At 54.8% G+C, this 230,686-nt stretch carries 192 protein-coding genes, 3 tRNA genes and 1 pseudogene (2 of these 196 cut by a window edge); 101 read left to right on the top strand and 95 right to left on the bottom strand.

Annotated features, from left to right (window positions below):
• Together CA264_RS13585 and CA264_RS13580 are read left to right on the top strand one after the other, a co-directional pair.
• Positions 1-918 carry the 3' portion of an AraC family transcriptional regulator gene (locus CA264_RS13585; protein ID WP_025607912.1) on the top strand. It extends 126 nt beyond the left edge of the window, so 918 of the gene's 1,044 nt are visible here — the last part of the coding sequence; the start codon falls outside the window, past its left edge; it ends in the stop codon at positions 916-918.
• 303 nt (positions 919-1,221) lie between these two features.
• The gene (locus tag CA264_RS13580; RefSeq protein ID WP_036776190.1) at positions 1,222-2,151 is read left to right on the top strand and encodes a DUF1684 domain-containing protein; all 930 of its coding nucleotides are present in this window, start codon (positions 1,222-1,224) and stop codon (positions 2,149-2,151) included.
• 237 nt (positions 2,152-2,388) lie between these two features.
• Here the strand turns inward: CA264_RS13580 and CA264_RS13575 are convergent, their stop codons facing one another.
• Positions 2,389-3,342, bottom strand: coding sequence for an NAD-dependent epimerase/dehydratase family protein (locus CA264_RS13575; RefSeq protein ID WP_025607911.1), 954 nt, complete (start codon positions 3,340-3,342; stop codon positions 2,389-2,391).
• A gap of 196 nt (positions 3,343-3,538) precedes the next feature.
• Here CA264_RS13575 and CA264_RS13570 point away from each other — a divergent pair, with 196 nt between their 5' ends.
• Positions 3,539-4,198 carry a thioredoxin family protein gene (locus CA264_RS13570; RefSeq protein ID WP_237151119.1) on the top strand — a complete coding sequence of 220 codons (660 nt, stop codon included), beginning with the start codon at positions 3,539-3,541 and terminating at the stop codon, positions 4,196-4,198.
• Between the two features lie 59 nt (positions 4,199-4,257).
• On the opposite strand, the gene CA264_RS13565 is transcribed toward CA264_RS13570, so the two are convergent.
• Together CA264_RS13565 and CA264_RS13560 are read right to left on the bottom strand one after the other, a co-directional pair.
• Positions 4,258-4,680 (bottom strand): VOC family protein, encoded by a 423-nt coding sequence (locus CA264_RS13565; RefSeq protein WP_025607908.1) that lies wholly within the window; start codon positions 4,678-4,680, stop codon positions 4,258-4,260.
• Positions 4,681-4,696: 16 nt separating this feature from the next.
• A complete protein-coding gene (locus tag CA264_RS13560) occupies positions 4,697-6,685 on the bottom strand; it encodes a peptidylprolyl isomerase (protein WP_025607907.1) in 1,989 nt (662 codons plus the stop codon).
• Between the two features lie 113 nt (positions 6,686-6,798).
• Here CA264_RS13560 and CA264_RS13555 point away from each other — a divergent pair, with 113 nt between their 5' ends.
• The 8 genes from CA264_RS13555 (at position 6,799) to cysK (ending at position 15,125) form a co-directional block, all read left to right on the top strand.
• Entirely contained in the window at positions 6,799-7,275 is a 477-nt protein-coding gene (locus CA264_RS13555) for a hypothetical protein (protein ID WP_036776704.1), read from the top strand.
• Between the two features lie 22 nt (positions 7,276-7,297).
• Positions 7,298-7,798, top strand: a complete 501-nt coding sequence (locus CA264_RS13550) for a hypothetical protein (RefSeq protein WP_025607904.1) — start codon at positions 7,298-7,300, stop codon at positions 7,796-7,798.
• Between the two features lie 141 nt (positions 7,799-7,939).
• Entirely contained in the window at positions 7,940-9,403 is a 1,464-nt protein-coding gene (locus CA264_RS13545; RefSeq protein WP_025607902.1) for an aldehyde dehydrogenase family protein, read from the top strand.
• A gap of 168 nt (positions 9,404-9,571) precedes the next feature.
• A complete protein-coding gene (locus CA264_RS13540) occupies positions 9,572-10,753 on the top strand; it encodes an MFS transporter (protein WP_025607901.1) in 1,182 nt (393 codons plus the stop codon).
• Between the two features lie 253 nt (positions 10,754-11,006).
• Complete coding sequence (locus CA264_RS13535; protein WP_025607899.1) at positions 11,007-12,179, top strand: hypothetical protein; 1,173 nt, start codon at positions 11,007-11,009, stop codon at positions 12,177-12,179.
• 323 nt (positions 12,180-12,502) lie between these two features.
• Positions 12,503-13,204 carry a hypothetical protein gene (locus CA264_RS13530; protein WP_157593704.1) on the top strand — a complete coding sequence of 234 codons (702 nt, stop codon included), beginning with the start codon at positions 12,503-12,505 and terminating at the stop codon, positions 13,202-13,204.
• 151 nt (positions 13,205-13,355) lie between these two features.
• Positions 13,356-14,189: a serine O-acetyltransferase EpsC gene (gene epsC, locus CA264_RS13525; protein ID WP_025607897.1), complete on the top strand. Its 834-nt coding sequence runs from the start codon at positions 13,356-13,358 to the stop codon at positions 14,187-14,189.
• 18 nt (positions 14,190-14,207) lie between these two features.
• Complete coding sequence (gene cysK, locus CA264_RS13520; protein ID WP_025607896.1) at positions 14,208-15,125, top strand: cysteine synthase A; 918 nt, start codon at positions 14,208-14,210, stop codon at positions 15,123-15,125.
• Between the two features lie 59 nt (positions 15,126-15,184).
• Here the strand turns inward: cysK and CA264_RS13515 are convergent, their stop codons facing one another.
• From CA264_RS13515 to CA264_RS13500, 4 genes are all read right to left on the bottom strand, one after another.
• Positions 15,185-15,952: a hypothetical protein gene (locus CA264_RS13515; protein WP_025607895.1), complete on the bottom strand. Its 768-nt coding sequence runs from the start codon at positions 15,950-15,952 to the stop codon at positions 15,185-15,187.
• A gap of 75 nt (positions 15,953-16,027) precedes the next feature.
• The gene (locus tag CA264_RS13510) at positions 16,028-16,462 is read right to left on the bottom strand and encodes a DUF2267 domain-containing protein (protein ID WP_025607894.1); all 435 of its coding nucleotides are present in this window, start codon (positions 16,460-16,462) and stop codon (positions 16,028-16,030) included.
• A gap of 630 nt (positions 16,463-17,092) precedes the next feature.
• A tRNA-Ala gene (locus CA264_RS13505) sits at positions 17,093-17,166 on the bottom strand.
• Positions 17,167-17,286: 120 nt separating this feature from the next.
• Entirely contained in the window at positions 17,287-20,496 is a 3,210-nt protein-coding gene (locus CA264_RS13500) for a TonB-dependent receptor (RefSeq protein WP_071784598.1), read from the bottom strand.
• Between the two features lie 1,148 nt (positions 20,497-21,644).
• Here CA264_RS13500 and CA264_RS13495 point away from each other — a divergent pair.
• A complete protein-coding gene (locus CA264_RS13495) occupies positions 21,645-24,215 on the top strand; it encodes a TonB-dependent receptor (RefSeq protein WP_025607891.1) in 2,571 nt (856 codons plus the stop codon).
• 11 nt (positions 24,216-24,226) lie between these two features.
• The gene (locus tag CA264_RS13490) at positions 24,227-25,369 is read left to right on the top strand and encodes a hypothetical protein (protein ID WP_157593703.1); all 1,143 of its coding nucleotides are present in this window, start codon (positions 24,227-24,229) and stop codon (positions 25,367-25,369) included.
• A 71-nt stretch (positions 25,370-25,440) separates the two neighbouring features.
• On the opposite strand, the gene CA264_RS13485 is transcribed toward CA264_RS13490, so the two are convergent.
• Together CA264_RS13485 and CA264_RS13480 are read right to left on the bottom strand one after the other, a co-directional pair.
• Complete coding sequence (locus tag CA264_RS13485; protein WP_025607888.1) at positions 25,441-28,575, bottom strand: TonB-dependent receptor; 3,135 nt, start codon at positions 28,573-28,575, stop codon at positions 25,441-25,443.
• Positions 28,576-28,711: 136 nt separating this feature from the next.
• Complete coding sequence (locus CA264_RS13480) at positions 28,712-29,272, bottom strand: C40 family peptidase (protein WP_025607887.1); 561 nt, start codon at positions 29,270-29,272, stop codon at positions 28,712-28,714.
• 124 nt (positions 29,273-29,396) lie between these two features.
• Between CA264_RS13480 and CA264_RS13475 the strand changes: the two genes are divergently transcribed.
• A complete protein-coding gene (locus tag CA264_RS13475) occupies positions 29,397-30,800 on the top strand; it encodes an FAD-binding oxidoreductase (protein WP_025607886.1) in 1,404 nt (467 codons plus the stop codon).
• A gap of 89 nt (positions 30,801-30,889) precedes the next feature.
• Here CA264_RS13475 and CA264_RS13470 read toward each other — a convergent pair whose 3' ends face one another.
• Together CA264_RS13470 and CA264_RS13465 are read right to left on the bottom strand one after the other, a co-directional pair.
• Positions 30,890-31,075, bottom strand: a complete 186-nt coding sequence (locus tag CA264_RS13470; protein WP_025607885.1) for a hypothetical protein — start codon at positions 31,073-31,075, stop codon at positions 30,890-30,892.
• A gap of 98 nt (positions 31,076-31,173) precedes the next feature.
• Entirely contained in the window at positions 31,174-32,067 is an 894-nt protein-coding gene (locus CA264_RS13465; RefSeq protein ID WP_025607884.1) for an alpha/beta fold hydrolase, read from the bottom strand.
• Between the two features lie 596 nt (positions 32,068-32,663).
• Here CA264_RS13465 and CA264_RS13460 point away from each other — a divergent pair.
• Together CA264_RS13460 and CA264_RS13455 are read left to right on the top strand one after the other, a co-directional pair.
• Positions 32,664-34,022 (top strand): UDP-glucose dehydrogenase family protein, encoded by a 1,359-nt coding sequence (locus tag CA264_RS13460; RefSeq protein WP_025607883.1) that lies wholly within the window; start codon positions 32,664-32,666, stop codon positions 34,020-34,022.
• The gene (locus CA264_RS13455; protein WP_025607882.1) at positions 34,019-34,987 is read left to right on the top strand and encodes a UDP-glucuronic acid decarboxylase family protein; all 969 of its coding nucleotides are present in this window, start codon (positions 34,019-34,021) and stop codon (positions 34,985-34,987) included. Before CA264_RS13460 ends, CA264_RS13455 begins: the two co-directional genes overlap by 4 nt.
• Positions 34,988-35,074: 87 nt before the next feature.
• Here the strand turns inward: CA264_RS13455 and CA264_RS13450 are convergent, their stop codons facing one another.
• The gene (locus CA264_RS13450; protein WP_025607880.1) at positions 35,075-36,322 is read right to left on the bottom strand and encodes a tetratricopeptide repeat protein; all 1,248 of its coding nucleotides are present in this window, start codon (positions 36,320-36,322) and stop codon (positions 35,075-35,077) included.
• A gap of 111 nt (positions 36,323-36,433) precedes the next feature.
• Here CA264_RS13450 and CA264_RS13445 point away from each other — a divergent pair, with 111 nt between their 5' ends.
• From CA264_RS13445 to CA264_RS13395, 11 genes are all read left to right on the top strand, one after another.
• Positions 36,434-37,348, top strand: coding sequence for a M20/M25/M40 family metallo-hydrolase (locus CA264_RS13445; RefSeq protein ID WP_025607879.1), 915 nt, complete (start codon positions 36,434-36,436; stop codon positions 37,346-37,348).
• A 275-nt stretch (positions 37,349-37,623) separates the two neighbouring features.
• Positions 37,624-39,888, top strand: coding sequence for a sodium-translocating pyrophosphatase (locus CA264_RS13440; protein ID WP_025607877.1), 2,265 nt, complete (start codon positions 37,624-37,626; stop codon positions 39,886-39,888).
• A 93-nt stretch (positions 39,889-39,981) separates the two neighbouring features.
• Positions 39,982-40,524 (top strand): hypoxanthine phosphoribosyltransferase, encoded by a 543-nt coding sequence (gene hpt, locus CA264_RS13435; RefSeq protein WP_025607876.1) that lies wholly within the window; start codon positions 39,982-39,984, stop codon positions 40,522-40,524.
• Between the two features lie 128 nt (positions 40,525-40,652).
• A complete protein-coding gene (locus CA264_RS13430) occupies positions 40,653-41,249 on the top strand; it encodes an adenylate kinase (protein ID WP_025607874.1) in 597 nt (198 codons plus the stop codon).
• 21 nt (positions 41,250-41,270) lie between these two features.
• A complete protein-coding gene (gene obgE, locus CA264_RS13425) occupies positions 41,271-42,263 on the top strand; it encodes a GTPase ObgE (RefSeq protein WP_025607873.1) in 993 nt (330 codons plus the stop codon).
• Between the two features lie 307 nt (positions 42,264-42,570).
• Entirely contained in the window at positions 42,571-43,137 is a 567-nt protein-coding gene (locus tag CA264_RS13420) for a nucleotide exchange factor GrpE (protein WP_025607872.1), read from the top strand.
• A 3-nt stretch (positions 43,138-43,140) separates the two neighbouring features.
• On the top strand, positions 43,141-44,292 hold the full coding sequence (gene dnaJ / locus CA264_RS13415; protein ID WP_025607870.1) for a molecular chaperone DnaJ: 1,152 nt from the start codon (positions 43,141-43,143) through the stop codon (positions 44,290-44,292).
• A 191-nt stretch (positions 44,293-44,483) separates the two neighbouring features.
• Positions 44,484-45,395 (top strand): ABC transporter ATP-binding protein, encoded by a 912-nt coding sequence (locus CA264_RS13410; RefSeq protein WP_025607869.1) that lies wholly within the window; start codon positions 44,484-44,486, stop codon positions 45,393-45,395.
• The gene (locus CA264_RS13405) at positions 45,388-46,743 is read left to right on the top strand and encodes an ABC transporter permease (RefSeq protein ID WP_025607867.1); all 1,356 of its coding nucleotides are present in this window, start codon (positions 45,388-45,390) and stop codon (positions 46,741-46,743) included. The genes CA264_RS13410 and CA264_RS13405 overlap by 8 nt, the downstream gene beginning before the upstream one ends.
• Positions 46,744-46,818: 75 nt before the next feature.
• Entirely contained in the window at positions 46,819-47,481 is a 663-nt protein-coding gene (locus CA264_RS13400; RefSeq protein WP_025607865.1) for a DUF6624 domain-containing protein, read from the top strand.
• A 101-nt stretch (positions 47,482-47,582) separates the two neighbouring features.
• The gene (locus CA264_RS13395) at positions 47,583-48,464 is read left to right on the top strand and encodes a ChaN family lipoprotein (protein ID WP_025607864.1); all 882 of its coding nucleotides are present in this window, start codon (positions 47,583-47,585) and stop codon (positions 48,462-48,464) included.
• A 504-nt stretch (positions 48,465-48,968) separates the two neighbouring features.
• Here CA264_RS13395 and CA264_RS13390 read toward each other — a convergent pair.
• The gene (locus CA264_RS13390; protein ID WP_025607863.1) at positions 48,969-49,316 is read right to left on the bottom strand and encodes a HesB/IscA family protein; all 348 of its coding nucleotides are present in this window, start codon (positions 49,314-49,316) and stop codon (positions 48,969-48,971) included.
• Between the two features lie 154 nt (positions 49,317-49,470).
• Between CA264_RS13390 and CA264_RS13385 the strand changes: the two genes are divergently transcribed.
• Positions 49,471-50,004: a DUF7935 family protein gene (locus tag CA264_RS13385; RefSeq protein WP_036776180.1), complete on the top strand. Its 534-nt coding sequence runs from the start codon at positions 49,471-49,473 to the stop codon at positions 50,002-50,004.
• Positions 50,005-50,297: 293 nt separating this feature from the next.
• On the opposite strand, the gene CA264_RS13375 is transcribed toward CA264_RS13385, so the two are convergent.
• The 4 genes from CA264_RS13375 to CA264_RS13360 all read right to left on the bottom strand — a co-directional run bounded on the left by CA264_RS13375 (position 50,298) and on the right by CA264_RS13360 (position 57,575).
• Positions 50,298-51,386 (bottom strand): aminotransferase class V-fold PLP-dependent enzyme, encoded by a 1,089-nt coding sequence (locus tag CA264_RS13375; RefSeq protein ID WP_025607858.1) that lies wholly within the window; start codon positions 51,384-51,386, stop codon positions 50,298-50,300.
• Between the two features lie 67 nt (positions 51,387-51,453).
• Positions 51,454-53,346 carry a phosphoglycerate dehydrogenase gene (gene serA / locus CA264_RS13370; protein ID WP_025607857.1) on the bottom strand — a complete coding sequence of 631 codons (1,893 nt, stop codon included), beginning with the start codon at positions 53,344-53,346 and terminating at the stop codon, positions 51,454-51,456.
• Positions 53,347-53,463: 117 nt separating this feature from the next.
• Positions 53,464-54,600, bottom strand: coding sequence for an N-acetyl-alpha-D-glucosaminyl L-malate synthase BshA (gene bshA, locus CA264_RS13365; protein ID WP_025607855.1), 1,137 nt, complete (start codon positions 54,598-54,600; stop codon positions 53,464-53,466).
• 74 nt (positions 54,601-54,674) lie between these two features.
• A complete protein-coding gene (locus CA264_RS13360) occupies positions 54,675-57,575 on the bottom strand; it encodes a glycoside hydrolase family 3 N-terminal domain-containing protein (RefSeq protein WP_084196229.1) in 2,901 nt (966 codons plus the stop codon).
• A 475-nt stretch (positions 57,576-58,050) separates the two neighbouring features.
• Here CA264_RS13360 and mutL point away from each other — a divergent pair, with 475 nt between their 5' ends.
• The 6 genes from mutL to CA264_RS13330 all read left to right on the top strand — a co-directional run bounded on the left by mutL (position 58,051) and on the right by CA264_RS13330 (position 68,116).
• Positions 58,051-59,913: a DNA mismatch repair endonuclease MutL gene (gene mutL / locus CA264_RS13355; RefSeq protein ID WP_025607853.1), complete on the top strand. Its 1,863-nt coding sequence runs from the start codon at positions 58,051-58,053 to the stop codon at positions 59,911-59,913.
• 143 nt (positions 59,914-60,056) lie between these two features.
• The gene (locus CA264_RS13350) at positions 60,057-60,836 is read left to right on the top strand and encodes a rhomboid family intramembrane serine protease (RefSeq protein ID WP_025607851.1); all 780 of its coding nucleotides are present in this window, start codon (positions 60,057-60,059) and stop codon (positions 60,834-60,836) included.
• Positions 60,837-60,842: 6 nt separating this feature from the next.
• Positions 60,843-61,751, top strand: coding sequence for a rhomboid family protein (locus CA264_RS13345; RefSeq protein WP_036776172.1), 909 nt, complete (start codon positions 60,843-60,845; stop codon positions 61,749-61,751).
• Positions 61,752-61,932: 181 nt separating this feature from the next.
• Complete coding sequence (locus tag CA264_RS13340; RefSeq protein ID WP_157593702.1) at positions 61,933-64,266, top strand: hypothetical protein; 2,334 nt, start codon at positions 61,933-61,935, stop codon at positions 64,264-64,266.
• A gap of 40 nt (positions 64,267-64,306) precedes the next feature.
• The gene (locus tag CA264_RS13335; RefSeq protein WP_036776168.1) at positions 64,307-66,904 is read left to right on the top strand and encodes a BamA/TamA family outer membrane protein; all 2,598 of its coding nucleotides are present in this window, start codon (positions 64,307-64,309) and stop codon (positions 66,902-66,904) included.
• An 18-nt stretch (positions 66,905-66,922) separates the two neighbouring features.
• A complete protein-coding gene (locus CA264_RS13330; protein WP_025607845.1) occupies positions 66,923-68,116 on the top strand; it encodes a Pycsar system effector family protein in 1,194 nt (397 codons plus the stop codon).
• 84 nt (positions 68,117-68,200) lie between these two features.
• Here the strand turns inward: CA264_RS13330 and mdh are convergent, their stop codons facing one another.
• On the bottom strand, positions 68,201-69,139 hold the full coding sequence (gene mdh, locus CA264_RS13325; protein ID WP_025607844.1) for a malate dehydrogenase: 939 nt from the start codon (positions 69,137-69,139) through the stop codon (positions 68,201-68,203).
• Between the two features lie 182 nt (positions 69,140-69,321).
• A complete protein-coding gene (tilS, locus tag CA264_RS13320) occupies positions 69,322-70,653 on the bottom strand; it encodes a tRNA lysidine(34) synthetase TilS (protein WP_025607842.1) in 1,332 nt (443 codons plus the stop codon).
• A 123-nt stretch (positions 70,654-70,776) separates the two neighbouring features.
• Here tilS and CA264_RS13315 point away from each other — a divergent pair, with 123 nt between their 5' ends.
• The 9 genes from CA264_RS13315 to CA264_RS13280 all read left to right on the top strand — a co-directional run bounded on the left by CA264_RS13315 (position 70,777) and on the right by CA264_RS13280 (position 78,784).
• Positions 70,777-72,396, top strand: coding sequence for an OstA-like protein (locus tag CA264_RS13315; RefSeq protein ID WP_036776164.1), 1,620 nt, complete (start codon positions 70,777-70,779; stop codon positions 72,394-72,396).
• A gap of 78 nt (positions 72,397-72,474) precedes the next feature.
• Positions 72,475-73,299: an outer membrane protein assembly factor BamD gene (locus CA264_RS13310; protein ID WP_071784597.1), complete on the top strand. Its 825-nt coding sequence runs from the start codon at positions 72,475-72,477 to the stop codon at positions 73,297-73,299.
• Between the two features lie 12 nt (positions 73,300-73,311).
• The gene (locus CA264_RS13305; protein WP_025607838.1) at positions 73,312-73,641 is read left to right on the top strand and encodes a DNA-directed RNA polymerase subunit omega; all 330 of its coding nucleotides are present in this window, start codon (positions 73,312-73,314) and stop codon (positions 73,639-73,641) included.
• A 9-nt stretch (positions 73,642-73,650) separates the two neighbouring features.
• Entirely contained in the window at positions 73,651-74,211 is a 561-nt protein-coding gene (locus CA264_RS22445) for a flavoprotein (protein ID WP_335682334.1), read from the top strand.
• The gene (coaBC, locus tag CA264_RS22440) at positions 74,192-74,854 is read left to right on the top strand and encodes a bifunctional phosphopantothenoylcysteine decarboxylase/phosphopantothenate--cysteine ligase CoaBC (protein ID WP_335682333.1); all 663 of its coding nucleotides are present in this window, start codon (positions 74,192-74,194) and stop codon (positions 74,852-74,854) included. Before CA264_RS22445 ends, coaBC begins: the two co-directional genes overlap by 20 nt.
• Positions 74,847-75,752, top strand: coding sequence for a type IX secretion system protein PorD (gene porD / locus CA264_RS13295; RefSeq protein WP_025607836.1), 906 nt, complete (start codon positions 74,847-74,849; stop codon positions 75,750-75,752). The genes coaBC and porD overlap by 8 nt, the downstream gene beginning before the upstream one ends.
• Before the next feature lie 73 nt (positions 75,753-75,825).
• Positions 75,826-76,056 (top strand): hypothetical protein, encoded by a 231-nt coding sequence (locus tag CA264_RS13290; protein ID WP_025607835.1) that lies wholly within the window; start codon positions 75,826-75,828, stop codon positions 76,054-76,056.
• A 136-nt stretch (positions 76,057-76,192) separates the two neighbouring features.
• Positions 76,193-77,890, top strand: a complete 1,698-nt coding sequence (gene recN / locus CA264_RS13285; protein ID WP_025607834.1) for a DNA repair protein RecN — start codon at positions 76,193-76,195, stop codon at positions 77,888-77,890.
• Between the two features lie 81 nt (positions 77,891-77,971).
• Entirely contained in the window at positions 77,972-78,784 is an 813-nt protein-coding gene (locus tag CA264_RS13280; RefSeq protein WP_025607832.1) for an enoyl-ACP reductase FabI, read from the top strand.
• Between the two features lie 115 nt (positions 78,785-78,899).
• Here the strand turns inward: CA264_RS13280 and CA264_RS13275 are convergent, their stop codons facing one another.
• Both CA264_RS13275 and CA264_RS13270 read right to left on the bottom strand, forming a co-directional pair.
• Complete coding sequence (locus CA264_RS13275; protein WP_025607831.1) at positions 78,900-79,271, bottom strand: cupin domain-containing protein; 372 nt, start codon at positions 79,269-79,271, stop codon at positions 78,900-78,902.
• Between the two features lie 31 nt (positions 79,272-79,302).
• On the bottom strand, positions 79,303-79,539 hold the full coding sequence (locus tag CA264_RS13270; RefSeq protein WP_025607829.1) for a Kazal-type serine protease inhibitor domain-containing protein: 237 nt from the start codon (positions 79,537-79,539) through the stop codon (positions 79,303-79,305).
• Positions 79,540-79,722: 183 nt separating this feature from the next.
• On the opposite strand from CA264_RS13270, the gene CA264_RS13265 reads away from it, so the two are divergent.
• The 3 genes from CA264_RS13265 (at position 79,723) to CA264_RS13255 (ending at position 81,339) form a co-directional block, all read left to right on the top strand.
• Entirely contained in the window at positions 79,723-80,142 is a 420-nt protein-coding gene (locus CA264_RS13265; RefSeq protein ID WP_025607827.1) for a CsbD family protein, read from the top strand.
• 153 nt (positions 80,143-80,295) lie between these two features.
• On the top strand, positions 80,296-80,634 hold the full coding sequence (locus CA264_RS13260; RefSeq protein WP_025607826.1) for a YtxH domain-containing protein: 339 nt from the start codon (positions 80,296-80,298) through the stop codon (positions 80,632-80,634).
• A gap of 243 nt (positions 80,635-80,877) precedes the next feature.
• Entirely contained in the window at positions 80,878-81,339 is a 462-nt protein-coding gene (locus tag CA264_RS13255) for a YtxH domain-containing protein (RefSeq protein ID WP_211233399.1), read from the top strand.
• 74 nt (positions 81,340-81,413) lie between these two features.
• On the opposite strand, the gene lysS is transcribed toward CA264_RS13255, so the two are convergent.
• Both lysS and CA264_RS13245 read right to left on the bottom strand, forming a co-directional pair.
• Entirely contained in the window at positions 81,414-82,958 is a 1,545-nt protein-coding gene (gene lysS / locus CA264_RS13250) for a lysine--tRNA ligase (protein WP_025607824.1), read from the bottom strand.
• A 268-nt stretch (positions 82,959-83,226) separates the two neighbouring features.
• Positions 83,227-84,255: a hypothetical protein gene (locus tag CA264_RS13245; protein ID WP_025607823.1), complete on the bottom strand. Its 1,029-nt coding sequence runs from the start codon at positions 84,253-84,255 to the stop codon at positions 83,227-83,229.
• A gap of 413 nt (positions 84,256-84,668) precedes the next feature.
• Here CA264_RS13245 and CA264_RS13240 point away from each other — a divergent pair, with 413 nt between their 5' ends.
• Both CA264_RS13240 and CA264_RS13235 read left to right on the top strand, forming a co-directional pair.
• The gene (locus CA264_RS13240; protein WP_084196228.1) at positions 84,669-88,154 is read left to right on the top strand and encodes a T9SS-dependent choice-of-anchor J family protein; all 3,486 of its coding nucleotides are present in this window, start codon (positions 84,669-84,671) and stop codon (positions 88,152-88,154) included.
• A gap of 134 nt (positions 88,155-88,288) precedes the next feature.
• Positions 88,289-88,687 carry a hypothetical protein gene (locus CA264_RS13235; protein ID WP_237151118.1) on the top strand — a complete coding sequence of 133 codons (399 nt, stop codon included), beginning with the start codon at positions 88,289-88,291 and terminating at the stop codon, positions 88,685-88,687.
• Positions 88,688-88,701: 14 nt separating this feature from the next.
• Here CA264_RS13235 and ggt read toward each other — a convergent pair whose 3' ends face one another.
• Both ggt and CA264_RS13225 read right to left on the bottom strand, forming a co-directional pair.
• Positions 88,702-90,435 carry a gamma-glutamyltransferase gene (gene ggt, locus CA264_RS13230; RefSeq protein ID WP_025607819.1) on the bottom strand — a complete coding sequence of 578 codons (1,734 nt, stop codon included), beginning with the start codon at positions 90,433-90,435 and terminating at the stop codon, positions 88,702-88,704.
• Between the two features lie 94 nt (positions 90,436-90,529).
• Positions 90,530-92,632 (bottom strand): carboxy terminal-processing peptidase, encoded by a 2,103-nt coding sequence (locus CA264_RS13225; protein ID WP_025607818.1) that lies wholly within the window; start codon positions 92,630-92,632, stop codon positions 90,530-90,532.
• 237 nt (positions 92,633-92,869) lie between these two features.
• On the opposite strand from CA264_RS13225, the gene CA264_RS13220 reads away from it, so the two are divergent.
• Together CA264_RS13220 and CA264_RS13215 are read left to right on the top strand one after the other, a co-directional pair.
• Positions 92,870-93,322 (top strand): PA2169 family four-helix-bundle protein, encoded by a 453-nt coding sequence (locus CA264_RS13220; protein ID WP_025607817.1) that lies wholly within the window; start codon positions 92,870-92,872, stop codon positions 93,320-93,322.
• 112 nt (positions 93,323-93,434) lie between these two features.
• Positions 93,435-93,986, top strand: coding sequence for an arylesterase (locus CA264_RS13215; RefSeq protein ID WP_025607815.1), 552 nt, complete (start codon positions 93,435-93,437; stop codon positions 93,984-93,986).
• Positions 93,987-94,055: 69 nt separating this feature from the next.
• Here CA264_RS13215 and CA264_RS13210 read toward each other — a convergent pair whose 3' ends face one another.
• The 8 genes from CA264_RS13210 to CA264_RS13175 form a co-directional block, all read right to left on the bottom strand.
• Complete coding sequence (locus tag CA264_RS13210; RefSeq protein ID WP_084196227.1) at positions 94,056-94,661, bottom strand: DUF4142 domain-containing protein; 606 nt, start codon at positions 94,659-94,661, stop codon at positions 94,056-94,058.
• Positions 94,662-94,713: 52 nt separating this feature from the next.
• Entirely contained in the window at positions 94,714-95,145 is a 432-nt protein-coding gene (locus CA264_RS13205) for a response regulator (RefSeq protein ID WP_025607812.1), read from the bottom strand.
• A 382-nt stretch (positions 95,146-95,527) separates the two neighbouring features.
• Entirely contained in the window at positions 95,528-96,058 is a 531-nt protein-coding gene (locus tag CA264_RS13200; RefSeq protein WP_025607811.1) for a hypothetical protein, read from the bottom strand.
• 140 nt (positions 96,059-96,198) lie between these two features.
• The gene (locus tag CA264_RS13195; RefSeq protein ID WP_025607810.1) at positions 96,199-96,852 is read right to left on the bottom strand and encodes a fasciclin domain-containing protein; all 654 of its coding nucleotides are present in this window, start codon (positions 96,850-96,852) and stop codon (positions 96,199-96,201) included.
• A 123-nt stretch (positions 96,853-96,975) separates the two neighbouring features.
• A complete protein-coding gene (locus CA264_RS13190) occupies positions 96,976-97,668 on the bottom strand; it encodes a fasciclin domain-containing protein (protein WP_025607809.1) in 693 nt (230 codons plus the stop codon).
• 125 nt (positions 97,669-97,793) lie between these two features.
• Positions 97,794-98,432, bottom strand: coding sequence for a fasciclin domain-containing protein (locus CA264_RS13185; protein ID WP_025607807.1), 639 nt, complete (start codon positions 98,430-98,432; stop codon positions 97,794-97,796).
• Positions 98,433-98,666: 234 nt separating this feature from the next.
• Positions 98,667-99,755: a S1C family serine protease gene (locus tag CA264_RS13180; protein ID WP_025607805.1), complete on the bottom strand. Its 1,089-nt coding sequence runs from the start codon at positions 99,753-99,755 to the stop codon at positions 98,667-98,669.
• A 44-nt stretch (positions 99,756-99,799) separates the two neighbouring features.
• Positions 99,800-100,372 (bottom strand): RNA polymerase sigma factor, encoded by a 573-nt coding sequence (locus CA264_RS13175; RefSeq protein WP_025607804.1) that lies wholly within the window; start codon positions 100,370-100,372, stop codon positions 99,800-99,802.
• Positions 100,373-100,472: 100 nt separating this feature from the next.
• Here CA264_RS13175 and CA264_RS13170 point away from each other — a divergent pair, with 100 nt between their 5' ends.
• Positions 100,473-100,712, top strand: a complete 240-nt coding sequence (locus tag CA264_RS13170) for a hypothetical protein (RefSeq protein WP_025607802.1) — start codon at positions 100,473-100,475, stop codon at positions 100,710-100,712.
• Between the two features lie 163 nt (positions 100,713-100,875).
• On the opposite strand, the gene CA264_RS13165 is transcribed toward CA264_RS13170, so the two are convergent.
• Positions 100,876-102,063 carry a proline dehydrogenase family protein gene (locus tag CA264_RS13165; protein WP_025607801.1) on the bottom strand — a complete coding sequence of 396 codons (1,188 nt, stop codon included), beginning with the start codon at positions 102,061-102,063 and terminating at the stop codon, positions 100,876-100,878.
• Positions 102,064-102,343: 280 nt separating this feature from the next.
• On the opposite strand from CA264_RS13165, the gene CA264_RS13160 reads away from it, so the two are divergent.
• The 3 genes from CA264_RS13160 to CA264_RS13150 all read left to right on the top strand — a co-directional run bounded on the left by CA264_RS13160 (position 102,344) and on the right by CA264_RS13150 (position 105,833).
• The gene (locus CA264_RS13160) at positions 102,344-103,432 is read left to right on the top strand and encodes a bifunctional 3-deoxy-7-phosphoheptulonate synthase/chorismate mutase type II (RefSeq protein WP_025607799.1); all 1,089 of its coding nucleotides are present in this window, start codon (positions 102,344-102,346) and stop codon (positions 103,430-103,432) included.
• A 134-nt stretch (positions 103,433-103,566) separates the two neighbouring features.
• Positions 103,567-104,604, top strand: a complete 1,038-nt coding sequence (gene aroB / locus CA264_RS13155; protein ID WP_025607798.1) for a 3-dehydroquinate synthase — start codon at positions 103,567-103,569, stop codon at positions 104,602-104,604.
• Complete coding sequence (locus CA264_RS13150) at positions 104,601-105,833, top strand: 3-phosphoshikimate 1-carboxyvinyltransferase (RefSeq protein WP_025607797.1); 1,233 nt, start codon at positions 104,601-104,603, stop codon at positions 105,831-105,833. Before aroB ends, CA264_RS13150 begins: the two co-directional genes overlap by 4 nt.
• Before the next feature lie 943 nt (positions 105,834-106,776).
• On the opposite strand, the gene CA264_RS13145 is transcribed toward CA264_RS13150, so the two are convergent.
• From CA264_RS13145 to CA264_RS13135, 3 genes are all read right to left on the bottom strand, one after another.
• Entirely contained in the window at positions 106,777-107,550 is a 774-nt protein-coding gene (locus CA264_RS13145; RefSeq protein ID WP_025607795.1) for a helical backbone metal receptor, read from the bottom strand.
• Between the two features lie 171 nt (positions 107,551-107,721).
• A complete protein-coding gene (locus CA264_RS13140) occupies positions 107,722-108,792 on the bottom strand; it encodes a M42 family metallopeptidase (RefSeq protein WP_025607794.1) in 1,071 nt (356 codons plus the stop codon).
• Between the two features lie 92 nt (positions 108,793-108,884).
• The gene (locus CA264_RS13135; RefSeq protein WP_025607793.1) at positions 108,885-110,444 is read right to left on the bottom strand and encodes an acyl-CoA carboxylase subunit beta; all 1,560 of its coding nucleotides are present in this window, start codon (positions 110,442-110,444) and stop codon (positions 108,885-108,887) included.
• A gap of 397 nt (positions 110,445-110,841) precedes the next feature.
• On the opposite strand from CA264_RS13135, the gene mltG reads away from it, so the two are divergent.
• From mltG to CA264_RS13105, 6 genes are all read left to right on the top strand, one after another.
• Positions 110,842-111,891 (top strand): endolytic transglycosylase MltG, encoded by a 1,050-nt coding sequence (mltG, locus tag CA264_RS13130; RefSeq protein WP_036776669.1) that lies wholly within the window; start codon positions 110,842-110,844, stop codon positions 111,889-111,891.
• Positions 111,892-112,042: 151 nt separating this feature from the next.
• Positions 112,043-112,453, top strand: a complete 411-nt coding sequence (locus CA264_RS13125) for an acyl-CoA thioesterase (RefSeq protein WP_025607790.1) — start codon at positions 112,043-112,045, stop codon at positions 112,451-112,453.
• Entirely contained in the window at positions 112,453-113,424 is a 972-nt protein-coding gene (locus CA264_RS13120; protein ID WP_025607788.1) for a YihY/virulence factor BrkB family protein, read from the top strand. Before CA264_RS13125 ends, CA264_RS13120 begins: the two co-directional genes overlap by 1 nt.
• 90 nt (positions 113,425-113,514) lie before the next feature.
• On the top strand, positions 113,515-115,353 hold the full coding sequence (locus tag CA264_RS13115) for a DUF4153 domain-containing protein (protein WP_157593701.1): 1,839 nt from the start codon (positions 113,515-113,517) through the stop codon (positions 115,351-115,353).
• Between the two features lie 117 nt (positions 115,354-115,470).
• Positions 115,471-115,555, top strand: a tRNA-Ser gene (locus CA264_RS13110).
• A gap of 388 nt (positions 115,556-115,943) precedes the next feature.
• On the top strand, positions 115,944-118,082 hold the full coding sequence (locus tag CA264_RS13105) for a glycoside hydrolase family 97 protein (protein ID WP_428829218.1): 2,139 nt from the start codon (positions 115,944-115,946) through the stop codon (positions 118,080-118,082).
• A gap of 328 nt (positions 118,083-118,410) precedes the next feature.
• Here the strand turns inward: CA264_RS13105 and CA264_RS13100 are convergent, their stop codons facing one another.
• The 4 genes from CA264_RS13100 to CA264_RS13085 form a co-directional block, all read right to left on the bottom strand.
• The gene (locus CA264_RS13100; RefSeq protein WP_025607785.1) at positions 118,411-119,688 is read right to left on the bottom strand and encodes an MgtC/SapB family protein; all 1,278 of its coding nucleotides are present in this window, start codon (positions 119,686-119,688) and stop codon (positions 118,411-118,413) included.
• Positions 119,689-119,789: 101 nt separating this feature from the next.
• Positions 119,790-121,136: a TolC family protein gene (locus tag CA264_RS13095; protein WP_025607784.1), complete on the bottom strand. Its 1,347-nt coding sequence runs from the start codon at positions 121,134-121,136 to the stop codon at positions 119,790-119,792.
• Between the two features lie 55 nt (positions 121,137-121,191).
• Positions 121,192-124,299, bottom strand: a complete 3,108-nt coding sequence (locus CA264_RS13090) for an efflux RND transporter permease subunit (RefSeq protein WP_025607782.1) — start codon at positions 124,297-124,299, stop codon at positions 121,192-121,194.
• Positions 124,300-124,398: 99 nt separating this feature from the next.
• On the bottom strand, positions 124,399-125,481 hold the full coding sequence (locus CA264_RS13085) for an efflux RND transporter periplasmic adaptor subunit (RefSeq protein WP_025607781.1): 1,083 nt from the start codon (positions 125,479-125,481) through the stop codon (positions 124,399-124,401).
• Between the two features lie 193 nt (positions 125,482-125,674).
• On the opposite strand from CA264_RS13085, the gene CA264_RS13080 reads away from it, so the two are divergent.
• The gene (locus CA264_RS13080; RefSeq protein WP_025607780.1) at positions 125,675-126,016 is read left to right on the top strand and encodes an MGMT family protein; all 342 of its coding nucleotides are present in this window, start codon (positions 125,675-125,677) and stop codon (positions 126,014-126,016) included.
• A 297-nt stretch (positions 126,017-126,313) separates the two neighbouring features.
• Here the strand turns inward: CA264_RS13080 and CA264_RS13075 are convergent, their stop codons facing one another.
• Positions 126,314-126,901: a hypothetical protein gene (locus CA264_RS13075; protein ID WP_025607778.1), complete on the bottom strand. Its 588-nt coding sequence runs from the start codon at positions 126,899-126,901 to the stop codon at positions 126,314-126,316.
• 447 nt (positions 126,902-127,348) lie between these two features.
• On the opposite strand from CA264_RS13075, the gene CA264_RS13065 reads away from it, so the two are divergent.
• The 3 genes from CA264_RS13065 to CA264_RS13055 all read left to right on the top strand — a co-directional run bounded on the left by CA264_RS13065 (position 127,349) and on the right by CA264_RS13055 (position 130,447).
• On the top strand, positions 127,349-128,452 hold the full coding sequence (locus CA264_RS13065; RefSeq protein WP_025607776.1) for a sensor histidine kinase: 1,104 nt from the start codon (positions 127,349-127,351) through the stop codon (positions 128,450-128,452).
• Positions 128,453-128,539: 87 nt separating this feature from the next.
• Positions 128,540-129,277, top strand: a complete 738-nt coding sequence (locus CA264_RS13060) for a LytR/AlgR family response regulator transcription factor (protein ID WP_025607774.1) — start codon at positions 128,540-128,542, stop codon at positions 129,275-129,277.
• Between the two features lie 123 nt (positions 129,278-129,400).
• On the top strand, positions 129,401-130,447 hold the full coding sequence (locus CA264_RS13055; RefSeq protein WP_025607772.1) for a hypothetical protein: 1,047 nt from the start codon (positions 129,401-129,403) through the stop codon (positions 130,445-130,447).
• Positions 130,448-130,561: 114 nt separating this feature from the next.
• Here the strand turns inward: CA264_RS13055 and CA264_RS13050 are convergent, their stop codons facing one another.
• Positions 130,562-130,936, bottom strand: coding sequence for a cupin domain-containing protein (locus CA264_RS13050; protein WP_036776656.1), 375 nt, complete (start codon positions 130,934-130,936; stop codon positions 130,562-130,564).
• 154 nt (positions 130,937-131,090) lie between these two features.
• Between CA264_RS13050 and CA264_RS13045 the strand changes: the two genes are divergently transcribed.
• Together CA264_RS13045 and CA264_RS13040 are read left to right on the top strand one after the other, a co-directional pair.
• Entirely contained in the window at positions 131,091-131,444 is a 354-nt protein-coding gene (locus CA264_RS13045; RefSeq protein WP_025607768.1) for a hypothetical protein, read from the top strand.
• A gap of 182 nt (positions 131,445-131,626) precedes the next feature.
• Positions 131,627-132,163, top strand: coding sequence for a ferritin (locus CA264_RS13040; protein ID WP_025607766.1), 537 nt, complete (start codon positions 131,627-131,629; stop codon positions 132,161-132,163).
• A gap of 60 nt (positions 132,164-132,223) precedes the next feature.
• On the opposite strand, the gene CA264_RS13035 is transcribed toward CA264_RS13040, so the two are convergent.
• Both CA264_RS13035 and CA264_RS13030 read right to left on the bottom strand, forming a co-directional pair.
• The gene (locus CA264_RS13035; RefSeq protein WP_025607764.1) at positions 132,224-132,517 is read right to left on the bottom strand and encodes a (2Fe-2S) ferredoxin domain-containing protein; all 294 of its coding nucleotides are present in this window, start codon (positions 132,515-132,517) and stop codon (positions 132,224-132,226) included.
• A 237-nt stretch (positions 132,518-132,754) separates the two neighbouring features.
• Positions 132,755-134,311: a M28 family metallopeptidase gene (locus CA264_RS13030; protein ID WP_025607763.1), complete on the bottom strand. Its 1,557-nt coding sequence runs from the start codon at positions 134,309-134,311 to the stop codon at positions 132,755-132,757.
• Between the two features lie 289 nt (positions 134,312-134,600).
• On the opposite strand from CA264_RS13030, the gene CA264_RS13025 reads away from it, so the two are divergent.
• Together CA264_RS13025 and CA264_RS13020 are read left to right on the top strand one after the other, a co-directional pair.
• The gene (locus tag CA264_RS13025; protein ID WP_025607761.1) at positions 134,601-137,066 is read left to right on the top strand and encodes a S9 family peptidase; all 2,466 of its coding nucleotides are present in this window, start codon (positions 134,601-134,603) and stop codon (positions 137,064-137,066) included.
• A gap of 167 nt (positions 137,067-137,233) precedes the next feature.
• Complete coding sequence (locus CA264_RS13020; RefSeq protein WP_025607760.1) at positions 137,234-137,920, top strand: TIGR04283 family arsenosugar biosynthesis glycosyltransferase; 687 nt, start codon at positions 137,234-137,236, stop codon at positions 137,918-137,920.
• Here the strand turns inward: CA264_RS13020 and CA264_RS13015 are convergent.
• On the bottom strand, positions 137,909-138,352 hold the full coding sequence (locus CA264_RS13015; protein WP_025607758.1) for an HIT family protein: 444 nt from the start codon (positions 138,350-138,352) through the stop codon (positions 137,909-137,911). The two genes, CA264_RS13020 and CA264_RS13015, sit on opposite strands and share 12 nt — an antisense overlap.
• Before the next feature lie 154 nt (positions 138,353-138,506).
• On the opposite strand from CA264_RS13015, the gene CA264_RS13010 reads away from it, so the two are divergent.
• Positions 138,507-140,573, top strand: coding sequence for a M13 family metallopeptidase (locus CA264_RS13010; protein WP_025607756.1), 2,067 nt, complete (start codon positions 138,507-138,509; stop codon positions 140,571-140,573).
• A gap of 187 nt (positions 140,574-140,760) precedes the next feature.
• Here CA264_RS13010 and CA264_RS13005 read toward each other — a convergent pair whose 3' ends face one another.
• Complete coding sequence (locus CA264_RS13005) at positions 140,761-141,528, bottom strand: peptidylprolyl isomerase (protein ID WP_025607754.1); 768 nt, start codon at positions 141,526-141,528, stop codon at positions 140,761-140,763.
• A 386-nt stretch (positions 141,529-141,914) separates the two neighbouring features.
• Between CA264_RS13005 and CA264_RS13000 the strand changes: the two genes are divergently transcribed.
• Positions 141,915-143,138: a S8 family serine peptidase gene (locus CA264_RS13000; protein WP_084196225.1), complete on the top strand. Its 1,224-nt coding sequence runs from the start codon at positions 141,915-141,917 to the stop codon at positions 143,136-143,138.
• A gap of 58 nt (positions 143,139-143,196) precedes the next feature.
• Here the strand turns inward: CA264_RS13000 and CA264_RS12995 are convergent, their stop codons facing one another.
• Positions 143,197-143,700: a GNAT family N-acetyltransferase gene (locus tag CA264_RS12995; protein ID WP_025607751.1), complete on the bottom strand. Its 504-nt coding sequence runs from the start codon at positions 143,698-143,700 to the stop codon at positions 143,197-143,199.
• Between the two features lie 133 nt (positions 143,701-143,833).
• Here CA264_RS12995 and CA264_RS12990 point away from each other — a divergent pair, with 133 nt between their 5' ends.
• From CA264_RS12990 to CA264_RS12970, 5 genes and pseudogenes are all read left to right on the top strand, one after another.
• Positions 143,834-144,832, top strand: a complete 999-nt coding sequence (locus tag CA264_RS12990) for a quinone oxidoreductase family protein (protein ID WP_025607750.1) — start codon at positions 143,834-143,836, stop codon at positions 144,830-144,832.
• 78 nt (positions 144,833-144,910) lie between these two features.
• The gene (locus CA264_RS12985; protein WP_025607748.1) at positions 144,911-145,831 is read left to right on the top strand and encodes a serine hydrolase; all 921 of its coding nucleotides are present in this window, start codon (positions 144,911-144,913) and stop codon (positions 145,829-145,831) included.
• 47 nt (positions 145,832-145,878) lie between these two features.
• Entirely contained in the window at positions 145,879-146,880 is a 1,002-nt protein-coding gene (locus tag CA264_RS12980) for an N-acetylmuramoyl-L-alanine amidase family protein (RefSeq protein WP_025607747.1), read from the top strand.
• Between the two features lie 106 nt (positions 146,881-146,986).
• A pseudogene (locus tag CA264_RS12975) lies at positions 146,987-147,777 on the top strand (IS5 family transposase).
• 37 nt (positions 147,778-147,814) lie between these two features.
• Positions 147,815-148,501, top strand: a complete 687-nt coding sequence (locus CA264_RS12970) for an N-acetylmuramoyl-L-alanine amidase (protein WP_051364440.1) — start codon at positions 147,815-147,817, stop codon at positions 148,499-148,501.
• 168 nt (positions 148,502-148,669) lie between these two features.
• Here the strand turns inward: CA264_RS12970 and CA264_RS12965 are convergent, their stop codons facing one another.
• A complete protein-coding gene (locus CA264_RS12965) occupies positions 148,670-150,868 on the bottom strand; it encodes a S9 family peptidase (protein ID WP_025607744.1) in 2,199 nt (732 codons plus the stop codon).
• A 171-nt stretch (positions 150,869-151,039) separates the two neighbouring features.
• On the opposite strand from CA264_RS12965, the gene CA264_RS12960 reads away from it, so the two are divergent.
• The 4 genes from CA264_RS12960 to CA264_RS12950 all read left to right on the top strand — a co-directional run bounded on the left by CA264_RS12960 (position 151,040) and on the right by CA264_RS12950 (position 155,893).
• Entirely contained in the window at positions 151,040-151,294 is a 255-nt protein-coding gene (locus CA264_RS12960; RefSeq protein WP_025607743.1) for an acyl-CoA-binding protein, read from the top strand.
• A gap of 282 nt (positions 151,295-151,576) precedes the next feature.
• On the top strand, positions 151,577-152,179 hold the full coding sequence (locus tag CA264_RS22125; protein WP_211233398.1) for a carboxypeptidase-like regulatory domain-containing protein: 603 nt from the start codon (positions 151,577-151,579) through the stop codon (positions 152,177-152,179).
• 6 nt (positions 152,180-152,185) lie between these two features.
• Positions 152,186-154,540: a TonB-dependent receptor domain-containing protein gene (locus CA264_RS12955; RefSeq protein ID WP_211233397.1), complete on the top strand. Its 2,355-nt coding sequence runs from the start codon at positions 152,186-152,188 to the stop codon at positions 154,538-154,540.
• A 15-nt stretch (positions 154,541-154,555) separates the two neighbouring features.
• Positions 154,556-155,893, top strand: a complete 1,338-nt coding sequence (locus CA264_RS12950) for a RagB/SusD family nutrient uptake outer membrane protein (protein WP_025607742.1) — start codon at positions 154,556-154,558, stop codon at positions 155,891-155,893.
• A gap of 36 nt (positions 155,894-155,929) precedes the next feature.
• On the opposite strand, the gene CA264_RS12945 is transcribed toward CA264_RS12950, so the two are convergent.
• The 4 genes from CA264_RS12945 to CA264_RS12930 form a co-directional block, all read right to left on the bottom strand.
• Positions 155,930-156,388: a putative signal transducing protein gene (locus CA264_RS12945; protein WP_025607740.1), complete on the bottom strand. Its 459-nt coding sequence runs from the start codon at positions 156,386-156,388 to the stop codon at positions 155,930-155,932.
• A 12-nt stretch (positions 156,389-156,400) separates the two neighbouring features.
• Positions 156,401-156,625: a CDGSH iron-sulfur domain-containing protein gene (locus CA264_RS12940; RefSeq protein WP_025607739.1), complete on the bottom strand. Its 225-nt coding sequence runs from the start codon at positions 156,623-156,625 to the stop codon at positions 156,401-156,403.
• 146 nt (positions 156,626-156,771) lie between these two features.
• Entirely contained in the window at positions 156,772-157,578 is an 807-nt protein-coding gene (locus CA264_RS12935) for a hypothetical protein (RefSeq protein ID WP_025607738.1), read from the bottom strand.
• A 262-nt stretch (positions 157,579-157,840) separates the two neighbouring features.
• Positions 157,841-160,279, bottom strand: coding sequence for a GAF domain-containing protein (locus tag CA264_RS12930; protein WP_025607736.1), 2,439 nt, complete (start codon positions 160,277-160,279; stop codon positions 157,841-157,843).
• A 227-nt stretch (positions 160,280-160,506) separates the two neighbouring features.
• On the opposite strand from CA264_RS12930, the gene CA264_RS12925 reads away from it, so the two are divergent.
• Positions 160,507-161,136, top strand: a complete 630-nt coding sequence (locus CA264_RS12925) for a hypothetical protein (RefSeq protein ID WP_025607734.1) — start codon at positions 160,507-160,509, stop codon at positions 161,134-161,136.
• A 94-nt stretch (positions 161,137-161,230) separates the two neighbouring features.
• Here the strand turns inward: CA264_RS12925 and CA264_RS21875 are convergent, their stop codons facing one another.
• Entirely contained in the window at positions 161,231-161,407 is a 177-nt protein-coding gene (locus CA264_RS21875; RefSeq protein ID WP_162912085.1) for a hypothetical protein, read from the bottom strand.
• A gap of 174 nt (positions 161,408-161,581) precedes the next feature.
• On the opposite strand from CA264_RS21875, the gene CA264_RS12920 reads away from it, so the two are divergent.
• The 4 genes from CA264_RS12920 to CA264_RS12900 all read left to right on the top strand — a co-directional run bounded on the left by CA264_RS12920 (position 161,582) and on the right by CA264_RS12900 (position 165,755).
• Positions 161,582-162,196: a deoxynucleoside kinase gene (locus tag CA264_RS12920; protein WP_025607732.1), complete on the top strand. Its 615-nt coding sequence runs from the start codon at positions 161,582-161,584 to the stop codon at positions 162,194-162,196.
• A gap of 755 nt (positions 162,197-162,951) precedes the next feature.
• Positions 162,952-164,613, top strand: coding sequence for a dipeptidyl-peptidase 3 family protein (locus CA264_RS12915; protein WP_025607731.1), 1,662 nt, complete (start codon positions 162,952-162,954; stop codon positions 164,611-164,613).
• A gap of 10 nt (positions 164,614-164,623) precedes the next feature.
• Entirely contained in the window at positions 164,624-165,130 is a 507-nt protein-coding gene (locus CA264_RS12910) for a hypothetical protein (protein WP_025607730.1), read from the top strand.
• 412 nt (positions 165,131-165,542) lie between these two features.
• Positions 165,543-165,755 carry a hypothetical protein gene (locus CA264_RS12900; protein ID WP_025607726.1) on the top strand — a complete coding sequence of 71 codons (213 nt, stop codon included), beginning with the start codon at positions 165,543-165,545 and terminating at the stop codon, positions 165,753-165,755.
• Between the two features lie 105 nt (positions 165,756-165,860).
• Here CA264_RS12900 and CA264_RS12895 read toward each other — a convergent pair whose 3' ends face one another.
• The 7 genes from CA264_RS12895 to CA264_RS12865 form a co-directional block, all read right to left on the bottom strand.
• Positions 165,861-167,006 carry an NAD(P)/FAD-dependent oxidoreductase gene (locus CA264_RS12895; RefSeq protein ID WP_025607724.1) on the bottom strand — a complete coding sequence of 382 codons (1,146 nt, stop codon included), beginning with the start codon at positions 167,004-167,006 and terminating at the stop codon, positions 165,861-165,863.
• 7 nt (positions 167,007-167,013) lie between these two features.
• A complete protein-coding gene (locus tag CA264_RS12890; RefSeq protein ID WP_025607723.1) occupies positions 167,014-167,265 on the bottom strand; it encodes a hypothetical protein in 252 nt (83 codons plus the stop codon).
• Positions 167,217-167,915 carry an alpha/beta hydrolase gene (locus CA264_RS12885; RefSeq protein WP_025607722.1) on the bottom strand — a complete coding sequence of 233 codons (699 nt, stop codon included), beginning with the start codon at positions 167,913-167,915 and terminating at the stop codon, positions 167,217-167,219. The genes CA264_RS12890 and CA264_RS12885 overlap by 49 nt, the downstream gene beginning before the upstream one ends.
• A 176-nt stretch (positions 167,916-168,091) precedes the next feature.
• Positions 168,092-169,753 carry a GNAT family N-acetyltransferase gene (locus CA264_RS12880; RefSeq protein WP_084196224.1) on the bottom strand — a complete coding sequence of 554 codons (1,662 nt, stop codon included), beginning with the start codon at positions 169,751-169,753 and terminating at the stop codon, positions 168,092-168,094.
• A 163-nt stretch (positions 169,754-169,916) separates the two neighbouring features.
• Entirely contained in the window at positions 169,917-171,587 is a 1,671-nt protein-coding gene (locus CA264_RS12875; protein ID WP_025607719.1) for a GNAT family N-acetyltransferase, read from the bottom strand.
• Between the two features lie 64 nt (positions 171,588-171,651).
• Positions 171,652-172,806 (bottom strand): DegT/DnrJ/EryC1/StrS family aminotransferase, encoded by a 1,155-nt coding sequence (locus CA264_RS12870; protein WP_025607717.1) that lies wholly within the window; start codon positions 172,804-172,806, stop codon positions 171,652-171,654.
• A gap of 154 nt (positions 172,807-172,960) precedes the next feature.
• Positions 172,961-173,878: a polysaccharide deacetylase family protein gene (locus tag CA264_RS12865; protein ID WP_237151117.1), complete on the bottom strand. Its 918-nt coding sequence runs from the start codon at positions 173,876-173,878 to the stop codon at positions 172,961-172,963.
• A gap of 563 nt (positions 173,879-174,441) precedes the next feature.
• On the opposite strand from CA264_RS12865, the gene CA264_RS12860 reads away from it, so the two are divergent.
• Complete coding sequence (locus CA264_RS12860) at positions 174,442-175,575, top strand: sodium:calcium antiporter (RefSeq protein WP_025607714.1); 1,134 nt, start codon at positions 174,442-174,444, stop codon at positions 175,573-175,575.
• Between the two features lie 31 nt (positions 175,576-175,606).
• On the opposite strand, the gene CA264_RS12855 is transcribed toward CA264_RS12860, so the two are convergent.
• Together CA264_RS12855 and CA264_RS12850 are read right to left on the bottom strand one after the other, a co-directional pair.
• The gene (locus tag CA264_RS12855; RefSeq protein ID WP_025607712.1) at positions 175,607-176,992 is read right to left on the bottom strand and encodes an SPW repeat domain-containing protein; all 1,386 of its coding nucleotides are present in this window, start codon (positions 176,990-176,992) and stop codon (positions 175,607-175,609) included.
• Positions 176,993-177,258: 266 nt separating this feature from the next.
• Complete coding sequence (locus CA264_RS12850) at positions 177,259-178,728, bottom strand: APC family permease (RefSeq protein WP_025607710.1); 1,470 nt, start codon at positions 178,726-178,728, stop codon at positions 177,259-177,261.
• Positions 178,729-179,021: 293 nt separating this feature from the next.
• Between CA264_RS12850 and CA264_RS12845 the strand changes: the two genes are divergently transcribed.
• Positions 179,022-179,219, top strand: a complete 198-nt coding sequence (locus CA264_RS12845) for a hypothetical protein (protein ID WP_025607708.1) — start codon at positions 179,022-179,024, stop codon at positions 179,217-179,219.
• 30 nt (positions 179,220-179,249) lie between these two features.
• Here CA264_RS12845 and CA264_RS12840 read toward each other — a convergent pair whose 3' ends face one another.
• The 5 genes from CA264_RS12840 to CA264_RS12820 form a co-directional block, all read right to left on the bottom strand.
• Positions 179,250-179,744 (bottom strand): hypothetical protein, encoded by a 495-nt coding sequence (locus CA264_RS12840; RefSeq protein ID WP_025607706.1) that lies wholly within the window; start codon positions 179,742-179,744, stop codon positions 179,250-179,252.
• A gap of 127 nt (positions 179,745-179,871) precedes the next feature.
• Complete coding sequence (locus CA264_RS12835; protein WP_025607705.1) at positions 179,872-180,225, bottom strand: Rieske (2Fe-2S) protein; 354 nt, start codon at positions 180,223-180,225, stop codon at positions 179,872-179,874.
• Positions 180,226-180,227: 2 nt separating this feature from the next.
• On the bottom strand, positions 180,228-180,605 hold the full coding sequence (locus CA264_RS12830; RefSeq protein WP_025607704.1) for a DUF3221 domain-containing protein: 378 nt from the start codon (positions 180,603-180,605) through the stop codon (positions 180,228-180,230).
• On the bottom strand, positions 180,605-181,267 hold the full coding sequence (locus CA264_RS12825; RefSeq protein ID WP_025607702.1) for a DUF2461 domain-containing protein: 663 nt from the start codon (positions 181,265-181,267) through the stop codon (positions 180,605-180,607). The genes CA264_RS12830 and CA264_RS12825 overlap by 1 nt, the downstream gene beginning before the upstream one ends.
• Positions 181,268-181,482: 215 nt before the next feature.
• Positions 181,483-182,184 (bottom strand): hypothetical protein, encoded by a 702-nt coding sequence (locus CA264_RS12820; protein ID WP_025607700.1) that lies wholly within the window; start codon positions 182,182-182,184, stop codon positions 181,483-181,485.
• A 403-nt stretch (positions 182,185-182,587) separates the two neighbouring features.
• Here CA264_RS12820 and CA264_RS12815 point away from each other — a divergent pair, with 403 nt between their 5' ends.
• The 3 genes from CA264_RS12815 to CA264_RS12810 all read left to right on the top strand — a co-directional run bounded on the left by CA264_RS12815 (position 182,588) and on the right by CA264_RS12810 (position 187,049).
• Entirely contained in the window at positions 182,588-185,128 is a 2,541-nt protein-coding gene (locus tag CA264_RS12815) for a PIG-L family deacetylase (RefSeq protein ID WP_025607698.1), read from the top strand.
• Positions 185,129-185,196: 68 nt separating this feature from the next.
• Entirely contained in the window at positions 185,197-185,343 is a 147-nt protein-coding gene (locus CA264_RS21870) for a hypothetical protein (protein WP_162912084.1), read from the top strand.
• Complete coding sequence (locus CA264_RS12810) at positions 185,340-187,049, top strand: sodium:solute symporter family protein (protein ID WP_025607696.1); 1,710 nt, start codon at positions 185,340-185,342, stop codon at positions 187,047-187,049. The genes CA264_RS21870 and CA264_RS12810 overlap by 4 nt, the downstream gene beginning before the upstream one ends.
• 845 nt (positions 187,050-187,894) lie before the next feature.
• On the opposite strand, the gene CA264_RS12805 is transcribed toward CA264_RS12810, so the two are convergent.
• The 11 genes from CA264_RS12805 to thpR form a co-directional block, all read right to left on the bottom strand.
• Positions 187,895-188,809, bottom strand: coding sequence for a class I SAM-dependent methyltransferase (locus CA264_RS12805; protein ID WP_025607694.1), 915 nt, complete (start codon positions 188,807-188,809; stop codon positions 187,895-187,897).
• 83 nt (positions 188,810-188,892) lie between these two features.
• On the bottom strand, positions 188,893-189,762 hold the full coding sequence (locus CA264_RS12800) for a DUF2911 domain-containing protein (RefSeq protein WP_025607693.1): 870 nt from the start codon (positions 189,760-189,762) through the stop codon (positions 188,893-188,895).
• A gap of 104 nt (positions 189,763-189,866) precedes the next feature.
• Positions 189,867-190,397 (bottom strand): hypothetical protein, encoded by a 531-nt coding sequence (locus CA264_RS12795; RefSeq protein WP_025607691.1) that lies wholly within the window; start codon positions 190,395-190,397, stop codon positions 189,867-189,869.
• A gap of 126 nt (positions 190,398-190,523) precedes the next feature.
• On the bottom strand, positions 190,524-192,344 hold the full coding sequence (locus tag CA264_RS12790) for an ABC transporter ATP-binding protein (protein WP_025607689.1): 1,821 nt from the start codon (positions 192,342-192,344) through the stop codon (positions 190,524-190,526).
• 275 nt (positions 192,345-192,619) lie between these two features.
• Entirely contained in the window at positions 192,620-194,098 is a 1,479-nt protein-coding gene (locus tag CA264_RS12780; protein ID WP_025607686.1) for a sodium:solute symporter, read from the bottom strand.
• Positions 194,099-194,180: 82 nt separating this feature from the next.
• A complete protein-coding gene (locus CA264_RS12775; protein WP_025607685.1) occupies positions 194,181-195,194 on the bottom strand; it encodes an MBL fold metallo-hydrolase in 1,014 nt (337 codons plus the stop codon).
• A gap of 156 nt (positions 195,195-195,350) precedes the next feature.
• Complete coding sequence (locus CA264_RS12770; protein ID WP_237151116.1) at positions 195,351-196,004, bottom strand: hypothetical protein; 654 nt, start codon at positions 196,002-196,004, stop codon at positions 195,351-195,353.
• Between the two features lie 97 nt (positions 196,005-196,101).
• Complete coding sequence (locus CA264_RS12765; RefSeq protein WP_025607683.1) at positions 196,102-197,934, bottom strand: M61 family metallopeptidase; 1,833 nt, start codon at positions 197,932-197,934, stop codon at positions 196,102-196,104.
• Between the two features lie 148 nt (positions 197,935-198,082).
• Complete coding sequence (locus CA264_RS12760; protein ID WP_025607681.1) at positions 198,083-198,760, bottom strand: class I SAM-dependent methyltransferase; 678 nt, start codon at positions 198,758-198,760, stop codon at positions 198,083-198,085.
• Between the two features lie 33 nt (positions 198,761-198,793).
• Positions 198,794-199,285, bottom strand: coding sequence for a CinA family protein (locus CA264_RS12755; protein WP_025607679.1), 492 nt, complete (start codon positions 199,283-199,285; stop codon positions 198,794-198,796).
• Between the two features lie 56 nt (positions 199,286-199,341).
• Entirely contained in the window at positions 199,342-199,887 is a 546-nt protein-coding gene (gene thpR / locus CA264_RS12750) for an RNA 2',3'-cyclic phosphodiesterase (protein ID WP_036776148.1), read from the bottom strand.
• An 89-nt stretch (positions 199,888-199,976) separates the two neighbouring features.
• Here thpR and CA264_RS12745 point away from each other — a divergent pair, with 89 nt between their 5' ends.
• Both CA264_RS12745 and CA264_RS12740 read left to right on the top strand, forming a co-directional pair.
• Positions 199,977-200,696 carry a phosphatase PAP2 family protein gene (locus CA264_RS12745; protein ID WP_025607678.1) on the top strand — a complete coding sequence of 240 codons (720 nt, stop codon included), beginning with the start codon at positions 199,977-199,979 and terminating at the stop codon, positions 200,694-200,696.
• A 111-nt stretch (positions 200,697-200,807) separates the two neighbouring features.
• Positions 200,808-200,889 (top strand) — tRNA-Leu (locus CA264_RS12740).
• A gap of 589 nt (positions 200,890-201,478) precedes the next feature.
• Here the strand turns inward: CA264_RS12740 and CA264_RS12730 are convergent.
• The 3 genes from CA264_RS12730 to CA264_RS12720 are packed head-to-tail and all read right to left on the bottom strand — an operon-like array spanning position 201,479 to position 204,523.
• On the bottom strand, positions 201,479-203,113 hold the full coding sequence (locus tag CA264_RS12730) for a glycosyltransferase family 39 protein (RefSeq protein WP_025607675.1): 1,635 nt from the start codon (positions 203,111-203,113) through the stop codon (positions 201,479-201,481).
• Between the two features lie 5 nt (positions 203,114-203,118).
• Complete coding sequence (locus tag CA264_RS12725; RefSeq protein ID WP_025607674.1) at positions 203,119-203,775, bottom strand: lipid-A-disaccharide synthase N-terminal domain-containing protein; 657 nt, start codon at positions 203,773-203,775, stop codon at positions 203,119-203,121.
• On the bottom strand, positions 203,762-204,523 hold the full coding sequence (locus CA264_RS12720) for a glycosyltransferase (protein ID WP_025607673.1): 762 nt from the start codon (positions 204,521-204,523) through the stop codon (positions 203,762-203,764). Before CA264_RS12720 ends, CA264_RS12725 begins: the two co-directional genes overlap by 14 nt.
• Before the next feature lie 104 nt (positions 204,524-204,627).
• Between CA264_RS12720 and CA264_RS12715 the strand changes: the two genes are divergently transcribed.
• Positions 204,628-205,314, top strand: coding sequence for a phosphatase PAP2 family protein (locus CA264_RS12715; protein WP_025607671.1), 687 nt, complete (start codon positions 204,628-204,630; stop codon positions 205,312-205,314).
• On the opposite strand, the gene CA264_RS12710 is transcribed toward CA264_RS12715, so the two are convergent.
• Complete coding sequence (locus CA264_RS12710; RefSeq protein WP_025607669.1) at positions 205,298-206,365, bottom strand: NAD-dependent epimerase/dehydratase family protein; 1,068 nt, start codon at positions 206,363-206,365, stop codon at positions 205,298-205,300. The genes CA264_RS12715 and CA264_RS12710 overlap by 17 nt on opposite strands.
• Before the next feature lie 212 nt (positions 206,366-206,577).
• Between CA264_RS12710 and CA264_RS12705 the strand changes: the two genes are divergently transcribed.
• The 5 genes from CA264_RS12705 to CA264_RS12685 all read left to right on the top strand — a co-directional run bounded on the left by CA264_RS12705 (position 206,578) and on the right by CA264_RS12685 (position 213,545).
• A complete protein-coding gene (locus CA264_RS12705; RefSeq protein ID WP_025607667.1) occupies positions 206,578-207,258 on the top strand; it encodes a response regulator transcription factor in 681 nt (226 codons plus the stop codon).
• A complete protein-coding gene (locus CA264_RS12700; protein ID WP_025607665.1) occupies positions 207,240-208,490 on the top strand; it encodes a sensor histidine kinase in 1,251 nt (416 codons plus the stop codon). Before CA264_RS12705 ends, CA264_RS12700 begins: the two co-directional genes overlap by 19 nt.
• 145 nt (positions 208,491-208,635) lie before the next feature.
• The gene (locus tag CA264_RS12695; protein WP_025607663.1) at positions 208,636-211,512 is read left to right on the top strand and encodes a tetratricopeptide repeat protein; all 2,877 of its coding nucleotides are present in this window, start codon (positions 208,636-208,638) and stop codon (positions 211,510-211,512) included.
• Positions 211,513-211,560: 48 nt separating this feature from the next.
• On the top strand, positions 211,561-212,142 hold the full coding sequence (locus CA264_RS12690; RefSeq protein WP_036776144.1) for a SixA phosphatase family protein: 582 nt from the start codon (positions 211,561-211,563) through the stop codon (positions 212,140-212,142).
• A gap of 122 nt (positions 212,143-212,264) precedes the next feature.
• The gene (locus CA264_RS12685; protein ID WP_025607660.1) at positions 212,265-213,545 is read left to right on the top strand and encodes a DUF389 domain-containing protein; all 1,281 of its coding nucleotides are present in this window, start codon (positions 212,265-212,267) and stop codon (positions 213,543-213,545) included.
• Here CA264_RS12685 and CA264_RS12680 read toward each other — a convergent pair whose 3' ends face one another.
• The 6 genes from CA264_RS12680 to CA264_RS12655 form a co-directional block, all read right to left on the bottom strand.
• Positions 213,546-213,977 carry an RDD family protein gene (locus CA264_RS12680; protein WP_025607658.1) on the bottom strand — a complete coding sequence of 144 codons (432 nt, stop codon included), beginning with the start codon at positions 213,975-213,977 and terminating at the stop codon, positions 213,546-213,548.
• Positions 213,978-214,146: 169 nt separating this feature from the next.
• Positions 214,147-214,617 carry an RDD family protein gene (locus CA264_RS12675; protein ID WP_025607656.1) on the bottom strand — a complete coding sequence of 157 codons (471 nt, stop codon included), beginning with the start codon at positions 214,615-214,617 and terminating at the stop codon, positions 214,147-214,149.
• A 116-nt stretch (positions 214,618-214,733) separates the two neighbouring features.
• Positions 214,734-215,732, bottom strand: coding sequence for a c-type cytochrome (locus tag CA264_RS12670; protein ID WP_025607655.1), 999 nt, complete (start codon positions 215,730-215,732; stop codon positions 214,734-214,736).
• Positions 215,733-215,954: 222 nt separating this feature from the next.
• Positions 215,955-217,595, bottom strand: coding sequence for a M16 family metallopeptidase (locus tag CA264_RS12665; RefSeq protein ID WP_025607654.1), 1,641 nt, complete (start codon positions 217,593-217,595; stop codon positions 215,955-215,957).
• A 45-nt stretch (positions 217,596-217,640) separates the two neighbouring features.
• Positions 217,641-218,999: a M16 family metallopeptidase gene (locus CA264_RS12660; RefSeq protein WP_036776141.1), complete on the bottom strand. Its 1,359-nt coding sequence runs from the start codon at positions 218,997-218,999 to the stop codon at positions 217,641-217,643.
• A 328-nt stretch (positions 219,000-219,327) separates the two neighbouring features.
• Positions 219,328-219,948, bottom strand: a complete 621-nt coding sequence (locus CA264_RS12655; RefSeq protein ID WP_025607650.1) for a MarC family NAAT transporter — start codon at positions 219,946-219,948, stop codon at positions 219,328-219,330.
• 163 nt (positions 219,949-220,111) lie between these two features.
• Between CA264_RS12655 and CA264_RS12650 the strand changes: the two genes are divergently transcribed.
• Positions 220,112-221,242 (top strand): 5-(carboxyamino)imidazole ribonucleotide synthase, encoded by a 1,131-nt coding sequence (locus CA264_RS12650; protein ID WP_025607649.1) that lies wholly within the window; start codon positions 220,112-220,114, stop codon positions 221,240-221,242.
• Position 221,243: 1 nt separating this feature from the next.
• Positions 221,244-221,771 carry a 5-(carboxyamino)imidazole ribonucleotide mutase gene (gene purE / locus CA264_RS12645; protein WP_025607647.1) on the top strand — a complete coding sequence of 176 codons (528 nt, stop codon included), beginning with the start codon at positions 221,244-221,246 and terminating at the stop codon, positions 221,769-221,771.
• Positions 221,772-221,840: 69 nt separating this feature from the next.
• Here the strand turns inward: purE and CA264_RS12640 are convergent, their stop codons facing one another.
• The 6 genes from CA264_RS12640 to CA264_RS12615 form a co-directional block, all read right to left on the bottom strand.
• A complete protein-coding gene (locus CA264_RS12640) occupies positions 221,841-223,097 on the bottom strand; it encodes a porin family protein (protein ID WP_025607646.1) in 1,257 nt (418 codons plus the stop codon).
• Between the two features lie 189 nt (positions 223,098-223,286).
• Entirely contained in the window at positions 223,287-225,215 is a 1,929-nt protein-coding gene (dnaK, locus tag CA264_RS12635) for a molecular chaperone DnaK (protein WP_025607645.1), read from the bottom strand.
• 222 nt (positions 225,216-225,437) lie between these two features.
• The gene (locus CA264_RS12630; protein WP_025607643.1) at positions 225,438-226,049 is read right to left on the bottom strand and encodes a hypothetical protein; all 612 of its coding nucleotides are present in this window, start codon (positions 226,047-226,049) and stop codon (positions 225,438-225,440) included.
• Positions 226,050-226,100: 51 nt separating this feature from the next.
• On the bottom strand, positions 226,101-226,616 hold the full coding sequence (locus CA264_RS12625; protein WP_025607641.1) for a hypothetical protein: 516 nt from the start codon (positions 226,614-226,616) through the stop codon (positions 226,101-226,103).
• 191 nt (positions 226,617-226,807) lie between these two features.
• Entirely contained in the window at positions 226,808-228,175 is a 1,368-nt protein-coding gene (locus CA264_RS12620; protein ID WP_025607639.1) for a dihydrolipoamide acetyltransferase family protein, read from the bottom strand.
• A gap of 193 nt (positions 228,176-228,368) precedes the next feature.
• The gene (locus tag CA264_RS12615; protein ID WP_025607637.1) at positions 228,369-229,628 is read right to left on the bottom strand and encodes a competence/damage-inducible protein A; all 1,260 of its coding nucleotides are present in this window, start codon (positions 229,626-229,628) and stop codon (positions 228,369-228,371) included.
• A 147-nt stretch (positions 229,629-229,775) separates the two neighbouring features.
• On the opposite strand from CA264_RS12615, the gene CA264_RS12610 reads away from it, so the two are divergent.
• Together CA264_RS12610 and CA264_RS12605 are read left to right on the top strand one after the other, a co-directional pair.
• Positions 229,776-230,507, top strand: coding sequence for a DUF4197 domain-containing protein (locus CA264_RS12610; protein WP_025607636.1), 732 nt, complete (start codon positions 229,776-229,778; stop codon positions 230,505-230,507).
• Between the two features lie 146 nt (positions 230,508-230,653).
• A protein-coding gene (locus CA264_RS12605) for an erythromycin esterase family protein (protein ID WP_025607634.1) crosses the window boundary here: on the top strand, positions 230,654-230,686 show its 5' end (the start). 1,248 nt of this gene lie beyond the right edge of the window; the window shows 33 of its 1,281 coding nt (coding positions 1-33); it begins with the start codon at positions 230,654-230,656; the stop codon falls past the right edge of the window.

Raw genomic sequence — 230,686 nt, 5'->3', positions numbered from 1 at the left:
GATGTAAATGCCCGTATCCCGGTGGAGATGGCGCAGGACCTGTGGCGTGCTGCCGTCGCTGCCACCCAAGACCCCGACCTGGCCCTGCACGTGGCCGAGGCGATCAACCCGACCTCTATGGGCACCATTGCTTACGTGATGATGAATGCCGCCACACTGCAGGAGTCGTTGCTGAAGCTGTGCAAGTACCAGGATATCATTTGCGGCGCCATCCGGACGAGCCTGGAGGTGCAGGGAGAGCAGGCGCTGGTAAAGCTGGAGGTGGCAAGCCCGGCGCTGCAGCACCCGCGCCATGCGCTGGACTCGGAGCTGGTGATCTACAAGAACGCTTTTCCGGCACTGGTGGGGCAGGAGATAAAGTATAAAAAGGTGCTGCTGGCCTATCCTGCACCTGGAAATGTAGCCGAGCACGAGCGGATCTTTGCCGGGGCTGAACTGGTGTTTAACGCAGCCTACAGCGGCCTTGTGTTTGAGGCCGCTTGCCTGCAGTTGCCGGTGGTGTCGGCCAACGCGGAGCTAAACCAGCTGTTCGAGAAGTATGCCGATGCGTACCTGCAGAGGCTGTTTGAGCCGAGTACGCTACGGGAGCGGGTGCAGCAAGAGATTGCAAAGCAGCTGAAGGGTGAGGAGCCAGGTATAAACAGCGTTTCCCGGAGTATGGCCATAAGCGTGCGCAGCCTGCAGGCTAAGCTAAAGGAAGAGGGAACAACTTACCAGGCGCTGCTGAACGAAGTCCGTAAGGAGATCGCCGTACAGCACCTGCAGGACAACCAGCAGACCATCTCCGACATTGCTTACCTGCTGGGCTTTGCCGAACCAAGCGTTTTCTCCCGCTCCTTCAAAAAATGGACAGGCATGCCTCCGATGGCTTACCGGCAGCTTTGCTATGACGTACCGGACTCTGAGCAGCGCGCCTGAGCGCTTTCAAAAGAGACCGCTTTATCCTATACTTATCTGTCTGGCAGAGCCCTTTTCAACCACTTATAAAAGCCTGTTTTTCTGTGGGAGGAGCTTTTTTATAAACAGGTTTTTTAGCCGAAGGACGAGTTCTTGCAAAAAGCCCAAAGTTGATATAGTCTTTCCCATGAATGCCGGGGCAGTGCATCCTAAAAGCTGTGCGCCCTGCGGGCAGGGAACAAGGTCTGCACTTTTGCCTGTGGCTCATGCCCGTAGTTTGTACCTTTGCCTTTCAGTTTATCAAAGAATACCTCAATCTTAGAAATGAAAAGAATCATTATAGCCTGTGGCTTGGCAGGATTTATACTTGCCTCCTGCTCCCAAAACCAACCTGAGGCAGACAGGCAAGGCTCCGCTACTGCCACAGCTGAGGCTGATACCAGTTACGTCGCAAGTATAGACAAGTGGCACGCAGAGCGGGTGGAGAACCTGCAGAAAGAGGATAGCTGGCTGGCGCTGTCGGGGTTGTACTGGCTGGAGCCCGGCAGCAATACCTTTGGCAGTGATGAAAGCAACGCGATTGTGTTTCCGGAAGGCAAAATAGCGGCCCAGGCTGGTAGTTTTATACTTGAAGGGGATGAGGTGAAGCTGCAGGTGAACAAAGCAGCTGAGGTTACGCTGGATAGCGTACCCGTGCAGCAGCAGGCGGTGATTTATACTGCCGGCATGGAGCACGCACCCGAAATGCGCCACGGCTCTCTGAAGTGGGTAGTGATCAGGCGCGGAGATAAGTATGGCGTTAGGTTGTGGGATGCTGAGAACGCGGCGCGCCAGAGCTTTTCAGGTATAGAGCGCTATCCGGTGCAGCCGGAGTGGCGGCTGGAGGCAAGGCTGGAACAGAACCCGCTGCCAAAGCAGATCGCTATTACCAACGTGCTGGGGCAGACGTCGCAGGAGCCTTCACCGGGCGCGGTCGTGTTTACGGTTAACGGCCAGCAGCACCGCCTCGATGCGCTGGAAGAAGGCGAGGAGCTGTTCATTATTTTCGCCGATAAAACCAACGGCACCGAAACCTACGGCTCCGGTCGCTACCTGTACATACCGAAGCCAGGGGCAGATGGCAAAACGGTTATTGACTTTAACAAAGCCTACAGCCCGCCTTGCGCCTTTACGGGCTACGCCACATGCCCGCTACCGCCTAAGCAGAACTTCCTGCCCATAGCGGTTACTGCCGGCGAGAAAAGCGCACATTAAGAACACCGGAATCGAAAGGTAACGTTAAGCCGCAGGTTTAACGTTGGCGTAAGTGCCATCCGTGGAGGGGAAGTACTCTACTCCACGGATGGCATTTATGCTTCTACCATACTTTATTTCACCCGCTCCTGATGACGCTTTAAGGCGCAGGCCTCCACTTGTGCCATGCACACGTAGCCACTAACGGTGCACGTGCTCATTCATAATTAATAATTCAGCATTCCTAATTAGTAGCATTCATTGTTCCCGGTGCCAAGCCAGCGTCTCCTCAATGGCCTGTTGCATAGGTGTGTGCGGGATATTGGGCAGGGTTTGGCGCAGCTTGTCGTCGTTTAGCAGGATGGTGTTTTGCCAGAGGTAGCCCATCTCGGCTATTTCGCGCATGCCCGGTGAAAAGAGCCCCATCACCTTAAACAGCCAGCCCGGGTATACTTTATGCCTGGGCTCGGTACCTGCTGCCTTTGCTATCTGCGCCTGCCACTGTTTTATGCTTGGCACCACCTCCCCGGCAAAGTTATAAACGGTGTACGGCTGCCGGGGAGGGTGCTTGGCCAGCATGTAGTATACCTTAGCGGCATCGGGGGTGTACACCAGCTGGTGCGGGATGTCGTTGCGGAAGAGCCAGGGCATCGCTTTGCCGGCCAGGGCACCCCTGAAAACAGGTGCTATACCCTCATTCATTACGTTTGGCCCCCAAAAGTCGGGCAGGCGCAGGTTCACCACAGCGCACTTGCCCTGTTCCGCCGCCTGCTGCAGCATCTGCTCCAGTTTAACCCGTATCACCCCCTTTTTAGTAGTGGGGCTGGGAGGGGTTTCCTCTGTGATGACATCAATTAATCCAAAATTATATATGTTTCCTGGGAAAAAAATTGTAGATTTGGATATGGCTGCGGCCTGAATGACGTTTTGCGTTACACGCTCCATATTGTTTTGCCACTTCTCGAAAGGGTAGTTTACCCCATGGAAGATGTGCGTCGCCTCTGCACCTAGTTGCAACAGCAGATCACCGTCTTGCGCATCTCCCTCTATCAGCTGTAACGTAGGCTGCGGCCCGAATAACTTTTGCGCCTTCTGCTTGTTGCGTACCAGCAGGGTTACCTGCTCCTGGTGCCGCAAAAGCTCCTGTGTAAAGGCATAGCCTATACTGCCTGTTCCGCCGAGCACTAAAAAACTGAAGGTGTTTAAAGCCATGATGCTGTGGTTGTGTTGTTATACGGCAAAGGTATGGCTATCAACGGCTTTACGCTTGGCAGATGCCGCAAACCGCTTGGCCAATCGCGCAAACAGCACACCAGCTGTGCCGCTGGTACGGCGAAAGGAGGAACTTTTTGCACAAAAGAGACTGTAATATATTATCAATACAATATTTTTCACGAAAACGAACCATATGGAAGATATCAAAATGGCAACACCCACTATCACAAACGAACATCTGGCCAAGGCAATCACTTACTCGCAGTACCGCGACATGATCGATAAGCTGCTTGCCGAGAACAAAACCACGGGCACCAACCACTCTGAGGACATGGTAGAGTATACCCGCATGAACATGCACCGCATGCGCCGCGTGGAGAAAACAGTGTTGGAGGATGACCTGATCCAGGTGCTGCTGAGCGTGCAGACGAAAATGGTATGGGTTGTGCTGACGGAGGCGTGGTGCGGCGATGCCGCGCAGAACGTGCCGGCCATTGTGAAGTTTGCCGATGCCTCGCCGCTGATTGAGGTAAAGCTGCTGCTGCGCGATGAGAACCCGGAGGTGATGGATGCTTACCTGACAAACGGTGGCCGCTCCATACCGAAGCTGATCGCCCTGGACGCCGAAACACTGGAGGTGCTGGGCACCTGGGGGCCGCGGCCTGAGCCGGCACAGCAGCTTTTCCTGGATCTGAAGGCGCAGAACGTCCCGTACCAGGAGTTTGCTGAGAAACTGCACGGCTGGTATGCCAAAGACAAAACGCGTACGTTGCAGCAGGAGTTTATATGCCTCATCAGCAAGTGGTCTGAGCTTACAGCTCCGGCAGATATGTCTGTTGCCCGCTGCTCTTAAAGATAAGGAATGCCATTACATATAAAAGGCGGCACCCGTGCGGGTGCCGCCTTTCTTTTTTAGCCTATGCCAGCGGAGGGCATGAGCACCAGCCGCCAGCCGTCCGGGTCTGCTATGGTTACAGCGCCTTTCTCCTTCCAGTACGGGTTCTCCGGCTCTGCCTCGGGGTACCCCAGCCGTGCCAGCCGCTGCACTATTTTGTTTATACTTTGCCGGTCCGGGATGTAGAGCACCAGCAGGTTATCTGCAGACGGGGCGGGGCAGGGGCTGCCGTGCTCGTGCTGCGTAAACTCCAGGTGGTACGCGAAGCCGGGCAGGCCCAGCATCACGCCATCGTAGCCGCTGTGCTTCTCAAAGCTACCCAGCCTCTTCAGCCCCAAGCCTTCGCAGTAGAAGCGCTCCACCTCCGGTAGCTTGTCTGTTGGCCGGGCCACCCGTACCTGTGCCACAGGCAGCTCCGCAGGCCATTGCTCCTCCTTCATGGGTTTGTAGTTGGTGTTACTTATGGGCGGCGCTTGTTACCGGCGGTAAAGGCTCTGCCAGCTGCACATCCAGAATCTTGTCGCCTACCTCCAGGCGGTGCACCACATCCATCCCGTCCACCACCTTAGCGAAGATGGTGTAACGGCCGTCGAGGTGCGGTGTGGGAGAGTGGGTGATAAACCACTGGTTGCTCTCTGTGTCTTTGCCTGCGGAGGCTATGCCCAGGTAGCCCTCCAGAAAATGCAGCGGAGCGAACTCCGAGCGAATGGAGTAGTCGGAGCTGCCCCAGCCGTCGCCGCGCTTATCGCCGCCCTGCACCACAAAGTTAGGCACCACACGGTGGAAGTACAGGTTATCGAAGAAGTCCTGCTGGCTCAGTTGCACGAAGTTGGCCACAGTGCCGGGTGCGTCCTCTACAAACAGCTGCAGCGTCACGTTGCCTTTGTCTGTGCGCAGCAGCACCTGCTGGTCCACCGGTATGGTCTTCACCAGTGCCCAGTCGATCGGGTGCGTGAACGGGTTTTGGGGCGTCTCGCTTTCCTGTTTGCCGTTCAGGTAGTCGATGGTCTTCTGCAGCTCGATGTTGGTCTCCATTTCGCGGGGCAGCTGCAGCTTTTGCTGTGCCTGGGCCAGAAAGTCATAGGTGCTGTACTGGCTGCGCAGGTTTAGCTTCGGGTCGCGGATGGCGGCGGCGGCCATGCCAACCAGGGCCACATCGCCGCTCCCGACGGCGCGCTTAAAGATATCGGCAAAAGCCCCCTCCATACTTCTGGGGAAGTCGGGCTGCTGGCGCATCAGGATGAGGGCATCCATGGCCGTGGTTGCGATAACGGGCTGCTCAGCACCGAACATCTCCTGGGCGATAAATGCATAGTTCTTATAATCACCGGAAAGAGCCTTCAGCAGGTGGGCCTTGTCGTAAGGCGTGCGGGCGTGCTGGTACTGCTGCTTGTAGCGCTGGTTCAGGTAAGGGCGGTTCTGCGGCTGGCTGTTGTTCAGGATCACCCAGATGACGTTGCTTCGCACGCGGGCATCGAGCAGGTTGGGCAGCACCTGGAGCAGGACCTGCGGGTCTGCGCCGCTGCGGTTGCTGAGCAGAAACTCAGAGGTGGCCACAGCGGTGTTGATGTTCTGATCCTGCAGTGCGGCAAGTATGGCTGGCTTTATCTCCTCGAACTCCAAGCCGGCCATGGCGCGCACGGCGTTCAGGCGCACGCGGTAGTCGGGGTCGCTCTGGGCGATGTTGGACAGAAACTGGGCCTTGTCTACTGCGCGCACTTTGTTCAGCGCCTGTGCCGCTGCCATGCGCACATCGGCAGACTGGTCGGAGGTGGCCGTGTTCAGAAGCTGCTGCCGGTACTGTGTCAGGTCCAGTTTGGGGGTGCGGGCCAGAAAATGCGCCGCCGCCAGCCGTGCCTCATACGGGTGCCGCGCCGCCATCAGGCCGGTGGCCGTCTCCACACCCTGCGGCGTGTACTGCTGGCGTAGGCCGGCGCGGTACAGCCCCCAGGCCTGGCCGGTGAGCGCGGTAGGGTTCGGAGCGCTGTACTTGGCCAGAAAGTCAGCCCCCTTGGTGCTTGCCACCTTCCCCAGGGCCTCTAACAGCTCGGCCTGCACCTCCGGGCGCTGCTCTGTGGCAAGGCTCCGGATAATGGCCTCTTCCGCTTGGTGGTGGCCTATTTGCCCTAAGGCGTAGGCGCTGGCCTCGCGAACGGCTACCGCTGAGTCAGACAACAGGGCCTGCAGCGCGGGCAGGGCGACGGTATCCTGCACAGAGCCGAAAGCCAGGGCCGCCTGCGCCCGGTGCGCCGTGTTAGGGTCGCTAAGGAAAGGGAGCAGCTCGCTGGTCTTGCGTTCATCCTGCAACGTGTAAATCCGCTGTAGGGAGGCGTCTCCGAACTTGTTGACCAACGGTTCGCTGGGGGTGGTGCTGCGCTGCAGGGGCAGGTATTGGCAAGAGGCGAGCGTGCCCAGAGCCAGCAGCCAGGAATAGCGTAAATTCATGCGTTGTTTCATAAAGGAAGCCTAAGATAGCAAAATTGGCGCAAAGCAGCGGCAGCTTTAATTTTGACTTTTTGGCGGATTTGCTTATTTTAGGCAGAAACAGGTGCAGAGCCATGCAAGAAATCAGTATCAGACTTTTTGAAGGAGCCTATACTTTGAAGCCACGCGCGGAGCGGCGGCTGATGCTGCTGGTTGGGGCAGCCATGGCGCTGCAGGTGGGGCTGTTGCTGTACCTGGTCGTTACCAAGACGTTCACCACGGGGCTGCTGTTTGTCTTCCTGATCAACCTGCTGGTGCCGGGCTACTTTCTGTTCACCGTCTGGCTAGACCACAAGCCGCAGTACCGCAGGCACCTCACCCTCACGGCCGAGGGGGTGCGCTACCGCAGCCGCTTTATGCAGGAGGAGCACGCGTTCGACTGGGACGAAATAGATTTTGTTGATTTGAAACTTTACAAAGTTATATTTGTATTAAAGAATGATGAGGTGCACGAAGTCAGCCTGGATCGGATACAGAACGACGCGGTGCTGCATCAGGTAAAAGAGCAGATACGGCAGCTGGTACGGTCTAAAGAAATCGAACTCTGCTGAACTTTCCCCAAACTAAAACCATATGTACATAAACCTGTACCCGGGCAAGCAGCTGCGGTCCACCAGAAAGTCCTTGCTTGTGACGGGGTTGTTCCTGTTCTTCGGAGGTGGGTATGCCTTGCTCCGCGAGTTTCTATGGATAGATGCTTTCCGTACGGGGTGGGCTGTTGCCAGCGCCATGCTGCTGGGCCTCGGGCTGTTGTTTGTAGCCTACGGAACGGAAGTCTTCCGCTTTAAGGATGCCTTTTTCTCCATGACGCCGGAGCGCATCGTCTACCGCCTGTCGCTGCTCGGCCGTGAGCGGAGGATTGCCTGGGAGGAGGTGCAGGAGCTGATTATTTCGGAGTCGCTTGTGCGCTTTAAGCTGGTTAGCGGCAGCGGTGTGGCCATGCGGCTGGGAGCGATCCAGCAGCCTGAGATCGCCCGCCACGTCTCACGCAGCATTCACCTGGCCGCCCTCGAAAAGGGGCTCATCATCAATGGGGTAAAACCCACGCCGCAGGAGCCGGCCATGCTCGTTTAAACCTGTACTTACGCTTGTTTCGCGGCAGCTTCCCCAAATTAAACCCACCTACACCTTTGTATACACAACAATAGCATGGGCTTAGTTGTATAATAATAGCCAGTGCATAGGCACTGCTATGGAACCAATAACCCCTAAGCTATGGAACGATATACAAACTTAAACAAGCTATACATTAACGGCCAGTGGCGCGACGGCTCCAAAAAAGACAAGGAGCAGGAGGTCATCAACCCCTTCGACGGCAGCACGGTGGCCACTTTTGTGCCCGGCACCAAGCAAGACCTGGACGAGGCCTACAAGGCGGCGCAGGAGGCGCAGAAAGCATGGGCCGCCACTACGGTGGGCGAGAAGCGCGATGTGATCGAGAAAGCCGCCCAGATCATTAAAGAACGCAAAGAGGAAATCATAGAGTGGCTGGTGAAGGAATCCGGCAGCAGCAAGCTGAAGGCAACGCTGGAGTGGAAAAACGCCTTCGAGATCACCCGCGAGGCCTCCTCTTTCCCGGGGCGCATGCATGGCCTGATTGTACCTTCGTACACGCCGGGCAAAGAAAGCCGCATGTACCGCAGGCCTTTAGGTGTGATCGGCGTCATCAGCCCCTGGAACTTCCCCTTCCACCTGTCGATGCGCTCTGTGGCGCCGGCCCTGGCAACGGGCAACGCCGTGGTGCTGAAGCCGGCCTCCCACACACCCGTTACCGGAGGCACGCTGCTGGCGAAGATATTCGAGGAGGCGGGCCTACCCAAAGGCCTCTTCAGCGTGGTGGTGGGCAGCGGCTCCGATATCGGCGACGACTTTGTGACGCATGACGTGCCGAAGCTCATCTCCTTTACAGGCTCCACACCGGTAGGGGAGGGGATCGCCGAACTGGCGGGCAAAAAGCTCAAGAAGCTCTCCCTGGAGCTCGGCGGTAACAACGTGATGATCGTGCTGGACGATGCCGATGTGGACAAGGCCGTTGACGCGGCGGTGTTTGGCAAGTTCCTGCACCAGGGCCAGATTTGCATCGCCATTAACCGCATCCTGGTGCACGAGAAGATCCATGATGAGTTTGTGGAGAAGTTTGCCGCCAAGGTGAAAGGCCTGCCGGTGGGCAACCCCGCCGACGACGGCACGATTGTAGGCCCGCTCATTGATACAGATGCCGTGGAGCGCATCCAGAACGACCTGGAGGACAGTATAAGCGCCGGTGCCCGAAAAGTGGTGGATGGCCAGATGCGGAGCGAGCGTCTGATGGAGCCTGTCGTACTGGCGGACGTGAAAAACGACATGCCCATCGCCCACAACGAGATATTCGGGCCGGTAGCCGTGATCATCAAGTATAAAACCGATGAGGAGGCGGTGGAAATCGCCAACGGCACGCAGTACGGCCTGAGCGGGGCAATCCAGACCAACGATACGGAGCGGGGCGTGCAGCTGGCGCAGCGTATTGAAACGGGCATGGTGCACGTAAACGACCAGTCGGTGAACGATGAGGCCAATGCCGCCTTCGGAGGTATGAAGGAGTCGGGGCTGGGGCGCTTCAACGGCGAGTTTGTGCTGGAGGAGTTTACCACCGTGCAGTGGATAACGGTGCAGCACAAGCAGCGTAAGTACCCCTTCTAAAGATAGATAACGCGTAAACGGGGGGGATTTCTCCGGAAGTACAACAAAGGCGTGGATGCGGCAAAGGCGGCATCTGCGCCTTTCTTTGTACATCGGGGTGTGCCGTTGCGCGGCACGATTAGCACAAGACAGAAACCTTTCCCAATTTTGCAGCTTGACGTAAAAATTATGGCAGAACAGATAAAGCGGGTGTATGGATTGCAGTTTGGATTACTTTGCCTAAGCTCCTTTCTTTTTTTCTCTAGCTTTAACATGATTATCCCGGAGCTGCCCGACTACCTTACCAGCCTGGGCGGCGAAGAGTACAAGGGGCTCATCATCGCCCTCTTCACCCTGACCGCAGGCCTCTCCAGGCCCTTCAGCGGTAAGCTGGCCGACCGGATCGGCCGTGTGCCGGTGATGGTGGCCGGTGGTGTGGTTTGCATTGTAGCGGGCTTTATGTATCCCTTGGTGGGCTCTGTGGCGGCCTTTCTGCTGCTGCGCTTCATCCACGGTTTTTCCACGGGTTTTACGCCCACGGGGAAGTCGGCCTACGTGGCCGATGTGGTGCCGGTGGAGCGGCGCGGGGAGGCAATGGGCCTGCTGGGGCTGTCGGGGAGCCTGGGCATGGCGGCGGGACCGGCACTGGGCGGCTTTATCGCGGCCCATTATAATGTGGATGTGATGTTCTATGCCTCTTCGGCGGCGGCTTTCCTGTCGGTGGCGGTTATCTGGCACATGCACGAAACCGTTAAAAACCCGCAGCGGTTTCGCCTGGGCCTGCTGCGCATCTCACGCAAAGAGCTTGTGGAGCCGCGTGTGCTGGCTCCTTCGCTGGTCATGCTGCTGACTGCCTTTTCCTTTGGCACCATCCTCACCATCATTCCAGACTTTAGCGAATACCTGGGGATCGAGAACAAAGGCCTTTTCTTCACTTCCTTCACGCTTTCCTCGCTGACCATACGTTTTCTGGCCGGTCGCGCCTCCGACAGGTATGGGCGGGTGGCGGTGCTGCGTGTCAGCACCGGGCTGCTGACGCTGGCAATGCTCGTGATCGGGACCGTGTCGTCGGCGACGGAGCTGCTGCTGGCCGGGGTGCTCTTTGGTATGGCCACCGGCATGAACTCGCCCACAGTCTACGCCTGGACGATCGACCTGAGCCACGAGGAGCACCGGGGCAGGGCCATGGCCACCATGTACATTGCCCTGGAGGCAGGCATCGGGCTGGGGGCGCTGTGCTCTGGCTGGCTTTACGGCAACGAGAGCAGCAACTTTACCCTGGTGTTCTGGACCGCAGCGGTGTTTTCCCTGATGGCCTTTCTGTACCTGGTGCTGGTCGTGCGGCGGAAGGCTGTACTGCACTACTCCTAAACCTCGCCCGGTGCAGGAGCGTGCAGCGCCGAAAAGACTCTGTTGCACGCTCCTGAAAGTATGGCGTTCCTGCTGCCGCTGTTTTTTCATGTTTTGCACTATATCCCGTTGCTACAGCTGCCGTTTGTTGTTTTTTAGGGTTGTAGAGTATCTTTTTTTGAACGAAACAAGTATGGGTGTTTATTGCTGATCATGCTGCTGTAGCAGTGGTGCAAGGCAAGGAGTAAAATTTAAACAATCCTATACGTTAACTATGAAAAAGAACTTTTATTGGAGTGCGCTTGGCTGTGGCCTGGCTGCGGTGGTGCTGATGGGCTGTGAGAACACAGAGGAGGTAACCCCGGGAATGATGGATCAGATAAACGACAACGTGATTGATGGGAACTGCTACGCCATCAATTTTGAAGAGTACACTGCTGATAACCCTGAGGCCCTGCCGTTTATTGACCATGTGGCCACACCGTTCGGGCCTGTGCGGGTAAAAAATACCCACAGAAGCGAGGGAGGCGTTTACTCGGATGTAAACGTTGCCAGGGTTTATGATACGGTGAAGCCTACCGGGGATGATGCCCATGACCTGGGCCGAGCAACCAAGCTGGGCAAAATCCTGATCGCAAACCAGTTTACGCAGCAGGAAATCGCCAATAACCCCGACGGCACCTACGACCCGTCCGGCACCGGGAACGGCATCAGAATAGCCGGCCCTAACGACAACGCCTGGGGCGCAACAATAGAGCTGGACTTCAGAGAGGTGGAAGGGGCTGTGACGCTGCAGTCCATCGATGTAGTGGATATCGACGCAACGCCTCTGGAGAACAAGTCCTACGTAAGGCTGATGCTGACCGGAGGCGGAACCGTGGACTTCCCGCTTGCCACCAACGAGGAGGAGGGAAGCGTGCAGACGGTGGATCTGAAAGGCACGAAAAACGTGGAGAAACTGATCGTGGTGCTGGACGGCGATGCGAACGTGGGCTCAGGGGGTATCGACAACATCCTGTTCTGCACCGAAGCCGCCACGCCGACACCACCGGCTACCGGGGGCTGCACCCGTACGCAAGGCTATTGGAAAACGCATGCCGACAGTAATAACCAGAAGAAGTATGACAACACCTGGGATGCGTACTACAGCAAGCCTTTCTTTATGTCGGGTTACACCTACTTCAGCATTCTGCCACAGTCGCCAAAGGGAAGCGCGTACATCGTTCTGGCGCACCAGTACGTGGCTGCCACGCTCAACGTAGCTGCCGGTGCAGGCATGAGCGGAGAGGCGCTGGAGGCGTACAACAAGGCTACAGAGCTGTTTAACAAGTACAAGCCAAGCCAGGTAACAAAGCATGAGAAGGCGCTGCGCGAGCAGTTTACCTCTCTGGCTACCACACTGGATAAGTATAACAACGGCGTTATCGGCCCGGGCCACTGCGACTAACACCGCACCGCACCATAAAAAAAGGGGAGCACCTGCAGGTACTCCCCTTTTTTTATGGTGCGGCTGGTAAGGCAGGTGCGCCGGGTAGTATAGTACAAGTGCAATTTTTGTAGCGCAACCGGCCTGCTAAAAATTGCACATTTTTATAGCCGTTTCTGAAGAGGTGTCGTACACAACTCCATACCGCAGTTCTATTCTATTTCCTTTATACTTCTATATTCAACTTTTTTTATTGAGGTATACCTGCTTGGCTCCCTTGCTATAGGGCTGCAAAAGATAGGACTGCGTTTTTTAGAATTATCCAGTTATCAAAAACGTGTAGTATGAAAAATTTTACTTTGAAAGCCTTGGCTTGTGGTGTGTTTAGTGTCGTGTTGATGGGGTGTGACAAGGCGGAAGAGCAACAAGAAGTAAACCCTTTTGCAGCCTCCCAGAGCAAAAACTTCGGAACGGACCCCTCCAGCTGCGAGATTATTGAGTTCGAGGAGGATACGCCAGTAGAAACGAGCCACGGCACGGTGACGACAGTGTACAGCCAAAACACGCCGGTTCGCGTTTCGGCGCATTACCGCATGTTCCAGGACCGCTACTTCAGGCAAAATACGGCGCTGCTGTTTGATACAAGCGCGCCCGACCGCCGGAACCAGGACTTTAAAACGCCTAGCCCGGCCGCTATCCGCCCAATGGGCAATGTGCTCACGGTGGGGCGCAGCAACAGCAAGTTCGCCAGCCTGTACGACAGAGGCTCTAGTATTGAACTGGACTTCTCTGCCATGGGCAGCATTACCCTGAAAGGCCTGCACGTGCTCGATATTACCGAAGATGAGGCAGACTCCAGGCTGGAACTGCTGGACAAGGAGGGCGAGGTGATAAAAACCATGCCGCTGCCGGTAACCGGTGCCTACGGCGCCACCCGCCTGCGCGTGGACACACCGGGTGTGGCAAAGCTGCGCGTGGTGTTCGGCAACGAAAACAGCCGCAGCGGAGGTGGAGCCATCGATGTGATTGAGTTCTGCCGCGACTAAGCATAACCTAAAGATATACAACAGGAAAGGGTGCCCCCAGGGGCACCCTTTCCTGTTGTATGGGCCTCAGAAGGTGTTTTATCATAACAACCGGCCTCTTTTTTTGTTGAGCCTAAAACACCAACTTGCGGCATACGTTTTTAGAGAGAGCATGAACAGTCAACTTTTAGAGACCTTATTCAACAGCCATCAAAAGGCGAAGCACCAGGTGCCGGCCTCTGCCATGTGCAACCTGGTGGAGGGGGTGCTGCAACTACTGTTCCCGCCGCTGGCTGATGAGCGCTTCGATACGGTGCAGGAGCTGGAGGCGTTTGCCGACGGCTTGCAGGTGAACATGATGCGCATCCTGACGAGCATGGAGCAGGAGCTGCCGATGCCGGCAGGGGAGCTGGCCGAGCGCATGATGCAGGAGCTGCCCTATACTTACGAACTGCTTCTGCTGGATGCCAAAGCCATTGCCGCCGGCGATCCCGCGGCACAAAGTATAGAAGAGGTGATCCGCACCTACCCGGGCTTTAAGGCCGTGGCCATTTACCGCATGGCGCATACCCTTTACCAGTTGCGGGTGCCGCTGCTGCCGCGTGTGCTGACCGAGTATGCCCACGCCCGCACCGGTATCGACATCCATCCCGGTGCCCAGATCGGCTCGCGCTTCTGCATAGACCACGGCACCGGCCTCGTGATCGGGGAGACCTGCGTGATCGGTAACCATGTGAAGGTGTACCAGGGCGTAACGCTCGGGGCGCTTAGCGTGGACAAAGCGATGGCCAACATCAAGCGCCACCCCACCATAGAGGATAACGTGGTGATTTACGCCGGGGCAACCATACTGGGCGGCAACACGGTGGTAGGCTCCAACAGCATCATCGGGGGCAACGTGTGGCTGACCGAAAGCGTACCGCCCTACTCGCGCGTGTACCACAACCCGCAGATAAACGTGCGCCGTTCCGCTGATCCGACCGGCATCATCAATTTTTCCATCTAAACAAAAACAGAGAAACATATGAAAGCGAATACAGTACTCGAAGCCATAGGCAACACACCGCACGTGCGCATCAATAAGCTTTATAACAAGGACGTGGAAGTCTGGATGAAGCTGGAGCGCAGCAACCCGGGCGGCAGCATAAAAGACCGCATTGCCCTGGCCATGATTGAAGATGCCGAACGCAAGGGCATCCTGAAAGAGGATAGCGTGATTATCGAGCCTACCTCCGGTAACACGGGCGTGGGGCTGGCCATGGTGGCGGCTGTAAAAGGCTACCAGCTCATTTTGGTTATGCCGGAGTCGATGTCGATTGAGCGCCGCCGCCTGATGGCCGCCTACGGGGCCAAGCTGGAGCTGACGCCGCGTGAGAAGGGGATGAAAGGCGCCATAGAGCGTGCGCGGGAGATGGTGCAGGAAAACAGCGATGCCTGGATGCCGATGCAGTTCGACAACGAGGCGAACACGCAGATCCACATAGATACGACTGCCCAGGAGATTCTGCAGGACTTCCCGGACGGGCTGGACTACCTGATTACTGGCGTGGGCACCGGAGGGCATATCACCGGGGTGGCTAAAGTGCTGAAAGATAAGTTCCCGAACCTGAAAGTGTTTGCTGTGGAGCCTGCCGCTTCGCCCGTGCTGAGCGGAGGGGAGCCGGGGCCGCACCCGCTGCAGGGTATTGGCGCAGGGTTCATTCCTCAGATTATGGATACCACGCTGCTGGATGGCGTGATAAAGGTACAGCAGGACGAAGCCTTTGACTACACTCGCCGTGCCGCCCGCGAAGAAGGGCTGTTTGTCGGCATTTCTTCCGGGGCCTCGCTGGCGGCTGTTGGTAAAAAGATAGAGGAGGAAGTTCCCGAGGGAGCCAAGGTGCTTACTTTCTGCTACGATACCGGCGAGCGCTATCTGTCTGTAGAGGGGCTGTTCGTGTAAGTATAAAATCGCCTCGAAAGTATAAAAGCCTCCCGCCATTCGCTGGCGGGAGGCTTTTTTTAATCGCCCGAGACGAGCGCCGTCATACGCCACTGGCCCTGCGCGTCTTTGTTAAAGATGGCCCGGTAGCCGACGGGGCTGTACACGTCTGCGTGGTTGATGTAACCGCTTTGGCTGCCGTCTGTAGTCTCTACGTACCACCATTCCTTTTGAGGCCCCTGCTGTTGTGGGTAAGACTTGGCGTAGTCTGCCTGAAGGATAAGCCGGTCGAGCGTGCAGACGGCGGGCGCGTTAGCGGCAGGCTCCTGCCGCAACACGGCACTTCTGCTCGTAACAGCCACATGCGAAAAAGCGTCCAGGGAGTCTGGCCAGTTGCTGTAGACGTAAGGCAGGGCATACAGGCCTTGGTTGCGCTCCAGTGGGTAACCGCCGCCCAGGCGCAGCAGGCGCTCGAGCAGTAGCCATACTTCAGCGCTGTCATTTTCCGGGTGCCACTGCCCCTGAAAGCTTTCCCAGCCACCGCTGCCTCCAAAGCTGGTACTAATGTTGGGGGAGAGGAGCTGGCGCAGCTGTGCCTCATCAAGGGTTTGAACCGCCTCTTGTAGCTGTTGCAGGTAGCTGGCAAGGCTCGGGTCTGCTACGGGCTGCTGTGGCGGCAGTAGCACAGGGGCGGCTACCTGGCAGTTGGCTGTGGGTTCGGTGGCACTGGCCACTGTGTCCTCTGCGGTTGCTTCTACGGCTGCTGTGCTTCGTGTGAGTTCTGATTCCTGCTGGCCACAGGCGCCGAGGCCAAGTATAGCGAGCAGGGCAATAAAGGTTTTTTTCATAGGGAGCTAAAGTATAAAAGGCACAATCTGCCTCGTATACGCAAACTGTGCCTTTTGTACTTCGTTTTAGCAGGGTTATACTTCCAGCAGCTCCTGAATATCCTGGTGCATGGCGTCTTTCACCTTCTGCAGCTCTTCCGCCGACACACAGTGGTGCAGCGCCTTAAACACCTCCTGGAACGCCTCCACAATATCGCTGTCCTGCTGAAAGTCGTTGTTGGCTGCAAAAGCGTTCTTGCTGCGTATAAACTCAATCCACTCTTTCCTGTCGCGGATCTTTACCGGCACTTTGGCCGGGTCGTATTGGTCGTAGTACACGCCTTTCCAGATAATGGGGAGCTGTGCGGCGAAGTGCACGGCGTCGTTTACCGGAAGCCTGTCGCGGATTGCCTGCAGCACTGCCCGAAATACTCGGGCTGCCTGGTTAAGGTCTTCCGTCCCCATCTCCTCGGCTACTTTTTTCAGTAGGTTGATGGCGTCTTTCTGTTTGTCCTCAAAGTTAAAACCCATAGCTGCCTCCTTTTTGGTGAAACACTTCTATGAAAATACGGCCTGGCCGCGCGCCGGTTCCGGAGTGGCAGGCGTTAAGCGGTGAAGCCTCTGCTATATTTAGGTAAGGGTAAGCGCTCGGTACAGCTGTTAAAGTATGGGCTGGCACGCATAAAAGGGGAAGATGATGGGGAGAATAAGGCGGTGCTTGTATACTACCAGTACTGGTTCTCCCTCGGTGTTAATAGCTATAAAGCGGATAAAAGTACGGCCTAAGTAGGCGAAGGCGAGATGAGCAGGCAAGTTGGCTATCAATACACAGATAGTAACCTCTTGCTAAGCTCAAAAGGCTTTAGGTGGAAAGGTGAGGGGCAAGACGCTACAGCCAATCAACTTTTGCGGCACCAGGGGGAGGGGCCAACCAAACAAATCTGATAATTTGATCAAGTGGCGTGTTTGTGGAGAGCAGGGCAGCAGGCGTAGAGGCTAATTAGCCGTGAGGGGAGCCCTTTTATTTACTTCACTGTGCTGCTGAAACATCCATGCCGGAATACTTACTTTATGAGCCTCTGCCGTTTTTAGTCTGACAGCTGAGTAAAAGCACTTGGCAACATGGGAAACAAAAAAGGCAACCGGTGGGGTTGCCTTTCGTGGAGAATATCGGAGTCGAACCGATGACCTCTTGCATGCCATGCAAGCGCTCTAGCCAGCTGAGCTAATCCCCCATTGTGAGCACAAAAATAGGGGAAATATTTTAGAAGCAAAACATACGGCAAAAAAATAATCAAATAAAAAGGGGGCAGCGAAAGCTGCCCCCTTTTTATTTGATCTTAAAGCCTCGAAGACTAGAAAGAGTAACGTAAGCTTACCTGAGCTTTCCAGCGTGAACCGTAGTCACTTACAGTGTACGGCTTCAGTTTGCCTTCAACCTCATTCATTTTCGTTATATCGAACTTAAAGCCTGGCGTTTGTGAAGGGTCTCCTGAGCGTTGGAAGATGTTCATGCTCTGGTTAGACTGATAGTAGCTCCAGCCCCAGTCTTTGTTCAGCAGGTTGCTAACGTTGATCACGTCGATACCCAACTGCAGCTTGTGGTCTTTCACTACGTAGATGTCCTGAGCAATCTTCAGGTCGAAGTGGTTTTCCCAAGGCATTCTGTCGCCGTTGCGCTCAGTAACTTTGCCCATGTTGTCCTTCAGGTACTCGTTGTCAGCTACGAAAGCCTGGAAGTCGGCCCACTGCTGCTCTGGAGCAACTGTTTTGCCGTCTCTTGTGAAGGCCACAAGGTTTGCTTCTTCAAACGTTGCCGGTACATAGAACAAGCTCGCATCATTGGTGTTGCCAGAAAGGTCATCACCGTTGATGTTGCCATCGTACAGGTAAGACAGTGTAGAACCAGACTGACCGGTGTACACTAAGCCAACAGTGGTGGCAAAGCGACCATACTTCACGGTTTTAGAAGCGTAGCCTACCACACGTGAGCCAAGGTCGTAGTTAGAGCGCGCCAGGTCCAGGTTGTTAAGGCCGTCTACGTTGTACGCATAACGCCAGTTAGACATCGCTGTAGAGCTGGTGCCGTCGTTCAGGGACATGGAGTGGCCGTAGGTGTAGGCGATGCTACCAGTCCAGCCTCTTTCCATTGGCTTTTGCAACTGCGCTGTAAAGTTGTAAGAGTAGCCTTTGCTTGTGTTGGTTAAGTAAATAACGTCTGTAAAGTCAGAGCTGATTCTTGAGCTATACCAAGGGCGCGTAGAGTTACCGATGGTTACATCTCCCTCAGGCGCTTTCAGGTTAAGGTTCTTGTACTCGATGTTGTTCAGCGTTTTGGTGTACATACCTTCCAGGGTTCCTACCAGTCCCCACCAAGGCAGTTGCTGGTCAACGGCTAAGTTGGTGCGGAAAACCTGCGGGAACTTGAAATTACGGTCTGTTACGTTGATCTCAGTAGCAGCTGTTTTGTACTCCGATGGGATAAATGAACCCAAGTGCGTGTCGGTAGGGTCATACTCGAAGCGCAGGTCCGGAGACTTTGAGCCTGTCGTGCTGTATCTGATAGAGGCTACGCCTGTACCACCATACTGGTTAGAGATCCATACAAAAGGAACACGGCCTGTGAATAAACCGGCACCACCGCGCAGCTGTGTTGCTCCATCGCCGTTAACATCCAGGTTAAAGCCCACACGCGGAGAGTAGTACAGCGTTGTCTTCGGAGGCTTGTTTGTGGCTACGTCATACTTCGAGGCAAACTCAGACTTGTTGAACAGCTCGTTTTCATCCGGTTTGTTGAAGAACACTGGCATGTCTACACGCAAGCCGTACGTCAATCTGAACCTGTCCGTCACGTTCCAGACATCCTGGGCGTACAAACCAAACTGAGCAGCATGTATCACTGACGCGGCATCATCGTTACCACCCTTCGTAGAGAAGCCTACATAGTAGTTAGACGGAGCCTTCTTGTTTTCCATAAACAGCTGGTAGGCTGGGATGCTGCCTATCACTTTGCCATTTGCGTCTTTCACCTCTACGTCTTTGTAAGTATAAGAGCCGTAGTAGTTCTGCAGGAACACGTTATTCGTGTTATAGAACTCGTTGTTGGTACCGATCGTGATCGTGTGAGCTCCCTTGTAGATGGTGAAGTTATCTACCAACGTAAAGTTGTCCTGGTCAAGGCTGTTGCGGGCTGAAGAATAATCTGAACCCAGGTTGTAGTTCAATGAGTTAGACTGGATAGACACGTTCGGGAACAGGCCTGTCTTTCTGCTGTCGCGGATGCGGTTGTAGGTAACGCGGAACACGTTAGACGTGTTGTTGTCGAAGTTACTGTTCAACTCAATCACAGAGGAGTTCTGGTTGTTAGAGAACGTATAGCCACTGTTTGCGAACGTTATGCTGTTGGCGCTGCGGCTCAAGGCGTCGTTGTCGCCCTGGATATAGCTGTGGCGAAGCGTTAACTTATGCTTGTTGCTGATGTTCCAGTCCAGACGGGCAAACAAAGAAGTAGAGGTAATCTCTTTGTTGATGTCGGTAAAGCCGCCAAGGTCGTAGTTGTAGGTGTTTCTAACATAATCGCGGATCGACTGCAGCGTCTCCACATCGAATTTAGAGCCTGAGCCAGCTTCAGCTGGGTTAAAAGGTAACGGGGTAGAGCTCTCGATTCTTTCAGCGTTAGCAAAGAAGAACAGTTTGTTCTTCAGGATAGGGCCGCCAAGGCTGGCACCGTAGGTCTTCTTGCTAAAATCAGCGTACTTCAGGTCAGTTGTAACCCCTTCGCCAATAAAGTCCTGGTTCTGGTAATAAGTATAAGCTGAACCGTGGAAGGCGTTGGTACCACTCTTTGTAACGGCGTTGATACCACCACCTGTGAAACCACCCTGTGTTACTTCGTACGGAGAAAGCAACACCTGGAGTTCCTGAACAGACTCAAGCGGGATTGGGTTAGCGGCAGCCTGTCCGCCGTTGGTACCTGAGGCAGAAAGGCCAAAGGCGTCATTGGCGTTGGCACCGTCTACTGTAAACTGGTTGAACTTGTTAGACTGGCCGGCAAATGTAACACCCATCGGGCTGCCGTCAGAGTTGTTGGTCATGGCCGAAGCCTGTGGCGTCAGGCGGGCAAAATCCTGCACGCTTCTGCTGATAGTCGGAAGCTCCGAAATCTGCTCCTGCGACACGTTTGTAGCTGTGCCGTTTCTTTGGGCGCTGATCACAGAGTTCTTGTCTGAAACGATTGTAACCTCTGACAAAGCGTTTGACTGCATTTCCAGTGCCACATCCAGTCTCAGCGGGTTACCCAGCGTTAAGTTAAGGCCGTTGTACGTTCTGGTGTTAAAGCCGATATACGAAACGTTAACCGTATAAGGGCCGCCAACACGCATGTTAGGGATTGTGAACTGGCCTTCAGCGTTGGTTGTCGTACCATAGGTGGTGCCTGAGGGCTGATGGATCGCTTGCACGGTAGCGCCGATCAGGGTTTCGCCCTGCGAGTCTTTAACGACACCGTTGATGCCACTTGTCGTTACCTGGGCCTGTACACCGGCGGCAAATAACAACATGAGCATACTGGAGAGTAAGAATCTCTTGAAGAAATTCTTGTGATGTTGGGCTGTAACTCTTTGCTCCTTACTACGCCTTATACCGTTAAGTGTGGGCAGCGAGGCATTATAAAAGTTTTTCATAAATGGGTTGATTGATTTTGCCCGCAAAAGTAACCGGTGTTGGTGATAATACAAGCACACCTGATATTATTTATTTGTTTCCAAAGTTGATGTTTAACCGTTTACCCGAATTTCCAGATAGCGGCTAGTAATAATTTGATCTGTAGTGACTTATAAGGAGGTGTTTCACAAGTATCGGGTTGGTGTTCCTTGTTCCGGTGCCATGCTAATATCATATATCTGCTTTGGCAAATATATGTGTGGTGTGTTTGCCGTGGCTTTAGCGCTTTTGTTGCTAAAATGCAATATTTGTTGCTGTGGCGCTTGTTGTCTTTTATGGCTTAAGTTCTGTTCTATGCTTCTGCTTTATGATGGAGTGAGGTGGGTAAGTTGTGGCTGGCGTTGCTTGCTTCGCTTTTGCTGTAGTGGCGGTCTTTTATTTCAGGTGAGCTTCTCCTGCTTTTGTTTTATTATTTCTTGGCTATATAAGTTAGTGTATGTATGGGAAACGTACTAGTTGTTGTTTTGTGATTATGGTGTTTATCGCTTAACAAATGTTATTAAATTTATTTATTTTACTATAAGTACCTTTAAGGTAGCTTGTATAATTATAATTATGCTGTGCTTTGTTTGTTGCTTGGTAAAAGGTTAAATAATACAAGGTAGCTTTGGTTGTGTTTCTGAACGATGTATTTATAAATATATACTTTTATAAGCATTAAGCCTTTATTGGCGGTTGTTTTTAGGTCTATGTTCCTCTATGGAGTAAACCTGATAATCATTATATAGTTAAATTTTTCAGGCTGGATTAACTGATGTGTGATTGTTGTATTATATAAACAGGATTGGTTTGGTGGTGTGTTTAGTTGTGATTTGCAATTGGTTGTAAATCTTGTATATGCATAAAAACACTGAGGTTTTTATATTAAAAAAGCATAAAGTATAGAGAGGTTAATTTATCTTTTTTTAATGCTTTTAGTTGAAAGTTAACGAACTAGGGTTGTATTTTTGCGCCAAAATCAATCAACCAACCAATTCTTAACATCTAAAAGATGAAGTACAATTTACTTAGTCTTGTTTTTCTGGTGTTGCTAACCAGTTTAACGCCAAGGGACTTGTTTGCTCAAGGCACCGTTACAGGTAAAGTTGTGGACGCCACAACGAAAGAGCCCTTGCCAGGAGCAACAGTTATCCTAAAAGGTACAGAAAAAGCAGCGCCTACCACGCTGGACGGTACCTTTACCCTACAGGTAGATGACGCGAATGCGTCTGCTGTATTAGTTAACTATGTTGGCTATATGCAGAAAGAAGTTTCCATTGCCGGTTTGAACGGCAAGAAGAACCTGGGCACTATCCTTCTGGAGCCTAACGTAACCTCTATCAACGAAGTACTGATCACTGCGAACAGCTACGCCATTGACAGGGAAACGCCGGTGGCTATCTCCACGATCACCAGCGAGATCATCACCGAGAAAGCCTCAAACCAGGAGTTCCCTGAGCTTCTGAAGTCTACACCAGGTGTGTACGCAACGAAGCAAGGTGGCGGCTTCGGTGACTCGAGAATAAACCTGAGAGGTTTTAAAAACGCTAACATCGCCGTAATGATCAACGGTGTGCCGGTAAACGACATGGAGAACGGCTCGGTGTACTGGTCTAACTGGGCCGGTCTGACAGACGTGACGAAGTCAATGCAGGTGCAGCGTGGCCTTGGTGCCTCTAAAGTGGCGGTGCCTTCTATCGGTGGTACGATCAACATCATCACTAAAACTACTGATGCTACAAAAGGAGGCTCTGTTTTCTACGGCATCGGTAACGATGGCTATAACAAAGTTGCCTTTACCTACTCAACAGGTTTAACTGAGGATGGCTGGGCGTTTGCAGCTTCCGGCTCTAAAACAGAAGGCAACGGTTGGGCTGACGGCCTGCAGTTTGAGGCGTACAACTACTTCTTCAACGTTTCTAAGCTGATCAACAAGAACCACACAATCTCCCTTACTGGTTTCGGCGCACCACAGTGGCACGGCCAGAGACAAACCCGCAAATCTATCCAGGAGTTCAGAGATGCTCCACAAGGCATTAAGTGGAACCCTGACTGGGGTGTACTGAACGGAGAAAAAGTAAGTGTAGAGGATAACTTCTACCACAAACCACAGTTCTCTCTTAACCACTACTGGACTATCGACGAGAACTCTTTCCTTTCTACTGCACTTTATGCTTCTGTTGGCACAGGTGGTGGTGGCGCTTTCACAGGTGTACTGCCAAGAACAGGTAACGCATACTCACCTTACGATTTGGATGCAGCGGTTGAAGCGAACACCAACTCTGCTGACGGCCATGCTTTGACTTACCTTCGTGCCTCCAGAAACGACCACAACTGGTATGGTGCCCTGAGTACATACCAAAAGAGCCTGAACGAGAAGATAAACCTGCTTGCCGGCCTTGACTTGAGATACTACAAAGGCAAACACTTTACAGAAGTAACCGATTTGCTGGGTGCTGAGTATGTGCTGGACCAGAGCAATGTGAACAACCCTAACAACAGAGCTACTGTAGGCGACAAGATCAACTACTACAACGATGGCGTTGTGCTGTGGGAGGGTGGCTTCCTGCAGGGTGAGTACAGCTCAGGACCACTTTCTGCTTTCGTTTCGCTTGCGGCCTCTAACACCTCCTACAAGAGAATTGACCACTTTCTGTATGAAGAAGGCAACCAGGAAACAGACTTCCAGCACTTCTTCGGCTACCAGGCAAAAGGTGGTGCCAACTACAACCTGAATGAAAACCACAACGTGTTTGCTAACCTTGGCTATTTTGAGAAAGCACCGTTCTTCAACGCTGTGTTCCTGAACAACCAGAACGTAGTAAACCCGGATGCGCAGAACGAGAAGATCCTTAGCTACGAATTAGGCTACGGTTACAGAACTTCAAAGCTGAACGCCAACATCAACCTGTACAGAACCAACTGGAGAGACCGCTCTTTCACACAGAGATTCCCAGGTCAGGAGTCAGGAAGCTTTTTCTTTGCTAACATTCTTGGTGTTGATGCCCTGCACCAGGGTGTGGAAGTTGACTTCAGCTATATGCCTACTGATAAGCTTACTATCAGAGGTATGGCGTCATTTGGTGACTGGGAGTGGAATAGCAACCTGGATGAGGTAACGGTAACTGACGAAACACAGACAATCTCCAAAACTATAGGTCCGCTTTACATGGAAGGGCTTAAAGTTGGGGACGCTGCTCAGACTACTGCGGCTCTTGGTGTGGACTACAAAGTATTCAAAGAGCTTAAGGTTGGTGTAGATTATAACTATTATGGCGACTTCTACTCTGAGTTTGACCCAACAACGCTGGACAAGCCGGGTTTAACACCTTGGAAAGTGCCAAACTACTCACTGCTAGACCTGAACGCTGTGTTTAAGATTAAAATTGCAGGCCTGGACGCGTCGCTTTATGCAAATGTGAATAACGTTCTCAACACAGAGTACATCTCTGATGCGCAGGCGGTGTTCGAAACAGTAAACGCAGGCACTGACAACGAGAGAACGGTTAGCAACGCTGCCAACTCTACCGTGTTCTACGGCATCGGCAGAACCTGGACTACAGGCCTAAAAATTAACTTCTAAAAAATACTTAGATGAAAAAGATATTATACCTTCTGTCTTCTTTGATGGTCGTGTTCAGTGCATGTGACCCGATGGAAGACGTTTACGATGAGTTAGACGCCCTAAAAGGGCCGTTCACCAAGAAAGTAGATGTTACGCTATCGTCCGAGGATTACACCGAGGTTAAAGGCAAAAGCTACTTCACCACAGAGGAGAAGGCTGCTGCAGCAATTCCGGAGTTCCTAAACGAGGCGTACTCCCACTTAGAAAATGGTTCTACGGTGCGAGTTACTTACAACAAACTTATGTTCCCGGGCTATAACAGCTCGGTATCAGAAGTAGAAAAGTATACTGCAGTGGCAGAGGACTATGATTTCACCGGAGAATCGCATGATAACTTCAACTCTGCCGGTGACTTGGTTAAGCTGCTGGAGCACAAATATCCGGATGCTGTAGAGAATCAGCTGGTGGTGCTAACTTATGATTACTACCAGAATGGTGCAACAAGCACTGTGACAGATTCTTTCTATTTTAAAGATGGCGCGTGGCGTAATATTTATCACGTATCTGATGAAGATTATGCGTCTGTAGGTAAGCGTTCGGACTTCTCATCCTCTGATGACGATCTGCTTCCGGAGTATTTTAATAAACTTCTGTCTAATACTGTATTCGGTGCAGTAGCAGGCGATGTGAAGTATGTAAGCTATGCTTACTATAGCAACAAAACTACTACGCAGCAGGTGCTGGGGATGGTCTACAACGGAAGCGAATGGGTTAAAGTGAACCCTGAAGCGGTAGAAGAAGCCGTTCTGCAGCTTAAGAAGAAACAAGGTACCTGGGTGCCAGACCTTACCAAGAGCTACACGCTGGTAGCTGACGATTATGTTTGGATCTCAAAACAGCCTGAGTTGGGAACTCAGCCACAAAGAGATAACCTGGGGGATCCAAAGTATCTTAATTTCTACCAAAGCTGGGCGGGTAACGACAACTACTGGAGCGACGAAGATGTTCTTGTTGCACTTTCAGGCTTCCTGAAGAACAAGTTCCCTAACGAAGAAGTAGGGCAGAAGTTTGAAGTAACGTATGCCTACTATAAGAGTGGTAACAAAACCAACACGGTGACTTTAATCAAGAGAGAGTCCGGAGACTACACACTTGCTGAAGAAGGTGAGTAGTTGTAGAGTAGTTTAAAAGCAAAAAGGCCTCCCGCATACAGCGGGAGGCCTTTTTGCTTTTACAGCTGCAGTTACTGCCGGTCGTTAAACAAATACCTTAAGCCTAGCTGGCCCTGCCACCTGGAGGCGAAGGGGGCGATGTTGTACCGCCTGCTGTTGGGGTTAAAGGTAAAGGTGGGGATGCCGTCGTCGTCAAGGCCGGCGTAGCGGATTATCTCGTTCGCCTCGTTGCTCACAAAGTACTGGTGGCCCCACTCATGGTTGAGGAGGTTGCCCACGTTAAAGATATCGAACGTGATTTGGAACTTGTGGCGGTTGTTGCCTGCTTCGAGCATAAAGTCCTGAAACACGCGGAGGTCGAACTGGTGTGTCCAGGGCATGCGGGCCCCGTTGCGCTCGGCGTACTGGCCGCGGCGGTCGCTGAGGTAGTCATCGTTCTCTATAAAGTCGTCCAGCGCTTCCCATTGCTCGTCTGCTGAGTAGGTTACCCCGCCGGAGCTGAAAGGCACCAGGTTGATCTCGCTTTGGTCGCGGGGCACGTAAATCAGGTCATTGGCAAAGTTGCCCTCCCGGTTCAGGTCTCCGTTGTAAAGGTAGGTAAACGGCTGGCCAGACTGCCCCTGGTAAAACAGGGATATACCTGTGGCGAAGTTGTCGTTAGCCCCGTACCGGAAAGTGTAGCCGGCGCTGCCAATAATGCGGTGGCGGATATCGAAGCGGGAGTACGAGAGCTGCGGGTCGTTCGGGTTGTTCACGATCTGGTTGAACTCATAGTTGGAAAGCGCCGTGGAGTTGGTGCCGCTGTTCACATCCTTCGACTTGCCGTAGGTGTACGCCAGCGTCATCTGCAGCCCGTTTACAAAGTCCTTGCGCAGCTGGCCTGTTAGGCTGTAGCGGTACCCTTCGTCTGTGTTGTCCAACAGGATCACGTTGGTGTAGCTTTCGTTAATGCGCCTGTTGCTCGGGTAGATTTCGCGGTTGTCCGGGCTGTCTCCGGGCAAGGTGCCAACGGGGTCAACGAGGTTCAGGTCTTTGTACACCACGTCGTTCAGGGTTTTGGAGTAGATTCCCTCCACGGTCAGGAAGACCTCGTACGGCAGCGTGTAGTCTATAGCCAGGTTGCTACGCCATACTTGCGGCAGCTTAAAGTCATCTTCGATTACGTTTATCTCAAAGGTCTGCGGCTGGGAGGGGTCGATCAGTTGGTTAACATCCTCCACAAAGCTGTCGGGGTTGCGGCGGTCGATGGTGCCGAGTATGGTGCCAGTGTTCACGAACTGGTTCGACAGCCACACAAATGGCACACGGCCGGTGAAGATACCGGTACCACCCCGGAACTGCAGCGAGCGGTCTTCGGTCGGGGTAAAGTTAAAGCCGAAGCGGGGCGCCCAGAGCAGTTGTCCGCTTGGCGTGCGATCCGTCTCAAGCCCCGGGTACACGTTCCGGAAGTCGTTCTCGAACTGCGTGTTCTCCTGCGGCTTGTCCGGGAACACGGGAATGTCTACGCGCAGGCCCAGTGTCAGGCGCAGCTGCTCTGACGCAGTGTACTCATCCTGCGCGTAAAAACCCAGCTGGAGGGCGTTGAACTCAGCCGCAGGGGTGGGGTTGTTGTCCAGGAGCGAGTACGTGGCGCGCACCCGCCTCGGGTTGTTGTTGTAGAAATCCTCCAGGCTGTTGAACTCCCAGCGCCCGTTAAAGTTGTTGATAAACAGGTTCCGGAAATCGAAGAACTCGTTGTGTGTGCCGATGGTGAAGTTGTGGCGGCCCAGCAGGTAGGTAAAGTTGTCTGTAAACTCAAAGATGTCCTGGTCCAGTTCGTTTGCGGTGGAGGAGCGCTGTGAGCCAAATTCAAAGTCGGCGATGGGGTCAAAGATCGTGACCTGCGGGAAAAACTCCCCCTGCGCTTCCCGGCTGTCCCGGATGCGGGTATAGCCTATAATCAGGTTGTTGGAGAACTCATTGGAGAAGCGGCTGTTAAGCTCCAGCACCGAGCTGTGGGTGGTGCTGTTAAAGCGGTAGGCGTTGTTCCCGAAACGGATTTCATCGCTGCTGCGCGAGATGTTATCGTCAAAAGCATCCACCACGTTATGGCGGACGGTTAGCTGGTGCTTGTCGTTGATGTTCCAGTCAATACGGCCGAAGAACTTGTCGCTTTGCGTTTCCCGGTCAATGGCGCCGAAGGAGCCAACGTCGTAGCCATAGGTGCTTTGCACATATTCCGACAACTCCTGCGCCACATCAAAGGGGATCTGTGACTCCGTGGAGCCCGGGGCAAAGCGCACTGGCTCTGTAAAGCGGGTGGCGTCGTAGTTAAAGAAGAAGAAGAGCTTATCCTGGATGATGGGGCCCCCTAAGCGTACCCCGTACTGGTAGTTCTTAAACTCATCCGCTTTTTCCCGCGGCTCCACCACCGATTTGCCAATGATGTCCTCGTTGCGGCCGTAGCCATACACGGAGCCGGTAAAGGTGTTGGTGCCGGAGCGGGTCACGGCGTTCACGCCCCCGCCCGTAAAGTTGCCGAGCTTCACATCGTAGGGTGCCACCACCACCTGTATCTCCTGAATCGCGTCCAGCGAAATAGGCTGGGAGCCAGCCTGGCCCCCCGGTGTACCACTGCCGGACAGGCCAAAAACGTCATTGTTCACGGCACCGTCTATGGTGATGTTGTTGTAGCGGTTGTTGGAGCCGGCGATGGAGTTGCCCGACGCCTGCGGTGTAAGCCTTGTGAAGTCCTGCAGGCTGCGGCTCAGGGTAGGCAGGTTTTCTATCTGGTCCCGCGATACGTTGGTGGCAGCGCCCGTCCGGTCCTGGTTAAAGACGTCGTTCTGCTCGCCCACAATTTCCACCTCTCCCAACTGGCGAGAGCTCTCCGCCAGCGAAAAGTCGACCCGGGCGGTCTGGCCTAGCGCCAGGTTCACGCTGCTAATGCGCTGCTCCTGATAGCCGATGTAGGAGGTGGTGACGGTGTAGGGCCCGCCAACGCGCATGTTCTGGATGTTGTAGTAGCCATCGGTGTTCGTGCTGGCCACATACTGCGTGTTCGTTGGTGTGTGGATGGCGATCACCGTAGCGCCGGGCAGGGCTGTACCCGTCTGGTCTTTTACGGTGCCGCTAAGCGCTGCTGTCGTTGCTCCCTGGGCCCATAAAAGTTGCACCGGAAGTACGCAGAAAATAAAAAGGAGAAATACGTTGTAGAGAAGTTTCATAGTACCTGATAACTAAATGAGACACAATCATTTCAATTAGTTATTAAGTACGTGACTTGCAGCCTTTTAATATTACATAATTATAAAAATTTGAAATATAAGTATAATAATTGCTCTATGCAGGGCAGGGAGTAAACTAAAAAACAGGCGGGCGGACAGCCTTTATGAACAGCTTTTTATAGTAATCGGAGTAGAGGTTGTTTTCCATCACGCCCAGCGATGTGGAAGCATGTATGAAACGTACCTCCTCCCGGCTTACGACTTCTGTTACCATGCCCACATGGGTAATGTTGCGCTTGTTCTCGCCAAAAAACACGAGGTCGCCTTCGCGCAGGTCTTTCGGCTTCACCTCATCGCCGTAGCGGCTCTGCTCTTCGGAGGTACGGGGAAGGGTGGCGTCTATACTTTGGAAGGAGGTGCACAGCAAGCCGGAGCAGTCCATGCCCACACGGGTAGTGCCGCCCCAACGGTATGGAACGCCAGTATAGGAGCGTGCTGTTTGTATAACAGTGGCAACGTCTTTATCTAGGTTGCGGACACGGGTGCGGCTGGTGCGGTCCTTGGAGGTGGAGGCAATGCGCTCCCGGCTTTTGCCGCTTTTGCGCGCGGCGCGTTTCTCGGCGGCAATCTCACGGGCCGATTTGTACTCTTCTCCTCGTTTGCTGAACACCACCTGCGATGACTGACAAGAAGCCATCAGCAGTAAAAAAAAGATAAAAAGGGCAGATGTAGTAAAAAGTGTTTTCAAAGTGTATTTTGCAATGCAAGTAGAACAATATATAATCACTGGCTAATTTAAGGATAAGCCCAGCTTTTTAAAAATGAAATTCAATCCAATCACACCTGAGGCTGTAAAAGCATTTTCGGCAATCGTCGGGGAGGAGTATGTGCTACTGCCTGCCGCCGCCGAAGACATGCTGCGCTACACCCACGACGAGACCGAAGACCTGCGCTATGAGCCGGAAATCGTACTCAAACCTGCTAACGCTGCCGAGATCAGCCGTATTATGCAGTACTGCCACGAAAATACCATCCCCGTGACACCGCGTGGTGCCGGAACGGGCCTGAGTGGCGGTGCCCTGGCGGTACACAAAGGCGTTATACTTTCTACGGAGCGCCTGAACCAGATTATCGAGATCGATGAGCGCAACCTGCAAGCCACCGTGGAGCCAGGTGTGATTACCCAAGTGTTTCAGGAGGCTGTAATTGAGCGCGGCCTGTTTTACCCACCGGACCCGTCCAGCCGCGGCAGCTGCTTTCTAGGCGGTAACCTGAGCGAGTCGAGCGGCGGGCCGCGGGCTGTGAAGTACGGTGTAACGAAGGACTATGTGCTGAACGTGGAAGTGGTGCTGCCGACCGGTGAAATCACCTGGACGGGTGCCAATGTGCTAAAAAACGCCACGGGCTATAACCTGACACAGTTGATGGTGGGCAGCGAGGGTACTTTGGGAATTATTACCAAAGTTGTATTCAAGCTCATCCCTTACCCGCCTCAGAACCTGGTCATGCTGGTGCCCTTCCGGAGCGAGGAGGAAGCCTGCGCGGCGGTATCTAAAATATTCGTGGCGGGCATTGTGCCGTCGGCGATGGAGTTTATGGAGCGTGAAGCCATTGAGTGGGCCTCCCGTTACCTGAACCTGGAGGTAAGCCTGCCGGAGGACATAAAAGCCCACCTGCTCATAGAGCTGGACGGCAACGACATGGACCTGCTGTTCAAAGACGCGGAGCGCGTGTACGATGTGCTGGAGGCGTTTGACGTGGGCGAGATATTGGTGGCCGACACTGAGAAGCAAAAAAACGACCTGTGGCTACTGCGCCGCAATGTAGCCCATGCCGTTAAAGGAAACTCTATCTATAAAGAGGAGGATACCGTGGTGCCGCGTGCGGAGCTGCCAAGGCTGCTGAAAGGTGTGAAGGAGATCGGAGCCAGGTATAACTTCAAGTCCGTGTGCTACGGCCACGCCGGCGACGGTAACCTGCACATCAACATCGTAAAAGGCGACATGAGCGATGAAGACTGGAACAACAAACTACCGGAGGGGATCAAAGAGATTTTCAGGCTGTGCGTGGAGCTTGGCGGTACCATCTCCGGGGAGCACGGTATTGGACTGGTGCAGCGGCAGTATATCAACATAGCCCTGAACGACATCCAGCTGCGGTTGATGCGCGGCATCAAAGACCTCTTCGACCCGCGGGGCATACTTAACCCGGGGAAGATTTTTTAATAAACAAAGAACAGGCGCAGTACCATGGTGCTGCGCCTGCTTTTTATAGTGAGCGGTGTGAGTGGCCTTTCTACTGCGGAGGCTATAGCTCATAGGCTCTTCCCCTTTCTCTCCGTCTTTGGCGGTTCTGCCATGTCTCTGTACCTGGTGTCGGCCAGCTTGTTGTCCATGCCGCGCAGGTTTAGCCAGGACTGCATCAGGTTAATATGTGATTCGTTGAGTGGTGCCTCTTTTTGTGTATTGGGGGTGGGGGTATTTTTTTGTGGGATTCTCATAGCATGAATTGTGTTGGTATATATTGAGTTAAACTTCCTTTATTGTTTTTTACTGTAGTCGGCGTCGGTGTGTTGCTGATTTTTTATGGCAGGGCCTGCTACTCATCTACCAGCTCGTGTTTTTTCTTCTCCTCCTTGATAAAGTTGCTGACGTAGCTCGCGAGTTCGTCGGCGCTTTCTTCCTGTAAGAAGTGCCCCCCGTCTTCAAACGGAATGACATAGCACTCGTGGAAAAACTTCTTCCAGCGTTGCAGCGCCTCCACCTTGATTAGCTTGTCGCGCTCACCCCACAGAATAAGGGTAGGGGTGTCCTGTATCTTCTTGCGCTCCTTCCACAGCTCATCGTACCATTTGCTGGCCCCGACCAACTCACGGGCGCATGCCAGGTTGCGTACGCGGTCCTCGGGGTTGCCAAGCGCTTTTATATAGTGCTCTTTGATGGGATCGGGCATTTCCTCCTCATCCTTAAACAGTTCGTGAATCAGCGTGTGCGTTGAAACGTGCAGCTTGGAGTGCAGGAACTTGCCCAGAGGCCCAACCAGATATTTGCTGGCCTTTGAGAAGCTCTGGTGCTTGGAGAGCGACCACGTCCAGGAGTTAAGCATTACGATGCTGGAAACATTCTCAGGGTGGCGGATGGCATAAGACAGGCCTATCGGGGTACCGAAGTCATGTAACAGAAGCGTGATGTCCTTTAGCTGCAGGTGCTCCATTAGGCGCTCAAAGTTAGCGGCATGGGAGCGCGGCTTGTAGTTCCAGTCCTTCGGTTTGTCTGACAGCCCAAAGCCAATCATGTCGAAGGCAATGCAGCGGTACTCTTTGCGTAGGATCTTAATCAGGTTGCGGTAGAGAAAAGACCAGGATGGCGTGCCGTGTATCATCACGATCGGTTTGCCTGCTCCCTCATCTATATAGTGCATCCTGCCTGCCTCAACCTCTAGGTATTTAGATGTAAAGGGGTATTCCTTTTTATCCAGCCAGTCCGGTTTCATAGTAAGTTAGGGTGATTGCTACTAGGCTATACTTTGAAATGGGGGGGAGGTTGTTCGTTTAACTTAAAAATGGATGCCCTTCAGGCGAAAACAATATTTTAAAGGAGGTAGCCCTGGTGTCTATCTGCAGTAAAGTATAACTTTAGCCTGTGGAACATGACTGGCAAACGCGGCAGAGCAGAGGAAAGTAGTCTTAGGGCCGCTGTAGTAGCTGCCTGAATTGCCCATTACTTAGGAGGGGCAGGCACACAGGAAAACAAATATAGTATAAACGCCGTATCTTGTGCCGACTAGAGGATGCTGCTGCTGACAGATTGCGCCTGCAGGTGTATCCGTTTCGGTTAGACTAGCGTTATCCTGAATGTGCGTGTTTCTACTCCGCAAGAGGAGGGGCTGAATGAGAGGAGGCTTTCGGAGTTTGAACCCATCTTGCTCTACCTAGGTTGAGGTGTAGGTATGAAACCACTGCTGTACGCTGTACTTTAGAAGAATGCCAGTAGCACCCCATAAAACCGTACATCTTTGAATTGTTTAACAGCTTGCTTGCAAACTGTCTTCTTTAATACTATTATATTTGTAGCCTTAAGAAATTATCTATGAGAATAGCTGTAGTTGGCACCGGGTACGTTGGCCTGGTAACGGGCACATGCTTTGCCGAGGTGGGTATCGATGTGACGTGCATCGACATTGACGAGAAAAAGATAGAGAACCTGAAAAAGGGGATCCTTCCCATATATGAACCGGGGCTGGATGAGATGGTGGCGCGCAATGCGCAGAAGGAGCGTCTCTCCTTCTCCACTGATCTTGCCGGCTCTATCCAGGGCTGTGGCTGCGAGGCGGCCTTTATCGCTGTGGGCACCCCTCCGGGAGAGGATGGCTCGGCTGACCTGAAGTACGTGCTGGGCGTGGCCCGCGAGATCGGGCGCAACATGACCGACTATATGGTGGTGGTAACCAAGAGTACCGTACCGGTTGGCACAGCCCAGAAGGTGCGCCAGGCCATTGAGGAGGAGCTGGAGATACGCGGCGTGGACATCCCGTTTGACGTGGCCTCTAACCCGGAGTTCCTCAAGGAGGGTGCCGCTATCGAAGATTTCCTCAAGCCGGACCGCATTGTGGTGGGAGTAGCCTCCGAAAAGGCTGAGAAGGTGATGAAGAAGCTCTACAAGCCCTTCCTGATGAACGGTCACCCGCTCATCTTCATGGACATCCCTTCTGCCGAGATGACCAAGTACGCTGCCAACGCCATGCTGGCCACCAAGATCAGCTTCATGAACGACATCGCCAACCTGTGCGAGATCATGGGCGCTGACGTGAACATGGTGCGCAAGGGCATCGGCTCCGATGTGCGCATTGGCAATAAGTTCATCTACCCGGGCATCGGTTACGGGGGCTCCTGCTTTCCGAAAGATGTGAAGGCGCTGATCCGCACAGCCTCTGAGAACGGCTACCAAATGCGCGTGCTGCAGTCTGTGGAGGAGGTGAATGAGAACCAGAAGTCGGTGCTCTATAATAAAATTCACAGCCATTTCCAGGGCAACCTGTCGGGCAAGACATTTGCCATCTGGGGCTTGTCTTTCAAGCCAAAGACTGACGATATGCGTGAGGCTCCTTCGCTGGTGATCATCCGCAAGCTGCTGGAGCAGGGCGCCAAGGTAAGAGCCTATGATCCGGTGGCCATGGAGGAAGCCCGTCACATCCTGGGTGACACCATTGAGTACGGCAAGGATGAGTACGAGGCACTTATCGACGCCGATGCGCTGCTACTGGTGACCGAGTGGCCTGAGTTCCGCTCCCCGAACTTCGCTGTAGTAAGCAAGCTAATGAAGGACAAGGTGGTTTTCGACGGCAGAAACATCTACGATGGCGTTGATCTGAGTGAGAAAGGATTCTCCTACTACGGCATCGGTGTGAAGAAGCAAACCCAGCAAACAGAGGCAACCGTTAAATTATGAGCAGAAAAAGAGTATTGATTACCGGTGGAGCCGGGTTCCTTGGCTCTCACCTGTGCGATAGATTCATCAACGAGGGCTACCATGTGGTCGCCATGGACAACCTCATCACCGGAAACCTGGAGAATATTGAGCACTTGTTCAAGCTGGAGCAATTTGAGTTCTACCACCACGACGTGTCCAAATTCGTGCACGTACCGGGGCACCTGGACTACATCCTGCACTTTGCTTCGCCGGCCAGCCCGATCGATTACCTGAAGATCCCGATCCAGACGCTGAAGGTGGGTTCACTGGGTACGCACAACCTGCTTGGCCTTGCCAAAGCCAAGGGTGCGCGCATGCTCATTGCCTCCACCTCGGAGGTGTACGGCGACCCGCTGGTGCACCCCCAGCAGGAGGACTACTGGGGGAATGTGAACCCGGTGGGGCCACGTGGCTGCTACGACGAAGCCAAGCGCTTCCAGGAGGCCATGACCATGGCCTACCACATGCACCACGGCCTGGAGACGCGCATTGTGCGCATCTTCAACACCTACGGCCCTCGGATGCGCCTCGACGACGGACGCGTACTGCCTGCTTTCCTGAGCCAGGCGCTGCGTGGTGAGCCGTTGAGCATCTTCGGAGACGGTAGCCAGACGCGCTCCTTCTGTTATGTGGACGACCTGGTGGAAGGCATTTACCGCCTGCTGCTTAGCGACTACCATATGCCGGTGAACGTTGGCAACCCATCGGAAATCACCATACGGGAGTTTGCCGAGGAAATCTGCCGCCTGACAGGCGTGGAGCTGAAGGTGGACTACCAGCCGTTACCGAAGGACGACCCGCAGAAGCGCCAGCCGGACATCACGCTGGCTAAGCAGGTGCTGGGCTGGGAGCCGCAAGTAGACAGAGCAGAGGGGCTGAAGCGCACGCTTGAGTTCTTTAAGGAAAAGATTCTGAGTAATACTGAGCAGCCTGCGGCTGTTTAGTTACACCCTACTAAATACAAACAGAAGGGGCTGCCGATCTTTATCGGCAGCCCCTTCTGTTTGTAGCTACTACTGCTTGTTACAGCTTTAGCTCTTTTTGTTTGCCTTCAGGTAGCTTTTGGCTTCCTTGTAGTTCGGTGACTTTTTATCGCTTGCCTTAATGACCACAGCGTAGTACTTTTTGGCGGCGGCTCGGTCTTTTTGTTGCTTGGCGATACGGGCCAGGTTCAGGTATGAATTGATAAAGTAGCCGGAGTCGCGCTCATTTGTCATTTCGGCAAAAGCGATGGCACCCTGGTAGTACTGCTTGGCCTTTTCAAAATCACGGTATTTGTGCTGGTTAATATACGCCAGGATGTAAGAGGCGTAGCGGCCGCTGACCGGTTCATAGCCAGGCATATTTTGCTCCAGTTTCTGCAAGATATCCAGCGACACACGCTCTGCCTTGGTAAAGTGCCCCTGTACAAACAGCAGGCGTGCATAGAAGCGGGCAAAGTAGGCGTTGTCAGGGTATTTAAGTGCCAGGTCCTCTGCAATCTTCAGGGCGCCCTCCATGTCCTTCTCCTCATTGGCGAGAATTTTCATCAGGAAGAGCTTAGACTCGGTGCCGGTATAAAAGCCGGAGTTGGCTACGAAAGAGAGCTGCTTAAGGCCCAGGCGCTTATCTCCGTTGGGGAAGAAAACCAGCACAGGGCGCAGCATAGGGTAATTTTCTGGTATCCAAACTGCGTAGTAGTTAAAGAGCGCCTCCCCGAACAGGAACTCCGGGCTCAGGCCGTTTCCTGCTTTTGCTTTCTCCATAAAGTCCAGGGAGCGCTTGCTGTCTACAGTGGCTTTGCGCCAGTTGCTGCGCTCAGAGTGCAGGCGTGCTGTAAAGCCATAAGAGGCAGCCAGGAAAAAGGCAGCCTCCACATTGCTGTCGTCGGCGTCATACATGGCCTCTGCCTTCTGAATAGTCGTATCCATGTAAGCGAAGAAGAGGTCGTCGTACTTGAGTGTCTGAATATTGGTCGGAACTATCTTCCACCACTGGCTCAGGCCCATCAGGAAGTATGGCAGCGGGTGCTCCGGATACCTTCTTCGCAGCGATTTAAACTGCTTCTCGGCACGCTCATACTTGAAGTTGTACATGTTGTCAACCGCGCCCTCCAGCTCGTACTGCACGTCCTTGTTAAGGAGCAGCATGCCCTTTACCTTGGTAGCAGACGGCAATACTTCGATCTCATTGAACGTTACCTGCCGCATGGCCGTCGAGTCAGAAGGCGCGGCAGGCTGTTGTGCTATAGCCAGGAAAGGAAAGAAAAGTGTGAAGAGGGCGGAAAAGAACTTCTTCATGTAAAGCCGGATAATATTAGAGGTTAGAAGCTACCTGTGGCGCTATTAAGTTTGCTAGAATAAAAGTACAACAAATCTGCTAATTTTGAATTCCATAAAAAGAAATTAATTATGAAACTTCTGGAAAAGCTCTGCAAAATTCACGCGCCTTCTGGTAATGAGCAAAATCTGTCAAATTTTCTGGTAAACTATATCGAAGAACAGAAAGTTCACTGGAAACAGCCGCCGCTGGTGCTGTGCGGAGAGGGCTTTCAGGACTGTGTTCTGCTGGTGTTCGGCAAGCCGAGGAGTGCAATTTTCGCTCACATGGACTCCATCGGTTTCACGGTGCGCTACGGCAATCAACTGGTAAGGATCGGCGGCCCGGACCTGGAGACGGGCTATAAGCTGGTGGGCAAGGATAGCCAGGGAGAGATTGAGTGTACGCTGGAGTTTGACGAAGACACCCATGCCCTTACCTATGCCTATGAGCGCGAGATAGAAAGAGGGACGGAACTGGTCTTTAAATGCGATTTCAGGGAGACGGAGGAAAGCGTGCAGAGCTGCTACCTGGATAACCGCCTGGGCATCTGGAGCGCCTTGCAGGTAGCCGAAACGATGGAGAACGGCATTATTGCCTTCAGTTGCTGGGAAGAGCACGGCGGTGGTTCCGTGGCCTACCTGGCGAAGTACATCTATGAGCAGTACCGCGTAAAGCAGGGGCTCATCTCAGACATTACCTGGGTAACGGAGGGTGTGCAGGCAGGGAACGGGGTCGTAATTTCCATGCGCGACAGCCTTATCCCGCGCCGCGCTTATGTAGAGCGCATTATCGGTATTGCCAAAGAAGCCGGGGTGCCTTACCAGCTGGAGGTGGAGGGTTCGGGCGGAAGCGATGCCAAGGAGTTGCAGCACAGCGCCTACCCCTGGGACTGGTGCTTTGTAGGAGCGCCTGAAGACAATGTGCACACGCCCAACGAAATCGTGCACAAGAAGGATATCGAAAGTATGGTGGCCCTGTACAAGGTGCTTATGGACAAGCTTTAGGATTAGTCCGGTAGCCCCCGTTTCCAAAGGATTAACAAGAAGAGCTGATACTGTAGCGGTGTCGGCTTTTTTTGTGCCTGTGGGCCAGCAGGAGAGGCGGTATGGGGCGTGCCAGGGGTGATTTTGCCACAAGCCATGCAACCTGTTAAGCTTTAAGGGGATAGCCTGCGGGTGCCGCTGCAGGAAAGGACGTTTAATGTTTGGAAAAGTCTAGAGAATCTTTTTTATTTATAATAGGTATATATGAATATCTCTTTAACCCTTAAAGACACCGAATGGAAACTATTCTCTACGCAATTCCTGCCTTTGGATTGGCGGCCCTGATCTACACGGGCATCAGGTCAGCCTGGGTGACGAAGCAGCCGAGCGGCAACGAGCGCATGAGCAGCATTGCGCGCCACATTGCCGACGGCGCCATGGCCTTCCTGAAAGCCGAGTACAAAGTGCTGGCTTATTTTGTCATCATCGCATCCTTGTTTCTGGCTTACCTGGGCTATACCGGAGAGAAGTCGCACCCGCTTATCGTAGGCGCCTTTATCGTTGGGGCCTGCTTTTCGGCGCTGGCCGGCTTTATTGGGATGCGCATCGCGACCAAAGCCAACGTGCGAACGGCCGAGGCAGCCCGCAGCAGCCTTTCCCGGGCACTTAAGGTTTCTTTTGCAGGGGGCTCTGTAATGGGCATGGGCGTGGCCGGACTGGCCGTGCTGGGCCTCGGGTCCCTTTTTATCCTTTTCTACTTCCTGTTTGTAGTGAGCCCCGGGGCGGATGTGCACGGTGTGCAAATGGAGATTGCGCTGGAGGTGCTCACCGGTTTCTCGCTGGGTGCTGAGAGTATAGCGCTTTTCGCGCGCGTGGGCGGCGGCATTTACACCAAGGCCGCCGACGTGGGGGCCGACTTGGTGGGCAAGGTAGAGGCCGGTATCCCGGAGGATGACCCGCGTAACCCGGCCACCATTGCCGATAACGTGGGCGACAACGTAGGCGACGTAGCCGGGATGGGGGCAGACCTCTTCGGCTCGTACGTGGCCACTATCCTGGCGACGATGGTGCTGGGGCGCGAGGTAGAGGTAGCGGACAACTTCGGCGGCCTGTCGCCAATTATACTTCCGATGCTGATTGCCGGTCTGGGTATCGTGTTTTCCTTTATCGGGATGCTGTTTGTGCGCGTGAGTGAGGGAGGGGATGTGCAGGCGGCGCTTAACCGCGGTAACTGGATCTCTGTGCTGCTGACAGCGGTTGCCTCGTACTTCGTTATCGTGTGGCTGCTGCCGGAGAACCTGGTTTTGCGCAACTTTGAGTTTACGGAGCTGGGGGTTTTCATGGCCGTAATCGTGGGCCTGATTGTCGGCTCTCTGATGAGCATCATCACGGAGTACTACACGGCAATGGGCAAAAAGCCGGTGAACTCCATTGTGCAGCAGTCTTCCACCGGCCACGCCACGAACATTATTGCCGGCCTGGCGGTAGGCATGCACTCTACGGTGCTGCCCATTATTGTGCTGGCGGCCGGCATTGTGCTGTCTTATGCGGCGGCGGGCCTGTACGGCGTGGCCATAGCGGCGGCGGGTATGATGGCCACCACGGCCATGCAGCTGGCCATTGACGCTTTCGGCCCCATTGCCGACAACGCCGGAGGCATCGCCGAAATGAGCGAGCTGCCAAAAGAGGTGCGCGAACGCACCGATATACTCGACGCCGTAGGAAACACCACAGCCGCCACGGGTAAGGGCTTTGCCATTGCCTCCGCTGCCCTTACCTCGCTGGCGCTTTTTGCCGCCTTCGTGGGGATTGCCGGGATCCGCACCATTGACCTGTACAAGGCGCCGGTGCTGGCGGGGCTGTTCATCGGGGCCATGATTCCCTTTATTTTCTCTGCGCTGGCGATTTCCGCGGTAGGCAGGGCGGCCATGGCCATGGTGCAGGAGGTGCGCCGTCAGTTCCGCGAGATTCCGGGGATTATGGAAGGCACCGGCCAGCCGGAGTATGACAAGTGCGTGGCGATCTCAACGCAGGCGGCCATCCGGGAGATGATGCTGCCGGGGGCGATTGCGCTGATCGTTCCGCTGATCGTCGGCTTTGGCTTCAGAGGCGTATTCCCGGACACCTCGTCCCCTGAGATTTTGGGTGGCTTGCTGGCCGGAGTAACTGTGTCAGGCGTGCTGATGGCCATGTTCCAGTCAAACGCCGGCGGCGCCTGGGACAACGCCAAGAAGTCTTTCGAGAAAGGAGTGATGATCAACGGGGTGATGGAGTACAAAGGCTCCGACCCGCACAAAGCCTCCGTCACCGGAGACACCGTGGGCGACCCCTTCAAGGACACCTCCGGCCCAAGCATGAACATCCTCATCAAGCTGATGTCCATTGTGTCGCTGGTGATCGCTCCGCATATTGGCCTGGAGCAGGAGCCGGCCATACCGGAAGCGCCCATCGAGCTGGAGCCCATTAACCTGAACCGGGGCGAGGCCGCCCCGGGCACAGCCAGCGCAAGTATAAACGCGCCTAACACGGTGGCGCTCAGTTTTGTTGGCGCTGCTAAATAAACTTTGTCGCTTTAAATTAACAAGCCCAGCCTTTGTGTTGGGCTTGTTTTTTATTTTATACCTACCTTTGTACAGGTATTAACTAACTATTATATGGAACCGCGTACCGTTAAGATTCACGATTGTGAGTTTAGCACTTATATTTTTGAGGAAGAGATCATTGCCCGCATTAATATACTGGCAGAGCAGATCGATGAAGATTACGCCGATAAGCAGCCACTTTTCCTGGCTGTGCTCAATGGCTCTTTTATGTTCGTTTCTGATCTGCTGAAGCGCGTTTCCGTACCCTGCGAGATTTCGTTTATCCGCCTGAAGAGCTACCAGGACATGCACAGCACAGGCAAAGTGAAAGAGCTGCTGGGCCTGACCGAGGATATCCGCGGCCGCCATGTGGTCGTGCTGGAGGATATCGTGGACACCGGCCACACCGTGCACGGCCTGCTACAGCAGCTGAAAGAGCACAACCCGGCCTCGGTGGAGATAGCGACGCTGCTGATGAAGCCAGAGTGCCTGCAGCACCAGATAGAGGTGAAATACGTGGCCCGCAGCATTCCCAACGACTTTGTGGTGGGCTACGGTCTGGACTACAACGGCCTGGGCAGAAACCTTCGCGATATTTACAAGATTGTGTCGTAACCCTGGGGTAAGACTAGCGTTAGGAGGCTTTTAGCGCCGTTGAAGTAGCTACTCAGCCTGCCGCTCAAATATTCAGAAAGTACATAGGATTTATACTTATATTTGCTTTTTACATTAAGCTAGAAGATATGCTCAACATCGTTTTGTTTGGCCCTCCAGGTGCTGGTAAAGGTACCCAAAGTCAAAATCTGATTGATAAATACAACCTGATTCACCTTTCGACTGGTGACCTGCTTCGCTCTGAGATTGCCGCTGGCACAGCCCTGGGCCTGGAAGCAAAAAAACTGATGGACAACGGCCTGCTGGTGCCGGATGAGGTCGTGATCGGCATGATCGAAAACAAGGTGAAAGAGCACCGCCATGCACCGGGCTTCATCTTCGACGGCTTTCCGCGCACAGTGCCGCAGGCACAGGGGCTCGATAAGCTGCTGCAGGACAACGGCACGGAGATCTCCTGCATGATCGCGTTGCGCGTGGATGACGAGGAGCTAACCAAGCGCCTGTTGCTGCGCGGCAAAACCTCTGGCCGCCCGGACGACCAGAACGAAGAGCTGATTCGCAAGCGCGTGCAGGAGTACAATACCAAAACAGCACCTGTGGCAGACTACTATGCCGGCCAGGGCAAATTCTACGCGGTGGATGGCATCGGGGAGATAGAGGATATCTTCAAGGCGCTGTGCCAGCAGGTTGATGCAGTGAAGGAAAAGCAGGACGAGAAAAAATAAGCGAACGCTTAAACAGAAGATTTGGCATCAAGCAACTTTATAGACTACGTTAAAATCTGCTCGCGCTCAGGGCATGGTGGCGGAGGTTCCGCGCACTTGCACCGCGACAAGCTAACGGCCAAAGGCGGCCCCGACGGGGGCGACGGCGGCCGTGGCGGGCATATCATACTTCGCGGCAACGCCCAGCTCTGGACGCTGCTGCACTTGCAGTACCGCAAGCACATTATTGCCGAGAACGGCCAGAACGGTGGGCCTAACCACTCTTTCGGCGCGCAAGGCAAAGACGAGGTGCTGGAAGTGCCGCTCGGCACGATTGCCAGAAACGTGGAGACCGGCGAGGTAATGTGCGAGATCACCGAAGACGGGCAGGAAATCATACTTACACCCGGCGGCAGAGGCGGCCTGGGCAACGCACACTTTAAATCGCCTACCAACCAGACCCCGCGCTACGCCCAGCCAGGCGAGCCAGGCATCGAGGAGTGGGTGGTGCTGGAGCTGAAGCTGCTGGCCGATGTGGGCCTTGTCGGCTTCCCGAACGCCGGTAAATCGACGTTGCTGTCGGTGGTTTCGGCGGCCAAACCTAAGATTGCCAACTATGCCTTCACCACCTTGGAGCCCAACCTGGGCGTGGTAGCCTACCGCGACTACAAATCCTTTGTGATGGCCGATATTCCGGGTATCATCGAGGGGGCCTCGGAAGGAAGAGGGCTTGGGCTGCGCTTCCTGCGGCACATAGAGCGGAACTCCATGCTGCTGTTTATGGTTGCCTGTGAGAGCGCAGACATTGCCGAGGAATACCAGGTGCTGCTCAACGAGCTGAGAACCTTTAACCCGGAGCTGCTGGACAAGAAGCGCATCCTGGCCATCACCAAATCCGACATGCTGGATGAGGAGCTGGAGGAGGAAATGCGCAAAACCTTGCCAGAGGAGCTTCCGGCGGTGTTCATCTCCAGTATAACGGGCAAGAACATCACCCAATTAAAAGATATGATCTGGGAGGCACTCAACAGCTAGCGTACAGCCCGGAACAAGTATAAAACCAAGGATCGGTAGAGGCTGCAAAGCTTTCTACCGATTTTTTTTGATGCGCCAAGAGGCGTGCTGCCTAAACAGCGGCTGCTTTCACTTATCCTTTTGCGGAGGGGCAGAAAGGCAGCAGCGGCTGTGGTGGCGGGTGCCTGTCGGGTGACAAAGCCGGCCGCCCAATGTGCACACAGTCACTCAATTAAAATTAATTGGTGTCAGAATGGCACGACGGCATGTTTGGCAAGACAATTGACAAGACATTATAGACCAATCAACCTAACTTTTTTAAGGCATTATGTCAGATAAAAATATTAAAAAGGAGCAGGAACAAGAGGAATTGCAGGAAAAAACTGCCAACGCGGCTACTGAAGAGGAGCAGAACGAAGCAGCCGGAGACACTGCTGCAGAAACGCAGGAAGACACCACGGCGATAGAGCTGGCAGAGATGAAAGATAAATTTGTGCGCCTGATGGCCGAGTTTGAGAACTTCCGCCGCCGCACAGCCAAAGAGCGCCTGGAGCTGGCCAAAACGGCTTCCCAGGATGTGATGTCGGATCTGTTGCCGGTGCTGGACGATATGGAGCGTGCGCGCCAGTCGATAGAGGCGAAGGTTGACCCGGATGCGATACTACAGGGCCTGGAACTGGTGTTCCATAAACTAAAGCACGTAACGCAGCAGAAAGGCCTGAAACCCATGGAGACGAAGGCCGGCGATGAGTTTGACAGCGAACTGCACGAGGCCGTAACGCAGATCCCTGCGCCGTCCGACGAGCTGAAAGGCAAGATTGTAGATGTAATAGAGAAAGGGTACACCCTGAACGAGAAGGTTATCCGATTCGCGAAAGTAATAATAGGAGCGTAAGTAATGGCTAAGAGAGATTATTATGAGATTTTGGGGGTAAGCAAGAGCGCGAGCCAGGAAGAGATAAAGAAGGCTTACCGCAAGATCGCCATTAAATTCCACCCCGATAAAAACCCGGACGACCCTACGGCTGAGGACAAGTTTAAGGAAGCGGCCGAGGCGTACGAAGTGCTGAGCGATCAGCAGAAGCGCCAGCGCTACGACCAGTTCGGCCACCAGGGCATGAACGGCGGCTTCGGCGGCGGCGGTGGCATGAACATGGAGGATATTTTCTCGCAGTTCGGTGACATATTTGGCGGCGGCGGTGGCAGCCCGTTTGAGAGCTTCTTCGGAGGTGCTCGCTCAGGGGGCGGGCGCCGTACCCGTAAAGGCTCTAACCTACGCATTAAGCTAAAGCTGAACCTGGAGGAGATAGCCAACGGCGTAGAGAAAAAAATCAAGGTGAAGCGTTATGTGGCCTGTAGCACCTGCGGGGGCAACGGCGCCAAAAACGGCACCGACATGCAAACCTGCGGTACCTGCCAAGGCTCGGGCCAGGTGCGTAAGGTGGTTAATACCATGCTGGGGCAGATGGTGTCTACGGCAACCTGCCCTACCTGTAACGGCGAGGGCCGCATCGTGACCAATAACTGCGAGGCCTGCCACGGAAGCGGCAGAGAGCTGCAGGAGGAGGTGATCGCCATCAACGTGCCGGGCGGCGTAATGGACGGCATGCAGCTGTCTATGAGCGGCAAGGGCAATGTGCCGGAGCGAGGCGGCGTGCCGGGCGACTTGCTGATCCAGATTGAGGAGGAGCCGCACCCAACCCTGAAGCGCGAAGGCAACAACGTGATCTATGAGCAGTACATCAGCTTTGTAGACGCTGCCCTGGGCGCAGAGGTAGAGGTGCCCACCATCTCTGGCAAGGTGAAGATCAACATCAAGCCGGGTACCCAGAGCGGTGAGATCTTCAGGCTGCGCGGCAAAGGCATCCAGGACATCAACGGCTACGGCAAGGGCGACCAGCTGATCCATGTGAACGTTTGGACGCCGAAGAGCCTGAGCAGCGATGAAAAGGCCGTGCTGGAAGGGCTGCGCTACTCCAGCAACTTTACCCCGAACCCCGGTAAGAACGAGAAAGGGTTCTTTGAGAAGGTGAAAGACTACTTCCAGTAAAAGGACTTCCCTCAACTATAGTTTAGCCCGGCTTTCCGTATAAGGAAGGCCGGGCTTTTTGTTTTCCCTCCTCCCAGAGGGCATGGCTCGGTTTCGTCCGCTTTATTCTTGCCTTAGTCGATTAAATAGCGTGGCGCTGGCGTACTATACGGCAGAATGTATATATTTGAACATACCAAAAACAGATATCCTTGAGCATTCTGAAGATTGACGGCGTAACCAAAACCTACGCCAACCACACTGCCCTCGACAACGTGAGCTTCGAAATTCCGCAGGGCTGTATTTTTGGCTTGCTGGGGCCAAACGGTGCCGGCAAAACCTCTCTCATCCGCATTATCACCCAGATTACGGGCGCCGACAGCGGCAGTGTGTACTTTAGAGGCCAGCGCCTGCGGCCCGACCACATCCGGGAAATGGGCTACCTGCCGGAGGAGCGGGGCCTGTACAAGAAAATGAAGGTGGGGGAGCAGCTGCTGTACCTGGCACAGTTAAAGGGCCTGAGCAAACCGGAGGCAACGGCCCGTATCAAGGCGTGGGTAGACCGCTTCGAGATACGGGAGTGGCTGGGCAAGAACATCGAGGACCTGTCGAAGGGGATGCAGCAGAAGGTGCAGTTTATCGCCACGGTGCTGCATGAGCCGTCGCTGATCATCCTGGACGAGCCTTTCTCCGGCTTTGACCCGATCAACGCGAACCTGATCAAGGACGAGATCCTGAGCCTGCGCGATAAAGGGGCCTCCATTATCTTCTCCACGCACAGGATGGAGTCGGTGGAGGAGCTCTGCGATAACATTGCCTTGATTAACCGCGCCCATAAAGTGCTGGACGGGCCTGTGAGGGAGATAAGAGACGCCTACAAAACCGATACCTACCAGATCATCGGCAACGGGCAGCTCATGATCACCTCCCCGGACTTTGAGGTGCTGGAGCAGCACAACCACCACAGCGTTTTTAGGGCAAACGTGCGGCTGCTGAACAACACCACGCCAAACGACCTGCTGCGCTACCTGATTCAGCGCGTAGAGGTGCACTCTTTCGTAGAGCTGGTGCCAAGTATAAACGATATCTTCATCCGTAAAGTAAAGGAAACACACCATGTCTAAAGTATGGCTGATAATACAGCGCGAGTACCTGTCGCGCGTGCGCAAGAAGAGCTTCATCATCATGACCCTGCTCACGCCGCTGCTACTGGCCACCTTCATGGTTCTGCCAGGCCTGCTTATCTCCATGTCCGATGAAACGGAGACGGTGATGGTACTGGACAAGAGCGGCCTGTTCGAAGGGAAGCTGCAGAACAAGAAGGACCTGAACTTCATTCCGCTGGCCGGCACCCTCGATCAGGCCAAAACCGTGTACCAGGAGACCGATAACACGGCGCTGCTGTACATCCCGGAGATGTCTTTGAGCAACCCCGAGGGCTTTGTGGTGTACGGCAAGAAGAACATCAGCATACAGACACAGGTGCGCCTGGAGAACATGCTGGAGAAGGAGATCGAAAGCCAGCGCTACCTGGCCTCCGGCCTGGACCGCGAAACGCTCGATAAGATAAAAGCAAACGTTGACCTGACGGCCATTAACCTGAGTGACCAGGGAGAGAAGGACAACAACGCCATCATTACCTCAATAGCAGGCGTGGTCGGTGCCGTGGTCATATACTTCTTCATCTTCCTGTACGGGGTGCAGATTATGCGGGGCGTGATAGAGGAGAAGACCAGCCGTATTGTGGAGGTGATGATTTCGTCGGTGAAGCCGTTTCAGTTGATGATGGGCAAGATCATCGGCATCGCCGCCGTGGGCCTCACGCAGTTTCTGCTCTGGATTGTACTTTCCTTTGTGGCCGTTACGGGCGTCTCGGCTGCGTTTGGCATTGATGCCGCTCCGTCGCCGGCCGCGCAGTACGCCGCTGGCCAGGTGGCCGCGCAAGGCGAGGACGTCGAGGAAGGCGGGGCGACAGTGGATAACCCGGCAGAGAAGGATGAGTTCGCCAGCACCATCCGGGATGTGAAGCAGAGCCTCGCTAACCTGAATGTGGGGCTGATCTTCGTATGCTTCCTGTTTTACTTCCTGGGCGGCTATCTGCTGTACGGCTCGCTGTTCGGGGCCATAGGTGCCGCCGTGGACAACGAAACCGATACGCAGCAGTTTATGATGCCGATTACCATTCCGCTGGTTATCTCCTTCATTATGTCGTACTCCGTTGTGCTCAAGAACCCTGATGGGCCGGTGGCCTTCTGGATGTCGATCATACCCCTAACCTCCCCAATCGTGATGATGGTGCGCGTGCCGTTCGGCGTGCCTGCCTGGGAGCTGCTGCTTTCGATGGGCTTACTGGTTGCCGGCTTTATCTTCACGACCTGGATTGCCAGCCGCATTTACCGTGTGGGCATTCTGATGTACGGCAAGAAGGTAAACTACAAGGAGCTGTCGAAGTGGCTGTTCTACAGGGTATAGGTTAAAAACGCTGGGTACCAGATCGCACGGCACAGCGTGTTTGTGTGGCGCGGTGTCCGGCCTCAAGAAAAAAGCATGAGAACGATATTACCGGCTATCCTGCTGCTGCTAGCCATTGGTTGCCAAAACGCGGCAGACAGTAACACGGCTGTAGCTGTAAAGGAGGAGGAGCCTAACTATGCGCTGCTGCAAGCGGAACTGGAGGAAACCTATGACCTTGACCAGGGCGTGCGGGATGTAAACTGGGACTCTGTGAACGCTACCCCTGGTGTACAGCAAGAGTTTATGAAGCAGATGCGGCAGGTGGACTCCCTTAATCAGGCAAAGGTGCTCCCTATCCTTGACCGGTACGGTTGGCTGCCAAAGAGTAAAATAGGAGAGAAGGCAGCTGACGCCTTATTCGTGGTAGTGCAGCACGCCAGCCTGAATACGATTGAGAAGTACCTGCCCGAAATGGAGGAGCTTGCCCTTCAGGGGGAGGCAAGCACTGCAGATGCGGCCATGATGAGAGATCGGTTACTGATGTTCCAGGGAAAGAAACAGCGGTACGGCACGCAGGTGGTCTCCTATATCAGGGAGGACGGGAGAGCTGCTGTATGGCCTGTTGAGGATGTAAAGAACGTGAACAAACGCAGGGCAGCGGCAGGTTTCGAACTGACCGTTGAGGAGAACGCGAAAAGGTTAGGAGCTGTTTTTGATCCTGAGGAAAAGCTGCCGGAAGAGCATGTAAGCTTTTAGTAACAGCCTTTGCAGCCTTGTTACAGTATAACGATAGCCGGGTACCGTTGGTGCCGGCTATTTTTGTTAACTTAGGTTGCTAAACCAGACAGCAGTATTGTATGAAACACAGCTTGTTCACCCTCTTTTTCCTGACTGTAACAGTGCTAGCCATGGCGCAGAAAAACGATAAACCTGCTTACCGCCTCTTTACTAGGGAGGGCAAAAGTATAAGCTACGGCAAAATGCTGGATGAGCTTCAGAAGGCAGACGTGGTGTTGTTTGGCGAGCAGCACAACGACCCGATCGCCCACTGGATGCAGCTGGAGCTGGCCAAAGACCTGCACCAGCTTAAGCCACAGAGCTTTGCCATAGGCGCTGAAATGTTTGAGGCAGACGTGCAGCTGGTGCTGGACGAGTACCTGGCGGGGCAGGTGCCGGAAAAGAACTTTGAGCAGGAGTCGAGGCCGTGGCCAAACTACGCCACCGATTATAGACCTGTTATCCGCTATGCCAGGGAGCAAAACATTCCGGTTGCTGCGACCAACGTGCCGCGCCGCTATGCCGCCATGGTGTCCGGCGGAAGCTTGTCGGCTTTAGAAGGTGTGTCAGAAGATGCCAAGAAGTACATGGCTCCCTTGCCTGTGGCAGTGGATATGGAGTTGCCGGGCTACAAAAACATGCTGGCGATGTTCGGCGGCGGCACCCACGGCAACACAAAGAGCCTAAACATTGTGCAGGCACAGGCATTGAAAGACGCTACCATGGCGCACTTCATACTGGAGCAGGTAAAGCAGGGTAGGCAGGTGCTGCACCTCAACGGGGCTTACCACTCCGATAACTTCGAAGGCATTGGCTGGTATCTAAAGCAGGCGAAACCGGGCGTGAAAACCCGTACGATCACGACCGTGCTGCAGCAGGACCTAGCAAAGCTGGCAGCGGAGAATAGAGAAAAAGCTGATTTTATACTTGTGGTGCCTGAAAGCATGACACGGACCTTTTAGAGTTCTGAGTCAACAGTTCAGAGTCTTGAGTTAGTCTTGTAGCTTCGGGTGCAACCGCGCCTGTCCCTGCTTGTCTAAGGAGTGGAGTCTGTAACTGCCTCTGCCCAAGTATAAACACTGTGCTTAGAGCTACTCAGGAGGCCCCACCCCTGGCCCCAGCACGAGGCCTCGCGGCCGTGAGCGCTCCAAAGCGTAAGGTGAAACGGTAGGTGCGTGGGAGCTGTAGGATGAGCGGAAGCTAGAAAGCAGAGGCTATGGAAGTATAGCAGCGGCAGTCGCGGCACAAGCGGACGCTTGCGCCAGAGAAGCTATTTCAAATATAAGCTGTAAGTGTGGCTTTTCAAGCCGGTCGAGCTCGATACTGTTTAAGACACGAGTCTGAATACTTGCGCTAGAATAGGGCTAGGAAGGCCAGAGAAGGGAGATGCGCTGTAGCTCTAAAAACAGCAAAGCCCGGCTGTACTAGCCGGGCTTTGCCTATCTAAGAGAAAGAAGGTTTCTCGGTTAAGCGGAGAAGGAGCTGCCACAGCCGCAAGTGCTGCTAGCCTGTGGGTTGTTAAAGGTAAAGCCGCGGGCGTTCAGTCCATCCTGAAAGTCTACCTCCATACCCATCACGTACATGCCGTGCTTCTTATCCATAATGAGGGTCACGCCATCCAGCAGAAACGTCTCATCAGACTCTTTTGGCTTATCAAAGCCGAGCAGGTAAGAAAGCCCGGAGCAGCCACCGCCCTGCACACCAACGCGCAAGCCGTACTCTGCAGGTACATTCTTCTCCTTTAAAATATTTTTTACCTCTTCCAAGGCTCTTTCCGTCAAACTTATAGGTGCAGTTTTAGTTTCTGTTGCCATAGTATCGATCATTATTTGTAGCCACAAACTTAGGCAATTTTAAGCAAAAATGCTTAGGCTGTGCCCTGTACTTCCTTAACAGGCAAAGTACGGAAATGATTCATGTATCCTAAATTAATTTTTTGCGATATTTATACTTTCAAATACAGACGAGATGAGTGATTTTATAATTCTGCTGGTGGACCTTTTAAAGCTGGTTTTACCTGCGCTGGTGCTGGTGGCAGGGGCCTATTACCTGTTGCAAAAGCATTACGAGCGTGAGGACCGGCTGCGGGCAACCCAAAAAGACGAGAAAAACACAGGCGTGGTGCTGCCAATACGGCTGCAGGCATACGAGCGGGTCGTGCTGTTGCTGGAGCGCATTACACCGAGCAACCTGCTGCTGCGCGTAAGCCCGGCAGGGCAGTCGGCCTCCGAGTACCACCGGGTGCTGCTGGCAGAGATCCGCAACGAGTTTAGCCATAACATGTCGCAGCAGGTGTACATGAGCGAGCAGGTGTGGCAGCAGGTAAACCATGCCCGCGAAGATGTTGTGAACATGATCAACAAGGGGTTTAAAGAGTTGCCGGAAGGCGCCAGAGGTACAGACCTGGCGAAGCGCGTGCTGGAAAGCGTGCTCACCAATGAGCTGGACCCGACTGCCCGTGCCATCAGCGCGGCGAAACAGGAGGCGCGGCAGACTTTTTAAAGAGGCGCAATTAAGAGCGACTACTGAGAGAGAATGACGTGGATTTGGCTAACAAAGCTTTTAGGTACAGCTGTGGGGCTGTTATGTATGCTCGGCTATCTGCTTGCTGGTCTTATTCAAAAGGACAACTCAAAGTTTAAGAAAGCCGGACTAGCTCTGGTGGTTACCTTTTGCCTGCTTGTGCTGTTAACGGCAATAGAGTTTGTTGCCTTTTCCCGTTGAGAGGGCGCAGGTGAGCTGACTTACATATAAAAAAGAGGGTTAAGGATTGCCCTTGACCCTCTTTTTTATGACTACCTAAATTGGTCCTGAAGCTTTTCTAGTAGCCTATCAACCTGCTCCGGACTATGGGCCGGGAAATTGGCAATACGGATTTGGCTCTCCTTATACTTGCCGTAGCCGCTGCCAACCTGCATGTTGAACGCTGCCAGGTGTTTGTTTACTTCTGAGGCAGGTACAGTTGAGTTGGCTACGATGGTCGTATTGGAGCGGTGCTGTGGGTTCTCAACGGCAGGAGAAAAAACGCTGCTGCTCTCCAGGTAAGTATAAATCTTGGCTGCTTTGGCTTCTGTTTCCTTCCTGATGGCTTCAATGCCTTTGCTGTTCATATCCTCCAGCACCTTGCTTAACAGGTAAATGTTGAGCACGTTTGGAGTTTCCACTGTCTGGTGGCTCAGCGCTTTTTCCAGCAGCGACGGCAGCGTGTGGTAAGACCCTGTCGACAGGCCAAGCTCCTGCAGCTCTCTGGCCTTGGCCATGCAGCGGTCGTTCACCAGCCACACCCCCAAGCCGGCGGGCAAGCCAAAGCACTTCTGCACCGAAAAGTACACCGAGTCTACTTTGGCATAGTCAAACGCGGGGTAGGGCAGCGAGGAAACGGCATCCACGTAAATCAAGGCTTCAGCCGGGGACTTTGCTCTGAACTGGTTAATTTCCTCTACCGGCATGCAGGCACCGGAGCTGGTTTCGTTCTGGATCAAAGCCACCAACTCTGCCGAAGCAGGCACCTTTATACTTGCCGTATCAAACCCCTGGCCGAAAGGGACCGTGTGCTGCTGCGCCTCCCGGCCCAGTTCCTGGGCTGTTTCGTAAAAGCGTTTGGAGAAGGAGCCGTTCACCAGGTGAAAGCTCTCGCGGCGCACGTTGTTCTGAACAGCCCGTTCCCAAATCTCCGTGGCTGATGACAAGAAAAGCACCTCATACTCATCCGGCAGTTGCAGCAGCTGCCTCAGGCCCGCCTCAGCACTGGCATAGATCTCCTGAAACTGTTTGCTGCGGTGCGAGATGCTGCCGATCTTCTGTGCCAGCGCCTCCTGCAGGTGCTGCGGCACCGTGGGGTACAGCTCAGACGGGCCGGGTGTAAAGTATATGTTGTTGTTCATGGATGTTTCCTGTAAATAATAGACCCTGGCGCAAGTGTCTGCTTGTGCCGGGCAAACCTGTTGCGTCTTAATAAAGGATGCGGAACTTGATGGTGTGCGGTACCTGCTTCATGTCGTTTACCACCTGCTTGTCGTAGGCTTTGTCGATATCGGTGATGACATAGCCCACACGCTCATTCGTTTTCAGGTACTGGCCCAGGATGTTGACGTGGTTCTTTGCCAGCACCTGGTTGATATTGGCCAGCACGCCCGGCACGTTGGCGTGGATGTGGATGAGGCGGTGTGCGTTCTTCAGCTCCGGCAACTGCAGGTTCGGGAAGTTCACGCTGCCGTAGGTATTGCCGGAGTTAATGTAGTCCATGATGCGGTTCGGGACAAAGTTGGCGATGTTGACCTGTGCCTCGGAGGTGCTGCCGCCGATATGCGGCGTCAGGATCACGTTGGGCAGGTCGCGCAGCTCGCTTTCAAACGGGTCGCTGTTGGTGGCGGGCTCTTCGGGGAACACATCTATACCGGCGCCGCTGATCTTGCCGGACTTTAGACTTGCTACGAGTGCCTGCAGGTCCACCACGTGGCCGCGGCTCAGGTTCAAGAAAATAGCGCCCTCTTTCATGGTGGCGAACTCCTCGGCTCCGAACATGTGCTTGTTCTCCGGGCGCCCGTCCACGTGCAGGGTCACATAATCGGCCTTCTCCAACAACTCGTGCAGCGTGTTGCATTTGCGGGCGTTCCCCAGTTGCAGCTTCTCCACCACATCGTAGTAGTAGACCTCCATGCCCATCGCCTCTGCCAGCACCGACAGCTGTGCCCCGATGTTGCCGTAGCCAACGATGCCCAGCTTCTTGTCGCGCACCTCAAAGCTGCCCGAGGCAGACTTATCCCACTTGCCCTGGTGCATTTTACTGCTCTTGTCCAGCACGTTGCGGCTCAGGATGATAATCTCCCCCAGCGCCAGCTCCACCACACTGCGGGTGTTGCTGTAGGGGGCGTTAAGCACCGTTATACCGGCTTCCAGGCAGGCATCCAGGTCTATTTGGTTGGTGCCGATGCAGAAGGCGCCCACGCACATCAGGCGGTTGGCGTGCTCCAGCACCTTGCGTGTTACGTGTGTCTTGCTGCGGATACCAAGTATGGAAACATTCTTTATCCTCTCGCAAAGCTCCTCCTCGCTCAGCGCCCCGCTTACCGTCTCTACCTGGTAGCCTTCTCTGCGGAACAGCTCCACAGCCTGAGGGTGCACATTTTCGAGCAACAGCACGCTAATGCGGTTTTTAGGGTATGATATTGCCATCGGAAGTTTGTTTTGGTACAGGAACTCATCCAGGCTTGGGGCAATATGCTCTGCCTTGGCCACCACGCTGTCGCGCACTACGTTTTCGGTGAAGGCGTAGAACTTGTTGGCCATGCCCGCCTCTTTTATCTCGTAATCGGTGTAGCCGTCGCCCAGCACGTACACGTCGCCGGGCAGCGCCAACTGCTCCAGGAGCTTTATTTTGCCTTTGTCCAGGCTCAGCAGGTTTTCCTTGTCGAAGCCGGTCAGGTTGCCCTGCGCATCCACGTGAAACGTGTTGGCGTAGATGTTCTCCTCCTTTATACCGTACTCTGTTACAATCGGGGTGATGAACTCTTTAAAGCCGCTCGACACGATCAGGATCTGGTCGGCGTACTCCTGCAGAAAGTCCCTGTTGCGGCGAATGGACTCGGACACGCGCTCCTTTAGCCTGTTGATCAGCAGCGGCAGGTGGCTCTGGTGAGCCTGCAGGAGCTCCAGGCGCTTGGCCAGGCCTTCAGCGAACGAGCTGCTGCCGGCCATGGCGCTATCGGTGATCTGCTTCACCTGCTCCAGAATGCGCTCGCGCTCCGGGTGGTTCTGCAGCGAGATGGCTCCTAACTCATCCAGCGCCTCTACCTGTGTAAAGGTGCTGTCGAAGTCAATAATAAAGTACTTGTCTTTGCTCATGGTTTAGTATAGGGCGTAAGAAGGCGCACATAAAGAAGCCTTTAAGGTATAAAAAAAGAACCGGCCACGCAGCAGGTGACCGGTTCTTTTTATTGCTTCCTATCTAAAGCAAAGAGGCTACAGCAGTGCCAGTTGCTCGTTAATTGTCCGCTGGTACAGCTTTTCGTACAGCGGCACTATCTTTTCGATATCAAAGTCATGGGCGCGCTTCAGGGCGTTGGCCTTAAAGTGGGGCAGGTGCTCCTCGTCCAGAATGTAGAGGGCGTTCTCCACCATCTCATCCACGGCTCCCACAGGGCTCACAAAGCCGGTTTCCCCGTTTATGTTCAGCTCCGGAATGCCACCGGCGTTAGAGGATATCACCGGCACCTCGCAGGCCATGGCTTCCAGTGCGGCCAGGCCAAAGCTCTCCTTCTCGGATGGCATCAGGAACAGGTCGGCTATAGAGAGTACTTCCTCCACGGCCTCCAGCTTGCCCAAAAAGCGGACATCCTGGCAAATCTGCAGCTCACGGCACAGCTTCTCCATTTTCGGGCGCTCCGGCCCGTCGCCCACCATCAGCAGCTTGCTCGACACCTTCTGGCGCACCTTCGCAAAAATACGGATCACATCCTCCACACGCTTTACGCCCCTGAAGTTGGAGGTGTGCACCAGCAGTTTCTCATTGTTCGGCGCGATGGCCATGCGGAAGTGCTCTTTTTTCTGGCGCTTAAACTTCTCCAGGTTGATAAAGTTAGGGATCACCTCAATGTCTTTCTCTATCTGGAAGTAGTCGTAGGTTTCGGCGCGCAGGCTGTCGGACACGGCTGTCACGCCATCCGACTGGTTGATGCTGAAGGTAACCACCGGCTCAAAGGAGGCATCCTTGCCCACCAGGGTGATGTCGGTGCCGTGGAGGGTGGTGATGATCGGGATGTTGATGCCCTTGGTGCGCAGTATCTGCTTGGCCATGTAGGCCGCCGAGGCATGCGGAATGGCATAGTGCACGTGCAGTACATCCAGTTTCTCAAACCGCACGATGTCCACCATTTTGCTCGCCAGCGCCAGCTCATAGGGCGGGTACTGGAAGAGCGGGTAAGAAGGAATATATACTTCGTGGTAAAACAGGTTCTCGCTGAACATGTCCAGGCGGGCAGGTTGGCTATAGGTGATAAAGTGCACGTTATGCCCTTTCAGGGCAAGCGCCTTGCCTAGTTCAGTGGCTACCACGCCGCTTCCGCCGAAGGTTGGGTAACAAACTATACCAATTCTCATAGTTTCAGATGTGTGACAAAACAACAAGTGCAGCCAACTTTTGTTGCTGCACCTGCTAAACTACTGATATTATTTTATGTTTTCGGCACCATGGCTTTATAAACCACATCATGTATTCTGGTACGGATGTTATACTTTACGAGCTTGGTGTTGCTGGCGTCCGGATACACCCGGTTCGACAGGAAGATGTAGATCAGCTTGTTCTCCGGGTCTACCCAGGCACCGGTGCCGGTAAAGCCGGTGTGGCCAAAGGTCGTTTCAGGGGCCATGCTGGAGGTAGGGCCGTTGCCATCCAGGGCAGGCTTATCCCAACCGAGCCCACGGCGGCTGTCCTTAAACTGCTGCTGGGCAAACAGTGTCACCACATCTGTATTAAAGTACTTGTGGCCGCCGTAGTTGCCGTTGTTCATGTTCATCTGCATCAGGATGGCCAGGTCGTTGGCGTTGGAGAAGAGGCCGGCATGGCCGCCCACGCCCCCCATCATGGCAGCGCCCTGGTCGTGCACGGTGCCCCATATCAGGTTTTTCCGGAAGTAGTTGTCATCCTCCGTCGGTGCGATGATCTCGCGCGGGTGCTTGATCAGCGGGGTATAGGTCAGGGTGCTGAGGCCAAGGGGCGCGTAAAAGTTCTGGTCCATGAACTCGTCGAGCGGCTGGTTCAGCATGGTTTCGGCCACGCGCTTCATGATGTAGAAGCCCAGGTCGCTGTAGGCATAGTCGTAGCCGCCGTCCTTCTGCTTTTGGCGAAGCGGCGTTTTTACCGTCCAGGCCCAAAGCGAGTCCTCCATGGACTTGATGGAATACACGCCCGGTATCACTTCGTTGGTGTAGTAGTCGTTCTGTGTGCTGGCGTAGAAGGTTTCCTTCAGCTTTCGCTTGTCGATCGTCTTTTGCCAGGTGGGCAGGCCCGGGCGCAAGCCTGACTGGTGGGCCAGAATATCGCGCATAACCAGGTTTGCCTTGTTTGTGCCCTTTAGCTCGGGCAGGTAGGTAGAGAGCTTTGCATCCAGGCTGATCTTGCCCTGATCCTTCAGGAACATGATCGCCTGCAGCGTAGCGGCCACCTTGGTAATAGAGGCTATGTCGTAAATGGTTTGGTTCGTGACGGGCTTCGCCGCATCGTAGGTATAGTAACCGTAAGACTTGTTGAACACCACCGTGCCGTCCTTCACCACGAGTACCTGGCAGCCCGGGGTGGCGGCGTAGGCGATTGCCTCTGTGGCGATGTTGTCTATCTGCTGCAGCACCTCGGAGCTCATGCCCACGCTTTCCGGCACGCCATACTTCAGGCGCCCCAGCGAGGCAGTCGGAAGCCCGGTGCCGGCCGTGTACTTCTTTGTGGCGGAAACCGGCAGCTTGCCTTTGGCCGAGCGCGCTCCGAACAGCACCTGCGGCACCAGCGACTGAGACACCGGGTTGTCTTCATAACCGCACAGCAGCCAATCGTTGCCCTCCACCAGCTTCAGGCCGTAGGCGTTGCCCATCATGGCCACAACCACTTTCTTATTGGTGCGTTCGCGCAGGTACTGGATAAAGGCCAGCGTGCCTGTGCCGATTCCGAAGTTCTTGGCAGGCGTCAGGTTCATGCCGTGGATGCTCACGATCACCACATCGTTGTCCTTTAGCTTTGGGATGAGGTTGGTGAAGGCGGAGTCCGGTGCAAAGCGGTCCGGGATCGTGAACTGGTTGACAGGGGCGTAGTGGCCCAGCGTATTCTGGAACACGTTGTTAACGGAGGCGCCTACAGCCACTGAGGCGATGCTGAGGGTATCGAGGTTACGGAAGGGGAGCAGGTTGTCTTTGTTCTGAACCACCGTTACGGCATGTTCGAACAACTGCTCCTGCACCACAGCGCTTACCGGGCGGTCAACTTCCTCCTGCAGGTTCTCCAGCTTAACGGGCTTATAGTTGTTAAGCCCGGACCAGTACTTTGCATGCAGGATCTTGCGTACGCGCTGGTCTATCTCATCCTGTGTTATTGCGCCCTTCTTTACCGCATCCGTAATGATATCGATAGCTGTAGGTACGTCTTCTGAAAACAGCAGCACATCGTTGCCGGCCAGCAGCGCCTTCAGGTCTACCTCGCCCGGCTTATAGTAGCGGCTTACGCCTTTCATGTTCAGGGCGTCGGTAAACACGAGCCCCTTATACTTCATTTTCTCTTTTAGGAGGCCTGTTACCACGGGTTTAGAGAGGGTGGTGGCCAGGTTGCGGGTAGAGTCTACGGCGGGCAGGTATAAGTGCGCCACCATCACGCCCATCACGCCGGCATCAAACGACTGCTTAAACGGGTACAGCTCCACATCCGTCAGGCGCTGCAGGGTATGGGGGATAACGGGCAGCGAGAGGTGCGAATCAGTGTCGGTGTCGCCGTGGCCGGGGAAGTGCTTGGCCACCGCCATAACGCCGTGGTCCTGCAGGCCGCGGATATAGGCGATGCCGCGGCGGGCCACTTCTTCTTTGGACTCTCCGAAAGAGCGGCTCCCGATCACCGGGTTATTGGCGTTGTTGTTGACGTCGAGCACCGGCGAGAAGCTGACGTTCACACCCATGCGCTTCATCTTCAGGGCGATCTCCCGGGCCATCAGGTACACATAGCGGTCGTCGTTCATGGCGCCCAGCGTCATCTGGCGGGCAAAATGCATGCTGCTGTCCAGGCGCATGTCCAGGCCCCACTCGGCATCCATGGCCACCAGCAGCGGCACCCTGGCCGCGGCCTGGAAGCGGTTGGTCAGCAGGGCCTGCCGTTTGGGCCCGCCCTGCATAAACATAACGCCCCCGATGCCATAGCGGCTCACGAGGGTGTCTATCTCACGGATGTGGTGTTCGTTCTTATTGGAGTAGGCGGCAACCATAAAAAGCTGCCCGATACGTTGCTCCGGCGTTAGTGTGGTCATCACGCTGTCGACCCACTGTTTTTCCTGCGGATGAACGACGACTTCCTCTGATGACTTCAGCGACATCAGCGGTGCCATAACAAGAAAAACAAGAATCAACAACCCTACACTAAAACTCTTCAACATCCTACGCTACTATATTTTATTAATTGGAACAAGTCAAAATTAAGCCTAATTTTGCAAAAGGCGGTTCGGAAACACAGACCTTTCCAGAGGTTACCCCGATACTGCCGGCAGCTGATTTGAAGAGAAGGTGGAGAGCCTTACAGCCTACCTGCAGCTAACGTGGCATCAAGAGTAGCTCACTGTGCTAACGCCACCAGCCCCAGCTTTGATATAAACATCGCTATACTTTATAAGACGAAAAGAAAAGCGATTCTGTTGGCTAAATTTCCAGCCTCTGATAAGAATCAGTCTGTAAATTAATAATAATTTTAATTCTGAATTAGTTCTGCGTTTACAATTTAGTAGAAGCAATAATTTGGCCACAGAAGTTCAATTGGCTGATTTAGAATAAAAAAGTATATATAGTAATAAGGAGCTAGAGAATCGGATGCCCGACATCATACATTTACTGCCTGATTTCCTCGCGAACCAGATTGCGGCTGGTGAGGTGGTGCAACGACCGGCCTCAGTGGTGAAGGAGCTGCTGGAGAATGCCATCGATGCGCAGGCCACCAGCGTACAGCTGATCGTGAAGGAGGCAGGCAAGCAGTTGGTACAGGTGGTGGACAATGGTATAGGTATGTCTGAGACGGATGCCCGCATGTGCTTTGAGCGCCACGCCACCTCCAAGATCCGCACCACCGAAGACCTTTTCCAGATCCGGACGATGGGCTTTCGGGGCGAGGCCATGGCCTCTATCGGGGCGGTGGCGCAGGTGGAGCTTAAAACGCGGCCGCAAGGGGCCGACACCGGCACCAAAATGCTTATCGAAGGCTCGGAGGTAGTGGTGCAGGAGCCGGTGGTAACGCCGGAGGGAACCTCCATTGCCGTAAAGAACCTGTTCTACAACGTGCCGGCGCGGCGCAACTTCCTGAAGAGTAACGCCGTGGAGATGCGCCACATCCTGGAGGAGTTCCAGCGGGTGGCGCTGGCTTACCCGGAGGTGGCTTTCACGCTGCACCACAACGAGATGGAGGTGTTTAACCTGCCGGCCACCAAGCTGAGCCAGCGCATCGTGAGCATCTTTGGCAGCACGTACAAGAACCAGATGGCCTACTGCGAGGAAGACACGGGCTTTCTGGTGGTGAAGGGCTATGTGGGCAAGCCGGAGCATGCCAAGAAGGCGCGCGGCGAGCAGTTCTTCTTCGTAAACAACCGCTTCGTGAAGAGCGGCTACCTGAACCACGCCGTGATGACGGCCTTTGAGGGGCTGGTGGCCAAGGACAATCACCCGTTCTACGTGCTCTTCATCGAAATCGACCCGGAGAAGATCGACATCAACGTACACCCGACTAAAACCGAAATCAAGTTCGAGGACGAGAAAACAGTGTATGCGATTGTGCACGCGGCTGTGAAACGTGCCCTCGGAGCCTATAACATTGCGCCCTCGCTGGACTTTGAGCAGGACGTTAACTATGCACCGCTGCAGCCGATCCGCCTGCAGGGCGGCTTTAACAGCGAGTTTGAGCCGGAGGGTAAGCCCCGCAGTAGCAGTGGGGGAGGCAGCCCTTTCCCCGGCTTCACGCCGCCGGCCACCACAACCAAGCGCGCCACCTCCAGGGGCTGGGAGCCGCTGTACGAGCCGCTCAAAGAGGTAGACCAGGAGGAGCGAACCAGCACCGCCACATCGGGCATGGGCCTGCTGGACGATGCCTTTGCCGCCCCCGATGCAGCGCCTGCCTCTACCAAAAAAGCCATCCAGATACACCAGAAGTACCTGCTGGTGCAGGTTAAGTCCGGTGTGATGATCATCGACCAGCAGGCGGCGCAGGAGCGCATTCTGTACGAGAAGTATAACGCCTCGCTGCAGAAGAAAACCGGTGCCTCGCAGGCGCTGCTCTTCCCGCAGACGGTGGAGCTCTCGGCGGCCGATGCCGTGCTGATAAAAGAGCTGGCGGCTGAGTTCAAGGACATGGGCTTCCAGTTTGAGGATTTTGGGGGCAACACCATCATCCTGAACGGTATACCCGCCGATGTGCATGCTGCAGATGAAAAAGAGCTGCTGGAGGAGCTGATTGAGCAGTACAAAAACAATTCGGCCACGTTAAAGCTTGATAAAAGCGAGAACCTGGCCCGCGCCATGGCCAAAAGGCTGGCCTCGCGCTCGCTGGCGCGCATGAGCGACCTGGAGATGAATTCTCTCGTAGATAAGCTTTTTGCGTGCCAGGTGCCCAATTACACGCCGGGCGGGCAGAAAACACTGGTGATCATGGAGCTTGGCCAACTGCATGAGCTTTTTCTAAAGGGCTGAGTGTAAATTGTAAACAGTTAACGTGTAAGCTGCTGCTTTGCCTGTGGGCCAGTTCCCCGGGGGTGAGGCGCCGCAAGCCATAGCTCCGGGTGTTACAGCGATGTTGCAGTAGCGCGGGGCCTGTACCATAGAACGAAAGAAGCATGTTCAATATCACCCCCATGGTCAGGAACCTCCTGATCATCAATGTGGTTGTCTTTTTACTTCAGCTCAGCGGGCTAATCAGCGTAGAGAATTTCGCGCTGTACTACTTTGGCTCCGACATGTTCCAGCCGGTGCAGCTGTTCACGCACATGTTCATGCATGGCGGGTGGGCGCACCTGTTCAGCAACATGTTCAGCCTCTTTATCTTCGGGCCCCTGCTGGAGCGCTTCTGGGGGCCGCAGCGCTTCCTCGCCTTTTACCTGATAACCGGCCTTGGCGCAAGCCTGCTGTACTCGGGCGTGCGCGCCTACGAGCTCAACGGCCTGGAAGAGGAAACAGCCACCTACATGCTCGACCCGGAGCCGATGAAGTTCTACAACTACATGGAGGAGCACTACAGCGGGCGTTACAACACAGAGTTTGCCGTGGAGTTTCGCCGCAACCCCGATAACCCGACCTATGTAGAAGAAAGCAAGGAGGCAGTGCGTTACGTGTACAGCCAGGTCTTCAACAGCCCGATGCTAGGGGCCTCCGGGGCCGTTTTCGGTATCCTGATGGCCTTCGGGCTTTTGTTCCCGAACCTGGAGCTCATGCTGCTGTTTCTGCCCATACCTATCAAGGCGAAGTACTTTGTGCTGTTTTACGGAGCCTTTGAGCTGTACTCCGGCTTTAACCGTGTGCCTGGCGACAACGTAGCACATTTCGCGCACCTGGGGGGGATGCTGTTCGCGTATATACTGGTGAGGATGTGGCAACGTAATGACTACAGTAACTACTAAGGCATAATGAGTATAATCAACGATATAAAGTCTGCCTTCCGGCAACCCAACAATACACTCAAGCAGCTCATACTCATCAACGTGATTGTGTTTGTGGTGCTGATCATCACACGCACCATCCTGGTCCTGACCAGCGGGTCGTGGGTGTACAACATCATCATGCGTTTCCTGGCGCTGAACTCCGATCCGCTCGTGTTCATTACCCGCCCCTGGACATTGATCACCTACTTCTTTACCCATGAGGGCTTTTTACACATCATCTTCAACATGCTCAACCTGTACTGGTTCGGGCAGCTGCTGCGCGAGTACCTCGGCGACCGCAAGCTGCTGAGCCTGTACGTGCTGGGCGGTGTAGCCGGCGGCGCGCTCTACATGCTGAGCTACAACTTTGTGCCGTACTTTGCAGACCGTGCGGCCTTCTCTTTTATGATCGGGGCCTCGGCGAGTGTGCTGGCGATTGTAGTGGGGGCGGCTACCCTGCTGCCGAACTTTGCCTTTAACCTGATCCTGATCGGCCCTGTTAAGATCAAGTACATCGCGGCTTTTCTGGTGCTGCTTTCTATTTCGGGGGCTGTGGGCGATAATGCGGGCGGTAATATCGCTCACATTGGCGGTGCCCTGATCGGCTGGATCTTTATTAAGCAGCTGCAGCGCGGCAACGACATGGGCCGGCCGGTGTTGGCGGTCACAGACTTCTTCGGCAACCTCTTTAAGCGCAAGCCAAAGCTCAAGATCACGCACAGGCGTTTTACCGGCGGCAGCGCCAAGCCCAATGGGAGCAGAGCCAGCAGCGGCCCCGGCACACCGAGCCAGAATGAGATAGACCGCATCCTCGACAAGATCTCGAGCTCCGGCTACGAGAGCCTCTCGAAGGAGGAGAAGCAGAAGCTTTTCCAGGCAAGCCAAAAAGAATAACTTTACCTACTTCAGAAGCAAAAGCGGCTCTTTCATGCAGAAGGAGCCGCTTTTGTTTGTGCCAAACTTCCCAAGCTCAGCGGAGGAATGTTGTTGCGGCGGCTTTATTTGCGTAAGGGAAAGGCAGACCAGGCTAAACTTTACCTGAATTACGAGGTTGTAGTACATTATCGCATTGCCTATGGAAACTTTAGGAATAACAGCAGCAGAGGACCAAAGTATAATGACCAGCCTAACCTGGGAGCTATCGTTTGGGCCGTACCTCCGCTTTCTGGAGCGCCAACTGGCCACGTGCCACAACCCCACCTACAGCGCGTACCTGCAGCGTATCATCGACCTGATCAACCAGGATGAGCGCCTTACGCAGCCTATCCACGACTGGGGCATATTGCAGGAGCACCGGGAGCTGATCGAGCTCCTGAAGCTAAACCACGTCTACCCCTTTGAAGCGGACAAGGACCTGATGTATGCGTTGGGGGTGCCGTCGCCGTTGCGCTTCTTCTCCTACTCCCCCTCTTTTGCTGCGCTCGCGCTAAGCGGCCACGAGGGAGAGGTAAAGCTGCAGCCGTGCGGGCCTCACAGTGAAAACGAAAAGGTAATGCAGGGGGTGTACCGCGAAGTGCTGCACCGCAGCTATGAGGTGCCGCGGGAGGCGTTTGGCACGGAGCCAGCGGAGTTTATGACGCTGGAGGAGAACTGCCAGCCGTGTAACCGCTACTACCGCCTGGTCAGCAACCATCAGTTTATGGAGGTGCGCTGGGTGGGGCAGAAGCCCCCGCTGCGGCACGAGTGGCTGGAGTTTGCCCAGGGTAATGTACAGCGTGTAGGCCAGCTGCAGGAGCCGCTGCCGCTGCACGATATCGTGATAGAGGGCTTTATCATATTTAAGCTGAAGGACGAAACAGAGGAAGAGTCGCTGCTGCGGCTAAACAGCACTCTCGTAAACATGCATGCCCTGCCTGAGCGGCAGCTCGTAAAGCAGATGGTAGCGGCTACCTCCACCTTGCTGGGCACAGAGAAGGTGAGGCTGGGCTTTCTGCCTTTTGTGCAGGTAAACAAGCAGTATGTGTACCACGATAGCTTTGCCTCCACCAGCATCCTGTTCAACCAGCTCCGGGAGCACCACACTTCCGGGGAGTTGGAGAGAATCTTCAGAACGCTGTTTTCCTACTGCTCCAGCCGCAGGCTGCTCAACACGGATATCTACTACGATGCCATCACGGGCAGAGAGGAGGAGGAGCTGCCGCGGTACCTGTATAAGTACGGCATCAGGAGTATGGCTTTCTTTCCGGTGTACCATAAGAGCGAGCTGATTGGCATGATCGAGATCGGGAGTACGGAGCCGGGCCTGGTAAACCTGCAGATGCGCCGCAAGGTGGAGCGCGCTGTGCCCATGTACCGGGAGTTCCTGCTTTACCTGCAGGACAAGTTCCAGCAGATGATCAACAACTTTATCCTGAGGAGGTACACTGCCATTCATCCGTCTATGCTTTGGCGGTTCAGGGAGGCCGCCTGGGAAGCCCTGCGGCAGGTGCCCCGGAGCGGCAGCACGTATGTACCCACACCGCCCATACGGTTCGATGACCTGGTGCCGTTTTATGCTGCGGTAGATATCCGCAACTCAAGCGTGGAGCGCCTGCATGCCACCCGCACCGACCTGCTGCTACAGCTAGAGGCGCTGCACCAGCTTATTCCTGCAAGTATGCAGGAGCTGCGCAGTGCTACAAACCGCTGGCAACGGCAACTGGGCGGGAGCACAAGCCTGGAGGATGAGCTGAATGTATCGGAGCATTTGCAGCTTACGGTGGAGCAACTGCTGGAGCAAGGTATAAACACGGAGGCGGTGGCCGCCTTCAAGGCAAAGCTGCAGGACGGGAACAGCGATTTGCACCAGACCATCCACCGCTACGAGGAGAGCATCGAGGAGCTAAACAAAAAGCTGAAACGGGTGCTGATGCTGAAAGAGCAGCAGCTGCAGGGGGTGCTGCCGTACTACATGGATCGTTTCCAGACCGACGGCTTGGAGTATAGCCTCTACGTTGGCCGCTCTGTAGCACCGGAGCTAAAGTACAAGGAGCAGGAAAGCCTCTCCGACGTTATTGCCTGGCAGCTGCACACCATCGTGGAGATGGCCCAGGTGGTGCATAACCTGCAGGAGCAGTTGCCCTACCCGCTCCAGACAACGCAGCTGCTGCTGGTGCACCTGCACAAAGTCAACCTGAGCTTTAGGCCAGACGAGCGCATCTTTGATGTGGACGGCGCTTACAGCATCCGCTACGAGGTGATAAAGAAACGCATTGACAAGGTGCACTTGCTCAACAGCGATGAGCGGCTAACCCAGCCGGGGACGATCGCGGTTGTGTATGCCAATGAGCAGGAGCTGGAAATGTACAAAGTTCAGTATGAAAAGCTTATGCAGGAAGGTAAGCTGAAACCGGAAGCTGAGTACCTGGAGCTGGAACCGTTGCAAGGCATTGCCGGACTAAAAGCTGTGCGGCTGCATATAACTCTTTAGCCTAAGATAAGTATAGGTGTGGCAGTCTATACGCAAATTTATGATATCCAAAAATAAGCTATACCATACCCTTGTGCTGCTGTCCGGCCTGCTGCTGACAGGCACGTGTGCTTTGGCTCAGGGGCAGCAAACGCTACAGCAGGACAGTATAACCGTGGCCATTGCCCCCGGGTATGATTCGGTAAAGCAGGCGCACCGCTTCTGGTTTGGCGAGAACTACCGCAAGCTTTGGGCAACGCCGGTGAAGATGCGCGTCTTCCGGTTGAGCAATGAGAAAGGGGGGCTCCGTATTACCAAGAAAGGTGGCGGCCAGCAAACAAAATCGTTGCGCCTGGAGGACCCCAGCGGAAACGAATGGGTGCTCCGCACTATCCAGAAAGATCCTGAAAAGGCCTTGCCCGAGTACCTGCGGGCTACGGTAGCCAAAGATATCGTGCAGGACCAGATTTCTGCTGCACACCCTTATGGCGCTCTGGTTGTGCCGCCACTGGCTGAGGCGCTCGATATTTTGCATGCCAACCCGGAGATAGTTTACCTGCCCGACGACCCTGCATTGGGTGCCTACCAGAAGGAGTTTGCCAATGCGGTGTACTTGTTCGAGGAGCGCGAGCCTGTGGCTCCGGGCCTCGATACAGACAATACCGAAAAGGTGCTGGAGGAGCTGAAAGAAGATAACGATACACGCGTAAACCAGCGGGCAGTGCTGCGGGCAAGGCTGCTGGATTTCGTGATCGGCGACTGGGACCGGCACGAAGATCAGTGGCGCTGGCGGCAGTTAGATGATGCGGACAGTAACAAACTGTATGCGCCCATCCCCCGCGACCGCGATCAGGTGTTTTTCACCAACGAAGGTGTGATTCCGAAGATCGGTTCCAGAAAATGGATTATGCCGAAGTTCCAGGGCTTTGATCGTGAGATACGGGACATCAAAGGGTTTAACTTTAACGCCCGCTACTTCGACCGCAGCTTTCTGACGCACCTTGGCGAGCAGGACTGGCGCGAGGAAATAAAGTATGTGCAGCAGCAGCTTACCGATGAACTGATCAGAAAAGCTGTGCAGCGTATGCCGAAGCCGATCTATGAGCAGTCAGGAGAGGAGACCATCCAGAAACTAATAGCCCGCCGAAACGATCTGGAGAACCAGGCAATGGAGTACTACCGCTTTCTGGCTGAAGAAGTGGACATTCCCGGATCAGACAAGCACGAAGAGTTTAACCTGACCTACCAGCCAGGCGGGAACATTGACCTGAAGGTATACAAGATCAAGAAAGAGGGCAAGCGCGATAAGCTGCTGATGCAGCGTACCTTTAACCCAGATATTACCGACGAGCTAAGGTTATACGGCCGCGGTGACGAAGACCTGTTCACGGTGGAGGGCGATGCCAAATCTGATATTAAGGTGCGCCTGATTGGAGGAGGGAAGGCCGATACGTTCCAGGTGGCTGATAATTTCCGGAATAAACGCCGCCTGCTTATCTATGACCGCAAAGATGAGCAGAACACCTTGCCTGAAGGTAGTGTGGCCAAGCTGAAGCTGGCAAACGATACCGTGGTGAACAGCTACAACAGCCGCAGCTTCGAGTATGATGTGCTGATGCCGCTGGCAACGGTAGGCTATAACCTGGACGATGGTATTCTTCTGGGAGCCGGTTTTCAGTTCACGAAGCACGGCTTCCGCAGAGAGCCTTATGCCGCTAAACACCGCCTGGTTATAGGGCATGCCCTGGCAACAAACGCTTTTTTCGGAAGCTATGAGGCAGAATTTCCTAAATTGGTGGGCCAGTATGACCTGGGGCTGGAGCTGGATGCCCGGGCGCCAAATAACACGAGCAACTTCTTTGGAGTAGGCAACGGCACGGAGTTTCTGGATATCACGGATAAAAGAATTCGCTACTACCGCACCCGCTACGACTTTATAGAGGCGCAGGCCACGCTGCAATGCCTGCTCACGCCAAAGTTCAAAGCATATGCAGGTATAACCGGTCAGTTCTTCAGCATGAACCCTGAGGATAATGAAGGGCGCTTTATAAACGTGTATAGCGAGCAAAACCCGGGGCAGGACCTCTTTGGCAGTAAATACTACGGTGGCCTGATCGGTGGCTTTACCCTGGATACCCGCGATAACAGCATAATGCCGACGCAGGGTATTTTCTGGGATACCAATTTGCGCGGCATTACGCAGTTTAATGGCGATGAAGACAAGTATGGCCGACTGCAGTCTGAAATTGGGGTATACTTTAGCTTAGGAAATAATTTTGTTGTGGCTAACCGGGTAGGTGGTGGCGCAACGTTTGGCGATGCAGCTTTCTTTCAGTTGTTATACTTGGGAGGCACGCAAAACCTGAGAGGCTACCGTAACTTTCGCTTTGCCGGCGAGCAAATGCTGTACCACAACATAGAGCTACGCCTGAAGCTGTTTGATTTTAACTCCTTCCTGTTTCCGGGCTCGTTTGGCCTGATAGGGTTTAACGATGTTGGGCGCGTGTGGGCCGACTATGGCGACCATGACAGCGGCTGGCACGACGGCTTTGGCGGAGGAGTTTATGTGTCTCCTGCTGAGCTGATCTTACTGCACGGGGTAGTAGGCTTCTCGGAGGACGGAGCGTTGCCATACTTTTCGGTTGGCTTCCGTTTTTAAATACTGACACACATCGTAATGGATGGAATAAAACTGATTTTAGAAACCGCGGCGCACGTAAGGGGCCTCTTTCAGGAGCATAAGGATATATCCCTGCCTTATCACTCCATAAAACATACGGAAGATGTCGTAGCGGCAGTAGAGCGGATTTCCGGTTATTATACTTTAAACGAGTTGGACTACCTGGCTGTGAAGCTGGGGGCATGGCTCCATGATGTTGGATACTTGTTTACATCCGAGGAGGAGCATGTGCAGAAAAGTGCTGAGCTGGCGGATGCTTTCCTTGCTTCTAAAGGAGCGCTGCCGGAGCTGCGGGCACGGGTAGAAGAGTGCATACTGGCCACCCACGTACCTCAGGAACCCAAATCTTTGCCGGCACAGATCCTTTGCGATGCAGACCTGTTTCATCTAGGCACCAAGGATTTTCTGCTCAAAAACGAGCAGGTAAGGCAGGAGGCTGAGCTGCGTACGGAGCGCCAGATTCAGGAAGAAGTATGGACACGGGCCTCTATTCAGTTTCTGGAGCGCCACGGCTACCACACCGACTTTTGCAAACAGGCGCTGCAGGAGGGCAAGAAACAAAACCTGGAAAGCCTGCAGCAACAGGAGCATACCTTTGTTGCCGGGGCAGAGGTAAAAGAAGAGGATACGCAGAAGAAGGACAAGAAGAAGAAAGACAAGAAGCCGGAGCGTGGCATCGAGACCATGTTCCGGATTATGTCTAACAACCAGATACGCCTAAGCGACATGGCCGATAGCAAGGCGCAGATACTGCTTACGATCAGCTCCATTATTGTGTCGTTGCTGGTGTCAGTGGTATTCCGAAAGTTGGAGGAGGAGCCGCGGTTAATCATACCTACTATTATTCTTACGCTCACTTCCCTGGTAACAGTGGTGTTTACCATTCTTGTCACGCTGCCTAAACTAACCCAGGGCCGCTTTAGCCAGGAGGATATAAAACAGAAACGCGCTAACTTATTGTTCTTCGGGAGTTACCACAACATGCCTGTGGACGAGTATGAGTGGGCGATAAAGCAGGTGATGGATGACCCGGACTACTTGTACGGCAGCCTGATCCGGGACCACTACAATTTGGGCGTGGTGCTGGAGCGCAAGTACAGGAAGCTGCGGGTGGCGTATATCGTGTTCATGTTCGGCTTTATAGTGTCGGTGGCTTCTTTTATTGTGGCCCACCTGGTGATAGGGGGCTGAGGTACGATCCCGTGCAAAAGTATAAAGCAAAAGCGCCGCTCCTGAACAGGAGCGGCGCTTTCAGTATCAATAAGTAAGAGTTGCTTACGCTTTGGAAGACATGTTGTCCAGCGCGTCCATCACCTCTTTCACGTGGCCGCGAGAAGTTTCCAGCAGTTGCTTCTCGTCCTCGTTCAGCTGCAGTTCGATGATCTTCTCGATACCGTTTTTGCCAAGTATAACCGGTACACCCAAGTATACACCGTCAATGCCGTACTCGCCTTCCAGCTTCACGCAAACCGGGAACACACGGCGCTGGTCGCGCACGATCGCCTCCACCATCTGGGCAGCTGCTGAACCCGGTGCATACCAGGCAGAAGTACCCATCAGTTTCACCAACTCGCCGCCACCGTTCTTGGTGCGGTCAACGATAGCGTTCAGTTTATCTTCTTCGATCAGCTCTGTAACCGGGATACCGCCCACGGTAGTGTAGCGCGGAAGCGGAACCATGGTATCGCCGTGGCCACCCATCAACACCGCCTGGATGTCTTTAGGAGATACGTTCAGTGCCTCAGCCAGGAACGCACGGTAACGTGCCGTATCCAGGATGCCGGCCATACCCATTACCTTCGTGCGTGGCAGCTTAGAAGTGATGTGCGCTGCGTAAGTCATCACGTCCAGTGGGTTAGAAACCACGATGATGATCGCGTCAGGAGAGTGCTTTACAATGTTCTCTGTTACCGACTGCACGATACCAGCGTTGGTAGAGATCAGGTCGTCGCGGGTCATACCTGGCTTGCGTGGCAGGCCGGAGGTAATTACTACTACATCAGAGCCAGCCGTTTTGCTGTAATCGTTTGTTACACCTACAGTGCGCGTATCGTAAAGGTTGATTGGCGCTTTCTGCCAGATGTCGAGTGCCTTACCTTCAGCAAAACCCTCTTTAATATCCACTAGTACTACTTCGTTCGCAATTTCGCGATAAGCCAGCACATCGGCGCATGTAGCCCCAACGTTACCTGCTCCAACTACGGTTACTTTCATTGTCGGATATAGTTTTGTTATAGTTTGAGATTCGGTTAACTCCTGTAAAATTAGAAAAATCTATTATTAAAAGTGTGACTTTAAGATAAAAGACACAGGACATAAGATTGAAGACGAATAAAGTCTTATTTTTCTGGAGTAGCTCATTTCTTCCATTATCAGAAAGTCCTTTGTCTTGTGTCTTACATCTTGCGTCCCAAAGTGATCTCCACCACCTGCTCTGTTTTGTCGCTTACTTTAAAGCGGTTGTCCAGGCGCTGGCCCACGATCCAGGCAATAGACTGGTCTGATACTAATACCAGGGTCTGGCTCTTTAGGTTGGCAGGTACTTTCTTATCGATTAAAAAATCACTGATTTTCTTTTTGCCGTTCATGCCCAGCGGCACAAACCAGTCGCCTTCCTGCCAGCTGCGGAGCTTGAGCGGGAACTTCAGTTGGGCAGCATCCAGGGCGGCCACGTGCGGCTTTGTGTTGAGTTTGTACTTGTCGGCGGCTATATACTTGATGCTAAACGAGTAGCCTCCGGCTTCCGCCTCCGTATCGCCCTCGTTGATAAGTATGCTTCCGAAGCTGCTCAGGTTGCGCTGGGTAATCACCAGCTGGTCGCGGTCTTTCACCAGCGTGTGGGTAGGCGATTCGAACTGCTTGCCCGGTATGCCCTCCAGTGCCTCCACCAGCTCCAGCACCACGCTGTAGCTGAAATTGTAGGGGCGCAGCAGCTCGTGCAGCACCACGGGCAGGCCGTTGGCGTTTTGCAGGGGCTCCAGCGCCACATACACCGCCTCCTCTGCCTCCCTTACACTCTGCTGGCGCAGGGCCGCAATGTACGCAGCCACAATACTTTCGGCATGGCTGACGCGCTCGGCCGAGTGCTGCATCGTTTCCTCCAGGCTGGGGTTTATCTCCTTGAGCACCGGAATCACCTCGTGCCGGATTTTGTTGCGCTGGTACTTGGTGGTTTCGTTGGAGCTGTCCTCGCGCCAGATCAGCTTTCGCTCCGTCACATACTCGTAAATGTCGTCTTTGGTGATAGAAAGCAGCGGGCGGATGATGCTCCCGTTTCTGGCCGGGATGCCGTGCAGGCCGGCAATGCCGGTGCCTTTGGTCAGGTGCAGCAATATGGTTTCGGTCAGGTCGTTGCTATGGTGGGCCGTGGCGATAAGGTCGTAGCCCTCCTGCTGGCGCACCTGCTCAAACCATTCGTAGCGCAGGGTGCGGGCCGCCATCTGCGTCGAGAGCTTCTCCTGCTCGGCAAAGGCGCGGGTGTTAAAGTTTTCGGTAAAGAAGGGCACATCGTACTTTTTGGCCAGCTTTTTGACAAATAACTGGTCGGCCTCGGCCTCCTCGGCGCGCAGCCCGAAGTTGCAGTGTGCCACGGCAAAGTCGTACTTGAGCTGGTGCAGCACTTCGCAGAGCACGGTGGAGTCGATGCCGCCGCTTACGGCCGCTAATATTTTGCTCCCTGGCTGGCAGAGGCCGTGGGATTGTATGAAACCTGAAACTTTCTGTAGCATAAAGCAGCGGCTGGTGAATTTTTCCTAATTTTGAAGTATAAAATAGACGGAAGACTGTTAGGCAAAGGGCAAAAGAAACGCATCCCTTGTTAAAATGTCTTTAGTCCTTTTTCAAAGATTTAAATGAAGAACGCAAAAATACTCTTTTCTCTCGTCTTTACCCTGATGGCCGCCACCGTTTTTGGGCAGCGCCAGAATCAGCAGCAGGGAGAGAAGGTGCCGGTAGAGCTGCAGCAGGCCGATAGCCTGATTGGCGGTAACTTTAACGGCCAGCGCATCGATAAGCTGATCGGCAATGTTGTCTTTAAGCAGAAGGACGGCATCCTGTACGCCGACTCCGTGTATCAGTACAAAGAGAAAAACGTGCTGGAGGCCTTCGGCAATGTGCGCATCAACCAGGCCGACACCGTGAACATCACCGGCAACCGCGCCACCTACAACGGCGACACCCGCACGGCCAGGATCATCGGCAACGTGGTAATGAAGGACCCGCGCATGACCTTGACCACCCCTAGCCTGGATTATAACCTGAACACGCGCACGGCAACCTATACGGAGGGCGGTGTGATTGTAGACCCGGAGAACCGCCTGGAGAGCCGCATGGGTACCTACAACACCAAAACCAAGATGCTGGACTTTCAGCAGGACGTAAAGGTGAAGACCGCGGATTACGACATTAAGGCGCAGAACATGAAGTACAACACGCTCACCAAGGTGGTGTACTTCCAGGGGCCTACCTTTATTGCCGGGCAGCAGGGCGACCTGTACGCCGAAGAGGGAACCTACAACACCATCACCAAGGTGTCGAACTTCGGGCGCAACGCCTATATCCTGACCAAAGAGTACCGCTTAGGGGGCGATAAGCTGTTTTATGACCAGAACACGGGCTACGGCTACGCCGAAAAGAACGTGTCGCTGCGCTCGCTCAAGGATGACGTAACGATACGGGGGCAGATTGGCCGCTACTGGCGCGACAGGGGAGAGGCCAAAGTATACGGCCGCCCTGTGATGGAGACGATCATGGAAAACGACACGCTCTACCTTTCCGCCGACACACTGTACTCGCAGGAGGCGAAAGGGGCCCGCACGGCAAGTATGATCTTTGCCTACCCGAACGTGAAGATATTTAAGTCTGACCTGCAGGGCAAGGCCGACTCCCTGAGCTATAACCGAACCGACTCCATCATGCACATGAACGTGAAGCCGGTGCTCTGGAACGAGCAGAGCCAGCTGGTGGCCGATACCATCCACATCCAGCTGCGCAACGAGACCATCGACCGCATGTACATGTACAGCAACGCGTTTATCGCCTCCGAAGACACCCTGCGGAACTACAACCAGGTGAAGGGCCGCGACATGACCGCCTACTTCCAGAACGGGGATATTAAAAGGGTAAATGTGAACGGCAACGGGGAGAGCTTATACTTTGCCTTAGAGGGAGATACCACGGTGACCGGCATGAACAAGGCCATCTGCAGTGACATGGTTTTGAAGTTCGGGGAAAATAAACTGAAGACAATCTCGTTTCTGGTGCAGCCGGACGCCAGCTTTATACCGCCCCACGAGCTGGAGGAGGGGCAGAAGCAGCTAGAGGGCTTTGCCTGGCTGGCAGAACTGCGGCCTACAAAGGAGCAGGTGCTGCCTAAGCCCGCCGCTGCCGCTCCAAAGCCGGAACCAAAGAAAAAAGCACCCGCGGGCAAGGCGAAATCGGCCAAGAAAACGGCCGGAGGAAGGAAAAAGTAGGGCAGGCGGAAAGAAAGCTAACACCTTTGCTTAATCTGTTTTGTAAATCAATTGGATATTCTATAATTTTGCCTGTTCATGAATAGAGGCTTTTTCCATAGTATCGCACTGTTTTGCCTGTTGCTGCTCGCCACCGGCTGTAGCAACTTTCAAAAGTTGCTGAAAAGCAACGATGTCAGCAAGAAGTATCAGGCTGCACTGGAGTATTATGAGCAAGAGGAGTACTACCGTGCCTCTCAGCTGCTGGACCAGGTAACCGACCTGATGGCGGGTACCGAGGAGGCGGAGAAAGCTCAGTTCTACCGTGCCAAGTCGCACTACATGCAAGGCAACTACATCCTCAGCGATGCCTATTTCCGAAGCTTCTTTACCACCTATCCGCGCAGCCCGCTAGCCGAGGAGGCCATGTTTATGCAGGCGCAGTCGCTGTACCAGCAGTCGCCCAGCTACGAGGAGGACCAGACACCAACCGTGACGGCCATTGAGGCGTATGAGGAGTTTCTGGTGCGCTACCCGAACAGCGAGTTTGCCCCGCAGGTAAACAAGACCATCGAGGAGCTCTACCTGAAGCTGGATAAGAAGGACTTTAATCAGGCGCGCCTGTACTACCAGCTGCGTTACTGGCGCTCGGCGGCCGTGGCCCTTAACAACTTCCTGCAGGAGCACGCTTCGTCTCCGTACGCGGAGGAGGCTTCTTTCCTGAGGCTGGATGCGCAGTACCGCTTCGCTTTGGAGAGTGTGCCGGATAAGCAGGAGGAGCGCTTCGACCAAGCCGTCGATTATTTCCAGGCCTTTGTGGACATGTACCCGGACAGCAAGTATAAGCGCGAAGCAGAGCGCGTGTACGAGGCGGTACAGAGCTCCCTGGCATCCCTTAGAAAATCAAATCAACAGAATTCATAAAGCATACTATATATGGCATCAGTTCCATCATCAATCGTTACCCGCAACATGGCCGACTTTGCAGCGCAAACCGGCAATATGTACATGTCTGTGGCTGTGATCTCTAAAAGAGCAAACCAGGTAGCTGTAAAGCTGAAGGAAGAGCTAAACTCTAAACTGGCTGAGTTTGCCACTACGGTAGATAACCTGGAGGAGGTATTCGAGAACCGCGAGCAGATCGAAATCTCCAAGTACTACGAGCGCCTGCCAAAGCCTACCAACCTCGCTATTGAGGAGTTTCTGGAAGGAAAGGTGTACGTAAGAAAACCAGACGAAGTAACCGAGGAGGACATCAACCTGTAGTACAGGCGGATGCTGAAAGGTAAAAGAATCATATTGGGAGTTTGCGGAAGTATAGCAGCCTACAAAGCGGCGCTGCTGGTTCGGCAACTCGTAAAGGCGGAGGCAGAAGTTCAGGTCATTTTGACTGCTTCTGCCTCTGAGTTTATAACCCCTCTTACACTGGCCACGCTCTCTAAACGGCCCGTGCTCAGCCAGTTTGTGAAAGACGAGACCGGCGTTTGGAACAACCACGTGGACCTCGGGCTCTGGGCCGATGCCCTGGTTGTGGCCCCGGCAAGCGCCAACACCGTGGCCAAAATGGCGAACGGCTTCTGCGATAACCTACTTAGCGCCACTTACCTGTCGGCGCGCTGTCCCGTGTTCTTTGCCCCGGCCATGGACCTGGACATGTACCAGCACCCGGCGGTGCAGAATAACTTCCGGAAGCTGCAGGGCTACGGCAACCACATTATAGAGGCGGGCTACGGCGAGTTGGCCAGCGGCCTGGTAGGGCAGGGGCGCCTGGCAGAGCCGGAGGAGATTGTGCAAGTGCTTCAGAAATTTTTTTCAGGTGACGGAAAAATCGTTTAAAGGCAAAACGGTGCTGCTTACGGCAGGGCCGACACACGAACCCATCGATCCGGTGCGCTTCATCGGGAACCACTCTACGGGTAAAATGGGTTACGCATTGGCAGAGTGTTTCGCACAGCGGGGCGCGAAGGTGCAGTTAGTCTCCGGGCCAACGAACCTGCGCACACACCACGCCAATATTGAGGTGGTGGCTGTAACCACGGCCGATGAGATGTACAGGGCGGTGCTAAAGTACGCCGAGGCCGCGGATGTATGGGTGTTTGCCGCCGCCGTAGCCGACTACAGGCCAAAGACAATGGCCGATAAAAAAATAAAAAAAGACGGAGACGAGCTCACGATTGAGCTGGTAAAGAACGTTGACATTGCATCGGCGCTGGGCAAGCAGAAGAAGGAGTGGCAGTTTTCGGTGGGCTTTGCCCTGGAAACGCACAACGAGAGCGCCAACGCCCGCGAAAAGCTCCGCAAGAAGAACCTGAACATGATTGTGCTTAACTCCCTGAACGACCCCGGGGCAGGTTTTGCGCATGACACCAATCAGGTGACCATTATAGAAGAAAACGCTACGCACAGCTTTGAGCTGAAGCCGAAGAGTGAGTTGGCGCAGGATATAGTAAACTTAATCTGGGAACGGTTACATGGCTAAGAAAGTACTTGTTTTGCTGATGCTGGTTTTTACCGCCTGGTCCGCCAGGGCGCAGGAGCTGCAGTGTGATGTGGTGGTAAACAGTGAGCAAGTACAGTACACCGACCGGCAGTTATTCACCGATATGCAAACGCGCATTTTCGAGTTTATGAACAACCGCCGCTGGACCAACCAGCAGTACCGCCCCGATGAGCGCATTAAATGCCGCCTGCTCATCAACCTGACGGAGATGCCTGAGATCGGCTCCTTTAAGGCCAATGTGCAGGTGCTGTCGGTGAGGCCGGCATACGGCACGGGCTACGAGTCCACGCTCTTCTCCTTTATAGATAAAGACTGGACCTTCCGCTTTAACGATGCCCAGCCGCTGGAGTATGCCGAGAACAGCTACACCTCCAACCTGTCCTCTATGCTGGCCTTCTATGCCTACATGATTATCGGGATGGACAACGACAGCTTTGGCCGCCTGGGGGGCGCCCCGGCCTTCGACCAGGCGCGCTCTATACTTAACGTGGCCTCTTCGCAGGGTGCCGGCTACCCGGGCTGGAAAGCCTTCGATAGTAACCGTAACCGCTACTGGCTGATTGACAACGTGCAGGACCCGCAGTTTCTGCCGTTCCGGGAGGGCATGTACACCATGCACCGCCAGGGGCTGGACCAGATGGCTGAGCAGCCGGAAGACGCGCGCCAAAACGTGCTGGGCGTGCTGGAGAACATGCAGCGCCTGCAGCAGCAGAAACCGAACGCAGCCATACTTCGGGCCTTTTTCGATGCTAAAGCCGATGAGCTGGTAAACATGTTCAAGGCAGCGGCCCCGGCGCAGAAGCAACAGGCCTACACCATCTTATCTCAGGTAGACCCTACCAACAACAGCAAGTACGAGATTTTGCTAAAACGCTAAAATTTTTAGAATTTCATGAAAAGGGTGTAACTTCACGGTGGCAGAAGGAGCTGCTGTGTTTATACGTACACCTATGGGCAAACGCCAAGTCCGCATTTTCAGAAAAGACCTACAGGGCCGCGCAATGGAGCTGCTGCAGCGGCCAAGCGTGCAGGTAATTACGCGCAGCAAAATCGTGTTGCACGGCGTGCTGAAAGAGTTGAGCCCGGAAATTCTGCAGCTGCAGGACCCGCGCCTTCACCTGCATACGCTGCCGCTGGAGCAGATCGAAGAGGTGATCTACGACATAGAGGCCCCGTATTAGCGCCTACTGGTGCAGCCGCCGGCCAACCTTACCCCAGAATTACCTGTAAATCCCATACGTCAAAAAAAGAACAGAATTACCGAACTTTAGCGTAGGCCAAAAGTCTTCTTATGTCTATAGTCTTGTGTCATAGTATATGCTGACAGATCTTAAAATAAAAAATTACGCCCTGATCGAGAAACTGGAGATGAACCCTTCGCCGGTGCTCAACATCATCACGGGTGAGACCGGTGCCGGTAAGTCCATCATGCTGGGGGCCATTGGCCTCTTGCTGGGTAACCGTGCCGATACAAAGCTGCTGTTCAGGCAGGATGAGAAGTGTGTGATTGAGGGTGTGTTTGACATATCCAGCTATAACCTGCAGGAAATCTTTGCCGCCGAGGACCTGGACTTCGATAACCAGTGTATCCTGCGCCGCGAGATCAGCCCGAGCGGCAAGAGCCGTGCCTTCGTGAACGACACGCCCGTAACGCTGGACGTGATCCGCAAGATCGGTGAGAACCTGATGGATATCCACTCGCAGCACGATACGCTGCAGCTGGGCGATACGAGCTATCAGCTCAACATCCTGGACATCTATGCCGGCAACACGGCGGCCATGGGTAACACCACGTTCGATATCTATGCCGGAAACCTGTCGTACCTGCGCAAGTACAACGAGAGCTACCGCCAGTACAAGAAGCTTGAAAGCGACTATAAAAAGCTGACCGACCAGCTGGCGCAGGCCCAGAAGGAGCACGACTACCATGCTTTCCTGCTGAACGAACTAGCCGAGGCCAACCTGCAGGAGACGGAGCAGGAGGAGCTGGAGGAGGAGCTGAAGCAACTGGAGAACGCCGAGGATATCAAGCTCAAGCTGACCCAGTCGGTGCAAAGCCTGACGGAGTCGGAGTTCAACATCACCTCGGCGCTAAAAGACACGGTGCACCTGATTGGCCAGCTGGCGCAGTTCGGAAGCAAGTTTGAGGAACTGCGTACCCGCACCGAAAGCTGCATGATTGAGCTCAACGATATAGCCGGTGAGTTGGAGGATGCCGAGCGAAACACCGAGGCTGACCCTGAAAGAACGTTGGAGGTACAGGAGCGACTGAACCTGATCTATACGTTGCAGCGCAAGCACCAGGTGCAGTCTAATGCGGAACTGCTGGAAATACAGCGAGAGCTGGAGGAGAAGGTCGGAAGCGTGCTGAACCTGGACACGGCTATTGCCAATACAGAAAAGGCCATGGCCAAGGCTGAGAAAGACGTGAAGGAGAAAGCGGCCGTACTTTCTGAGCGCCGCAGAGCCTCTTTCGAGACCTTTGAGCAGGAGCTTTACGCCTTGGTTGCCGACTTGGGCATGCCGAACGCCCGCATCGTTATCCAGCACAACGAGGTAGCGCCTACCGCCACCGGTACAGACGATATCAACATCCTGTTCAGCGCCAACAAGGGCGCCCAGCCGCAAACATTGATAAAGGCGGCCTCGGGTGGCGAATTCTCGCGCCTGATGCTAAGTATAAAGTACATGCTGGCCGACAAAACCTCGCTGCCAACCATCGTTTTCGATGAGATCGACACCGGTATTTCGGGTGAGGTGGCCGTGAAGGTGGGCAAAATGATGCAGCAGATGGCGCAGAAGCACCAGATTATCGCCATCTCGCACCTGCCGCAGATCGCTGCCCAGGGCAACGCGCATTACTTCGTGTATAAAGAGGACACTGCCGAGCGCACAATCAGCCGCGTGAAGAAGCTGAACGAGGAGGAGCGCGTAAACGAGATTGCACACATGATTGCCGGTGCTAATCCTAGCGCAAACGCCTATCAAAGTGCAAAAGAGTTGCTTTCCTTGTAAGTAGGAATTGCTATATTGCTGCTTCGTTTCCGGGGGTGCCGGAATCGATGTTTATGCAACGAACAATCAAATTATAGAGAGATGGCTTATAATCTGCTAAAAGGAAAGAAAGGAATTATTTTCGGTGCTCTGGACGAAAAATCAATCGCCTGGAAAGTTGCCCTGCGTGCCAAGGAAGAGGGAGCGGAGTTTGTGTTGACAAACGCTCCAATCGCCATGCGTATGGGTGAGATCAACAAGTTGGCAGAGCAGTGCAATGCGGAGATTATTCCTGCTGATGCGACGTCGGTAGAGGACCTGGAGAACCTTTTCACAAAGGCGCAGGAAATACTTGGCGGAAAGATCGACTTTGTGCTGCACTCTATCGGCTCAAGCCCGAACATCCGCAAAGGCAAAGCCTACGGCGACCTGAACTACGATTGGTTCCAGAAAACGCTGGACATCTCGGCTTTGTCTTTCCACAAGGTGATGCAGGTAGCGGAGAAGCAGGATGCCATGAACGAGTGGGGCTCTATCGTAGCGCTATCCTACATTGCGGCGCAGCGCGTGTTCCCGGATTATACGGACATGTCGCATGCGAAGGCTGTGCTGGAGTCTATTGCCCGTAACTACGGTTACCGCTTCGGTAAGCTGAAGAATGTGCGCGTAAACACCATCTCACAATCTCCTACTAAAACAACAGCCGGTACAGGTGTGGGCGGCTTCGATGCCTTCTATGACTATGCCGATAAAATGTCGCCGCTGGGCAACGCTTCAGCGGAGGCCTGTGCAGATTATACCATCACGCTGTTCTCAGACCTTACCCGCATGGTTACGATGCAGAACCTGATGCACGATGGAGGATTCTCTTTCATGGGTATTTCAGAGGATATCGTGGACATGATTTCTAAGTAAGCTTAAATGGAGCCTCTCTTGCAGGGGCTTATACCCTAAAAACAGCGCGGCCTCTGCTATAGTAGCAGAGGCCGCGCTGTTTTTAGGAATCAGTGTCTTTTTTCAGCCGCCGAGTCTATTCCTCTTCCCGGTTCACGGAGTTGATGTCAAAGGCCGGAATGCAGATAGACCAGTATTCTGTCTCTTCGTCGAACGGGTTAGCGTACCGGATGCGGGCACCCGCTTTGATAAGTATGGACTCTCCGGCGCCTACCTCCACGGTCTCCCCGTCTATCTCAATCTGCTTCTTGCCCCGCGTTACGATGGTGATCTCATCGAAAGCCGGGGTTTGGTGCGGTTCGCTCCAGTGCGGAGGGGCCACCATGTGGGCCACGCTGAACTGCCCGGTTTGCGTGGAGGCGTGGCCAAAGTGCTCCTCTATCAGTTTGCCGTCGGTGGTGGGCACACGGAACGGCTTGGTTTGCTTAAAATATTTTTTCTCACTCATAGCATGCGTGTTCTAGTGTCTCTAAGATTGGCTATTCCTGCCCGGCGCAGGCGCCCTGGGTATAGGAGGTAACGCCGGCTTTTTCGGCCATGCAAGGGTTGCTGTAGGTCTGGCCGTCGCAGCCGCAAACGGGTTCGTACTGCATGGTGCAGATTGCATCCGGGTTAACCTTTGCGGGGTCGATGCAGGTGCTCTGCTGCGGCTTGTTTGCGCAGGCGGAAAGGCCTGCCAGGGAAAGCGCTAACGCAGCGCTAAGGATCTTTTTCATAGTATAGAAACAGTTAAATATGTGTGTATACGGCATAAGTAGGTGCAGGTACTAACCTGTAAGAACGCTAGCCGTATGTACTTTGAAGCACAAAATTAGAGAATAAAAACGGAGTTTGTGCCTTTGGCCTGCAATCTCCTACAGTGCGAAACATAAAGCAAAATCAGATAAACCCGAACAACTATGGATAAGATGGATAAGGACAGCGGCAAGATTCTTTTGGCGACACTAGGCGGCATTGGTGCCGGTATTGTGGCCGGGCTGCTGTTAGCGCCAACCAATGGCCGTGAGGCGCGCGAGGAGGTAATGCGCCAACTCAATAAAGCCGGAGACGACGTAAACAACAACGTGAAGCGCTGGACTGCAAACCTGAAGGCGCGCAGAACAGGAGGCACGGCAGGTGCCGAGGACGAGCAACTGGTGATGCACGGCTCCTGGGACGATGTGAAGAGCCAGCTGCGCCGCAACTACGATGACCTGACAGAGGAAGACTTAGAGTACAGCCAAGGAGGTGAAAACGAACTGTATGACCGCCTCCAGCGCAAGCTCGGCAAAACAAAGGACGAGATTGTGCGCATGATCTCTGACCTCAATAAAAAGTAGCCAAGGTTCTGGCTGGGCGCGTCGGCCGCGCCGTTATAGCGGTTCTGTAGCTGCTATAATTGAATTCTGTTGTATAGGTATAACTTAATGCTACAGTTAGCCGTTATTAAAACACATACTGATAAACAGATACAAAGTATAAAATAAACGACTATGAAAGACAATAGCGGAAAGGTACTGCTGGCGATGCTCGCAGGCGCCAGTGCCGGTGTGATAGCAGGCTTGCTGATGGCACCAGATACTGGAGAGGCTACAAGAAGCAGCTTTAAAAAATGGGCCGGTAAAATGAGTAAAGACCTGGAGAAGAACCTGCAGGACGGCCTGGAAGAGATTAAGAAAATGAGCGGCGACACGTTCGGCAAGTCCTCTGAGCAAGGGGGCAACTCTGCCAACGGAGGCAATAACGCCGGCGGTGCTTCACAAAGCAACACCGGCAGCACTGGTGCGGGCTCTTCTAGCACTGGCTCCAGCGCTACAGGCGGCAACGCTTAACAGAGGCAGCCAAGCCAGAAAGATAAACAGGTGACACTCTAACCGAAGCAGGGGCCTTAACGCCACTGCTTGCTGAGGAGGTTTTGTGCACCGGCGGACGCGCCTGCTCTTGAAGAAGAGCAGGCGCTTTTGTGCTTTTGACGCGCTGGTTAACCTAAATTGTTCATTCGCGTTATAAAATATGTGGCCCCGCTTGTTTGTGTGGCTTTTTATCAGAACCAATAACCATAACAGAATTTAACTATGAGAACACATATGGAATGCCGCTCTCTTGGCGAGAACAAATCGAACTACAACACGGTGTCTTCTGTGCGCCAGATAAGACAGCAGGGAACAGACTACAAAAGCAAGAAGAGCAAGAGCAGCGGAGGGGGCCAGGTAATCGCAGGGCTGGCTGTAGGCGCTGCGGCGGGCGTAATCGCCGGTATGCTGCTTGCCCCGGAAAAAGGCGAATCAATGCGCAAGAAAGTGTCGGAGCAGGCGTCTAAGCTGGGCGACCAGGTAAACAAAGGCTACAGCAGCACCAGGGGCAAAGTAAACGACTGGACGAGCAAGATGAAGGGGAGCAAAACGGACGCACATGTGAACCAGGCCCCGAACCTGCAAGGCGAGAAGCAAAAGAGCCCATACACCGACACGAATAAATGGGATGCCCAGGAAGATAGAAACATGACAAATACAGCCAGAAACACGCCCGGCGTATAAAAGGCAACCTACATAAAAAGCAAAAGCGCCTGCTATCAGATAGCAGGCGCTTTTGCTTTTTATGCCCAGGGAGCTTATTTTTTCTCCTCTTCTTTCTTGTCCTGCTTCTCCGGTTTCATCTGCGGGAAGAACAGTACATCCTGGATAGAGTGCGAGTTGGTCATGATCATGCTCAGGCGGTCGATGCCGATACCCAGGCCTGCTGTTGGCGGCATGCCGTACTCCAGGGCGCGCAGGAAGTCCTCATCCAGCACCATGGCCTCTGTGTCACCACGTTTGCCCAGCTCCAGCTGCTCCTCAAAGCGGGCGCGCTGGTCAATCGGGTCGTTTAGCTCAGAGAAGGCATTACAAATCTCTTTGCCGTTGCAGATGGCCTCAAAGCGCTCTACCAGACCTGGCTTGTCGCGGTGCTTCTTGGCCAGCGGGCTCATCTCTACCGGGTAGTCCGTGATGAAAGTTGGCTGGATCAGGTACGGTTCGCAGGTCTCGCCGAAGATCTCGTCGATCAGCTTGCCTTTGGCCATGGTCGGGTCTACATGAATGCCCAGCTTCTCTGCCGTTTGGCGAAGCTCCGGCTCTTCCATCTCAGAGATGTCGATCTTGGTGAAGTGCTTAATGGCCTCAAACATGGTGAAACGCTTCCAGGGGCGCTGGAAGTTGATCACGTTATCACCCACTTTCACTTCTGTAGTACCGTGCAGGTCAATGGCTACTTTCTCCACCATTTCCTCTACCAGGTCCATCATCCAGTTATAGTCTTTGTAGGCTACATACAGCTCCACCTGCGTAAACTCCGGGTTATGGAAGCGGCTCATGCCTTCGTTACGGAAATCTTTGGCAAATTCGAACACCCCGTCGAAGCCACCTACGATTAGGCGCTTCAGGTACAGCTCATTGGCAATACGCAGGTACAGCGTCATGTCCAGCGTGTTGTGGTGCGTTTTGAACGGGCGCGCTGCCGCACCGCCATACAGCGGCTGCAGGATCGGCGTCTCTACTTCGAGGTAGCCTTTGCCGCCCAGGAACTGGCGCATAGAGTTTACCAGCTGCGTACGCTTACGGAATGTTTCGCGCACGTGCGGGTTCACCACCAGGTCTACGTAGCGCTGACGGTAGCGCAGCTCAGGGTCGCTGAACGCGTCGTACACATGCTCCACACCGTTCTCGTCTACCTCGCGCTTCACGATTGGCAGCGGGCGCAGCGATTTCGTCAGCACTTTCAGCTCTGTTACGTGCACTGAGATCTCTCCCACCTGCGTTACGAATGCATAGCCCTTGATACCGATGAAGTCACCGATATCCAGCATCTTCTTGAATACGGTGTTATACAGGTCCTTGTTCTCGCCCGGAGCAATGTCATCGCGTGACACGTAGATCTGGATGCGGCCTGTGCTGTCCATCAGCTCCGCAAAAGATGCCTTGCCCATAATGCGGCGGCTCATCAGGCGGCCTGCCAGGCTTACTTCCTGGTAGTTGTTCTTCTCCTTATCGAAGTTCTCCTTTATCTCTTTGGCCGTGGCCGTAACATCAAAAGTTTCAGATGGATATGGGTTGATGCCCATTTTCTCCAGCTCTTCGCGCTCATGGCGTCTGCGCAGTTCCTGTTCGCTTAGTTGCATGCGATTTATGTACTAAATGGTTGCTTCTTATCAAACTGCAAAATTGCTAAATATTCGGCAGCTTTTAAAGGCAATCACCGATTTGTTGGGCAGTTAAATTGCCGGGGCTCGTTTTGGGAGAGAAGAAGGGGAGAGGTGCCGCCGGTTTGGCACAACGGCAGCCTAAACTAATGGTGAAGTGCTGTAAGTGTATTTTTACGCCAGGCCCAAGCATAAAAAAGCTCCTGCAAGCAAACGCCTGCAGGAGCCCGAAAACAGGAAAGTGAATTTAGGCGGCCTGGTCGAGCTCGTAGTCTTCGTTGCCGAGCAGCGGTATAATCTGCTTTTGCAGCCTTACCTCTGCAAAAGAGCCACGCAGGTGCTTGGGAAGCTCCCGCACAAATTTGCTGTAGTTGCCGAGCCCCATGGCCTGTGCCACATAGCACTCGTGGATGCCATTCAGGTAACTGACAATTTCAAGAAGCGACTCATGAAACAGCTTAAAGTCGATAGCGGCCTGTACAAAGCGCTCAACCTCGCGGTGCGAAGACGAAATGCGCAGCCGCGACAGCAAGTCAAACAGGGTGGTATAGCCCATGCGCCAGGTTAGCTGCTGCCAGTGCTGCGGTCCGAACTTTTGCAGTACCTCGCCGCTTCTGCTGCTGCGGATGGCCGTGGAGGGGTTTGCCTGTACCTGCTGCCGCACTGCCTTTGCCTTCTGGCGGCGCGTGGTGCGCAGAAACTGCCCTATCTGTGCCTGCGCCTCCAGCTCTTTGCCCGCAATTTGCAGGGCCGGCTTGTAATGCGCCAGGGGCAGGCGGCGCACATTAAAGTCATCGTAGTGCCCGGCGGCATAAAAGCCGATGGCCCGCGGGTACATGTTCTTCACAACCAGGCGCCCTGCTTCGCGCAGCACCCAGGCCTCGTTGTTCGTCTTCACGCCCCGCGTGTGCAGGAAGGCCTGCAGACCGGCGAACACGGCATAGTACGCCTGCGGAAAGGTCCAGTGCAGGGCATTGCGCATGTAGGCCTCGTCGCCCAGCTCTGCGGTAGAGCGCAAGGCATATTCCGTGCTCCAGCTGTTCAGCAGCAGCCGTTTTATATCCTCCAGGTCCTGCTCGCTTAGCTCGGGCTTTTCCTCCTGCAGGAGCGTGAGCTGCTCCAGGCCATTGTCACTGCTATGCTGTATATGGTAATTTATCGCGAAAAAGTAATTCAGGAATACTTGGGCAGGTATGGATTTCTGCCATACTTTTTCCTGGTTCTGCTCCTCCTCCGGGAACATCGAAACCACCTTGTCTTCTTCTTTCTCTCTCATACATTATCAACAAATGTGAGGCGGCATCAGTTGCAAAAATGGGCTTTTTTGTGAGGTTTTTATCTGTTTTAATAGTTTGATAATCAATGTTTTGTGATGTGATTTAAAAAGCCGGTTGCAGTTTGTGAGTTACTGCAAAATCCTGACGGAAACCCACGGAAGCTTACCGGTTTAAGGGCTGCAAAATGCAGTATGTTAATTGAACTATACAAAGGAATCTGGCAGGATTTGTTTGTATAAATTGCACCTAATAGCTTCTTTATATATTGTTAACATATAATATTGTAAACCTTTGTAGCTTTGTATGATATGTTCAGGAGCCTTTATACTTGGAGTCGTTTACCATTAGCTGTAGCAGAGGCCCCTGTGCGTATCAACCAACCCTATCAAAATCAATTCAACCCAAAACAATTATGATTAAACATTTACAAAAGCTTGGAGCTGTTGTAGTAGCTGGCTGTGCCCTGTTGGGTAGCGGCGATGCGCTGGGGCAGACGTTCTATGACCCTTTTAACGGTTCCGGTGAAATTGGAGGTGTAAGCAGCTCCAACGGCTGGACGCTTCACAGCGGGAACGGAGTCATTGCTTTGAGCGAAGGCAGCCTTTTTTATCCAGGTTTGCAGCCTTCGGTAGGCAATAAAGTATATCTGTCCGGTTCTGCAGCCTCACAGGATGCCAACGCTGCGCTGAGCCTGCCAACTGGTACAGAAGTAGCTTACTTCTCAGCATTGATCAATGTGGAGGACAACACAAAGCTCAGTAGCTCTTTTGACTACTTTATGCACTTTGCTGCTACTTCCGGAGCAACTGGTGTCAGCAGTTTGTTCGGGCGCCTTCATATCAAACAGGTTGACTCCGGCACAAGCTTTAGGTTAGGAATACAGAACACTTCGGGTACAGGAAGTAACCAAACCGAGTATGAGCAGGACCTGAGCTTCGGTACTACTTACCTTGTGGTTGTAAAGTATGACATGAATAGTGGCGAAAATGATATCGCTACTCTATGGGTTAACCCTGCCAACTTAGGGGGCGATGAGCCATCAGGTGGAGTGACTAACAGCAGCAGCGCCTCAGCTCCTAACGCCTTTGGTGCCATAGCATTTAGAAATGGCTCTGCTACTCCGAATGTACTTATAGATGAGGTTCGCGTCGGAACAACATGGGCTGCTGTAACGCCAGCTTCCGATACACCTCCCCCAGCCGATGAAACAGCCCCTGCGTTAGTGAGCGTGTCTCCGGAGACGGGATCAACCAACGTGCTCGTAAACGCGCCGCTTGTCATCACCTTTGATGAAAACATAGCTGCCGCCGTTGAAGGAAAGCTGATCACCGTTGAGGTGGAGAGCCAAGGAAACAACTATACCATAGACGCTACGGATGCCACGAAAGTAACAATCAACGGCAGGAAGGTTACAGTTGATGCAGGCTTAGAGCCAGGTCAGTTTTACAGAGTAACAGTGGACCAAGGTGCCTTTACAGATATCGCCGGAAACGGAATCGACCAAATCTTTGGCAATAGCTGGAGCTTCGCTACGCAGGAGCCAAGTGCACCGTCAACAAACCCACTGGTAGAGAACTTTAATGACTGCCCGGATGGCAGCGTTATACTCTCCGGTGGCTGGACACAGTACAGCGTAACCGGAGGTGAAGCCTGGGCCTGCTCCGAGTTTGGTAAAAATGATGAAAACGGCAACGGTACCTTCGGCGTGCGGATGAACGGCTTTAACGGCGGTGCACAGCTAAACGAAGACTGGCTAATTTCCCCGGCACTTAACCTGGCAGAACTGAACATCCCGCTGCTGTTTATGGAGTACCACACAAAGTATAACGGTGCGGGCTTGCAGGTAAGAGTATCAACCGACTATTCGGGCACTGGCTCACCTGCGGATGCTACATGGGCAGACCTGCTGACGCTGGAAGCCGACAACACTGACGCCTGGAAGCAACTGGAAAACATCAACCTGAGCGCTTACAAGTCAGCCAACACACACGTTGCTTTTATCTATACTTCTACTGCTACTGCTGCATCGCGCTGGACGCTGGATAACTTCAGAATAGAAAACGTTTCCAACTTCCTGACAGCAGATAACCTGAATGTTAATTTTGGTACGGTAACCGAGGGCAACACATCAGAGGCGGAGACTTTCACTTTCAGTGCGCAGGGCTATGAAGACAACGTGGTGCTGACTGTGCCTGCAGGCTTTGAGCTGTCCAAAGACAACGCTGCTTTCGGGCAGTCGCTGACCTACACACCTGCTGAGGCGGCCAACGAGAACACCGTGTATGTGCGCTTTAAACCTACCGCCTCCGACAACTTCTCAGGAGCGATCACCTTTACAAGCGGCACAGCGTTAAGCGAAGAGCGAGGCGTACTGCAGGGCTCTTCCGTTGTGTACAACAACACCCTGGATGTGGTGACATGGAACCTGGAGTGGTTTGGATCTCCAAGCAACGGCCCATCTGACGATCAGTTGCAGTACGACAATGCCAAGAAAGTAATCGAGAGCCTGGACCCTGAGATTATTGCCCTGCAGGAGCTGGTTGACCTGGAGAAAGTAAAGCAGCTGGCACAGGAGCTCGGGTACAACTACGAGGACATGAACTCAGGTGGGGCTCAGCAGCCCGGCTTCCTCTACAAACCGGAGATGATAAAGGTTAAGAGAGAGAAACTGCTGCTGTCTAAGCTCTATGCAGACATCAAGGCAGGCACCGTGACGTTACCTGATTACCCTGCCAACAGCTCGTCCTTCTGGGCAAGCGGCCGTTTGCCGTACATGGTGGAGTTTGAGGTGAGCATTGGAGGCGTGAAGCAGTCTATCAACGTGATCAACATCCATGCGAAAGCGAACAGCGGCGACGATATTACGCAGTACAACAGACGCAAGTATGATGTACAGGTGCTGAAGGACTCGCTGGATGCGCAGTACGCCGATGCAAACCTGATTATCCTGGGCGACTACAACGATGACGTGGATGAGTCGGTGGTGCCAGGCGCGCCAGGCTCGTCCTACAAAATGTTTGTAGACGATGAGAACTACAAAGCGCTTACCTATGACCTGAGCGTAGCCGGTGGCTTTACGTATGCTTCCAGCTCATTCCAGAGCTTCCTGGACCACATCATCATTTCAGATGAGTTGGCCGATGAGTATATTGCCAACTCTATCTCTATCAGAAACGAAGTCCTGACCAGCATCCCTAACTTTAGAAGCACTACCTCCGATCACGTACCGGTTATGGCGCGCTTCAACATCTCGGGAACGCCGGTGGTTTCCTTCACAGAGGCCGCGGTTACGAAGGTAGAGGACGCTGTTAAGTTTAACGTGAACCTGACGCTTTCAGCCGCACAGGCTACTGCGCAAACGGTAGTGATAAAGGTACAGGAGGGCGCTAATGCCACTGCTGAGGACTACACCACGGCACCAGCCGCAAGCGAAGGCGCCATCACGCTCACAATACCAGCTGGCGTTACCTCTGCTGCCTTTGAGGTGCAGCTTGTGGATGACACGCAGAAAGAGGAGCAGGAGCAGGTGCAGTTCTACATCTACAACGCAGGCGCTGAGGTGGCTGTAGGAGAGCAGCGTACCTTTACCCTAACAATAGAGGATAACGACGCTACCCCGACTGGTATAGCAGACGCTACAAAAGGCCAGTTCCGCGTGTACCCGAACCCGGTGCAGGATTATGTAAGGCTATCGCTGCCGGAGCGTGTGGCAACGCTGCAGAACGTAAACCTGGTTGTGTACAGCCTGGAAGGGCGTATGCTGTTCTCTGCCAACGGATCGTTGCAGGGGGTGCAGCAAGTGCTGAACAGCCAGGTGGCCAGCTTACAGCAAGGCCTGTATGTGCTGAAGGTAAACGCCGGTAAAGAGGTGTTCGTAAGCAGAATGCTGAAGAAATAACCGGTTTTAGTTTACACCAAACCGAAAGGGGGCCTGCCGCTGCTGCGGCAGGCCCCCTTTGTTTTTTACCTGTGCCTAAAGTATAACCTCGTGGGGCTGCAGGCGGTAAACCAAGTATAAAACTTATACCAGACATGAACATTGCAGACAGACCTGACATAGCCAATAACACACATGCCGCCGTGCTGATCGGAGCCGGCCTTACCAGCTACTTCCTGAACGAGAACCGACCGAAGACCGCGCTTATACCGCCTGCGGCGGGAGGCGCCTTACTGCTCCTGAGCCCGGGCGTTAAATCCGGCGATAAAGCAGTGGCGCATGCGGCAGTAGGCGTTACGGCCTTGTTGGGTGTTATGACGGGAGTGCTCTTCTCCAAAGCGATTGCCCCATCCGAAGCAGCTAAGCAAAAGTTTAAGCCCGAAGTACGGCAGCGCAGGGCTGGCGTATTCGGGCTTATGACCTTAACAAGTGCCGCCGCGGTGGGCGTGTATGTGGCCGGTTTTATCCGGAAAAGGAAACAGCAGGAAGTATAAGCAAACCGAGCGGCCTAGAAGCCTGCTGCGGCATCGTCGCCACGCGGGTCGGCGCCGGCTTCTAGGCTGCCATTCGGTAGCACCAGAATCGCATCTACCCGGCCAAAAGTGCCACGCTCGTGTAATTTATAGCCTTTGCTTTCCAGTTCTGAACGTACCCCGGCTGGTATCGCGGCTGGCTCATGCTGTATTTCATCCGGGAGCCACTGGTGGTGGAAGCGCGGCGCCGCCACCGCTTGCTGCATCGTCATGTCGTGCTCCAGCACGTTTAAGATGGTCTGGAACACTGAGGTGATAATGGTGGAGCCGCCCGGTGTGCCAACTACCATGTATAGCTTGCCGTCTTTCTCCAGAATAGTTGGGGTCATGGAGCTGAGCATGCGCTTGTCGGGCTGTATGGCGTTGGCCTTGCCTCCCACCAGCCCAAACATGTTGGGTACGCCCGGTTTGGCGCTAAAGTCGTCCATTTCGTTGTTTAGCAGGAAACCGGCACCCTCCACCACTACTTTGGAGCCGTAGCCACCGTTTAGCGTGGTGGTAATGGAAACGGCGTTGCCGGCAGGGTCCACAATACTGAAGTGAGTGGTTTGGTCGGACTCATACACTGGCAGCGCGCCCGCTTTGATGGCTGAGGATGGCGTGGCCTGCGCAAAGCTCATGCTGCTCATGCGCTCCTCCAGGTAGGCTTTGTCGAGCAACTCCTGTACCGGTACTTTTACAAAATCAGGATCACCGAGGTAGGTGGCACGGTCGGCATACACGCGGCGCTCAGCCTCCGTCATGGCCTGCACGGCTTTGGTGCTCTGCCAGCCGTACTCCTGCAGGTTGTAGGGAGCCACCATCTGCAGCAGCTGAAGCAGCGCCACACCGCCACTCGAGGGCGGTGCCATGGAGATGACCTTGTAGCCTTTGTAGGTGCCGGTCACCGGCTGACGCCAAACCGAGGAGTAGTTTTCCAGGTCGCGGTGTGAAATAATGCCTCCGCCGCGCTTCATTTCCTCTACCAGCAGGTCGGCCGTTTCACCGGCATAGAAACCTGCGCGGCCCTTGTCGCGGATGCGCTCCAATGTGCGGGCAAGGTCCGGGTGGCGCAGTGTGTCACCCGCCTGCCAAGTGTTGTCGCGCACGAGGTACGGTACGTGCTTGTTGTTTTCAAGGAAGGCCTCTTTGGCGTCGTTCAGCCCATCAGCCTCCTTCTGTGTCAGCACCACGCCATTCCTGGCCAGGTCAATGGCCGGCTGCACCAGGTCTTCCCAGGGTAAAGACCCCAGCTTTTCGTGCACCTTCACCATGCCGTCCACAGCGCCAGGCACGCCCACAGCCAGGTGGCTGTCGGTGCTTAGGCCATCTATTACGTTGCCTGCGCTATCCTGGTACATGGTTTCTACCGCCGCCCCGGGCGCCGTCTCTCTGTAATCGAGGGCACCGGTCTGGCCAGTTGCGCTGCGGTACACCATAAAGCCACCGCCCCCAATGTTGCCCGCCACCGGAAAGGCTACAGCCAGTGCAAACTGCGTTGCCACCGCCGCATCGTAGGCGTTCCCGCCCTTCTGCATAATTTCCATGCCGATGCGTGAGGCCTCAGGGTGAGCCGAGACAACCATGGCTTTCTGTGCCGTAAAACCGCGTTCGCTACGTTGGGTCTCCTTTTGGGAGCTGGTGGTGCAGCTGCTGAGGAGAGAGGGGAGCAGCGTAATGAACAGCAGCCATGCCTGTAGGTTGGCTTTTCGGGGTAAGTGTAAGCGCATGTGTATCTGTTTTTTGAGGTTTGAGAGGGTAATATAAAAAAACGCCAGCTATTTTGGTAGCTGGCGTTTCTGTAGGTAAGTGTGGGGTTCCTGCTTACTTCAGGTCGTTCTGGATAATGGCTACTGCCTCTTCCACATACACGTCCTGTTTCAGGTCCTTAATAAACTCTTTGTTGCGGGCAACTTTGGCCGTGTCGCCGCCCAGGGCTTGCAGGTCCTGCTGCAGGCGATGCACGTTAAGCACCGGTACTTCTTTCTGAGCCTCCTCCAGGCGCTTAGCTTCGGCCTCTGCCTTTTGCTGCTCAGCCTTATACTTGTCGAGCTGCAGTGAGCGGGTCGTATTGTCCGACTGCTTCTTCAGGCGCTCCGCCGCTTGCTGGATCAGCTCAAAGCTGTTGTTGTGGGCAATGCGCTGCTGGCTGTGCGACTTAACCTGTGCCAGGTTTATTTTATTCCATGGCTTATACTTGGCCGGGGAGATCTCATCAAACGGAAGCGGGAAATCCTGCTCCTTCTCTCCAAACTCCAGGTAAGCATAGGCATCCGGAAGAACCACGTCTGGCGTTACGCCGCGCAACTGTGTGGTGCCGCCGTTAATACGGTAGAACTTTTGTGTGGTCAGCTTCAGGGCACCAAACGGTTTGTAGGCGTTAAACTGCGCTGGCAGGGCCTCGTCCAGCTCAAAGAACTGCTGCACGGTACCTTTGCCAAACGTAGGGCTACCTACAATCACGGCGCGCTTATAGTCCTGCATGGCGGCAGCCAGAATCTCTGAGGCTGAGGCACTGTTGGAGTTAACCAGGATCACGAGCGGACCGCCGTACTGCACCTGCGTGTCGCGGTCGTCAAGCACTACGGCTTTGCCGGAGGCTGTTTTTACCTGCACGATCGGGCCCTGCTCAATGAACAGACCGGCCATTTCCACGGCATCAGCCAAAGAGCCGCCACCGTTGTTGCGGAGGTCCAGGATCAGGCCTTCCATACCGGCCTTTTTCAGCTTCTCCACTTCCTTCTTCACATCGGCTCCGCTGAAGCGTCCGTTCTTGTTCTCGAAGTCGGCGTAGAAGCCGGGCAGCTTAATGTAACCGATTTTCTCTTTGTCTTCGATCAGGGCAGACTGTGCGTACGTTTCTTCAAACACGATCACATCGCGCACGATCGGGATGATCTTGATAGAGCCGTCCGGCTTTTTCACCGTCAGGCGCACCTCTGTGCCTTTTTTACCACGGATGTACTGGATGGCGTCGTCCAGGCGCATGCCTTCTACCAGAATAGGGTCTTCGGCACCCTGGCCAACCTTCTGGATGGCATCACCGGGCTTCAGGTCACCCTGCAAGTAGGAGGGGCTACCCGGAACAATCTCCAGTACCTTTATCTGCCCGTCTTTCTCCTGCAGCGAGGCTCCGATGCCTTCCAAGCGGCCTGTGAAGTTGATATCGAAATCAGCTTTGGCCTTTGGCGGGAAGTAACCGGTATGCGGGTCATATACGTTGGTGATGGCGTTGATGTAGGTAGAGCGGTGGTCTTCGCGGTTGATCTTGGCAAGGCGCTTGTACAGGTCGCTGTAGGTCTTCATCACCTTCTCACGCGCCTCTTTCTCCATCTGCTCAAACGACTTCTGCTCTACTTTCTCGCCTTTCTCTATTTTCTTCTGCTGCTCCTCCTGCATGTCTACCAGGCGCACCAGCGTCTGGTACTTCAGTTGCTTGCGCCATGCCTCTTTCAGCTCAGCAGGGTTTTTTGCGTAGGTCAGCTTCTCGCCGTCCAGCTCAATCTCCTCGTTGTCGGAGAAGTTGAAAGGCTTGCTCAGGATGTCCTTGTAGTAGGCTTCCGAGTCTTTTACGCGCTGCTCGTAGATATCGGCAGACATATCAAAAAACTGGAAGGAGCCTTGGCGCAGCTCGTCGTCGATGGCAGTTTCGTACTGGCGCATTTTCTCTACGTCTGTCGCCAGCAGGAACTTCTTGTTGTAGTCCAGGCGCTCCAGGTAAAGCTTAAATACTTTCTTCGAAAAGCTGTCGTCTACTTTCTCTGGTTGGTAGTGGCCGGTACTAAGGCCCTGCATCAAGGCTTTGATCAGGATCTCGTTCTTCCCCTCCGGCGTGTTGTCGCGCTTATAGAGAATAAAAGAGCCTGTCACTAGGATGACAGCCAATACCGACAGTATGATTTTAAAACGGGTTGTCAATGATAGCATCTATTTATGTAGGTTGAACTATAGGTTATATCGCAAAAGTGGTGCCGCTTATAGCCACGGGGCAATGAATCGTAATGTATAAGAAAAAAAAGTCATATCATAGCCACGCCGGGCACCAAGCTGCAGCACAATGCCTTAAAGTATAGCATACGGGACAAAGCCTGCGATATTATAACTTATGGGCCTTTTTTTTCGTTTCCGATACTATAAGTTACTATAAACTAAAATACGAAAGCTATGAATAACAGTGAAAAAGCAGTAGATGTTTTACAGGAGCTGAACCAGTTCGTAAACGATAGAATAGAAGGATACAAGCATGCCGCCAGCGTAACCAAAGACCCGGCGCACGCCTCCTACTACAAAGACTTGATCAACCAGAGCCAGAACTTCTCGAACGAGATCAACAGCTCTATCAGCAGCATGGGCGGAAGCACCCAGAACAGCACCACGGCGAAGGGTAAGATCTTCCGCGGTTGGATGGACGTGAAATCATCCATCACAGGCAGCGACGAAGAGGCTGTGATCAAATCAAACCTGACAGGCGAGGAGTGGGCGCAGAAGGCCTATAACGATGCCCTGGACCACAGAGGCGAGCTGCCGCAGAACGTAGTGCAGATGGTAGAAAAGCAGAAACAAGCCTCTCTGGCTACCTGCGAGCGCCTGCGCCAGATGAAAGAGTCGGCTGACTAAAACCAATCAACAGAACCAGAGAGAGGGTTGCCACAGGTAACCCTCTTTGTTTTTGCTTAAGAATGAGAACAGCCCAAGGCCCGGCAAAGGCTACAGGGCAGGAGGTGCAACGATGAAGAACATACTCATATTTGGTGACAGCCTGACGGCCGGCTACGGCCTACCCGCCTCTCAGGCATACCCCAGTCTGATACAGGAGCGGCTGAAGCAGGAGGGATACACCGCATACAAGGTGCTGAACGGCGGCCTCAGCGGCGACACCACCGCCGGCGGCACCCACCGCATCGACCGGTGGGTGAACGAGCCGATCGACATTTTTATACTTGCTTTGGGCGCAAACGACGGGCTGAGAGGCATTCCCACCCGCGAAACCAGCCAGAACCTGCAGGAAATCATCAGCAAAGTGCGGAACAAATGCCCGGAGGTGAAAATTATACTTTCCGGCATGGAGATACCAGACATCGTGCCCGGTCGCTACGCTGCAGAGTTCCGCAAGCTATTCCGGGAGCTGGCGCTGGAGAACAACGTACACTTTATCCCGTTTCTGCTGGAGGGGGTGGCCGGCAACCGGCAGCTGAACCTGCCGGACGGGGTGCACCCAAACGCAGAGGGGCAGAAGCTGCTGGCCCAGCATACCTGGAGCAAACTGAAAGAGTTGCTGTAGGGGCATTAAAAAAAGCGTGCGGCCAGGACTTTCCCTGGCCGCACGCTTTTTTATACTTGTACCAAGCGGTTATATGCTCTCTGTAATGCCGGCATCGCGGTTCTTAAGTTCCAGTTGGTTTGCCTCGGCCTGCTCCAGCTGCGCGTGCAGCTCCTTCAGGGTGTTACGGGCCCACAAAGTAAAGGCGCTGGCGTCAGCCTCCGTTACCTTGTTCAGCTCATCGTCATACTCGTCAATGGCTTCTTTCTGGGCTTTGGTCACGCTCTCCCAGTACTCCTCGTCAAACTCGTTGGCATCGGCTTCGCGTATCTCCTGCAGGTGCTCGGTCTGCTCGCTTTCCAGTTGCTGCGGCAGGCTTACATTATACTGCTGGGCCAGTTCCTGCAGCTCCTGCTGCTTGTTGGTGTACCACTCCACCAGGTCCTGCCCGTAGGACTTCACGTTATCTGTAGCGCCCTGTGCCACCGCCATTTTGCCCAGCTCGATCTGGAGCATGTTGTTGCGGGCGGCAAAGGCCAATAGCTTTTTGTTTTCTTCGGTGATGGAGGTGTCGGTGCCTGCTACACTGGCTGTACCGTTTGCCTCTGTTGCGCTTTCGTTGTTAGAGCCGGAGTCGCAGGAGGCAAGCGTAAGGGTAAACGCCATACACCACACGGCTATCATGGTATTTCTCATAGTTTATAATGCGTTTGAGATAAAACAAAAGTTTGTCCCTTAGCATACGAAACTACTCGAAATTGTTTTCTGTACGGTTGCTGGCCTGCAGCGCCAGGATAGCGTGGAGGGTAGGGAGCGACAGCGGCTTGTTGATAAAACCAACCACCACGTCGTACTGCTCTACCCGGTTTACATGCTCCTGCTCTTCGGAGGAGGTGAACATGGAAATGAACGTGCGGTGGCGCTCGTTGTAGCCCAGGGCGTAGTAGCGGTCCAGGAAGTCAAAACCGTCCAGCGAAGGCATGCTGATATCCAGCAGGATCATATCCGGGAAAATAGTCTCGGAGTCTGTTTCGGCGGAGCGGAGGAAGTCCAGGGCCTCCGGCACACTGTGGCAGGTGGATACCAGATTACTCACATCGGCATCCTCCAGTATAATCTGAGAAAATAAATTGTTTATCTGATCATCGTCAATAATGAGGATGTGGTTCAGTTTATACATTGGTTTTTCCGCTTAAGGGGTTCTTTATGTGCAGGCGCATTCTCCTGCAGGCACAGAAATAGTGCCAAATAGCCTGACGCTCATGTTTTTGAAGGTACACAAGGGGCTATTTAAGATTATAGCCAGTTAGGCAGGCATGTGTAACAGCCTACATAACCTTTTAATAATCCTTTTACATAATTCAATAATAAGTAAAAATTTTCTAATAGCAAGTGATCCGAGTCACTTCTTTAGAGGAAAAGGCAGGCTTAAGAGCCGGGGCAGGAGAGAGGGGAAGAGAGTTATAACAGGAAAGTACAACTGGGTAAAAACAAGATATCCCGGTGCAACCAAGCACCGGGATATCCTTTATCAAATACCTATTTTCTACTTTCAGTAGCTGTTAATAGTAAATGTGCTCACCTCTGTGTTTCTGGAAGTGAGTCTCAAAGTAACGTGCATCCTCGGCAGAGTGCGGCTTAAAGCCAAGCACGATGTTGCCTTCCTTGATACCTGTTTCGTATACTTTGGCACGCTCCTCCGGAATACCGGCACCGATCAACGCACCGATCAGGCCACCTGTCAGGCCACCTGCACCCGCACCGGCTAAACCAGCCGCCAGCGGACCGGCTACCACCAGGCCAAGGCCCGGAATGGCTACCGAAGTACCGATTGCCGCCACGGCGCCAACAATCGCACCGAGCGTACCGCCGATTGCCGAACCGGCACCAGTACCCTCCAGCGACTTGTTGCCAAGCTCAGTTTCCTCGGCATCGTCGTCGAAGTGGCGCTTGCGGGCCTCATCAGACATGATTACATTGATATCGTCTTTATCGTATCCGCGTGCGCGCAGTTCATTGTACGCACGCTCTGCACTTTCTCTGTCTCTAAACATAGCGGTCATCATTCCCGCATCATCTGTTCTGTTTACCATAGCTTTTGTTATTATATTTTATAGTTCGTAAAAGTCACTCAGTGCCGAATAGCATCATCCGTACTTTGTTGTTTTAACGGGTTTGCTGCCTTGCGAGTTACGTAAGAGGCGCAGGCAAGCCTGTAGTGCTGTTTTATGCCTTACTTTTTGGGCGGAAGCAGCACCTGGTTTACTACATGCACCACCCCGTTGGAGGCCTCCACGTCCGGGGCGACGATCATCGCCTCGCCCACTTTAATGTTCTGCCCCTGCCGCGTCACGACCAGTTGCTCTCCCTGCGCGGTCTTCATGGGCATGTTGGGCTGCATTTCGTTGGTGGTAATGCGGTTCGGCAGCACGTGGGCCTGCAGGATGCGGCGTAGCTCCATCTTGTTCCCCGGCTGCTTCAGGGCCTCCACGGTTCCGGCGGGCAGCGCTGCGAAGGCCTGGTTGGTTGGTGCAAAAACGGTGTAAGGGGCGGGGCTCTCCAGCACGGTAACCATATCGGCGGCCTGTATCAGCTCCAGAAAAGTGGAGAGGTCAGGGTGCTGCTGCACCAGGGCCACTATGTTCATATCGCGCCCTGCCTGGTTGTCGGCGGAGATGTTGCTGTTGTTCGTGTCCTCCGCAGACATGTCCGTGTCCGGGTCCATGGGGGCCTGGGAGCCGGGCTTGTCGTTGGTGATGCGCTGCTCCACTGATTCGCTCACGGTACCGTCGCCGCTGTTTACGGCCGTATTGGTGTCGGAGCCGGCACAGCCCCACAGGAGGGTTGCTGCCGCAAGAGCAGCGGTACATATCTTCGCTTTTTTCATAGTCTATTGTGTTTGGTGTAAGTGTTTTAACTGATTTTGCCGTAAAATGTTAGCGTTGCTATATTTCTGCGGTAAAAAGCAAAAAGGTTCTTCCTTGTAGTGGAAGAACCTTTTTGCCTTGGTTTAGTAGCGCCCGACATCCTCTGTCGGGGTAATGATCTTGTCCACCACGTGAATGTAGCCGTTGGAGGCCTCTACGTCCGGCTTTACGACCCTGGCGCCGCCCACGGCGATGTAGGAGCTGTTATCGTCCACCTCAACGGATACATGCTCGCCTCCGCCTGTCTCAATGCGCTGGCTGCTGTTAAAGCTGGCGGAGCCTACCTTTGTAGGTAACACATGCGCCTGCAGCACCTTTATAAGCTGAGCTTTGTTCTCCGGCTTCATGAGCATGTTCAGCGAGTCCTGCGGAAGTACGGCAAAGGCGGAGTTGGTGGGCGCAAACACCGTGAACGCCTCCCCCTGCATCAGCTCATTGGCCAGCCCCGCCTGCTCCACCAGCATAACGAACGTGGTAAGGTTCGGGTCCATTTTCGCCAGCGACACCAGGTCATACTGCTCGGTGTTCTCCACGGTAGAGAACATCTCGCTGTAGTCTATCTCGCTGGCGGCTGCTACGTCTGTCGCCGTTTCGGCATAGACCCCGGCCTCGTTCTCGTCGGTCAGGTCGGTATCGCCTGCCATGGTCTGTGTTTCGCTCATGGAGGTGTCCTCCATGACGGTGGTGTCTTCGTTGATTCCCTCTGAGCTGGCGCAGCCGTAAAGGCCGGCGGCAAGAGCTAGTAGGGCCAGGGGCTTCATCGTTAACTTCTTCATAGCTTGTTTCTTTTAGTTGATATCTGGTTCTTCATAAGCAGAGGTTACCCCTTATACGGAAGTGCCTAAAAGAAAGAAGGCTCTCTTTCGAAAAGAGAGCCTTCAAGGTCTATTGCATGGTACGGTTAGTAACCTATCACGTCATCTTCACGGGTATCCTCGCTTGGCAGGATCACGTTGTCGATTACATGGATGGTACCGTTGGCCGCCTCAATGTCGTTACGCACGATCTGGGCACCGCCTACGGTGATCACTGTTCCGTTCATATCGGTTTCAACAGGAATGTAGCTGTCATCCGTCATCTGGATACGCGAGTTGTCCTCTAACTGTAGCGAGGAAACCTCGGTCGGCAGCACATGCGCCTGCAGCACCTGCATCAGCTGTGCTTTGTTATCGGGCATTAGCAGCATTTCCAGCTTCTCTTTCGGTACCTTGGCAAATGCCTCGTTGGTAGGTACGAAGAGGGTAAACCTATCTACGCGCTGCAGGTCGTTTACCAGGTCAGCTTTCTCGATCAGTTTCACGAATGTCGTCAGGTTCGGGTTTCTCCTTACCAGCGTCATTACATCATATTTCTCCGTGTCGTCGATGTCGTCAAACATTTCATCGTACTCCTGCGGGTCATTAGCGTTTTGGAAGATCTCGGTGTAGGTGTCAGACGGGTCGGCCACTACATCATAGTCATAGGTGGTTTCGGTGTCACCGGCCATTGTCTGTGTTTCGCTCATGGTCATGTTGTCGTCCATGGCGGTGGTGTCATTCATACTATCGTTTGAGCTCGCGCAGCCAACTAGCATACTAGCGGCAAGAGCTACAGGTATTATCATTCTCTTTTTCATAGCTTTCAGTTAATTTATAGTTGCTCAAATACTTGAGTAATAGATTCAACTAGTCTATTTAACTGATTTCTGCTAAAAATGTTGAGTTACGGCGCTGCCAATCCACCTGCAGGAACAGGAGGAAGCAAGGTACACTTAAAGGTTACGTAGGCTTGCTAATTAGTTGTAAACCTTCACCACAAAAACATACTCCTTCAGCTTTTTTAATTGCTGAGGGCGTGACTGACCGGAAAGTGCATTATTTTTTGGAAGCGTCAACGGATCCACCTTTCCTGTGGCAGGGAGTTCATCTATGAGTTGTAGTAAATACGCAGATTTGATGGCAAAGGCTGCGCCTTCCTGCCCCGCCTGCTTACCGCTGATCACGCCGATGAGGTTGCCCTTGTCGTCGAGCAGCGGGCCGCCGCTGTTGCCCGGGTTAAGCGGAATAGAGATCTGGTAGGCGGTGGTGTCGCCTTCAAAGCCGGAGGAGGAGCTCAGGGAGCCCTCGCCGAACACGATGTCCTCGCGCGGATAGCCTAGGGTGAACACCCGCTCGCCCAGGTCTGACTCGGCGACTTTAAAGGTATACGGCAGCTTACCGAAGCCATCGAAGTTCTGCTCGGTTACCTTCAGGATAGACAGGTCGTGAATCTCGTCGCGGTACACCTCGCTCACTTTATACTTGAGGCCGGCCTTGTTTTCCACCATAATGGAGTCGGCGCCCTCCACCACGTGGGAGCTGGTTACCAGGTAGCCGTCGGAGGAGATGGCAAAGCCGGTGCCGCTGAACGCCGCAGGGCGCGGAGCAGGCTTGCTGGCGTCGTTAATGCCGTTGATGATCGCGGTCTGCGTCTTTTTCAGGCGCTCCACCTCACGGCGCAGCTCCACATAGTGGGCCGTTTGCTGGCGCACCGGGGCCTTTAGCTGCTGCACGCTCCAGAGGGTGCCGAACACCGACAGCAGGGACACGCTGGCGGCCACGGCCACGGTTTGCCTGTGGCGGTTCCAGAACACCTTCCAGCCGGCAGGCGTGGCAGCGGTCTGCTGCGCAGCGTCTATCTGGCTGTGGATGATGTTGAGCTGCTGGCGTAACTGCTGGCGCTGCCCAAGCTTTTTCATGGTCTGCAGCAGTTGCCGGTGCTCCCGCACCTGCTCGGCCAAGCGGGCGTCGTGGCGCAGCAGCGCTTCAAAGGCAGCCTTTTCCTCTGCGGCCATTTCTCCGTTCAGGTAGCGTTCTATCTCGTCGTAAGCGCGGTACTCTAGCATTGGTGTCTTCTCCTCGGCCGGCGGGCCTTCATATCATAGCCTTGTTATACCTCAGGCTTATAGGTGGCAAAAAATATTTTCTTCAGGCGCTGCAGGCACTTGTACTTCTGGTTCTTGGCTGTGTCGGTGTTGGTGTAGCCAAACTTCTCGGTAATGTCCTGCATGTTCTGCATGCGTATGTAGTAATCTTCAATCAGGCTCCGGCACGGCTCCCCGAGCTGTGCCAGCGCGTCACCCATCACCCCGAACTGGCGTTCCTGCTCTTCGTGGTGCTGTGTGTCTTCGTCAACGGGTACGAAGCTATCTGTCTCATCCAGCTTGGTGGCGTAGCGGCCCTTTTCGGCCAGGCGTTTCAGCCAGAGCCTCCTGCACACCGAGTACAGGTAGGTTTTGATCTGGCAGCTCAGCTCCAGGCTGCCATCCTTTATCTTCTCGTAGAACACAATCACGCCTTCCTGGTAAATGTCTTTGGCCTCGTCATCGGTTCCGCTGTTACTCAAAATAAAATGAGCTATCATCGGGAAATAAAGTTTGTACAGGTGGGCCAGCGCCCTGTCGTCGCTGCGCCGGATGCCTTCTATGATCGCCTCATCCGTCTCATACAAACTCTTCTTCATTCCAGTCAAATTTTAATACGTTTGGGGGCATTTTGTAACCCACCGAAAAAATAATTTTAAAAACTTTTAGATACCTGGGTTACCTATCCTCGATTCCGGTATGAAGATCAAAATCGAAACCAAAACACTTAATCACAAACACAAAATGAAAAATTTATTCAAATTCGCTATCGTAGCTCTTGCTCTTACTTCTTTCACAGCTTGCAACAACGAAGAAGCTGCTACTGAGACTGAAGCTATCGAAACTGAAGTTGTAGAAGAAACTCCAGTTGTTGAGGAAGAAGTAGTAGTAGAAGATTCTGCTGCTGTTGCTACTGACTCTGCTACTGTAGTTGAGTAATCATAGCTAGAACTACAGCTTTTAGCTTATAGTTCTGAAACACACAGCGGGGCCTCGTGCAAATGCGCGAGGCCCCGCTGTTTTTATACCAGCTGCGGCTTAGCGCGTAGCAGAACGAGAAGGCCAGCTTCATCAGCTGGCCTTCTCGTTTATGGTGCTTGGTTTAGTGCTTCTTCTTCTTGCGCCGCTCTATCTCTTTTTGGATAAGGCTGAACTCGCGGCTGCTCTGCCCGGCAATGGCCGTGTTCTCGTTGGCGCGGCGCAGCAGGTAAGGCATCACCGCCTCCACCGGCCCGTAAGGCACATACTTGGCCACGTTGTAACCTGCGTGGGCCAGGTTGTACGACAGGTTGTCGCTCATGCCGTAGAGCTGCGCGAAGTATACCCGCGGGTCGTTCGGGGCGATGTTGTGCTCGTCCATCAGCTCCATCAGCAGGTAGCAGCTGTCCTCGTTGTGGGTGCCGTTGCAGAAAGAAAGGCGGTCTACGTGTGCCGTGCAGAAGCGCAGGGCGTTGTCGAAGAGCTCGTCAGAGGCTTGCTTGGTGGGGTTGATGGGGCTTTCGTACCCTTCGGCCTGCGCGCGTCTGCGCTCTTTTTCCATGTAAGCGCCCCGCACCAGCTTGGCCCCGAGGTAGTAGCCGCCCTTTATGGCGTTCTCATAGTCGCGCTTGATCACATCGAGGCGGTCGTGGCGGTACAGCTGGTAGGTATTGTAGATGTTGGCTTTCTCCTTGTTATAGAGCTCCATCATCTCATAGGTCAGGTTGTCGATGGTTTCCTGAATCCAGCTCTCCTCGGCATCGATAAACACGCGCACATCGCGCTGGTAACAGCGCTTGCAGATCTCGTTTACGCGGTCGCGGCCGCGCTCGTAGGCCGCGCGCTCCTCTACCGAAAGCTCCTGCCGCTTCTGCACTTTCTCCAGCAGGTTGATGTCGATCAGACCGGTGATCTTAAACACCGAGAAAGGGATGTTCTTGTTGCCGTGCGCCTTCTCAATGGCGTGCAGCAGCTCGTCGCGGGTGGCATCGAAGCTTTTCTCATCGCCCTCGCCCTCCACAGAGTAGTCTAGGATGGTGCCGATGTTATACTTGGCCAGCTCCTGTATGGCGCGCTCCGACTCTTCAATCGTCTCACCGCCGCAGAAGTGGTTAAAAATGGTCGGCTTGATGATAAACTTGACAGGCATGTGGAGCTTCAGCGCGGTGTTCAGCAGGGCCCCGCCAGCCTTCACAAACATGTTGCTGTTCATAGACTTAAACAGCAGGTACATCTTATATAACTCAGCGTCTGATTTTGATGAAAAAGCGACCGCTGTGTCGTCGAAAGAGACTTTAGTAATCGGGTTCATGTAAGTAGTATTAGCGGTGCAAAGATAGTGCTTCGGTTATAGGACGCAACCATTTGGAGCGACTGCTTTTACTTATTTTATACTTTGGGATTCTGCAAACTCCTGCCGCTACCTGGCTGTTTGTATAGGGTGGTGGCAGTAAGCAGGTTGGGCTGGATATACCAGGCTGCCGCTGCGGTGTTGCGGGAGGGGCTAAAGTAGCCTCTGCCGGCTATTTTTACACGCCGCCTGCTACCTTTTACCGCCACATAGGCTACCTTTGTAACAACAAATGCAATTGATGAAGTTTAATAACCCACATTCCTTTTTTACAGCGCTGCAGGCGGGGCAGGGGCACCCACTGGTCATTGCCGGGCCGTGCAGTGCCGAAACCGAGGCGCAGGTGATGCAAACGGCGGAGGCGCTGAAACAGCAGGGCGTACACTTGTTCCGGGCAGGCATCTGGAAGCCGCGCACGCGCCCCGGCAGTTTTGAGGGCGTTGGCTCGCAGGGGCTGGCGTGGCTGAACCGGGTGAAGCGCGAGCTGGGCCTGAAAGTAACGACCGAGGTGGCCACCGCCCGGCACGTGGAGGAGGCGCTGAAGCAGGAGATTGATGTGCTGTGGATCGGCGCGCGCACTACCGTAAACCCCTTTGCCGTGCAGGAGATTGCCGATGCCTTGCAGGGGGTGCAGGTGCCGGTGATGGTGAAGAACCCCGTAAACCCGGACCTGGCGCTGTGGATCGGGGCCATTGAGCGCTTTTACCATGCGGGCATCACAGACCTGGCGGCCATACACCGCGGTTTCTCCTCATACCAGCAGACCAAGTACAGAAACGTGCCGCTCTGGCAGATCCCCATTGAGCTGAAGGCCCGCTACCAGGGCCTACCGGTGATCGTGGACCCAAGCCACATCGGGGGGCGGCGCGACCTTGTTTTCCCGGTGTCGCAGAAGGGGCTGGATTTAGGGTACGACGGTGTGATGATCGAAACGCACCCGACCCCGGAGCAGGCCCTGAGCGATGCGGCCCAGCAGGTAACGCCGGCGCGGCTGGCGGAGATTATAGGCCAGCTGCAGGTGCGTAAGAGCACCTACGATGATGCCGAGCTGGTAAACCGCGCCGAGGAGCTGCGTCTGCAGATAGACGCCGCCGACCATGAGATTATCGCGGCGCTGGCCCGGCGCATGGCCCTGGTAGAGCAGATCGGGGAGTATAAAAAGCAGAACAACGTGCAGGTGCTGCAGCTGGAGCGCTGGAAGGAGATTTTCCGGAGCCGCCCCGAGTGGGCCGAAGAGGCCGGCGTTAACCCCGCTTTTGTGGAAGAGCTCTACAAACTGATCCACGTGGAATCGATCCGCAAACAAACAAAGGTTCTGGATGGGATTTAATGGCTGAATTGCTAAATTGTTGCTTGCCGGGTAGCCGAAGCATTCCATCTTTGCCTCGCGAAGCAACCGGAGATAACCTAACTTTTTGGTAGCCAGGTTTATTGATGCTAGCCTGCTCTGCCTATCGAACTGACATGACTGAGACCATACATATAGGCCGGGATGCGCTGCAGGAGCTGCCGGAGCTGCTAAAGAACCGTGCGTTTAGCAGGGTGGCGGTGCTGGTGGACGAAAACACGCTGCACCACTGCTATCCGCAACTGAAGCGGCACCTGCCGGAGCACGACTTAATTCAGGTAAAAAGTGGCGAAGCAAACAAAACGCTGCAAACCTGCGAGCATATCTGGCAACGCATGACGGAGCTAAACCTGGACCGCTGGTCGGTGCTGGTGAACCTTGGCGGGGGCGTCATCGGTGATATGGGCGGTTTTTGTGCGGCGGTCTTTAAGCGCGGGATTTTCTTTGTACAGGTGCCCACCACGTTGCTGGCACAGGTAGATGCGAGCGTGGGCGGTAAAACCGGCATCGACTTCCACGGGCTTAAGAACCATATTGGGGTGTACCAGGAGCCGCAGGCGGTGTTTATCGACCCTGCCTTTCTGCAGACCCTGCCGCAGCGGGAGCTGAAGTCCGGCTATGCCGAGATTATCAAGCACTGGCTGATAGCCGATAAGGACATGTTTATGGAGCAGCGCCATATCGGCTTGTTTACAGAGGACTGGGAGGGGCTGATCCGCCATTCGGTAAACATAAAGTCCGGCGTGGTGGAGGCTGACCCGCTGGAGGGCGGCCTGCGCAAGGTGCTGAACTTTGGCCACACCGTGGGCCATGCGGTGGAGAGTTACCTGCTGGAGCAGCAGGAGCGCGCCCTGCTGCATGGCGAGGCCGTGGCCGTGGGCATGCTCTGCGAAGCCTGGATCAGCAAAAAGCACGGGCTACTATCAGAGCAGGAGCTGAGCCGGATCGAGACCTTTCTGGTGTCGGTTTACGAGAAAGCAACGCTGGCAGAGCAGGATATCCAGCACATCGCCCAGCTTGCCCTGCAGGACAAGAAAAACACCAAGTCTACCATTAACTGCACCCTGCTGAGCGGCATCGGCAAAGCCGTGTACGACCAGCCAATCACCGTGCAGGAAATTATTGAATCCTTACGCTACTACACCTTACTATGAGCCAAAGCCTCACCCTGAGCCACCCGTCCGGAGTACTGAACGGAAGTATAAAACTGCCTGCCTCCAAGAGCGAAGCGAACCGTGCCCTGATTATTGCGGCACTGTCAGGGCAGGAGTCGCAGCTGCACAACCTATCCGAGGCCAACGACACACAGCTGCTGCAGCGCTTGCTGAAAAGCGACGCTGAGACGATAGACGCCGAAGATGCCGGTACGGTCATGCGTTTCCTGACGGCTTTCTATGCCATTACGGGGCAGCAGAAGACACTGACGGGAACAGAGCGTATGTGCCAGCGGCCCATTAAGGTGCTGGTAGAGGCGCTTCAGGAGCTTGGTGCAAGTATAGAGTACCTGGGGGAGGAAGGATACCCGCCCCTAAAAATCGGGAAGTTCAGTGGGAGTGGCAAAAAGCAGCTGAAAGTGCGTAGCGACATCAGCAGCCAGTACATCTCGGCTTTGCTGATGGTGGCGCCCCTGCTGCCGGAGGGGCTGGAGCTGGAGCTGGAAGGCAAAATCGGTTCAAGGCCTTATATCGAGATGACGCTTTCGCTGATGCAGCACTTTGGGGTGTCGGCCGATTTTACCGAAAACACGATTACAGTAAAGCCGCAGCAGTATACATCCGCAGCGTTTACGGTGGAGTCTGACTGGTCGGCGGCCAGCTACTGGTACAGCCTGGTGGCCCTGTCTAAGGAGGCGGATATTACGCTGCTGGGCCTGAAGGAGCAGTCCTTCCAGGGCGACCGCGCTGTTGTCGACATCATGTACCGCCTGGGCGTGTATACGGAGTTTACCGGTGAGGGCGTAAGGCTGCTGAAGAAAGAGCACGAGCGGCACCTGTCGCTTGACTTCTCCGACTGCCCGGATTTGGCGCAGACGGTGGTGGCGCTTTGCGCCGGCCTGGGTATTCACCTGGACATGACAGGCCTGGAAAGCCTTCGCATCAAAGAAACGGACCGCATTCAGGCGCTGCAGATTGAGGTGCTAAGTATGAACTCATCGCTGCAGGAGATCTCGCCAGGTGTATTTCACCTGGAGCCGGGTATACTGCACAAAGAGCAGCTGAGTTTCCGCACGTACCAGGACCACCGCATGGCAATGGCCTTTGCGCCGCTCGCCCTGCTGGAGCCTGTGGAGATACAGGAGCCAAGTGTGGTGCGCAAGTCATACCCAAGGTACTGGGAGGACCTGGGGAAAGTAGGTTTTGAGGTTGTTATGCAGCAGGAGTAAGGAAGGAGGGGCAGGTTTTGTTCCTGCCTGCTTTTTAGTTGCTTCTGGATTCAATTGGGCTCTACCTGCCCCCTCTGGCGCAAGTCTTCAGACTTGTGTCTTACTATACTATTGAGTCTGTGACTCAATAGGCTTGCAAAGCCATACTTATACCTGCTGTTTACCAAAGGCTGAACCATCTACTTCCCTGGCGCAAGCGTCCGCTTGTGCCTCTGACTGCCTTTGCTTATACTTAAATTCCCCTGCTGGCCCCTGCTGGCGCGAGTTTGTAACTCGTGCTTTAAAATGATGTCGAGTTTGCAACTCGACTGGCTTGCAGAGCCATACCTGTTCAGCGTTGGCTACACTTGCTACAGTTATACTTGCATACCCATTACTTTCTACAATCTCAACCAAGCTACTCTGTCTAGCTCCCGTTCATCCTCCAGCTCCCACACGCCTATCGTTTCACCTCTTGCTTTGGAGCGCTCACGGCCGCGGGGCCTCGTCCTAAGGGTAGCGGCCCTCGATAAGGGCATCGCGCTGTGTGCCTGAAGCTGCTCCAGGGGTAGGGGCCCTCTATTAGCTCCGCTGCGGGCTGCCCTTGCGGGCACCGCAACAGGCACAAGGCGCTCAACCCAAGGAGTGGGATTAGTGCAGATAGCCAAAGCTGCCTTAGCTTCTCCAACAGCTTTGTAGGGACAGGGCGTGACCTGGCCGCGCGATACCGCTCGCTTTAAAAACTATACTTGTGGAATGGTATCAGCAGAGTTATCCTCCTCCGAGGAGCTCGGAATCGGGGTTCCTCCACAAGAAAAAGGAGCAGAGGAAATATACATCTGAACAGTCAAGCCTGAAGGGCTTATACTTCTAAACTGACAACTATAAATTTATCTCTCTCGGAAGGGGCTGGGGAAGGTTGAAAAGCAGCAGCCACAAATTACATACCTTGTGTGCAGCTTGCTTACAAGGCTTCCTGCACTTCATCTATTACCTGCTGCAGGTACGCGGGTGCGTGTAAGAGCCTGCTGCCGTACCAGCTGAACATCTCGCCATCCACCACTTTTATACTTGCCTGCGGGCACAGCTCCTGGAATTCGGCCATGTGCTTTTCTTTGAAAGGGTAAGGCTCCGAGGATAAAAGGATAAGCTGCGGACTTGCCTGCTGCAGCTCATCCGGCGTTACCTCTGGGTAGCGTTGCCGGTGGGCAAAAGCATTTACAAAGCCGCATCGCCCAAGTATATGGTCAATGATGTTGTGGCTACCCACGGCCATGTAAGGCTTGCGCCAGATAAAGTAAGCTGTTTTTATACCTGGCTGCACCGGCCGCAGCTGTGCAAACCCCGACTCTATACCTTGCTCCAGTGCCGCCGCCCTGGCCTCGGTGCCGGTTAGCTTCCCCAGTTGCTGCAGCATCTCCAGAGCATCCGCTAAAGTATAGATATCGCTCATCCAAACCGGGTACTTCTGCTGGAGCTGCTCAATGCCCGCTTTGTAGTTCTCCTCCTTGTTGCCGATAATCAGGTCAGGCTGCAGTTCGTCAATTCTGTCAAAGTTAAAGTTCTTGGTGCCTCCGGTCTTCACCTTCTGCTTTACCTGCTCGCGGGGATGGATGCAAAACTTCGTTACGCCCACCACACGGTCGGCTAAGCCCAGGTCAAACAAAAGCTCAGTTTGGGAGGGCACTAAAGAGACAATGCGCTGCGGCGGTTGCGGCAGCATGAGCTGATGGCCCATTTGATCGGTGTAGGTCACTAGAGCAACAATGAGTTAAGTATTAGACATGGCGAACGCAGGTAGCGAACCTGGCAGCGCACCTTTTAAGGTAAGGGGTACGGCACAAAAAACAAAACCTCACAAGCCTGGAGTGGCATTGTGAGGTTTATTTACTCGGCTAAAAGTGAAATCTTAGCTCAGGTAGCGGAAGTCCTGCTTGTCCTGAATCTTGAGTACGGTTTCGTAAATCATCTTGATCACATTCTCCACGTCGTCCTTGTGCACGGTTTCTACCGTGGTGTGCATGTACTTGAGCGGAAGCGAGATCAGGGCTGAGGCCACGCCGGCGTTAGAGTAAGCGAAGGCGTCGGTATCGGTGCCGGTGGCACGTGAAACAGCCGAACGCTGGAACGGGATCTCCTTCTCCTGCGCGGTGCGGATGATGAGGTCGCGCACATTGTTCTGCACCGCCGGACCGTAGGCAATCACAGGGCCTTTGCCGCAGTGGATGTCGCCGCTGTTCTTCTTGTCGTACATCGGCGACTGCGTGTCGTGCGTTACGTCCGTCACGATGGCAACATCCGGCTTGATGCGGTGGGCGATCATCTCGGCGCCGCGCAGGCCAATTTCCTCCTGCACGGAGTTTACGATGTACAGGCCGAATGGCAGCTGGTTGCCGTTCTCCTTCAGCATGCGCGCCACCTCGGCGATCATGAAGCCACCGATGCGGTTATCCAGGGCGCGGCCCACATAGTACCTGTCGTTGAGCACCATGAACTCGTCCTCGAAGGTGGTTACAGAGCCCACATGCACACCCATGGCCTCTACTTCCTCGCGGTTGCTGGCGCCGCAGTCCAGGAACACCGTGTCCAGGGTAGGGGCTTTGTCGTTCTCCACCTTGCGCACGTGAATGGCCGGCCAGCCGAACACTGCCTTAACAATGCCTTTGCTGGTGTGGATGTTCACGCGCTTGGAAGGGGCGATGAGGGCATCCGAGCCGCCGTTGCGCTTCAGGTAAATGTATCCCTCCGGTGTGATGTAGTTCACAAACCAGCTGATCTCGTCGGCGTGCGCCTCAATCACTACTTTATACTCTGCCTGCGGGTTCACAACGCCTACAACAGTGCCGTAGGTGTCCACAAAATACTCATCAATGTATGGTTTGATGTACTCCAGCCACAGTTTCTGGCCTTCTACCTCAAAGCCGGTAGGAGAGGAGTTGTTCAGGTATTTCTGCAGGAAGTCAAAGGATTCTTGTCTCATGGGTTTTCAGGTGTTGGTGTGGTTAGGATCAAGTAAGCCAGTGCCACGGTTCTCCCCCCTTGGCACTGGCCACAAGTATAGTTTATGTAAGTTTACAGCGGAATGTTGCCGTGCTTTTTACGAGGCAGCGTTACCGCCTTGTTCTCCAGCATCTTAAAGGCCTTGATCAGCTTGGCCCTGGTTTCTGACGGCATAATCACCTCGTCGATGAAGCCACGGTGGGCAGCGCGGTACGGCGTGGCGAACTTCTCTTTGTACTCCTGCACCTTCTCTGCCAGCTTTGCCTCCGGGTCTTCGGCGGCGGCAATCTCGCGCTTAAAGATGATCTCAGCGGCACCCTGTGCGCCCATTACGGCAATCTCGGCCGTTGGCCAGGCAAAGTTCATGTCGGCCCCGATGTGCTTGGAGTTCATCACGTCGTAGGCGCCGCCGTAGGCCTTGCGCGTAATCACTGTGATACGCGGCACGGTGGCTTCGCAGAAAGCGTAAAGCAGTTTGGCTCCGTTGGTGATGATGCCGCGCCACTCCTGGTCGGTGCCCGGCAGGAAGCCCGGCACGTCCTCCAGTACCAGCAGCGGTACGTTAAAGCTGTCGCAGAAGCGCACAAATCGAGCCGCCTTGGTGCTGGCGTTAATGTCCAGTACCCCGGCAAGCACGGCAGGCTGGTTGCCTACAATACCAATGCTGCGGCCTCCCAGGCGGGCAAAACCCACCACAATGTTCTCCCCGAAGTTCTTGTGCACCTCGAAGAAGGAGTCGGCGTCGATGATGCCCTCAATTACCTCGCGGATGTCGTAGGGCTGGTTCGGGTTCTCCGGCACGATGGTGTCGAGCACCTCACGTGTTTCATCTGCCTGCGGCTCGTACGGCAGTGAGGGCGGCAGCTCCTCGCAGTTCTGCGGAATGTAGCTCAGCAGTGTTTTGATGTAGTTGATGCACTCCACCTCGTTGGCGCAGGAGAAGTGGGTCACACCGCTCTTAGTGCTGTGGGTGCTGGCACCGCCCAGTTCCTCGGAGGTAACGTTCTCGTGCGTCACGGTTTTTACCACGTTCGGGCCGGTCACGAACATATACGAGGTGTCCTGCACCATCATGATAAAGTCAGTGATGGCCGGGGAGTATACCGCGCCGCCTGCGCAAGGGCCCATGATGGCCGAAATCTGCGGGATAACGCCGGAGGCCAGGGTGTTGCGGTAGAAAATATCGGCATAGCCGCCCAGTGACACCACGCCTTCCTGGATACGGGCACCGCCCGAGTCGTTCAGGCCGATAACCGGGGCGCCGTTTTTCATGGCCAGCTCCATGATCTTTACGATCTTTTCGGCGTGGGTCTCAGACAGGGAGCCGCCCAGCACCGTGAAGTCCTGGGAGAAAACATACACCAGGCGGCCGTTGATGGTGCCGTAGCCGGTCACCACGCCGTCGCCCAGGAAGTACTGCTTGTCCAGGCCGAAATCCTTGGAGCGGTGCATCACAAACTTACCTATCTCCTCAAAGGAGCCTTCGTCCATTAACAGGTGGATACGCTCCCGTGCTGTCAGTTTTCCTTTTTTGTGCTGTGCCTCAATGCGGTCTTGTCCGCCTCCAAGCAGCGCCTCAGCGTTCTTGCGCTCCAGCGTTTCTATTTGGGCCTCTCTGATTTCTCCTGCCATGTGTTGGTATAAAAAAGTATAAGGTTCTATTGTTAGTTTCCTCAAATTTAAAAACTCTGCCGCTAAATCCGGTACGGTTGTATAATTTTTTGGATATATAGGTGATCGCGGAGCGCCATTTTGCCGCCGCACCGCCACGGGCAGGTTTCCTGGGCGGCCTGCCGCTGCGGCCCGCGGGTGCCAAAGCAAAGTAACGGCGGGGCGAAAGTGTGCTTTTTTACACGCACGCGCCGTTTTGGCGCAACAGGCAGGGGTGCCTCTACTAAGTTTCTCACGCTCTCATTCTTAATTAGCTGCGGATGTGTTAATTTTGGAGCCAGAATAAATGGGTGCGGAACCATAACTATGCTCCGGGCCTTTTACTTACACTATGGCCAAAGAAGTGAATAACACCACCATGAAAAGAAAACGGAAAGAGAAAAGCATGCTGAAGCCAGCCTTGGCGGCGCTGTTTCTGTTCCTGTTTGTAAGCTTCTCCTACTACGCTTACCAGATTATCTACACGCCGAATGTGGATACCAAGGGCCAGGAAGTATACGTGCTCATCCCGACAGGTGCCACCTACGAGCAGGCCATGGACTCCGTGGAGGCCAGCGGCGCCATCATAGACAGGCTGTCGCTGCGCTTTATGTCGAAGCTGATGGACTATGACAAGCTCGTGAAGCCCGGCCGCTACAAGCTGGAGAACGGCTGGGGCAACCGCCAACTGATCGGGACACTGCGCCTGGGCGAGCAAACGCCGCTTAACCTGACTTTCAGCAATGTGCGCCTGCGCAGCCAGCTGGCCGCCAAACTGGCCACCGAGCTGGAGGCAAGCGAGCAGGAGCTGGATAGCCTGCTCAACAACCAGGAGTACCTGCAGACACTGGGCTTCGACACGACCAACATCGTGAGCATGTTTATCCCGAACACCTACGAGGTGTACTGGACCACCACGGCGCCGGACCTGATGAAGCGAATGAAAACAGAGTACGACAAGTTCTGGACGCCGGAGCGGAAGGCCAAAGCCGAGAAGCTGGGCCTGACGCAGCAGCAGGTGTCCACGCTGGCCTCTATCGTGCAGGCCGAGACGCTGAAGAACGATGAAAAGCCGCGTGTGGCCGGGGTGTACCTGAACCGCCTGGAGAAGGGGATGCTGCTGCAGGCTGACCCGACGGTGGTGTTCGCCGTGCGCGACTTCTCCATCCGCCGCGTGCTGAACAAGCACCTGGCCTACGATTCTCCTTACAATACCTACAGGTACAAGGGCCTGCCACCGGGCCCGATCAACGTGCCGGTCATCTCCAGCATCGACGCCGTCCTGAACCCGGAAGACCACAGCTACATCTACTTCTGTGCGAAGGAGGACTTCTCCGGTTACCACGCCTTTGCCGCTACCGAGGCGGAGCACCGGGCAAATGCCAGGCGTTTCCACCGCGCGCTGAATGAGCGGAACATCTTAAAGTAAGCGCCTGCTGATCGGTGCTGGCCGCAAACCGGCAGCATGATCCAGCCGTAGATGCTTGCACCTCTGTGCCCAATTTTATACTTTGTGGCAATTGCCGGAAAGGCACATGTGCCGTATGCGCAACAGTTAATAAGCAGCAACCACAACTACAATGTTTGAATCAGAAGTACAAATACGCGTCCGATACGCTGAAACCGACCAAATGGGCTATGTGTACCACGGAAACTACGCCGCCTACTACGAGGTGACGCGCACCGAGGTGTTCCGCCGTTTGGGCATTGCATATAAAGAGCTGGAAGCGACAGGGACCATGATGCCGGTGCTGGAGCTGAAAAGCAAATTTATCCGCCCGGCCAAGTACGACGACCTGCTGACGATCAAGCTGCTGCTAAAAAGCAAGCCGCACGGCTCGCGTATAAAGTTTGAGTATGAGGTGTACAACGAGGCGGAAACGCTGCTGACGATTGGCGAGACCATCATGGTGTTCGTCGATATGAAGACCGGCCGCCCAACTGAGGTGCCTGCGCTCATACACAGTAAGTTGGACGAGTATTTTAATTAATGAGGCTTAACCAGCAATACCTGAAGCGCCGCCGCGCCTACCGTAAGTTCATCGTTTTCCTGAAGCGATGGCGCTTTAACGACGGCAGGTCTTCGGTGTATGATGTTGCCGATGTGCTGATAGGGGAACTGCGCCTGGACTCCATTACCAAGCGCGCCTCCTACATGGCCTTCAACTTCACGCTGGCTACCTTCCCGACCATCATCTTCCTCTTTACGCTCATCCCCTACATACCCAGCATTCTGTCGCTGGACCTGGGCGAGAGTATCCTCGACTTTTTGGCCGACTTTATGCCCGAGGAGATGTACACGGCGGCCTACTCCACCATCGAGGATATCGTAAACAAGCCGCGCGGCGGGTTGCTCTCCTTCGGTTTCCTGTTCGCGCTGGTGCTCTCCACCAACGGCATTATGTCGCTGATGGATGCCTTTGACAAGAAGTACCATACCTTTTACAAGCGCAGTTACCTGCGCAAGCGGGCAATCGCCACAGTGCTGACCGTGGTGCTGAGCATGATTCTGCTCACGGCGGTGGCGGCTATTTTCTTTGGCCAGTGGATTCTGGATGTGCTGGTGTTTTACGAGGTGGTAACGGAGAGCTATACCTATACCTTGCTGGTGATTCTGAAGTACATCGCCATCGTGCTGCTGTTCCTCCTGGCAACGTCGCTTATCTACTACTTTGTGCCGGCCATAGAGGACAAGTGGCCGTTCTTCTCGGCAGGTGCCGTGGTGGCTACCGGGCTTATCTTCCTGGTGTCGATGGGCTTCTCCCTCTACATCAGCGCCTTCGATACCTACAACAAGTTCTACGGCTCCATCGGGGCCCTGATCGGTTTGATGATCTGGCTTGACTTCGTTTCCATGATTCTTATACTTGGGTTCGAGATCAACGTCAGCATCGATACCGTCACCAAGCGGCTGGTGCGCACCCCTACCACACACTCAGGCAAAGTCCTGAGCGCCCCCTAAGTACAGCCCGGCGCTGTGCCGTTCCCGTTTTATCCTTAACTTGGCCTGGCGCAGTGCCGGGTGGTGCTGCATAAGCTACAGAACGACGGTATGGGCCTATTTAAACAGATCTCACTGCAGCAGCTCTGGCGCGGGGCGGTAACTACGCTGCTGGCTTACCCGCTGGTGCTGCTCGCTGCTGTCACCGGCACGGCGGCAGGCGTTACCCTGGCGGAGCTGAGCTTTGAGCAGCGCCAGCGCTCCCTGTACCTCGAAAAGCTGATGCTGGTGAGCTCGCTGGGCCTGATCCTGTTCTTTACCCTGGAGCTGCTGGTTCGCAAGTATAAACTGGCGCTGCAATGGCGGCTGCTGCTGCAACTGGCAGGGCTGCTACTGCTTGGGCTGTACTTTTACTTCCTTCCCCCGGAGCTCGAAGACAGGCACTGGCTGCGTTACCTGATGCTGGCCCTGGCGCTGCACCTGGCGGCCTCCTACGCCATGTTCCTGAACAGGCGCGAGGAAAATGCTTTCTGGCAGTTTAACAAAACGCTGTTTCTGCGCCTCTTAACGTCTGCCCTCTATACGGGGGTGCTGTTCCTGGGGCTGGTGGTGGCCGTGCTGGCCATGGAGGAGCTTTTCGCTGTGGAGGTGGACGGGGAGTTTTATGCGCAGCTGTGGCTTTTTATGGTGGGCGTGTTTAACACCTGGTTTTTCCTGGCCGGGGTGCCTGCCAATGTGCGGGAGCTGGAGCAAACGCACCAATACCCGAAAGGCCTGAAGGTATTCACGCAGTTTGTGCTCCTGCCGCTGGTAAGCTTGTACCTGCTCATCCTTTACGCTTACTTCGGGAAGATTATAGTACAGTGGGCGTGGCCGGAGGGGTGGGTGTCGGTGCTGGTGCTGTGCTTTTCCATTGCCGGTATCCTGTCGCTGCTCCTGATACATCCCATCCGGAACGAGGAGGGCAACACCTGGATGCGCACCTTTGCCCGGTGGTTTTACCGTGCCCTTTTCCCGCTCATTATCCTGTTGATGCTGGCCATTTGGCGACGGGTGTCGGAGTATGGCGTTACAGAAGGGCGGTACATTGTGGCAGCGCTGGCCTTATGGCTGCTCGCCACGGCGCTGTACTTCCTGTTCAGCCGGCAGAAGAACATCAAGTTTATACCTGTTACCTTGAGTATCGTGGCTGTTTTGGCGGCTTTTGGGCCTGTCAACGCCTTTCGGGTGTCGGAGTGGAGCCAGGTAAACAGGCTGGAGGCCCTCCTGCAGGAAAACGGGGTGCTGGTAGGCGGAAAAGTGCAGCAACAGCACCCGCCGGTAAGCGAGGAGGTGGAGCAGGAGGTGAGCTCCATCGCCGACTACCTGGCCCGCCGCCACGGGTTCGAAGCGCTGCAGCCGTGGTTTAATGGAAGCCTGCAGGATAGTATAGCTGCGGCAACAGACTCTCTGGACAACCGTTGGCAACGAAACTTTGCCGCCCGCGGCAAGGTGCTGGACTTAATGGGGCTGGCGTATACGCCGGGGAGTCCACGTGCAGGAGAAACGTACTTCTATTTCGATTCGCAGCCACCGGGGGCTGGCGAGGCTGTACACGACATCCAGGGGTACGCGTATGCTCTGCAGTTCCACCTGAGGAACGTAGAAGGGGGCAGCGAAAGGAGGGAGTATACGCTGGGAGGAGCACCCCTGTTGGTATCAATGGATGAAGACGCAACTACTGTGTACTTCCGGTTTGAGCAGGAGACCCTAAAGCTGGACCTGCTCCCGGTTGTTCAGAAGCTGGCGCGAGGGCAGCAGGAGCAGGTAAAGCCCGCCGACATGACCTTTGTCGTGCAGGGGGAGCAGGTCCAGCTGAAAGTAGCCATCGAGGAGCTTAGCGGCTACAGGAAGGACCGCTACTACATCCAAAGTGTGGGGGCAAGTGTTTTTGTGCAGCTGCCTGAATAATTTTTCTGGTTGATTACCAGTTTGTTGATGCGGTTGGAGCATGTATGGTATAAATTTTTTAGGGCGGTGATTTGGTAATATCAAACAAAGCCTCTACTTTTGTACACGAAATAAGACAGAGAGTTGGCGGAGTGGTCGAACGCGGCGGTCTTGAAAACCGTTGACTGTAACAGGTCCGGGGGTTCGAATCCCTCACTCTCTGCAAAGCCCAGGCTACACAGCCTGGGCTTTTTTGTTTTACAGGTTTTCCTCTTGCCTTTCCCGAAGGTAAAAGGGCCTGCGCTCCTAAAAATGCTGTGGCCAGCCTGTCTTCCGGCTGCTTCGCTTACAGGCAGCTCCTAAGTTTCTGAAAGTAAGGTCTTAGTGCTTGATGCTGATGTGGGCGGAGGCGCTTATCAGTGTTAGTGTTCCGACATCGTTATCGCCTTTGCCTCAGAAAAGTCGTTATTTTAGTGTAATTTGCCTTCTGAGGCGGGTTTCTCGCCTCTGCCTTCTACAGCTAGCGTCAGCGCGAAGCCTGTAACATAACAAACAACAACTATAGAATGAGATTACAACCAACAGTAAAAGCCACGTCCCTGCACAGGCAAATGATGCGCAGGCTGGCACTGCTCATGTTCCTGTGCACGTTTACCGTGCTGGTAAAAGCGCAGGTTATCACCTCTCCGGATAAAAACCTGACTTTAACCTTTAAGCTGACGGAAGGCGGTGTGCCAACCTACCAGCTAAGCTATAAGAAGAAGCCGGTTATCAAACAGAGCAGGTTAGGCATTCAAACACAGGATGTGCCCTCTTTCGTGGATGGCTTTACGGTGGCAGATACCAAGCAGACTTCTGTGGATGATAGCTGGAACCCGGTTTGGGGGGAGCAGAAGACCATCCGCAACAACTACAACGAGCTGCTGGTTACGCTCCGTCAGGAAGAGCAGAAAGGCCGCCACATCCGTGTTCGCTTTCGCTTGTTTAACGATGGGCTGGGCTTCCGCTATGAGTTTCCGAAGCAGCAGGAGCTGAATTACTTTGTGATCAAAGAAGAAAACACGGAGTTTAACCTGGCAGGCGATCACAAGATATTCTGGATTCCGGGCGACTACGATACCAATGAATATGCCTACACTACGTCTAAGATCTCTGAGGTACCGCAGCTGATCGAGAAGGCGACGATTGACGTGCATGCCCAGCAGCCGATAGAGACACTGGCGGTGCAAACGCCCTCCATGATGAAGTCGGATGATGGACTGTACATCAACATCCACGAAGCGGCTCTGGTCAACTACCCGGCCATGAACCTGAACCTGGATGCCGATAACTATAAGATGAGCGCGCACCTGGTGCCGGACGCGGTAGGAAACAAAGGCTACATGCAGACCGACGCCCAAACCCCGTGGCGCACTGTGGTGGTAAGCGATAAAGCCACGGACATACTTGCCTCTAACCTCATCCTGAACCTGAACGAGCCAACCGCCTACAAGGACGTGTCATGGATCAAGCCGGTGAAGTACATTGGCGTGTGGTGGGAGTACTTTGTAGCCGGTAAAAGCACCTGGGCCTATGGCACAGAGACAAACGTAAAGCTGGGCGACGACCCCTCGAAGCTAACACCAAACGGCCGCCACGGCGCTACCACTGAAAACGTAAAGAAACACATTGATTTTGCCGCCGAGAATGGCTTTGACGCCGTGCTGGTGGAAGGATGGAATGTGGGCTGGGAAGACTGGTTCGGCAACTGGAAAGAGGAGGTGTTCGACTTTACCACGCCGTACCCTGACTTTGATGTGAAGGAACTGCAGCGCTATGCCGCCTCCAAGGGCGTGAAGGTGATGATGCACCACGAAACCTCGGGCTCCGCCACCAACTATGAGCGCCGCCTCGACAAAGCGTTCCAGTTTATGCAGGATAACGGCTACAACTCTGTTAAGACAGGGTACGTGGGCAAAATCATTCCGCGTGGGGAGCACCATGACAGCCAGTGGATGGTGAACCATTACATACACGTTGCCGAGACGGCTGCAGACTACAAGGTTATGGTGAACAGCCACGAGGCCGTTCGCCCAACGGGCTTGCACCGCACCTACCCGAACTGGATCGCACAGGAGTCTGCCCGCGGCACTGAGTTTGAGGCAATGGGAGGCCTTGCCCCGGAGCATGCGACGATCCTGCCGTTCACGCGCCTGATGGGCGGCCCGATGGACTATACACCCGGCATCTTCCAGACGGACCTTTCTTACTATGGCACAGGCAACCAGCGCGTAAATACTACCCTGGTGAAGCAACTGGCATACTACGTAACCATGTACAGCCCGCTGCAGATGGCAGCAGACCTGCCGGAGAACTATAAGCGCTTCCCGGATGCCTTCCAGTTCATTAAAGATGTAGCGGTAGACTGGGACGATACCTATGTGCAGGAAGCAGAGCCCGGCGACTATGTAACCATCGCCCGTAAAGCCAAAGGGAAAAATGAGTGGTATGTAGGCGGCATTACCGATGAAAACGCGCGCACAGCCACCGTTGCGTTTGATTACCTGCCGAAAGGCAAAAACTACATCGCCACCATTTATGCCGATGCGAAAGACGCCAGCTGGAACAAGAACCCGCAGCAATACACTGTTCGCAAGGTGCTTGTTAACTCTAAAAGCGTACTGAAGCAGCCGCTGGCGCCAGGCGGCGGCGTGGCTGTAAGTATAAAAGAAGGCAGCAAGCAGGACATGAAAGGGCTCCGAAAGCTGTAGCCCCTCCGAACTGCTGATTCAAAAAGAAGGCCCGGTGCATCCCATGCACCGGGCCTTCTTTTTTTGGCTGTAGTGCTAGTGCTTTCAGGTTCTGTCCGCCGCTGATATCAGCAACTATTATCTCTAGGCTTCTTTGTGTAAGCAAGCTACAGGGGAAATATACTGTCAGCTTCGACCAGGGCACACCGGGTGGTGGACGGTAGGGGATGGTGCTGTTGGATGCAGCGCACCGACTGGTGGAGGCATAGGGCCGGGGAGCCAACTCTAACCCAAATGTTCCTTCCCTGATAAGGTTCGGGGGCTGTGGAAGGCAAGTGCTGAAGTTGGCTTACACTGCCAGGAGATCCTCCAGCAAAGTAAAGTTCTCTGGCCACAGCCAAAGCACCAACATGCCGAAGGCCAGCACAGCCCCGAAAAGCAGGGCCACTTTGCCAAACACAGAGCGGCTGCCAAGTACGCCGACCAGCCCGGCCTTAAAAGTCAGGTTAGACAGGGCCGCGATAAGTATGATGCGCCAGCCGCTGTCTAGCCCCACATTATCTGTGCTCATCAGCCGCGCAGTAGAAAGGGTGATGGCATCCACATCAGTAAGCCCCGAAATTACGGCGACAATGTAGAGGCCGCTGTCGCCCAGGTAATCTTTGGCAAAAGCAGTGGCCAGCAGCACGGCAGCGTATATGGCGCCGAACACCAACGCTGTTTTGAGTTGCGCCGGGTTTCCCTGCTCAGGCATCTGGTCTGCGTTGTCTCCCTTAAAGAGGTACATGCCCCCGCCCAGCACGAGCATAAACAGAAACACTGCGGCCAGGGGAGGCGCTACCGTGGGCAGGGTACCCGACGCTACCACGGCCACCTCTACTATAACACGGGCAACGGAGACAGCCGAGGCTATAAAAATCACGATAGCTGCCAGTTTGGAGCTCGTGTGTTGGTCATCACTGGTGCGGCGGGCATACGTTACCGTGGTTGCCGTGCTGGAAATCAGGCCGCCAAGTATGCCGCCGAGCAGCGTCCCCGATTTCTGCCCGAAAATCTTGTAGGCAAAGTAGCCCAGCAGGCCAATGCCCACAATCAGCACGACCATCAGCCAGATGTTGTGGGGGTTCAGAACGTCGTAGGGGCCGTAAGCCTGGTCAGGGAGCACCGGCAGGATTACGAGCGAGATAACCACAAACTGCATGATGGCCTTCAGGTCCTTTTCTCCGATCCGCCTGACAAAGCTGTGCAGGGTGTCCTTTAGGTGCAGCAGCACGGCCGCCGTGGCGCCTACAACCACGGCCACTGTTTTATCGCCGAGCACCAGGTAAGCACCCACGGCATACATGAGCAAGGCCGCTGCTTCGGTTGTCAGGCCAACGTCCACATGGGGTGCTTTAACGCGCATGTAGTTGGCCGCAACCACAAGGGCAGTTAGGCTGGCAAGCCCCATGGCTATTACCCAGCCGCCAAAGTCCTGCGCCAACAGGCCGGAGATGGTGCCGAAAATGCTGATGAGCGGGAAAGTGCGGATGCCTGCCAGCTCAGACTGCTCATGCTGCCGCTGCAGGCCCACGAGCAATCCTAACCCAAGCGAAATCCCGAGTATTTGAAAGAGTTCTGGCTCCATACTGTTGCTTTATCGGAGCCGAAGATAGGGCTAAAAGTATAAAAGTATAACCGTGGCTATACTTTTATACTTGCATACGGTGCCGTTCTTAGGCGGCGGGCCTAGAGCTGCTCATCCTGCAGCAGCGAACTGGTCAGGCGCTTTATCTCTACTTCCGCCGCTTTGGCTTCATACTTAATATCGATGAGGCGGTTCTGGGCCACCAGCTCATTCCGCTGCGCCTCGCGCAGTTCGATGGCCGTAAGCAGGCCCAGGCGGTAGCGCTCCAGGGCGATTTCGGCGTTTTGCTCTGCCAGCTTTACGTTGTCCTCTTCCAGCTGTAGCAGCTCCAGGCGGTTGGTGTACTGGCTGTAGGCGCGGGCCAGCTCTGCCGCCAGCCTGTTCTGCTCCTGGGCAAACTGCAGTTCGTTCAATTCTATGTTTACCCGTGCGTTCTGTACCTGGCGGTTGATGTTGAAGCCGTTGAAAATAGGTAGAGAAAGGGTCAGACCATAGTTAAAGCCGTAGCGTCGGCTCTCGTTGGTGCCCTGGATGTTACCGTAGATTACAGGGTCCTGAAGTGATCTGTTATAGCCGTAGCTGCCCGAAAAGCCGATGCTTGGGTAGCGCTGCGCCCTTGCCAGCTGTAACTCGTTCAGGGCTATCTCGCGCTGCACCTGCAGGCGCTGCAGGCTGGGGTTCTCATTCAGGAGGTTGGCCTGGCCGCCATCGTACGCGATCTGCCGGTCCACCTCAATAGAGTCGGCCGGGGTGAAGTTGATGCCGGGGTCGCGGCCAAGCAGCTGGTTTAGGTTAATCTTGGCGTTCTGCAGCACCTCCAGCTGGCGCAGCAGCTCCGACCGGTCAGCGTTGTAATCTACCTGGGCGCGCAGTATTTCCACTTTGGCACTCACGCCTACGTTGTACTGCTCCTGCGTTATCGCCACGCGCTGCTCCGAAATGGCAATAGCGTCCTCCAGCGACTGTATCTTGCGGGCCTGCCGCACCACATTGTAATAGGCGTCCGAGATATCGGCGATGGTGTTCTCTATGGTGGTTTTGGTCAGTAGCTGCCCGGACCGTTCGATGGCCTGCAGGCGGTCGTACTCAATAAACATGCGGCCACCGTCAAAAACCGTCCAGGCCAGCGCAACACTGGCGGCGGTGGTGTTGGTCTTGGAGTGATCTATCTCGCGGGGCGTCTCGCTCTCAAACTGGTTGCGGGTGTTAAAGTCCGTAAAGTCGCGGGAGGCGCGGCCGGTTACCGTCGGCAGAAAGCCGGCGTTGCCCAATGTGGCATTGTTTGCGTCTATATCGTCCTGTGTGGCGGCAATGCGGATGCTGTAGTTCTTTTGCAGCCCAAGGCTGACCGCTTCCTGAAGTGTTAGGAGTTCCTGGCTATGGGCTGCCTGGGGTGCAAACAGCGCTGCTACAGCTAACAGCAGCGCGGCGATCTTTAATGGAGACATGAATGATGCTATTTCCAATGAGGTTAGAGGTCTTGGCTAGTGTTGTGCGTTTTGTTTACTTGCTGAAGGCTGGCTCGCGCGCCGGCTCTTGCTGATGCGTGTCGGTATCCTGCTCTTCCTCGTCCTGCATGCGTGCCACGTTGGCTTCGGAAGAGGAGAAGTAGGAGTAGATGGCCGGGATGATGTACAGCGTCAGGCCGGTGGCGAAGATCAGGCCGCCCACCACGGCAATACCCATGGAGACCCTGCTCTCCGAACCGGCACCCAGGGCCAGTGCGATTGGCAGCGTGCCCAGGATGGTTGACAAGCTCGTCATCAGGATAGGGCGGAAGCGGGATACGGCAGCATCCGTGGCCGCCGCCTGCTTGTCCAGGCCCTCCTCTTTGCGCTGGTTGGCAAATTCCACCAGCAGGATACCGTTTTTGGTAACCAGGCCCACCAGCATGATCATGCCGATCTGGCTGAAGATGTTCAGCGTTTCATCAAAATACCAAAGGCTGAGCAGGGCACCGGCAAGGGCCAACGGTACGGTAAACATGATGATCACCGGGTCGCGGAAGCTCTCGAACTGGGCCGACAGCGCCAGGTAGATCAGGCCGAGGGCCAGCAGGAACGCAAAGAGCAAGCTGCCTGAGCTTTCGTAAAACTCCCTGGACTGGCCCGTAAGCGAGGTCTGGTACGTTTCATCCAGCACGTCGGCGGCGATCTTATCCATGGCCTCAATGCCGTCGCCAATGGTTTTGCCCTTTGCCAGCGAGGCACTGAAGGTTGCCGCCGCGAAGCGGTTAAAGCGGTACACCTGCGGAGAGGCGTTTTCCTCTTTCAGCTGGATCAGGTTGTCCAGCTGTATCAGCTCACCCGTGTTGCTTTTTACGTACAGGCTGCGAAGGTCCAGGGGTTCGCTGCGGTTTTCGCGTGCCACCTGCCCCAGAATCTGGTACTGCTTGCCACCCTTCACAAAGTAACCGAAGCGGGACCCGCTCAGGCCCAGCTGCATGGTTTGGGCGATATCACGCACGTCCACACCCAAAGACAGGGCCTTCTCGCGGTCGATCTCTACACGCAGCTCCGGTTTGTTGAACTTCAGGTTTACGTCCACGAAGTTAAACGTCGGGTCCTGCTGGGCCGCCTCCAGGAATGAAGGGATGATATCGCGGAGTTTATCTATGCTCTGGGACTGCACCACGAACTGCACCGGCTGCCCGGAGCCGCGCCCGCCGCCCAGGCCTTTGTCGCCGGAGGCAAAAGCCCTGGCGCCCGGTATCTTGCCCACCAGGCTGGGGAGCCCGTCTACAATTTCCTGCTGCGACACCTCCCGCTGCGCCGGGTCTACCAGGCGCAGGCGCACAAAACCGGAGTTGGAACCGCGGGTCATGGAGACAATGCTTTCGATGCCCGGCACCGAGTCGTTCACCAGGGTTGTCAGCTCGTTCATGTAGGAGTCCATAAACTCAAAAGAGGCACCCTCCGGCCCTGTGGCCATAATGCGCAGGCCGCTCCTGTCTTCGCTTGGCGTTAGCTCAGACTGCAGCGTGGACATTTGCCACCAGATAGCCCCCGCCGAAAGTACGATCAGGATAAAGGCCACCCAGCGCACCCGCATAAAGCTTTCCAGGCTGTTGCGGTAGCCATCGGTGAGGGAGGTAAAGAAAGGCTCTGTTTTGCGGTAAAACCAGCTTGGCCGCTCTTTGCGCTTAAGCAGGCGTGACGACATCATCGGCGTTAGCGTCAGCGACACAAACGAGGAAATGATAACCGAGCCCGCTACTACAATGCCGAACTCCCTGAAAAGCCGGCCCGTCGTGTCTTCGAGGAAGGCAACCGGCATAAACACCGCGGCCAGGGCCACAGTGGTGGAGATAATGGCGAAGTAAATCTCGTTGGAGCCTTTTTTCGCCGCCTTCATCGGTTCCTCCCCCCGCTCTATGCGGGAGTAAATGTTCTCGAGCATCACAATGGCGTCGTCCACCACCAGGCCGATGGCCAGCACGATACCCAATAGCGTGAGCACGTTAATGGAGAAGTCCATCACATACATGATGAAGAAAGAGCCAATGAGCGACACCGGGATGGCCACAACAGGGATCAGCGTGGAGCGCCAGTCGCGCAGGAACAGGAAGATGATGACCACCACCAGGCCGAAGGCGACGTAGATCGTCTCCTCCACCTCTGAAATGGAAGCCTTGATATACTTGGTGTTGTCAAAGCCGATGATCAGCTCCAGGTCCTCCGGTATGTCTTTTTTGATGTACTCGAGGCGGCGGTAAAACTCATCGGCGATCTCAACCTGGTTAGAGCCCGGCTGCGGCACGAGCACCACCCCAATCATAGGGATGCCGTTGTAGCGGAGCACCGTCTTTTCGTTTTCCGGCGAAAGCTGGGCATACCCCACATCCCGGAAGCGGATGAGGCGGTTTTCGTCCTGGCGCACGATCAGGTTGTTGAATTCTTCTGGCGTGGAGATACGGCCCATGGTTCTGACGGAGAGCTCTGTGGTAGCGCCCTCAATGCTGCCGGAAGGCAGTTCCACGTTCTGCCTTGTCAGGGCCTGCTGCACCTCCAGGGGCGTTACCTGTAGCGCAGCCAGCTTGTCAGGGTCCATCCAAAGGCGCATGGAGTAGCGCTTGTCGCCCCAGATCATCACCTCGCTGACGCCCGGTATCGTTTGCAGCTGCTCTTTAAACACGTTCAGGCCGATGTCTGAAAGCTCCAGCAGGGAGCGGCTGTCGCTCTTTACCCCAAGCATGATGATAGGGTTGGCGTCGGCGTCGGCTTTGGAGATCGTCGGCGGTTCGGCGTCTTCGGGCAGCCTGCGCTGGGCCCGGGACACGCGGTCGCGCACATCGTTGGCGGCGGCCTCCATGTCTACGCCCAAGTTAAACTCCACGGTAATGTTGCTGCTGCCCTCGCTGCTGGTGGAGGTTAAGGTCCGGATACCGGAAATACCGTTAATAGACTCCTCCAGCGGCTCTGTAATCTCAGATTCGATTGTCTCGGCGTTAGCGCCTGTGTAGGAGGTGGACACGTTTACGATGGGAGGGTCCACGCTCGGGTACTCCCGCACGCCCAGGTAGGTGATGCCTATAAAACCGAATACGATGATCGTGATACTCATCACGATCGCCAGCACCGGGCGCTTTATACTGATGGATGATAAACTCATACTTTTTAGAATCTAATGTTCGAGCCCTGGTAGTTAGAAGCCAGACGCAAAGCACATATACTTGCCGTACTTTAGTAAACCGCCTTCAACGCCACGGTGTTAAAGAGCTTCTTCGGCGGTTTTAACCTTGCGGATGCTTAAGTCGGATCCGGGGCGCACCTGTAAGATACCGGCCTGGATAAGGGTGTCGCCAGGGGTGATGCCCTCCATAATCTGGATCATGGTTTCGGAGCGCTGGCCGATCTTTACCATCTGAGGGACCGCCTTGCCGCCTTTCACCAGGAAAACCTTGTGGCCGGTTGCCTCCGGTATAATCGCCTCGGTTGGGATCAGGATGGCATCGTCCACGTCCTTCAGCGTGATGCTCACCTTCACAAAGGCACCGGGCCTTACTTCTTCGTTTTTGTTGTCGAACAGAGCCCGTACCTGCAGGGTGCGGGTGGTAGGGTCGATGTTGGGCTGAATAGCGTAGACCTTGGCCTGGTAGGTTTCCGGGCTGCCCTCTACCGTGAATGTTATCTGATCGCCTTCGTGCACCTCCTGGCTGTAGCGGCCCGGGATGGCAAAGTCGATTTTTACCGGGCTGATGTCCACCAGGCGGGCGATAGGGGTGGTGGCAGACACATAGCTGCCTTCGCTTACCTGGCGCAGGCCGATCACCCCGTCGAAGGGAGCGCGTACGTAGGCTTTGGCCAGCGAGGCCTTCAGGGCCTGGATGTCGGCAGTGGCGGTGGCCAGTTGGTTACTCACCTGGTCATACTCCTGCTCACTGATGTACTCCTTCTCCAGCAGGGTGCGCTGGCGCTTCTCCATATCCTCGTAAAGCTTCCTGTTAGACTCCAGCTTCTGCAGCTGCGCCCGCATTTCGGCATCGTTCACGGTTAAAAGCAACTGCCCCTGGCGCACGCGGCTACCTTCCTCAAAGTTTATACCTGTCACACGGCCTGCGATCTCGCTGCGCAGCTCCACGTCTTCGTTAGGGATTACCGTGCCGGTGGTCGTGATTTTGTTCTGGTAGGCCGTGGGAGACACCACATAGGCGTCCACCGACACCTTTTGGGCGATGGGGCCTCCTGTTTTTGCGGTTGCCTCTGCCGGACCGGACGTAAATTGTTTGTAAACAAAATAGCCGACTGCCGTAACGGCTACAAGGATGAGGATGGTTTTTAAGGTTTTGTTCATTTGTGTTTAAACACAGGTTAGGTTGTCTAAGTGCCGCTGCCTTTGCAAAAGGCGGCGGGCGGTACGAGGTGATATAGTTTTAAAGATACTGCCATCTTGGCCTATTTTAAAAGTTGTCGTAACTTAAACTCTACGAACAGGCACTATTAAAAGACAAACAACCACAGCGAAGGTTTAAACGGTCGGATTGAAAATGGCAAAAAAAGAAAGCAAGGATAATTTCTTTCAGAATGTGTACGAAGTAGTGCAGTTGATCCCGCCGGGGCGGGTGACCTCTTACGGCGCCATCGCCAGTTATTTAGGGGCAAAAGGTTCGGCACGCATGGTGGGTTGGGCCCTTATTGCCTCGCACCCGCTCACCAAAATTCCAGCCCACCGGGTAGTGAACCGGGTTGGGATGCTTACCGGCAGCCAGCACTTTGATGCGCCCAACGCCATGCAGGAGCGGCTGGAGCAGGAGGGGGTGCGTGTGGAGAACGATAAGGTAGTGGATTTCGACAGGCTGTTCTGGGACCCGGCAAAGGAGCTCTTGTAGGAGGCTGGCCCAATGGCTTATACTTTGCCAGTGCCTTTTGGCAGGAAAAGCCGTTGGAAAGGTACGGGCATACCCCCGCCGGCAAGGTTGCCGCAGTGTTTTTCAAGTATAGCGGTGTTTGCGCACAGCAGAGGGAGGCACGCCTAACGCACGCCTAATGCAGTCAGCTTTGGCTTCGTCACGGCTGCAGGTGGCCCCAAGCCTGAGAACAAAACCTTTTTGCGAGATCAAGTATAGAGGGAACAGGAATAGTGGCCGCTTCCCGTGCCGGCGCTGGCACAGGAAGCGGCGGTAAGCTTACCTGGTAGCAATGTTGTGCTGTACGCAGTGGTACTCATACGCAATGGAGGTGTCTCCGGCATCTTCCGGGGATCTGAGTACTTTTTTAAACGTGCCGTCGTCAAAGAAGAAGTACTGCAGGTACAGGCCCGTGTCCTGCTTTCTTTTTTTGCCGTTCAGTTTCCACTGCCGCTTCATGGGCTCCAGCTGGATCATGGCGAAATTCGGGTCCCATTTCCCCTGAAGTATGATGGTGGCGTTTCCGGCGGCATCATACTGTACAGACTCGAACTGCTGCTTCGCCACATCATACCGCAGCATGCCCTCGTAGCGCAACACCGTGCCGTCGGGCTGCTCTATGGCGAACTCCTCACGCAGGGTGTTGTTGTCGTTGCGGCTGTAGCGCACGCTGCCTGCCGCCTCAAAAAACTGCTGCTTCTCCGGTTGCCAGATCATGGTTTTTACCCGGTGGGTCCCGTACATCTTCTTGAACAGGCTGTTGGCGTCGGCAACGGTGAACTCGCTGGTTTTTTGTGCGTTGGCGCCTGTGGGTGCCGCCCATGCCAGCAGCATGGCGGCCATCAGGTAGAATACTGTCTTTTTCATCTTTTTATTTTGTTATAGGTTGTAGTGGTAGCGCTTTGTGTAACTGCCTGTAAAGCAGCACACCATCAATACAATGATAGATTTTTTTAGAAAAAGTTGCATGGGGTTTAGACAAACGGCGGCGAAGCCTATACTTAGCCTTGTTTTCTGGGTATGAGTAAGTTGCGCGCTAGGGAAAGTATCGACAGACTGAGCCGGGAAGGCTGCCCTTTAAGCGGGTACAGGCGCAGCTTACGCCTGCACCCGGTGAGCTGTGGAGCCGGGCGTGCAGACGCTAAAAGCCGCATGCGGCACCGGCACCGCAAAAGCGCTGCCGGAAATAAACCTTTGGCCCTGCCCCGGCTGTTAGGCATGTACAAATTGCCGCCAGGCGCCAAACACCGGCTACTGGTCTAAAAGCCCTGTGCCATAGCTGGCAAGGTGCAGTAGAAAGTATACCTTTGTAACATGGAAATAAAGTTGAGCTCGGCCAACACCCTGGGGGCCGGCACTACGTGGAGCCTGCCCGATGTGCGTAATGTAACGCATAACCGCATGCTGCTGCACCTGCTGTTCTGGACGGTGTATGTCGTTTTCTTCGGCCTGCTGTACGGCAGCTATATTGATGACTACTACAACGCCTTTATGGTGGAGCTGGTGGAGCTGCCGTTTAAAATGGCGCTGGTGTACTTTAACATGTACTACCTGCTGCCGCGCTACCTGCTGCAAAAGCGCTACCTGGAGTTTTTTGTGTACCTGCTGTTGCTGATGGGCGCCATCGGAGCGCTGATGCAGTTTGTGCTGCTGCCCTTCCTCATCCACCCGATTTTCTGCCCCACAACCTGCACCGAGGATAACCTGACCTTCTATCGCTTTATAAAAAACATAGTTAACATCAACTATGTGGTGGCGATAACGTCGGTGATCGCGCTGCTCAAGAACTGGTACAGCCACCAGCAGGCGGCCCGCAACCTGACGCAGGACAAGCTGGAGGCGGAGCTCAAGTTCCTGAAGGCGCAGATCCACCCGCACTTCCTGTTTAACACACTTAACAGCCTGTATTCGCTCACGCTCAAGAAGTCGGACAATGCGCCGGAGGTGGTGCTGAAGCTGTCGGGCCTGATGGACTACATGCTCTATGACGCCAACGCGGCCACCGTGCCCCTGGAGAAGGAGCTGGCCTATATCCGGAACTACATTGCCCTGGAGCAGGTGCGCTACGGCGAGCGCGTGGATGTGCAGTTTACCGCCACCGGAAGTATAGCCGGCCGGCAGATTGCCCCCATGCTGCTGCTGCCCTTCGTGGAGAATGCCTTTAAGCACGGCGTGAGCACCGAAACCAAGGGCGCCTGGATCTGCATCGATGTGAAAGTGACGGAGAGGAAGCTGGTGCTGCTGGTGGAGAACTGCAAATGCGGCGACAAAGCCAGCAACAGCGCGCGCGACATGGCCTCCGGCATCGGGTTGAGAAACCTGCAGCGCCGCCTCGAGCTACTCTACGAAGGCCGCTACGAGCTGGAGATCGAGGACGAGCAGGAGAGCTATGCGGCCAGGCTGGAGATATTATTTTAAGCTGGATAAGAACGCGGCCCTGCTTTTTGTACTTTCATGTTGCAGGTGAGTTCTGCACTTTTTGTCTGGCGTGCTAAAAGAACGACTATGAAATTACGCTGTATGATTGTGGATGATGAGCCACTGGCGCTGGACGTGCTGGAGACATTCATCCAGAGGCTGGATAACCTGGAGCTGGTGTGCCGCTGCAACAATGCTGTGGAGGCCTACGGCTGCCTGCAGCAGGAGCACATCGACCTGCTCTTCCTGGACATCCAGATGCCGAAACTGACGGGGATCGACTTTCTGAGGTCGCTGGCGCACCCGCCGCACGTGATCTTGACCACTGCCTACCGCGACTATGCCGTAGAGGGCTTTGAGCTGAACGCGGTGGATTACCTCCTGAAGCCCATCGCCTTTGAGCGCTTTCTGAAGGCGGTCTCGAAAGTGGCTGCCCCGGAGCAGCACAAAACCGTGGTTGCCGCCGCCGCACCCCCTACCTTCGCGCAGGATTATAAAGAGGCCTTTATCTACCTGAAAGCCGACAAGAAGATGGTGAAGGTGATGCTCTCGGACATTCTCTATATCGAGAGCCTGAAGGACTATATCCGGGTGAAGACGGAGACAAAGGAGATCATATCTTACCAGAAGATATCCTTTCTGGAGGAGAAGCTGCCAACAGACAAGTTCCTGCGCATCCACCGCTCCTTTATCGTTGCCCTTGATAAGATACAGGCCTTTTCGGCGACAGCCGTCGATATTGGGAAAGCGGAGGTGCCCATCGGCCGTTTCTATAAAAACGAGGTGCTGCAGGTGCTCAACCAGAATAACCTGCTGGAGACGTAGCCTTCTCCATTGGGAATTATTAATTATGGATTAAAAGTTGGAAATTGAAGGGGGACGTATGTTTGCTAAATGAGCGTATAAAAGACCACCCATTCATAATCCGTAATTCATAATTCAAAAAAGGTGTACATCTCAAAGAAGAAGCTGTTTTACCCGATCAGCAAGGGGCTCCGCCGGTACCTGCACTATTACGACCGCGAAACGAAGCTGCCCGTGCTGTACGAAGACCTGCTGCATTACTCCGATTCGTACCCGTACTACGACAAAAAGGGCAACGACACGCTGTGGGAGTCCGTGATCTACGATCAGCAGACGCAGCAGGAGCTGAGCCGCGGCCTCACCATGATTTATGCGCTGCTGAAAACCGACGGTGATATGTCGGTGATGGAGCATTTGTACGTGTCGCGCATTGACTACTGCACCTTCGGCAACTCAAACCCCTTCCGGGTGCAGATCATGAACCAGCTCAACGACAACTACGATTATTTTTACCTGAAGCGTGCCGATGCCTCGCGCATGTACGGTCTGGAGCTGGAGCATATCCTGTCGCCTAGCCGCATCAACTACCTGGTAGACGGCGACTCGCTCATAGAGGAGCATATTGCGGGTATTCCCGGCGATGTGTTCATCAAGGATTTTATAGAACGCCCCACCACCAACAAAGTGCGCATAGCCAAGGAGTTTGTAAAGTTTAACGAGCGCTGCTTTGTGCGCCTGCTCGGCGATATGCGCTCCTATAACTATGTGGTGGACGTAACGCCCGATTTCGAGGACGAGCAGTACCGCGTGCGGCCCATCGACTTTGACCAGCAGTCCTACGAAGGCAAGAAAACCATGTACCTGCCTCAGTTCTTTAAGGATAACAACGTGATTGTGGAGCAGGTGCTGCGGCTCCTGAAGCCGGACGTCGTAAAGCAGTACCAGAACGAGGAGCGCACCCTCATGTTCCGTCGCCTGAAGTCGGCCCGCTACCGCCTCAAGGACCTGATTGACTGCATGCGCACGGATGAGATTTCCACGCCTGAGAAAATTGAGCAGCTAAAGAAGGAACTGGCAAGGCACCACAACAGCAAAGAGTTTCTGAAATGCGAGAACATGGGCGACCTTGTGCGCCTGAACCTGAAAACCATACTGGTGAAGGCCCCGCACGTTGTGAACGGCAAGCTGTAGCAGCAACACCAAAGCAGTGCTGTTTATACTTATACTTATACTTATACTTATACTTATACTTGGGTGCAGCTGGCAGAAAAGCTGCACCCAAGTATGACTTTCAGCCAGTAGCGGCTACAGCCGCTCCAGGTCTTTTCGGGTGCGCTCGCTGCCTTGCAGGTTGCCGGTGTTCACGGTGCTGGCAGGCTCAAACATCAGCACCTCCGCTTCCTGGCTGGCAACAGGCCGGTGCTCCACGCCGCGCGGTACAACCATGCATTCGCCCGGCTTCAGCGTGACCACCTTGTCGCGCAGGTGCATTTCAAACTCCCCCTTTATCACCAGGAAAAACTCATCCTCGTGCTCGTGGTGGTGCCACTCAAAGGGGCCCAGAAACTTGGCAATTTTAACTTGCTGCCCGTTTAGCTCGCCTACAATGCGCGGGTTCCAGTGGTCTGAGAACTGGCCGAACTTCTCTGCCAGGTTTACCTTGTCTATGTTCTTTTCCATGCTTTTGCGTTCTTCCGGTTTTGCCTGTTTTCTGCTTTCTTTCAACTTATCTGAATCTGTTCTAAATAAGCTTACGTTTTTATTTGGACTGGTTCTAAATAGTAGTTAGTTTTGCAGGACAACAGCAAAGCCGCATACAGCTAAGATACGCCACATGATCGATACAGCCACCCATCTCGCAGAAATTTATACATCAGAGGCAGGCGCCGTATACCAGTGCGACCGCCGCAACCGCATTATGCTGGACTTTGCAGGCCAGCGCTCCCTGCTGAAGATAGAGGCTTTTCTGCGCCTGAAGCATGCCGTAGACAGCATTAACCTGGATGAGATGGCCAGCAGCCCGGCACGCGCCGCTGACTTTGACATTGTGACCGTTTGTGGCTGCGACCGCTGCTATGTGCTCACGCTGCCGGAGCTTTGCAGCCTGAAGGAGCTGTTGGCTGGTGCGCGTTTTATGCTGGAGCTGAACAGCATGCTGCACGAGTGCCTGCATGCCGAGCTGGTGTAGCGCCGCTCTCTTTTAGAACATGTGTGGAGCACAGCTGCGAAGGCTGTGCTTTTTTAATTTAGACTATTTCTGTATTTCATCGGGGTGTTGCCTGGGCACAACAAAAGTGCTTATATTGAAGTATGAAAGAGGAGGCACCGGGCACGGTGCACGCTCTCATTACTACCTAAACACCCAACTTTATGAAAGACTTACTGAGACTTAGAACCTCTCTGACAGAGACTATAGAAAAATCACTGAACGATCAGATTAAGATGGAGGCGGAAGCGTCTGCCATGTACCTGGCCATGAGCAGCTGGTGCGACCGCAACGGCTTCGACTTCAGCGCCGGCTACTTTAAGAAGCAATCGGATGAGGAGCGGGAGCACATGCTGCGCCTGTTCAAGTTTGTTTCAGACATGGGTGGGCGTGCTGTTTCGCCGGAGGTAACCAACGTGCAGGTTGAGTTCGAATCGTTTAGAGGCGTTTTTGAGCAGGCCCTGCAGCAGGAGATAGCCGTAACGCAGTCTTTTAACCGCATAGCAGACAAGTGCCAGAAGGAGAAGGACTACGTGACCTTTACGTTCTTACAGTGGTTCCTGAAAGAGCAGATAGAGGAGGAGTATGTGGCACGCCGTGCGCTGGAGCTCTTCGAAGTGATCGGCGAGGAAGGCACAGGCCATTACGAAATAGACAAGCGCGTACCGAAGATTGGCTACGAGAAAACGTACGAAGACTAAGCCTACGGCAAATGTATAAAAGCAGCAAGGCCCTGAATCTGATTCAGGGCCTTGCTGCTTTTACCGGGGTTCCTCTTTGGGGGTAGCCCGTAGCACGTGCGTCTCAAAGGCCTCTTTGGCCTTGGCTTCATCCGTCTGCGCCACCCAAAAATTGTCGGGCTGCATACAGATAACAGGGGCGTAGTCACAGCGGTCGGTGCAGTCGGTCTTCACGACCTCCACCTGCCCTTTCAGGCCCAGCTCTTTTATCATGCCCCGGAACATCTTGCCCAGGTCCTTGCCGCCTTTCTTTTTGCACTTACTGCCCGTGCATACATAGATTACCTTATCAGGTGTATTAAAACTCTTGCTCATGTAATGGGTCTACGGAGAAATTCGATGTCTGTCGTTTAACTGCGGATAGAATGCCTGCGCGCGCAGCCGCGGCTGCTTCTGGTAGCCACGGGCTATCTGTCAGAAGCTATAACCTAAAGCGCTGCACGTTAGTTCTGTCCGGTGTGCGGGAGCAAAGGTAGAGGTTTGCCTGCAGCGGAAAAAATAAGGCCGGCAGATTGTCTGCCGGCCTTTTACGGTGCTATGGGAGAATGCGCATCAGGATGCCTCCCGCGGCTTTGGCAGTGGCTTGCGCGGCAGCTTTTTGTCGCGCATAGCTGTGTGGTATACCATCGAGGCGACAATGGTGGCCGCCTGTCTCAGGTCGTCTGCCTGCAGGCGGTCGTAGGAGTCCTGGTTGGTGTGATGGGTGCGGGTGTCGTACTCTATCTCATCCTGTATGAACTGGAAGCCGGGAAGGCCAACTGCGTCAAAGGCCAGGTGGTCGGTGCCGCCTGTGTTGCGGATGGTGGTGGTGGTGGCGCCTAAGTCATGGAAAGGAGCCAGCCAAGCCTCCATCACGGGGCGGACAGCATCGTTGCCCTGCAGGTAAATACCCCGGATCTTGCCGGTGCCGTTGTCGAGGTTATAGTAGGCGGAGAACTTCTCGTGCTCTTTGGTCAGTTTCATCGTGGCCGGGTCGCCGAAGTGCTGCTTCACATAGCCCCTGGAGCCGTGCAGGCCCTGCTCTTCGCCTCCCCACAGGGCGATGCGAATGGTGCGCTTTGGCTTAAAGCCGGCGGCCTGTAGGATACGCACCGCCTCCATCATCACAGCCACGCCGGCTGCGTTGTCGGTGGCACCGGTGGAGCCGTGCCAGGAGTCGAGGTGGCCTCCCAGCATCACGACCTCGTCCTTCAGCTTTTTGTCTGTGCCGGGGATTTCGGCCACCACGTTGTAGCCTTTCAAGTCGTCGGAGAAGAAACGGGTTTTGGTCTCAACCTCCAGCTTTACTGGCTGCTTGGCCTCCAGCAGGCGCACGATACGGTTGTAGTCCTCCAGGCCCATTTCCAGTTCCGGGAGCGTCGGTTTGGCGTCGGGGGCATAAGGAGAGCCGTTGCTGGTGAAGTGAGTGCCGTGGGTGCCGCCACGGGAGCTAAGCAAAACAGCGGCGCCTTCCTGCTGGAAAAACTCGTTTGCCTTGCTTAGAAGTGCCATGCGGGCTCTGTACGCTGCTATGCGCTCGGGCGTCCAGCGGCTCTGGCTTCTGCTGGCCTCCAGGCTCATGGCCAGCTCGTGCAGCTCTTCTTCTGTGTAGCGCTTGGCATCAGCCTCAAAGGAGGTCTCGGCCTTCTCGTCGATTTTGGTAAGTATGACCTTTCCCTTGAGCTTGCCTCTGTACTGCTCCAGGTCTTCCTCCTTCTCGAGGTGCACCAGCACGGCCTCTGCGTTTACCGCTCCGTCGGTGCCGGGTGTCCAGGCTTTGGGGGTGGCGATCAGCTGCTGGTAGTAGGGCGCGGCCATCGCAATGTAGGACTTCTCAACTTCCCAGCCGCGGCCAAACTCTCCCCACTCTTCCAGGCGTGCGTTCTGCAGCCCCCAGTCGATCAGCTGTTTCTTTGCCCACTCGCTTGCCCGCATCAGCCCCGGCGAGCCGGAAAGGCGGGGCCCGGACACGTCTGTGAGGTAAAAGGCCGTTTGCATGACCTGCGAGTTCTGCAGGCCTTCCTGCTTGATGCGGTGCACGGCATCAAGGTTGACAGGCTCTTGCTGTGCCTGCGCCGCAAAGGCAAACTGCAGGAGCAAAGCGGTGGCTAGGAGAGTTCTTTTTTTCATGAGTTGTTAAAGGTGGTTATCGTATTTAAAAATCAGTGTGATCATCGAAAGAAGCCAAGCCAGCAAATGGCTGCTTTGCCTTATCGCCTGCAGGCGCGCTACCTCCACGGCGCATGCCTCCCTGGCACAGTTTACAGCCCCGCCCGGCAACACGGTAGGCAGGCCCGTTTCGCATTTAACTGGTAACGAAGGTCTTGCTTCTTCTAAGGTAATGATTATTACTATATATTTAAACCATGATTCCTGATTCTTGTCTAACCGCTAAACTTAAACTAACCTCACACCTCTTATGAATCTCACAAAAACGAAGAAGGCCAGGCGCATGGCCTCGCGCCTGCTGTGCCTGCTGCTGCTGGGCGGAGCTGCGCCTGTTGCCCTGGCCCAGGGCGGGCAGGATGCCAACAGCGGGTACCAGCGGCCCCCCGAAACCATCGCCGCCATTATCGAGGCGCCCAACACGCCTTCTGTCAGCATAAGCGCCAAAGGAGACTGGATGCTGCTGCTCGAGAGCCCGGGCTACCCGAGCATAGCGGAGGTGTCTGCCCCTGAAAGCCGTTTGGCTGGCATGCGCATCAACCCGGCCACCAATGGCCCCAGCCGCGGCTACTATTACAGTAACGTTAAGCTGAAGAAAGTAAGCAACGCCGATGAGTTCCAGATAAAAGGCCTTCCGCAGGACGCGCAGCTGGCTAACATGGCCTGGTCGCCGGATGAGAAGCACGTTGCCTTTACCAACACCAAAGCCAACGGCATTGAGCTTTGGCTCGTTGATTTGGGTACAAAAGAAGCCCGTAAACTAACCGATGCCGTTGTTAACGACGCCTACAGCGGCCGCCCGTTTGAGTGGCTCTCGGACAGCAAGACGCTCGTTGTAAAGTTTGTGGACGAGCAGCGCGGCGAGATGCCGAAGGCCTCCGGCGTGCCAGCCGGCCCAACGGTGCAGCAGAACATCGGCAAGGCCAAGCCTTCGCGCACGTACCAGGACCTGCTGAAGAACCGGAACGACGAGCAGCTGTTTGACTATTACATGCAGACACAGCTTAAGCTGGTAACACTGGACGGAAAGCAGGAGCCGATCGGGGAGGCCGGTATCATCAAAAGTATGGAGTCCTCGCCTGACGGGCAGTACCTGCTGGTGGAAACGATCCAGAAGCCCTATTCCTACCTGGTGCCGCATTACTACTTCCCCTACAAAGTGGAGGTGTGGAGCCGTGATGGCCAAAAGGTAAAGGAGCTGGCAAAGCTGCCTTTGGCCGAAGACATTCCCATTGCCTTTGATGCCGTGGCCAAGGGCCCGCGTAACTACAGCTGGCGCCCCGATAAGCCGGCTACCCTGTACTGGGCAGAGGCGCAGGACGGAGGCGATGCCAACAAGGAAGCCGCTGTGCGCGATAACGTGTACATGCTGAGCGCCCCCTTCACGGCCGAGCCCACCAAACTGGCCTCTACAAAGCTCCGCTACCGAGGCGTGGCCTGGGGCGAGGACATGGCCATTGTAAACGAGCGCTGGTGGAAAACCCGCCAGGAGCGCAGCACTTTGGTTGACCCGTCCAAACCGTCTAAGGCCGGCGTAGTTTTGATCGACCGCTCTTACGAAGACAACTACAACGACCCGGGCTCCCCGGTATTTACCAAAAACCAGTATGGCCGCAGTGTGCTGCTCACCGACAAGAAGAAGCAGAACATTTACATGGTGTCTGAAGGCGGCTCGCCGGAGGGCAACAGGCCTTTTGTCAGCGAGTTTAACCTGAAATCGAAAAAGGCGGATATCCTGTGGCGGTCAGAGGCGCCGTACTATGAGCGCCCGGTGGATATCATCGACTTAAAAAATAAGAAGATCATCACCAGGAGAGAGTCTGAAAACGACCCGCCGAACTACTTCGTGCGCGACATGGACGATAAGAAGCTGACGCAGGTAACGGCTTTCCCGCACCCGAACCCACAGCTGGAGGGCGTGCAAAAGCAGATGCTGCAGTATAAGCGGGAAGACGGGGTGAACCTGACGGCTGTTTTATACTTGCCGAAGGACTTCAAGAAGGGCGATGCGCCGCTTCCGATGCTGCTGTGGGCCTACCCGCGCGAGTTTAAGAGTGCCGATGCCGCAGGCCAGGTGAAAGGGTCGCCGTATGAGTTCACGCGCATCAGCTGGGGCTCGCCGCTGTTTTGGGTGACGCAGGGCTATGCGGTGCTCGACAGAACCGACATCCCGATTGTGGGAGAGGGCGACGCCCAGCCAAACGACACCTATGTGCAGCAGCTGGTGGCCAGCGCTAAGGCCGCCATCAACGAAGTGGTGGAGATGGGCGTAGTAGACCCGAAGCGTGTGGCTGTAGGCGGGCACTCCTACGGGGCCTTTATGACAGGCAACCTGCTGGCGCACTCCGACCTGTTTGCGGCCGGTATCGCACGCAGCGGCGCCTATAACCGTACCCTCACCCCGTTCGGTTTCCAGGCGGAGGAGCGTACCTACTGGGACGCCCCGGAAGTATACTTCCAGATGTCGCCGTTCTCGTTCGCCAATAAAGTGAACGAGCCGATCCTGCTCATCCACGGGGAGGCCGACAACAACTCCGGCACGTTCCCGATCCAGAGCGAGCGCTTTTACAACGCCCTGAAAGGCCACGGCGCCACTGCCCGCCTGGTGTTCCTGCCAGCCGAGAGCCACGGCTACCGTGCGAAAGAGTCCATCCTGCACATGCTGTGGGAGATGGACCAGTGGCTGGACAAGTATGTGAAGAACCGCCCGGTGCAGTAAGGCCCGGGCCTGTAAGTGAAAAAGCTCCGGTTGCAGATGCAGCCGGAGCTTTTTTATATGTACAGTGGCCGTGAAAAGCACGCACGCGGCCAAAAGCAGAAACTTTCTCGCCTGCAGCCGTATTCCTAAGCACATCCATACAGCAGCCTGTATCACCCCAATCATACTTGAAACTCAGTATCATCATACCCGCCCTAAACGAGGAGGCCGTTATAGCGGACCTGCTGGCTTACCTGCAGCGGCATGCCAGCAGCGGTACCGAGGTTATACTTGCCGACGGTGGAAGCACCGACGCCACACGAAGTATAGCCGAAGCGATGGGGGTAAAAGTGCTGCGGTGCGAGCGGAAGGGGCGCGGGCCGCAGATGAACTGTGCCGCTGCCGTGGCTACCGGCGATATCCTGTACTTTCTGCACGCCGATACGTTTCCGCCGCAGGGCTTTGAGCAACAGCTGAGGCAGGCGGTGGGGCAGGGGCATGGCAGTGGCTGCTATCGCCTGCAGTTTGACCTGCCGCACTGGTTCCTGCGCCTGAACGCCTGGTTCACCAGGTTTGATGCCGATGCCGTGCGCTTCGGGGATCAGAGCCTGTTTGTGCGGCGGGATGTGTTTGAGAAAGCCAATGGGTTCGACGAGCGGCTGCGGCTGCTGGAGGACCAGGAGATTATTGGCAGGTTGCGCAAGTACGGGGCTTTTGTTGTGCTGCCGCAGCAGGTTACCACTTCGGCGCGAAAGTACAGCCAGCACGGGGTTTATAAAATACAGCTGGGGTATTTCCTGATTTATGCGCTATACAAGCTCGGGGCGTCTCAGGAGCGGTTGGTGCGGGTGTATAAACGGCTGTTACAGCGGTAGCTGCTGCTCGCCGAGCCACTGCCTTGCGGCGGCTATGTTGCTGAAGTTCCGGTTTGTGCAGTTGCGGTTTTCATTGCAGAGCTGCTCCACGTTCTCCACAGCCAGCTGCGTAAAAATGTTGTCGTCCGGCACGATCACCGCCACGTGCAGGTAGTTGCCTAAGGCTGCCATGGCCAGCATCGGAATCATACTCTGCCCGAGCCAGCGCTGGTCTTCAGGGGCCACAGCCCCCATGTGCTGCGTGTGCACCAGCATGCGGTTTACATGCACGCGCTCCATGGCCTCCAGCAGCTCTACATGGAGAGAGCGGTACTCTTCCGAGGTGCCACTGCGCTTATAACGCAGCACCAACGCCTGCAGGTCCGTGTCAAGGCCTATCTCGTAGTAATCACTGCTGTTTAACACCGTGTAAAAACTCTTCTCTGCTATCATACTTCTTCTGTCTTTCCGGGAGCGATGGCTATGGGTATGTAAATTAACCTTTTTTCCGGGTAAGTAGCAACAAAGAGGCAGTAGAAGATGTACAGGTTTGAATCTAAGCCAAAAGTTTGTACCTTATATTGATCTAACCATTCTTAATAGCTTTATGAAAAGAACACACTTGTTGCCGTACTCGGCGTTGTTGGCGGGGCTGCTGCTCGGCGGTTGTAGCACTTCTTCCCAGGAAGGCACAGCCGATACAACCGAGGCTGGTATTAGCCGTGGCCTGGACCTGGCCAACCTGGATACCACCGTGAGCGCGTGCCAGGACTTTTACCAGTATGCCAACGGCGGCTGGCTAAAGAACAACCCGATCCCGGCGTCAGAGAGCCGTTGGGGATCTTTTAATGAGCTTGCTGAGAAAAACAACGCGGTGCTGCGCGAGCTGCTGACCGAGGCCTCGTCCAACACGACGGCCGCAAAGGGCTCCGCTTCCCAGCTGATCGGCGACTTCTATGCCGTCGGTATGGACTCCGTGGCGGCTAACCAGGCCGGCATTAACCCGATAAAGCCGGAGCTGGACCGGATAGGCGCTGTGAAAAGTACAGATGAGCTGATCAAGACCGTGGCCGACCTGAAAACCATGGGAGTGAGTGGCTTTTTCAGCATGTATGTGTCGCAGGACGATAAGATCAGCACGCAGTATGCGCTGCAGGCGGGGCAGGATGGCCTGGGCCTTCCGGACCGCGATTATTATCTGAAGGATGACGAGCGCTCGAAGACCATTCGCACAGAGTATGTGCAGCACCTGCAGCGCATGTTCCAGCTGTTGGGCGACGACGCGGCCACAGCCCAGAAGAAGGCGCAGACGGTCATGAGCATCGAGACAAAGCTGGCCACTGCATCAAAGGCCCGTGTAGACCTGCGCGACCCTTACGCCAACTATAACAAGATGACCATCCAGGAGTTTGCCAACCAGAACCCGAACCTGAAGGTGAGCCAGCTCCTGACGGGAATGGGCGCTACGGCTGCCAAAGAGATTATTGTGGGCCAGCCGGCTTTCTTCAAGGAGCTGAACAGCATGCTGAAGAACGTGTCGCTGGAGGATTGGAAAACATATACCAAGTGGCACCTTGCCCGCACAGCAGCGCCGTACCTGAGCCAGGACTTTGTGCAGGAGAACTTCAACTTCTATGGCAAAGTGCTGAGCGGCGCCAAAGAGATGCAGCCGCGCTGGAAGCGGGTGCTGCGTGCCACCGACAGTGCGCTGGGCGAGGCGCTGGGGCAGCTGTATGTACAGAAAACCTTCTCCCCCGAAGCCAAGCAGAAGGCCATCACCATGGTCCAGAACCTGCAGGAGTCGTTTAAGGAGCATGTGCGCGACCTGGATTGGATGAGCGAGGAAACAAAGCAGCGCGCGCTGCAGAAGCTAGAGGCCTTCGCGGTGAAAATCGGTTACCCGGATAAGTGGGAAGACTACAAAGGCCTGGACATCAGCCGCGACTCTTATGCCGCCAACGTGATGCGCGCCAGCCAGTTTGCCTTCCGTGACAATATCGGTAAGATCGGGCAGCCGGTGGATCGTGAAGAGTGGTTTATGTCGCCGCCGACGGTAAACGCCTACTATAACCCGACCATGAACGAGATCGTGTTCCCTGCCGGTATCCTGCAGCCGCCGTTTTTCGACCCGAACGCCGATGATGCGGTGAACTACGGTGGTATGGGTGCCGTAATCGGCCACGAGCTGACCCACGGCTTCGACGACCAGGGCGCCCAGTACGATTATGAGGGAAACCTGAAGAACTGGTGGTCTGATGTCGATAAGGAGCAGTTTACCTCCCGTGCGAATGCCGTTGCAGATCAGTACGACCAGTACACCGTGCTGGATAACCTGCACGTAAACGGTAAGCTGACGCTGGGCGAGAACATTGCCGACATCGGAGGCCTGAACATTGCCTACACTGCCCTGCAGAAGGCCCTGGCCGAGAAAAACCCGGGTAAGATCGACGGCCTGACGCCGGAGCAGCGCTTCTTCCTGGCCTGGGCGCAGATTTGGCGCGTGAACATGCGAGACGAGGCACAGAACCAGCAGATCCTGACAGATCCGCACTCACCGGGGCGCTTCCGAACCAATGGCCCGGTAGCCAACATGCCGCAGTTCTATGAGGCGTTTGGTTGCGACCAGAATGACCCGATGGTGCGTAGTGATGAAAAGCGCATCAAGATCTGGTAAAACAGACATCATTTGAACAAAAGAGGCTCTGCAGCTATTGCAGAGCCTCTTTTGTTTTTAGCCCGTAGGTAAACCCCCTGGTTAGTGCAAGGGCTGCTCTTTTGCCTGACACCGGTATGTTGCCGCGCCGGGGGATGCGGCAACCGTATCCGGGGAAGCAGGCACTACTATAGTTTAGGGGCAGGCTTTATTCGTTTACAACTTTGATGGTATGCGGCACAATCTGGCGCGGCCAGTCAGAGGCGTCCACCGGCTCCTGCTCAATCTGCTCTACTACGTCCATGCCTTCCACCACTTCTCCGAACACGGTATACTCTGTGTCCAGGCCAGGCTCGCCGCCTACTTTCAAGTAAGTTGCCTCTTGTGCTGGGGTGTAGTCTATGCCGTGCTTTTGCTCAAAGGCCAGCAGTTCCTCTTTGGTTACCGGCTCCCCTGTCACGATGTAGAAGTTATGAGAGGAGGATTCTTTGTCCGGGTTGCGCTCGTCGCCGTAGCGGGCCATGGCGAGTGCGCCGCGCTTATGGATGTGGCTGGGGCTAAACTCCTGGGGGACTTTGTAGGAGCCCTGGCTCATCTGGCGCTCGTCTGAGTCGCCGCCCTGTACGGCAAAGCCCTTCACGACACGGTAAAACTCCCCCTGATTGTAGAAGCCGGCTTTGGTGAGACGCACGAAGTTAGCGCGGTGCAGTGGCGTGTCTTTATACAGGCGCACCTTAATGTCGCCGTGGCGGGTGCTGATTACGGCAAGGCTGTCGGGGTGACGTTGGCCGTAGGCCTCCAGCTTAGCTACCGCATTTTCGTTTGTTAGCGGCTCCAGTGCCTGCTCATCCTCAGTGGTCGTTTCGGTTTGTTCGCCTTTGGCCTCCTCGGAGGAGTTGCTGCAGCTAAAGAGTGGCAGCAGGCAGGCGGCCAGCAGCAACGTGCGGCACAAAGGGGGCTGAAAAGTTTTTCTCATGATGGTTATCTGTTGCTCGTACTTTAAAGATAGCCGTTTTTCTGTATAGTTACACATGCTGGCTCTATGGTTTTGTGTAACACAAGGTAATAATTGTATTATTATAATTATTTAATTTCTGTGTTGTCCCACATAAGTACAATTACGTAAAGAGGTGATTTTGCTCTTCTGTAGATGCTGCACCAGATGTTACAACGCGTTGTCTTTTCGGTGCTTTGGTTGGGCCGGAAAAGCTTCTTGTAACGGTAATACAAGGTGCACGGGAAGCGCCTTTTTCAGGAGGCAGATAAATATATTTATAAATTAATTTGCATATAATATCCTGTATCAGTATTTTAAGGCTATTGTTCCTATAAATACTATTTATCTCACCTTAATTAAAAAGCATGAAAAACAGTTTACATTTCAAAAGAATGATGCGCTCCCTCATGTTTGGAGCATCTGTGGCAACAGCAGCCTGCACCTTTACAGCCTGTGATAATGGAACAGGTGATACGGTTGAACCTGTAGCGACCACACAGGCTGAAAGTGAAAATGGTGCAATTATAGACGGTCAGTATATTGTTGTATTTAAAGATGGTGCGACGCTCCGCACGAGTGAGAATGCTACCTATGCGCAGCGCATTGAGCGGGTGCGCGACATGACACAGGGCCTTATGTCCGACAATGGCATCAGCAACTTTAAAATCACGCAAACCTTTGGGCAGGCCGTGAAGGGCGTGACTGTAAGCCTTACGCAGAAAGAGGCGGAAAGCCTGCGCCATGACGCACGTGTGGCGTATGTGGAGCCAGACAGAATCGTTATGCTGGGCAAGCCCGGTACAGGCGGCGGCACAGGCGGCGGTGCCCAGGAAACGCCCTACGGCATTGCGCGGGTAGGTAGTGCCAGCGGTGCGGGTAAAACCGCCTGGGTTGTAGACACAGGCGTTGACCTGGACCACCCGGACCTGAACGTGGATGTGAGCCGCAGTGTGTCGATGTTTACAAGCGGCAGGGATGCCGGCTCTGCGGATGACAATAACGGGCACGGCACGCACGTGGCAGGTACCATTGCTGCTAAGAACAACTCCACAGGAGTGATTGGGGTGGCGTACGATGCCACCGTGGTGGCCGTGAAAGTGCTGGACTCCCGCGGTAGCGGTGCTTACTCAGGTGTGATTGCCGGTGTGGATTATGTGGCTGCTAACGGCAGTGCCGGTGATGTGGTGAACATGAGCCTGGGCGGGCCGGTTTCGCAGGCCCTGGACGATGCGATTATAGCAGCGGCTGGTAAAGGAATAAAGTTTGCCCTGGCTGCCGGTAACGAAAGCACGGATGCAAACAACTCTTCGCCTGCGCGTGTAAACCATGCCAACGTCTACACCGTGTCTGCCATGGACAGCGGCGACAGGTTTGCCTCGTTCTCCAACTACGGCAACCCGCCGGTAGATTACTGCGCCCCGGGCGTTAACATCAAGTCCACCTGGAAAGGCGGTGGCTACAACACCATCAGTGGTACGTCTATGGCCTCGCCGCACGTGGCAGGCTTGCTGCTGCTAGGTAACGTGGCAACCAGCGGCTATGTACAGAACGACCCGGACGGCACGCCGGACCCGATCGCCCATCATTAATATCTTAGAGAAAGTTTGAAGTGAGTTACTTAAAGGGCGGCCATTGGCTGCCCTTTTTTTACTGTAGCGCCTTCCGCATCACGTAGTCGTTCATCCAGTAAGGGCCGATAGGGATGTCCTCCTGCAGGTGCACACGATAGCCGCAGCGCTCGTAAAAGCCCTTTGCCTGGTTGTAGCGGTTCACGTTCAGGTCCAGTACGGCGGCACCGCGCCTTTGCACCTCCTGCTCCACGGCCTCCAGCAGCACCTTGCCGTAGCCCTTGCCCTGGGTCTGTGGCAGCAGGTAGATCTTGTTCAGCTTATATACCTGCCCGGCCGCCTCTTTCACAGAAAAGGAGGCGAAGCCGAGAGCTTGCCCTTCCTCCTCCAGCAGCCAAAAAAACTGCCCTTCCTGCATCTGCTTTGCCAGCGCCTCTGCAGTGTAAATCTCCCCAAACATATAGTCTATCTGCTCTTTGGTGAGGATACTGCGGTAAGTAGGTTCCCATGTCGCCTCAGCTAGCTGCTGAATCACCGGGATATCATCTGGAGTGGCTTGGCGGAGGTGTAGGCTTTTGCTCATAAACGGTACATTGGCTGAGGATGCAAGATAGGCGCTGCCGGGGTAAAAGCCAACCTGCCCAGTGCTTTCAACTCTGTGCAGAAATCCTATCTTTGTTTGCTCGGGAGCGTATCACCACAAAAAAAGAGATTATATGAAAGCTGTATACTTAGAGGATATCAACAAGCCCTTCACCGTTATTGAGAAGGAGAAACCAGCGGCAGGCCCAGGCGAGGTGCTGGTGCAGGTAAAGGCCGCGGCTCTGAACCGCCGCGATGTGTGGATACAGAAAGGAAAGTACTTTATAAAAGAGTACCCCGCCATATTAGGTTCGGACTGTGCTGGCGTGGTGGCGGAACTGGGCGCTGGGGTAGACCGCAGCTGGCTGAACCAGGAGGTGCTCGTAGACCCGTCATCAGACTGGGGGGACAACCCGCGAGCGCACTCCGCAAAGTATAAAATACTGGGCATGCCCGAAAACGGGGCCTTTGCGGAGTACGTGAAAGTGCCGGCCACCAGCCTGCACCAGAAACCGTTGCACCTGAGCTTTGAGGAAGCGGCCGCTTTGCCTTTGGCAGGCGTTACGGCCTACCGGGCCCTCTTTACCAAGTGTGAGTTGCAGGCTGGGGAGAAGGTGCTGGTAACGGGTGCTGGCGGAGGCGTGGCGCTGTTGGCGATACAGTTTGCCCTGGCCGCCGGTGCCGAGGTCTGGGTGACCTCAGGGTCTGAAGAGAAGATCGGCCTGGCCCAGGGCCTGGGTGCTGCCGGAGGTATAAACTACAAGTCGGAGAACTGGGGGAAAGAGCTGAAGGCGCAAACCGGGGGCTTCGATGTAATCATCGACAGTGCGGCGGGCGAGGGCTTCGTGCAGCTCGTGAAGCTGGCTAAGTCTGGGGGGCGCATCGGTATGTACGGCGGCACCACCGGCATGATCGGACAGTTAAACCCGGCGGAAATTTTCTGGAAGCAGCTTTCCATCTACGGCAGCACCATGGGTACAGCCCAGGACTTTGCAAACATGATGCAGCTGGTGCAGGAGAAGGAGGTTCGCCCGGTGGTGGATATCGTATACCCGCTCCACGAGGCAGAACAGGCCATGCGCTACATGGAGGCCGGTAAGCAGTTCGGGAAAATTGTGCTGAAAGTGCAGTAGGAAAACTTTACCTGCACGGGCTTTTAGAAGACTGAAAGCCCTCCCCAACGGGAGGGCTTCTCTTTACAATCTTTAGTTATGAGAAAAACCGTAGGTGCCTGGCTCTTAATGGCTTTGATTTGTGTGCGTTTAGATGCGACCGCGCAGCCCACTGCCCAAAAAGTAATGCGGCAAAAAGCCGAAGAACAGCTGAAGGATATTATCGGCCGCTCACCGGCGGTTACCGGACTTGTGGCAGTTGACCTGACCAGCGGGGAGACTTTTGCCTTTAATGCCGATGTGGCTTTCCCGCAAGCGAGTGCCATCAAAGTTCCCATCCTGATGAGCGTGTACAAACAGGCGCACGAAGGGAAATTCTTACTTTCGGATCAGAGAAAGGTAGCACCGGGCAACATAGTGGGAGGAACAGGAATCCTGAAGGACCTTGTAGACACGGCTTCGCTAAGTATTCGCAACCTGGGTGTGCTGATGATTGCCTTGAGCGATAACTCGGCCACAAATTCGCTCATCGACCTGGTGGGGATGCCGGAGGTGAATGCCATGCTGCGCTCTTTGGGAGCAAAGCAGACGCTTGTGCAGCGGAAGATGATCAACTCGGCCGCCTCGGGCAGGGGAGAGGAGAACCTGTCTACGCCCGCTGACGCAGCCAAAATCCTGCAGCTGCTGTACAGGGGGGAGTTCATTAACAAAGCCACTTCCGGGGAGATTGTCTCTATCCTGAGAAAGACTGACCGCCGCACCAGCAGGCTCGCTACAGGGCTGCCGGATGAGGTGCCAATCGCTTTTAAGCCGGGCGAGCTAAACGGTGTCTCCACTGAGTGGGCGCTGGTGTTGCTGCCCGAGCGGCCTTATGCGGTTGCCGTGATGGAGAGCTACAAAGTGGAAGGGCAGGGCGAGGAAACTGTTGAGGAGCTGTCCGAAGTGCTGTACGACTACTTCTGGCGCACTGGTAACGCCACGCGCTACGGCACTTACATAGACCCCAAACTGATCAAGTAAGTTACGGTGAGGCAGTGCCTCTTACATTATACTTCGCTTCAGCTGTTATGGCAAAGTTACTCCCCTTTCTTATCCTGCTCTTTTATACTTGTGTACCATGTGCTGCTAATGCTCAGAAGCAGGCCAGTTTGCTGGCCGGGAAAACAATTCTCCTGGATGCAGGACACGGAGGTACGGCGGAGACAGACAGTTTCCGGGTAGGGCCAACGGGTGAGCGGGAGGAGTGGATAAACCTGCGGGTGGCGCAGTTGCTGCAGAAGATGCTGGAGGAGAAGGGGGCCAACGTCGTGATGACGCGCACAGCCGACGTGAATATACCCTTGGCAGCGCGTGCGCAGTTGGCTGTGGACAGCCAGGCAGACGTTTTTCTGTCTGTCCACCACAATGCCACGGCTGATTCCAGCGTAAACTTCCCGATTATTTACTTCCATGGGAATGCCTCTGAAAATACGGCCAGTGTCGCTTTAGGGCTGCAAATTGCGCAGGCACTCAGGGCAAAGCTCTACAAAGGCGGTGCACCTGCAAGCTTAGTCTCAGACCACACCATTTTTCCATCGGCGGGCGCAAAAGTACTGCGCGATACGTACGGTATACCCGGCGTTATTGCGGAGGCGTCCTTCTTTACAAATGCAGCGGAGGAGGGCCGGCTGAAGAAGCGCAGGCATAACCGCCGGGAAGCCCTGGCCTATGTGGCGGCGCTGGAGGCTTTCTTTCTCCAACCCATTCCGGCTGTACTTTCTAAAAACTCCCTGGTGAGCCTGCCGCCTTTTCGCGCGTTTCAGGAGGCGGACCGCATGAATGAAGCCGCCCGCCTCTGGTACCAGGACTACCTGAAGGGGCAGGCGCTGCTGGAGCGGCAGGATACAGCGGCGCTGCAGCAGGCGTATGAGCTGTTTTCTCGCTCCGCCCGCTCGTTCCCCGATTCTTTCGTGGCGGCCAAGTGCCATGAGAACAGAGCCATCATCTTAAACAAGCTAGGCAGGGCCGATGAGGCACAGCAGGAGGCGCTGCGCGCGCGGGAGCATTATGTGCAGGTCCGGCAAGACTAGCTTTCAGACACAACTTCAACCAATCTATCAAACCTGAGAGGCTGTTTTGATTTAGTTGAATAGAAAAGTAGGTGCCGGTTGTTGGGTAAGAAAAGTTTGCAGACTTATGGCTTACCCAAGTGATTTAACCGACACCCAATGGCAATGTATAGAAAAGATACTGGAAGATGAAATGCTCGGCAGGAAGCGCATCTGGCCTCTTCGCAGCATCCTCAACGCCATCTTCTATGTGAGCAAAGGGGGGCATCCAGTGGCGCATGATGCCTGCAGAGCTTCCACCCTGGCAAACAGTCTACTACTATTACCGCAAATGGCGGCACAATGGTTTCTGGGAGTTGCTCCACGAGAGCCTCCACAAGAAAGTGAGGAGCAGGCACGGCAAAGAACATTCCCCGAGTGTAGGCATCCTGGACTCACAGAGCGTGAAGACCGTGCAGCAGGGAGGGCAAAGGGGCTATGACGCGGCCAAGCGGATAAAAGGGCTCTGGGCGGCACCTGGTGGTGGACACGCTGGGGCTGATGATCATGGTGATTGTGCACCGGGCCGACATCAGCGAGCGGCGGGGAGGCAGCTATCTGCTCCTGCGGCTTGCCTCCAGGGTAGCCGACTTCGGCAGGCTCCGTGTCTTCTTCGCCGACCAGGGTTACGGCGGGCAAAGGATGCGGGACTGGGTCAGGAGCACCTTCAGGGAACTGGGCTGGAGACTTCAGATAGTGGACAGGATTCACAAGAAGGCTTTTGTGGCCTTGCCCAAACGCTGGATTGTGGAGCGTACCTTCGGCTGGTTTAACCTCTACCGAAGGCTTTCCAAAGACTATGAATGCAGCACCAAGTCAGCCGAGACCATGATACAGATTACCATGATACACATCATGCTTAAAAAATTATCTAAATGAAATCAAAACAGCCTCTTAGTCAAAAGATTTCTTCGTTATGAGTAAAAAAGCCAGACCAGTGAAAGGCCTGCTTGTGAAAGCCAGCGCCATGGGGCTGCTGTTGCTGAGTGCCTGTGCCTCGCCTACCTTCCGTATACTTGAAAAACCTGTTGTTTTTGATGAGGAGCGGCAGCGGCTTTCCCTGGAGTACATGGAAAACAGGTACAACATGAAACAGGACGCCCCTTATATAGAGCCCAAGATGATCGTGCTGCACTGGACGGCCATACCCACGCTGGAGAAGTCGCATGATGCAATGAACCCGACGCTACTGCCAGGCTCCCGGACTGCCATCGGCTCGGCAAGCAACCTGAATGTCGCTGCCCAGTTTCTGATAGACAGGGACGGCACCATTTTCAGGCAGCTCCCGGACACAGCCTTCGCCCGCCACGTTATCGGGCTCAACCACTGCGCCATTGGGGTAGAAAACGTAGGCGGAGGAAAAGAAGGCCTGACGAAGGCGCAGCTGAAAGCCAACGAGGCCCTGGTCCGGTACCTGAAGAGCAAGTATGCGATTGAATACCTGATCGGGCACTACGAGTACCAGGACTTTGTAGACCACCCGCTCTGGAAGGAGGCAGACGCCGGTTACAGAACCCAGAAAGTAGACCCGGGTGTGGACTTTATGCAGAAAATACGGGAGCGGACAAAGGACCTGGGGCTGAAAGGCTCGCCTAAATCTTAAAGCAAAAGGCAGCTGTAAGTACAGGGGGCAGCTTTTCTCCTGCCGCCGAAAGCGTAACAACAGCTGCCAACCATAGGCAAGTATAAAAAGAAAGTGGGATCGGGCACTAAACCCCGATCCCGCTTCTTTTTATACTTGATTTATACTTGCTGATCAGCTGTGGCAAGGCTACTGGTTTTGCTGCTCCAGCAGGTTGAGCAGGAAGGCATACTGCAGGGCTGTTTCCTTGTAGCGCTGGAAGCGGCCGGAGGCACCGCCATGGCCCGCCTCCATGTTGGTGTGCAGCAGCAGCATGTTATCGTCCGTCTTCATGTCGCGGAGCTTGGCCACCCACTTGGCAGGCTCCCAGTACTGTACCTGCGAGTCGTGCAGGCCGGTGGTAACGAGCATGTTCGGGTAGCCTTTGGCCGCCACGTTATCGTAAGGCGAGTAAGACAGCATGTAGTCGTAGTACTCCTTTTCTGCCGGGTTGCCCCACTCATCAAACTCGCCCGTGGTCAGCGGTATACTCGTGTCCAGCATGGTGGTTATAACGTCCACAAACGGCACGGCTGCGATCACGCCTTGGTAGAGCTCCGGGCGCATGTTCACCACGGCACCCATCAGCAGGCCGCCGGCGCTTCCGCCCATGGCAAACAGCTTGTCCGGGTTTGTGTACTGCTGCTCGATCAGGAACTCAGAGGCATCGATAAAGTCAGTGAACGTGTTCTTTTTCTTCAGCAGTTTACCGTTCTCGTACCACTGGCGGCCCATTTCCTGGCCTCCGCGTATGTGGGCGATGGCGTACACAAAGCCTCGGTCCAGCAGGCTGAGGCGCACGGAGCTGAAGCCCGGGTTGGTGCTGCTGCCGTAAGAGCCGTAGGCGTAGAGCAGCGTTGGGTTATCCCCGTTCAGGGTAAGCCCTTTGCGGTACACCAGCGACACCGGGATTTTGGTGCCGTCGTCGGCGGTGGCGTAGAGGCGTTTTGCCTCATAGTTGCTCGGGTCGAAGTCGCCGACCACCTCTTCGCGCTTCAGCAGCTCCCTTTCCTTGGTCTGCATGTTAAACTCATAGGTAGAGTAGGGAGTTGTGAGCGAGGAGTAGCCGTAGCGCAGCTCTTTGCTGTCAAAGTCGGGGTTCAGGCCGATGTAGGCGGTATAGGCCTCTTCCCCGAAATCGATGTAGGCATCGTCTTTGGGGTTGCTCCAGCTCTTGACGCGAATCTGGGAAAGGCCGTTTTTACGCTCCTGCAGGGCCAGGTAATCTTTAAATATCTCGATCCCCTCCAGCAGCACGTCGTCACGGTGCGGGATTACCTCTGTCCAGTTGGCTTTGCCCGGCTTGCTCACCGGTGTCTGCATCAGCTTAAAGTTGGTGGCGCCGTCCTTGTTGGTTACGATGTAAAACTTATCTCCGAAGTGGTCCACGCTGTACTCCAGGCCGCGCTCGCGGGGCTGAATAACCTTAAAGGTGCCGTTCGGGTTGTCGGCGTCTACGTAGCGGTACTCGTTGGAGAGGGTGCTGGCGCTGCCGATGATGATGTACCTGTCGCTCTTGGTCTTGTACACATAGGTGCTGAAGGTCTCGTCTGCCTCGTGGAATACTTCCTTGTCCTGCGTGGTGGGGGTGCCCAGCGTGTGTTTAAATATCTTGTAGGAGCGCAGGGCCGGGTCCTTCATGGTGTAGAACACGGTTTTGTTATCGTTGGCCCAAACGGCGCTGCCTGTTGTGTTTGGGATGGCGTCCGGCAAGAGTTCGCCGGTTTTCAGGTTTTTGAAGCGCAAGGTATACTTGCGGCGGCTCACGGTGTCTTCCCCGAAGGCGAGTAGCTGGTTGTTGGGGCTCACGTCGAGGCCGGCGGCGGCGTAGTAGGACTGGTTCTCTGCACGCTTGTTGGCGTTCAGCATCACCTCTTCGGGGGCCTCCATCGTGCCTTTCTTGCGGGCGTAGATCGGGTACTCCTTGCCTTCCTCGTAGCGCACGTAGTACCAGTAGCCCTTGTCTTTGTATGGTACCGAAGCATCGTCCTGCTTTATGCGCCCCACAATCTCGTCGTAGAGCTCTTGTTGCATTTCTTTGGTGCCGGCCAGCATCTTTTCAGTGTACTCGTTCTCGGCGTTGAGGTAAGCGATGACTTCCGGGTTCTCGCGCTCGTTCAGCCAATAGTAGTTGTCGATGCGGGTATCGCCGTGGGTGGTGAGTTCCTTGGGTATTTTTTGGGCTGCAGGTGGCTGCGGCGCATCCGTGGTAACGGCGGCTGTTGTCGCTTCTGTGGTGGTGCTTGCTGTTGTACTGCCGGTGTTGCTCGACGAGCACCCGGCTCCTGCCGCAAGGCATGCGGCAAGCAGGGTGGCCGAAGCAGCCGACGATGGTTTCAGGGGCTTCATGTTTTGCTAGCGTTTAGGTTGTTACGGTTGTAAGCTGCTGCGAATGAGGTAGCCGCAGGTATATAAAAGTATAAAATCTCCCGGTAAATCAAAATACTTAAAAAGTTATGCATGCAGCGTATAATTCTGTATCTTGAGGCATCACCAGAACAAATTACAGTGTATAAACCTATGGCCACACAAGAAGAATTTGAAAGTGCAGTAGCAAAGTCTAAAACATTATCTGAGCGCCCCAGCAACGATGTACTCCTGAAGCTGTACGCCCTGTACAAGCAAGCCTCCGAAGGCGATGTGAACACGGAGCGCCCGGGCGGCTTCGACTTTAAGAACATTGCCAAGTGGGATGCCTGGAAGAAGCAGGAAGGCAAGAGCCAGGAGGAGGCACGCGAGGAGTATGTGCAGTACGTAAACCAACTGGTAGGGTAATAACATCCTGCTTCCGTGTTACAAAGTATAGCCGCAGCCGTTTGGTTGCGGCTTTTTTATTGCAGATGGCAGAGCGCCAGCTCCAAACGTTTTCGGGTGCAAACAGGCCGGTAAAAGGCAAGAGAAAGGGTATAGCGAGGGCTGTGAAAGTATAGTGTGTGATGTGTTATGTAAATTATTTATTTAAATAATTATACAAATAATGCAAAGTAGCGTATAAAACGCAGGTATTGCCACATGCCTGCAAAACAACACTATCCTATCCACAAACCATTTGTACCTATGAAGAAATATTACCTCGTAAAGCTGCTTCTACTGCTGCTTTTTATGGCGCCGTTTGCCTTGTTTGGGCAAAATACCGTTCGCGGCACGGTAACTGACTTTGGCTCCGGTGTCCCGCTGCCGGGTGTCAACGTAATTGTAGTGGGGAGTACCACCGGCACCAACACAGATGCAGAGGGGAACTACTTCATCGAACTGCCCGCCGGGGCAAACAAGATCACCTTCTCTTTCCTGGGGTATGTGCCGGAGACGTTTGACATCACACCGAACCTGACAAAGCTGGACGTGCGGCTAAAGGAAAGAACCACCAACCTGCAGGAGGTGGTGGTGACCGGCCTGGCCACTACCGTCAAGAGAGCCAACGCCGCCAACGCGGTGGCCGCGCTTAACACCAAGGAGCTCGTCGGTACCACCAATCCGCAGACCCTGGATGGGGCTATCAGCGGTAAGGTGGTAGGGGCGAACGTGGTGACCAGCTCCGGCGCGCCCGGTGGCGGTATCTCGGTGAAAATGCGCGGAATCACTTCTATATTCGGGGAGGCCGAGCCGCTGTATGTGATAGACGGCATTATCATGGATAACTCATCTATTTCGAGTGGGTAGAACGCCGTGACGGCAGCCAGCACCCAGGGAAACACCTCTACCCAGGACAACCCATCGAACCGGATCGCGGACCTGAACCCGGATGACATCGAAAGTATAGAATTCCTGAAAGGTGCCTCCGCTGCCGCTATCTATGGCTCCCTGGCTTCCGCAGGGGTGGTGGTGATCACTACCAAGCGTGGTGCTGTGGGTAAAACGGTGGTAAACCTGTCCCAGGATATAGGCGTGGCCACTGTTTCTAACCTGTTGGGGATGCGTAACCTCACAGAAGAAAGGGTGCGGGCCACGTACAACAACAACGAGGCGATTCTGGAGCTGTTCCGGGAGGCCCGCGATGCCGGCAGGCTGATAGACTACGAAGAAGAGCTCTACGGCAACAACGGCATGCTGTACACCACCCGGCTCAATGTAAGCGGAGGAAACGAGAGGACCCGCTTTTTTGTGGGTGGCCTGATTCAGGATGAAGAGGGCATTATTGAGAACACGGGGTACGAGAAAAAATCCATCCGCTTTAACCTGGACCACACCATATCCAAGCGCTTTGACTTTAGCCTGAGCACCAACTACATCAACTCCTCCGCCGACCGGGGCCTGACAAACAACGATAACGCGGGGGTGTCTTACGGGGTGGCGCTGTCCTCAACGCCGAGCTTTGTGAACCTGTTTCCGGATGAAAACGGCATTTACCCAACCAACCCCTTTGCTGCCTCTAACTTCCTGCAGACCCGCGACCTGATCACGAACAACGAGCTGACCAACCGCTTTATCGGGGGCCTTAACGTTAACGCCTACCTGCACGAAAGCAGCCTTAGCTCCACCAAACTGGTTTTGCGGGCAGGTCTGGACTTTTATTACCTGAAGACCACCGCCATCTTCCCGAGCTTGCTGCAGTTCCAGTCCAACGGCAACGGCACCAACGGCGCCTCCATCCAGGGCAACAACTATAACCTGAACACCAACTACGCCGCCTTCCTGGTAAACAACCTGAACCTGGCCGACAATACTCTGTTCCTGACCACTACCATAGGTGCCACGCGGGAAAACTTTAACCAGGACCAGACCTTGAACGTGGCCACCCAGCTGGTGGAGGGGCAGACCAATCTGGACCAGGCGGGTGCCCTGGATATTTCGCAGACGCGCATCATTGAGCGCAACAAAGGCCTGTTCTTCCAGGAGGAGCTCAACTACAGAGACCGCATTATTGCTACTGCCGGTCTACGGCTGGACAAGTCTTCTAACAATGCCGATGTCAATGACTTCCAGGCTTTCCCTAAGTTCTCGCTTGCACTGAACCTCGCCAACTTCGACTTCTGGAACGTGGAGGCGGTAAGCCTGCTGAAGCTGCGCAGCGCCTACGGCGAGGCGGGCGGATTCCCTCCGTTCGGAGCCAAGTATACCTCGTTCGTACCCTCCAACATTGGCGGAACACCCGGTGTCATTATCGGTATACAGCGGGGCAACAGCGACATTGAGCAGGAGCGCCAGAAAGAGCTGGAGGCGGGTATAGACCTCGGGCTCTTCGATAGCAGGGTGCTGCTGGAGGCTACCGTCTACAACAAAACGGTGGAGAACCTGATCCTTTTCCAGAACACAGAGCCGTCTTCCGGTTCTACAACCAGGGTAGTGAACGGGGGAGAGCTGCGCAACCGAGGCGTGGAACTGGCTTTGAGCGTTATACCGGTGGAAACACCTGGCTTTAAATGGGATTCTAAAACCAGCTACTGGGTAAACCGCTCTAAGATTACGGAGCTGGAAATTGAGCCTTTCGCGCTGGGTGCCTTTGGCAACGGCTACGGAACGTACTTTATCGAGGAAGGCGCCTCGGCGACCCAGATTGTAGGGGCCACGGCCGATGGCGTGCGGAAGATAGGTGACGCAACTCCGGACTTCCAGATGAATTTCCACAACTTCTTTACCATTAAGCAGAACCTGACTTTCTCTTTCTTGCTTCACTGGAAAAAGGGCGGAGACAATGTAAACCTGACGCAGCTGCTGTTCGACGCCAGCGGAACATCAGCAGACTATGACGACGACGACGATGGCGACGGGGTGATCAACGGCGAAGACAGGCTGAGCTCCGGCACCGCCGAAACCTGGGTGCAGGACGCCTCTTACCTGCGCTTGCGTGAGATAGGCCTGTACTACACCATACCCAAAACAGCCCTTGCCTCTGTGCTTGGCAATGTGCTGCAGAACGTGCGCATTGGGGCGTCTGCCAACAACCTGTTCACGGTGACAGACTACGCCGGCTATGACCCGGAGGTGTCGAACTTTGGTAGCAACGGCCTGTCCACCGGGGTTGATGTAACCCCCTTCCCGCCTTCCAAGCGCTACTTCTTCCACTTATCCCTTGGCTTTTAATCTAAAGAAACTGTCATGAAAAAATATAGCAAGATAGCAACATATACCCTGGCGATGCTGGTGTTGTGCCTGGCGCTGCCGGCCTGTGAGATTGACGATATTCCGGACCCGAACAACACCACCATAGAGGATATCCGCGAGAACACAACCGTGGGGCAGCTCAATAACCTGGTGGTAGGGGCCGAGTCGGGTATGCGTAACGCGCTGGGCACGTACTACGATGCCGTTAGCGTGATAGGGCGGGAGATCTACCGCTTCTCAGCCTCAGACCCGCGCTTTACGACGGATTTGCTGGGGTCTGGCAGCAACGTGTTGAACAATAACACCTTCTATATCACGAATCCCTGGTCTGGCAGGTACAGGGTTATCAAGAACCTGAACGTCCTGATCGATATCCTGAGCGATAACACCATGGTAGCGGCGGGTAAGCTGACAGAGGAGCAAAGGCAAGGGTACCTGGGCTACGCCAAAACCATAAAAGCCCACCAGCTGCTGCTGAACCTAACGATGACCTATACCAACGGAATCAGGGTGGATGTGGATGACCCTGATAACCTGGGCCCTGTTTTGGGGCGGGATGAGGCCCTGGCGGCAATCGCCGGCTTGCTGGATGAAGCGGCAGGGCACCTGGAGCAGGCGGGAGACAGCTTCCTGTTTCCGCTGTCCAGCGGCTTCGCCGGTTTTGACACACCGGACACTTTCCTGCAGTTCAACCGGGCTCTTGCAGCAAGAGTGTCTGTTTACAGGGGAAACTGGGAGGAGGCTTTAACCAACTTAGAGGCTTCTTTCTTTGACTTAAACGGGGACTTTGATACGGGCGTGTACTATGTGTTCGGTACGGGGGCAGGCGACCAGCTAAACCCGCTGTTCTACCCTCAGAATGCGGCAGGCGAGGTGCGTGTAGCACACCCAACGTTTATAACGGATGCTACCCCGGGAGACGACCGTTTGTCTAAAGTGTCGGAAAGAGCGCGGGCGGCCACCCAAAGGGGCCTGAGCGGCGACTATGACGTGTTTGTTTACAAAAATAACACGGCGCCTGTGCCGATCATCCGCAACGAGGAGCTCATTCTGATCTATGCGGAGGCAAATATACAGACGGGCGATTTGGAAGAGGCAGCCAGGGCGCTGGACATCATCCGGACCAGGCACGGGCTGGAACCTTACGCCGGTCCGGTTACGGAAGAGGCTCTGATTGATGAGCTGCTTTACCAGCGCCGCTACTCCCTGTTCTTCGAAGGCCACCGCTGGATTGACGTGCGCCGCTACGACCGCCTGGATGAGCTGCCCATAGACCGCGAGGAGGACGATGTGTGGGAGCTTTTCCCGATTCCGTTTGCCGAAAACGTTTAGACGAAAGCCATACTGGTAAAGCAGGGGGAGGGGCCGCTAAAGGCTTCTCCCCCTGCTTTTGTCTTTCCAGGTGTTGCCGCAGTTGTAGCAGGTATACTTCCGGCTTAAAAAGGGCAGGGGAAAGCCAAGGAAAAGGTACGTGAGCGAGAAGACGGTCTTGTTGTACTTCTCCTCGGCCACATGGTCGGAGCCGCAGCGGGGGCAGGTTTGTACCTCCGCGTGCTCCTGCATGGGGGGCGCCAGTTCGATGGTGTCGTAGTCGAACTGGCTTTCACCGCCCTGTATGCGGGCAAGTATAGCCTTTGCCTCCTTCACATCCTGCTCTGTTACCCGGAGCTTAACCCCGCCCACCGCAGCGGAGTAAAAGGGTTGCGCGCCAATAATGTGCTCATCCCCCAGAAAGCAAAGTATACCCTCAGCCTCCAGGCGGCCCTTCAGAATGTGGGCCTCTGTGGCTTCATTAAACGTAGCGATGGTCACCAGGCGCTCTGCCATAGAAGTAGGAAGTTATTTTTTAGGCGGAAGGTCAAAGGCCTCTGCCTCGTGTTCGAAATGCCCTTTGTGGGAGCCGTCGCAGAACGGCTTGTTTTTGGAGAGGCCGCAGCGGCAGATGGAGACAAGCGTGCGCCCGCCCAGCCCGTAGGCGTTCCCGTGCTTGTCCACTAGCTCAAACTCATCGCCCTCTACGCGCAGCGATCCGTTGCTGTTAACCGTTATTTTTGTCTTTGCCATCGTGTTAGTGTCGTATTTCACCCAATATACTCATTTCTGCGGATACGGCAGCAACTTCGGAGCCGGCGGTAAACGTGCTGCTAAAAGCAAAAGCGGCTCCAGGCATGTGCCTGGAGCCGCTTTTGCTAATGTGGCTTATACTTGTATTAGTTGCTATACAGGTAGTTAAACGACTGGCGCTTGCCATTTGGCGAAACCACCGCCTGGGTAAGCGGGTAGCCACGCTCATCGTAAGTATACGAGTAGCTGTACTTATACGTCTTTTTGGTGTTATGCACTACCGTGTTAGAGGCCACCAGGTTGTTAGGGCTGCTGGCTGTACCCGGCTCAGCTAAACCATGGAATGGGTTTACGCTGGTGTCATAAGAGTAAGTAGTGGTCGAGAACAGCTTCGCTTCCTTGTTATCATCGATCACGTACTGCTTTTCCTGGGTGTAGTTGCCGTTCGGCAGCACTTCATACACCGTGTAAGATTTCAGCTTTCCGCCCTGCTCGGCGTCTTTGCCCTCATACACAGACTTCTTCTCCAGGTTGCCTTGTGTGTCGTACGCATAGGTGGCATAGGCGGTATACTCCAGCTTGCTGCCATTGTAGTAGGCCATGGTGCTCTTGGTGAGCTGGCCGTTGGTTTCGTAGGTAAAGGTTTGCTCAGAAAGCAGGTTGTGGTTGCCGCCGGCAAACGTACTGCTCTTGATCAGCTGTCCTTTCCCATCGCGCTCATACTTCTCAAAACTCTCCAAATCACCGGTTTCTACATCGTAGTGGTTGATCTGGCTCAGCTGTTTCCCAGCAAAGTTGTAAGAAGTGACCTCCGAAGAGTCTGCCAGAATGTGCGAGATCATGCCCTGCTCCAGTTCTGGTTGAATTGATCCATTCTCCTGCTTTTCGCAAGAGCTAAACGCTACCACACCTAACATCAGCATAGCAGGCATTACTTTGTTTCTCAGTTTCATTTGGCTAAAAGTTGATTTGATGAAACAACACTTGTCCGCTACCTACGGCGGGCAAGTCTCAGTGAGAACGCCGATCTTTTTTAAAAAATTGCACTTGCCATGAAAAAATATCTGGTGCTATGGGTGCTTGTTTAAATAGTTATTGTCTTAACTTGCTGGTTTGTAATAATTTATATGCTGGTGCAGCGCCTGAAATTGCTGCAGGAAAAGTTTGATAAATTTAATAAATATAAGATCGCCTATATTGCATATTAAGTGGTTTTCAGTTCAGGCTGGCTGATTGGGCGATGTTCAGAAGCTCGTCGCCTGCCTCAATATCGTGGCGCAGTTTCTCTTTTAGGTTAACGGTTACGCGCAGGGCCTGCAGGCCTTGCACGCCCTGTAGCTCTTCAACCTCCAGGTGCTCCACCTCCTCCTCAATATAGCCTTCCGACTGCAGGAACTCCAGGTAGCGCATGTACTCCTGCGCCTCCTTCTGCTGCGAGTAGACGATGGCGATTTTTCCCGGCTGCGTCAGGCGCTCCTCTGAGCCCCGCACGGTGGCCTTGTCGATACGCTTTTTAATAATCTCATAGCGGATGTTGTTGGCCCCGTCCACGTCAAACTTCTTCTCATCCAGCCTATACCGGATCGAGATAGAGTCGGAGTGCACCAAAATGAGCTGAGTTATCTCCAATGGCAGCTTCAGGTTGGCGCGAAGCTTCTGTATGCGGCGGGCAATTTCGCAGGTGAGCATAAGCTGCCACAGGCGCATGTTCTTCAGGTAGATCGGCTGGAAGTCGCCGTTGTTCAGCAGGGAGGCCCCGATATAGATGTTATACTCAATGCCATCGGTTTTATACTTCTCGAAGTAGTGCGGGAAGATCTGCTGCGCCTTTTCCTCCTCGCGGTCCAGGAAGCTGGAGATCGTGTCGTTAATAAGGTAGAGGCTCTCCTCATAGGCGCGCCGCTTGTTGTACACGGCCTTGTAGGGGTTGTTGATGGCGGAGCGGTAGGCCTGTATCGCGTGCTGGGCCGAGTCCTTGCGCAGGAAGTGGTCGAAGAGCGGCTCTATCTCCTGGCGCAGGAAGTCAAGTATGATTCCCTCGTCGCCGGAGCCCAGCTCGTGCACAATGCTCTGCGAGTACTTGTCTATCTTAAACATCAGCTCATCAAGTATAGAGAGCGGCATGTTGTCTTTGGCGGCAAGTATAACCTCTTTGGCCAGCACCAACTGCTCCAGCAGGTCCCCCTGTATGGCCTTGTTCCGCTCGATGGCGGAGCTGCGGATGTCGGAGGAGCCGTAGAGCGGGTAAATATCGCGGAACACAATCGGTTCTATCTCCGAGCCGGAGTTACGCTCCATCCTCTCCAGCAGGTTAATGGCTGCCTGAGTAAAGCGCCATTCCACAATCGGGTGTATGGCGGTGTACTTTTCTTTGATGATGCTCTGGATACTGCTGCGCAGCTCGTCCAGGCTGCGGTTCATGGCCAGGGCAAAAAGCGGCAGTATCTCCTTCAGCCGGATGGTGGAGAGGGCGTTTAGCTCACCGGGAATGGGGGAGGCCAGCTCCATGAGGCCAATGGTGCTGCCTTCGTACTGCAGCGGCGCGATGATCAGGTTGCGCAGCCCCGCCTCCAGCAGTTTCTGCTCAATGCGGGTCGGGTTCGGGAGCACGTTCAGGTCCTCCACCACTATGGTCAGGCCCTTTTTTAGCACAGGCTCATAGATGGAGCCCTTCAGGTCGCTGAGGGCCAGGTCGCATTCCTGCGTCAGGATAAGGCCGTTCCAGATGCGGCGGGCATAGCTGGTGTCAAACTCGCGCACGTTGGGGCAGGAGGCAAAGCCAAGCTGTATCCCGGGCAGGCCAAAGAGCACGCGCAGCTTCTGCTGCAGGTCCTGGAAGCCACTCTCTGTGCTGACGGAGTCTTTGTCGAGCAGGTCGTAGCGCAGCGAGGAGATGGTTTCCTCCATGGTCACCTCGGTGAAGTCATAGATGGCAAAGCCGCTGAACTCAAAGTTTTCGGGCGGCAGCAGCTGCATCCACAGGTCGAGGTCGTTGTAGCGGTTTATCAGGAAGTTTATCTGCTGCGCCCGCAGCGGCTTTACCTTCCCGTTTGCCTTTACCTGCATAAACTTCAGGTCAACATCCACTTTGTAGTGGCGCGGCAGGCCCGTAAACTTATCGTTGATGGTAAACACAAAAGGCTCATCCACTGAAAAGTTCGCGTTATAGAACTGCTCCAGAATAATGGTGTAGGCCTGTAGCGTGAGCCGGAACAGCAGTGTCTTTTTGTCGATGTTAAGTTTTTCGGAGTAGTTGGAGCTCTCCAGAAGCTTGAGCTCCTTTAGCTTGGGGGTGGCGTAAAAGCTCTCGAACCTGAAAGGCACCGAAACCGCCTTCAGGTCATTTTCCCACAGGGCGCCGGGGAAAATGTCCTCCATCAGCCGGTCCACTGTGTCAATGTACTTGTTAACGATAGACACATCCTGGATGGAGCCCAGCAGCTCCGGCATTTGGTTGAGCAGGTCAATTTGCTGGCGGATGCGCTCGGTGTTGCAGCCACGGTCTTTCCCTAGCTTCTCCTCCCAGTAGGCAATAAGCGGCGACAGGCTGAGTGTGGTCTTAAACGGGAAGTCGTCCACGCTTAGGATCACGTCGTCGTCGCTGCTCATCGAAACAACCGTTTCATGAAAGTTGGCTTTGTGGTGTTTACTCATAATATGTGCTGTGGCTAAACGGATTTAAGCCTTACTTGTGCTTCTTCAATAAACGTGGATTATCCCTAAAAGGTGGAGCAAACTGAGGCTGGCTGTGCAAGATATCATAACTTAGTGCCCGGGCCCGGAAAGGGCCGTAGCGCAGAGGTCATCTACCCTTAATATAAGTCTGGCACAATATTTACGGGGGATGCTTGTTAAAGTTTAAAGCACAAATCTGAAATACTATGAAGAGACGATTTAGTTGGATGCTGGCCCTGGTGCTGGCCTTGGTGAGTGTGGGCGCAGTGCAGGCACAGTCGCAGCTGGAGCAGGATTTGGCCGATCTGCGCACCTGGATGCAGCAGCGCAGCACGCAGGCCGACAGCACCATTGCTGCCGAGTGGCCCACTGTGAAGAAAGAGTTTGAGGAGCTGTCTTACAGCCTGGACCGCAACACAAAAAAGATGTCGGAGAAGTCCAGGAACGAGTACAACACCTACAAACAGCGTTACGGGGAGTGGAAGGAGCGCAACGAAAGCCAGCTGGTGAACCTGGACGGCCGCGAGTTGGAGCGTTGGGAACGTAACATGACCGGCACCACACAGCTAGACAAAGTAAAGCCAGTGCACCTGCGCGATACTTTTACGAAGGCGCTAGAGTACACGCGTGAAAAGCGGCAGAACTGGAGCCTGCGCGATTGGGAGTATGCAGAGTTTGTGGTAGGGGAGCTGAACGCACGCAAATCAGAGGTTCTGGACCTGTTAAGCACCGGTGACAAAATTAAAATAGCGGCGCTGCAGGTGGAGTTTGCCACCCTCAAGAAAGGCCGCGAGGCCAAAGATGCCTACAAGGACATGCGCGAAAGCAACCGCTAGGCAGGAGCAAGCACGGTAAACGCAACACGCCCCGACAGGATTATATGGCTGCCGGGGCGTATTGCGTTTACCTGGTAAGGTTACGCTTACCTGGCTAAATGGCGTTTTTGCCTTTAGTGCCTCCTGATTGCTCCTTGTTTTCGTTACGGCCCTGGTTCGGGCTCTTGTTCTGTTTCTGGTCTGTCAGGTGGCGGTTTTCCTTTTTGTCGTCCGAGCTTTTTGCAATCGGCTTGCTCTGCTTACTTGGGTCTTGATTATGTCCTTTTGTCATAGCTTTCAAATGTTTGGTTTATACTTTAGGTTTACGGCGGGGCAAGGCTCAGGTTAAGCAGCTGGGCATATGCCGGTTCCCGAATGTTGATAACCCGGTGGGGAACTTGTCGATAACGGCTTTCTGAAATGCCTTACTTTTGCAGTCCAGTTTTATTTAAAGTAACAGATTACCATGCACATCGCGATCGTTGGCAACATTGGCGCCGGCAAAACCACGCTGGCCACCAAGCTGGCCCAACACTTTAAGTGGGATTTATACCTGGAGGCAGTGGATAACAACCCCTACCTGAAGGATTTTTATGAGGATATGGAGCGCTGGGCCTTCCACCTGCAAGTCTTCTTCCTGAACAGCCGCTTTAACCAGGTGCAGCAGATACAGGCCAACGGGCACGATGTAATCCAGGACCGCACCATTTACGAGGACGCCCACATCTTCGCGCGGAACCTGCACCAGTCCGGGCTCATGAGCACCCGCGACTTCGATAACTATTACGGCCTCTTTCAGTCGATGATCAGCATGGTGAAGGCCCCGGACCTGATGATTTACCTCAAGGCGGACCTGCCCAAACTGATCGGCCAGATCGAGAAGCGCAACCGCGACTACGAGAGCAGCATCAGCATTAACTACCTGCGCAACCTGAACGAGCACTACAATACCTGGATGGGCAACTACGATCTGGGCAAACTGCTGGTGGTGGATGTGAACAACATCGACTTCGTGGCAAACCCCGAAGACCTGGGCAGCATTATTGAGAAGATTCAGGGCGAGCTGTTCGGCCTTTTTTAGCCAACAAATTATACTTTACTTACTTATACTTCGGAAAGGGTAGGAGGCTCCGGCTTCCTGCCCTTTTTGTTTTACAGTACAGGGCCAACTATCCTTTCCCCTTTCTTCTTGTCCAAGCTACGATAGCTTTGGCTATCTGAATTGATCCCAGTCCTTGGGTTGAGCGCCTCGAGAGGTTCCGGTGACGAGCGCTAGCGAGGCAGCCCGAGGCACGAGGGCAGGAAGCGAAAGCAGCGCGATACCCGAGGACGAGCCCTCGCGGGCATGAGCGCTCCAAAGTATAAAGTGAAACTGTAGGTGAGTGGGAGCTGCAGGATGAACGGGAGCTAACAAGGATAGCTTGGCTGAAGATGCGGAAAGCAGGGCCAATGGAAGTATAAGCAAAGGTAGTCTAAGGCACAAGCGGACGCTTGCGCCAGTAAGGTTGTTAGCGGAGGCCAAAAAGGCTGGCTTTGCAAGCCAGTCGAGTTGCAAACTCGACATTATAGTTAGACACGAGTTGAAAACTCGCGCCAGAGGGAATGCTATAGAAGTATAGCCGAAACAAGTATAGTTGCTACGATGCAAGTATGGTTTTTCAAGCCAGTTGAGTCACAGACTCAACATCATAGTTAGATACGAGTTGAAGACTTGCGCCAGCGGGAGCCAGCCGCACTAGCTAGAAGCTACCCCACGGAAAACTCTCACTCCTCCTCCTTTTGCCTTCACACCAAAAAATAGTATCTTCAACAGTAAAACTAATCTTAACCCACAAAATGAAATCACATCACATACTACTCGCCTCGGCACTGGCAGCTGCCTCCTTCGGCTGTAGCAGCAACACAACCGAAGGCACAGCAAGCACCACGGAGGCGGTGGCCACAGACAGCCTGCAGCAGAAACTCGACACCTACACAACCGTCCGCCTGACGTCTGACCTGAGCAAGCTGGGCGAGAAGGAAAAGCAGATGCTCCCGTTGCTGATCGAAGCGTCTGACATTATGAACAAGCTGTTCTGGTATGAAGCCTACGGTAAAAGCGATTCGCTATTGGCGACCCTGGACAGTGAGGCAGCCAAGCAATATACCAAGATTAACTACGGCCCCTGGGACCGCCTGAATAACAACGAACCCTTTATACCCGGTGTCGGGCCAAAGCCGGAGGGCGCCAACTTCTACCCGGAAAACATGACGAAGGAGGAATTTGAACAGGCGAGCCTGACGGATAAGGCCAGCCAGTACACCTTCCTGCGCCGCGACGAGAACGGTAAGCTGGTTACAGTGCCGTATCATGTGCAGTTTAAGGAGGAGGTGCAGCGCGCGGCCGACCTGCTGCGGCAGGCGGCAGGGCTGGCCGAGGATCCGGGCCTGAAAAAGTACCTGAACCTTCGTGCCGAAGCACTCCTGACGGACAACTACCAGCCGTCTGACCTTGCCTGGATGGACATGAAAAACAACAGGCTGGACATTGTTATTGGGCCAATCGAAACTTACGAGGACAAGCTGTTCGGCTACAAAGCCGCCCACGAGGCCTATGTGCTGGTAAAGGACATGGAGTGGAGCGAGAGGCTGTCGAAGTATGCAGCCTTTCTGCCGGAGCTGCAGCGCGGCCTGCCAGTGGCAGCCAAGTATAAAAAGGAGACCCCCGGCACCGACTCCGACCTGAACGCCTACGACGTGGTGTACTACGCCGGCGACAGCAACGCGGGCAGCAAGACCATTGCCATCAACCTGCCAAACGACGAGGAAGTGCAGCTAAAGAGAGGCACACGCCGCCTGCAACTGAAGAACGCGATGAAGGCCAAGTTCGACAAGATCATGGAGCCGATCGCCGAAGAACTGATCGTGGAAGACCAGCAGCAGTACGTAACATTTGACGCCTTCTTCGCCAACACCATGTTCCACGAGGTGGCGCACGGTTTGGGTATCAAGAACACCGTCAACAACAAAGGCACTGTGCGGGAGGCCCTCAAAGAGCACGCCTCTGCGCTGGAAGAAGGCAAAGCCGACATTCTGGGGCTGTACATGATCACGCAACTGAACGAGAAAGGGGAGCTGGAAGGCGACCTGAAGGAGTATTACACCACGTTCCTGGCCGGTATTTTCCGTTCGGTGCGCTTTGGTGCGGCCAGTGCCCACGGCAAAGCCAACATGGTGCGCTTTAACTTCTTTAAGGAGAACGGTGCCTTTGAGCGCGATGAGCAAACCGGCAAGTACCGTGTAAACTACCAAAAGATGCGCGAGGCCATGAACAAGCTGTCGGAGAAGATCCTGACGCTGCAGGGCGAGGGCGACTACGCAGGCGTGGGTACACTGCTGAACGAGCAGGGCCAGATCAGCCCGCAGCTGCAGGCCGACCTGGATCGCCTTTCCGAAGCCAACATCCCGGTGGACATTGTATTTGAGCAGGGAACAGACGTATTGGGCCTAAGCAAGTAACTCCCGGCAGATGGAGACCATACCCTGGAGCCAGCCGAAGCTGTTTAGCAAGCACTATGTGTTTGGGGCGGAGCTTGAGCCCTTCGCTGAGCTAGCCTTCACCGGCATCTGGAGCAACGATGCGGTCTATACTTCTGAGACGGCTTCGTATTTCCTGAACATGCGCAGCAGCTTTAAGAATGAGGTGGACATCCTGGAAAACGGCAGGCCCGTGGCCGATGTAAGCATGCCCAGCTGGGGCAAGTACACCTTGCGCCTTCCTTCGGGCCGCTGGTACACCCTTGCCTCCGACATGTTCTCGAACAGCTACCGCTGGATAAACGAGGCGGGCGAGGAGTTGGCCTGGTACAGCCAAGGCCTTTTAGACGTAGCACATGGCACCATCAGGCTATCGGAAAGAGTGCCTGCCGAGGATCGGGAGCTGCTGCTGAGCACCGGCTTTTTCCTGAAGCAGAACTCAGACCAGACGGTTTTGTTGATCCTGGCCCTTCTGTTCTTCTTTGTTATCACAAGGTAGTGCAGGCTCCGTCTGGCACCCTTACGGCGAGCCCAACCGTGTGGTTGGGCTCGTTGCTTTTACAGCCCCTGTGGGCCGGCTCCGCCAGGGCTGCTGCTCTGGCAGGTGCCCTGGCGGCCAAGCGAAGCCAGGCTAAGGCGGTGCCGGTGGAGCGGGAGTTTAAAGGCCGCGTCTACGGATTTTTAGTACAAGAAGATGAACAGTGGCGGAGTAGGGTATGTGGTATGCTGCAAAGGTTTTAGTAAGGTGGGCAGATAGATGTGGTGTAGCTGCTGTTTTTTTTAGCCAATCAAAAGCTGCAACAGCCGATTCCGGGCGGAGGGGTAAAAAAAGAGCAACTCAATGTAGTTGCAGAGAGTATGTTAGGGTTGGTCAATTAGTTATAAATCAAATATTTAAGTTTTAACCAGCCATGAGAAGTTTCTATGACTTTAACAGAAGTATCCCCAGAGAGCGCGAAGAACAGTACAACTTGTATCCAGAGATGGCCCTATACCACATAGCCCTGCGAGAAGAGCTGGGAGAAGAAGAGTATAACGCCTTTTACAGTGCCGAGAAAGAGGCGCAGCAACGTTTTATCGTTCCGATGTACAACCAAACCACACCCCAATGGACGACCGCTTAGGTTTAGCAAAACCAGTACAATAAAGAGGCAAACTGCTCCCAGACAGTTTGCCTCTTTTGTTTTTCTGTTACTTAAGAAGTACGGCACCTCCAGCACCGGGTACAGCTATAGCTGCTGCAGCACCAGTTCGGCGCCCTCTTCGCCTACCAGCGAGCCAATGGCGATGCCCATACCTCCGAGGCGCACAGCACAGCTCACCCGCCCCGACACCTGCTGCACCAGGGTGGTTTTGGTGTTGCCGGTGCCCATGCCCATAATGCCGCTCCAGCGGTGCTCTACCTCAAAGGGCGTGTCCGGAAGTATAACCTCACGCAGCTGCTCTTCCAGCCTGTGCTGAATCAGCTCTGTCATGCCCAGCTCAGTTGTCGTTTCGGCTTCGATGGCCAGGTTGCGGGCGCCGCCGAAAAGAACGCGGTTGCCGATGTTCCGGAAATAATAGTAGCCCTCATCATAATGGAAAGTGCCCTTAAACCGGAGCGCTTCGATGGGTTTGGTAATGAGCACCTGTGCCCGTGCCGGCTGCACCTGCAGTGTAGGCAGCAGTTTCCGGGCAAAGCCATTGGTAGCGACCAGGGCAGCTTTCGCCTTCAGGTCGATGCCTTGTGCCGTCACGGCGTTTACGTCTTGCCCGTTTTCCTGCAGCGCAAGCACCTCCAGGCCATTTAGCACCAGCACGCCAAGCTGCTGTGCCTTCTGGGTGAGCGCCAGGATCATTTTGCCGGTGTCTATCTGCCCTTCGGCGGTACTGAGGAGCAGGCGCTGCACACCCTTAAACCCAAACTGGCCGATCTTTTCGTCTGCCGGGCGAAACACCTCGGCCTCGCCAATGGTGTTTTGCAACTGCCTGTTCAGGTAGGGCAGGTTATCGAGGCAAGCCTCGTACAGCTCTTGCTGCTGTGGTGTAAAAAGTTCATAGCCGCCCCACCGGTGATAGTCGATCGTGGTGTCGCCAAGGTTGCGGCGCAGGCGCTGCAGGCCTTTCCAGCGGCGCGCCACCAGTCCGAAAACGTCCTCCTCCGAATGGCGCTGCAGGTCGCTTAGCATCTCGGAGGGGCTGCCAAAGCAGGCAAAGCCGGCGTTTTTGGAGCTGGCGCCTGTTGGCAGCATCCCTCTCTCCGCCACCAGCACCTTAAGCTGCGGCTGCTTTGCTTTCAGGTGCAGCGCGGCGTTCAGGCCCACTATGCCGCTGCCGATGATCAGAACATCAATGTTCTTAAAGTACGTCTCGCGTTCCCAGAAACTTAATTGCATAGTTTACTTACCGGTCTTCTCTAACATAGGGGTGGCTGTAGTTGCGGGCAGTGGGTTCGTCCATCAGCTCGTAGTGTGTGAGCATGATCTCACGCTCGCCGCTGTTCAGGGCCCGCACGTACACGCCCTCCGGCGTTTCGTAAATCGCGTAGTTGTGCTGCCCAAACGGGTAGAGGTTGTTGCTGCGCAGGATGTGGGCGTGCGTCAGGTCTACCTGCTGCCCATCGGTGGTTTTAACGATGTATCTGCTTTTATCCATGTGTCTTCTAAAATTTTGCTCAAGATAGCGCTAATTTCGTCAGCCTGGTGCATCACCATCAGGTGCTCCCCGCCCTGCACCTTAATGATGTCGGGGCGGTCGTGGAGCGGAAGGACCAGGTCCCTCGTGCCGTGGATTTGCACCAGCCCCGGCAGTATTTCCTCCTGCGGCCACACCAGCAGCTGCCCCAGCGACCACCGCAGCAGCTTCTCATCAATGTACATAATAGCCCCCTTTAGCAGGAGTTTCTCTGGCTTGGTATGCGCGCCAAAAAAGAACGGGGCCAGCGGGACGGCACTCTGCATAAGTTTAAGAGGCATCCACCTGTGCAGCTTTGTTTTGCCGAGCTTCCGGTAGATGGTGGGTAAGGCGTGCCGTGTAGCCAGGCTGGAAATAAGGATGGTCTTGCGGGGCTTCAACACTTTACTCAGCTCTATGGCCACCAACCCGCCGTACGACATGCCCACCAGGATCGGGTCAGGATCGGTCACCTGCTCCTTTAGCCGGTGTACGTACTCCTGCCCCGGCTCGTCTATATGCCGGGGCTCTACCCACTGGATGTGCTGCTGCGGCAGGTAGTCAGGGAGCTTGAGGAACTGAAACATGCGCCAGTCGGCACCCAGGCCACTAAGGAAGTATACTTTACTCATAGTATGGTTGTACGGAGAGAACGCGAGTTGTTTTTAGGATAGCGGATGAGCCTTTAAGTTACGGGAAGCTGCTGGAATGTATCAACCTATGGTGTGCAGCGCTTGTACGTCAGGGAATCTGGCTAGCCTTTGCCTGTAAAGCCGCATTAAGAGGTGGGGTTAGCTGCCTGTGAACTTCATACCTTCTCAAAGCCGGCCGCCTCCAGTGCGCGCCGGGTGGCGGTGCCTTCGGCCACTGCGAGCACCTGCCCGTGGCCCTCCTCCCGCGCCACCTGCCCGGCAGCCGTGCGTAGGAAGGAGGAAAGCCCTGCACGCCCGCCCGGGTGGCAGTAGATGCCGCGTAGCGTAGCCCCTGCCTGGCCCGGGGCGGGGGAGAGCCAGGCGCAGCACAGCAGCCGTCCTTCCCTGCGCCAGGTGTAGCAGTGCTCCCCGGCCTCCAGCCGCCGCATGGCCTCGCCCAGAAACTCCCACCGCGTCTGCCACCCCCCGGCAGCCTCGAAGCTCAGCAGCGCCTCCAGGCTGTCCCGCTCCACGGCGAGGAGAGAGGGGGGGAGTAGGTCTGGTGCGGTAAACGCGATAAAATAGGTCTGGCTACTTTTGGCGTGCCTTGCTCTTGGAAACAGACTATGCAGCAGCGCGCTAGGGTCTCTTTTCCTAAGCAAGCGAATTTTCTCTTGAAACAGCTGAGCCTGCTTCTTGATGAGTTTCAGGGTACTTTGTTGGATGCCTGCTTTCGTGAGCCTGCTCTTTAGGTAGGTGCTGCACCCGTCCTTTAGGCGTTTGCGCCAGCGACTGTAGGCAGTGCCGACATACAGTATATGAGCTTCCACGAGATCGGTTGCCAGGTTTTCCTTGTAGGCGTCTCCACCGGGTGTCAGGTCAAACACCTTGATTTCTGAGTTCACTAAATGCTTGCCTAACATCAAAAACTGAAGGATCCCCGGTGAGTATTTAGCATGTATCGGGGAATGCGTGTTGAACCCCTGCAGGTGCAGCCAGCCTCGCCCAGCAGCTCCTGCGTTTGAAGCGATTACCGCGTCGTTAAGCTTAAGAACCGACACATGAAGCAGCTTTCGCTCAAACAAGGTCATGATAAAACGCTTTTTCAGTGTGTCGTCTTTAAACGGCGTTAGGTTTACTGTCGCTCCTTTACGAAAGTCGTACTGCGTTGCAAGCTCATCGAGCAGGCCCTGAAACACAGCGCTATCTGTTATTTGCTCAAAGGTAAGGTGACCTAATCTTTTTAACCGGTTCAGCTTCTCTCTCTTGTTCTTCTTTTTTAACTCCAAGGAGAGGCTCTCATCGTTTACCACCATCAAAGGTTGGCTGTATGCTTTCAGCAGGCAGTGCTTCTTCCAGAAATGCGTTGCCATGAGCCCCTGGAGCGGTGTGTTGTAGGGAAGGTACTTTAGCCTGATGCTACTTTTGGGGAACAGCCTGTACAGCTCCAGCAAGGCTGCCTGAAGGAAAGAGGTACTGTCATGCGTTGTTGCCAACCAGACCTGGTACTCCGCCTGGCTGTCGCCAGCACCAATTATATGCCCTTTTGTATCTTGAGCTAACGCAAAAACACCGACCAGTTTTCCTGCCCTGACCTGCTCTACAAGAATGGGTTGGTACGTTGTAGCATAGATTTCATACCAGGCTGAAACAAAAGCTATACTTTGATACACCGTAGCCCACGGACAAGCCTGGTAAAGGCTATCCCAGCATGAGCTGTACTGCTCATCATTGATTTTGAGTAACACGTCATCTCCAACAAGAAGCCGTACTGTTTCTGCATCGTTTCTTTCTAACGCTACAGCAGTCTCATTTGTAAAGCCCTCGGGTAGTTGCATTAGGCGGTCTTCAGTTACAAGGTTAGCGTTATTGACATGCCACGCGGGCAAGTATGGTGTAAGCGTGTAAATTTCTGCTCTGCTGCGTGAGCCGATAGGTTAGAAAGCGTCGCTAAAAGAAAAGCTGCTGCCTAGAGTAGAGTTAGCTGCCTGGGCGCTAGGCCTACACTTTTTCCTCAAAGCCGGCCGCCTCCAGTGCGCGCCGGGTGGCGGTGCCTTCGGCCAGTGCAAGCACCTGCCCGTGGCCCTCCTCCCGCGCCACCTGCCCGGCGGCCGCGCGCAGGAAGGCGGCAAGCCCTGCCCGCCCGTCCGGGTGGCAGTAGATGCCGCGTAGCGTAGCCCCTGCCTGGCCCAGTGCGGGGGAGAACCAGGCGCAGCACAGCAGCCGTCCTTCCCTGCGCCAGGTGTAGCAGTGCTCCCCGGCCTCCAGCCGCCGCATGGCCTCGCCCAGAAACTCCCACCGCGTCTGCCACCCCCCGGCAGCCTCGAAGCTCAGCAGCGCCTCCAGGCTGTCCCGCTCCACGGCAACCGGGGCTTCCTGGCTGCTTTCACGGATAATGTAAAATCTATCGGGCTGTGCATGTAGGGAGTCACGCAGAAGTGAGGGGAGTAAGCTTAAGGTGCCGCGGCTCTTTATCGCCTTCAGCCTTGCGCGGATTATATACACCGCCTTGCGAACTGAAAGCTCTACTGACATAGGCCGTAGTCCTGCCGTTATCAAGCGCTCATGAAGAAATTTCTTGAGCACTTTTTTGGTGTGGAAGGCCCGGGTGCCAGTAATGGTTAGTTCATACACATGGTCATGCTTGTTGGCAATCCGGTCTTTGTAGGCATCACCTCCCGGCGTCAGGTCAAAAACGGCTGTTCCCTCCTGGGCCAGCTGCTGACCCAGGGTTAAGAAATGGACGAAGCCGGGGGAGTAGTAGCTTGCATGGAACGGTGTGTGGACGTTGATGCCCCCCAAGTGCACCCAATCCTTTCCTATCACTGCTGCGATCGCAGCTTTTACTTCCTCGTTTACTTTGAGAACCGTAACATGAAGTAAATTTTCCCTAAACATCGCTTGAAGGAACACGGCCTTGAGCGGGTTATCCCGGAAGAGATTTTTATTGAACATGGCACCCTGCCGGAAATCGAACTGAACGGCTACCTCCTCCAGAATGGAGACAAACCTCTCCAGGTCCGTAATGCGCTCAAAGCTGACATTCCCCAGGCGCTTGAGTCTGTTTAGCTTATTTCTGTACTCCCCTTTACGGAAGAGCTTTTCGTGCTCCGGGTCCTTTAAGTCCATCAGAGGCCTGCGAGAGGACTGGAGTATGCAGCGCCCCTTCCACGAGGGGTCTTCCTTGGCCCATTGGAGTGGCGTGTTGGGAGGCAAAAACCGAAAGAGAACCGAGTAGGAGGGAAACCTGCTGCTTACTGCTGCCAGGGCTGCCTTTATAAAGGTACTGCCGTTGTGCTCATGGGCTAACCAGACCTGGTACTCCGCCTCGAAGTGGCCCGCCCCTACAATGCGGCCGCTACTGTTTCTTAACTTGCTTTGCACCTGGCCCGGGAGCGGTACGGCCATAGTTAACAGGCCGGTAAGTTTTCCTTTCACCGCTGCTTTAACGAGAAGCGGACTATACACCCCCTGGTAAACCCTGTACCAGTTTTCCACAAAGCTCCGGCTCTGGAAAACGGTGGCCCAGGGGCAAGACTGGTAGAGAGCGTCCCACTCAGAGGCAAACAGGACATCGGAGAGCAGGTCGATAGCCTGCTCCCCGGTGAGCAGCTCTATTTCTTCCGTGCCGGTCGGGTGTGTTACTGTATTTTCATGAGTTATTAACTGCATCGCTATCACGTTGGGGTTAAACAGTTATTCCTGGTGCGGCACCTGTCCTTTTTCGCCAATTACCTTAACCTGCTACAGCCGCTTTTGCTGTAAGGCCAACTCGGGCCTCCTGTACTGCTTGCACAATTTGCTCAAGGTCTGCCATCGTCAGTTCCTGGTGCACCGGCAGCGCAAGCAAGCCCTCCCGAAGCGCTTTGCTTCTGGGGAAGTCTGCAACAGGAAGAGAAGGGTGCGGGTTGAGCCAGAATAGCAGGCCTCCCACACCCCGGTGGCGAAGCCTGAGTAAAAAGCTTTTGGCATCACTTACTTCGATCGGAAACGCAAAGGGGCTGGCACCTTCTGGCAGGGAGTCAAAGGGCGGGGGCACCATTTCCCCCAGGTGGCCGAGCAAGAACCTGTAGTTCTTTCTGCGGTCCTCGGCAGTGCCCTCGTCTAACAGTTTTGGCAGCAGAAAGCTTGTCATGGTTGAGGGGGGAGTGGAGGGATTACCAACCTCGAACTCTTTATGGTGCTGCTTTTTAAGCTCACTCAAGGATCTGTTCCACCATGTCTGTACAGGCTTGAACAGGAGGTGTACCAGGCCTACCTCTTTACGGCGGGTCGCAACCCAGTTTATGTGCCTTTTAAAGGCCCGCCAAAGCCCTGACTGCCTGGATGCGGAGGGAAAAGGTGGAGGTACGCTAGATACAACAGCGCCGCCATCAGGAAGCCCGTATGTTTTGTAAAGACAGAAAAACGCCATATGGCCGTGAGAACCGACCGGCTGGCCCTGTTGTGTGGCTAAGAATGCTTGAGCGGCATCTTCGACCAGCAACAGCTGCCTTGCATCACACCACTGACGCCAGAATAGCGCATCCTGCGGAAACCCCAGGTAGTGGATCAGGTACAGGGCACACACGTTTGCATCCAGAAGCGCCTCAAGTCCTGCAGGGTCTGGCTCAAGCAGCTCGTTTACCTCGTAGTACCGTATTTTGAGGCCCGCCTTAAGGAGGGCCTCGACTTCAGAACCGTGGTGATAGGCAGGCATTAAAATCACCGCGTCAGGACCAAGGTTTAGAGAGGTGAACGCTTGCCATATAGCCTGGCGCGCCTTTGAGTAAATCCTGCAGTTATCCTGGTCAAGCGGGAAAGGACGCCAGTTCGACTTTGCCTTAAAGTACACCTGAGGCGGCAGCGTAGGCCATATAAGGAGGCTGTTAACAGGGCGAATCTTCTTCATGCTGGTATGTGGTTTAAAGTCGGGCTTCTGTTGGCTGGAACATAGTGGAGTTAAAGTGTCAAAAGCGGCTCAGGCCTGTAGTACGCCCGTTCGTCCGGGCTGCGACCTGTGTACTACAGGTGCTCAGGCTGTAAGAGATGCAAGTGAGGCCTCCTTAACCGGGCGTAACAAGGGGGCTTTCTACGTTGCTGAGGAGCGGTGGCGTCTCACCACTTTGTACTTGGTTTTGCCTGTCCTTTTCTGTAGGCTTCCTTGAAGATGGCAACCTTAGTTTGTGTAAGACAGTTTGCCAAACCCCAACCATGCGGCAAATGTTCTCTGCCATAGAAGCACCCTCTAGCAACCCGAACCGCGGTATCTCATACCTGTCTTTTAGCTTCTCCCGCGTGATGTACAGCGGATCACTGGAGAAGGCAAGACGGTACTCCAGATCCTGTAGCGCCTTTATTTCCCGGCTTCCATAGTTACCGTTCGGATAGGCGAAGCTGTTCACTTTGGCCCCTGTCCAGGATTCAAGCTTTTGTTTTGATATCCGTAGCTCCTCATAAACTACCTCGTCTTCGCAGTTGATAAGGATCGGGTGGGTGTGGGTGTGCCCTCCAACGGTAACATACCCGGAGGCTGTAATACGCTTCACCTGCTCCACTGTCATGGCCTCTCTCGGCAGGGTGATTTTGGCTCTCAAGTCCCTCACGATGGAAAGCCGCGCCTCGTTCTGCAGCTGCTTTAGCGCATGTTTTGAGGGAGCCTGGAGGGGGAGCTGCTGTGCTTTAGTGACATAAGACCACCAATAAGCTCCCTCTTCCACAGGTTCTGAGGAAATAAAGATGGTGACAGGCACATGATATTTGTTTACCACCTCTACAATGTTGGCCTCGTTTGTTTGCCAGCCATCGTCTACTGTCAGTAAAATGGCACCCTTAGGAAGCTCAAGCTCATGCTGGATGATGTTCTCCAGGTCGGAGGTGCTTATGAATGTAAATCCGTTCTTTTTTAGCCACTTAACACAAGCTTCAAACTCTCTCTTGCTTGGCTTGTGGAAATAAACCGACAGCATAAACCTACCGTGCATTGCCTTTCTTTTCGCCCTGCGGACAAAGCCCAGGAGAATTAGTAGGGACGCAAGTATCCATGCACTAAAATTTCTTATAGTAAGCCTCATAGCGATTTTTATTAACTACTCTTCGCAAAACAACAGCCTCGTCTCATTCAGTAGGAAGAGTACTCTGCGTGGCTGCTATACCTGCCGAGGCCACGCGATGGCTAGCTTATCACAAGCTTTACATTCCCTAAAATGAACACAGCTTGTATATCAGTTCTACTTCCAGCACAGATTTATGTTGCATGATAAAATCAAAAAAATACTTATAATATTCATAGTGTTATCCCTTCATTATTCTGACATAGAAAAGGCGGTACTGCCGCAACACATTGCTGGTAAGCGTACACATCGGGCAGCCGAACACTCTAGCGCAGCGCCTATGCATAAGCACCGCTGGAGCAGAGTCTTACCCCTTTGAGCTAGTCTTCTGCCAGGTTAAGTAACTATACCTGCCGCTCCATGGTAGTAATGTGTAACTCTTTTTAGAACGATATGGGACTGCTGCTGCTCATACTACCTTAAACTTTCAACTTGTGAACAACTTCTTTCAGGACCTTTCCTTGGTATGGAACATCGTTATCTTTGTTTTGTCTGGCGCGCTTGTTTGGGGAGCCGGTGTAAAACTGTCCAGGTACGCCGACAAGGTTATTGAGAAGACGGGGATTTCAGAGGTCTTTATCGGTACACTGGGGCTTGCCCTGATTACCTCGCTACCGGAGGTGGCTACCACTGTTTCGGCTGCCCTGGCTGATAACGTGAGTATGGCCGTTAATAACCTCTTTGGGAGTATTGCTTTGCAGGTCACGGTTTTAGCCGTTGCGGATGCGTACATCAAGAATGTTTCCTTAAGCGGCTCCCTGGAGAACCCTGTTTCGCGGTTTCAGGGCATCTGCCTTACTTTTTTACTTGCTGTTGCGGCTATTGCCATTCTGTACAAGGATCTGGCTGTTTTTCATGTAGGGCTTTGGTCTATCGTGCTGTTTATACTTTACCTGGCTTTGTTCTATGTCATCAACTACTTTAAAAGGATGAGGTGGTGGCTAACAGAGCCGGAAGAGCGGCAGAGCATTGGCAAGGTTAAGGCCGTTGTGTCTAAAAGAGTAGAAGAGATTGAGGAAGAGCAAAGCAGGGAAGGCGGAGACGCCGACGACGAAACGGCTGGAAAAGAAAAGAAGGAGCTGTCTGAGGTGATTTTGTCCAGGCTGGGGCTGTCTTTCCTGCTGGCGGCCGTTTGCATTCTGGCCGGCGGTTACTTTGTCGCCAACACGGCCGATGCCATTGCCAACAAAACAGGCGTCGGGTCCAGCTTTATGGGCTTCTTCTTTGTAGCGCTTACCACGTCGCTTCCGGAGCTCAGCACAACCGTTAGTGCGGCAAAGCTCAAGAGGTACCGGATGGCCTTCAGCAACATTTTCGGTACGAACATGCTGAACGTGGGCCTGGTGTTGCTTGCCGATGTGATCTACACGCAAGGGCCAGCCCTGGATGAAGTTGGCAACTTTGCCGCTGCCGGGGCCATACTGGGCATTTTGCTCACCAGCGTTTACCAGGTGGGCCTTACCATACAGCTGCGGAAAACATACTTCCGGCTAGGCTTCGACTCTATTCTGGTGATCCTGTTTTACATCGTCGGGGCGGTGATCCTGTTCAACATGCGCCAGGGCTAAGCCTATACCTATACTTATACCTACATCGGCTCTACTTGATATACTTGTCGTAGCTGCCTCTTCTCTCCTGTATCTTGCCTTTCGGGAAGCACAGCAGCAGGAGCACCGCGCCTGAGGCCACGCCGTTCCACATCGCTGCCTCGTTATTGCCTGTGCCGAGCACCCAGGGGGCGGCAATAAGCCAGATGCCGAAGAGTAGGTGTATGTATCGTGCTGTGCGGGCGACTTCAGACATGGCAATAACGGCGAAAGTTACCACCAGCGCCCCCACAATGTGGTTGCTGTCTGTTATGGTGCCGCCGCCATACCCTAAAACAGCTGGAGCCGCCATTATCCAGGCACCTACCGGTATAATGAGGAGCAGGTTCCAGGGTAAGCTTTTAAAGTCACCGGCAGCTTCCCGCAGGGTTTTCTCCAGCAGCGTCGCCGGGTTGCTGACCTCTTCTACGCTGCCGCCCTCCATGGTGCCGCCAAACCAAAAGGTGGTCCAGTAAGAGCGGTTTCTCTCCTTCTTTTCATACAGCATCAGCTGCGTGGTGGCCAGTACCTCGTCCACCGTAAATGGGATCATGATCAGCGAAATAAAAGCGCTGGTCAGGCACAGGCTACACCAATACCCCACCGACACCGGTTGCAGAATAACCAGCGTTATACTTACCACACCGAGCGGCACGATCAGGAAACCGAAGATAAGCACTACCCAGGGCATGGTGCGCCAGCGGTGCGTGCCCCCGGCATAGGCAAACAGAATATCCATGATGTAGGAAAACGCCCCCAGCATAGCATCGGACACCGGAAACGACTCGGAAACCTTAGAGGTAAGCACTTTTCTTGTGCCATCCCCGAAGAAGGGGTCCCACACGGTGTTGATGAACTCAAACTGAAAAGCCCCCATGTACCGGGCCACGAAGAAGCCGACCCAGGCAAAGAAGAGAACGGGCACCCGCTGGTTCCAGGAGGAGGGGTTGTAGGTCCAGCCGGGAGGAACGTTAGGCCCCGGCTGCGCGAAGAGCTTTATGCCGGGCTGGCTTGGAATAACGATGGCAAAGCACACCACGAGCGTTCCGATAAGGTAGTTGCTCAGCAGGCCAGCCTCCTCCTTGGACCAGAAAACCATAGGCGCTATCAGGAGCCATACGCCGAGGAACACCAGCGCCCACTGCGCCCACAGCTTATAGGGCTTCAGGGCGAAGTAGCTGAAAAAGATCAGGGCAAAGCCCGTCAGGATGTCGCTCCAAATCATCTCCGGTACGGTGTAGCCGAAGGTGGGCGGGTTAGCGATCAGCCACAGGCCCAGAACTATAATGCCGTAGTATGCCCAGCTGACTTTGCGGTGGTGCTCCTCATGGGCGGTTTGCTTCTCTTGGGAGAACAAGTCCTTTTTCACGAAGAAGAGGTTACGAAAGGATAGGCTCATACGTATCTGGCGTTGTTTGCTGTGCTTTGTTTCTTCTGCCGGGGCCGCCGAATAGTGCTCGGCCCCTGGCCCAGCCCACCCGGGAGAGAACCTCTTCAGGAAAGGGTGCAGTTCTAACCAGCGGGGCTGTACAAAACTGTACTACGTGAGCAGCGGGTGCGCGTTTCTTTCGGGCTGCTGCAGCCTGCAACGCACGCGCTGGCGCAAACAAAAAGCCCAAGGGTAATTCCTTGGGCTTTTTGTTTGCGCCAGCCGGTAAGCCGTTCTTACCTGGCTCTGTTAAACTTGTGGCCGAACAGGTAATACACCGGAATCCCCAGGGCTACAATGAGCAGGCCCGGCCAGGTGTACAGGGGCTTGTCGATCAGCAGAATGATGCAGATAGCGGAGGACAGCAGCACATAAAGCGCCGGCAGCACCGGGTAGCCGAAGGTTTTGTAAGGCCTTGGCAGGTCCGGGCGCTTCACCCGAAGTATGAACACCCCGATAATCGTCAGGATGTAGAACAGCATCACCGCAAACACCACATAGTCGAGCAGGTCGCCGTAGGTGCCGGAGAGGCAGAGCAGGCAGGCCCACACGCACTGCAGCCACAGGCCGGCAGCCGGTACGCCGTTTTTGTTCAGGCGGCCCAGCCGCTCGAAAAACAGCCCGTCTTTGGCTATGGCGTAGTACACCCGCGCCCCGGAAAGTATAGCGCCGTTGTTACAGCTAAAGGTGGAGATCATGATCAGAATAGCGATGGCCACAGTCGCTTTATAGCCTCCTACCACCTCCGCCACAGCGGCGGCCACTCTGTCGTTATCGGCATAGGCAATGCCCTGGCCCAGCGCCGTGGTCGCTTCAGGGGAGCCGTGCATGGGCAGCACCAGCAGGTACACCATGTTAATGAGCAGGTAAACGCCCATCACGATCGCCGAACCGATAACCATGCTGAGCACGATCGTGCGCTTGGGGTTCACGATCTCATCGCCGGAGAAGCCGATGTTGTTCCAGGAGTCGGCGGAGAAAAGGGCACCTACCATGGCAATGCCCATGGCTGATACCAGCGCCATACCGGTAGGCACGGCCACTGCAGCGCCGCTTGCGCCCCACAGGTCGGAGAAGTTTGCCTCTATGGCCGTTTCGTTTACCCCCAGCCACAGGCCGAAGATTATAAGCCCGAACAGGGCGATGAGCTTGGTGCTCCCGAAGATGTTCTGAATAAACTTCCCGCTCTTTACGCCTCTGGAGTTGATGTAGGTCAGGAAGATGGTGCTTACAATAGCCAGCAGCTGCACCGAGGTGAAGCCGAAGTCGCCCACCTGCAACAGCACATTGTCTTCGCTGAACCACGGAATCAGTACACCGGTAAAGCGGGCAAAGGCCACGCCGACGGCTGCAATCACCCCGGTCTGGATGACCAGAAAGAGCGTCCAGCCGTACAGGAACGCCACCATTTTGTTGTAGGCCTCTTTCAGGTACACGTACTGCCCGCCCACGTTCGGGAACATGGAGGAGAGCTCGCCGTAGCTGATGGCGCCCACCATGGTCAGGAACCCGGAAATGACCCACACCAACAGCATGTTGCCGGGGCTTACCACGGCACGGGCGATGTCGGCGGTTACGATAAAAATGCCGGAGCCGATCATGCCGCCTGTCACGATCATAATGGCATCGAAGAGGGTTATCTCGCGCTTAAAGCCGCTTTTGCTCTGCGCCTCCTCTTCCTGTACGCGTTGGGTAGTATCTTGCATGGTGTAAAATGAGGCCAAATATACACGTTTTTCAACCTACAGCCGCTGTTTTACGGCTGCCCCGCATGAATCAACTCCCCTTGGGCTTCTACAGTTAAATCTTCTGCTTTAAAGGCAAATGGAAGCATGGAAAATTATATCCTGTTCGTCTGCCTTCTGGTGCCGTTCGCGGATAAAATGAAGTGGTTGGTATAATACAGTAGTATAAGTAGTAACAGTACTTTGCTATACATAGTACTGTATAGTATATTTGTTACAACAAAACGATGTTAAACAACTTAAATATTAAAACTATGAAAATCATTGTTCTTATGGCCGCCTCTATGTTTGGTTTTGGTTATGCCGTTCAGGAAACGTATCAAGTGCCACAGCCGAAAGAAGTTATTGTTGTACGCCACGCCCCTGCAGCGCTGGAAGAGCCTGTGATGGATGTTATGCTGGATACTGTGGAGATTACCGTAGAGGCTCCGGTTGCGGTTGCTGCTTTATAGAGCAACCGCGGCCTTAGGCTGTTGTGCGGGCTAGGAGGCGGAGGAAAGCCCCTGTGTCCTTTCGGTGGCCTCACAGGAGAGGAGCCATTCCACGGCATCGGCACGGTTGTTAAAGTTGGCCATTTGCAGGCGCGGTATCACGCGCAGGTACAGGTCACGGGTAGACAGCCTGCTGAACATGTTGGTGGAGTACACATGGGCCATGGCACGCATTCCGGCACGGACCGCCTGCGGAAGCCACTCAAACTCCAGCCAGTCGTTGGCCTCGGTCCAGTCTCCGGTAGCGTCCGCTTTGTCGTTGAGCAGCTTGTCCGGGCACTGGTGCCTCTGGAGCAGTGCCAGGTATACTTTGGAGGCGGTCACTACGTCGCAGGAGGTGATGTGGCCCGTCCAGCGGGCCTCGATATAGCCTTGCTGCTGCAGCAGGGTCACAAACACATCCCCCTCCAGGTGTGTCAGCTCTATAGGGGCAGGCCATGCGGCTAGCTTGTGCTCAAATTCTGTTGCGTAGGTTGGTGCTGCCATTGGGTAGGGTTGAAGTACGTAACTGCCGGGCGCTTTCTTTAGGCGATGCCCGACAAGCATCTGTTTACGTTCTTCCGCTACGGTTGGCTGCTGTGTTGTAAATATATTTTTATTATATATAATCAAGCTAAGGTGTGGGCGGTAGCCCCACATACACGCCGTCCTCTCGCACTTCCACCGGGTATGTCACGGCGTTTCGGGAGCGGTACTCGCATTCCCGGCCGTTCTGCAGGTTAAAGCGGTAGCTGTGCCAGGGGCAAATCACCTCGTTCAGGTAGTTGGTGTTGCCACGGCTAAGCGAATAGCCCAGGTGGGGGCAAGCGTCCTCCACGGCAAAAAAGCCCGCCTGTGTATGGGCAAAGCAAACCTGCCGGCCACCCAGCTCCAGCTGCCGTAGCTTCCGCTGCGGCACCGCCTGAGCGGCCTCTGCCTCGGAGGCAAACACTTTGTGCCAGGTATAGCTATCGCTCGGGCCGGGCATTGCTAGTACTTTATGCGCACGGCTTTGGCATACCCCTGGATCGGCTTTGAATCCAGGATATCACCCGCAAACCAGGCCTGTACCTCATGCCCCTCACGCAGCTGGCTTAAGGTCAGCTCCTTGCCGTCCTCGTCCTCTATCAGTGTGTTTTCGTCGATGCTTATGCTGGCGTCGGGGTAGTTGGCCTCTACGCCTTCCATCGATTTTACAGCCACCACGGCTTTTGCCACTTTGCCGTTAGTGGCGGTGCGTTTGATGTCGGTGATGTAGCCGTACACGTCCGGCAGTGTGTCCGGAATACGCTTCGGTTCTTCGCAGCCGCTTAGCAGCGTGCCTAGCAGCAGGAGGCAAGACAGGTAAAGGAGAGACGTTCTTTTCACTATAGTTCGGTTAAGGAGGTGTTCAGAAAATCATGGAGGGGCTTCACCTGCCGGAACATCGGGGGCAGCCTGTCCAGAAAGTCGGGCGCCGTTACTTCCTCATCACGGAAGTAATGCAGCACCTGAAAGCCGTTGTGTTTTAGCAGCTCCAACTCCGGGTGCGTTTTGTCGAAGCCTTTGGGCGGTTGCTTGCGCATGTCGTCGCGCAGCTCCCCAAACGTGGCTTTAAACGTTGGCTCTTCCAGTAGCTGCCGCAGCACGCCGGGGCTGTAGTCTATTTCCTCGCGGATCAGCTCCAGCTGTTTTGTGCTTGGCTTGCGTATGCCGCCGCCGATCCGGGATTTTCCGGGCTCCAGCAGCAGTACGTAGTTGGGGTAAGGGGAGTGGCGGCCGCCTGGCGAAATACCGGCGCCAAAGTGGCCTTTGTAAGGAGCCTCCCCCTTTTTGGAGAAGTCGTTTTTGTTAATCCGGAAAACCGACTCCTGCACCGTTATCCCGTGCAGCGCGGGGTCGAACAGCTGTAGCTGAGCGATCAGGTACCCCACCGCCTCCTGAAAGTACGTTTTTGCCTGCAGGTACTCCTCCCGGTGTGCGTCCATCCAGGCCTTGCTGTTGTGCTGCTGTAGCTGTTGCAGAAAGTTGAGAATGTAGCGCGTGCTCATGTGGAGGAGTACCTGCGGCAGGGGCTTAGTGTTTCGGTGTTTTCGATTTAAACCAGATTACGCCGATAATCAGTGCAATAACAAGTATAATAATTAATATGAGTGTCATAGGTTTTCATAGTTTGGTTAGGTTAGTTGTACTAAAGCAAAAGCCCTCTTGTTGCGTTGGCAGTGTGCAAGAGGGCTTTAATTACTTACAGAAGGAGGTTTTTTGCTTAGGCCACGCGCAGGTATGAGTCGCCCAGCACCGCTTTCCGGATGCGTACTTCGGCCGCATAGTGCGACAGGAAGTCTCCGCGGCGGCAGGTAAGGGTACGGGGCTCCTGCATCAGCACCACTTTGGCGCGCTTGCCCACCGTGATAACGCCGATGCCACGGCGCTCGCACATGGCCAGCATATGGCTCGCAAGACTGTTGTTACGGAAGGTGAGGCTACTCATCGAAAGGCCCAGCCACTGCTCATCGGCCGGCGTCCTTTTTAGCTCATCGAGCAGGGAGGCCAGCTGGTGCAGGCGGTACCTCTTCTCCAGTAGGGTGTGGAGCACAAAGCAGGCGGTTGCCAGCACCACCGCAGCCGGAATGGCTATCCAGAGGGCCAGTTGGGCTACCTGCCAGCCCGCCATAAAGGCCCCAGCCAGCACCAGCAGGAACAAGGCGTAGCGTAACTTGCTAAGTCCCTTTTTCTTATAGCATGTGAGTGCCCGGGATATTTTCGGGGAGTTGTGGGTGTGGAGCGAGGCTATAAACAGCTTCTCGTCCTTGCCTTTGAAGGAAAACAGCCCTTCCGAAACATAGCCTTGTTTCGTCTGCTCATGGCGATCCACAAGCACGTGGCTGTTGCCTTGCTGGGCAATATAATGGTTGCGTAAGTATTCAAACGCAAAGTCGTTGATGTCACTTTCTCTTTGAACGGGCATAGAATCTCTGTCACATAACAGGATAGGGGACACGTATTTCTACAAATCCGGGATCAGATGATCAGGAAGTAGATACGTTACCGCTACCACATGGGTTTGGTTATGAAATTGAAAAGAAATCGAGAAAAAGTTCTAGTGTGCGATACAAACATAGGGTGTTGCTAATATATATCCTAATTAAATCTTGATTTTTTACATATATACTTGGAATTATACCCCGCAAGGCAGAATTAGGTGCTTTTTGCGGTATCAGAAGTATAGGAAGCCATAGCCGCCGTTCATCTCAGAAGTTGCACTTTCTGTCAGATAGGCCGCTTCTGGCGTACCATCCATCCTCAGAAATGATTAGCTTTACAATGCCGGTAGATTGCTCTGCCGCGTTAGTGCTTGTACAACCCATACTATGAAGCTATACTTTTCCCGACTCCGGACCCTGCTGTTCACCCTCGCGCTGCTGGCCTGCCTGCAGCCCCTACATGCGCAGGTGCCCCGGAAACCATCTTCGGCCCAGGTGCTGCAGGAGCTGCAAAGGCTGAACGTGCTGGGCTCGGTGCTCTATGTGGCCGCGCACCCGGACGATGAAAATACCCGCCTGATCGCTTACCTGAGCAACGAGAAGCTCTATAATACCGGCTACCTGGCCGTTACCCGCGGCGACGGGGGGCAGAACCTGGTAGGGCCGGAGATACGGGAGGGGCTGGGCATTATCCGTACGCAGGAGCTGCTGCAGGCGCGCCGTACCGACGGCGGCCGCCAGTTCTTCACCCGGGCCAACGACTTCGGCTTCTCCAAAAACCCGGAGGAGACCTTTACCATCTGGGATAAAGAGCAGGTGCTGGCCGATATGGTCTGGACCATCCGAAAGTTTCGACCTGATGTGATGATCACCCGCTTTCCGCCCGACGAGCGCGCCGGCCACGGCCACCACAGCGCCTCCGCTATACTTGCCGAGGAAGCCTTTCAGGCCGCTGCTGACCCCCAGCGGTTTCCGGAGCAGCTAAAGTATGTGGAAACATGGCAGCCCAGGCGCCTGCTCTGGAACACGGGCGTGTGGTCGTTTAAGAGCCAGGAAGAATTTGAGAAGCATGGCAAGGCGCTGCTGAAGGTAGATGTGGGCGGCTACAACCCGCTGCTGGGCAAGTCTTACGGAGAGATTGCCGCCGAGAGCCGCAGCATGCACAAAAGCCAGGGGTTTGGCGCGAGCGGTACACGTGGAACAAGTATAGAGTACCTGCAGCACACGGCAGGCGACAAGGCGCAGCAGGAGCTGTTTGAAGGAATCAACACCAGTTGGGGCCGAGTGAAGGGGGGAGAGAAAGTGCAGCAGCTTATCCGCAAGGCCATCGAGGGGTATAAGCCCTCTGAACCTGCCAGCGTGGTGCCGACGCTTATCGCGGCCAAAAAAGAGCTGGAGAAACTGCCCGATAGCTATTGGAAGCGCGTGAAGCTGGAGGAGCTGCAGGATGTGGTGCAGTACGCGCTGGGCCTGTACCTGGAGGTAACGGCTGCCGACTTCGCCGCTGCCCCCGGCCAGCCTGTAGAGCTACAGGTAGAGGCCGTTAACCGCTCGGCGGAGCCGGTTACGCTGCAAAGTGTCCGCTACAGTTTTGCTAATACAGACACCACACTTAACATCAGCCTTAAAAATAACGAGCCCCTGAAGTACAGCGCGCGGAAAGTGCTTCCGCAAAGTATGGCTTATTCGCAGCCGTACTGGCTGCGCAAGCCCGGCTCTCTGGGCATGTTTGCAGTAGAGCAGCAGCAGCAGGTGGGCCTGCCGGAAAATGCCCCTGCAGCCCAGGCTGTCTTTACTTTACAGGTGGCCGGGGAGCCGCTGCAGGTAAGCGTGCCTGTCGTGCATAAGCGCACCGACCCGGTGGCGGGGGAAGTATACCGGCCGTTCGTCGTGACGCCGCCGGTGTTCGTAAACCTGAAGGAGCACGTGTTTATGTTTGCAGGCCAGGAGCCGAAGCAGGTGCAGGTGCTGGTAAAAGCCGGCAAGGACAAAGTAAGCGGCGAACTGAGGCTGCAGCTGCCCAAAGGCTGGCGTGCTGAACCAGCCGCTGTGCCTTTTAACTTGCAGAACAAAGGGGCTGAGCAGCAAATAGCCTTTATGGTGTACCCGCCAAAAAAACAGCAGGAGGCGCAGCTGACGGCCATTGCCTCGGTAGATGGCAAAACGTACTCCCAGGGCCTGAACCAGATCAGCTACAGCCATATTCCGGCGCAGGTTACCTTTCCGGAGGCCACCGCAAAAATCGTGAAGCTGGACCTGCAGAAGCGCGGCCAGCGGGTAGGTTACCTGATGGGGGCCGGCGACGAAATCCCGGCCAGCCTGCAGCAGATCGGCTATGAGGTAACCCTGCTGCAGGATGAGAACATGCGCCTGGATTACCTGAAGCAGTTTGACGCCATTATACTGGGGGTGCGGGCTTACAACACCGTAGACCGCATTAAATTTTACCAGCCCACGCTGCTGGACTATGTGAAGCAGGGCGGTAACCTGATTGTGCAGTACAACACCAACCATAGCCTGGTAATGCCCGGCATCGCTCCGTACCCGCTCCAGCTCTCCCGCGACCGGGTAACGGTGGAGGATGCCGAGGTAAGGTTCCTGCAACCAAACCACCCGGTGCTCAACACGCCGAACAAAATCACCAAGGAGGACTTTGAGGGGTGGGTGCAGGAGCGGGGTTTATACTTCCCGAATGCGTGGGACGCTGCCTTTACCCCTATACTTTCGTCCAACGACCCCGGGGAGCCAGCCCGTGACGGCGGTCTGCTTGTGGCTAAGTATGGCAAAGGGTACTATATCTACACGGGTTACTCCTGGTTCAGGGAGTTGCCAGCCGGTGTGCCCGGGGCCTACCGGTTGTTCTCCAACCTTATTTCCCTGGGCAAGGAAAGCCCAGCCGCCGGCGAGGCCAAATCAAGTATAAAATAGCTTTCTGGGCAAAGGAGAGGGGTTTTAGAGCCTCTCATTTGCCTGTGGCTCTTCTCAAAGCTAACACCATGGAAGAAAAAAAGCCTGTAGACGAGGAGGCACCGATCACGAAGCCCCCGTTTTTTAGCAGCTGGTCCGGCATGTACTGGCTGGTGCTGGGCAACCTCGCCTTTCTGATCCTCCTGTTTTACTGCATTACCAAATACTACGAATGAGGCCACTCGATTGGGTTGTGCTGCTGGGCACACTTGGGTTTATTGTGAGCTATGGCGTCTGGAAAACGCGCGGAAGCAAAGATATTGAAGGTTACCTGAAGGGCGACAACACCATGAAGTGGTGGACCATCGGCCTTTCCATCATGGCCACGCAAGCCAGTGCCATCACGTTTCTGTCCACGCCCGGGCAGGCTTATGAAGACGGCATGCGCTTCGTGCAGTTCTACTTTGGCCTGCCGATCGCGATGGTCATTATCTCTGTCACCGTTATCCCGATTTTCTACCGCCTGAACGTTTACACCGCCTACGAATTTCTGGAAAACCGCTTCGACCTGAAAACACGAACGCTGGCGGCCCTGCTCTTTCTGGTGCAGCGCGGCCTGGCGGCGGGCATTACCATCTATGCGCCGGCCATTATACTGTCGACCATGCTGGGCTGGAGCCTGACGGCCACCAACCTGATTATCGGGGTACTGGTGATCTTTTACACGGTGTCCGGGGGCACAAAGGCCGTCAGCGTAACGCAGAAGCAGCAGATGGCCGTGATGATGGGCGGTATGATCATCGCCGGCATTATGGTGGTAAGCTACCTGCCCGACAACGTCGGCTTTGGCGATGCGGTGGCGGTGGCCGGCAAAATGGGTAAAATGAATGTGGTGGATTTCTCCTGGGACTGGGAAACCAGCTGGGACGACCGGTACAACTTCTGGTCCGGGATGACAGGCGGCCTCTTCCTGGCGCTTTCTTACTTCGGTACCGACCAAAGCCAGGTGGCGCGCTACCTGGGCGGAAAGTCGGTGGGGGAGAGCCGCCTGGGGCTGCTGTTCAACGGCCTGCTCAAGATCCCCATGCAGTTCCTGATCCTGTTTATAGGGGTGATGGTGTTTGTGTTTTACCAGTTTAACCAGCCGCCGGTGTTCTTCAACGAGGCCGCCAAAGGCAAAGTATATGCCACCGAATATGCCGATGAGCTTCGTGGGCTGGAGGCAACGTATGCCTCGCTCTTTGAGCAAAAGCAGGAGGCCGTGCATGGCCTGGTAAGCGCTTTAAAGGCCGAGGATGCCGCCGCCATCGCCACTGCCGAGGCGCAGGTGGACAGCTATACTTCGGCCGGGAAGCAGGTGCGGGAGCAGGTAAAGGAGGTGATCCGGAAAGCAACACCAGACGCTGAGGTAAGGGACACTGACTATGTGTTTATCTCCTTTGTGATGAAATACCTGCCAACGGGACTGGTGGGGTTGCTTTTGGCCGTCATCTTCTCGGCAGCCATGTCGTCGACGGCTTCGGAGCTTAACGCGCTGGCCTCGACAACGGTGGTGGATATTTACAAGCGCTCGGTTAAGCAGGACGGCAGCCCGATGCACTACCTGAACGCCTCCAGGCTTTTTACCGTGGGCTGGGGGCTTATCGCTATCCTCTTTGCCACGTACGCCTCGCTGCTGGATAACCTGATTCAGGCGGTGAACATCATTGGCTCCATCTTCTACGGCACGATTCTCGGTATTTTCCTGGTGGCCTTCTACTTTAAGCGCATCAGGGGCAATGCGGTGTTCTTTGCCGCCCTGCTGGCTGAGGCGGTGGTGCTTTACTGTTACTACTTCACGGATATCGCCTTTCTCTGGTTCAACGTCATCGGCTGTGGCTGTGTGGTTATTTTCGGGTTTATACTTCAGGCAGGGTTCGGGGAGAAGAAGAAAGCGGTGTAGAGGAAAGTGTAAATCCTACAGAAGAACCGGCGCCTCTCGGATGAGGAGAATTTGGCTGATACTGTTCTATAAGTATACGTTTCATAGCGGGCGGTGTCGCGCGGACAGGTCGCGATCTGCCCCTACAAGTCCTGTATCTTTAAGAAGCTCCTACAGCCTGAGCTATCTGATTGATCCGAGTCCTTTGGTTGAGTGCCTTGTGCCTGTTGCGGTGCCCGTAAGGGCAGCCCGCAGCGGAGCTAATAGAGGGCCCCTACCCCCAGGACGAGCCCTCGCGGGCATGAGCGCTCCAAAGTATAAAGTGAAACAGTAAGGTGTATGGGAGCTGGAGGATGAACGGAAGCTAGAAAGGATAGCTTGGTTGGAGATGCAAAGAACTGAGGCAATGGAAGTATAAGCTGAAGCAGGTTTGGCTAAAGCTATGCAAGTATGGCTCTGCGAGCCAGTTGAGTTACAAACTCAACACTATAAAAGCACACAAGTCTAAAGACTTGCGGCATAAGAGGTAGCTTTTAAAGCACGAGTTGCAAACTCGCGTTAGCAGGGTGAAAGTATAAATACAGTTAGCAGAGGCAGCCTTAGGCACAAGCGGACGCTTGCGCCAGAAGAAAATACCAAAAGTATAATTGCAACAGGGATAGCAGCAGCTAAGTAAGTATGGCTTTGCAAGCCAGTCGAGTTACAAACTCGACATTATAACAAGACACAAGTCTGAAGACTTGCGCCAGGGGAGGGGGCAGCGTAGTTGGAGAAGCATACTGGTGGAGGCAGAAAAAGACCGTCTAGTGCCTCTATCTGCACCAGCCAGAGCCTTGAGCTGCGGCGCTAGCAAAGGCAAGCAGCCCTTACCTTGGCTTTTGCGCCGCTACAATGTATACCAGGCTTCCGCCAGCCGACACGTACTCTTCCCGCTGCAGTTTCTCCTTCAGCATAATCTTATTGTAGAGCAGCTTCTGCCAATAGGCGTCAAACTTCTCCTTATCGCCGCCGCCAGCCATAAAGTAGTTCAGGTTATCTTTGTAGTCGTAGCCCATGGCCTCGCTCTCCACCCACTGCAGCATCTGTTCCACACGCAGCATCTTTTCCTGGGTGTCATAAGGCGGAATGATAGAGAGGGCCTTGTCGGAGATCCATACTTTCACATCCTGCAGGCCAGCTTTCAGAAAGAGGTCGGGCACAACGTCGCCGAGCGAGTTGAAGCCCTCGCCAAGCTGCTTCTTCCCCTTTTCGATGCGCAGCTTCACCTCCAGCACCTCCAGCATCGCCTCCACGTTGTAGTCGGTCTCGCCGTAGCGGTCAAACATCAGGTTCGGCACCAGGTTGTTCGGCTCCAGGGCCACCACCCAACCGCCGGGCTTGGTTACGCGCATCATCTCCTGAATAACGCGCTGCGGGTTCTTTACGTGGATCAGCAGCGTTTGGCAGAGCGTGACGTCGGCGGTGTTGTCGGGCAGGGGGATGTCTGTGGCATTCCCCACTTTAAACTCATAGTCGATGGCGTTGTGGCCAAACTCGCTGTGCGCCCGCTGCCGGGCCTCGGCAATGTAGCCGGGCTCGTAGTCTACGCCGTACACCTTGCCCCCGGCCGGCATGTACTTCGAAAACTTGAAGCCCATCATGCCCTTGCCGCAGCCAATATCCACCAGCGTCTGCGTGTAGCGGATGTAGAGCCGCTCCGCCAGCAACTCCAGGTAGTCCTCGTTCCACCAGTACTCCCGGGCCGGGCCCAGGTGCTCTTCCGAATGCTTCTTCTCTTCCAACGTTTCCTCTTTTTAAATGCCACAAAAAAGCCCCCGAAGTATACCCTCGGAGGCTTCATTATACGGTAAAAGCAAAGATAGCTTTATTTCATCTTTTTCCAGTCCGCTATGGCCTTTTCATTCAGGCGCACATAGTCTTCGTTGCCGGCGGCCTTGGCCAACTCCATAGACTTCTCAGCGGTTTTGATGGCTGCCTTGTAGTTGTTCATTTTCGCCTCGATCTTGGCCTGCGTGTGCACGTTCCAGAACTTAGGGTCGGTGGCATTGGCCTTCTTTATCCACTCATGCGCCTGCTTCAGGTCGCGGTTTGTGTCGAAGAAGTAGTTAGCGGCGGCCGCATACACACCCGGGTTTACGTTTGTGCCCTCTATCACCTGCTGTTGTATCTGGCTCATCACCTTGCTGTCCACATCGGTCTTCACGGTGAACGGCACGATCGTGTCGTCCCACAGAATCTCCACGTCCGTGGCGTCTGTGCGCAGGTTGGTGAAGTTAATGGTGAAGGACTCCACCTTGCGCGGGTTTTGCTGCGGCTTCACTTTGAAGCGAACCAGGTCCTCGGCCGGGTTGTAGTCTTTGCCGCCATCGCCCCAGTGCTTCGTGTTCTTGTGGATAACTACAGTCCACTCCTCCTTGCCGGGGATGGTGTACAGCGCGTATTCGCCGGCCGGGATCTTGTTGCCCTCGATCGTTACATCATCCGAAAACTTAATCTTAGTGGAGGCATTGGCCCCGGTGCGCCAGATTTTGTCGTAAGGCACCAGGTCTCCGAAGATTGTACGGTTTCTCACCGACGGGCGCGAATAGTCTACAGATATGGTGGAGAGGCCAACCGCCTGCTCAACTTTCTGCGATGGGCTTGGAGCCGGCATTTTGATGCCCTGCGCCTGCACAGCACTTGCGCCAAACAACAGTGCCGCCGAGAGGGCAAAGCCGATAATTGTTTTCTTCATGGTTCTTCTTTAGTTGAGTGAAAGCTTTATAAGCGTGTAATATTACAAATTATCTATAATCGAACCGAACGATGTTTACCCGCGGGTGCGCTTTCTTCGACAGACTAGAAGCTGCGCCCTACACTCAACCCAAACCGCGGCACCACTGCCACGCCGGGCGTGCCCGAGTCGTTTTCGGGCGAGATGAACGGGGTAACGGCCAGCCGCACCAGCAGGCCGCCCTGCGGGTGCTGGTACCGGAGCCCGACGCGGGCGAAGTACATGTTGTGGAGCAGGTCCGGGTCGCCAGTGAAGCGGCGGGTGTAGCCCAGGCCAAACTCCACGTGGTTTTGGGTGCCGCCCACCATGCCCAGCACCTCCAGCGGCACAACAGGGTACACACCCGGCTCCCCCTCCTGAAAAAAGAGGTTGGTGCCAATGCCGGCCCGCACGCCTGCCTTAAAGTTGTAGTACTGGTACAGCAGCCGGTCGAAGTTCAGGGAGTAGGTGTCGGAGTTGCCGCCCATCTCCAGGTAATAGGCGTTCATGGCGCTGAACGTGCCCGGGTGCCGCTGCGCCCGCGCCTGCAGCGCAAGCAACAGAAGCCCGGCAAGCAGCAAAGGGTAGGGCAGGCGAAAAGTATGGTTCGGGCGCATCTTGCAACTTCTTACGCAAAGTATAGCTAAAGGTGTATGTATAAAGTATAAATCCTGCTGCGGACAGTGCCACAGCAGGATTTATACTTTGTCGTAAGGCCGGACGGTAGCCTTTTTAGCCTGTTCTCAGCTTAGCTCAAACTGCAGCTTCAGCAGGTTCGCATACATGCCTTCCGGGTTATGCGACAGCTCCTCATGGGAGCCCTCCTCCACAATCTCCCCGTTTTCGATCACCAGGATTTTGTCCACTTTGCGGATGGTGGCCAGGCGGTGGGCGATAACGATGGTCGTGCGGCCTTTCATGAGCTCATCCATGGCCTGCTGCACCAGGTGCTCCGATTCAGAGTCGAGGGCGCTGGTGGCCTCATCCAGTATCAGGATGGCTGGGTTCTTAAGTATGGCCCGGGCAATAGCCACGCGCTGGCGCTGGCCGCCGGAAAGCTTAATGCCGCGCTCACCCACCAGGGTATCCATCCCCTCCGGGAAAGACATGATAAAGTCGTAGGCATTGGCCTTTCGGGCTGCTTCTGTTACTTCGGCCTCCGTTGCTTCCGGGCGGCCGTAGGCAATGTTCTCCCGGATGGTGCCGCCAAACAGGAGCACCTCCTGCGGTACCACGCCGATGTTGCCGCGCAGCATCGTCATGTTCATGTCGCGGATGTCGCGGCCATCCACTGTAATGCTCCCGCCTGATACGTCGTAGTAGCGCATCAGAAGCTGGATGATGGTAGATTTGCCGGCGCCGCTCGGGCCAACCAGGGCTATTTTCTCCCCGGCCCGCACGCTGAAGTTAATGTTGCTTAACACCTGCAGGTCCGGGCGGGTAGGGTAGGAGAAAGCCACGTGCTGGTACGCAATGTCACCGTTTACACGAGGGATCTCACGGAGTGCTTTTACGCCTTTGTCTGTTGGCTCCTCCTGCTCCTGCAGTATTTCCAGAATACGCTCCGTAGCGCCCAGGGCAGACTGCACTTTGCCGTAGATTTCCCCCAGGCCACCCACAGAGGCCCCGATAAACACCGTGTACAGCACAAAGGAGATAAGGCTTCCGCCGTCGATATCGCCGTTGGCAACGAGCGTGGCGCCGTACCAGATCACCAGGATGATGCCGCCGAAAAGGCCAATAATGATAAAGGTGATAAAGGCACCGCGGTAGTAGGCGGCAGAGAGGGCGGTTTTAACGGCTCTGCCCAGGGTGGTGCGGTAGCGCGCCACCTCAAACATTTCGTTTGTGAAGGCCTTTACGGTGTTGATGGCCTGCAGCGTTTCCTCAACTATAACGTTGGTGTTGGCCAGTTCGTCCTGTGTTTTCTTGGAGAGCGTCTTAATTCTGCGACCGAATACCAGGGCCAGCGCCACCAGCACCGGGAAGGTGGCCAGCATAAACAGCGAGAGCTTGATAGAAGTCCACATGATGATGCCTACCCCTACTATCAGCGTCGTGGTCTGGCGGAAAAGCTCTGCCAGAGTGATGGACATGGCATCCTGCACCTGCGCCACGTCAGTGGTGATGCGGCTGGTAACTTCGCCCACGCGGCGCTTTTCGTAGAAGGAGATCGGGAGCTGCACAAACTTGCTGTAGAGGTCGCGGCGGATGTCTGCCACGGCGTTCTCGCTCACCTGCGCAAAGAAGTAAACCCTGAAAAACGAGAAGATGCCCTGTAGCAGGATTACCCCGAACAGCCCCATGGCAATCATGTTGATGTCCTGGAGCAGCCCGTCGGGGCTACCGGTGGATGAGTTGAAAAGCTCGCCTACCAGGTAGGGGAAAGCCATGAAGGTAAGGCTGGACAGTACCAGAAAAGCGAGCCCGACGATAAACTTATACTTGTAAGGGAGTACGTAAGAGAAAATCTGAAGGCCGCGGCGAAAGCTTTCCTTGCTAATCTTCTTTCTGCCTTCCTTTTCCTTTTCGCCGCCGCTGAACCCGAATCCGCGTTTTGCCATTAATGATATGCTGCTTAAATGTTCTTAGAGGCTTTTGCCAGCTCGGCAAAGCCTGCAAAGCCTATGGGTATGGTGGTATAACAGGCAAAAGGGCCTAAAGATGCCACTCCCCCACAAAATCTTACAAAGGTAAGGATTATGCGGAGAAAAAAGCCCTTTAGCGCGGGGATGTTAACCAGAAGGTGCGTTGCCTGCTGCTCGCAACGGCCGGAGCGGGCAATAAAAAAGAGGCGCAAACCCTGCGCCTCTCTTTTATATCATCCCTAAAGGATACACTAAGCCGTTTGCTGCTCCTGTGCCAGCTCCAGTTCGTTCACCTTGCCCGACGAGACGGCCATCAGGCCCACAAAGGTCAGGAAGCCGTTTAGGATAAGCACTTCAAAGCCGAACTCATAGCCCCAGAACCAATCAACGGAGTTGTAGCTGACGATTAGGGTGAGCAAGGGCGCTATGATGCAAACGGCAGGCACGAACTTGTCGCGCACGGCACGCTTGGTGTAGATGCCGAAGCTGTAAAGGCCCAGCAGCGGGCCGTAAGTATAGCCGGCCACCTTAAACACGGCCGTAACGACGTTGTCATCGTTCAGGATGTCGAAAGCGATGATCACCAGCACCATCACCAGCGAGAAACCGGCGTGCACGATGTAGCGCAGGCGCACGCGCTGCTGCTCGCTACGCTTCTTAAAGTCCAGGAAGTCCACGCAGAAGGAAGTGGTGAGCGCCGTGAGGGCGGAGTCGGCAGAGGCGTAGGTAATAGCGATGATACCCAGTATAAATACGATGCCGGCAAAGTAGGTGAAGTGGTTCAGGGCCAGGAACGGGAACACATCGTCGCCGCGCTCCGGAAGGGCAATGCCTTTTGCCTGCGCGTAAACGTACAGCAGGGCGCCCAGCGCCAGGAACAGGATGTTTACGAAAACAAGTATGATGCTGAACCAGAACATGTTCTTCTGCGCCTCGCCGAGGTTCTTGCAGCTCAGGTTCTTCTGCATCATATCCTGGTCAAGGCCCGTCATTACGATGGCGATAAAAGCGCCGGAGAAGAACTGCTTCAGAAAGTACTTGCTGTCTTTAAAATCCCAGTAGAAGATCTGGGAGTAGTCGCTGGCCTTGATCGTGTCTATCATGCCCTGGAAGCCAAGGTTAAGCTCGTCAGAGATAAGCCAGATGCTGACACCCACAGCCACAAGCATAGCCGTTGTTTGGAAGGTATCGGTCCAGATAATGGTTTTCATGCCACCCCGGAAGGTGTACACCCAGATCAGGGCGATGGTAATGATCACAGACACCGAGAAAGGCACGCCCATCTCGTCGAAAACGGCCAGCTGCAGCACCCCCGCCACCAGGAACAGGCGAATAGCCGCCCCCAGCGTACGCGCGAGCAGGAAGAAGCCCGCCCCCGTTTTGTAGGACCAGTACCCGAAGCGCTGCTCCAGGTAAGTATAGATGGACACCAGGTTCATGCGGTAATAGAGCGGCATCAGCACCGTGGCGATAACGAAATAGCCCAGGAGGTAGCCCAGCACAAACTGCAGGTAAGAGAACTGCGACACCGCCACCATGCCCGGGATAGACACAAACGTGACACCCGACAGCGAGGTGCCGATCATACCGAAGGCCACCACGTACCACGGGGAGGAGCGGTTGGCCAGAAAGAAGGTCTCAGAGTCGGTGTTCCGGCTGGTGAGGTACGATATAAATATCAGAATACAGAAGTAGGCTACGATCAAGCCTATGATAAGGGTAGGAGACATAGTGTAAGCAGTAGTTCGTAAACAGGTGAATTAGTGATCCAGTTTACAAATATAGCAAAACAAACTTCCCATGCTAGTTTTATCAAAATTCATGTAGTAACACCGACTCGCCTATGGCCGGGATGCGCAGCCCCTGCAGCGCGCCGGTGGAGGCGATTTGCTCCAGCAGGCGCACCGGCTCACTGGCCGGCTCATCCGACAGGTCGAAGGTGCCGTAGTGCATCGGGATAAACATGCCGCCGCGCAGGCGGTTGTACGCCTTCACGGCCTCGTTTGGGTTCATGTGGCTTTTGCTCATCAGGAACGCGGGCTTGTAGGCCCCTACCGGCATGAGGCACACATCCAGCGGACCAAACAGGGCCTCTATGTCGTCGTAGTGCGTCGAGAAGGCCGAGTCTCCGGCAAAGTACAGGGTCAGGGTGGGCGTCTTGATCAGGAAGCTGCCCCAGAGTACCCGGTTCATGTCCAGCGCCCCCCGGCGGTACCAGTGCGAGGCCGGCAGAAAGTACACCTCCACCGCGTCGGGCACCAGGTCATACTTCTGGAACCAGCCGGCTTCCTGGTAAGGCAGGTGTGGGTTGATGCCGCGCAGTATGTCGCCGGCGCGCAGCGGAGCCAGTGCCTTTACCTGCGGGTTACTCCCGATAACGGTCTGGATGGACTTCTTGTCCAGGTGATCGCGGTGGCCGTGGGAGAGCAGTATGAAGTCTACGTTCCGCAGCTCCTCCGGGGCGCACGGCAAACCTGACTTGCGCTTTAGCAGCGGGAGGTCGTAGAAAACCGGGTCCGTGAGAAAGGTAACGCCGTTGAGGCGGATAAAGAACGAGGCGTGCCCCAGCCAAACCACCATGTCCTTGTCATCATGCACAAAGGCTTTGCCGTGCTGCACGGGAGGCGTGTAGTTGTCCTGCTTTTTCTCGTCGTGCTGCGGGTTCTTGCTCAGCTGCCAGCGCAGCACGTCTCTGAAGTTCGGGTTGTAAAGCTCTTCTCCGTTGGCAAAGCGGCCGTTTACGATTTTGTTGCCCCTGTACGCAGGCTTTATAGTTTCGAGGCGCTCGTTTTTAATGTGGCGGGTGTGGTTGTTAGGCTGCTGCAATGTCTGAATCAGTTTGTTTTAACTATATAACACGATAAGGGCAGATTAGGTTAGGCAGGCACGGTGCCGCAACGGGTGTTTACGCCGGGGCAGCGCATAAAAAACGCCTCTCTGGTATACAAAGAAGCGTTTTTATGATGAGCTGGAGTTACCTAGCTACCAGTTGCTGTTGCCAAAGCCCGGCGCAAAAGGGGAGTAGTACGGATTGCCGAAAGGGGAGGAGCCCTCTGTGTAGCGGACACCGCCTGTAACCGTAAAGTGCTCCGTGATTTTATACGTTGCCCTGAAATCGGCCCCCATGCGGCCGGGGCTGTAGAAGCCGGCGCTAAGGTCTCCGGCAGGCAGGTTAGAGAAGTCGCGCCAGATGTTGCCGCTCAGCATCAGCCGATCGCTTGCCAGGTAATCCACCCCCACGCTGGCGATATAGTGGCTGCCGCCTCCGTTGCGGTACATGACGGTGGTGCCCTCAGGACCTGTAGCAGAAGTGTTGTACGGTGTGGTGTGCACGTACGCCAGACTGGTGTTTACCCGAAAGCGGTTGCTTACCTGGTAGCGCACGGACGGCTCTACATAGGTCGCGCTGCCAAAGCCGTTGCTGAAGCTTGCGCCCATGTTCAGGCTGTAGCTCAGCTTGGGGCCCGACCACGACGGCTTTTCGGCAGTCGGCTCCGCGGAAACAACCGGTGCCGGGGCCGCCTCCGAAGCTGCTGGAACGGGAGCGGCATCCAGGCTTGGCTTCATCTCCTGTGCCGTGGCCTGCCCCGCGTAAAGCAGCCCTGCGACTAATACTGTTCTAAATATATTTTTCACGTGGAAATCTCTGAAGTATAAATTCTTATACTAAGGTACGGGCTGTAGAGTTTAAAAGCAACTGTGGCTAAAACGGCTGGCCACAGTGCTTATTGCCTTACTCTGCCTTGGAGCCCAGCCATGCGGCACGATACGCCTGCATTTCCGGCGTTAGCTGCTTGCCTGTGCTTTCGTACGGCACTACCTCCAGCGTTTGTACCTCCTCCAGGGTAAGGGTGGTGCTTTGGGTTTTGCCGAGGCGGTTAAAGGTGACCGGAATGCTGTCGCCCGGCTTGTGCTTGCTCAGCACCTTCTGCAGGTCTTTTTCTCTTTTGATTTTGCGGCCGTCCAGCGTCAGAATCACATCCGTACGGTCTAAGCCTGCCTTATAGGCGCCAGAGTTTACAAAGGTGCCGTTCAGGATGGTTGCGCCCTCCTTCCCGTACTTCAGCCCTACCATGCCAATCGTTGCCTCCCCCGGTTTAGACTTGCGCAGTTCCAGCCCGGCCCTGGCCAGCAGCGGTGTAAAGTCCGGCAACTGGCTTCCGTAAACGCTCTGCTGGAAGAACTGCTTTGCCCAGGCGGCGTCTCCGCTTACCTCTGCCAGCGTCTCCTGCACGTCCGCCAGCGTGTACGGCTTTTCGGGTGCCCCGTACTTGCGCCAGAGCGCCTGCATAAAGTCGTCGAGGGTTTTGTTGTACTGCTGGCGCAGGGTCATGTCCAGCGCGAGGCCGGTCATGCTGCCATAGGTGTAGTAGGAGATAAAGGTGTTCTGGCGGTTAACGGGGTCCACGGAGCGCGCGGCATCCACAAAAGGGGCCTGCTGGCTCATCTCTACCAGGCTGTGGTACTGGCGGCCCGGGAGCAGCAGCACATAGTTCAGGTCACCGGCCAGGCCATCCGCATACTCCTTCAGGCCGAAAATATCGGTGCGGGCCATGGTAAGGTCGCCGTAGTAGCTGGTAAAGCCCTCTGCCAGCCACAGTGCCTCCGACATGTTCGCTTCCTGAAAGTTGAACGGCTCAAGCGAAGCCGGCCGGATGCGCTCCACGTTCCAGGCGTGGAAGAACTCATGCGACACCGTGTTCAGCAGCGGGTTCATGGCAGCGGCCAGCGCGCGGGAACTGGTGAGCACGGTGGAGTTGCGGTGCTCCATGCCGTCGCCCACGGCCTGGGGCATATAGCACCCGATAAACGTGTAACGGCCGAAGTCGTAGTCGGGCAGCTCTCCGAAAACTGCGCGCTGCTCTGCCACAATCTTCTTCGCCTGCGCCACATAAGCGTCAAACTGCTCCTGGGTGCCTGTGTGGTGAAGTGCCACCTGAACGGCTTTTTCTTTGCCTCCCTCTTTCACGGTCCATTCGGCAAAGTCGAAATCGCTCAGCTCGGTGGGGCTGTCCATCAGGTACTGAAAATGCGGGGCGTAGTACGTGTTTCCCTGCTCTTGGCGAAGCTGCGTGGCTACCTTCCAGTTGCTGCCCTGCGGCATGTTAAAGGTCACGTAGGCCGGCGACTGCTCAAAACCGCGGGCGTACATCAGTGTGGCAGGCATGTTCAGGTGCGCGTGTGTCTCGTCTACACCGGCATAGGTGCCGTCGGCGTGGTCTGCAAAAAGGGTATAGCTAACGGTGACCTCGCCCTGGTGGCCCAGCACATCCCACTCGCTGGTGTTCGGGCGGAAGATCTGGAGCGGCTGGCCCTGGGTATCGGTGGCGCGTACGTTGTACACGTTTTTGGCGAACTCATGTACGGCGTAGCGGCCGGGGGAGGTGCGCGGCATCAGCACTTTCAGGGTGTCGCCCTGGATGTTGGAGAAGGTTACCTTTACCTCTGCCTCATGGTGTACCGCGTTGGGGAAGGACAGTTCATACTTTGCCTGCTGCTGCGCAAGCACCGGCTGCAGCGTCAGCCCCAGTGCCAGCCCAAGCAGGCTGTACAGTTTAGATCTCATTGGATTGGTTCGTGTAGATGAATCACTAAATATAGTGATGAGAAAGCAAGAGAGCAATGTTTGGACAGTGATTTGGGCATCCGGCGCTTCCGAGCTATACTTTTGGGGAGCACGGCTGGCCTGCTTTTCCGCTTGTGCGGCGGCCGCCTCAGGCACACTCCGGCACGGACGGCATAGGCCGCTGGAGCACCTTTGCCTGCACCATGCCCCGGAAGAAGGCGCGGCTATACTTTTCCTGAAAGCCTAACGCGCTAAAATGGCGGCCATAGCTCGGAAACTGCTTTGCCTTTATCCCGCTGATCAACCCGAAAAACAGGTACATGCTTCGGGCCAGTTGGCGCTGCCACCACGGTGGGGGCTGCCGCACGGGCCAGAAATCTGCAAAGAGCCACAGCCCTTGATAGGCCAGCGCGGCCGAGAGGCGCGACATGAGGCGGCGCAGGCGCAGGGGCGGGAAGAGGTCCAGGAGAAAAGGCGTGAATATAACGTCAAATTGCTCCTGCGGCTGCAGCGCCTGCTCCGTGCCTAGCCGGAAGCTGACCCTGCAAGCGTGCGCCTGCCCGAACGCCCTGTACCGCTTCTGTGCCCGCTCCAGCATGGCCGGGGCGGCATCAAGGTAGAGGATCTCGAGCTGTTTGCCTGTTACCAAAAGCTGCTCCAGAAGCCAGCCGCTGCCGCCCCCGATCACCAGCACCCGTGCCTGCCGTGGCAGAAACGGCAGCAGTGCCCCTTGCGCCTGCTCCAGGGCGCTGCCGTACACCAGCCGGGCCAGGGCATCGTAAAAGGAGGCTACGCGCGTAAAGCCGCTATCGGGGAGTTGGGGCAAAGTATAAAAGTGGGTGTTGGCGCAAGTTAAGGGTTAGCGGTCGTAATGCTGCTTTAGCACCCCGTTTAGTTTCTGCAGAATATACTCCACCAGTTGCTTGCGCACGCTGTCGGAGTTGCCTTTAAACTCTTCCCGGAACTCTTCCGCCTTCCCGTCATAGAGGAAAGACACGAACATGGTGCCCACCGGCTTTTCTTCGGTTTCGGAGGCGCCGGGGCCTGCCAGCCCGGTGGTGGCAATGCTGATGTCCGCCCCCAGCTGCTTCTGCAGGCCCATTACCATCTCATTGGTTACCTGCTGCGACTCCGCGGTGTAGAGGTCCAGGGTATCCTTCTTTACGCCGAGGAGCTTCTGCTTTACTTCCGGCTGGTATACCACCAGGCTGCCCTTGAGCACATCGCTGGCTCCCTTGGCCTTTACGAATTCAGCAGCCAGTAAGCCTGCTGTGCAACTCTCTGCAAAAGCCACTGTCAGTCCCTTGTCTTTTAACCCCAACACTAGTTCGGTCAGCTCTGTTTGGTTCATGTGTATGCGCTTGGTCGTAAAATAGTGCTTATTACTGCTTTTTGCGGTGCCGGGTTTTAACCCAGTGGGTAAGACGACAGCACCGAGTAGGTAGGGTGAGGCGAGCCCAGGGCCGATTGCCAGAGGGCAATCTCCTGCACCGCGAGCTGCAGCGGTTCCTCCGGCGTAACGTGGGGGAGGGGCTGCTGCGGCTTCTGGTCTTTGCGGAAGCGGGCCAGAGTAATGTGCGGTAGTGGTTTCTGCCCCTTTAAAGGCTGCCCTGTCAGTGCTTCTGCCAACTCCCTGCTCAAGGCCTCAAAAGTTGGGTGCGGTGCGAACCTGGCCCACACCAGCCGCGGGTTCTTTGGCTTTGGCCCCGGCTCTATTTGCTCCAGTTGCAGCGTAAACGGCTGATGGCGGCTGGCGACCCGGCCTATCTGCCGTTGCAGTAGCGGCAGCTGCTCCCGTGGCACTTGGCCGATGAAGTACAGCGTAAGGTGCAGGTTCTCGCGCGGCATAAAACGGAGAGCCGGGTGGGAGAAGTGCTGGAGCTGCTCCTGTAAGCTGTCTACCAGCGCCGGGGGCAAAGCGGCGGCAACAAATAACCTGATGCTTTCTTTCATAGTTCAAGTATTAGTAACTTATCCGTGCATACGGAGGTATGGGCAACTGTGCCTCTCTTTGCATGGGGTATTCACAATTCTGTAGCAATATGATCCGAAGTTTCTATAAGAGAATGATGGCCTCCACGGCACTCTTTACCGTGGAGCTGCTATTTGTGTGGCTGCTGTTCCTGGTTTGTATCGTTGGTTTCCTGTACCTGGGCAGCGAAGTGGTGCAGGGCGACACGGTGGGGATGGATGAGGCTGCCTTTGACTTTGCGGCGAGCCTGGGCAACCCCGTCATGGACGGCTTTATCAAGTTTATCACTTTTTTTGCCTCCCGGCAGTTTCTTACACCGGCGGCACTGGCCCTTATTGCCTACTATCTGTTTGTGCGCAAGCACCGCTGGAACTCCCTCAAGGTGCCAGTGGTAGCGCTGGGGAGTATTTCGCTGAACCTGATCCTGAAGTATTTCTTTGGCCGCGAACGCCCTATGGCCCCCCTGGTCGAGACCTCCGGGCTCAGCTTCCCGAGCGGGCACAGTATGATGGCGGCCTCTTTCTACGGTCTTCTGATTTACCTGGTGTGGCACAACGTAAAGAATGTGCACCTGCGGAACACGCTCATTGTGCTGCTAAGTATTTTTGTTCTCCTGATTGGCTTTAGCCGGGTTTACCTGCGGGTACACTACGCCTCTGACGTGCTGGCAGGCTTTGCCGCTGGCTTTCTGTGGGTTATCGTTGGTATTAGCACGCTGCGCCGCATCGAGCGTTTCTCCGGAAAGGAAATCACGCCCATCGTACTGGAGGAGCCGGCCGAAAAAGAATAAATATTTTAGCGGAAGTGTATTGCAAATTACAAACAAGCTGTTACTTTTGCAGTCCCAATCAACACAACGGGTTAAAGGGTTTTGGGACGTTAAATTGATATAGTGACTTAAGCGCAAGTGGCGAAATTGGTAGACGCGCTGTCTTCAGGCGGCAGTTCCGCAAGGTGTGAAGGTTCGAGTCCTTTCTTGCGCACACTAAATCTTAAAAAGGCTGATCTTCGGATCAGCCTTTTTTGTTTTATGGCCTTTAGGAAGCAGTGCTTCAAAAGTTGAACCGACCCTGAAGCAACCTCGCTCAAAGCGTGCCGGAGGTGCAGGGCTCGGGTGTAGGTGATTTGCGAACTCCGACTGTGTTGCTTTAGTCCCTTCTGCTCAGGTTTTCAGTGTGCCTAACCACAAGGCGGGTTCGCACCTTGACCGGCTTGAAAAGTATACTTGCTTAGCCGCTGCTTTCCTTGTTTCCTGGAGTTAGCTCTTCCTCCAACTTCCGGAATTTTTTCTGGCGCAAGCTCCCGCTGGTGCCTTTTATACATTGGCAGGATTTGCTGCAACGGAGCCAAAACCACCCCTTAAACTGCTGCTTCTTTCTGGCTTTACAGGCTGCCGGTTTTGCGGCCAGCTTCAACACTTTACTCCTTCGAAAGGCTCCTGAGGTGACATCTGCGGAAAGCTGGAATAGCTTTCCCGGTGAGCGGAGGAAAGGGAGGTACAGGCTGAGGTCCAGTAAGAATTAGGTCATGCGTATGCCTGGCGTACCGGAAGCGCTCACCTGTACGTGCTGCTTAGTAAAAGACCGTCCACTTCCCCACCTTCACATGCTGGCTGAAATGCTGCAGCAGCCACTGCCGCTCCTTGGGCAAGGTGTTTTTTACCACCAGCACCGGTTGCTGCTGTAGGAGCTGTCGCAGCCGCGCTGCATCTGCGGGGTCTTCCAGCCGTAAAAAGTCCTCACGCCAACGCTCGTCCCGCTCAAACTGAACTTCCCGGTCCAGGTCGCTGCTGCCATCTTCCAGGGAGACAATGCTCCTGTTCAACTCAAAGGCTAGCGAAGGGAGTAGCTTGTTGTAAACTAATATCGGTCGCTGCGCCAGGTTATGCTGCCGGATAACGTTGGCTATAGGCCGACTGCCGTTGGTCAGCTGCGGGTTGTGGCCCATCAGGTGCGTAGAGTAGGGCAGTAGCAGCAGGGTGAACAGCAGCGCACCCGCCAGCAGCGCCTGCAGCTGGGGTAACGGCCTGCGCCAAACGATAAACAGCCCCACCAGCATCAGCACCGGAAAAACCAGTGCCCACAGCGGTAAGTCGATGCCCACAGGTAACAGTGGGGCTAAAAGAAAGGCCACCGCCAGCACGCCAAAGTAAACCAGGCTGCCGCGCGTTACTTTCCGCAGTGCCTCTGCAGAGAGGGCACGGAGCAGCCAGGCCGTAAGCAGGGCCTGCCCGGCAAACAGCGGCAGGATGTAGAGAATAAGCTTGGACCCGGAGAAGGAAAAGAACACCAGCGGCACGAGTATCCAAAGTATAAACAGGCGCTTAAACTGTGCCGGTAGCTCCTTCAGCTTTTTAAAGTATACCACAAGTATGGCAGACCAGGGCAGGCTGAGCGCGGGGGCCAGCACCAGGTAAAACCACCAGGGCTTGGAGCGGCCGAAGGTTTCAGGGTTGGCGTAGCGCTGGACTGTATGTTTAAACAGGAAGTAGTCCACGAACTGTGGGTCCTGTAGCATGAGGTAGGCGTACCAGGAGCCACCGATCACCAGGAAAAGCAGTATGGCCGGCACATGGTGCCAGGCTGGCGAACGCTTTTTAGCTGTTGTAAAGCCACCTGCCAGCCCAATGGCCACCAGAGCCGGAAAAATCAGCCCCACAGGCCCCTTCGTCAGAAAGGCCAGCGCCAGCAAAAAGTAAAAGAGGTACAGCCAGCCGGCTTTGGCATCGGCTTTATACCTGAGCCAGGCCCAAATGGCGGCAAGCTCAAAGGTTGTGAGGAAGGAGTCGGTGGTGAGGTTCCGGGCTGAGAGCAGCACGGCGGGGATCGTCAGGTAAACAACGGCCGCCAGCAGGGCTTGCCGCCCATCCCTGAAAAGCAGTTTGCCGATCAGGTACACCAGCCATACTTGCAGCACGAGTGACACCTGCAGAAAGAAGCGGGCCCCGAAGGCATTGGGGCCGAACAGCTCCATGCCGAGGGCGGAAACCTGGTAGGTGACCGGCGGCTTGTGGAAGTGCTGAATGCCCAGCAGGCGCGGGTGAAGCAGCTGGCCGCTTTGCCACATTTCGCGGCTGATCTCGGCGTAGCGCGCCTCGCTGGTCTCGATCACGCCCCAGCCCCCTAAGTTATACAGTAACAGCAAAAACAGGACAAGCAGCAGGCCGTACAGCAGGCGGCCGCCACGCAGGTGCTCAGATTGCAGCATGAGGTTTAGTTGGAGGTAGAAGGTTCCTGGGCCGACCGCTGCTCGCGGAGCCCGATAATAAAGTTACGGCTATAGGCCACAGTGCCAAAAATCTGGCCCAGAAACAGCACAGGGTCCAGCCGCAGCACGGCATAAGACATAATCATCAGGCTGCCCACCAGGCTGATAACCCAGAACCCGATGGGGATGACCGACTCCTGCTCCCGCTCGGAGTAGTACCACTGGTACACAAAGCGCAGCGTAAAGATCAGCTGCCCCGCTCCGCCCCAGGCAATAAGCGCACCCGAGATCTTGCTGTGCTCCATAATGTAGCTAAAGCTGTACTGGTCGCTCCAGAGGAGCCAGGCCAGGGCCATGAACGGGAAAAGTAGCGCCCCCCAGCGAACCGGTGCGCTCAGCTCCTCCCAAACGTTCTTCAGCTTAATGTTACGGATGTAGATAAAGTAGGAGATCAGCTGGCCCCCCACAATCACGATATCGTTGCGCAGCGCGCCGTAGGCCATCAGCAGGATGGAGGCCACCATGCTGGTGGTCCAGAAGGAGGCAGGGGAGAGCACTTTGCCCGCCCGCTCCGACATAACCCATTGAATGATAATGCGTGCCGAGAACAACAGCTGCGCCAGCAGACCGATGCCGTATATGAGCATCTCAGATATGTCCATTGGCTACGGGCTGGTTTTCGAATTCTTCGGCTATGCCGTAGTTAATGTAGCGCTTGCGCATCCACCGGAAGGCAAACGTATCGTTTAGCGGCCCCCACAGGCGGTTGAACAGGTGGTACTTGGAGTAACCTGCAAAGCGCTCAAAGTGCTGCACCGGCAGCTGCTTCACCTTACCACCCTGCAGCTGGATCAGGGCCGGCAGGAAGCGGTGCATCCCGTCGAAGAAAGGCACGCGCTTGGCATAGGCGGCGTCCATGATCTTGAGCGGGCAACCTGTGTCCACAATGCCGTCGTTGATCATGTAGCGGCGGAAGCCGTTGGCTATTTTAGAGGAGATCTTCTTGATAAACGTGTCTTTGCGCTTGGCCCGGATGCCGATCACCATGGCATGCTGCGGCACATGCTCCAGCAGCAGCATGAAGTCCAGCGGGGACGTCTGCAGGTCGGAGTCGATATAGCCGATATGGCTGGTCTGGCAATAGTCGATACCGGCCTTGATGGCGGTGCTCAGGCCGTGGTTGCGGTCCAGGGAAATATAGCTGTAGCCGACGCTGCCCTGGCAGATCTCGCGTATCTGGCGCAGGCTGTCGTCGGTGGAGCCGTCGTTAACGAACAGCACCTGCGTAGGCACCGGCGACTGCGCCAGGAAGGCATCCATAGACTCGCGGAAACGCTGCAGGCAGCCTTCTTCGTTATATACCGGCACAAGTACCGTAAGGGAAACTGACTGAAAAGCTTTATCAAGCATCGGTCTAACTGGTTATATGTTAACGTGTTATTTGTGTAACAGTGGCGCCGGCGGCAAAGTTGCGCTGAAGCCCCCAATCTTACTGCGCCTATATTTTAAACAGCATGAAGCAACGCATCTCCAAAACTTTCCTGCGCCTGCTGGCTCTATTCTCGCTAGAGGTGCTGGCACTTTGTGCGGCGTTTTTCGTTTGCCTGCTGCTTTTTTTGCTGATGGCTTACCTCGTGTTCTCCGCCCGCGACAATACCCTGGATGCGGCGCTCTTTGCCCTGGCCGACCGGCTTGCGTCGCCGGGGATGACACTGGCCATGAAGCGCGTCTCCTTCTTTGCCTCGGCAGGTTTTCTGCTGGTGGCACCGCCGCTGGTGGTGCTGGTGCTGAGCTTTTTCCCCTCCTGGCGCTGGCTGGCCCTGAAACTGCTGCTGGTCACCTTCTCCACCTCTGTGCTTAACCAGCTGATGAAGCGGTACTTTGAGCGGCCTCGCCCGGCATTTGCCATGTTGCACCAGTCGGGCCTGAGCTTTCCGAGCGGGCATGCCATGATCGGTGCGGCTTTCTACGGCCTGCTGATCTACATGGTGTGGCAGAAAGCGCCGGTTATGGCCTGGCGCTGGACTCTTACGCTTTTGCTCACGCTGCTCGTGTTGCTCATCGGCTTTAGCCGCATCTACCTAAAAGTGCATTACGCTACCGATGTCTTGGCCGGTTATGCCACGGGCACTGGCTGGCTGCTGGTGTCGGTAACGGTTATGCGGCGGCTGGAGAAAGCGTACTTCAGCCGCTATACTTAGAGGCGGCCTCCAGGGGCCTTGCGTCCTCTACCTGGTGATACTCCTTAAACCAGCTGATAAACCTGGAGAGGCCCTCTTCCAGGGAAGTGCTGGGCCTGAAGCCCGTCACCTGCATCAGCTCATCCACATCGGCGTAAGTGGCCTGTACATCGCCGGGCTGCATTGGCTGCAGGTCCAGCTTTGCTTTGCGGTGCAGAAGGCGCTCCAGTATCGCCACGGCCTCCAGCAGCTGCTCCGGCTGGTTGTTGCCGATGTTATAGAGCTTGTAAGGAACAGGGGCTGCGTCCGGTGCGCGCCCCAGCAGCTGCACAATGCTCTCCACCACATCATCCACATATGTGAAGTCGCGCAGCATATCGCCATGGTTAAATATACGGATTGGCTTGCCCTCCACAATGGCCCTGGAGAAAATATAGTACGCCATGTCCGGGCGCCCCCAGGGGCCGTACACGGTAAAAAAGCGGAGCCCTGTGGTGGGGATGCCGTAAAGGTGCGCGTAGCTGTGTGCCATTACCTCGTTGGCCTTTTTCGTGGCCGCATAAAACGAGATCGGGGCATCGGTGTTTTGGCTGGTTTGGAAGGGGATTTCCTTGTTTAAGCCATACACCGAGCTGGAGGAGGCAAACAGCAGGTGCTTGATGTGGTGGCGGCGCGCGCACTCCAGCAGGTTCGCAAAACCAACCAGGTTGCTGGCAACGTACTCTTCGGGGTGGTCGATGCTATGCCTTACACCAGCCTGGGCCGCCAGGTTGATGACCACGTCAAAAGCCTGCTCAGCAAAAAGGTGCTGAAGGGCCTGTGCGTCGGCAAGGTCTAGCTGTACAAAGGAAGAACCGGGTGCTTTGGTGCTCCTAACCAAGGCCTTGGGCTGTATACAGTTCTCTGAAAAGCCCTGCTGCGCTAAGCGGCTATACTTGAGCTGCGGGTCGTAATAGCTGTTTAAGGAGTCGAGCCCCACGGTTGTGTGGCCGCTCTGCTGTAAGGCCAGCATGAGGTGGTGCCCGATAAAGCCGGCACTTCCTGTCACGAGTATGTGTAGCTTTGCATTCATAAAGCCCGCGTCTGGTTAGGTGGTAACTTGTAAGTACATGTACGCCGAAGTTTTGTTACATTCCTTCACGAGCAAATAAAGTGAAGGAATCTGTAGAAAATCTGTAGATTGACCGACGGGTCAAATAGATTCGGGGATACGGCTCCCGTTTTGCCGCTGCCGTGGTTTTGCCGGAGGCATGCGCTGCGGGAGAAAAATGCCCTGTTTGATATATGAAGTTACTTTTAGTTGAGGATGAGCCTGCTTTGCTGGAGGAGATGGAACATTATATGTCGGAAAACGGCTTTCGGTGTGAAAAGGCATCCACCTATGCAGCTGCAGAAGATAAGGTAGGCGCGTATGCGTACGATGTGCTGGTGCTGGACATAACCCTGCCCGGCGGGAACGGTCTGCAACTGCTCGAAAAGCTGAAGGCGCTGCACCCCGAAACAGGCGTTGTTATCGTATCGGCCAAAAACTCGCTCGATGATAAACTGACGGGCTTTCACCTGGGCGCAGACGACTACCTGACCAAGCCCTTTCATATGGAGGAGCTGAATGCCCGTGTAAATGCCCTTATCCGCCGGAAGGACTTTAGAGGGAGCTCTGTGCTTTCTTTTGCCGGGCTACAGATCGATACCCAGGCAAAGGAGGTGATGGTGCAGGATGCCAAGTTGCCGCTCACCAAAAAAGAGTACGAGCTGCTCGTATACTTCGTCATCAACAAAAACCGCCTGCTAAGCCAGCAGTCTATCGCCGAGCACCTCTGGGGAGATAACTACGACATGGCGGACAACTACAACTTTGTGTACATGCACATCAAGAACCTGCGCCGGAAGCTGGTGAGCGCCCTGGGGCACGACTACATTACCACCGTGTACGGGATGGGGTATAAATGGACGAACACCCCGTGAGGCTGCTGCATAAAACAACGCTGCTGTACCTGCTGGCCACCACCCTCATCCTGGCTGCCGCAGGTGTTACCCTGATGCTGGTGATCCGGAAACTGGTGGATGATGAGATAAACGAGGAGCTGCGCCTGCAGCTGGACCTGGAAACAGAGCAGATCGCCACCGGCCGGATACCCAACAACCCCATGAGCACCGTTGAGCTGGTGCCGGACAACTTTACCCTTGCCGAGGAGTTTGGTGACTCTTTACTGTACGACCGTGTGCAGGACCTGGATGAGGAGTACAAGTATCTCCGGAAAACAGAGGTCATCAACGGGCAGAACTACCGCATCACCGTTATGGATTCTCATGTAGGCTGGGAGGAATTCTCCAAAACCATCTCCTGGGTTTTTGCAGGCATGGCACTGCTGCTTATAGTGGCGGGCGCGGTGATCAACTACATGGCGGCCCGTACCATCTGGAAGCCTTTTTTTCAGAACCTGAACACCCTCAAGCAGTTTACGCTAAGCACCCCAAAGCCCGTGCAGCTGAAGCGCTCCAACATACAGGAGTTTGAGGAGCTCCGGAACGTGCTGGAGGAAATGACCCGCAGCAGCTGGCAGGAGTATACTTCCCTGCGCGAGTTCACGGAGAACGCCTCACACGAAACGCAGACGCCCCTGGCCATCATCCGCTCCAAGCTAGACAGGTTAAGCCAGTACCCGGTGTCCGAGGAGATGGCGGCGCACATCGTACATGCAAAGTCAGGCGTGGAGCGCTTGTCGCGGATGAACAAGAACCTGCTGCTACTGGCAAAGCTGGAGAACAATGCCTTTACCGAGAAACAGGAGCTCGACTTTCGCCAGGTGGTGATAGGGCAGGCAGAGCAGATGGAGGAGCTCTTTACGCTGCGCGAGCTCCAGCTGTCGCTCAACTGCGAGCCGGTTACCGTAAGGGCCAACCTCTTTCTGGTGGAAACACTGGTATCGAACCTGCTGGCGAACGCCCTGCGCTACACCCCGCAGCATGGCAGCGTGGAGATGGAGCTAAACGCCACAGCGTTCACGGTGCGGAACTCCGGGCCGGAGGCAAAACTGCCCCAGGAGCAATTGTTCAAGCGCTTTAAAAAGGGAGAGCAAAACAGTGCATCGAACGGGCTCGGCCTGGCCATTGTGCAGGAGATAGGCAAGGCGCACGGCTGGCAGGTAACTTACACGTACCAGCAAGCGCAGCACCGGTTTTCCGTTCGCTTTTAGGCAGGCTGCGGAGGCAGAAGTATACCGGCGCTGGGTACCGCCTTTCCTGCTGAAGTAGGACGGAATCTGGCTTTACTTATAGGATTAATTTTTTCAGAAGCAGAAAGTTACTATTTTTAAGCTGATAACTTCAACCTGTTTTCTGATGATATCCTTCTCAAAGAAGCTCTTGCTTTGTGCCACCGTTCTGCTGACCGGTTTCTCTGCCCTTGCCCAACACCCGGATGAGGTAGCTGCTATACGCCAACGGCTGCAGCCGGAGCGTAAGGCGGCTTTAGCATCAGCGCAGAGCCCTGCCGCAAAAGCAGAGCGGCTGCTGGAACTGGGCGAGTGGCAGGCGGCTGAAAGGCTGTTACAGGAGGCAACGCCTGACCACCGGGTTTGGCTGGCGCAGGCCAGGCTGGCTATACTTCAGAATAAGTTTAAGCAGGCCGAGGCCCTGGTGCAGCAGGTAATGGAGCAGGAACCCCAAAACAGGGAGGCGCTGCTGCTGCAAAGCAAGCTGCAGGTGCAGGCCTGGGAGCTAAACAAAGCCAAAGCCACCCTGCAGCACCTGTTCCGGCAGAAGCCGGAAGACGAGGCGGCTGCGCTGGCACTGGGCCGTATCCTGATGCTGGAGAAGAAGTATGACCAGGCGCTGGCGTGGGCCAAAAAAGTACAGCAATGGAACCCCAGGAATGCCCAGGCATACCTGCTGGAGTCGGATGTGCATTTCTGGAACCAGAAGCCGGAGCTGGCCGAGCAGCCGCTTATCAACAGCCTGACCCTTGACCCCTTTAACGCCGACGCCCGCTTTAACTATGGCTATGCCATCTGGCGCAGAGTGGACGCTACGCAGCTGAATGCTATGGCTGGCCAGTGGGAGCTGGCGCTGGCGCTGAACCCGCTGCACTACGTAACGCACTGGCACTGGGGCAACGGCCACACCAACCTTACCTATGCCGATTATGCGCAGCCGGAGGATGAGGAAGTGCGCCAGGCGCTGAAGCCGGCAGACAAGCTACTCTCAGAAAACAAGCTGCGGGAGGCCCTGAAAGAGATCGCGCTTGTACAGCAAAGGTATAAAAGCTCGGTTCTGCCGGCCATGCTTCGTGGCTCAGCCTACTACATGGCCTTCGGCACGGACCGCCAGACCCGCCTTGACTCGGCGCAGGCGATTTTCCAGCGGATCCTCCAAAAGAAGAAACACTACGGCCCGGCCCACAACGCCCTGGCGGCTGTTATCAAGCAAAAGCAGCTGACGTACCTGCACAACTATGACTCGCTGCAGCAGGTAGTGCAGCAGACGGTGATCCGGGACCCGGAGAACTTTGCCAGGGTCTTCCCGGATGTGGCTTACTACCCGGGCAAGGAGGTGCAGCAAATGGTGTGGTCGCAGCTGTATGAGAGCATTGTATACTTCCCGTTCCTGTCTAAGCAAGGGGAGAAGTTCGTGATTCCGCCCCTGCACCAGGACCTGACCATCGCGATGGGCTCGCCGTACTTCCGGCAGGCTACCACGTTTGATAACCGCCAGTGGATGGATATCCGGGGGGTGGGCAGCGGGGCAGCGGGCATAGAGTACGTGGTGCGGGGCTCGCACCTGGAGCGTAATGTGGTGCTGCATGAGTACGTGCACCTCTTTCACCAGAGCGTGTTTACGGACGCAGAGAAGCGGGAGGTCCGTCGGCTGTACCACCAGGCCATGGCGCAGCACCGCACCTTAGACTATTACTCCGCCAACAACGAGCACGAGTACCTGGCCCAGACTTACCCGGCGTACTTTGAGCCGGGAAAGGTGCACCCGCTCAACCATAAATCCATTAACACCACTGCCGACCTGAAAGCCAAAGACCCCGAGCTGTATACTTTTCTGGACGGACTGGTAAAGCGGCAGCAAGCCTACCTGGCAGGCGATGAGCAGGCCATGGCCAGCAACTGGGCACAGGTGTACCTGAACCTGGCAGAGCAGGCGCAGAGGCAGAAAGATTTCTCCAAAGCAACTTTATACTTGGATAGCGCCCTTACCTGGGACGAAAGCTATGTGCCCGCCCTGCTTACCTACGTGGGGGTAAAGCAGCAGCAAAAAGATTTTAAGCCGGCACAGGCGTGGCTGGAACGCGCCAAAAGCATCAACCCGTCCTATGCCCCTGTATATGTGGCGGAGGCCGGGCTGCTGGAGGCCATGAAACGCAAAGGCAGGCTGAACGCCCATGAAGCCCTGATGCGGCAGATGGCGCTGTACAGAAAGGCGGCGGGCCTGGAGGATGACCTGCTGGTACTGGCCCACATTAACGAGCAGTACCGGGCGTTTTATGTTGACTACGGCATGGTGCCGGAGGCCATTGCGGTGGCGGAGGCCTACGTCGCGCAGGCCCCCGCCGTCTCCACCTACCTTCGCGACCGGCGCGACGAGGCCCTTGCCTATGCCAACTGGCTGAAGGGAACGACCCGGATTACCCCGGAGGCGGGGCAGGAACTGGCCAGGCTGGTGGCGTTAAAGCCGCAGCACTATGAGCTGCGCAAGCAGTATGCGGATGTGCTGGCGGCACAGGGCAATTATAAAGCGGCTTATGAGACACTGGAGGAGGCGCAGCGCATTCTGGCAGCCTCCGGAGCGCCACGCGCCGACTACATGGTGCGGATGGCAGCCTACCAACTGGCACTGGGTAGCAAAAACGCCGCCCGTACCGCTGTACAACCGCTGCTGGAGGAGAGTGTATGCCTGCCGGAGCAGGAGCTGTACTTGCTGGCGCCGGTGCTGGCCGAGCTGGGAGAGGCGGAACGCGCCAAAAAGGTGCTCAAGCAGTTGCCGAAATCGCAAACGGTGGTAGAGCAAGCCAACATTGTGAGTGCCAGGGGGCGTGTGCTGGAGGCGAAGGGCAAGGCGACCGCAGCTATCCGGTTATACAAGCATTCGCTGCTGCTGTACCCTTACCAGATGGAGGTGCGCCAGCGCCTGGTGCGCATGCTCCGGGAAAAGGGCCGCCAGCAGGACGCCGAAAACGTGGAGCAGGCCGGCGAGCAGCTGGTGCACGCTTAATTCAAAACCAATTACCCACTTCTACATACTCACTTAAAACAACATTACATGAAAAGAACTTTACTTCGACAGGTATGGCTCCTGTTGCTGCTGTTAACTGCTGCGGCCTGTCGTCAGTCGCCTGGCGGGCAGGAGGGGAGCGTCGCCGTTGTTAACCCTGTTGACAACAACGCCCAACCTACGGTGGTGTACCTGGTGCGCCATGCCGAGAAAGACATCTCTAACCCATCAGAACAAGACCCGGACCTGACGCCGGGAGGGCTGGCACGGGCGGAGGCGCTGCGCGACCTGCTGGAGGAGCAGGAGATCGCCGCCCTCTACACCACCAAGTATAAGCGCAACCGGAGCACGCTTCAGCCTTTAGCTGAGGCAGAGGGGCTGCAGATGAAGGTGTATGAGGCGCATAGCTTCAACAGCCTGAAAGACACCATCCTGAAAGACCACGCGGGGCAGACGGTAGTAGTGGTTGGGCACTCCAACACGGTTTTGCCTATTATTGAGGAGTTTGGGGCAAAGCGCCCGGTGCCGGACATCTCGGAGACACAGTACGACTACCTCTTTAAAGTAACCGTTCTGCCGGACGGCACCGCGACGGTAGTAACAGTTAACTACGGGGTAGCGAGCCGCTAAGTACCCGGCTTCTATTCTCCTTCCGTAAAAGCCTGCGCCTTTCCCCGGCGCGGGCTTTTATGTTCCAGGCTAACTCTAATGCCACCCGCAGCCGTAGTAGGTAGTATAATCAAGGACAATATATGCGCAGGTTAACGATAAGAGTAAAGGAAGGACAAGGCGAAGAGATAAGAAAAATTGCAGAAGAGCACCAGGGCAAGAACCTGATGGTGCAGTCGATGGCAGAGGGGGAACTGGTAACAGTACACCTGAATAACCAGCTGGTTAGCAAGTTTATTGATAGTATAGGCCAGTACGAAGATGCGGAGATCAACCTTATACCCCGTGGCGTGATAACCCTGTATCCCCCAAAGGGAAGTGCGCCAGACCAGGTGACGGACGTCTCCAACCGAAGCCCGATCGAGATCTTTCTGGGAGGCCTGCAAAGCGTGGGCTCTAAAACCGGCTTGATCATTTATTCTATTGCGGGAGGCATTCTGGTGTGGGTTGGGTTTTACACAAACACAAGCTACCTGCTGGTGGCTGCCATGCTGGTCTCCCCGTTTGCCGGCCCTGCTATGAATGCAGCTTTAGGGGCAGCAGCGGGCAAAATGGGCCTGCTCAGGCAGAGCCTGCAGCGCTACTTTATGGCCATTGGGGCGGCCATCCTCACCACCTATCTCATTTCATTGGTTATGAACCACCAGCACGCCACCACGCTGATGGTAAGTGTGAGCCATATCTCTGTCGTTACCTTTCTGCTTCCGTTGGCGGCAGGAGTGGCAGGGGCCGTAAACCTGATACAGTCCGAGCGCGACAGCCTGGTGTCAGGTGCGGCAGTGGGTATGCTGGTGGCTGCTTCGCTGGCGCCTCCTACAGGCCTGATAGGCATGTCGCTTAACTTCGGCAACTGGCAACTGATCCGTAGCGGCGTTTTTCTGTTAATCTTTCAGTTGGCGGTCATCCAGCTCTCAGCAGCCACCGTGTTCAGGCTGCTGGGTAATGTAACGGTAAAAGGCGTGCGCTTCGCCACAGGTAAGGAGTATGTGTTTAAGCTTTCGCTGGGCTTATCGGCTGTGGTTATAGCCGGGATGCTTTACTGGCAGTTCTCGAACCAGCCTGCCTTGCAGAAAGCCAGCCTCAGCACCCGAATTACGGAGGTGATGCGTTCAGAGCTGAATAAGCTGGAGGGCATAGAGACCATCGAAGTAAGTGCCCGGTTTACACGCGGCACGCTGCCTGATTTAAACCCGGTTATCTGCGAGCTTTACCTTTACAACCGAAACGACTCCTTAACTGATGAGCAGGCAAAGCAGCTGATTCAGGATATACTGTACAAGCGTATCAAAGCCAAGAACTGGAAAGCAGACCCGATGTTCAACATCACCATGCTGGACTACCAGGGAAAACCCGCGAAAAAGTAACTAGCGCTCTACCACCTGTGAGTCGGCCAGGCGGTCATGGAAAGTGCGGCGGGAGTCGTAGGCGGAGTCTGTCAGGAACCGGAAGAGCAGCATAAGGGCCGAAACAGGCCTGGCGAAAAAGCGAATGGTGGCCGCTTTAATGGTGAGGCGGTCGCCGGCCGCGTCGGTTACACGCAGGTTCATGAGGTGCTTGCCCAGGGTGCCCTGGCAGGCGCAGGTTTCAGTGCCTGCAAAGTATAGCCAGGCAAGCAGCAGGTGCAGCAGGCGCTCCGGCTTAAGAAGCAGCGCCTGTTCGTTGCTGCTAAAGGTGTAGAAGTCAGTGACTGCTACCAGGGTGAGCAGGAGCAGCACATCGAGCGAAAAAGCCATCAGGCGCGTGCCTAGGTCTGCAAGTGCTGCTTTGTTCTTACTCTGGGTATAGGTCGTTTGCATAGGCCGTTTTCATGTCACGTCCTTTTTTATACTTGTAGGCGCATGCTTAGTTGCAGGGTGAGCGGTAATTTTTAGAATGTAAGTAGCTTATTTATCACAGTTTTATAAAAGCAATGCCAGCGCCGGAGGCGCTGGCATTGCTTTTAGCGTTATGGTAGGCAGGATACTTCTAGGCTTGCTGGTTTCCCGGGTGCTGCAGCACGAGCGTATTCGCCAGTTTGTCGTGCAGGGCCTGGCGGCGTGCGGTAAAGGCAGCCATCAGGTAGCCGATGAGGAGAATAAGGCCCGAGAGCATTTTCCCGAAATAGCGGCCGGAGGCACGGGCAAAGGAAATGCGGTAGCCGTCGCTGTCTGTTACAAAAATACCGAGCATCTGCTTGCCCAGTGTGGCCTGTTTGGCTGAACTCTCAAAGCCGGCATAGTAAAGCCAGCCAATAAACGCGCTGATGCCGTTCATTTTCAGGCGGTTCTCTATGTCGTCCAGCTCCGGCGCCAGCGGCAGGCCCAGTACAGAGAGGACCACGGCCATGACCAGCGACATAATGAGGGCATCAATAAAAAAGGCCGCCAGTCGTGTCCAGAAGCTGGCGTAGGCAAGGGTAAGCGGGGTATTTTCTTCGTCTTGTGCGTAAAGTTGCATGCTAATAGCTGTTCTTGGCAGCGATGATACGACATCCGATCCAGACCTGCAACAAAAAAAGCTGCCCGCAGAGCAGGCAGCCTTCGGAGTACAGGGAAACGCCTGAGAGCGGGGCACTATGATTTGGCAGGGGTAAAGCGTGTGACTTTGTTCCTGTTAGGCTCCAGGCTCATCAGGTACTTGTAAATGGCGCGCAGGTCCTCCTCTTTCATGCCGGCGTACATTTTCCAGGGCATCAGCGTCTGAAAATCGCCCGGAGCGAGCTGCTTGGCTGTTGCTTTTTCGTCCGCATACGTCTTAAAGCGCTTAACAAAGGCATCCTCCGACCAGGTGCCGATGCCGGTGCCTTTGTCTGGGGTGATGTTGGCAGAGCGCAGTACTGCCCCGTTCGGAAAGGTAAAGGCCATGCCGCCGGCCATAAACTTACCTGCAACAGGTGCGCCTTTATCCTGGGGGGTGTGGCAGTCGCCGCAACCGCCAACGGTAACGAGGTACTTGCCATAGGCCAGGTCATCATTCAAGGCTGTTTTATCAAACGCTGGGGGCGTATCGTTTGAGGGCATGGTGCGCAGGATCAGGTTCATCGGGAAGTCGGGGTCTGACTCCGGCACTTTATGCTTGATGGGCGCAAGGGTTCGGATGTAGGCCACAATGGCGTACGCATCTTCGGTGGTGAGCTGGCTGTACGATTTGTAGGGCATCACCGGGAAAAGAGGTTCTCCGTCCTTGCTCACGCCTCTGGTAATGGCGCGGTACACCTCCCCGTCGGTCCAGGTGCCGATGCCGGTCTCTTTGTCTGAGGTGATGTTTTTGGCGTAAAACGTGCCCGGGAACCCCAGGGAGTGGTCAAACCTGTCGCCGCCTTTGCCGAAGGTGCCCGGCACCGGCGGTGCTGCCAGGCGGGAGAAGTCGCGGGTGGAGTGGCAGTCGATGCAGACGGCCACATGGTTTGCCAGGTAACGGCCGCGCTCTATCTGGGCAGCCGTCCGATCCACGCTGATGTTGGGGGCTGCATCAACGTTAGGGAAAGCGTACTGTAGGTAGATGATGCCGGCGGCAATGGCCACCATCGCCACCACCACTACATAGCCAACAATCTTCAAGGCTTTTTTCATTCGTTTATGTTCGCGTTAAGTGTTTGATGATCCGTGTAAGCAAGGGGAGCACAGGTGCAGAAGAGTTGGTGAATATCAAAACAAAGTATAAATAAATCAAAAATATAGTAGAATAATACCTTTGTGTTTTAGTGTAGCCTACCGTTTGCCGGGTGGAGCGAAACAAAAAAGCCGCAGACGTACAGTCTGCGGCTTTCGCTGTGCCTTTGTAAGTATAAAACTTTAGCGGAAGGTGTCTTTACTGTCGATTATCTTGACGTCCTTCACATTCACTCTGTAGTTGGCAATCACATCGTCTTCGGCCAATACCTCCTGTGGCAACCCTTCCTTTACCAGGTTGGAGTAGCTCATCGGCGAGGGTGTGTTGTTTAGCAGCGCCTGCTTCAGAGGCTCCGCCTCGCTGTCGTCGGTTACGATGGTGATAAACATGTTGTCGGTCTGCCAATACTTTTTCACAGCCTTGTTCACGTCCTCTACCGTCAGGTTTGCCAGCAGGCGGTCCATCTCCTCAATGTAATCCTGGCGGCCGTAGAAGCGGGAGTCCATCAGGAAGCCCAGTTGCTTCTCGGTTGTCTGGATGTAGAGCTTCATGTAAGAGCGCAGGAACTTGCGCGTCAGCTCAAACTCCTCCTGCGTCATGCCATTCTTGATCAGGTTATCCACTTCGCGGATGGCCAGACGGAGCGCAAAGTGCGCGTGGCCCACATCAATGGTGTCGAGCTCGGCATACTGCTTTTTCAGGCCCTCGGCGATCTGCACCGGCCTGATCCAAAGGGCAAAGTAATTGGAGGTGCGGGGCACGTTCGGGTTGGGCAGCTGGAAGGAGCCGCCCTGGTCGTACCACTCAATGTAGGAGTAGTCGCCGTAGTTCATGGAGCGGGTCGTGCGGATCTTGTCGTACAGCTTGCCGTAGCTTTTGCGGTGCTCGCCTAAGTAGGAGTTGGCTACCATCAGGGCTGCAAAGTCATCGGCAGAGCGAGTAACGGGCATCGGGGTGCCCGTGAAAATGGCGGAGCCCAAAGCATCGCTCTTTTTGATGATCTCTACCTGCACGCCGTCGGGCTTGTTCGGTTCAGCGGCGTTCGGGATGCTAGGGTTTACATCCGACAGCTGCGCCACATCCGCCTTCAGCTTGTTCAGGAAGTCCTGGCTGTAGTTACCGGCAATTCCGATCAGCACGTTGTTTTCGGTAAAGTAGTTCTGCCAGTGCTTCTTTACATCATCCAGGGTGATGTTGGGAACGGTGGCGGAGGTTCCCTCTACCACATGCTGGTAGTTGGTGCCCCGGAACAGCAGGTCTTCCAGCGCCTTTTTGCTGTACTCTTCATCCGAAGAAGCCCGGATTACCTGGTCCACGAAGTTCTGCTGGTTAGACTTTACACGCTTAAAGTCGTCCTCGGCAAAAGCAGGCTGTAAAAGCAGGCCACGCACAATCGGGTAGAACTCGTCCAGGAAATCCTGGTGCACGGCAAAGGTAAAGGTGGTGACCTCTTTGTCTACGTTGGCGTAGTAGTTGGCCGCCCACGGGTAGATCTTGTCTTTGATCTGCGCAACCGGCATTTCCTGCGTACCGGATTCCGTGACCATCTGGGCGGTCGTATAGGTCAGGCCTTTTTTGTCGGCAGGGTCTACCATAGAGCCGTTTTTGAACATCAGCTTGATGATCACCTTATTCGACTCCGGCTGCTTTAGCTCGACCACTTTGCCGGGGCCAAATGCCTGGTTGGCATCAAAAGGAGCCGCTGTGGCTGTAGTGGTTGTAGCAGTTGCTTGGGTGTTGGTTGGCTGGGATGCCTGCGGCTGTTTGGCGCACGAGGCGGCCAGCAAGGCGACAGGCAGTATGTATGCAGCTATTTTTTTCATGCTATTCAAGTCTCTTTGTCTTTATACTTTGGTGTGCGTCCGGCCTTATTTTACCGGTGACTTCTCCGTTGGGGCGATCGTGCCTACCGTCATCGTCTCGGTTACGAAGTACTTCTTGGCGGCATTCATCAGGTCCTGCGCCGTGATGCTGTCGTATACTTTGTAGATGTTGTTGAGCGACTCCGGATTGCCCGAGAGCCAGATAAAGCGGGCCAGGGAGTTGGCAATCGCATCCGGGCTGTCCATGCTCATGGCAAAGCTGTACTTGATGCGGGACTTTGTTTCCTCGATCTTTTGGGCATCTATCGGCTTTGTTTTCGCATCCTGCAGGGCCTTCATCAGCTCATCCTTTACATACTGCATGTCCTTTGCGTCCAGTAGCGAGGCAGACACGGAAATCAGGTTCGGGTCGCGGGAGAACTGCGGGCCGCCACCGATAAAACGCGCCTTCTGCTCATTAACCACCAGCTTGCGGTACAGGTCGGAGTTTTCGGCGAAAAGTATGGTAGAGAGGATGCTCAGGGCCGGCAGGTCTTTGTCTTTGTCGGAGAAAGCGGGGCCTTTGAAGTTCAGGCTCAGGTAAGGCGGGAAACCTTCCTGCTTTACGTGCGCGTAGCGGGTTTCTTTCTGCTTCGGCTCCGTGGCGATATCCGGCTTATAGCTGCCGCGCTTCCAGTCGCCGAAGTACTGCTGCGCCAGGTTGTTTACCCGCTCCGGTGTTACATCGCCTACCACCACGATAGTGGCGTACTCCGGGCGGTAGAAGCGGTCGAAGAAGGTGAGGGAGTAGTCGTACTGGTTGGGCATGTCTACCACGTCCTCAAAAAAGCCCATGGTGGTGTGGGCGTAGGTGTGTTTCTTAAAGGCGGTGCTCACCAGCTTCTCGTACAGCTGCTGGTAGGGGCTGGCGGAGTTCTTGGTGTACTCGCCTTTCACGGCGCCGGCCTCTGTTTTAAAATCGTGCACGCTGTACTTCAGGTTCTGGAAACGGTCGGCCTCAATCTCGAACATCTTGTCGAGCATCTCGGCATTGCCCGTCATGTGGTACACGGTGCGGTCGATGGAGGTGTTGGCGTTGGCGGCGGCCCCCATGGCTTTCATGATATCGCCGTAGGCCTCCTTGCTGTACTTCTCGGTACCCCGGAACATCATGTGCTCAAAGAAGTGCGCAAAGCCGGTTTTGCCTTTCTCTACTTCCTCGCGTGAGCCGGCGCGCACTACAATATAGAAGGCGGCCAGGCCGGGGCTGTTGTAAGGCACCGTTACCACGTTCAGGCCGTTATCCAGCTGTTTCTGGTGGATAGGGTAGGGCAGGATGTTGTTTTGCTGGTTGCCTTGCTGTGCCATTGCCGTAGTGACGGTAAAAGCCAGCAGCAGCAACAGAGCGACTAATCTGTGTCTCATTTTGTTGGGTTTAGTTTTGATTCTGTAATGCCCGCAGGCACATATATCCTTATAAAGTTACTCAAAAGCGGGTTTACGGGCAAAGGATGCGCATGGATTGTGGTTTCTACTGCACACAGGGGCGTTTTAGCACATAACCTGCCGATGAGTGGTGAAGCCGTCCGGCTCCCGGCTGCTCTTGCTTTGGCGGCCTCCCCGCAAACAGGGCCGAAAACCTCCAAGGCACCGGCTTGGGGTTCAGGCTTAGTATCATATTGAGGTTCATATTAAGGTCCAGCGCGATAGCCACTGCTGCGGTGCACCGGGGCGTGAAGGAAAAAGAGCCCCGCTACTCTGTAAAGAACAGGGCCGTGAGTGCTGACACAATAAAGTTAACCCCGATGGAAAGCACAATAAAACCCATGATGCGGGAAAGCGCCGCCAAACCGGACTTGCCCATAAAGCGCGTAAGCTGGTGCGAAAAGCGCAGGATAACGTACGAGACAACCGCCAGCAGTATAATGCCGATCAGGATCATGACCATGTCCAGGTAAGAAAGCGAGGTGGTGAACAGGCCTATACTTACGGCGATGGCGCCGGGGCCGGAAAGCATGGGCATGGCAAGCGGCGTGAAGGAAATGTCTTCCTTCTGCTGCCCTTCCTCCACCACATCCGGGGCGATTTTCTTTTTGCTGCCGCCCGGCGAGAGCAGCTCAAAGCCGGCGCGCATGATCATGAGGCCACCCGCAATGCGCAGGTCGTGGATGCGGATGCCGAAGAAGTTGAGCACGTACTGGCCTGCCAGAAAAAACACTGCCAGAATGCCCACCATGTATAAACATGCCTTCAGGGCCTGCTGGTTGCGCTGCTCGGCGGTATCGTCCTGGGTGAGGGTAAGGAACACCGGCATGGCACCAAACGGGTTTACAACTGAAAAGAGGGCAGAAAGCGTGGCAAGTATAATTTCCATATAAAAGTAAGTACAGCTGAGTATGGCCTAGGATTAAATATAGGCCTTTGCGGATGTAAATCAAAAATAAGCAGCTGTACGAGAATAATAGTTTCAGAGGTTACCTTTTGTCTCCGTTCATAATCGTTATTTTTGAGGAGAATCAACCAAACCGTTACAACACATGAAAGGAGAAGTAAAGCTAGGCATACTTGGCGGCGGCCAGCTGGGGCGCATGCTGATGCAGGCCGGGCTCGATTTTAACCTCTACACGCTGGTGCTGGACCCCGACGAGAATGCCCCGTGCAAAGACATCTGCAACGAGTTCTACGTAGGCAGCTTCCGCGATTTCGATACGGTGTATGAGTTCGGGAAGAACTGCGACATTCTCACGATTGAGATTGAGCACGTGAACGCCGACGCGCTGGAGAAACTCGAGCAGGAAGGCGTAAAAGTGTACCCCGACGCTAACACCGTGCGCACCATTCAGGATAAAGGGCTGCAGAAGGAGTTTTACAAAAAGCACAGCATCCCCACCTCCGATTTTGTACTGCTTAAGGAGAAGGGAGAGCTACAGCAGCATACGGACTTCCTGCCAGCCTTCCAGAAGCTGCGCCGCGAGGGCTACGATGGCCGCGGCGTGACCCGTTTAACCGGCGAGGCAGACTTCGGAAAGGCCTTTGAGGAGCCGTCGGTGCTGGAGAAACTGGTGGACTTTGAGAAGGAGATCTCTGTGATTGTGGCCCGCAATGCGCGTGGTGAGGTAACGGCTTTCCCGGTGGTAGAACTGAGCTTCCACCCGGAGCACAACCTGGTCGACTCCCTCTTTGCCCCGGCCAACGTGCCTTACAAGCTGCAGCGCCTGGCCATAGAGATTGCTACGCGCGTAATCGAGAGCTTCGGCATGGTGGGTATCCTTGCCGTGGAGATGTTCCTGACCAAAGACGGGCAGATACTGGTAAACGAGGTGGCGCCGCGTCCGCATAACAGCGGGCACCACACCATCAAAGCCAACTATACCTCGCAGTACGAGCAGCACCTGCGGGCCATCCTAAACCTGCCGCTGGGTGCTACCGATATCCAGAGCGCCGCCGTTATGCTGAACCTGCTGGGTGAGCCGGGCTACGACGGGGAGGCTGCCTATGAGGGGTTGCAGGAAGCGCTGGCGGTACCAGGCGTGTACATCCACCTGTACGGTAAAAAGTACACGCGCCCGGCCCGCAAAATGGGGCACATCACTGTGCTGGGAGAAAACATAGAAGAGGCGCAGCAGCGTGCCGAGCAAATCAGAAACGTAATAAAAGTAAAAGCATAACATGGCCGAGGAAACGACACATTCACAAGCCCTAGTAGGCATCATCATGGGCAGCCAGTCTGACCTGAAAGTAATGAACGCTGCCGCTGAGATACTGGAAACGCTGGGCGTGCCCTACGAACTGACAGTGGTTTCGGCGCACCGCACGCCGCACCGCATGTTTGAGTACGCCGAGAACGCCCGTAAGCGCGGCCTGAAAGTAATTATCGCCGGAGCTGGCGGCGCGGCGCACTTGCCGGGTATGGTGGCCTCACTTACCACCCTGCCCGTGATTGGCGTGCCTGTTAAGTCCAGCAACTCCATTGACGGCTGGGATTCCGTGCTGTCTATCCTGCAGATGCCGGGCGGCATACCCGTGGCCACTGTGGCCCTTGATGGTGCCCTGAATGCCGGCATACTTGCCGCCGAGATCATCGGAACCAGCAGTGCCGCTGTGGCCGACAAGCTGGAGAAGTATAAAACCAGCCTCAAGGACAAGGTGATGCGCTCGGTGGAGGAGCTAAAAAGAGGGGACCGGGACCTAGATTAAGTAACCTTATAAAAAAGAAAGGCGCTTCTATACTTTAGCAGCGCCTTTCTTTTTTATGCGGGTGCAGTTTTAAAAGCCGTATCCCACCAGTACATACACGGTGCTGACTATTGACTTTATGCCGCTGATCGATGATATACCATTGTTTGCCTCATATCGGGCCTCCAGTGAAAGGGTACCTGTCGGAAGTGGGTAAGTTAGGCCGGCGCCCGCCGTTATTCCTTCCATAAAGCTACGAAAGCCGTCGGTTGTGCCGTTGCCTGGGATAGCCGGATAAGTGTGGGAGTAGGTGGTAGAGCCGCTGAGGGTGTTAACCTTTGTTACCTCGTTGGCGTCTTTTACGGCATACCCAACCACTACCCCTGCATTAAAATAAGGCTGTATAAGCCCACGGGGAAGCGTGTAGCGGAGCTGGACCGGAAGCTTAAGGTGCGCCAGGTCAAACGAAACATCGTAGGCGATAGAGCTCCCGTACTGCCCTTCCTCTGTAAAGGTAGCCGTGTGGTTACTTGCTATGTACAGAAGCTCCATCTGTACTGAAAGCTTTTCGTTCAGCTTCGGGAGGGTCGCATTGAAGGCTAAACCGCCCCCGACATTTACATTGTTTTCGAAGGGTGCGTGGCGGAGGTAAGTATCTCCTGTAAAGTTTAAACTGGTGCTGTAAAAAGCAGCCACAGGGCCGACTGTCAGCTTACTTTTTACCTTTTTCTGCTCATGCTGGACGCTGGCAGGGGCAACACACATATTGTACTGGCGGGTGATAGCTGCTAGCGAACTCTCTTTAAGTTCAAGGTTCTTAAGCTGCGCTTCCTTCAGGTTCGGGCAATCAGCGAACGCGTTGCCTAGCGTGCCTACAAAAACCTTGTTCGTGGCATTATAGGTTCTTCCTGTTTTCGGGTCTTTGCGGGTGTACTCGGTTTGTGTGAGCTCCAACAGGGGACCATTTTCCATAGAGAGGTAGTAGTGGGCCTCGTCAGCGGCATCACGGTATTGGTATAGGCTGGCTTTGCCCTTTATCAGGGTCTTAAGGAAGTGCCTCTGCGCTTGTTCCGTCTCCGAGGCAGGCAGTATGGTCTTAGACTCAAACAGTTTCTGCTCCACCTCATAGCCGTAGGCGCTGATGTCTTCAGGTGTAAAGCGTTGTTCCGGGCCCTGAAGGGTTTGCTTAAAGGTAGCAAACTGTGCATTGCGCCTGTCGCCGCGGTAGTCTATGTAGCCGCGCAGCGTGTCGCCGTTCTGCACAATAAAGCCTTTTCGGAAGTCCTGCTGCGCAAAGGCCGGAGCAAGGGTAAGCAGAAGCAATAAAGTTGCGTACAGGTGTTTCATAAGTTTGTTTTTAGTTATAAAAGATCAATTTGCTTTCGTTGTAATATTTGTAAATAACGATTAAAAAGTAAGATACAGAAAATATAAATTAAGGAAATGGAATATAGCAGAACGCTAAAGTTCTATATAAATAAAAAATCCCCTGCCGGTTTCCGGCAGGGGATTTTTATGAGTTGAGTTATAAGATGCTTATTTGTTGCCGTCTACTTCTTCGTAGTCCACGTCGGTTACACCGCCGTCGTTGGCTGCGCCCTGCGCACCACCGGCCTGGCCGTTGCCTCCGGCTTCGGCGCCTGGGGCACCCTGGCCTTGCGTCGCGGCGTACATCTCCTGAGAGGCAGCGCTCCACGCGTTGTTCAGGTTCTCAATGGCGCTGTCGATGCCTGCCACGTCTTTCGCTTCGTGGGCCTTCTTCAGCTCAGCCAGTGCGTTCTCGATGTTCGACTTGTTGCCTGCGGAAAGCTTGTCGCCATACTCCTTCAGCTGCTTCTCGGTCTGGAAGATCATAGAGTCGGCTGTGTTCAGCTTCTCGATTTCTTCTTTGGCCTTCTTGTCAGCCTCTGCGTTGGCTTCTGCCTCTTTGCGCATTTTCTCGATTTCCTGCTCGCTCAGGCCAGAAGAAGCCTCAATGCGGATCTTCTGCTCTTTGCCAGTGGCTTTATCCTTCGCAGTTACGTGCAGGATACCGTTCGCATCAATATCGAAGATCACTTCAATTTGAGGAACGCCACGTGGTGCCGGCGGAATATCAGACAGGTGGAAACGACCGATGGTGCGGTTATCCTTGGCCATTGGGCGCTCACCCTGCAGTACGTGAATCTCTACAGACGGCTGGTTATCGGAAGCAGTTGAGAAGGTCTCTGACTTCTTCGTCGGGATGGTTGTGTTTGACTCAATCAGTTTGGTAAACACACCGCCCATCGTCTCGATACCCAGTGAAAGCGGCGTTACGTCCAGCAGGAGCACGTCTTTTACCTCACCGGTTAGCACACCACCCTGGATAGCGGCACCGATGGCAACCACCTCATCCGGGTTCACGCCTTTAGAAGGCTTCTTGCCGAAGAACTTCTCTACTTCTTCCTGCACTTTCGGGATACGGGTAGAACCACCCACCAGAATCACCTCGTCGATGTCTGAAGTAGACAGGCCTGCGTCCTGAAGCGCTTTCTTGCACGGCTCCATAGAGCGGCGGATCAGGTCGTCAGACAGCTGCTCGAACTTGGCGCGTGTCAGTTTGCGCACCAGGTGTTTCGGCACACCGTCTACCGGCATAATGTACGGCAGGTTGATCTCTGTCTCCTGAGAAGAAGAAAGCTCAATCTTCGCCTTTTCAGCAGCTTCTTTCAGGCGCTGTAGGGCCATTGGGTCTTTACGCAGGTCCAGGCCTTCGTCTTTCTTGAACTCCTCTGCCAGCCAGTTGATGATCACCTGGTCAAAGTCGTCACCACCCAGGTGCGTGTCACCGTTTGTGGAAAGTACTTCGAACACACCGTCACCCAGCTCCAGGATTGAGATATCGAATGTACCACCGCCAAGGTCAAACACCGCGATCTTCTGGTCTACGCTCTTCTTATCCAGGCCGTAAGCCAGCGCAGCTGCTGTTGGCTCGTTGATGATACGCTTCACTTCAAGGCCTGCAATCTGGCCGGCCTCTTTCGTTGCCTGGCGCTGTGCGTCGTTAAAGTAAGCAGGTACGGTAATAACCGCTTCTGTTACAGAAGTACCCAGGTACTCCTCTGCAGTGGCCTTCATTTTCTGAAGCACCATGGCCGAGATCTCCTGTGGCGTGTACTCTCTGTCGCCGATCTGTACGCGCACGGTGTTGTTGCTGCCCTGCTGTACTTTGTAAGACACCTGCTTTGCCTCTTCGCTCACCTCGTTGTAGCTGTGGCCCATGAAGCGCTTGATAGACGCAATGGTGTTCTGTGGGTTTGTGATCGCCTGGCGCTTGGCTGGGTCACCCACTTTGCGCTCGCCGTTGCCGTTATCCAGAAATGCTACGATAGACGGAGTGGTGCGGCGGCCCTCGCTGTTAGGTATAACAACCGGTTCGTTACCTTCCATTACGGCAACGCAAGAGTTTGTAGTACCTAAGTCAATACCTATTATTTTTCCCATTCTATAGTTTTATTTATAGTTGCTGATTTAAATTCTTTTTATGGTTACTACTGTTTTAACAAGGTATGTGCCAAGGGGGAAATATAGGGGAGATTATGTCATTATGTCAGGAGAGGGGCACCAGTGGCCGGACACGGAACGGCTTGTCGGAAAGTACGCGCTCGCACTGCGACATATTTTCTGAGCCGGTCGCGGGGCTCTGCCAGCCGCACTGCCGTGCTGCTAACGGAAGCCTTCCTGTTGCGGAAGCTTGCCGGCAAGCCTTTTTACCTCCTGCCGGTATGCCGGCAGCACATCGCTCAGCCCTTCTTTGGCTGCGGTATAGCCTATCTCCACCTGTCTCTCCCCAAGCCTGTAAGCCAGCAGCCCCTGCTCTGCCTCCGTCAGGTAGTAGAGTTTAGCTTGCCCCGAGGATGTGGAGATAAGGTAGGTCCGGAAAGTGAAGTTGTTTTGGATGCGCTGCTGGGTGGGAGGGCGGTTTTCGAGGTAGCGCTGCGTGACGACGGTGTCAACGGCGACGTTGCTCTGCACCTGCGTGATGCTGCGTATCTCTCCCTCGCTAAATAACCATTGCTCTACCCGGTGAGGCCCCTGTTGCTGTGCCTGGTAGCTTGCCTGGCTCAGGTCGAGGTTGGCTACCAGCGCGAACAGCTGCAGGTCCTGGGCCAGGCCTTGCAGCGAGGGGTTCAGGGTGCTGTTGTCGCTGATAAAGTAGCGGTTGCTTTGCTGTAGCTTCGCCAGGTCCTTTTGCAGGTCCTGCTGCAAGTGTAGCTCCGGAGTGTCGGTAAGCATGAAGGAGAGCAGCAGCGGGAGCAGTGTTTGTAATAGCGTCATGTCGGGCTGTTTTATACCTTATACTTCCCCTGCTCTCGTGTTGTGCAGGGCTTATAGTTTGGAGTTGTCGATCACCTTCCAGCTAATGTTGCCGTTGCTGACCTCGTACTTCAGGATCATGTAACCGCCGATGTGGCCGTCTTCATAGTAGGCCATGGCGTAGCGGTCGTTGAGGATGCGGCTGTCACGGATGGCCATGGAGCCGCCCAGCACGCCGTCGGTTGGGATGAGCTTGTCCTGTTTGCGGTTCAGGTCGTTTTTGAGGGCCGCTTCCGGGTTCTCCAGGCCTTTGCGCTGCAGCCGCTGAATGTCGCCCTGGCTTAACGTGCCCAGCTCATCCACAAAGGCAGCGCCTCCCGGAGGCACCAGGCTCATGGTGTCAGGGGGCAGTACCATGTCTTCCAGCGAGTCTACGGCCTCCGTCTGCTCCTCCAACTCCTGGTCTATCGCTTCCACCTGGTTATCGGCAATGCTGAGGCGGCTTTCTGCCTCGTTTTTCTGCCAGTAGAAGTACAGGGCCAGGAAGAGGAAAAGGGCGGCTACTATCCAGGGTAGGGTGTTTTTCATGTCGTTTTATACTGTGCTGGCAGATGAAGGTTTTAAAGTATAGCAATTTGCTAATTTATACTTTGCCTGTCGCTAAAGAAGCCTTGTTTCTTTCACAGCCTGACAAAATAAAGCCTGCTCCGGTAAAGAAGCAGGCTTTATACGTGTGCTTTAAGTCTTTTGCCCTAGGGCAAAAGCTCTTGCTGTTACTGTTAAATCGTCTGGTTCACGTCAAAGTTCTCCAGGTAGTCCGCCACACGGCGCACGAACATGCCGCCCAGTGAGCCATCCACTACGCGGTGGTCGTAGGAGTGCGACAGGTACATGAAGTGGCGCACGCCGATCAGGTCGCCTTCCGGAGTCTCGATCACGGCTGGCTTTTTCTTGATCGCGCCCACAGCCATAATCGCTACCTGTGGCTGCATGATGATGGGCGTACCCATTACGTTGCCGAATGAGCCTACGTTAGACACCGTGTAGGTGCCGCCAGCCAGATCGTCCGGCGTCAGCTTGTTCATACGGCCGCGGTTGGCCAGGTCGTTCACCTTTTTGGTCAGGCCGTTGAGGTTCAGCTGGTCCGCGTTCTTGATGTTCGGCACGATCAGGTTACCGGAAGGCAGGGCCACGGCCATACCGATGTTGATGTCTTTGTGGCGGATGATAGTGCCACCGTCCACCGACACGTTGATCATCGGGAAGTCTTTGATGGCTTTGGCGATGGCGTCGATGAAGATCGGGGTGAAGGTCAGGTTCTCACCTTCGCGCTTCTTGTACTCGTTCTTCCACTTGTTTCTCCAGTTCACGATGTTCGTCACATCGGCCTCCACGAAAGAGGTCACGTGCGGCGAAATGCGCTTGCTGTCCACCATGCGGTCGGCGATCATCTTGCGCATGCGGTCCATTTCGATCAGCTCTACGTTGCCGCCGTAAGAGGCCGCCGGCTTTACCTGAGGAGCGGCTTGCGGCTGTGCCTGCGGTGCGGCTGGAGCCGGGGCAGCCTGTTGCTGCGGCTGCTGGGCAGGGGCCTGCGCCTGTGGTGCGGCAGCCTGCTGTGGTGCATTCTGGCGGTTCTCCACATAAGTCATGATATCCTTTTTGGATACACGACCCTCTTTGCCAGTGCCAGGCACATACTCCAGCTCCTGCATCGAGATGCCTTCTTCGCGGGCTATATTGAGCACCAGCGGAGAGTAGAAACGGCCGGAGGCTGGTTGGTCCAGCTTGGCGAAAGACTCGCTTGGAGCGGAGGCAGCGGCAGTTTGCTGTGGAGCGGCTTCAGGCGCAACAGCGGCAGGAGCCTCGGCAGAAGCAGGAGCAGCAGCGCTGCTGGTATCCTCGCCGTTGGTAGAGATAACGGCGATTGGGGCGCCAACGGCTACCACGTCACCCTCCTGTACCAGTATCTCCTTCAGTACGCCGCCCTGCAGGGCCGGTACCTCTGTGTCCACCTTATCTGTAGCTACTTCCAGCACCGACTCATCCTGCTCAATGGTATCACCCACGTTTTTGAGCCATTTCAGAACGGTACCTTCCATGATACTCTCGCCCATCTTGGGCATAACCATTTCTACAAGTGCCATATGTGTCGTTATTCGTTTTTTTCGTTGATCGTTTTTCGATTCCGGGTATAAGTATAGATCAGAGCAAATCACACAAGGAGCAGGTTCATTCCATACTTTCGGCAGGCTTTACGGGCCCGGGTAAAAGTGTTGTGTCTTGTGTCCTGATACTTGTGTCTTTTTTAACTTTGCAAACAAAGTTAAGGAATTTAGCCTATTCCTCAACCGTAGTGTTCAATCTTTGGCGCACCAGGTTCAGTACGGCCATGGCGGTGTACTCGATATTCAGCAGCCTGTCTTTGTTGAAGTGGAGTAACTTGGCCACCGTGCGGTCTTTGTCGGCGTAGGCGATCCAGATGGTGCCCACGGGCTTTTCTGCCGTGCCTCCGTCCGGGCCGGCGATGCCGCTGGTAGCCACGCCAATGTCTGTGCCAAACTTCTGGCGAACGTTCCGGGCCATCTCGCGCACGGTAGCCTCGCTTACGGCGCCGTGCTGCTGCAGGGTTTCAGGTTTTACCCCCAGCTCCCGCACTTTTACCTCGTTGTGGTAGGCTACGATGCTGCCCTGGTAGTAAGCGGAGCTGCCGCCTATACTGGTGAGTTTGTGCGCCAGGAAACCGCCGGTGCAGCTCTCGGCGGTGGCTATGGTGAGGCCGCGCTCTTTCAGCAACTGGCCCACAGCCTCCTCCAGCTTTACCTCGCCGTAGGCAAAAATATGGCCCGGGATGATGTGCCGGAGCTTTTCGACCTCCTGCTGCAGCTCCTGCTCCAGTACCTCGGCGGCTGTCCCCTGGCCGGTCAGGCGGAGGCGCACGCCGCCCAGGTGCGGCAGGTAAGCTAGCTTCAGGTGCTCGGGCAGGCCCATTTCCCATGCTTCCAGGCGGTCGGCCAGTATGGACTCGGGCAGGCCCACGGTTTGCACTACTTTATGGATGATGTGGGGCGTGTCGAAGTACTGCTGCAGCTGAGGAAGCACAGTGTCGGTCATCATGCGCTTCATCTCAAACGGTACCCCCGGCATCGACACAAAGACTTTGCCGCCCTGCTCAAACCACATGCCCGGCGCGGTGCCCAGCACGTTACGCACTGGCGTGCAGGCCTCCGGCAAAAACGCCTGCTGGCGGTTGAGCTCTGTCAGCTCCCGGCCCCTGGCCTTAAAAATCTCAGTTACGTCGGCTAAGGAAGGGGCGTGCAGCTTCAGCGAAGTATGGAAGTAGGAGGTAAGCACCGTCTTGGTCAGGTCGTCTTTGGTGGGGCCCAGCCCGCCGGTCATCAAAATAACGTCTGCGCGGGTCCTGGCGTCGTCCAGCGCCTTGATGATGTGCTCGGCGCTGTCGGAGATGGAGGTGATCTGCTTTACCCTTACGCCGATTTTCGTGAGCTCGGTGCCCATCCAGGCGGAGTTGGTGTCCACAATCTGGCCGTAGAGAATCTCATCGCCTATGGTGATTATTTCAGCAATAACTGCTTTCATAAATGTATTGGTCTGATTTATGCGTAGGTCTTTTAAACCCGCAAAAGGAAAAGTTGTTGCCTAAACAGGCGTACATAACGTCACACAAGATACAAGACTTTTCTTTTCGTGGCTTTTGAATTAACTTCCCGTTTATTAACCCAATTTATGAAGAAATTACTTTACACCTCTTTTATAGCTGTGGCGCTGGGCACGGCTGCCTGCACGGTTGCCGATGTGCAGCGCACCATGGATAGCGTAAGGGCCGCCGGCGCGAACGGAGCGCTTACCCAACCCGAAGTGGCGGCTGGCCTGAAACAGGCGCTGGAGGTAGGCATTAACAATGGCGCCAGCAAGGCCTCGCAAACCAACGGGTACTTTGGCAACCCGCTCATCAAGATCCCTTTTCCGGAGGATGTGCAGCGCGTGGAGAACACCCTGCGCCAGGTAGGGCTGGGCAACGAGGTCGATAAGTTTATACTTACCCTGAACCGTGGGGCGGAGGACGCCGCCAAAAGCGCGGTGCCGATCTTCGTGAACGCCATCAAGCAAATGACCATACAGGACGCCTGGGCCATCCTGCGCGGCGAAGACGACGCGGCGACCAATTACCTGAAGCGCACCACGTCGGAGCAGCTTTACAGCGCCTTTAACCCCATTATGGTCAAGTCGCTGGAGAAAACCAATGCCACCCGCTACTATACCGATGTGGTGAACCAGTACAACAAGATCCCGCTGGTGCAGAAGGTAAACCCCGACCTGGACGACTACGCAACCCAGAAGGCCATCGACGGCCTGTTCCTGCTGGTGGCGCAGGAGGAGGAGAAGATACGGGAGAACCCGCTGGCGCGCACCACGGAGCTGCTGCGCCGCGTGTTTTCACAGCAGAACCGGTCGTAAGCCAGGTTATACCCTTAACTAAGCTTTGCACCCGCTTTACTCATAAGTAGAGCGGGTGCTTTTTTTTGTGGAACATAAACTGCTCAACAAAAGTACAATACAGCAAATTTACGGCAGGCACAGGCTGCGTTTAAGCGAACACAACTATGGGAAACAAACCTTTTCACTATACCGCACTT

The sequence above is a fragment of the Pontibacter actiniarum genome (genome assembly GCF_003585765.1).
Lineage (GTDB): Bacteria > Bacteroidota > Bacteroidia > Cytophagales > Hymenobacteraceae > Pontibacter > Pontibacter actiniarum.
The sequence above is the reverse complement of the archived record's forward strand: the minus strand, read 5'-3'. Positions and strand labels throughout refer to the sequence as shown.

Coding starts and splice junctions, on each gene's coding strand:
- CA264_RS13580 (WP_036776190.1), top strand. CDS start 1,222: ATGAAAAGAATCATTATAGCCTGTGGCTTGGCAGGATTTATACTTGCC.
- CA264_RS13575 (WP_025607911.1), bottom strand. CDS start 3,342: ATGGCTTTAAACACCTTCAGTTTTTTAGTGCTCGGCGGAACAGGCAGT.
- CA264_RS13570 (WP_237151119.1), top strand. CDS start 3,539: ATGGAAGATATCAAAATGGCAACACCCACTATCACAAACGAACATCTG.
- CA264_RS13565 (WP_025607908.1), bottom strand. CDS start 4,680: ATGAAGGAGGAGCAATGGCCTGCGGAGCTGCCTGTGGCACAGGTACGG.
- CA264_RS13560 (WP_025607907.1), bottom strand. CDS start 6,685: ATGAATTTACGCTATTCCTGGCTGCTGGCTCTGGGCACGCTCGCCTCT.
- CA264_RS13555 (WP_036776704.1), top strand. CDS start 6,799: ATGCAAGAAATCAGTATCAGACTTTTTGAAGGAGCCTATACTTTGAAG.
- CA264_RS13550 (WP_025607904.1), top strand. CDS start 7,298: ATGTACATAAACCTGTACCCGGGCAAGCAGCTGCGGTCCACCAGAAAG.
- CA264_RS13545 (WP_025607902.1), top strand. CDS start 7,940: ATGGAACGATATACAAACTTAAACAAGCTATACATTAACGGCCAGTGG.
- CA264_RS13540 (WP_025607901.1), top strand. CDS start 9,572: ATGGCAGAACAGATAAAGCGGGTGTATGGATTGCAGTTTGGATTACTT.
- CA264_RS13535 (WP_025607899.1), top strand. CDS start 11,007: ATGAAAAAGAACTTTTATTGGAGTGCGCTTGGCTGTGGCCTGGCTGCG.
- CA264_RS13530 (WP_157593704.1), top strand. CDS start 12,503: ATGAAAAATTTTACTTTGAAAGCCTTGGCTTGTGGTGTGTTTAGTGTC.
- epsC (WP_025607897.1), top strand. CDS start 13,356: ATGAACAGTCAACTTTTAGAGACCTTATTCAACAGCCATCAAAAGGCG.
- cysK (WP_025607896.1), top strand. CDS start 14,208: ATGAAAGCGAATACAGTACTCGAAGCCATAGGCAACACACCGCACGTG.
- CA264_RS13515 (WP_025607895.1), bottom strand. CDS start 15,952: ATGAAAAAAACCTTTATTGCCCTGCTCGCTATACTTGGCCTCGGCGCC.
- CA264_RS13510 (WP_025607894.1), bottom strand. CDS start 16,462: ATGGGTTTTAACTTTGAGGACAAACAGAAAGACGCCATCAACCTACTG.
- CA264_RS13500 (WP_071784598.1), bottom strand. CDS start 20,496: ATGCTCATGTTGTTATTTGCCGCCGGTGTACAGGCCCAGGTAACGACA.
- CA264_RS13495 (WP_025607891.1), top strand. CDS start 21,645: ATGAAGTACAATTTACTTAGTCTTGTTTTTCTGGTGTTGCTAACCAGT.
- CA264_RS13490 (WP_157593703.1), top strand. CDS start 24,227: ATGAAAAAGATATTATACCTTCTGTCTTCTTTGATGGTCGTGTTCAGT.
- CA264_RS13485 (WP_025607888.1), bottom strand. CDS start 28,575: ATGAAACTTCTCTACAACGTATTTCTCCTTTTTATTTTCTGCGTACTT.
- CA264_RS13480 (WP_025607887.1), bottom strand. CDS start 29,272: ATGGCTTCTTGTCAGTCATCGCAGGTGGTGTTCAGCAAACGAGGAGAA.
- CA264_RS13475 (WP_025607886.1), top strand. CDS start 29,397: ATGAAATTCAATCCAATCACACCTGAGGCTGTAAAAGCATTTTCGGCA.
- CA264_RS13470 (WP_025607885.1), bottom strand. CDS start 31,075: ATGAGAATCCCACAAAAAAATACCCCCACCCCCAATACACAAAAAGAG.
- CA264_RS13465 (WP_025607884.1), bottom strand. CDS start 32,067: ATGAAACCGGACTGGCTGGATAAAAAGGAATACCCCTTTACATCTAAA.
- CA264_RS13460 (WP_025607883.1), top strand. CDS start 32,664: ATGAGAATAGCTGTAGTTGGCACCGGGTACGTTGGCCTGGTAACGGGC.
- CA264_RS13455 (WP_025607882.1), top strand. CDS start 34,019: ATGAGCAGAAAAAGAGTATTGATTACCGGTGGAGCCGGGTTCCTTGGC.
- CA264_RS13450 (WP_025607880.1), bottom strand. CDS start 36,322: ATGAAGAAGTTCTTTTCCGCCCTCTTCACACTTTTCTTTCCTTTCCTG.
- CA264_RS13445 (WP_025607879.1), top strand. CDS start 36,434: ATGAAACTTCTGGAAAAGCTCTGCAAAATTCACGCGCCTTCTGGTAAT.
- CA264_RS13440 (WP_025607877.1), top strand. CDS start 37,624: ATGGAAACTATTCTCTACGCAATTCCTGCCTTTGGATTGGCGGCCCTG.
- hpt (WP_025607876.1), top strand. CDS start 39,982: ATGGAACCGCGTACCGTTAAGATTCACGATTGTGAGTTTAGCACTTAT.
- CA264_RS13430 (WP_025607874.1), top strand. CDS start 40,653: ATGCTCAACATCGTTTTGTTTGGCCCTCCAGGTGCTGGTAAAGGTACC.
- CA264_RS13420 (WP_025607872.1), top strand. CDS start 42,571: ATGTCAGATAAAAATATTAAAAAGGAGCAGGAACAAGAGGAATTGCAG.
- dnaJ (WP_025607870.1), top strand. CDS start 43,141: ATGGCTAAGAGAGATTATTATGAGATTTTGGGGGTAAGCAAGAGCGCG.
- CA264_RS13405 (WP_025607867.1), top strand. CDS start 45,388: ATGTCTAAAGTATGGCTGATAATACAGCGCGAGTACCTGTCGCGCGTG.
- CA264_RS13400 (WP_025607865.1), top strand. CDS start 46,819: ATGAGAACGATATTACCGGCTATCCTGCTGCTGCTAGCCATTGGTTGC.
- CA264_RS13395 (WP_025607864.1), top strand. CDS start 47,583: ATGAAACACAGCTTGTTCACCCTCTTTTTCCTGACTGTAACAGTGCTA.
- CA264_RS13390 (WP_025607863.1), bottom strand. CDS start 49,316: ATGGCAACAGAAACTAAAACTGCACCTATAAGTTTGACGGAAAGAGCC.
- CA264_RS13385 (WP_036776180.1), top strand. CDS start 49,471: ATGAGTGATTTTATAATTCTGCTGGTGGACCTTTTAAAGCTGGTTTTA.
- CA264_RS13375 (WP_025607858.1), bottom strand. CDS start 51,386: ATGAACAACAACATATACTTTACACCCGGCCCGTCTGAGCTGTACCCC.
- serA (WP_025607857.1), bottom strand. CDS start 53,346: ATGAGCAAAGACAAGTACTTTATTATTGACTTCGACAGCACCTTTACA.
- bshA (WP_025607855.1), bottom strand. CDS start 54,600: ATGAGAATTGGTATAGTTTGTTACCCAACCTTCGGCGGAAGCGGCGTG.
- CA264_RS13360 (WP_084196229.1), bottom strand. CDS start 57,575: ATGGCACCGCTGATGTCGCTGAAGTCATCAGAGGAAGTCGTCGTTCAT.
- mutL (WP_025607853.1), top strand. CDS start 58,051: ATGCCCGACATCATACATTTACTGCCTGATTTCCTCGCGAACCAGATT.
- CA264_RS13350 (WP_025607851.1), top strand. CDS start 60,057: ATGTTCAATATCACCCCCATGGTCAGGAACCTCCTGATCATCAATGTG.
- CA264_RS13345 (WP_036776172.1), top strand. CDS start 60,843: ATGAGTATAATCAACGATATAAAGTCTGCCTTCCGGCAACCCAACAAT.
- CA264_RS13340 (WP_157593702.1), top strand. CDS start 61,933: ATGGAAACTTTAGGAATAACAGCAGCAGAGGACCAAAGTATAATGACC.
- CA264_RS13335 (WP_036776168.1), top strand. CDS start 64,307: ATGATATCCAAAAATAAGCTATACCATACCCTTGTGCTGCTGTCCGGC.
- CA264_RS13330 (WP_025607845.1), top strand. CDS start 66,923: ATGGATGGAATAAAACTGATTTTAGAAACCGCGGCGCACGTAAGGGGC.
- mdh (WP_025607844.1), bottom strand. CDS start 69,139: ATGAAAGTAACCGTAGTTGGAGCAGGTAACGTTGGGGCTACATGCGCC.
- tilS (WP_025607842.1), bottom strand. CDS start 70,653: ATGCTACAGAAAGTTTCAGGTTTCATACAATCCCACGGCCTCTGCCAG.
- CA264_RS13315 (WP_036776164.1), top strand. CDS start 70,777: ATGAAGAACGCAAAAATACTCTTTTCTCTCGTCTTTACCCTGATGGCC.
- CA264_RS13310 (WP_071784597.1), top strand. CDS start 72,475: ATGAATAGAGGCTTTTTCCATAGTATCGCACTGTTTTGCCTGTTGCTG.
- CA264_RS13305 (WP_025607838.1), top strand. CDS start 73,312: ATGGCATCAGTTCCATCATCAATCGTTACCCGCAACATGGCCGACTTT.
- CA264_RS22445 (WP_335682334.1), top strand. CDS start 73,651: ATGCTGAAAGGTAAAAGAATCATATTGGGAGTTTGCGGAAGTATAGCA.
- porD (WP_025607836.1), top strand. CDS start 74,847: ATGGCTAAGAAAGTACTTGTTTTGCTGATGCTGGTTTTTACCGCCTGG.
- CA264_RS13290 (WP_025607835.1), top strand. CDS start 75,826: ATGGGCAAACGCCAAGTCCGCATTTTCAGAAAAGACCTACAGGGCCGC.
- recN (WP_025607834.1), top strand. CDS start 76,193: ATGCTGACAGATCTTAAAATAAAAAATTACGCCCTGATCGAGAAACTG.
- CA264_RS13280 (WP_025607832.1), top strand. CDS start 77,972: ATGGCTTATAATCTGCTAAAAGGAAAGAAAGGAATTATTTTCGGTGCT.
- CA264_RS13275 (WP_025607831.1), bottom strand. CDS start 79,271: ATGAGTGAGAAAAAATATTTTAAGCAAACCAAGCCGTTCCGTGTGCCC.
- CA264_RS13270 (WP_025607829.1), bottom strand. CDS start 79,539: ATGAAAAAGATCCTTAGCGCTGCGTTAGCGCTTTCCCTGGCAGGCCTT.
- CA264_RS13265 (WP_025607827.1), top strand. CDS start 79,723: ATGGATAAGATGGATAAGGACAGCGGCAAGATTCTTTTGGCGACACTA.
- CA264_RS13260 (WP_025607826.1), top strand. CDS start 80,296: ATGAAAGACAATAGCGGAAAGGTACTGCTGGCGATGCTCGCAGGCGCC.
- CA264_RS13255 (WP_211233399.1), top strand. CDS start 80,878: ATGAGAACACATATGGAATGCCGCTCTCTTGGCGAGAACAAATCGAAC.
- lysS (WP_025607824.1), bottom strand. CDS start 82,958: ATGCAACTAAGCGAACAGGAACTGCGCAGACGCCATGAGCGCGAAGAG.
- CA264_RS13245 (WP_025607823.1), bottom strand. CDS start 84,255: ATGAGAGAGAAAGAAGAAGACAAGGTGGTTTCGATGTTCCCGGAGGAG.
- CA264_RS13240 (WP_084196228.1), top strand. CDS start 84,669: ATGATTAAACATTTACAAAAGCTTGGAGCTGTTGTAGTAGCTGGCTGT.
- CA264_RS13235 (WP_237151118.1), top strand. CDS start 88,289: ATGAACATTGCAGACAGACCTGACATAGCCAATAACACACATGCCGCC.
- ggt (WP_025607819.1), bottom strand. CDS start 90,435: ATGCGCTTACACTTACCCCGAAAAGCCAACCTACAGGCATGGCTGCTG.
- CA264_RS13225 (WP_025607818.1), bottom strand. CDS start 92,632: ATGCTATCATTGACAACCCGTTTTAAAATCATACTGTCGGTATTGGCT.
- CA264_RS13220 (WP_025607817.1), top strand. CDS start 92,870: ATGAATAACAGTGAAAAAGCAGTAGATGTTTTACAGGAGCTGAACCAG.
- CA264_RS13215 (WP_025607815.1), top strand. CDS start 93,435: ATGAAGAACATACTCATATTTGGTGACAGCCTGACGGCCGGCTACGGC.
- CA264_RS13210 (WP_084196227.1), bottom strand. CDS start 94,661: ATGAGAAATACCATGATAGCCGTGTGGTGTATGGCGTTTACCCTTACG.
- CA264_RS13205 (WP_025607812.1), bottom strand. CDS start 95,145: ATGTATAAACTGAACCACATCCTCATTATTGACGATGATCAGATAAAC.
- CA264_RS13200 (WP_025607811.1), bottom strand. CDS start 96,058: ATGGTAAACAGAACAGATGATGCGGGAATGATGACCGCTATGTTTAGA.
- CA264_RS13195 (WP_025607810.1), bottom strand. CDS start 96,852: ATGAAAAAAGCGAAGATATGTACCGCTGCTCTTGCGGCAGCAACCCTC.
- CA264_RS13190 (WP_025607809.1), bottom strand. CDS start 97,668: ATGAAGAAGTTAACGATGAAGCCCCTGGCCCTACTAGCTCTTGCCGCC.
- CA264_RS13185 (WP_025607807.1), bottom strand. CDS start 98,432: ATGAATGACACCACCGCCATGGACGACAACATGACCATGAGCGAAACA.
- CA264_RS13180 (WP_025607805.1), bottom strand. CDS start 99,755: ATGCTAGAGTACCGCGCTTACGACGAGATAGAACGCTACCTGAACGGA.
- CA264_RS13175 (WP_025607804.1), bottom strand. CDS start 100,372: ATGAAGAAGAGTTTGTATGAGACGGATGAGGCGATCATAGAAGGCATC.
- CA264_RS13170 (WP_025607802.1), top strand. CDS start 100,473: ATGAAGATCAAAATCGAAACCAAAACACTTAATCACAAACACAAAATG.
- CA264_RS13165 (WP_025607801.1), bottom strand. CDS start 102,063: ATGAACCCGATTACTAAAGTCTCTTTCGACGACACAGCGGTCGCTTTT.
- CA264_RS13160 (WP_025607799.1), top strand. CDS start 102,344: ATGAAGTTTAATAACCCACATTCCTTTTTTACAGCGCTGCAGGCGGGG.
- aroB (WP_025607798.1), top strand. CDS start 103,567: ATGACTGAGACCATACATATAGGCCGGGATGCGCTGCAGGAGCTGCCG.
- CA264_RS13150 (WP_025607797.1), top strand. CDS start 104,601: ATGAGCCAAAGCCTCACCCTGAGCCACCCGTCCGGAGTACTGAACGGA.
- CA264_RS13145 (WP_025607795.1), bottom strand. CDS start 107,550: ATGGGCCATCAGCTCATGCTGCCGCAACCGCCGCAGCGCATTGTCTCT.
- CA264_RS13140 (WP_025607794.1), bottom strand. CDS start 108,792: ATGAGACAAGAATCCTTTGACTTCCTGCAGAAATACCTGAACAACTCC.
- CA264_RS13135 (WP_025607793.1), bottom strand. CDS start 110,444: ATGGCAGGAGAAATCAGAGAGGCCCAAATAGAAACGCTGGAGCGCAAG.
- mltG (WP_036776669.1), top strand. CDS start 110,842: ATGAAAAGAAAACGGAAAGAGAAAAGCATGCTGAAGCCAGCCTTGGCG.
- CA264_RS13125 (WP_025607790.1), top strand. CDS start 112,043: ATGTTTGAATCAGAAGTACAAATACGCGTCCGATACGCTGAAACCGAC.
- CA264_RS13120 (WP_025607788.1), top strand. CDS start 112,453: ATGAGGCTTAACCAGCAATACCTGAAGCGCCGCCGCGCCTACCGTAAG.
- CA264_RS13115 (WP_157593701.1), top strand. CDS start 113,515: ATGGGCCTATTTAAACAGATCTCACTGCAGCAGCTCTGGCGCGGGGCG.
- CA264_RS13105 (WP_428829218.1), top strand. CDS start 115,944: ATGATGCGCAGGCTGGCACTGCTCATGTTCCTGTGCACGTTTACCGTG.
- CA264_RS13100 (WP_025607785.1), bottom strand. CDS start 119,688: ATGGAGCCAGAACTCTTTCAAATACTCGGGATTTCGCTTGGGTTAGGA.
- CA264_RS13095 (WP_025607784.1), bottom strand. CDS start 121,136: ATGTCTCCATTAAAGATCGCCGCGCTGCTGTTAGCTGTAGCAGCGCTG.
- CA264_RS13090 (WP_025607782.1), bottom strand. CDS start 124,299: ATGAGTTTATCATCCATCAGTATAAAGCGCCCGGTGCTGGCGATCGTG.
- CA264_RS13085 (WP_025607781.1), bottom strand. CDS start 125,481: ATGAACAAAACCTTAAAAACCATCCTCATCCTTGTAGCCGTTACGGCA.
- CA264_RS13080 (WP_025607780.1), top strand. CDS start 125,675: ATGGCAAAAAAAGAAAGCAAGGATAATTTCTTTCAGAATGTGTACGAA.
- CA264_RS13075 (WP_025607778.1), bottom strand. CDS start 126,901: ATGAAAAAGACAGTATTCTACCTGATGGCCGCCATGCTGCTGGCATGG.
- CA264_RS13065 (WP_025607776.1), top strand. CDS start 127,349: ATGGAAATAAAGTTGAGCTCGGCCAACACCCTGGGGGCCGGCACTACG.
- CA264_RS13060 (WP_025607774.1), top strand. CDS start 128,540: ATGAAATTACGCTGTATGATTGTGGATGATGAGCCACTGGCGCTGGAC.
- CA264_RS13050 (WP_036776656.1), bottom strand. CDS start 130,936: ATGGAAAAGAACATAGACAAGGTAAACCTGGCAGAGAAGTTCGGCCAG.
- CA264_RS13045 (WP_025607768.1), top strand. CDS start 131,091: ATGATCGATACAGCCACCCATCTCGCAGAAATTTATACATCAGAGGCA.
- CA264_RS13040 (WP_025607766.1), top strand. CDS start 131,627: ATGAAAGACTTACTGAGACTTAGAACCTCTCTGACAGAGACTATAGAA.
- CA264_RS13035 (WP_025607764.1), bottom strand. CDS start 132,517: ATGAGCAAGAGTTTTAATACACCTGATAAGGTAATCTATGTATGCACG.
- CA264_RS13030 (WP_025607763.1), bottom strand. CDS start 134,311: ATGAAAAAAAGAACTCTCCTAGCCACCGCTTTGCTCCTGCAGTTTGCC.
- CA264_RS13025 (WP_025607761.1), top strand. CDS start 134,601: ATGAATCTCACAAAAACGAAGAAGGCCAGGCGCATGGCCTCGCGCCTG.
- CA264_RS13015 (WP_025607758.1), bottom strand. CDS start 138,352: ATGATAGCAGAGAAGAGTTTTTACACGGTGTTAAACAGCAGTGATTAC.
- CA264_RS13010 (WP_025607756.1), top strand. CDS start 138,507: ATGAAAAGAACACACTTGTTGCCGTACTCGGCGTTGTTGGCGGGGCTG.
- CA264_RS13005 (WP_025607754.1), bottom strand. CDS start 141,528: ATGAGAAAAACTTTTCAGCCCCCTTTGTGCCGCACGTTGCTGCTGGCC.
- CA264_RS13000 (WP_084196225.1), top strand. CDS start 141,915: ATGAAAAACAGTTTACATTTCAAAAGAATGATGCGCTCCCTCATGTTT.
- CA264_RS12995 (WP_025607751.1), bottom strand. CDS start 143,700: ATGAGCAAAAGCCTACACCTCCGCCAAGCCACTCCAGATGATATCCCG.
- CA264_RS12990 (WP_025607750.1), top strand. CDS start 143,834: ATGAAAGCTGTATACTTAGAGGATATCAACAAGCCCTTCACCGTTATT.
- CA264_RS12985 (WP_025607748.1), top strand. CDS start 144,911: ATGAGAAAAACCGTAGGTGCCTGGCTCTTAATGGCTTTGATTTGTGTG.
- CA264_RS12980 (WP_025607747.1), top strand. CDS start 145,879: ATGGCAAAGTTACTCCCCTTTCTTATCCTGCTCTTTTATACTTGTGTA.
- CA264_RS12970 (WP_051364440.1), top strand. CDS start 147,815: ATGAGTAAAAAAGCCAGACCAGTGAAAGGCCTGCTTGTGAAAGCCAGC.
- CA264_RS12965 (WP_025607744.1), bottom strand. CDS start 150,868: ATGAAGCCCCTGAAACCATCGTCGGCTGCTTCGGCCACCCTGCTTGCC.
- CA264_RS12960 (WP_025607743.1), top strand. CDS start 151,040: ATGGCCACACAAGAAGAATTTGAAAGTGCAGTAGCAAAGTCTAAAACA.
- CA264_RS22125 (WP_211233398.1), top strand. CDS start 151,577: ATGAAGAAATATTACCTCGTAAAGCTGCTTCTACTGCTGCTTTTTATG.
- CA264_RS12950 (WP_025607742.1), top strand. CDS start 154,556: ATGAAAAAATATAGCAAGATAGCAACATATACCCTGGCGATGCTGGTG.
- CA264_RS12945 (WP_025607740.1), bottom strand. CDS start 156,388: ATGGCAGAGCGCCTGGTGACCATCGCTACGTTTAATGAAGCCACAGAG.
- CA264_RS12940 (WP_025607739.1), bottom strand. CDS start 156,625: ATGGCAAAGACAAAAATAACGGTTAACAGCAACGGATCGCTGCGCGTA.
- CA264_RS12935 (WP_025607738.1), bottom strand. CDS start 157,578: ATGAAACTGAGAAACAAAGTAATGCCTGCTATGCTGATGTTAGGTGTG.
- CA264_RS12930 (WP_025607736.1), bottom strand. CDS start 160,279: ATGAGTAAACACCACAAAGCCAACTTTCATGAAACGGTTGTTTCGATG.
- CA264_RS12925 (WP_025607734.1), top strand. CDS start 160,507: ATGAAGAGACGATTTAGTTGGATGCTGGCCCTGGTGCTGGCCTTGGTG.
- CA264_RS21875 (WP_162912085.1), bottom strand. CDS start 161,407: ATGACAAAAGGACATAATCAAGACCCAAGTAAGCAGAGCAAGCCGATT.
- CA264_RS12920 (WP_025607732.1), top strand. CDS start 161,582: ATGCACATCGCGATCGTTGGCAACATTGGCGCCGGCAAAACCACGCTG.
- CA264_RS12915 (WP_025607731.1), top strand. CDS start 162,952: ATGAAATCACATCACATACTACTCGCCTCGGCACTGGCAGCTGCCTCC.
- CA264_RS12910 (WP_025607730.1), top strand. CDS start 164,624: ATGGAGACCATACCCTGGAGCCAGCCGAAGCTGTTTAGCAAGCACTAT.
- CA264_RS12900 (WP_025607726.1), top strand. CDS start 165,543: ATGAGAAGTTTCTATGACTTTAACAGAAGTATCCCCAGAGAGCGCGAA.
- CA264_RS12895 (WP_025607724.1), bottom strand. CDS start 167,006: ATGCAATTAAGTTTCTGGGAACGCGAGACGTACTTTAAGAACATTGAT.
- CA264_RS12890 (WP_025607723.1), bottom strand. CDS start 167,265: ATGGATAAAAGCAGATACATCGTTAAAACCACCGATGGGCAGCAGGTA.
- CA264_RS12885 (WP_025607722.1), bottom strand. CDS start 167,915: ATGAGTAAAGTATACTTCCTTAGTGGCCTGGGTGCCGACTGGCGCATG.
- CA264_RS12880 (WP_084196224.1), bottom strand. CDS start 169,753: ATGCAACTACCCGAGGGCTTTACAAATGAGACTGCTGTAGCGTTAGAA.
- CA264_RS12875 (WP_025607719.1), bottom strand. CDS start 171,587: ATGCAGTTAATAACTCATGAAAATACAGTAACACACCCGACCGGCACG.
- CA264_RS12870 (WP_025607717.1), bottom strand. CDS start 172,806: ATGAAGAAGATTCGCCCTGTTAACAGCCTCCTTATATGGCCTACGCTG.
- CA264_RS12865 (WP_237151117.1), bottom strand. CDS start 173,878: ATGCACGGTAGGTTTATGCTGTCGGTTTATTTCCACAAGCCAAGCAAG.
- CA264_RS12855 (WP_025607712.1), bottom strand. CDS start 176,992: ATGAGCCTATCCTTTCGTAACCTCTTCTTCGTGAAAAAGGACTTGTTC.
- CA264_RS12850 (WP_025607710.1), bottom strand. CDS start 178,728: ATGCAAGATACTACCCAACGCGTACAGGAAGAGGAGGCGCAGAGCAAA.
- CA264_RS12845 (WP_025607708.1), top strand. CDS start 179,022: ATGAAAATCATTGTTCTTATGGCCGCCTCTATGTTTGGTTTTGGTTAT.
- CA264_RS12840 (WP_025607706.1), bottom strand. CDS start 179,744: ATGGCAGCACCAACCTACGCAACAGAATTTGAGCACAAGCTAGCCGCA.
- CA264_RS12835 (WP_025607705.1), bottom strand. CDS start 180,225: ATGCCCGGCCCGAGCGATAGCTATACCTGGCACAAAGTGTTTGCCTCC.
- CA264_RS12825 (WP_025607702.1), bottom strand. CDS start 181,267: ATGAGCACGCGCTACATTCTCAACTTTCTGCAACAGCTACAGCAGCAC.
- CA264_RS12820 (WP_025607700.1), bottom strand. CDS start 182,184: ATGCCCGTTCAAAGAGAAAGTGACATCAACGACTTTGCGTTTGAATAC.
- CA264_RS12815 (WP_025607698.1), top strand. CDS start 182,588: ATGAAGCTATACTTTTCCCGACTCCGGACCCTGCTGTTCACCCTCGCG.
- CA264_RS21870 (WP_162912084.1), top strand. CDS start 185,197: ATGGAAGAAAAAAAGCCTGTAGACGAGGAGGCACCGATCACGAAGCCC.
- CA264_RS12810 (WP_025607696.1), top strand. CDS start 185,340: ATGAGGCCACTCGATTGGGTTGTGCTGCTGGGCACACTTGGGTTTATT.
- CA264_RS12800 (WP_025607693.1), bottom strand. CDS start 189,762: ATGAAGAAAACAATTATCGGCTTTGCCCTCTCGGCGGCACTGTTGTTT.
- CA264_RS12795 (WP_025607691.1), bottom strand. CDS start 190,397: ATGCGCCCGAACCATACTTTTCGCCTGCCCTACCCTTTGCTGCTTGCC.
- CA264_RS12790 (WP_025607689.1), bottom strand. CDS start 192,344: ATGGCAAAACGCGGATTCGGGTTCAGCGGCGGCGAAAAGGAAAAGGAA.
- CA264_RS12780 (WP_025607686.1), bottom strand. CDS start 194,098: ATGTCTCCTACCCTTATCATAGGCTTGATCGTAGCCTACTTCTGTATT.
- CA264_RS12765 (WP_025607683.1), bottom strand. CDS start 197,934: ATGAGATCTAAACTGTACAGCCTGCTTGGGCTGGCACTGGGGCTGACG.
- CA264_RS12755 (WP_025607679.1), bottom strand. CDS start 199,285: ATGAACCAAACAGAGCTGACCGAACTAGTGTTGGGGTTAAAAGACAAG.
- thpR (WP_036776148.1), bottom strand. CDS start 199,887: ATGAAAGAAAGCATCAGGTTATTTGTTGCCGCCGCTTTGCCCCCGGCG.
- CA264_RS12745 (WP_025607678.1), top strand. CDS start 199,977: ATGATCCGAAGTTTCTATAAGAGAATGATGGCCTCCACGGCACTCTTT.
- CA264_RS12730 (WP_025607675.1), bottom strand. CDS start 203,113: ATGCTGCAATCTGAGCACCTGCGTGGCGGCCGCCTGCTGTACGGCCTG.
- CA264_RS12725 (WP_025607674.1), bottom strand. CDS start 203,775: ATGGACATATCTGAGATGCTCATATACGGCATCGGTCTGCTGGCGCAG.
- CA264_RS12720 (WP_025607673.1), bottom strand. CDS start 204,523: ATGCTTGATAAAGCTTTTCAGTCAGTTTCCCTTACGGTACTTGTGCCG.
- CA264_RS12715 (WP_025607671.1), top strand. CDS start 204,628: ATGAAGCAACGCATCTCCAAAACTTTCCTGCGCCTGCTGGCTCTATTC.
- CA264_RS12710 (WP_025607669.1), bottom strand. CDS start 206,365: ATGAATGCAAAGCTACACATACTCGTGACAGGAAGTGCCGGCTTTATC.
- CA264_RS12705 (WP_025607667.1), top strand. CDS start 206,578: ATGAAGTTACTTTTAGTTGAGGATGAGCCTGCTTTGCTGGAGGAGATG.
- CA264_RS12700 (WP_025607665.1), top strand. CDS start 207,240: ATGGACGAACACCCCGTGAGGCTGCTGCATAAAACAACGCTGCTGTAC.
- CA264_RS12695 (WP_025607663.1), top strand. CDS start 208,636: ATGATATCCTTCTCAAAGAAGCTCTTGCTTTGTGCCACCGTTCTGCTG.
- CA264_RS12690 (WP_036776144.1), top strand. CDS start 211,561: ATGAAAAGAACTTTACTTCGACAGGTATGGCTCCTGTTGCTGCTGTTA.
- CA264_RS12685 (WP_025607660.1), top strand. CDS start 212,265: ATGCGCAGGTTAACGATAAGAGTAAAGGAAGGACAAGGCGAAGAGATA.
- CA264_RS12680 (WP_025607658.1), bottom strand. CDS start 213,977: ATGCAAACGACCTATACCCAGAGTAAGAACAAAGCAGCACTTGCAGAC.
- CA264_RS12675 (WP_025607656.1), bottom strand. CDS start 214,617: ATGCAACTTTACGCACAAGACGAAGAAAATACCCCGCTTACCCTTGCC.
- CA264_RS12670 (WP_025607655.1), bottom strand. CDS start 215,732: ATGAAAAAAGCCTTGAAGATTGTTGGCTATGTAGTGGTGGTGGCGATG.
- CA264_RS12665 (WP_025607654.1), bottom strand. CDS start 217,595: ATGAAAAAAATAGCTGCATACATACTGCCTGTCGCCTTGCTGGCCGCC.
- CA264_RS12660 (WP_036776141.1), bottom strand. CDS start 218,999: ATGAGACACAGATTAGTCGCTCTGTTGCTGCTGCTGGCTTTTACCGTC.
- CA264_RS12655 (WP_025607650.1), bottom strand. CDS start 219,948: ATGGAAATTATACTTGCCACGCTTTCTGCCCTCTTTTCAGTTGTAAAC.
- CA264_RS12650 (WP_025607649.1), top strand. CDS start 220,112: ATGAAAGGAGAAGTAAAGCTAGGCATACTTGGCGGCGGCCAGCTGGGG.
- purE (WP_025607647.1), top strand. CDS start 221,244: ATGGCCGAGGAAACGACACATTCACAAGCCCTAGTAGGCATCATCATG.
- CA264_RS12640 (WP_025607646.1), bottom strand. CDS start 223,097: ATGAAACACCTGTACGCAACTTTATTGCTTCTGCTTACCCTTGCTCCG.
- dnaK (WP_025607645.1), bottom strand. CDS start 225,215: ATGGGAAAAATAATAGGTATTGACTTAGGTACTACAAACTCTTGCGTT.
- CA264_RS12630 (WP_025607643.1), bottom strand. CDS start 226,049: ATGACGCTATTACAAACACTGCTCCCGCTGCTGCTCTCCTTCATGCTT.
- CA264_RS12625 (WP_025607641.1), bottom strand. CDS start 226,616: ATGAAAAACACCCTACCCTGGATAGTAGCCGCCCTTTTCCTCTTCCTG.
- CA264_RS12620 (WP_025607639.1), bottom strand. CDS start 228,175: ATGGCACTTGTAGAAATGGTTATGCCCAAGATGGGCGAGAGTATCATG.
- CA264_RS12615 (WP_025607637.1), bottom strand. CDS start 229,628: ATGAAAGCAGTTATTGCTGAAATAATCACCATAGGCGATGAGATTCTC.
- CA264_RS12610 (WP_025607636.1), top strand. CDS start 229,776: ATGAAGAAATTACTTTACACCTCTTTTATAGCTGTGGCGCTGGGCACG.